Below are 230686 nucleotides of genomic sequence, written 5' to 3' on the forward strand. Positions count from 1 at the left end.
AAATGGCAGGTGACCGTGGAAGGAGTTGTCGGCGCGTTTGAAGGCGACCAGGGTCCCGTAGACCGGTGGAATCTCCGGAACCACGGTGTCTTCGAAGTCGTCGATGCGATTCAGGAAGCGCAGGCAACCTTCGCTGGTCTGTGCCCAGTCACCATTCAGGTACAGCAATGCAGTGGCAATTTTGGATTTGCCATCGGTATGGATATTGCCATGGCGTTTTTTCAGTGAGCGGGAGATGGACACAAACGTCGGGTATTGTGACAACCGATCTAAGCCAAGGCGGTCACCGATCGCATCCGCAAACTCAGGCTCCTGCAGCCTGGCAATCAATGCATTTACCGCTGTGCCGCACTGTTCGCTTTCATAGGGCAGGTATCCCGCGCCCTTGAGTCGCGGAAAATCCGCCAACAGGGACGGCATGATATCCGCTGGCAGAAGGCCCTTGGCCACCATGAAGTTGAAGGGTTCGGTATTTACTAGTGTGTCCTGGTGGGTCAGTGCGGCGGCCTGGAGCCAGCCCTGGGCGTCAGCAACAAGTGCGGTCATAACGAGAAGTCCTCTTCCTGGAATACCTTGCAGGGGGAATTATGCTGCGAGGTAGGCATCGATCCCGTAAACATATCAGAGGTAAATTACGCGGCCAATGACCTGACATTGGTAGGTTGGTTGGCGGATCGATTGGATCCAGAAGGTGTTGTAACCAACGGTAACACCAGTGGGGGAAGGGTTGCCCTTGGGATTTCTCTGCTGACTAAACCTGTCTTAGCTGACAGCATGAAATTTTGTCGCGAAGTGGTAACAAACCGGGGGTATTTTTGCACCCGCCTTGGGCAACTCGCACGATGTTTTACCCGGTTTGGGGCGCAACCAAATGGGGGCGCTGTAACCGTGATGAAAATCTGGTTTCCAAGGTGAAAAAGATGCTTGACCGGAAAAGCCGGAGCTGGCTAATCTCCAAGTGCCTAACGGCAACATAACAACAACAGACAAACAGTTTCTGCCCTGGCAGATCGAGATTGTGGAGTTTTCTATGAGCGGCAACGTTATCGAAAATGACATTGATTTTGATGATTCTGATTCCTCTCTGGCAGAAGAGGTACTGAAGTCAAGCAAGAGCCCTAGGGACGCCCGCCGGATGGTCGAAGACAAGCTGGAGGAAATGCGTCTCAGACGGGAGCTGATGGATTATCAGTACGACTTTTAAGCCGGGGCCGGAATTTTCGGCCTACGCATAACCCGGACCTGCGCCGGGGATACGAAAAGGGTGCCACAGGCACCCTTTTCTGTTTGCGCCCGCGCCTCTCGTGTAAGCCATCCTACTTTGGTAAGGCGTCTGGACAGGCCAGTTTGCACACTCGCCGGGGGGGTGTATATTGGCTGCATTGGTCAGAAAGAGAAGGAAAAGGGACCTTCAGATGGTAGTTTCCGACAGGTTTGAAAGCCGGGTGACTTCTGAAATCTCCGAGAATGGGGATGCGGTGATTATCCGCGTGGCCGGCAATTTCGATTTCAATATGCACCGGGAATTCCAGCGGGCCTATCGCAATGTGGCGCCGCCCCCCAAGATGTTCCTGGTGGACCTTTCTGCAACCGATCATCTCGACAGTGCCGCACTGGGCATGCTGCTGCTCTTGCGAGACTATTGCGTGGAAGTGGGGCGCGAGGGGTTCCAGCCTGAGGTAGAGCTGATGAACGTCAATGCCCACGTTTCCCACATTTTGTCCGTTTCCAATTTCGACCGGATTTTCAGCATACGCTGAGAATGGCCGAGGACCTATGTCTGCCTTCCGGGTTTTGATCGTCGAAAGCGAAGCTGGTGAAGCAGCCGAGCTGAGCGGGCTGATTCACAGCTGGGAGTACACCGGTGCCTCGGGGTACATCTCGCCGGCAGTCATTGACTCGGTTACATCGGCGGAAATGGCACTGCAGGCCTACGGCGAGTCCCCGCCCAATTTGGTGATCTTCGGGCCCACGTCTGCGGTGGAGGTAGCCAGTAGCCAGATCCGACAGTTGCGGCAGAGTAGCGGTATCGAGCCGGTGCCCATTCTGTTCGTGCAGGATCTCTCTTGCGGTGAGCCCGCGGCGCCGCCGACGGACTGTGACGATATTCTCACCAAACCCTACAGTCCATCTCTGGTTCAGCTCAAACTGGCATCCATCCGCCGCTTTTGCGAATTCAGCCGCTCACTGATGGCTCAGCGGGACCGCCTGCGCCGCCACCATGCGGATTTCCTGCAGGAACAGGCCAACGCTCGCGAAATATTCTCCAATCTCGGCAACGAAAGCTGTCTCGATGGCAGCCCTGCGATCCGCTATCACCTGTCACCGCGGGCAGTATTGAACGGAGACCTGCTGGCCGCCACCTACACGCCGGATGGCAAGCTGGTACTGATGCTCGGGGATTTTGCCGGCCACGGTCTTGCGGCAGCGGTGGGGGCGGTACCGCTCACGTCCATCTTCTATTCCATGATGCCGCGGGGCTTCTCCATGGGGCGGGTGCTGCGGGAGATCAACCGCAAGCTCTACGATATCCTGCCGCGGCAGATGTTCTGTTGTCTGGCGATGTTGGAACTGGATCCCCGTCGCATGCACTTGCGGCTTCTCAATGCGGGCATGCCGAGCCCCTGTCTCAAACGTGCCAGCGGTGAACTGCATTTGCTGGAGTCTCGTCATTTGCCGTTCGGTGTGCTGGCGACAGACCAGATTGACAGCGCCATCGTCAATTTGCGGGTACTGCCGGGAGATCGCCTCTACCTCTGGAGTGACGGGATACATGAGGCCCGCAATGGGAAGGGCGAGCATTTTGGCGAGTCCCGCCTGATGGATTTGCTGCGGGCGGACTGTGGGGGCAACCAGGCATTCGACCAGATCCTGATGGCGGTGAATGCCCATGCTGCCGAACAGCACGACGATCTGTCGTTGGTAGAACTGGAGCTGACCGACTCGTCGTTGTGTCGCAGCGACTTGCCGGCAGCAGACCATAACGGTGAGCGCAAAGGGGGGCGGATCGGCAATTGGTCCATCGAGTTACGCCTGGCGCACGAAGAGCTGCGCACTGCCGACCCCTTACCACACATCCTGAGTGTACTGGCACAGATGCCGGGGGCGGCCCGTTTTCAGGAGGATCTCGCCATTACCTTGGGCGAGCTGTTCCGCAATGCGCTCGAGCACGGTGTGCTGGAGCTGGATTCCTCCATCAAGTCCACCGACGATGGCTTTATCCGCTACTACGACCTGCTGGCCGAGCGGCGCAGTCGACTCGATCGGGGCTGGGTGAATATTGTGCTCAGCTGCACCGAGAGCGAGGAAGGGGGACAGTTGAACCTGGTGGTGGAAGATAGCGGTTCCGGTATCCAGGAGATCCGCGAGCCCAAAGGCGTTTACGCCGGCCGCGGCCTCGCGCTATTGCAGACGGTGTGCAGTGAGGTACATCTGGTGCCCGGTAGTAGTCGGGTGGAGGCGATCATTCGCTGGCCTGCGGCCAAGCCCACAGCACAGGAAGATCCCTGCGGATCACCTGCGAATGCCGTACAAAACCCCTCAGTACCGGTATAATCGCGCTCAGTTTTTCATCAATTGCGGTGAGCAATGGTATCCGAGCCCCCCAAAACGCCTGAAAAATCGGCAACAGAAACCCAGAGTGTGTGCGGGCGGTCCCTTGCTGTGCGCGGGCTCGCCTGTGAGCGGGACGGGCGTGTGCTGTTTGAGGGGCTCGAGTTCACACTGGCGCCGGGCACGGCAGTACAGGTCGAAGGTGCGAATGGTGCGGGCAAAAGCACGCTGATCCGTACCCTGATCGGTAGTGTCTCCGACTACAGCGGTACCATCGCTTGGCGAGGGCAGGCCTACCCTCGGGGGTTGGCGGCGATGCGCTCCTCGTTGCTGTATATCGGCCACAATGCCGGTGTGCGACGCGGCCTCACACCTCTGGAAAACCTCGCCTGGTACGGGGCTGGTCGGAAAGAGGCGCTGCGGGCGCTGGATGAGGTGGGGCTCTACGGCTTTGAAGACGTGTTATGCCAACAACTTTCCGCCGGGCAGAATCGCCGGGTGGCGCTGGCACGCCTGTATCTGCCCGCGCCACCGCCACTGTGGGTTTTGGATGAGCCGCTCGCTGCCCTGGACGTGGTGGGAGTGGCGAGCCTTGAAGCGCAGATGAATCGCCATCTTCAGCGGGGAGGTTGCGTGCTGCTGACGTCCCACCAGCCAGTCAATGTTGCACCGTTGCTGCGGGTCAATCTCGCGGACTTTGGGCCGCACTTCACAGCACAGGAGTTGTACTGTGTCCGTTGAGTCAGTAGTCGGGGATGCTGAGGTTATGTGCGAACCGGAGTCGAATTCCACTGCGCCAGCGTCCACCCCAGGCTTTTATACCTTGTTCCGGACCGAATTCACTCTTGCGGTGCGCCGCCGATCCGATATCGTCAATCCGCTGCTGTTTTTCGTCACTGTGCTGGCGCTGATGCCGCTCGGCATAGGTCCGGAGCCCGAGATGCTGTCGCGTATGGCCGCGGGGCTGATCTGGGTGATGGCGCTGCTGGCGACACTGTTGTCCCAGGAATCCCTGTTTCGCGGTGACTACGAAGATGGCTCGCTGGAACAGCTGGCTTTGCAGTCGCAGCCGTTGTACTACCCGGTGCTGGCCAAGGTGCTGGTGCACTGGCTGGTGACTGGGGTGCCCTTGGCGGTGTTGTCCCCTCTGCTCGGGATGATGTTGAACCTGGGGCAGGGCGGTTACTGGCCACTGCTGATGTCCCTGGCCCTGGGTACTGCCAGCCTGAGTCTGATCGGTGCCGTTGGGGCAGCGCTGACCGTGGCGCTGAGGCGACCGGGGTTGCTATTGGCACTGATCATTATGCCGCTTTATGTACCCGTGTTAATCTTCGGCACCGGAACGGTGCAGGCGGCGCTGGATGGGTATAGTTACGGCCCGCAATTGGCCATTCTTGGTGCGATTCTCGCGGCGGCGGCGGCACTGGCTCCGCTGGCGGCGGCGGGAGCTATCCGCATCAGCTTAGAAAACTGATCCTTTTCCATGCCTGTGGTGCGCCACCAGGTTGAGAAGAAAAGGGCCGATGAATAAGGCTTAGGAGCACAAAATTGTCCTGGCAATGGTTTCACAGAATGGGATCGCCGCGCTGGTTTTATCAGAAATCCAGTGTGTGGCTGCCGTGGCTCGGCGCTGCCGGCCTGATACTGCTTACTGTAGGTTGTATCTGGGGGCTCGGATTTGCGCCGCAGGATGCCAAGCAGGGCAATAGCTACCGCATCATGTATATCCATGTGCCGGCGGCGTTCCTGGCCCTCGCAGGCTACTACATCATGGCCATCTGCGGCGCCATCGGCCTGATCTGGAAAATGAAACTGTCATTCGTGGTGATGCGTGCGGCGGCCCCCATCGGTGCGGCCCTGACCTTCATTTCGCTGGTGACCGGTGCCGTGTGGGGCAAACCCACCTGGGGTACCTACTGGGTATGGGATGCCCGTATTACCTCCATGCTGATCCTGTTTTTCCTCTACCTCGGGGTGATGGCGCTTTCCGGGGCTTTCAGTCGCGAGCAGTCCGGCGATAAGGCCAGTGCACTGCTGGCACTGGTGGGCACGGTCAACATTCCAATCATCTACAAGTCGGTAGACTGGTGGTTCACCCTGCACCAGCCAGCGACCCTGAAACTGACCCAGGCGAGCACAATTGACCCCAGCATGTTCTATCCGCTGATCACCATGATCGCGGGCTTTTACCTGTTCTACGCCTGGGTGCTGACCCTGCATACCCGCACCCTGATATTGCAGCGCGAGTGGCGTACCCAGTGGGTGCGTGAACTGCTGGAACAACCTGTGCCTGCGGCGAAGTCCTGAGGGAGTTGAAACGAGCCATGCAATTCCAGTTTGATGATTTCGCCAGCTTCCTCGCCATGAACGGCCATGGTCCCTACGTCTGGTTCTCCTACGGGGTGACCATTGCGGTACTGGTCGCATTGGTGCTGGTGCCGTTGCTGCGCCAACGAAAAATGCGCGAGCAGTTCCAGCGTCAGATTCGCCAGGAAGAGGCGCGTCGTCGCGCCGGTGCGGAGCGCAATGCCAAGTCCGCGGCGGTGGCTGCGGAGTAAAGATTTTTCCATAAGACATGCTGCCCCATAGCGGGGCGGGTTCCATGTCTGCCACTGTGTGCGGCAGACAGATAGCTCTTTTTCGATGACAGGACAACCATGCATCCAGCCCGTAAACAACGCCTGATTCTGGTGGTCATTTTGGTGGCGCTTTCTTCCGCTGCGGTGGGGTTCGTGACCTACGCCATGCGATCCAATATGAACTACTTCTACGCGCCCAAGGCCTTCGCCGCCGGTGAGGTGCCGTTTGAAAAGCGCATTCGCGCCGGCGGTTGTGTGGTGCCCGGCAGTATCGTGCGTGACGGAAGTTCCCTGGATGTGCGCTTTGCGCTCACCGATGGTGAGGCGGAACTGGAAGTCGTGTTCGACAAGATACTCCCGGATCTTTTCGCCGAGGGCGAGGCTGCGGTGGTGACCGGCAAGCTGGAGAAGGGTGGATTTGTTCGCGCCGACCAGGTGCTGGCAAAACACGACGAATCCTACACGCCGCCGGAAGTGGCGGAATCGATGTCCGGCAAGGCCAGCTGCCACGGAGACGCCAAGATATGAGTCCGGAACTCGGTCATTTTGCATTGATCGTCGGTCTGCTGCTGTCACTGGCTCTGGCTGTACTGCCGCTACTGGGTACTTACACCGGGCGTGTGCTGTGGATGGATACCGCGCGTCCGCTGGCGCTCGGGGTGCTGGCATTTACTCTGTTGTCGTTTGTGTGTTTGACCGAGGCCTTCGTCAACAGCGACTTTTCCGTCGCCTATGTGGCACAGAACTCCAACAGCATTCTGCCCATGATCTACAAGGTGACCGCCGTTTGGGGTGGCCACGAGGGTTCGATCCTGTTGTGGCTGCTTATGCTGGCAGGCTGGACCTCCGCAGTAGCCCTGTTCAGCCGCCAGTTGCCGGCGGTACTGGTGGCGCGGGTGTTGTCCGTGCTGGGTATGCTGCTGATCGGTTTTTTCCTGTTTATCCTGCTGACCTCCAATCCCTTCGAGCGCATCTTGCCATTCCCGCCCAATGACGGCAGTGACCTGAACCCGCTGCTGCAGGATCCCGGCATGATCATCCATCCCCCGCTCCTGTATATGGGGTATGTGGGCTTCTCCGTGGCCTTTGCCTTCGCCATTGCGGCGTTGCTTGAAGGACGCCTCGACAGTGCCTGGGCACGCTGGGCGCGACCGTGGACGGCGGTGGCCTGGTCCTTCCTGACCCTGGGTATTGCGCTGGGCAGCTGGTGGGCCTACTACGAGCTGGGTTGGGGTGGCTGGTGGTTCTGGGACCCGGTGGAAAATGCCTCCTTTATGCCGTGGCTGGTCGGCACAGCACTGTTGCATTCTCTTGCGGTCACAGAAAAGCGCGGACTGTTCCGCAGCTGGACCATCCTGCTTGCCATCTTTGCGTTCAGCCTCAGCCTGCTGGGAACCTTCCTGGTGCGCTCAGGAGTGCTGACCTCTGTGCACGCCTTTGCTACCGACCCGCTGCGCGGCGGCTTTATTCTCGTGTTCCTCGCTATCGTAGTGGGCGCGTCGCTGCTGCTGTTTGCCGTACGTGCGCCGACAGTGAGTGCGGGCAGTGTGTTTTCCGCGCGCGCGCGGGAAACCTTCCTGCTCGGCAACAACGTTTTGTTGGTACTGGTGATGGCGGTGGTGCTCACCGGCACCCTGTACCCGCTGCTGGCGGATGCTCTCAATTGGGGCAAGATCAGTGTGGGCCCGCCGTTTTTCAATTTGTTCTTTGTACCGCTGATGCTGGTGCTGTGTCTGTTACTCGGACTCGGTATTCACGCCAACTGGAAAGACAGTCAGCTGCAGAAACTCGCAAAAGCCTGGGTCCTGCCGGCTCTGGTCGCCATCATTGGCGCGCCGCTTTTGACCCTGCTGGCAGGTGACTTCCACTGGGGCGCCATGCTGGGTATTTTCGCGGGTCTTTGGGTGATTGCCGCGAGTGTCGCCGATGTGCTGGCCAAATCCCGCAATGCAGATTCTTTGTGGGCTGGCCTCAAGCGCCAGCGCGCTAGTTATTACGGCATGCACCTGGGTCATATTGGTCTTGCGATTTCCGTGCTGGGTGTCGCGCTTACAACGGTGTATAGCGTGGAAAAGGACCTGCGCATGTCACCGGGGCAGAGTGCGGAAATGTCCGGCTATGAGTTTACGTTTGAAGGCGTGCGCCAGGCGCGCGGGCCCAACTATCGCGCGTCCGAAGGGGTGATCCTGGTGCGCGAGGGCGGTCGAATGATTGCCGAGCTCCACCCGCAGAAACGCAGTTACCTTTCCGGTGGCAATGTGATGACGGAGGCTGCGATCGACAGCGGCCTGTTCCGCGATTTGTACGTGGCCCTGGGTGAGCCCATGGACAAGAACAACCCGGCTGGCGACTGGGCGGTGCGTCTGCAATACAAGGCTTTCGTCGTCTGGATCTGGCTGGGGGCTGCACTGATGGCCCTGGGTGGTGCCATCGCGGTGGCCGATAAACGCTATCGCAAAGTGAAAGCGGCGCGTGCGAGCAAGACCGCGATGACAGGCAGCCAAGGCGGATCCCTGGCTGGCGCCTGATCCCGGTGGGTTAACAAGGAATTACACAACTGATGGCAAGGCTTAAACTCTTTCTGCCTCTGATCATATTCGCCGCATTGGCACTGTTGTTCTGGCGCGGTCTCTCCCTGAATCCGCAGGATATGCCCTCGGCACTGGTGAACAAGCCGGTGCCGGATTTTGCGCTGCAGGATGTGGAGAGCGCGCGCGAATTAAAAAAGGCGGATCTTCCCGGTAAACCACTGTTGTTGAATGTGTGGGCTACCTGGTGCATTTCCTGCCGGGTGGAGCATCCCTATCTCAACAAACTGGCGGAAGAGGGCGTGCCCATCGTCGGCATCAATCTCAAGGATGACACTGCCGCTGCGCAGCAGTGGCTAGAAAAATTTCACGATCCCTACCTGTTTTCTGTCGCCGATGTGGAAGGGCGTCTGGCGCTCGACCTGGGTGTCTTCGGCGCACCGGAAACCTTCCTGGTGGATGCCGGCGGCACCATTCGCTGTAAACACGTAGGCGTGGTGGACGACCGGGTGTGGCAGACCAAGCTGCAACCGCTGTACGAAAAGCTGCAAAAACAATCCTGGGGCGAATTTTCCGGTGAGCTATCAGATTCCCTGCTCGCCCGTTGTCACTGAAACGGAAGAAAAAAAGAGCCGCTTTATCTGCTGGCTGGGGCCAGTAACTGATAAAGCGGCTTTTTTGCGTGAGCTGGGAAGCATCCGCGCCCGCTACCCCGACGCCTCCCATCACTGCACCGCGCTGGTGATCGGCAATCCCGCTAATCCGGAAGTGATGCAGGCAGATGACGACGGCGAGCCTGGCGGCAGTGCCGGCAGGCCCATGTTGGAACTGCTGCTGAAGCAGGAAGTAGGTAATGTGGGCGCTATCGTTACACGCTATTTTGGTGGAACCAAACTCGGGGTGGGCGGCCTGATGCGCGCCTACCGCGGTGCTGTGGGTGCAGCATTACAGCTTGCGGAGCTCAAGCAGTATGTGGCGCTTTTACCCCTGCGTATCGCCTGTGACTTTTCCGGAGAGTCCCGTTTGCGTTTCCTGGTGACGCAGCAAGGTGGTGAGTGCGGCAGTGCCGATTACGGCACTCGTGTTGAGCTCAATGTGGTTCTTCCAGAGGATCGCTGGCCGATGCTGCAGTTGCAATTGCACGCCGAGGGCTTTGAGTTGCTTGATTGAATTGGAATTCCGTCCCGCAACAAAGGTTGGCGTTAATTCGGCGACTTTGAATTTTTTGTAGGGTATCGCGCGAAATTTATTGGCAACCTTTCCTGTGCATGGCTGAATTATTTCGAACGAAAACAAAAAAGGCCCACACTTTCGTGTGAGCCTTTTCTGTATGTGGCGGACCGGACGGGACTCGAACCCGCGACCTCCGGCGTGACAGGCCGGCATTCTAACCAACTGAACTACCGGTCCGCATTCCTGATCACCCTTTGAAAACTCTGCCAGGCAGATGAAAGGGAGTGGTGGGTGGTACAGGGGTCGAACCTGTGACCTACGCCTTGTAAGGGCGCCGCTCTACCAACTGAGCTAACCACCCCGCGTCAGGAGCTGCGTATATTAATGATAGTTTTTAGAGATGCAACTGTTGGATAAAATTTCTTTTCATTTTTTTTGACGACAGTGGTGCGCTGAATTCTAATGCCGTCGAGTTCGGCGGTTTCGGATGCGCGTCACTGCCGTGACTTTTGTAAGTCGGTAGTATTTTTGTTAACCGTTAGTGTTTTGTTTTCCTCAATTGAAAGGTGTTTCCATGAAGCAAAGTTGGGTTGTTGTCGGGCTGTTAGCGGGCACGATGATGGGGGCGCTGGCCGGCTGCCAGAATATGGAAGCGGCTTCCCCGTGGGTGGATCTGGGAAATCAGGTTGCTAAAAATGCCGGCTACGATACCGATTCGAGATTGTCCCGCGCTATTAAGGACACGCTCAATGCCAGCACCGACCGCGCCAGTGCGGGGTTGTCGCAGCAGGGTGCATTTAACCTGCGGTTACCGGCATCCGCGCAGCCCGTAGTCAATAGCTTGCGTCAATACGGGTTTGGCAGCTACGTGGATCAGCTCGAGCTGGCGATGAATCGGGGTGCGGAGCAGGCCGCGGTTGAAGCGGCGCCGGTGTTCAAGCAGGCCATTGCCGGGATGACCGTTAATGATGCGCTGGGAATTATTCGTGGTGGCGACACCGCCGCAACGAGTTATTTCCGCGGCCAGACCGAAAGTACGCTGCGCTCGCGGTTTCAGCCGATTGTTGAAGCCAACCTGCAGAAGACTGGTTTCTATGAGCAGTACAAAAGCATGTTGGCGGTATACGAAAACTTGCCCATCGCCAACAAGCCCAGCATGGACGTAGAGCGCTACGTGCTCGATAGCAGCATGACCGCATTGTTTACTCGTATCGGCGAAGAGGAAGCGCTGATTCGGAAGGACCCGGTTGCCCGGGGGAGTGTGTTGATTGGCCAGGTATTTGGCGAGGGTTGAAACCCGTCCGGAGCGCTGCATCGTGGTCCGGCTTGAATGGAAGGGTCCTTAGGGGCCCTTTTTGTTTTTGGCAAATTCGCACATACAAAAAAGGCCCACACTTTCGTGTGAGCCTTTTTTGTATATGGCGGACCGGACGGGACTCGAACCCGCGACCTCCGGCGTGACAGGCCGGCATTCTAACCAACTGAACTACCGGTCCGCATTCCTGATCACCCTTTGAAAACTCTGCCAGGCAGATGAAAGGGAGTGGTGGGTGGTACAGGGGTCGAACCTGTGACCTACGCCTTGTAAGGGCGCCGCTCTACCAACTGAGCTAACCACCCCGCGTCAGGAGCTGCGTATAGTAATGATATTTTTTGGGGCGTCAACGCTTTTTGAAAAAAATATTGTGATTCAATGGGTTATGGCGCTCCGCCGCCCTTTCTGCGCCGGATTTGGGCGGGCGTGTCGGGGCGGCCTGGCACTGCTATAATCGCCCGACTTTCCATTGGAGAAGATCAGTGCTGAACAAGATCGAACAGAAGCCGCTGGGCGCTGTGTGGACACTGCTGCTGGCGGTGGTCATGTACGCAGGTGCCAGTTGGGCATCGGTGGAGGTAGAGCCGCTGTCGAGTGCCGAGCTGCAGGCGCGCTATCAGGTGCTGATCGAGGAGATGCGCTGTCCCAAGTGCCAGAATCAGAATCTGGCGGGATCCGACTCCATGGTGGCCATGGACCTGCGTCGCGAGATTCGCCGCTTACTGGAAGAGGGGTTCAGTGATGCGGAAGTCCAGGATTATATGGTGGCACGCTACGGGGACTTCGTGCTCTACCGGCCGCCACTGCAACGTAACACCATGGCGCTGTGGTTCGCGCCCGGTGTGTTCGCTGCGCTGGGGCTGCTTACGTTGATCGTAATTGTGGTGCGTTCTCGCAATGGTCGCGGTGGCAGGCAGGATCAGGATGCGCAGGAATTGAGCGCGGAAGAACAGCAGCGGCTGGCAGAGTTGCTGAATGCGGGCGAGCAGGGCGGAAGCAAAAACAATGATTGATCTCTGGTTAATACTGGCGCTGTTGCTGTTGCCTTTGGCGGCTATTATTGCCTGGCCGTTGCTGCGCCCAGGTAAGCGCGCGGTCGCGCCCGGGGCAAATGCCGTGGATGTGAACGACAGTGCTGACCTGCAGACGCAAACCGCGCTGTATCGCGAGCATCTGGCCGAATTGGAGGCCTCGCGGGCCAGTGGTGCGGTGGATGAGGCGCAGTACCAGTCGTTGAAAGCGGATCTCGCGCGCAAGCTGCTTGCGGAAGAGGGGGGTGGTTACCGCATGGCCCCTGCACGTCAGGGAGGGCGCGGCCTGTTGTTTGCGCTGGCATTCCTGTTGCCGTTTGTCGCGGTGGGGCTGTATTTCTATTGGGGCTCCTATAACGATCTCGCCCTGTATCGCGATATTGCCGCCAGCCAGACCGGAAAAACTGATTTGGTGGCAGAAGCGCGCATTACACAACAGCTGCGCGCGCGTGCGGACTCTCACCCGGAGGACCTGACCAGTCGCTATGTGCTGGCCCAGCGCCTGCTGGTCAGTAACGACCTGAATGGTGCGATTGCCCAGTACCGCTATATTGTCGCCCGTGAGCCTCAGGCCGTGAATGTCCGTGCGGAGCTGGCGCAAGCGCTGTTTTTTGCCAGTGGTTCACAGATGTCACCGGAAGTCGTTAAAGAGGTCGCGCTGGTGCTGGAAGCGCAGCCGAATAACACCACCGCTCTCGGTTTGGCGGGTATCGCCGCATTCGAGCGCGAAGACTTTGCCGCGGCGCGCGCTCACTGGCAGAGTGCGCTGGCGCAGATGCCTGCGGGCTCCAGTGCCGCCCAGGCATTGTCTGCCGGTGTCGCTCGCGCGGAACAGGCTTTGGCGGAAGCCGGGGGCGAGCAAGGGCAACAGTCGATTGCTCAGGTGCCCGCGGCATCTGCATCCGGCGGTGCGGAAGAGCCCGCCGTCCCTGCAGGCGAGAACCGTATTGCGGTCAAGGTCACCCTTCCCGAGGGGGTGCAGGTTTCCCCGGATACCCCGGTATTCATCTACGCTCGCACCGAGGAAAGCCCCATGCCGCTCGCTATCGTGCGCCTCGCCGCGGCAGACCTGCCGGCGGAAGTGGTGCTGGATGAGTCCAGGGCGATGATGCCTGGGCGTAGCCTCAAGACCGTAGATCAGGTGCAGCTGGTGGCGCGTCTGGCCATCAATGGCAATGCCCGCCCGGCGCCGGGGGACTGGCAGGGCGAAATCAAGATGCTGCCTCGCAGCGACTGGTCGAAACCGGTACATATCGCCATCGACCAGCAAATGTGACGGTTTCGCGCACGCCCCGCGACCACTAGCCCGTAACCTCTAAGCGGGGCTGAGGGCTTTGGCCTGCGCGGTCAAAATTAGCGCTGAAACCCTGCCCGCAGCCATGTACAATCGGCGGTTTGCAAAAACAAAGCGGCGATTTGGCGTCTATCTATTGAAATAGGTGTCCGGATCACCCGGAGATTACAACGAAGAGCGTTCGGCGGCGGTGCATAGTGACCGTACGGACGCCGTGTATTACCGAGTTTCAAGACCATGCGTTTGAAGTGCATCAAGCTGGCCGGGTTCAAGTCCTTCGTCGACCCGACCACCGTTTACTTCCCCTCCAATCTCAGCGCCGTGGTCGGCCCCAACGGCTGTGGCAAGTCCAATACCATTGACGCCGTGCGCTGGGTGATGGGGGAATCGTCCGCCAAGAACCTGCGCGGCGACTCCATGACCGACGTCATTTTCAACGGCTCCAGTGGCCGCAAGCCGGTTGGTCAGGCGTCCATCGAGCTGGTGTTCGACAACTCCGCGGGCAAGCTCACCGGCGAGTACGCAGCGTTCAGCGAGATCTCCATCAAGCGCAAGGTGACCCGTGACGGGCAGAACATTTATTACCTGAATGGTGAAAAGTGCCGCCGCCGCGATGTAACCGACCTGTTTCTGGGTACCGGTCTGGGTCCGCGCAGCTACGCCATCATCGAGCAGGGGATGATCTCCAAGCTGATCGAGGCGAAGCCGGAAGATCTGCGGGTATTTATCGAAGAAGCCGCGGGTATCTCCAAGTACAAGGAGCGTCGCCGCGACACCGAAAACCGCATGCGCCGCACCAAGGAGAACCTGGAGCGTCTTACCGATATTCGCGACGAGCTGGATCGCCAGCTGTCGCGACTCGAGCGCCAGTCGGCGGCAGCTGAGAAGTACAGCCGCTTCAAAGAGGAAGAGCGTACTCACAAGGCGCACCTGCAAGCACTGAAATACCGCGAGCTGGACGATCAGACCCGGACCAAACAGCAGCAGATTGGCGAGCTCGAGCTCACCGTGGAAGAACTGGTGACCCGCCAGGTGAGCTGTGACACCGGCATCGAAACCCAGCGAGTCGCGTATCACGAATTTTCCGATGCATTTAATGAAGTGCAGGGCCGCTTTTACTCCGTGGGCGCAGATATCGCGCGTCTGGAACAGAGTATTTCCCATGCCCGTGAGCGCAATTCCCGCTTGCAGTCCGATCTCGCGCGCACCGAACAGGAATTCGCGGAATCCCAGTCGCTGTTGGCGGCGGATCAGGAGCGGGCACTGGAGTTTGAAGCCGAGCTGGAAGTGATCGTGCCGGACCTGGATATGGTTCAGGCGGCAGAAGAGGAGTCTGCCCAGACCCTGCTCACCGCCGAAGACCAGATGCGCGAGTGGCAAAACGAGTGGGACCAGTTCAACCAGGGCGCCTCCGACTCCCGCCAGCGTGCGGAGGTTCAGCAATCCCGTATCCAGCATCTGGAAACTTCCTCCCAGCGCCTGCGCGACCGCATCAATAAATTACAGAGTGAGCTGGAAAGTCTCAGCGGTTCTGCGGACGACAGCGAACTGGAACAGCAAAATGAAGAGCTGGCGGAAATGGAGATGCAGCTCAGCGAGCTGCGGGACTCCATTTCCGAGCAGGTGGAGCAGTTGTCTGACCTGCGCCGCCAGGAAACCGACATCGCCAGTGATCTGGACAAGGAGCGCCTGCAACTGCAAACCAGTCGCGGTCGCCAGGCTTCCCTCGAGGCACTGCAGCAGGCCGCCATGGGGCAGGGCAAGGCGGTCGCCAGCTGGCTGGAACAGCACAACCTGCAGGGGCGCCCGCGTTTGGCGGAGCAGATCCGCGCGCAATCCGGCTGGGAGGCTGCGGTGGAAACCGTGCTTGGAGCCCAGCTGCAGGCGGTTTGCATCGACCAGATTGAATCGCTGAAGGAATCCCTCGCAAGCTTCGAGGGTGGCCAGGCGGTATTTGTCGACGGCCGCAGCGTGGCGTCGTCCAGCGCCGGCAGCCTGCCCAAGCTGGCGGATGTGGTTGAGGCTCCGCTGTCCCTGGCAGGGCTGATTGATGGCATCTACACCGCGGAGGACCTGACTGCGGCACTGGCCCAGCGCGACCAGTTGAACGGGAGCGAGTCCATCGTCACCCGCGATGGCCTGTGGGTCGGGCCCAACTGGCTGCGTGTGAGCCGCGGCGCCGATGCCGAGGCCGGGGTACTGGCACGAAAACAGGAGCTGGAGAATCTCTCCCTGTCCCTGGAAGAATGCGAGGCGCGGATCGAGGAATTGACCGAGCAGCGCGAGCAATTGCGCAGCCGCGCCGGCGAGCTGGAAACCGGTATCGAGCAGGCCCGTAACAACGCCGAGCAGCTGAATCGCCGCACCGGCGACCTGCGCAGCCAGTTGTCTGCACAGCGTGCGCGCCAGGAGCAGATGGACGAGCGCCGCCGCCGCATCGAGCAGGAAATTGCCGAAGTGCGCGAGCAGAAAGAGGCGGAATCCGAATCCATTTCCGAGGCCCGCATCGCCTTGCAGGAGGCGGTGGAGGCCATGAGCGACGATACCGACCGGCGTGAAACCATGCTGGCGCGCCGCGAGGCCCTGCGCGAAGCCCTCGATACCGCCCGCCAGCGCGCCCGCGAAGACAAGGACCGCTCTCACGAGCTGGCCATGCGCGAGCAATCCGTGCGCACGCAAAAGGTATCGCTGGAGCGCACCCTGCAGGTACTGCGGGAGCAGGTCGAGCGGCTGCAGGAGCGCCGCGAACAGTTGCATCTGCAGATGGAAGAGGCCCAGGATCCGTCACAGGATTACCAGGGCGAGCTGGAGGAGAAACTCGCCCAGCGCATCGACGTCGAGCAGGAACTGGTCGAAGCTCGCAAGAAGCTCGAGGAGGTGGAAACCACTCTGCGCAGTCACGAGCAGGAGCGCCAGAAGGCGGAGTCCGCACTGCAGGGCGTGCGCGCCCAGCTGGAAATGCAGCGCCTGGAAGCCAGATCGCTGGAAACCCAGCGCAATGGCCTGGTTGAGCAGCTGCGGGAGTCCGATCACGATGTGGCGCAACTGCTGGAAGAGCTCCCGGAAGAGCTGACGATCGACGCTGTGCAGCAGGATATCGAGCTGGTGGCCGCGCGCATCTCACGTCTCGGCCCCATCAACCTGGCGGCCATCGACGAATACAAGCAGGAGTCCGAGCGCAAGCATTACCTGGATCGCCAGTTCGGCGACCTGAACGACGCGCTGGAAACCCTGGAAAACGCAATCCGCCGGATCGACAAGGAAACCCGCACCCGCTTCAAGGAGACCTTCGATCAGGTGAATGGCGGCCTGCAGGAGCTGTTCCCGAAAGTGTTCGGCGGCGGTCACGCCTATCTGGAACTGACTGGCGAGGATCTGCTGGATACCGGTATCGCCATCATGGCGCGCCCACCGGGCAAGCGGAACAGTACCATCCACCTGCTATCCGGAGGTGAAAAGGCGCTGACCGCGATTGCGCTGGTATTTTCCATCTTCCGCCTCAACCCGGCGCCTTTCTGTATGCTGGACGAGGTGGACGCGCCCCTGGACGATGCCAACGTGGGTCGCTACGCACGGATGGTGAAAGAAATGTCCGAACACGTGCAATTCATCTACATTACTCACAACAAGATCGCGATGGAAATGGCCGATCAGCTGTTGGGTGTGACCATGCACGAGCCGGGCGTATCCCGCCTGGTATCCGTAAACGTGGAAGAAGCCGCGGAGCTGGCGTCTGCGTGATGAAGGTAGAAAATGGTTGTATCCGGAAGATCCCGGTGAATTGCGGCGAGTGGAATCTGGCTTGGCGGAGTCAATGGAAGTCGGCAAAGGGAGAGGGGAGCACAAATGGATAACTGGCTGATCAATCTGCTGGCACTGGTGCTGTTTGCCGTTGTACTGGACGGCGCGCGCCGTGCCTGGCTGAAGCACCGCGACAGCATGAAGGTGTCGCGCAACCTGTCCCGTTCCATGCGCCGGGATGTGGATGACTACGATAACGATGTTCTCTCCTCACCTCGTGTGGTGGAATCGGCCGAGCGTCCCTCACCCCGGGTGAGCGAGAGCTTTTCCCACGCCGCGCAAGACTTTGCCCGCGATGACGATCCAGATTACGGCTCCGCGCTGGCAGAGACGCCGCTGGAATATATCGACCCGGAAGAATTGGAGAAGCGCCGCCAGATTTCTGCGGAACTGCCGGGTACCGTGCGTGTGGTGCAGCGCCGCAAGCCGGAGGACGCGAGCCAGGTCAATCGTCAGGTACAGCAGAACTTCCATTCCTCGCGCAAGCCGCTGGCGGGCAGCCGCCCTGATCGCCGGGAATCGGACGATGCTTTCGACGTTTCCCCGGCGCGCCCAGAGTCGCGTGCCGAGCCACGTGCACCGTCCGCGCGTGCGCCGGAGCAGGCATCGCTGAATCTGGATGAGCAGGTGCCCGTGCTGATGGATTCCATTGTTGATGATGAGTCCGAGTACGTGGAAGAGGCTCCTCGCGAGGAGTTGCAACCGCACTTTTGGCAGGAATCTACCGAGCAGGTGTTGCTGGAGCCCGCAGGTATAACATTCACCGAAGCTGGTCGGGAAGCCGAATTTGCCATGCCCCGCGGTACCGATCCCCTCGCCCGTCTGGCAGAGGAGCCGGTTTCCGGCGGTCGTCGAGAGCCCTCACTGGATGAGTCCGCAAGCCTGGACTCCCTGCATGCGAGTGTGGACGAGCCGGATGCACCGATTGAAGTGCCGGAAGACAAGCCACGTACAACAAAATCCCTGTGGGCCAGTGCCGAAATCAAGTTGCCGGAACTCAAATTCCCGGATCTGAAAAAGGCAGTAAGCCCGGCGCGCGAGACCTATGAAAAGCCGGAGACGCCGTCCAAAGGTCGGGCCGGAAAGCGCGAACCGGTCGCCCGCAAGGAGCGTGCCGTGGAAGAAGTGTTGATCCTGAATATCATGGCACCGGCTGGCGACTGCTTTGAGGGCAATGACCTGCTGCGCGTATTGTTCGCCAGCGGAATGCGCTTTGGTGACATGAATATATTCCACTACCACACCGGTGAGGATGGTGAGGGACCCGCGTTGTTCAGCCTGGCAAATATCGTGGTGCCGGGCACATTTGACATGTCGGTAATGGAAGACTTCACCACCCCGGGCATAAGTCTGTTCCTGGCGCTGCCGGCGGAAGTGGAAGCGCTGAAGGCATTTAACACACTGCTGACCACTGCCCGCTACATCGCCGAGCAACTTGGTGGTGAGCTCAAGGATGAAAACCGCAGCGTGTTTACCGCGCAGACGGCGGAACACTATCGCCAGCGGGTGATGGAATTCCAGCGTCGCAAGGCCCTGGCCAGGGCCCAGGCCTGATAGCGCAATCTACATTGGCAGGAGTCTGCTTGTTGACTCCTGCCAAATGCCACCTCCTTCTCTACCGGCAAGAATCCCCCATTTTTGCGGATATAAAATGACAAAAACCATTCCCCCGGAGACGCAGCAGCGTGCTCTGGAACTGCATGACATTCTCAACCGCGCAAATTACCAATACTACGTGCTGGACGCGCCGGAGCTGCCGGACGCCGAGTACGATCGCTGCCTGCGCGAATTACAGGCGCTGGAAAAAGAATACCCGCAGCTGATCAGCAGCGACTCCCCAACCCAGCGTGTAGGCGCAGAGCCGCTGGCGGCGTTTACCCAGATCCGTCACGAAATGCCGATGTTGTCGCTGGACAACGCATTCAGTGATGAGGAGTTGGAAGACTTCGACCGCCGTATTCGCGATCGCCTGAACAGTAGTGATCCGGTGGAGTATGCGTGCGAACCGAAACTGGACGGCATCGCCGTCAGCCTGTTGTACCGCGATGGCATTCTCGAGCGCGCCGCAACCCGCGGCGACGGCACTGTTGGAGAGGATATCACCCAGAATGTGCGCACCATCTACTCGGTACCGCTCAAACTGCTGGCCGATGATGTACCGGCGGTACTGGAAGTACGCGGTGAAATCTATATGCCCAAGGCCGGCTTCGCTGCCCTGAATGAAAAGGCCCAGAAAGCGGGGGAGAAGGGTTTTGTTAATCCGCGCAATGCCGCTGCCGGCAGCCTGCGCCAGTTGGACTCGCGGATTACTGCCCAGCGTCCGCTGGAGCTCTGCGTATACAGTGTTGGCCTGGTGCAGGGCGGCGATCTGCCTGAGCGCCACACGGAAATTCTCGAGCAGCTGAACCGCTGGGGTTTCCGTATCAACAGCGAAATGGCGGTAGCGGAAAATATCCAGGCGTGTATCGACTACTACCGCAGGCTCGGTGAGAAGCGCACACAGCTCGCCTACGACATCGACGGTATCGTTTTCAAGGTCAACAGCATCGCGTTGCAAAAGCGTCTCGGCTTCGTCGCGCGGGCGCCGCGCTGGGCCACCGCCTACAAGTTCCCCGCCCAGGAGGAAATGACCGAGCTACTGGATGTGGAATTCCAGGTGGGCCGCACCGGTGCGGTTACTCCGGTGGCACGACTGCAACCGGTGTTTGTCGGCGGCGTAACCGTGTCCAACGCCACCCTGCACAACCGCGATGAAATAGAGCGCCTCGGGGTGAAAATTGGCGATACCGTCATCATCCGCCGCGCCGGCGACGTGATCCCCCAGGTGGTTTCCGTGGTGGATAGCCGCCGCCCTGCCGATGCGCGCGAAATCGAATTTCCCAGCCACTGCCCGGTGTGCGATTCCCCGGTGGAAGCCTCGCCCGGCGAGGCGGTCGCCCGCTGCAGCGGTGGACTTATCTGCAGCGCCCAGCGCAAGCAGGCGATCAAACACTTCGCCTCGCGCAAGGCGATGGACATCGACGGTCTCGGCGACAAACTCGTCGAGCAACTGGTGGATGAGGGGTTGCTCAAATCCGTCTCCGGTCTCTATCACCTGTCCCTAGAGCCGCTGGTGACGCTGGAACGCATGGGCGAAAAGTCCGCGCAAAACCTGCTGGATGCGCTGGAGCGCAGCAAGGCGACCACGCTGCCGAAATTCCTTTACGCCCTTGGCATCCGCGAAGTGGGCGAGGCCACCGCGCGCAACCTGGCTCGGCATTTCGGCCAGCTGGAAAAGCTGATGCACGCGGATACCGAGGCGCTACAGCAAGTGGAGGATGTGGGGCCGGTGGTTGCCCACTATGTGGCGGAATTCTTCGAGCAGCCACACAACCTCGAGGAAGTCGCCGCGTTACAGCAGGCCGGTGTGCACTGGGAAGATGAGGTGCAGGAGCTCGGTGCGCAGCCGCTCGCCGGCCAGACCTGGGTGCTTACCGGCAAGTTGGAAACCCTCTCCCGCAGTGAGGCGAAAGACTACCTGCAGCGCCTCGGCGCCAAGGTCGCCGGCAGCGTTTCCGCCAATACCCACACGGTGGTGGCGGGGCCGGGTGCAGGTTCCAAACTGAACAAGGCGCGCGAACTGGACCTTCCAGTGCTGGATGAAGAGGGACTTATGGCGATGTTGCGGACCCAGGGTATCGAGATCTGAGATCGGCACCGCCACGGAATTTGATTGGAAATTATCCTGTCCGTGGCGGGTTGTTTGAAATGCGATCGAATCGTGAATTTGACGACATTCCAAGGTGGCTTTCTCGCTTGCGCGCCGTTACAGTTGCGGAAATCAGTTTTTTCGACAGTGCCTGCGGACAAGTGTGATGGTGCTGCGGGCAAGTGTAGGGGTTGGCGCAGCGTGATGCAGGGCGATCAGGAATCCATCGTTTACGGCTGTATCAAAGACAGCAATAGCCTGACTGGCGGCTGCGAGCGCCGCCGGATAAATCGCGAAGCCATTCTGGCCCTGCCCAGTGCCGACGAGTGGCCATTCCTGTGCCGCGATATGTTTTCCATTCCCACGATCAAGGTCAAGCAGTCCCAGTATCAGACCGATGTGATTCACTTCGGTGCGTCGTATCGCGCGATCGAGTATGAATGGAATCACTGGATTCAGAAATTCGAAGAACTGTTGCGCAGTATGTACTGGGTGTCCGCCACCGTGCACCTGGAAACCGAACTCTCCGGCACCCACTCCTTCAACTGGGAAGCTGCCGGCCTGTACCACGAACCCGGCTGCGGAGAAATGCAGGTGCGCTGCGAGTGGACCCAGGAAGGGCGCGTCAGCGTCTGATTGATTTCGTAACATCCGATTTCCAATTTTCTTCACTGCACACTAAATTGGTAACGGTTTTCCGTTTGCACGATTTGTGTACCCATTTGGTCTACAGCGCGACAGAGGTGATTCATGCCCGCTAAGTCGTCTGATGGCGCAGATAATTTCCGTATCGAAAAAGACAGTCTGGGGGACGTTCGGGTCCCACAGGGCGCGCGCTATGGCGCGCAGACCCAACGCGCGGTCGAAAATTTTCCGGTCAGTGAATATCGGCTGCCGCCGGAGTTTTTGCGCGCGGTGGTGGCGATCAAGCGCGCGGCAGCCGAGACCAATAGCCGTTTGAGGATTTTGGATACGGACTTGGCAGAGGCCATAGTGCAGGCCTGCGACCAGTTGACGGAGGTGGATTATCAGAATCAGTTTCCGGTCGACGTTTTCCAGACCGGTTCCGGTACCAGTACCAATATGAATGTGAACGAGGTGCTCGCGCACCTCGCTTCCGAGGCGACTGGTAAAACGGTCAGCGCCAACGATCACGTCAATATGTGCCAGAGCAGCAATGATGTGATTCCAACCGCGATACACCTATCTACGTTACTTGCCCTGCAGAATCGCTTGTTGCCGGCACTGGTGCATTTGATCGACGCGATCGAAGCCAAAGCCGAAGCGGTGGATGGCATCGTAAAAACCGGGCGCACCCATTTAATGGATGCGGTTCCTGTCACCCTGTCGCAGGAGCTGCAGGCGTGGTCGGCCCAGGTCAAGTTGTGCAAGGAACGGATTGAATCCAGCTTGCCGCGTCTCGAAGCACTTGCTCAGGGAGGAACGGCGGTGGGCTCCGGGCTGAATGCCCACAGGGATTTTGCGGTGGTGTTTGCGCGCAAGCTGAGCAGTGCCTGCGGGGTTTCCCTGCGTCCCGCTGCAAATCCGTTTGCCGCCATTTCCAGCCAGGACACCGCGGTAGAAGTGTCCGGACAACTGAAAACCCTGGCGGTGGCGCTGATGAAAATCGCCAATGATCTGCGCTGGATGAACAGTGGGCCACTGGCGGGGTTTGGCGAAATCTCACTGCCTTCCCTGCAGCCCGGTAGCAGCATCATGCCCGGCAAGGTAAACCCTGTTATCGCTGAGTCAGTAGCGATGGTAGCGGCCAAGGTGATGGGGAATGACACCACCATTACCGTGGCGGGCCAAAGCGGCAACTTCCAGCTGAATGTGATGCTGCCGGTGATCGCATTTTCCCTGCTGGAAAGTGTACGGATCCTCTCTGCCGTCACGCGTCTGCTGGCGGACAAGGCCATTAGCGGCTTTACCGTTAACGAAGCGCGTATGCGCGAGGCATTGGCCAGAAACCCGATACTTGTAACCGCGCTCAACCCCGTTATCGGTTACGCAAAGGCGGCCGAGATAGCGAAAAGCGCCTATGCCACCGGGCGCCCGGTACTGGAGGTGGCCGTGGAAATGACGGATTTATCCCGCGCTGAACTGGAGCGACTGCTGGATCCGGTTCGCCTGAGTTGCGGCGGTATCGTGGATGACAAGTAAACGGTCAGGCTGGCGATTGGTTTAGTTGGTTGGCAGTGAGGGCGGGGGTGCTCTGAGTGGTGTGGCCGGAAGAACCGTCGTCAGTTCAGCAGCAGAATGCCGAGCAAAATGATAACGGTGAGTGTCATCATGCACCCGATCCATGTCGCCAGCTTGCGGAGTGTTTTCCTATCTTCCTGTCGATAGAGAAGTCGATTGTTCATGGGCACATTTCCTCGACCTCGATCGTGAACACAGGCAGCCCTCTTTGTGGTCGGCTGCATGGTTAGCGCCGGTTCGTTGACACTGATGCCCCGATGTTGCAGGATTCGGCGCCGTGTCGCCGGCACACCCCTGTGGCAGGTACCTATCATTAGTGATAGTCACTCTTAAAGAGTAGTGTTGGCGCCCGCTGCCGACCATCCATTCATTTCTCACTGGAAGTGTTGCTGCTATGGCCAACAAACGCCGACGTTCATTCATTACCAGTGTGCTTGCGTGCATCGCTTTTATTGCCGCTGCAATCTGGAGCTGGGATCTGCCGGTGGCGGATGTGCTCAGTTACCTGGTGCTGATGCTGTTGTTTCTTGTGGCTATTGTTGCATTCGCGCTGGGGTTCGGCGCGCTGTTGAACTGGTTGCGCAATCGCAGAGATAAGTGAACCGGCACCTGTAAGCAAGAATTGAGTCCGCAACATCGGCCGTCCGACGGGAAATAGCAGCGAAAATGGAAAGCGCCAACGACGATATCCGCATTCCCATTGCCTATGTGCAGCGGCTGCTGGACGAGGCCTCGAAACACGGGTGCGACCGCGGAGAACTGCTGGCATCAGTGGATATTTCTGAGCAGGAGCTGGAAGACACCGCGGCCTTTTCCGCGGTCAAATACGGCCGCCTTTATCAGCGGGTGATGTGGCTCGCCCAGGACGAGTGGTTCGGTATGCTGAGCGGCGGGCGCGTGCGCTCCGGCTCCTTCCGGTTGTTGTGTCTTACGGTGGTGAACTGCGCCACCGTGCGCCAGGCGATTACCCTGAGTGCGGAGTTTATGGAAATCTGCCGGGGATTCCGCGTCAAGCCGGTACTGCGGCGTGACGGGGACCGTGACAGGGTGGTCATTCAGGGGATCAGTTCCCTGGCAGCAGGGGAATTCGACCAGCTGATCGCCGAGACCTCTCCTGGGGTGATTCGCACTACTCTGGCGGTGTGGCACCGCTTCTACTGCTGGCTGGTGGGGCGGGAAATACCCCTGGCAAAATTGCACTTTTCTTTTCCCTGCCCGGAAGAGTTTCTCGCGCTCGCCCAGAGCGAAGCGGGGGAGCTGATGTTTGACCAGCCAGCCAATGCGCTGGAATATGAGAGCCGCTATCTGGATTACCCCATCGTGCAGAGCCCGCAGACGGTGGAGGATTTTATCCGCACGGCGCCCTACCATCTGGTCATCAGTGACGGTAATGCCAACAGTATCAAGACCAAGGTGAAGACCATTCTGAACCGGGATGTGAGTGAATCCATGCCGGCGGCGGAGGCGGTGGCCGAGCGCCTGAATATGTCGGTAACCACATTGCGGCGCAAACTCCAGCAGGAGAATACTTCCTATCAGAAGCTGAAGGACGAGTGCCGTATGGAGGCAGCCTTTCACTATCTAAGCTGCCCGGATCTCTCCAACACCCAGATTGCGGAAATGCTCGGTTTCGATGAGGCCAGTGCTTTCTTTCGCGCCTTCAAGAAATGGACCGGGGTCACCCCCGGCGAGTACCGCAAAAGCCCGCGCTCGACATCCGCGGGGCTTTGACGCCGTTACTTTCGCAGAAATCATGCGCATTTTGTCCGCTTTTTCGCGGTTTCTCCGCCTTGCGTAACCGTTTTTCCTGACTACTCCGTCAGTCCCATATCGGTCATTTGTACGCCGTATTTTGTTAGTGCTTTGGGCACTTTTCGCCATAGTGGCATTTGGCAATTTGCAACTAATATGAATAAAACCAAAAGTTGAGTCACAGGTATGACGGCCCGGTGTCGCCATTCGATACCACCCGCAATCGCCGTGAGCTCATCAGGTCCACCGAGTAAAAAATTGCTAGAAGAGGGTAATCAGGATGAGCGAGATCAAGATTCCGCTGCGCGACATGCGCTTTGCGATGCGCGAGCTGCTGAACTGGGATCAACACTATGCGTCTCTGGGCTATGAAGATGCGAGCCCCGACGTAGTGGACGCCATCCTGGAAGAGGGCGCCAAGTTCTGTGAAAATGTGCTCGCTCCCCTGAACCAGATCGGTGACCAGCAGGGCTGTACCTGGAAAGACGGCGAAGTCACCACCCCGGAAGGCTTCAAGGAAGCCTACCAGCAGTTTGTCGAAGCGGGCTGGCCGTCCCTGGCACACAATGTCGACCACGGTGGCCAGGGTCTGCCGCCGTCCCTCGGCACCATCCTGAGTGAGATGGTGGGTACCGCCAACTGGTCCTGGGGCATGTACCCTGGCCTGTCCCACGGCGCCATGAACACCCTGGAAGCCCACGGTACCGACGAGCAGAAACACACCTATCTGACCAAGCTGGTTGAAGGTAGCTGGACGGGCACCATGTGCCTGACCGAGCCGCACTGTGGTACCGACCTGGGCATCCTGCGCTCCAAGGCTGAGCCCAACGAAGACGGCTCTTATTCCATCTCCGGCACCAAAATTTTCATTTCTGCCGGCGAACACGATATGGCCGAGAATATCGTCCACATCGTTCTCGCGCGCCTGCCCGATGCCCCGGCTGGCACCAAGGGTATCTCCCTGTTCATCGTGCCCAAGTTCTTGCCGAATGCGGACGGTTCCGTGGGTGAGCGCAATGGCGTGACCTGTGGTTCTCTCGAGCACAAGATGGGTATTCACGGCAACGCCACCGCGGTGCTGAACTTCGACGGTGCCAAAGGCTTCCTGATCGGCGCGCCGAACAAAGGTCTGAACTGCATGTTCACCTTTATGAATACCGCGCGTCTGGGCACTGCTCTGCAAGGCGTTGCGCACGCGGAAGCGGGCTTCCAGAAATCCCTGGCCTACGCCAAGGATCGCCTACAGATGCGCTCGCTGAGCGGCCCGAAAAACCCGAATGGCGCGGCCGACCCGATCATCGTGCATCCGGATGTGCGCCGTATGCTGCTGACCCAGAAGGCGTTTGCCGAAGGTGGTCGCATGCTGGTCCTGCTGTGTGCGCAGCAGGTGGACCGCACCCAGGTGGGCAGTGAGGAAGACCGCAAAGAAGCAGATGATCTGCTGGCTTTCCTGACCCCGATTGCCAAGGCTTTCCTGACCGAAACCGGTTACGAGTCCGCCAACCTGGGTATGCAGTGTTTCGGCGGCCACGGCTACATCGCCGAGTGGGGCATGGAGCAGAACGTTCGCGATTCCCGCATCTCCACCATTTATGAAGGTACTACCGGCGTTCAGGCGCTCGACCTGCTGGGCCGCAAGGTACTGATGAGCCAGGGCGAACTGCTGCGCAAGTTCACCAAAGTCGTGCACAAGTTCTGTAAGGCCGAGGTCGACAACGAGGCGCTGGCACCTTTCGTTACCAAGCTGCAGGAAATCAACCAGCAGTGGGGCGAGCTGACCATGAATGTCGGTGTAAAAGCCATGGAAAACCCCGACGAAGTCGGTGCTGCGTCCGTGGACTACCTGATGTACTCCGGTTATGCGGTACAGGCTTACCTGTGGGCGCTGGCGGCCAAAGTGGCGAACGAACAACTCGCCGCGGGCACTGTGGAAGAAGACTTCTACCGCGCCAAGCTGGCTACCGCACGCTTCTTCTTTGAGCGTATTCTGCCGCGCACCGCGTATCATGCGATTGCGATGCAGAGTGGTGCTGACAACCTGATGAGCCTGGATGCGGAACACTTCGCATTCTGAGTCTGATGCCACTTGAAACACCGCCGCTGGCAACAGCGGCGGTGTTTTTGAATCCGGCTTTTGCCAATGGCGGTGAAAGCGGGATGAAAGGAGATCCGGAGCACCGATGCAATTACCGGCGCACATTCTCGAGCGGCTGCAGGCCTTAACTTGTTTGCCTATAACCACTCGGGTACAGTTTCGCCTGCCGGATGGCAGCGATTTTTACTTGCAGGTTCAGCGTGCAGATGACGCGAATGGCGCCATTGAAGCTGTGCAGAATTCTGGAGAGGTGGAATCTGCCGATCTGGAACTCGAGATGTCGTTCCAGACACTAAATGACATCATCGACGGCCAACTGAGTGCACGGCACGCTTTTTTGCTGGGGGATATTCGCTATGCCGGTAACCGCGAGCTGGCGGCAGCACTGGCAGACCTGTTTTCCAGTTTCTAGAATATTCATCGGATAACTATCAAAACATACAATAATTATCTGTCCGCATAACCCTGTCCTTAAGATTTCGTCTATATACGGACAAGGAATTTCGTATCGGCTCGACTTATTTTGCTGGCGTGTTCCAGTGGAGCTGCACGGTACAGGTTTCTTCGTTCTGTAGCCTGAGGGATAATTCGCAGGATAAGGTTCGGCGCCAGTCTGGCGGACAGCACCACAAAAACAACATTGGGAGAAATAAGTTGGACATCGAACGCAGTATTCTTGACGTGCTCACCAGTGCCACGGCCAAATATGCTGAGCGGCCCGCGTTTACCTGCTTGGGTCACACGCTTACCCATGGCGACATCGACCGGCTCAGTGCCAACTTTGCCTCCTACCTGCAGAACAATACCAACCTCAAGCCCGGTGACCGTATCGCCGTACAACTGCCCAACGTATTGCAATACCCGGTTGTTGTATTCGGTGCACTGCGCGCTGGCCTCATCGTGGTCAACACCAACCCGCTGTACACCCGTCGCGAACTCAAGCACCAGCTGAACGACTCCGGTGCCAAAGCGTTGGTCGTACTGGCGAACATTGCCGACACCGCGTCCGCGGTGATTCCGGAGACTTCGGTAGAGCAGGTCATTGTTTCCGAAATTGCCGACCTGCATGCACCGCTCAAGCGCGTGCTGATCAACAGTGTGGCGAAGTACGTCAAGAAAATGGTGCCGGCATTCCATTTTGCCAACCAGGTAGATTTTCGCGATGCCATGGCAATTGGTGCCAGGCAGCCACATCAGGACGTTGCGCGCTCACCGGATGATATCGCCGTGCTGCAATATACCGGTGGTACGACCGGTGTTGCCAAGGGTGCGATGCTTACCAATCGCAACCTGGTTGCAAACATGGAACAGGTGCGCGAAGCACTGGGTGATTCCATGAAAGAGGGTGAGGAGTTTTACATTGCGCCGCTGCCCCTGTACCACATTTACGCCTTTACCATTCACTGTATGTGCCTGTTTACCACCGGCAATCACTCGCTGCTGATCCCGAATCCGCGGGATATCCCGGGTTTTGTCAAAACTCTCAAGGGCAAGCGTTTTACCGGCTTCTGTGGTCTGAATACCCTGTTTAACGGCCTGATGCGCTGCCCGGATTTCGCGGATCTGGATTTCAGCAAGCTGCACACCACCTGCTCCGGCGGTATGGCGCTGACGCGCGCCACCGCAGAGAAATGGGAGGAAGTGACCGGTTGCGTGGTGACCGAGGGTTACGGCATGACCGAGACCTCGCCAGTAGTTTCCTTCAACCCGGCGGAAGCCGTGCAACTGGGTACTGTGGGTGTCGCAGTGCCGGGCACTGAAGTGAAGGTCACCGACGAGAACGGTAATGACCTGCCCAACAACACTCCCGGAGAGCTGTGTGTGCGCGGCCCTCAGGTGATGAAGGGTTACTGGGAGCGCCCGGAAGCCACCGCGGAAACCATCGATGCGGAAGGCTGGCTGAAAACCGGTGATATGGCAGTCATCCAGGATGACGGTTACATCAAGATCGTTGACCGCAAGAAGGACATGATAATTGTGTCCGGTTTCAACGTGTATCCGAATGAAATCGAAGATATCGTTGCCGCTCACCCGAAAGTGACCGAAGCTGCCGCCGTGGGTATTCCCGATGAGCGCAGCGGCGAATCGGTCAAATTGTTTGTGGTGAGAGCGGATACGTCGCTTACGGCGGAAGAGGTGATTGCCTACTGCCGCGAGAACATGACCGCGTATAAAGTGCCGAAAAATATCGAGTTCCGTGAAGACCTGCCGAAAACCAATGTTGGCAAGATTTTGCGTCGCGAGCTTCGCGATGAAGAACTGAAAAAAGTCGAAGCTGAGGTCAGTGCCTGAGTATAGGGACTTTCCCGCCCCCAAAAACCCGCTGCTGGCAGCGGGTTTTTTTATGCATGAAATTCCTTCCGCGGTAGCGATATAGCACCAGGTGTTATCGCTGTATAGGTTGGTGCGCTATAACTAGGAGATAAAAAATAACGGTTGAGCGCAAAATGGCACAGCAAAAGCAACGGCCTACCCTGATCCACGAGGAGTTACCGGCGGAACACGAAGATCCGCTGATTCGCGTTTTGCACATTGTCATCCGCAGCTCGGTGCGCTTCCTATCCGTGCTGATGGCGCTGGTCATCATGTGGAGCGTTGCTGATGTGGTTTGGGTCCTGTATCAGCGTCTCAGTACTGATCCGGTGCTGCTGCTGGACTACAACGATCTTTTTGATGTGTTTGGGGCCATTATGCTGGTGCTTATCTCCATTGAGATCTTCATCAATATCCGTCTTTATCTGGGATCCAATGTGATTCCGATTCAGCTGGTGGTGGCGACGGCGCTGATGGCGATCGCACGGAAGGTCATTGTGCTTGATCTGGATGATACCGGGCCGATGTATATCTTGGGGATTGCTGCGGTGGTAATGGCGTTAGGGATTACCTACTGGCTGGTAGCCAAGAAGGAAGCGCTGAGCTACAGCGACCGGCGCAGTCTGCTGGAAGACCAGAAAAATTGAATAGCGCCAAAGAGAATTCAGTGAACAGGGGCGCCAATCTGGCGCCCTTTTGCTGTATACAGTCGCGACCGCGCTAACAGTCGTCGGATCCAGAGACGAAATGCAGTGGGGGCATGCCTTTCCTTACCAGAACCAATGGAGCAGGGCGGAAGAAGTAGCTGCGCTCCGGATATTCCCGATGCGCTATAACTAAGTGAACGATTTTTGCAGTGGGGTGGCCATGAAGAGCCCTAGGCGTCGCACAATCGTGCATGAAGAACTTCCGACCGAGCACGAAGACAGGTTAATTCGGTATCTGCATCGCATTATCCGTGTTGCTGTTCGCTTTCTCGCGATATTGATGTCTCTGGTGATCGTCTGGGGCGCAATATATGTGCTGGTTGTTCTGTATGAACGGCTCAGTTTTCCGCCGGTATGGATACTGGACTCCAGAGATATATTGGATATTTTCGGGTCATTTCTGGTGGTGCTGATCGCCGTTGAGATATTTGTAAATATTCGACTTTATCTCGGTACCAACATCATTCCTATGCAGCTGGTGGTGGCAACGGCATTGATGGCGATGGCGCGCAAAATAATTGTGTTGGATCCGGAGAAAGTTTCTCCGATGTATGTGTTTGGCTTCGGGGTGGTAATTTTTGCGCTGGGAATTACTTACTGGGTGGTTTCGAAAAGTTCGAATGAGCGCGATCCGGATGATGAATAGGGGCTGACTTGGACTCAGCCCCAAGCATTTCCCACCGGCATTACGCCGGGGGAAAGTTTGTTTATTTTCTATTTTCGGCGCTGGCATCCCTGGCTGCGCGGAATTCATTGCCTTGGTACCAGTTTGGCCAGTCGCGGCTATTGGCGAGTTCCAGACCCAGGTCGAGGCCCAGGGCCAGATCCAGCGCGGCACCTTCCAGGTTCCACTGCGGATCGTACTCATCGCCGGGCTTGTGGTAGGCGTGGGACGTGTACTCTTCGCCTTTTTTCTGCGCCCAGTCACGGCCGTGCTCGAAGCTGTCGGTTCCAGAATCGAAATACAGCATGGGCACGCCTTTCTTGGCCAGGCTGAAATGATCTGAGCGGTAGAAGTAGCCGCGTTCCGGATGATCTTCCGGTGCCAGGTAGCGGCCCTGTTTGGCAGCGGCTGTCTCCAGCAACTTCTCCAGTTCGCTGTTGCCGTAGCCAACCACGATCACGTCGCGCATCGGGCCGAGGACTCCCATGGCGTCAAAGTTGATACCAGCTACGGTTTTCTCCAGCGGTACCACCGGATTTTCCGCGTAGTACTTGGAGCCCAGCAGGCCAGACTCTTCCGCGGTCACCGCGACAAATACCAGCGAGCGTTCCGGTGCCTGCGGCAACTTGGAAATCTGCTGTGCCATGGCCAGGAGGCCGGCGGTGCCGGTGGCGTTGTCGACGGCACCGTTAAAGATGTGGTCGCCGCCTTCGGCGTGGTTGTTCACGCCCAGGTGATCCCAGTGGGCGGTGTAGATTACCGCTTCATCCGGATATTTGCTGCCGGGAAGCTTGGCCACCACGTTGCGGGAATTGGATGTGCGTACCTTGCTTTTCAGATCGACCGAAGCACTGAGGTCCAGCGCCTTGGGCTTGAATCCACGCTGCTTGGCGGCGTCCATCTCCTGGGCCAGATCGAGGCCGGCGGCGCTGAACAGTTCCTTGGCGGCATCGCCGGTCATCCAGGCTTCTACAGCCACACGATCGGCGTTCTTGTTGTCTGCCGCCAGGCTGATCTGCGCGCCGGACCAACTGCCACTGACCACTTCCCACGGGTAACCGGCGGCACCGGTTTCATGGATGATGATCGCGCCCTCGGCGCCCTGGCGTGCGGCCTCTTCAAACTTGTAGCTCCAGCGGCCGTAGTAGGTCATGGCGTTGCCATTGAACAGGCTTTTGTCCTGGGTGGCGTAGCCCGGGTCGTTGACCAGAATCACCGCGGTCTTGCCTTTCATGTCCAGGCCGGCGTAATCGTTCCAGTCGTTTTCCGGTGCCACGATGCCGTAGCCTACGAACACCAGCGGGCTGTCCTGCAGTTTGCTCGACGGTACCTGGCGCTGGGTGAAGGTCACCATCTCGGTCAGTGGTTGCAGGGACTTATCAAAGTCCTTGCCCTTGATGACCAGCGGGGTACTTTCGATGTTCATTTCCACCACCGGTACCTGCTGGAACCAGCTGGGGTTGCCTTCGGCGTCCTTGGTACCGGGCTCGAGACCGAGTTTTTTGAACTCGTCCGCGAGATAGTTGACGGTCAACTCCTCACCCTTGGTGGCGGGGGCGCGGCCCTCAAATTTGTCGGAGGCGAGCACCGCGATGTGCTTGTGCAGGTCTTTCGCCAGTTCTGCTACTTCCGCTTTTTCTTCCGGGCTCAGGCTGGGCTGGCTGGCGGTTGCCGTTTCCGCGTTGGCGGCGGCATTTGCGGGCTGCTGGGTTTCACTCGCCGTCGGCATATTGGCCTGCGGGGTTTCGGTTTCGGCTTCTTTCTTGGCGCAGCCGCCGATGGCTGCCAGGCCCGCGAGGGCCAGTGGCAGTGCCAGGCGCCGCCAGTGTTGGGGCAGTTGCATGGTCGTTTCCTTCTCTTGTTTTATGGTGTTGTTATTGGTTGTTGCGCTGAATCAGTTGGACCCATCCATATACGCGAGAGTTTCACGGATTGGGAACAGGATGTCTTTCGCCAGCTGACGGCTGCGCGCTGGCGACCAGCCTTCCACAGTATCGGGCAGGTCGGCGTTGTCCTTGAACGGCATCTCCAGGGTGAGTGCCAGGGTGCGGAACTGGTGTCCGCACCAGTTGGTACCTACGTTCATATTGGCCTCGCCGGGCCCGTGCAGTGGGTAGCCGTGTTCGGTCTGGAAATCCGGGCTGGCTTTTTCATACGCCTGCTTGAAGACGTTTTCCAGTGCCGCATGTTTTTCGTCATAGCCGGGAATGCCTTCACAGGCGGCGACGAAGTTGTAGGGCAGGGCCTCATCGCCATGGATATCGAGGAAGATATCGCCACCAGTGGCCAGCATACGCTCTCGCACCAGGTAGACCTCGGGGCTGCGCTCCATGCTCGGCGACTGCCACTCGCGGTTCAGGTTGGCGCCCGCCGCGTTGGTGCGCAGGTGACCGCGCACGCTGCCATCCGGGTTCATATTCGGCACCACGTAAAACACGGTGTTCTCCAGCAGGCTGCGCGCGGCGGGATTGGCGTCGTCCAGCAGAGCTTCGAGGAAGCCTTCCACAAACCACTCCGCCATGGACTCACCCGGGTGCTGGCGGGCAATCATCCACACCTTGCGCTTGGCGGTCTCCGCGTTGCCGATGGTGAGCAAGGTCATATCGCGCCCGTCCAGGGTCAGGCCGAGGGTCTCCGCCTGTACGCGCTCGTCGGACTGGGCCCACGCCAGCAGGTCCAGATGCCGCTCCCAGGAGAAGGGGGCGAAGTAGGCAAGGTAAATACTGGGCTGGTCCAGCTCCACGGTAAAATCCAGCACATTGCCGTCGTACTGTGCATCGATGCGGAACCAGTTGTGGCGATCGTAAGAGGCGCAGACCCGGTAATTTTCCCAGCCCGCCGGGTAGGCCGCCTTGCCCGCATTGGTAATGCGCAGCGGGTACTGCTTGCCCACCTCGCCCTCGAGGCGGAAGTGGAACCACTGGTAAAAGTCGGACTGGTTGTCGATCCCGATGGCCAGCTCGATGGGGTTGCTGTCTTTGTTGATGACTTTGATATTGCCGCTGTCAAAGGCGCTGCTGATGTGCATGCGTGAGCTCCGCAGTAATCTAGGCGATAAGGTGGGTATAACCGGGAAACTATGGCGTATCCGGGATTTTTTGGGGACTGCTTAGCAGGATACAGATTCGTAACAAAAATTCAGGATAGTTCAGGGCAGCTTGGAGTAATTTTCTGCTGGCGGGCTTAAATTGAGTGAAATATTTTGGCGGGGGTCGATTTAGGCGGGCAATAGTAATACCGCACTCAAAATTGCCGCGGCAATAAAAAAGCGCGGCGTCCTTGCGAACACCGCGCTTCTGCCAATCCATGGCGGCACCTGCTGAGACTACTGCTCCTTAAAAAATTTCTGGCGTCAGACCAATGACGACTACTCACTGCCCTGGTCACTGCACGGTGTGAACCACAATTACACCTTCAGAAACCTTGTACTGCTCCCTGACATACCTCAGCAGGTGCTGTTTAAAGTTTAGGCAGGCTTTGCTTGCAGCGTTCCCGCGCAATGAAAACTTGGCGTCAATTCGGTTAACTTTTAGACAGTTAATACGGTTCTGTCTTATCCGGTCCTATGGTAAAAACAGCGTCAATCGAAATTGAGTTCACTGTCTTTCCAGTACTTGGTGCCTTTGAGCGTAGCCTGTAGTGCGACACCGCTTTCGGTGAGCTGGTATACCCGCATACCGTCCACCACCACTTCACCACCCACTGCGACACCTTTGTCCTGGGCCTTGGCCGCCGCGTCCGCATGGCCGCCGAAGGACCAGCCGTGCTCCACAAAACGGTTCATGACTTCCGGCGAGTCGAACACGAACAGTGCGCGGAAATCCTTGACGCCAATGCCGAGGCCAACACCCACTTCACCCATCTTCATGTAGGTGCGCTCACCGGATTTGCCCACCGCTACCCCGTAACCGGTGGAGGCGCTGGCGAGCAGCAGGTTCACATTGACATTGCTGAATACCGCGTAACCTGGGGCGCGGGCCACATCGCTGCGCAGATCCGGCTTCAGGCGGTAGAGCTCGTCGAGCACCTGGCGTTCTGTCTGCTGGATATGTTGGCGCTGCTCGTCACGAGTCTGGCCGGGAGCGGCACAGGCGGTGATCAAAAGAACCTGGATCAGCACCGACAGGAGGGCGACTGGTCGCAGAACTCGGCGCGGGACGGAAAGTCGGAAGTGCGGCATGGCGAATACTCCTGAAGCCCCTCAGGCTGGGACTGTTGTGGATGTCGAGTTTTGGTAACGGTTGCCCGGTGGGCATTATTTTTGGTTTTTCCGCTGCCGGCTATGGGCGTTAACGGAATTGATACGAGAATACCGATGATGTCCCGCCGCGCCTGCGACCTGGTGCACAAAGAGCGAATTGGCGCCACTTTCGGCCCCTCTGCCAAATCGGGTATTCTTGCCGCCCTATGCAAATGACTTCGGGATTCCACAGAGGAAACAATTCATGAACCGATCCATCAAGCGCGGCGTCGCCGCCTCCTGTCTGCTGACCCTGGTGTTGAACCTCACCGCGTGTGGCTATTTTCTCTACCCGGAGCGCAAGGGGCAGTCTGGTGGTCGTGTCGATCCGGTGGTGGTGATTCTCGATGGTGTTGGCTTGCTGTTCGGCATCCTGCCGGGTGTTGTTGCATTTGCGGTAGATATCACCAACGGTACCATCTATCTGCCGGCGGGCGGTTCCTCCGCCATTGACCGTCATCTGACCGCGAACGAGCCAGAGGCAAAAGACGTGATCGACCAGAACGGTCAGGCGTGGATTGAGCTGCCACTGGAAGCGGTAAGTGGCGGCGATACCGTGGACGCGCAGAATCTCAGTCAGGTGCGCGCATCGCTGGCGCATTACACCGGCCAGCAGGTGGCGGCGACAGATATCGTATGGTTCCAGGATCTGGTGGCGCTCGAGCAGGCGCGCACCGAATCTATGGCTGCCCGCTAAGGCCGGTGGTCGTTCGCACGCGCGGATAACGCGGTGCTTTCTTCCGGAAGCATATCCGATCTTTTTGGGCAGGCGGCGGGTCTCCGCCGCTTCGCCCAGAATCTTTCTGCGCGCAGTGCGTGCCTGCCTTTTCTGAGCGCTCTGAACGCGGTCTCTTCCGCTCTCTCATAGCGGTGCGTGCGCAAAGCGGTCCTAGCGCTTGCCGCCGGTAAGTGCACCCATTATCCCGCGCATCAATTCCCTGCCTATCTGGCGACCGAAACTCGTGGCCATCTTGTCGAAGGATTTTTCCAGCGCACTTGGTTTGCGGGAGGCCGCTGTGGGTTTCTTTGTAGGTGGCGCAGGTGGCTCCGCCTGTGCGCGGCGCTGCTGCAGCTGTTCATAGGCGGATTCCCGATCCAGTTGCTGGCTGTATTTGCTGCGCCATGGATTGTCCTGCAACAGCGCCTTGCGTTCCCGGTCGTCCAGGGGTGTTAGTCGGCTGGCGGGAGGGTAGATGAGCAGGCGGGATACCGGTTGCGGCACGCCGTTTTCATCGAGGCAGGACACCAGTGCTTCGCCCACACCCAGTTCGCCGATGGCCTGTGCGGTGTCGATCTCGGGATTGGCACGGAAACTGTTTGCCGCGGCTTTTAGCGCGCGCTGTTCGTTCGGGGTGTAGGCCCGCAGTGCATGCTGCACCCGGTTGCCGAGTTGCGCGAGGATGTCTTCGGGAATATCCAGCGGGTTCTGGGTGATAAAAAATATCCCGACACCCCTGGAACGGATCAGCTTCACGATCTGTTCCACTTGCCCGCACAAGTTTTTTGGCAGGTCGTCAAACAGCAGGTGCGCCTCGTCGAAAAACAGTACCAGCCGCAACTGGCGGTCGCCGACTTCCGGCAGGTTTTCATAGAGTTCCGCCAGCAGCCACAGCAGCAGGATGCCGTACACCGACGGCTGCATATCGCTGGCGTCCAGCAGGTGGATGCAGTTGTTCTGCATAAGATCGGGGAGGTCGAGCGCGGGCTCGCCGAACAGGGCATCGGCGCCCTGGGACTCCAGGGCGAGATATTTGCGTTTGATGGCGCCAAGGCTGGCGGGGGAGATGGTGCCGAACTCCTCCAGTAGCGCCTTGCGCTTCTGGTCCGCGTAGTCGATCAGTGCCAGCAGGTCCTTCCAGTCCAGCAACAACAGACCCTGCCGGTCGGCAATGCGGAACAGCAGCTGCATGAGTCCCTGCTGGTTGTCGTTCAGCTGCAGCATACGGCCGATAAGCTCCGGCCCCAGCTCGCTCGGGGTGGTGCGCATCGGCAGGCCACCGGCGCCCCAGAGGGTGAGGGGGAAGGCGTGGAAATACCCTTCATCGAGGTCGAACAGGGGCAGCCGCTCGCGCACCTTGTGGCTGTCGCCGCCGGCGGCGCCGAGGCCGCTGAGGTCGCCCTTGAGGTCGGTCACCAGGGTGGCGATGTCGCGCGCGCTCAGTTGCTCCGCCAGGTAGCGCAGGGTGACGGTCTTGCCAGTGCCGGTGGCACCGCAGATCAGCCCGTGGCGGTTCAGCATCTGCGGCAGCAATTGTCCCGTGTTGCTCTGCCCCGGGGTAGCCTCGGTAAGCTTGTCTTTGCCGAGAGGGATCGGCTGCGAGAGATTGGGCTGGAGCGGCATCGGAACTCCTGGTGGCGACACATGATCCGTGTGTCTAATCCCTGTAACTGGTCCTTGTTACTTTAGTCCCGACGCCTGCCGGTGCTCAGGAGGATTGTGCGGATTTGAACGCCTTGGGTGAGAGGCCGGTCCAGCGTCGAAAGGCTTTGCCGAACGCGCTTTCGTCGCAGTAGCCGAGGGCGGCGGCGATATCCACATTGGTCTTTTCACCCTCCCGCAGCCACTGGCAGGCGTAGTGGCTGCGCACTTCGTCCTGGATGGCGCGGAAGCTGGCGTTTTCCTCCAGCAGTTTGCGGCCGAGGTGGCGCGGGCTGATGCACAGGCGCGCCGCCACCTGTTCGCGACTCAGTTGCGGTTCCTGTTGCAGCAGGTGGGCAACCCGCAATTGCAGGCTCTTGCTGGTGAGTGCTTTGAGCAGCGCATCGGCTTCCGGTTTAAGCCGTGCCATCACCTGGCGGTCGGCGGCGACCAGCGGGATCTCGAGATCCTGCGGGCGGAAGCGGATACCGGATGATTCTGCGTTGAACTGTACGGGGGCCTGCAGCAGTTGCTGGTACTGTTGCTGCACGGCCAGCGACGGCGTGGGGTAGGCAAAGAGTACGCTTTGGGGTTGAAACTCGCGCCCGGTCATGGCGCGGGCCTGCGCCAGGCAAATGGACAGCACGGTTTCCACCCGCAGGCGCGCGCAGCGCAGGTAGTTGGGGCGGTAACAGAACTCCACATAAAAACTGCCGCGGCGCATCTCGAACTGTCCGCCTTCGCCGAGCAGGGGGTGGTAGATGAGCAGCTGCTCCAGAGCGGCACCGAGATTTTTCTGGGTCATCAGCAGGTAGCCCACCAGTCCCATCTGGCTGCCCTGCATGGCCTGGCCCAGGCGAATGCCCAGCAGCGGGTCCGGGTGTGCGTCCTGTACCGCCAGCCAGATCTCCTCCTGCACGTTCATCGGGACCCGCTCGTTTTCGTTAATGGCGGTCAGGAGTGCTTGGGCTTTGGGAGGCAGTTTGAGCTGAAGTCGCTCCAGAGCACTGATAACTGCTCGTGTGTAGCTCAGAGTGACGCTTCTGCTGTCGACGGTGTTCAATTTGATTGTCCGAAATTAACCAGATGCTGCCCGATTATGACGACGGCCTTTGGGAATGTCACGTTATATTGATCGCCAACGTGATATGTCAAGAAAGTCAGCTGGAACGCGCGGCGTTCACCTGACAGGCAAAAGTGGGAGAACAATAATGAAGCCATTGGCGGGAATGAAGCCCTTCGCGGTTATCGGCGCCGGCCCCATGGGGTTGTGTAGTGTACGCAATCTGGCCAAGCACGGAATCCCCTGTGTGGGTTTCGAAATCCACAGCGATGTGGGTGGCCTGTGGGATATCGATAGCCCCACCAGCACCATGTACGAATCCGCCCACCTGATTTCGTCCAAGCGCATGACCGAATTCGCGGAATTCCCCATGGGCGACGAGGTGGCGCTGTTCCCCAGTCATCGGGAAATGCGTGACTACTTCCGCGCCTATGCGGAGAAATTCGATCTGTACCGCCACTATGAATTTGAAACCGAAGTGCTCAATTGCGCGCGCATCGGCGAAGACTGGCACATTACCACCCGCCGCAATGGCGAAGAGCAGACCCGTGTGTTCGGCGGCCTGCTGATCGCCAATGGCACCCTGCATCACCCCAACATGCCGCAGCTGCCCGGTGAATTCGCCGGCGAACTGCTGCACTCCGCGGATTACCGCGATGCGGCCATGTTCGAGGGCAAGCGTGTGCTGCTGGTGGGCTGTGGCAACAGCGGTGCGGATATCGCAGTAGACGCGGCGCACCGCGCCAACAGCGTGGATATCAGCCTGCGCCGGGGCTATTACTTCCTGCCCAAGTTTATCGGTGGCAAGGCCACCGACGCTGTGGGTGGCAAGATCAAGTTGCCGCGCTTTATCCAGCAGCGTATCAGCGCCGCACTGTCGAAATTCATGCTCGGCACGCCCGAGCAATACGGTCTGCCAAAGCCGGACTACAAGATGTTCGAATCGCATCCGGTGATCAACTCCCTGATCCTGCACCATATCGGCCACGGCGATATCAAGGTGCGCAAGGACATCACTGCGGTGGACGGCCATAAGGTGACCTTCACCGACGGCAGCAGTGGTGAGTACGACCTGATCCTGATGGCCACCGGCTACAAGCTGCACTATCCGTTTATCGACCCCGCCCAGCTCAACTGGCAGGGCTTTGCCCCGCGCCTGTATCTCAATGTTTTCCATCCGGAGTACGACAACCTGTTCCTGATGGGGATGGTGGAGGCCGCGGGTCTCGGCTGGGAAGGGCGCAATCGCCAGGCGGAGATGGTGGCCCTGTATATCCGCCAGCTGGCGTCGGGTGCAGCCTCTGCGCAGAAGCTCAAGCAGGTGAAGCGCGCGCAGGCTGGTGAACGCGCCGATGGCGGTATGCAGTATCTGAAGCTGGAGCGCATGGCTTACTACGTGCACAAGGACACCTACCTGAAGGCACTGGCTGGTCACACCCGGGACTTGCTCGGCGACCACCAGGTTGAGGATACTGCACAGTTTTCAGCCAATCCGGCCGCAGCGACCCGCTGAGGTCGCCAGGACAATGAATAACTTGAATCCCGCTTTATCCGTTTCTATCGACAGTTTCCAGATGTCGCCGGCGGCCCTGATCGCCCTGAACGCCGTACTGGCCTTCATGATGTTTGGCGTATCGCTGGGGCTGCGCACGGCGGACTTCCGTCGTGTGCTGAGCCGCCCGGTGGCGCCGGTGACCGGGATGGTGGCGCAGTTCCTGCTGTTGCCGGCCATTACCTGTTTCGGCACCTGGGCGCTGGACATCAGCCCCGGGCTGGCGCTCGGCATGATTCTGGTGGCCTGCTGCCCGGGCGGCACCTTCTCCAATGTAATGACGTGGATCGGTCGCGCCAATGTTGCCACCTCGGTCAGTATGACGGCCATATCCAGTCTCGCCGCAGTGGTGCTTACACCGCTGAACTTCGCCCTCTACGGCAGTCTCAACCCGCACACTCGCGAGGCCCTGCAGGCCATTCACCTGCCGGCGGAGAACATGGTGCTTATGGTGGTGCTGGTGCTGGCGTTGCCGATGGCGCTGGGCATGCTGGTGGGGGGGCGTTTCCCGCGCTTTGCCGAGCGCAGTGAGCGGCATTTCCGTACCGCATCGCTGTTCGTTTTTCTGCTTTTTGTGGTGATTTCCTTCAGCAAGCACTGGCAGACCGCGCTGCAGATTGCGGGCTCGGTACTGGTGCTGGTGATCGTGCACAACGCCATTGCCTTCCTGATTGGCGATCTCGCCAGCCGCGGAGCGCGCCTGCCCCAGGGGGATCGGCGCGCGGTGACCATGGAAGTGGGGATTCAGAACTCGGGTCTGGCGCTCGCCATTCTGTTCACTTTCTACCCGGGCTCCGGGGAAATGCTGGTGGTGGCGGGCTTCTGGGGTGTGTGGCACCTGGTGTCCGGGCTCAGTCTTGCCGGCTACTGGAACTACAGCAACCGGCGCATTGCGGGCGCGAACGCGCACGCCGCGGATTCGATTTGAATTTTTAGCTGGCATCGGCCGCGGTGGCCGTCAGGCCAAACACTGTGATCCATGACAGCTTGGCCCATAACAACTCTGGCCATAACAAAAAGAGCAGAACATGAGTGATAAACGGGTACTGATTACCGGGGCGGCGGGCTATGTCGGCCGCCTGTTGGGGGAGGCGCTGGCGACGCGCATGGACGTGGTCGGTGTCGATATCGCACAGCGTGAGGCGGCGTTCCCCATCTTCCAGATGGATATTTGCGATGCGGCGCTGGCGGAACTGATGCGTGCCGAGCGCATCACCCATGTGGTGCATCTGGCTTCGGTAATGGCCTCCGGTCGCGATCGCGCGCGTGAGTACCGTATCGATGTGGACGGCACGCGCAATGTACTGGACGCCTGTATCGCCGCCGGCGTGGGGCACCTGACTCTGACCAGCAGTGGCGCGGCCTACGGTTACCATGCAGACAACCCCGCATGGCTCACGGAGGATCTCCCTCTGCGCGGCAACCCGGAATTTGCCTACTCGGACCACAAGCGTCTGGTGGAGGAAATGCTGGCGGATTACCGCCAGAAGCATCCGCAGTTGCGTCAGTTGATCTTCCGTCCGTGCTCGATTATCGGCGCCACCACCAACAGCAAGATCAGCGACCTGTTTACCGGCAGCAGTATTCTCGATCCCGGGGGCCACAACTCACCGTTTGTGTTTATCTGGGATGAGGATGTCGTCGGCGCCATCGAACACGGGGTTGTCGAAGATGCCAGCGGCATTTACAACCTGGCCGGCGATGGCGCGCTGACGCCTGCGGAAATCGCGCGCCTGCTGCACAAACCCCTGCGCCGTCCGCCGGTGTGGCTGGTGAAAATGTTGCTGGGTATCAGCTACGGACTGCGCCTCGGCAATGTGCAGCCGGCACAGGTGATGTTTCTGCAATACCGTCCGGTATTGCTGAATACCCGCCTGAAGAGCGAGCTGGGCTATCGCCCGCGCAAAACCTCCGCGGAAGCCTTTGCCTATTTCGCAAAAAACGTGCTCGATGTCGATATCGACGCGGGCAGCGCGCGGGTCACCCATGCCGATCCAATAGTCAAAGAGGTGGCGGGAGGCCAGACCGTATGAGCGCTCCCCTGATCACCCCGCAGAACCAGGAAAAGATTTTTGTGGTTACCGGTGCTGCCGGAGGGCTCGGTTGGGCACTGGTATGCGCGCTTGCAACAGCCTTCATCGCCCAGGGGCCTGTGCGCTTCGCACTGGTAGATATGGATGTGGAGGCCTTGGCCGCGCGTGCGCGGGAGCTGGATGCGCGGGGTATCGACGCAGATGTGTTCGTCGCAGACCTGTCCTCGGAAAGTGCGGTGGCTGAACTGTGCGCGCGTCTGCGCAACCTCTACGGGAGTGTCGACCTGCTGGTGAACAACGCCGGCATCACCCACCGCAGCCTCTCCACCCAGACCAGTAACGCGGTCATCCGTCGGGTGATGGCGGTGGACTATCACGCGCCGGTGGAGCTGGCGCAGGGGCTGATGGGTGAACTGCGTGCGGCTTCCGGCTGCGTCATCAACATCAGCTCCATGGCGGGCTGGATGCCGGTACTGGGGCGCGCGGGATACTGCGCCGCCAAAAGTGCACTGCACCAGTACTTCGAGACCTTCCGCGAGGAAGTGCGCGACGAAGGTGTGCGCGTCCTCATGGTCTACCCGAGCTTCGTCGCCACCAATATCGACGCCAACGCCCTCGCCGGCGACGGTGGCCGTGCCAAGCACGCCCAGAGCACCATCGGCCAGGTGCGCAGTGCCGACTGGATGGCGGGCGAGATCGTGCGCGCGTTGATGGCGGGCAAGGAGCGCCTGTTCCCGCGCGACAAATCCCTGCTGGGAGCCTACCTGTACAAGCTCGCGCCGAAACTGTTCCTGCGCCAGATGGTGAAAAACTTCCGCGTAGAACTGGAAGTAGGGCGGGCAGCACAGGTCGCTGACCGCTGAATGTGAGTATGTTCCTGTGCCGTCAGCGGATCATGGTGATTACGCTGGCGGCGAGCAGCAGGCCCATGGTGATATTGAAGATCCTCAGGTAACGGGGTTCTTTCAACAGTTGTTTCAGGCCCACACCAAACATCAACCAGACCACGATACAGGGGCCGCCGATCAGGATGAACGCCAGCGCAATGCGCCCGGCCTCCATCAGCATGCCACCGTTCGGTGTGGTAAACGCCGCAAGCGCGCCCACTGCCATAATCCAGCCCTTGGGGTTCACCCACTGAAACGCCACCGCCTGTAAAAAGGTGAACGGCTTCTTCCCTTCCGCAGAGCCCACCTCGCGTGTATTGGCAATGACCCATGCCAGATAAAGCAGGTAGGCGATACCAACCCAGCGAACCACCTCGTGCAATATCGGGTACTGGCTGAACACCGCGCCGAGACCAAGGCCGATGGCAATGATCATGAGCGGGAAACCGACGCAGATCCCGAGGAAGTGCGGCATTGAGCGGCCGACCCCGAAGTTGAGGCCGGACGACATGATCATCAGGTTGTTCGGCCCGGGTGTGATACTGGTGGAAAACACAAACAGGGCGATCGGCAGCAGCGCTTCGAGCAAGGTAGGCCTCGTGGGAAAGTCGAGTGGTAACGGGTGATGCAGATTGAGATTGCACGGATATACGCGCTGATTATCCGCGTTGCCGAAATCGCGGTAAACCGGCGCCACAGGTGCCGTGCTAGAATTCTGCAAATTTTCTGCGGTTGCTCGCCATGTCAATGATCGACAGTCACTGTCATTTCGACTTCGATGCCTTCGCCGCCGATCGCCAACAGGTGTGGCAGCGCTGTATCGCAAACGATATTCAGTCCTTGATCATTCCCGGTATCAGTATTCCCCAATGGCGCCAGCTGTTTGCGCTGGTAAACACCCAGCCCGGCTGGTACGGCGCGGTGGGGGTTCACCCCTGGTGGATTGAGGAACTCGCCATTGAACCCGCGCAGCTGCGGCGCGCGGTGGAAGAGCGTGTCGCCCGCGAGCGGGCCGGCGCCAACCGCTGTGTCGCGGTGGGCGAATGCGGTCTGGATGCCAATATCTATACACCCATGGAAGTGCAGCTCGCGGTGTTCTCGGCGCAGCTGTGCGCAGCGCAAAACCTGGAATTGCCGGTGATCGTGCACTGCGTGCGTGCGCACAGTGAAGTTATCCGCGTGCTGAAACAAATGCGCCCGCAAAAAGGAGGCGTGATCCACGCCTTCAGCGGTAGCCGCGAAATTGCCGAGGAGTATCGCCGACTGGGGTTTATGCTCGGGGTCGGCGGCACCATCACTTATCCGCGCGCCAGTAAAACCCGCGATACGCTGGCCTCGGTACCGCTGGAATCCCTGCTGCTTGAATCCGACGCTCCGGATATGCCGCACGCCGGTCACCAGGGCGAGCGCAACAGTCCGGAATATCTGCCAGCGGTGGCGGAAACCCTTGCGACGTTGCGTGGGATTGACGTGCAGCAAGTCATCGCGCAAACCGAAAAAAATACCCGTGCACTGTTCAATCTGTGAATGCCCAGTGGTGAATACCTGGTTATGAGTTTTTCCGTCGAGCAATTCAAACAACAGTTTCCGCTGTTTGCCCAGAGCGAGAACCGCGAGCTGGTGTATCTGGATAACGCCGCCACCACACAAAAGCCCGAGTGCGTGATCGATGCCATCGCCGATTTTTATCGCCACAGCAACGCCAACACCCACAGGTCCAGCCACCGCCTGGCCCGTCGCGCCACCGACATGGTGGAGCAAGTGCGCGCACGCGCCGCTGTATTTCTCGGCACTGCCAGCCCGAAAGAGGTTGTATTTACCCGCGGTGCGACCGAGGGGCTGAACCTGCTGGCCTACAGCCTGTGCTCGCAATTGCAGCCTGGTGATCAGGTTGTCTTAACTACGGCAGAGCACCACGCCAATCTGGTGCCCTGGCAGATGATGGCAGAGCGCTACCAGCTTGAGCTGCGCTATGTACCGGATACTCGGGGAGTGCCGCAATTTGATCGCCTGACGGAAGTGATCACGGCGCGCACCAGAATTGTGTCGACCACCGCAGGCTCCAATGCACTCGGTTTTCGCTCGGACCTGAAGGCTGTGCGCGCCGCGCTCGCGGATAAAAATATTCACTGGATCGTGGATGGCGCCCAGCTGGCGGCACACGAACGCGTGGGTGTACAGGATATCGGCTGCGATTTTTTTGTGTGCTCTGCACACAAATTTTACGGCCCGACCGGCGTCGGGTTGCTGTACGGTCGCGAACGCCTGTTGCGAGCCATGCCTCCGTGGCAGGGTGGTGGCGAGATGATTGCCGATGTCGACCTCTACTCGAGCCACTTCGCGGATCTCCCGCATAAATTTGAAGCCGGCACCTCGTCGCTCGCGGCCATTGCCGGGCTCGGTGCCTGCCTGGAATTTCTCGGGCAGCAGGATAGGGCGGGCATGGCGCGGCATGAGCAGCAGCTGCTGCATTATTTGCACGATCGTTTGGAGCAGATTCCGGAGCTGAACCTGCTGAGTGCGGCGGAAAACAACCTTGGCATCGTCGCTTTCACCCATCCCCGCTGTGCGGCGATAGACCTGATGCAGTGGCTGGATGCGCGCGATATCGCGGTGCGCGTAGGCCACCACTGCGCCCAGCCATTGGTGCGCGCGAGTGGCCACAGTGCCACGTTGCGCGCGTCGGTGGCCGCCTACAATACCCGCCTGGATGTGGAGAAATTTGTCGCCGCAGTAGCGGATTTTTTTGCGCACCTGGACGATGACGTGGAAGCGCAGAGTGGCGTACACACCAGTGTCGAGGGTGCGGATTGGCAGGCCGATGACCTGGGCGCACTGGATATCGAAGCACTGCGCGCGCAGCGCAATTGGCAGGACCGCTATCGCACCCTGATGGGGTGGGCCAAGTCGGTGTCCCGCAAGGATTCGATCCGTCGCGACGATAATCTGGTGCGCGGTTGCGAGTCCAGTGCCTGGCTGGTGCACCGTTGTGAAAATGGCCTGCACCGCTTTGCGCTCGACAGTGACAGTCGCATCGTCAAGGGGCTGGGCGCGCTGCTGCTGCTGCGCTTGGATGGGCAGAAAAGTGGTGCGGTGCTGCGTGCGGATCTGGAATCCCTGTTTGCAGAATTGGGACTGGAGCAACAATTGAGTGAGTCCCGGGCCAACGGTTTCCGAGCGTTGTTGGAGCGAGCCTTTTTATTAATGCAGCAGCACTGATGGCTCCGCGTGCCGATTGATTTTTAGGGCGCGCGTTTTTCGGGGATTTGCCGGCGATCCCCTCAGTGAATTCTCAGCGCTTGCAGCCAATGGATTATGGTGGCGGCCAGTGCCTGCGGTTGTTCCATCGGAATCATGTGGCCACTGTCATCGATAATTTCTAGCGACGCGTTCGGGATCGCATCCACCAGTTCCTGCGCCTCTTCGAGAGAGCGCAGCGCATCGTCGGTACTCGCCACCACCAGCGTCGGGCAGCGTATCGCCTGCGCCGGCACGCCGGATCTGTCCAGTGCGGACTGCATTGCCAGGGCGTGGTACCCCAAGCTGTTTCCCATAGCCTTGATCCGGGCGATCAGGTCGGTATCCGCGGCGCGGCGGGGGTGCAGTGAGTTCGCGATGGTGCTGTTGCTCAACCCTTTGAATCTGGCTGCGGAAAGTGCGTTTACTGCCTGTTGCTTCAGTTTTATTTGCTGGGCCGTGTCCTCGCGCAGGGAGCTGGCGACGATCGCCAGTGCTTCCACCCTTTCCGGGTAGTCCGCCGCCAGTTGCCTGGCCACGTATCCGCCCAGCGAGAAACCGATCATCAGGAAGCGCTGCGGTGAGCGCTCGGCGATATGCCGCGCGATCCCAGCTATGCTTTGTGCCCCGGTCAGCGTACCGGTATACACCGCCCAGTCTTTGGGAAGCAGGCTTCTGAACTCGTCCCACAAAGTCTCGTCCAGCATAAAACCGGGTATCAGCACTACCGAGCAGGGTCGACTGCGCACATCGAATTCCATTCGATCAATTTTTCCCGCGCTGTTTCAGAATTCGCTCTATCGCTTTGCTCGCCGCCACGAAACCGAAAGTACCGGTAACCATGGTGGCAGCGCCGAAACCACCACTGCAGTCCAGTTTGACGCCGTTCTGCATACCGCTTTTTTGCTGGCAGACCTGGCCGTCCGGCTGCGGGTACACCATGGGTTCGGTGGAGTAGATCGCATCGACACCGAACTGACGTTTGCTGGACTTCTGGAAATTGTGGAAGCGATACAAGTGTTGTCGCACTTTCGCCAGCATCGGGTCGCTCACCGTGCGCCCTAGATCGGTGCAGTCGATCGCGGCGGGGTTGGTTTTACCTCCGGCGGAGCCCACGGTAATCAGGCGGATTTTTCTCGCCTTGCAGTAAGCGATCAGAGACGCCTTGACCCGTGCGTTATCAAACGCATCCACCACCAGATCAATGGGGGTATTTTCCGGGTTGAGCAGCTCGGCAAAATTGTCGCTGGCGATAAAGTCTTCGTGGGTGTGGACTTCAATTTCCGGGTTGATCGCCCGCAGCCGCTCTGCCATCACCTCAACCTTGATCTCACCCACGGTGTCCACCAGGGCATGAATCTGGCGATTGGTGTTGGTGATACAGATATCGTCCAGGTCGATCAGGGTGATTTTACCGATGCCGCTGCGCGCCAGCGCTTCCGCGGTCCAGCTGCCGACCCCACCGATACCGATAACCACCACATGGGCTGTGTGCAGCGCCTCGAGTGCGGTTGTGCCGTAGAGTCGGGCGATGCCGCCAAACCGTTGCAGGTAGGAGTCACTGAGAGACATGGGTTTATCCGGACTGTTTTACGGGAGATTTCACTGGAGAGCGGTACGTGTAGATTTCGCCGATGGATGCGCGCTAATTCTACGTTCGCTTGGACATGGTGCGTGGGAGAGTAAGGTGCGGGGCGCAGAGTGCGCCCCGCGGTAACCGGATCGGGCCTTAGTGCACGTGACCGTGGTCGATCTCTGACGGCGTCGCTTCGCGCACGGAAACCACTTCGATGTCGAAGTGCAGTTCCACACCGGCCAGCGGGTGGTTGCCGTTGATGGTGACCTGGTCGCCGTCGATGTCGATGATTTCCACTTCGATCGGGTGACCTTCGGTGCTCTGGGCGCGGAACGCCATACCTACCTGCAGTTCTTCAACACCGCCAAACGCGTCCTTCGGCAGGGTCTGGATCAGTTCCGGATTCTGCGGGCCGTAGCCGTCTTCCGGCGCAACCACCACGGTGAATTTGTCACCGGCGCTCTTGTCCAGCATTTCCTTTTCCAGCCCGGAAATAATGTTGCCCACGCCCTGGAGGTATTTCAGCGGTTGGCCACCTTCGGAAGTGTCGATCACGGTACCTTCGGCGTCTTTCAGGGTGTAGTTGATCTCCACCACGCTGTGGTTAGCAATTTTCATTGGCAATCTCTTGTGTCTTGAGAGTGAGTTGTAGCGCTTACCGCTTACGGAAGGAAAGCAAACGGGGGTATAAGGCTGAATGAGCGTGCATTGTATGGGGCCGACCCGGCACTCGCAACCGAGCCGGGGCTGTGCTGCGGTTACTCCCCGGGAATGGGATGTTGAAATATATAGGCGGAAGAGGCGGTGCCCCGATTGCGGGGCCGTGCCGGATGGGAATGGTGGGCGTCAGCAGGCGATCGAGAGGGGTTCTTCACCGCGTCCCAGCAGGTTGCTGGTGGTGCGTACCAGCTGGTCACATATTGCCGAGGAGAAGCCCAGTTCAAGGAGTCGCGCTTCGAGATATTCGAGCAGTGCTTCAAACAGCGCCGGGTTCAGGCCCCGGGCGAGGAAGTTGGCGCGCGCGCTGTAGGTGGGTTCCGACTCACCGGCAAGCGCATGGCTCAGGAACTGGGCTTGTCGGCTGTGTTGCTTGTCGTGATCGGCGGCATCTTCAGGCGCCATGTATTTGCCAATGGCCTGATAAAACTCGGCTACGGTCTGATTGAGAAACTGGCGGCCGCCCAGGCGAGCGAGCAGTCCCAGCGGACAGCCTTGTTCCTTAGGGGTGACTGTCGCCGGGCCCTTGGGGGCGGGCGTTTGGATAGGCAGTAACGTGGGCGCGGCGCTTGGCATTGGTGGATTCCCCCGATGAGATGGTAATCAGTGTGTCGCGGTGGTGTCCGAATTGCCTCGGTTTGTCGATACGCTTTGCCGACACTCTCCCGGTAGATTTTCCCGCCGTTGTGCGGATCCCGGGGAGGGGCTGGGACTGCCTGTCGCGATATGGGTGGCAAGACTACGGGATGGGGATACCCCTGCCAACGAAACGCCATGAAATTGTCACAGCCTTCCACGGGTTATGCTGCGTGGGTTTAATTAGGTGCAAAACCCTGGCGTGCATTGCCTCCTGTGACGGTTTTTGTCGGGTTTTTTTCCTTCTCTCTGGTTTCGGTGTGGCCCTGGTTGTGACCCTAAAGAGTCAGTAGAGAACTGTCCGGGTGGCGTCGTTGAAAGTGGCACTGTTAGACTTCCCGGTCTCGAGTAATTTCTACTGCGCAGGATGTAACGCCTGCCTCCTGCCAGCGTTGCTAGGTTTGGTTTAATTTTTGGTCGCTTTCGAGCTGCTGTAGCAGTCTCTGGATAATAGAACGAGGCACAAGATGGCTAGTATTTTTACCCGTATCATTAACGGCGAACTGCCGGGGCACTTTGTGTGGCGCGATGAGGTCGCTGTAGCGATCATGACCATCGCACCGGTCAAACCGGGTCACTGCCTGGTCATTCCGGTTGCGGAAGTGGACCACTGGGATGACGTGCCTGCAGCGATCAGTGCGCACCTGCTGGATGTGGCCGGTAAGGTGGCCAAGGCACAGAAGAAGGTCTATTCGCCAAAGCGGGTAGGGGTAATGGTGGCGGGATTAGAGGTGCCACACACCCACTACCATCTGGTGCCAATTGACGGAATTGCCGAACTGGATTTTGCATTGCAGCAGCCCGCAGAGCCGGAGGTACTGGCCGCAGAGGCGGCGAAACTCCGTGCAGCCCTGGTGGAGCTGGGCTACCGCGACAGCGTGGAGTGACATGGGGAGGGGATCCCCCCCGTGAGAAAATTTGCCCGCCCCTGCATCCAGATCACTGGGTGACTGCGTCTCAGTGGCAATCAACAAAAGAACAGGTTAACGGCTCATGATTTCCAGAATGTCGATTTTTTCCGCACTGCTGCTACTGGTGCTGGGCGCTGGCGCCGTGCAGGCGCAGGACTCCAGCAAGACCTTCCAGTTGGAAAGTTTCTCTGCCATCGCGCTAAAAGGTAGTTCCGACCTCAAGGTGGTACAGGGGAATACATTTTCTGTAACCGCCCATGGCGAGGAAAAATATCTGCCCTATGCCCGTGCTGAAGTGGATGGGGATGGCAACCTGTCCCTGTGGGTGGAGGCGGACAGCAAGAGCCTGTTCGGCGTGGTTACCGTCAGCACCGAGCCGGAAATCGAGTTTCGTGTCACTCTGCCGGTCGTCACTGCTATTCGTGTGACCGGCTCCGGGGATGCGCAGGCGGATACCCTCGAGAGCGAGAAGCTCGACCTGCGTGTAACCGGTTCCGGCATGATCAAGGTGGATAAAGTGGCGGCGGAGGCTCTCAGCACCGGCGTTACCGGTTCCGGAGACCTGATTCTGGGTACGGTGCTGGCGGTGCACGGCTCCGCGGGCATCACCGGCTCCGGCGACATCCGCATGGACAATTTTATCGGTGAGGACTTCTCTGCCCAGATCAAGGGCTCAGGCGATATGGCTATTGGTGGCAAGGTGGCGAATCTGAATGTCACGGTGATGGGGAGTGGCGACTTTATGGGCAGAAGCCTTAGTGCCACCAACGCTGGCGGTGCCATCATGGGTTCCGGTGACATTGTGTTGAAGCGCCCGGCGAACGAGTCCTTCTCGGTGATGGGGTCTGGCGACGTCGCCCTGGTGGAGTGATTCGCGTTATTCCCCCAAAGTATCCCAGAGCGCGGCCCCGGCCGCGCTTTTGCATTGTGTGGAAACATATAGACTTCAGGGGTTGAAACGGTCATTTGGACCACCATCCTTGTGCCATGGTGCTGCAGGTTCCACAACGCTTTCGCCGCGCTCCCCGCCCCGAAGGCGTATGCTGGGCATAAACCCGGGTGTATACATGCGCTTAGAGATTCGGTGTGCAAAAGGAGTTTTCATGGGTTCTGCTGAAGATCAGCCCGGGGGGGCTAAAGGCCGCTTGCGCGCCTTCAAACGCCAGTTTCGAAAGCTGCGTAAAGAGGCGGTGGAGAAGTCCCACTGGGCGGCCGAACGACTGCTCGACCGGCGTATCTGTATCGGTATTACCGGCCTCAGTGGCGCCGGTAAATCCACTCTGATTACCAGCCTCATCTACCAGCTCAGCCATCCCGACCGCGCGCAGTTACCCGGCTTTTCCCCGGCATTGAATGGGCGCTTGCAGGGGGCAGAGCTGCACCCTGCGCTCGATACCGGGTTGCCCCTGTTCGAGTACCAGCAGTGCTTGAAGGCGTTGACCGCCAACCCGCCTCGCTGGCCGGAATCTACCCGCGAACTGTCGGCGCTCGAGCTGCATGTGCACCTTCAGGGGCGTCGTCTCGGGCGCAATTACCGGCAAAAAATCATCCTCGAATTCCGCGACTATCCCGGCGAGTGGCTGATGGACCTGCCGCTGTTGCGGATGGATTTCACCACCTGGTGCCGTCACCAGCGAGATCTGCTGGAGCAGGAGCCGCGGGCCGGGTTGGCGCCGGCGCTGCTGTCACAGTTGCACGGGCTTGCGCCGGATGCCACTGCGGATAAACGGCAGATCGACAGCCTGTGGCAGAACTACCGGCAGTTCCTGCGCGACTGTCGCAGCGTCCGCAAGCTCAGTTATCTGCAGCCGGGAAGGGCACTGCTCGACAACGAAGAGTACGGTTTTTTCCCCCTGCTGGGGATTGGCCACCGCATTCAGTCCGACCTCGACGCACTGCCCGAAGACAGCGTGTACAAGGTGTTGCAAGCCCGCTATCGGCACTACGTGGACGAGCGGGTGACACCATTCGTCGACAGTCACTTCCGCCACCTGGATCGCCAGCTGGTACTGGTGGACCTGATCAGTACCCTGTTTGCGGGCGAGGACGCCCTCGAAGACATGCGCAAAGCTTTCGGGCAAATCGCAGACACCTTCAATTACGGCAGCAATGGGCTGTTGCGCAAACTCTGGCGCCCGCGCATCGATCGTCTGGTGTTCGCGGCCACCAAGGTCGATCAGGTACTGGCGGCGGATCACGACTCGCTGCGCCAGCTTCTTGGTCAGCAGTTACAGCAGGTTTTTTCCGGTGCCCGCCATCGCGGTCTGCCGCTGTTCTGTGAGGCAATTGCTGCGGTGCGCTGCTCCAACGAAAGTGTCCGCGACGGCCGCCGTTTGCTGGTGGGCCACGCTATGGATGGAAGCTATCTCGGGTTTGAGAATGCGGAAATCCTCGCGCACTTGCCGCAGGAAGGAGAGTGGCAGCACTACAAGGGCGGCTTGCCGCCGCAGCTGCGGCCGCCCATGGGAATCGGGCGGGAAGGTTATATGCCACATATCCGCATGGATGCGCTGTTGAATCTGTTGTTGGGAGATAAGCTCTGATGGCTGGCTCTGGCAAAAACTATCCTGGCGACGAAAATGCGCGCGCTAAACGCGGCGAAAGTGATGAGCCGACTTCAGCGGCCAGTACCCGACGCCAGACCCGCATTGAAAACCTCGAAGCGGAAGAACCCTCGAAGCGGGGGCGCGCCAGTACCCGGGTGGAAACCCTCGCGGAAGAACCCGCGCAGCTGCCGCGTTCCATTACCACTGGCGAGTCGCTGCCGGACAAAATCTCCTTTTCCGAGCTACGTCTGCCGGTGTTTCGTCTGCGGCTGTGGAAGCCGGCGCTGCTTGCGGCTCTGGCACTCACGTTCGGTGCGGTGTTCTGGGAGCTGCGGCAGTTTTTTTACTGGGCGGCAGACATGCACTGGACCCTGGGCTTACTGGCCGGGGTAGTAATCGGCGCGCTGGTGCTCACCATGGCGAGTGCGGTGTGGGAGTATTTCCGTGCAGGCCGGCCGCTGCGTAAGTTGCAGAAAACCCAGGAACTTGCGGCACAGGTGCGCGACAGTCGTGCCACAGACGCGGTCGAGCCGCTCAACCAGCAGTTGAGTGAGCTCTTTGCTGGCAAGCCGCAGGGAGCGTTGCTCGCCCGGGTGCAGGACGAGATGCCGGACTACTATGACAACAGCGAACTATTGCGGCATCTTGAGCTGAATTTCTTTGAGGCATTGGACCAGGAGGCTCTGCGGCGCATTGTTCGCCACGCCACAACCACCGGTGCCCTGGTAGGGTTGAGTCCCTTCACCACGCTGGATGTTCTGGTTGCTCTTCGGCAATCGATGCGCATGATTGACGACGTCGCCCAGATTTACGGAGTGCGGCCGTCGGTGGTCGTGCGCTGGCGACTGTTCAAGAAAGTACTGGCCCTGATTGCCTACAGCGGTGCCAGTGAATATGCGGTAAGCGAGCTTTGGCCCGAATTGGTGGGCGACAGCATGTTGAGCACAGTGTCCGCGCGACTGGGGCAGGGCATGGGTGCCAGCCTGTTTATGGCGAGAATTGGACTCGCCGCCGTTCACAGCTGCCGCCCGATTCCCTTTTCCGAAAAGCAGCGCCCGCGGCTGGGTGCGCTAACCAAGCGGATTGCCGTCAGCCTGAAAGAGCGGTTGTTGGGACGAGATCGCAATAATTGGCCCGCTTCAGCATCCACCATTGGTGACGCGGACAGGATTATCCAGGAAGAGGTGCAGGAGGGTTCACCGTCACGCAGCGCCCGCGATCAATAATCGCTTCAGTGGAGAAGCTGGCGGTGGACCAATCAATCGGCAGAGTGAGCTGGAAATGGTGGGCGTGGTAAATAGACCGCGCAGCCGGGAGTGTCCGGCCTGCACGGTCTTATCCGGTGACGCTCTTTGGCGTGATTAGCGGAACTGTTTTTTCATCAGCATCCGGGTGTGGTGCTGGTCTACCAGTTTCGCCAGGGTATCAAAGCGGCTTTTGACGAACGGGCGCGGATTGTTGTTGCCTACCGCATCGGGATACTCAACCCCTTCGCGCACCAGTTGCAGTTCTTTGGCCAGTGCCTCTATTGCTTCAAAAATATCTTTGGTGTTTTTTTCATCGTAAAAAATACGACTGTCTGCGGTGTCTTTCAGGTAAGAGTCGCACTCTCCCAGCCATTCCGCGCGCTGATTCAGAAAGTTGATGGTATTGCGGATGCCGCCCTTGTACTCGGGTTTGAAGTTTTCGTTGATGTATTTCCCGAGGCTGCGCATACCTGAATCCACGAACTGTTCGACCACGCTATCGCAATAGGCATCGTCGAGATATGCCGGGTGAGAGCTGGTTGCATTGGCATTGATCGTGGTGAAAAAACAGGTAACTACTGTTGCGAACAGCGGTATCAGCTTGCGAGTGAGAGCGGAGTGGAAAAAAGACCGTGTCTTGGAGGCGTCTGGCGTTTTCATTGTTGAATGCCCTACTGTTGTTTTAGCTATCAGGCTTGTTATTGTGATAAGCGTCACATGAATATCGAAACGCCAGTCTTATGTCAACGAGTTTTAAGTATGATTTGTCACTTATGTGCCAATTGTGGACCAGTGCGCGTTTCCCTGTACTGATCAGGTGTGTTTAACCTGACAATAGTGCGAATCGGCAACCGTATAGCAAGCGCAGATGGCGGCATGAGTAGAGTGTAAGGAGTAAGTTTTGTCTGAGTTTGATTTTGACCTTTTTGTGATTGGCGCAGGTTCCGGTGGTGTGCGCGCTGCCCGCATGGCTGCGGCTGCTGGCATGCGGGTGGCGGTGGCGGAAGAGCGCTACATGGGCGGTACCTGTGTGAATGTGGGTTGTGTCCCGAAAAAGCTGTTTGTCTACGCCAGTGCCTACCGGGAAACGTTCGAAGATGCGGAAGCCTACGGTTGGGAAGGCCAGAAAGATGCCCGTTTCGTGTGGGCCACCCTGCGGGACAATAATGCGAAAGAGGTCACCCGCCTCAATGGAATTTACCGCAATCTACTTGCCAATGCCGGCGTACATATTATCGATGGCCGAGCGCGCCTGACCGGGCGGCAACAGGTGCATGTGGGTGACGACAGTTACACCGCTGAACGCATCCTGGTCGCGACCGGAGGCTGGCCTTTTGTGCCGGACTTTCCCGGCAGTGAATACGCCATCACCTCGAATGAAATCTTTTCCCTGGAAGTGTTTCCGCAGCGGATACTGGTGGTTGGCGGCGGTTATATTGCAGTGGAATTTGCAGGGATTTTTGCCGGGCTTGGCGCAAAAACCCACCTTTCGTATCGCCGGGAATTGTTTTTGCGCGGTTTTGATAATGATGTTCGTACGTTCGTCCGTGATGAGCTGGGTAAAAAGGATATCCATCTCCATTTCAACCACGAGGTGCAATCCATAGAAAAGCTCGAAGGCGGTGCCCTGCGGGTGACGGGTAGTGATGGCGAAGTATTGGAAGTGGATGCGGTGCTTTACGCCACGGGGCGCAACCCCAATACCCGGGGGCTGGGTCTCGACAAGTTGGGGGTGGTGGTCCACAAGGACGGTACTATCGGAGTGGACGACAATTTTCGCAGCAGCGTAACGTCTATTTACGCGCTGGGGGATGTGACCGGTGGCCCCGAGCTCACCCCGGTTGCGCTTGCGGAGGCCATGGCGCTGGTCAAGCACTGGCAGAGCGGGAAAACGGCGGAAATTGACTACAACAATATTCCCACCGCGGTGTTCTGCCAGCCCAATATCGGCACTGTGGGACTAACCGAGGAGGAGGCCCGTCAGGCGGGCATTTCGGTTGCCGTCTATAAATCTGACTTTCGCGCCATGCGCCACTCGGTCAGTGGTCGTGATGAGCGGACGCTGATGAAACTGATTGTCGACAAGGAGAGCGACAGGGTGGTTGGCGTGCATATGGTGGGGGCCGACGCCGGTGAAATCATTCAGGGCATGGCAGTGGCGATGAAGGCTGGTGCCACCAAGTCGGTGTTTGATCAGACCATTGGCATCCATCCCACTGCCGCAGAGGAATTTGTCACCATGCGCAAGGCGGTGCCGGAATAATTTCGATGGAAGGATAGCCTGAGTTTTCAGCGCATATCGGATGTATAAAAAAAGCTGTGCCGGATCGGTTTCCGGCACAGCTTTTTTATTTCTGCACGCTCCTTGCCCATGCCGGGCAGTGAGTGAATGCTCGACGCTTCATTTTTCTCGGTGGCGGGCCGTTTGGCGACTGCCTTTTAGCCGGTCTCCGACAGTGAGAAGCGCAACGGGAAAAATTTCAGTTCCCCCTAGGGTTGCCATATTCGGTTGGTCACGATACCGCGAGTAGCGGCAAATTTAGTCGGTCTCGATATCCGGCGCCGATATCTGGTGCCGGCGGGTTTTGCGGCGGTCTCCGCGCTCTTTCAGACAGCGCTCCGCGGAGTCAAAGGCACCATTGACCGCGCGATGAATGGAATCGCTTTCGTTGGTAATGGTGACGGGGTTGCCGCTCAGGGCAAGCTCAACGGAAGCGCGGTACTGCTTTCCTTTGTGCTTGTGATGATGGGGGGCTTCAAGGACCACACGGCTTCGTATGATGTCGCCACAATAACGTTCCAGCTTGTGCAATTTTTTGGATACTGTGTCTGCCAGGGCGGCGGACTTGTCGATATCGCGGAACACAATGTTATCGTAAGGCGCTGATTTCATGGGCACATACCTCCGGTTATAAAGGACCTATGCAGGCCGCATACGCGGTTTGCTGAAAGAAGGTAGGGCGCCCTGTAGGGAGTCTGTTCGGCGTGAAAATCGGAGCACCGGAGTTCGCAGTTCAGTTGTTGCCGGGTTGGCAACTTGGGGTGTTTTGCGCTCGGGCCGGTTTTCATGCCGGATCAGGATTATCTCCCTGTAGGTCATAATGCGATTCTCAGAAAAAAAATCAAGCTCTCGAATCAATAAAATGTCACAAATATTTGTTAGTCCGCAGGAACTTTTCTAGTCACGTGAAAAGTCCTGATTTGCGGCACAAGTCACTGCGTGTCAAGCAATCCCGTTGGCACGGTCATTGCTGCGTATATCTGTCTGGGGTACATTGTCACGCCTCGTATGGGGCATTTTGTGTGCCGGTTTTGCAGGGTGTTATCCGCTTCCCGATGCAAGTCCGGACACTTTCCGCGATAAGCGCACGCGCGCCTCTGTGTTTCCTGAAGTAAAAATTCAAACAACGGACTTTTGACTATGGCGGTAAACCGTGGTTGCTCGCTGATTTTTGCGGGCTTTGTGGGGGTAATGGGATGGTGCGCGACGGTGCAGGGGGAGTCTTCACTGACCGTTGAGCAAAACAAACTTGCACGTATGGAGCAGTCTCTGGAAAACCGGCTGGTAGAGCTGGAAGACGTAGAGAATGAAATGCTCGGCTACGAATACAAGCTGAAGCGTGCACAGGAGTCGCTGGGTCAGGCCCGTACGCATTACGAACAAACGTTGAAAGAGCTCAAGGCGGCGGAGCGGGAGCACAAGCAGGCACCCAGCACGGATACCGAGCGGGCCCTCAACAAGGCGCGCCATGCCCACTCTATGGCGGAGCGTGGCGTCGACAGTCGCAACCGCCGGGTAGAGTTCATCCAGTCCACCTTTGGTGACCTCGAAACGCGTATGAAGTCCTCGCAGGCATCTGTGGCGGACATCAAGGTGCGCGTTGCTCAGCAACAGGTGCTCGTCGACAAGCTGGTGAAGGCCATGCTGGTGCAGGCGGAGAACCAGAATAGGGCGCAAGCGAAGGCGGCAAGCGAACGCAAGGTCGTCGAACCGGAAGAGCCGGTGGGTAAACCGGAAATTCCCGCGCCGAGTGTGGCGTCACTGACCCCAGCTGAGCCGGTGGTGGAATCTCCAGAACCCGCCCCGGAGATGGCCGCGCCGCAGGCGCCGGCAGTCGATCAGCGTGAGATCGACCCCGAGTTACTTGCCTACGCGCGCGGTGAGCAGGAGCGGCTTGAGAAGGTTTTAAGCGAGCTCGAAGACGAAGACGACAGTGGCAAGCAGACCTTTCGCAACCTGTCCCTTCGCCCATCGGGTGGTGAGGCAATCGATTTCGAGTTTCTGGGACGGAATCAGTACCGCCTGGTAGCGCCTGTCAGCGCCGGTCGCCAGACCTACAAAATCAACTCCTGGCGCTTCCGTCGCACCATCCCTGCAGAAGATGAGGGGGTGCGCTACGTGTTTATTTTTGATGCGCGTAGATTGTCCCGCCCGCGCTTGGTGATGTACCCGGAGTACGTGTTGTCGCAGCTGGACTGATCGGTCGCAATTTTCCGTAGAATAAGTCCAAACAAAAAAGGCCCGCTTTGCGGGCCTTTTTTGTTTGGGCGGATTTTGTTCCTGCAGGTGCCATTTACTCCGGTGGGTGGCCTTTGAGGGGGAGTGACAGCAGTGGGCGGTACTGGCTTCCGCCCGGAGCGAGCAGGCTGTGGTACAGGGTGAGGTTGTCCAGTGTGCAGGTGAAGGCGGTGGCGAGCGGTTGCGGGCGAGCAAACCCTGACCCGCTTCTCGCCAGTGTGAAGTGAGGGCGAAAGGTTTTGCGCTCGGGCTGCTTGCCGATTGCGCGCATCAGCGCCGAGCACTGTTGCTGCAGCTCCACGAGTTGCGGGTTGGGTAACAGTTCGGCCGCCAGCAGTTTTGCGCGCATTTTAGGAAAGGGATGGGTGCTGACAATTTCGCCGTAGCAGGTGGGGGCGGCAGCGGCGATTTCCCGCAGGCAGTGTTCAATCGTGTCCAGATGTTCGGCGTTCGTGTCCCCGAGAAAGGCCAGGGTGAGATGGCGATTTGCGTGGGTGATCCAGCGGGAGCTGTGGGGTAAACCCTGTCGTTCGAGATGCTGGCATGTGGCGTCGAGAAAGCGCTGCGTAGCACGGTCCGGCGCTATACCAATAAACAAGCGCAACGGCTGGTCACTCCCTGAAGGAAGCGCGTCCGTGATTTCATTGGTTTTATGAATTTGCATATTTTCTTGTTTGTACCCTTGAAGCGGGGAAGTATGGCCACATATCTGAGATTAAGGGCGGCAGGCTCGACAGAGGTGCCTCCCGGGATGTCCGTTTTTTCGTAACTACTTGTCAGTATTGTTGGCGAAATGCGGATTTGAATGCCTGGTATCAGTAGTACGGGTGTTTTTCATTCGAAGCTTGCATGAATGATCCAAATCATGGATCCATGAATAGCTACAAATATTGCTCTGAATTGAGGATATGACAATGCGTAATTTAGATCTCTCCCCACTTTACCGTTCCGCCATCGGCTTTGATCGTCTGGCTTCAGTGCTGGATTCCATGTCGGCTACGGAGCAGAACCAACCTGCCTACCCCCCCTACAACATCGAGTTGACCGGGGAAAATGCTTACCGAATTTCCATGGCCGTTGCGGGCTTCGATCAGTCCGAACTGGATATCCATATGGAGCAGAATCGATTGACTGTCAGTGGCAAAAAAGCCGCGGAAGAGGGAGGTCGTAACTTCCTGCATCGTGGAATTGCCGCGCGCAATTTTGAGCGTCGCTTCCAGATTGCCGATCACGTCCGAGTGACTGGAGCGCAGCTGGCAAATGGGCTGCTGCATATTGACCTGGTGCGGGAAATTCCCGAGGCGATGAAACCGCGCAAGATTGAAATTTCCAGTGGCAATTTGCTGCAGTCAGAAAAGGCAGCGAATGTGGATGTTTCGGAAACGTCCGCCCGGGGAAATTCCCAGAGTGAACAAGCCGCCTGAGTGTGAGTGACTCTCCCCTGAATGATGGCGGATCTGAATCCGCCCCATCCTGCCCGCTGTGCCGCCATCCGGCGGCACACTTCTATCATCGCGACAAACTTCGTGCGTATTACCAGTGTGCGGAATGCGCGCTGGTTTTCGTTCCGCCGGACTATCATCTCCCTCCCAGCGCCGAAAAAGCCTACTACGATCTCCACGAAAACAGCATGAATGACCAGGGCTACCAGCGCTTCCTGAATCGCTGTGCCGAACCTTTGCTGGAGAGGCTTCCGCCGGCAGCCAAAGGTCTGGATTTTGGCTGTGGACCCGCGCCATTGCTGGCGCGTCTGCTGGAGCAGGCAGGGCATTCGGTGGCGACGTACGATCTGTATTACCAGCCGGATTCCTCAGTGCTGCAAGACCAGTACGATTTTATTGTCAGTACCGAAGTGGTTGAGCATCTGGCCGATCCATTACAGGTGTTGCAGAGTTTGTGGCAGTGCGTTGGACCGGGCGGTCTGCTGGCATTGATGACCAAGTTGGTGGCCGGTCCCGAGCGGTTTGCCAACTGGCACTATATCCGCGATCCCACCCACATTGTTTTTTTCAGCGAGCAAACGTTTCTGTGGTTGGCGCAGCAGCTGCAGGCAGAGCTGGAGATCTGTGGTGCGGATGTGATTTTCCTGAGAAAACAGTAGTTTTCCCACGGGAATACATGGCTATCAGGTGTTTACGCGGAACAACTTTGCGCGCACGGTAGTGCGGTATTCGCTGGGTGTGGTCGAAAGGAATTTCTTGAACAGCGCGGTGAAGTGCCCCATATCCTGATAGCCGACTTTTTCCGCGATTTCATTGACGGAAAGATTAGTGGACTGGAGAAGCTCCCGTGCCATATCCACCCGGACATTCTGCAGGTATTGCAGTGGCGTCTGCCCGGTGGCGAGTTTGAAACGGCGGTTGAAGGATCGCACGCTCATATCAAAAAATTTAGCCACCTCACTCAGTTTTACGTCCTCGCTACAGTGCTGTTTCAGCCAGGTCTGCGCCTGCACGATTTCCTCATCCGGGTGCAGGTGTACCGCGCCCTCGGAGTAGGCGATTTCTTCGAACGGGCGGCGGATTTCGTGGGAGAAATTGCGCTCCACGTGGCTGGCAATGGCGGGTCCGTAAAGCTGCCGGATCAGATGCACAGTCACATCCGCCAGCGCGTTGACACTGGCAGCGCAGAACAACTTGTCGGCCTGGGTGATGAAGTACTGCCGCTTGAGCTTGACCTCGGGGTAGTTCGCGGCGAACTGTTCGAAGTAATGCCAGTGGGTTGTCGCGGGCTTGCCGTCCAGCAGTCCGGCTTCCGCGAGAAAGCACACGCCGGTGCCCACGGCACTGATCGCCGCACCGCGCGCTGCCTGCTGTTTCAGCCAGTCCAGTAAAGCACCGCTGCGTCGCAGCGCGGGGCGCGGGTTTCGCCACAGTGCAGGCAGGTAAATGATGTCGCTGTCCGGCGCGTCGGCCAACGCCACATCTGGTGTCAACTGGAACCCGGAACTCGTCTGCACCGGTTTGCCATCGATACTGGCAGTGACCAGCTTCAGCGGAGTTTTTTCACCCTCTGCCCGTGCGCGGCTGTCCGCTCCCCGCAGCATTTCCAGCGGCAACATGGTGCCGGTGGAAAGCATCTGATCGACGAGCATGAATGTGACGGTTGGCATGGGTAACTCTCTGCGACGGGGTCATCCGCTGTGCGGTCAACGGCAGCACGCTTTTGGCGGCGCCTGTGGGGATTGGCCAGATGCTCAAATTTGCTGGCCAGTATGCCCATAACGAGGCCGAATCGCCAGCCCCTAAACTGGCCCACCATCGAATCTGCTGGGGCAGTTTCCACTCGTTTGTTCGAATCAGGCAGGAGGTCAGGATGCAGCGCCTACCCGTAATCACCGCATTTGGGGGCTTTAACCCCGCTGGTCGCAGTTCATTTCACCGTGGCTACAAGCGTATGGTGCTGGACCGTCTGGGCGCAGCGGAGCGCACCGATGTTTTGTCTGATCTCGCCGCCCTGATGGGGCTGCGCACCGGCGACGCCGCCAGTGGCCCGCTGAGCGCCGAGCTCGAGCAGCAGGTGCTACAGGGTACCCTGGTGCGCGAGCTGGAATCTCGCTACTACGATTATCGCCACTGTCATTTTCACCAGCCTGCAGAGTTGCGCAGCGAAGGTGGCTTCACCTTCGAAATGTCCGCGCGCCAGCTGCCATCGCCGCTGCCGGAAGGATGGAGTGTAGAGCCCCTGGACAACGGGCGGGTGCGAGTTCGCACGGCAGAGCTCTCCGTCATGCTCGACAGCTACCGCGAAATCTCGGTCGCGTCCGCCGGACAGCTGCCCACCGGCTTTGAGCCGGGGGAGCAGTACAATTCCCGTTTCCATCCGCGTGGTCTGCAACTCGCGATTCTCGGTGCCTCTGACGCCATCCAGTCACTGGGTATCGACTGGGACCTGGTCACCGCCAAGGCGGGTCCGGACAAGATTTCTGTTTACGCCAGTTCCGCAATGAGCCAGTTGGATCCCAACGGCAATGGCGGTTTGCTGCAATCGCGACTGCGTGGCGGACGTGTGAGTTCCAAACAGTTGGCGCTGGGTCTGACCAGCATGCCCGCGGACTTCGTCAATGCCTATGTACTCGGCAGTGTCGGTACCACTGGTGCTGTGGCCGGTGCCTGCGCCACCTATCTCTACAATTTGCGCGCTGCGGTAGAGGATATTCGCTGTGGTCGTGCGCGGGTCGCCGTGGTTGGCGCTGCAGAGGCGCCACTGGTACCGGAAGTTGTGGACGGGTACACAACCATGGGTGCGCTTGCCAACCTGGAGGGGCTGCGCAAAATCTTTGGCGATGAAATTGATTTTCGCCGTGCCAGCCGTCCCTTCGGCGACAACTGCGGTTTTACCCTTGGGGAGGGCAGCCAGTGGGCGGTATTGATGGATGACGAACTGGCGCTGGAGCTGGGAGCGCCCATCCATGGTGCGGTAGCCAACGTCTTCGTCAACGCCGATGGTCCCAAGAAATCCATTTCCGCGCCGGGCCCGGGTAATTACCTGACTGTCGCGCGCGCCATGTCCGAAGTTCGCGCGATTCTTGGTGAAGAGAGTCTGCGCCAGCGCAGCTTCGTACAGGCGCACGGTTCCAGTACTCCGCAGAACCGGGTAACAGAATCCGCGATCTTTGATCGTCTCGCCGGTGCATTCGGTATCCAAAACTGGCCGGTTTGTGCAGTGAAGGCATTTGTGGGGCACACCGTTGCCGCCGCCAGTGGTGATCAGCTTATTTCCAGCCTGGGTATTTTCGACCGCGGCATTCTCCCCGGTATCACTACCATCGATCGGGTAGCGGACGATGTATACCACCAGCACCTGGATCTGTCCCTGACACATGTGGAGCGGGACCCGGCATCTCTGGATGTGGCGTTCCTCAATTCCAAGGGATTCGGTGGCAATAATGCGACCGCGAGTGTGTTTGCGCCGCATATTGCGCAAAAAATGCTGGCCAAACGGCACGGGGATCGCGCACTCACGGAATATCGCAAGCGCAACGAAGCGGTTGCCGAGCGTGCGGCAGCCTATGACGCCCGCGCGAGTCGGGGCGATTTGGATGCAATCTATCGCTTCGGTGAAGGCCTGATCGACGAGGAGGGCATTGCCGTGGACGGTCATTCCCTGAAGTTGCCCGGTGTTCCGGGTGAAGTAGTCCTGCCGGTGGAAAACCCCTTCGCGGATATGGTCTGAATTCGCTAGCCCAGATGTGCTCTGAACCCACTTTTGGTGGGTTCGACACATATTCTGGCGTCCCTTCCGGGCTCCGCCCCGATTTTCGACACTCGTTCGCCCAACTGCTCTCGCTGGCTCTTCTTGCGACGATTCGGTCATATTTTGAGCTGAATACCCTGTTCACCACAATTCACGCACTAATCAGGACAGTGGATATGGCGGAAATGGTATTCAAACGGACGTTTGAATCTGGCTATACTTGCTCGCGTTGACTGATATTGGGATGCGCGTCATTGGCTGCTCGCAGTTATGCCGCACTCTCGACGGACGCCGAGTCCGGATTCAGTCTTGCACAACCCCGACCCCCGGACCGGCTCATCCAACCGGGTGAAAATTCGGTCACCAATCAATGAGGTCAATAATGTTATTTAGTGGCAAAGCGCTATCCGTGCAAATGCTGGAAAACGGCATCGCGGAACTGAAATTCGATCTGGAAGGCGAGTCCGTCAACAAGTTCAATCGTCTTACCGTGGCGGAATTTTCCGGCGCACTGGATGCGATTGAAAAGGCTGGCGACATCAAAGGCCTGCTGCTGACCAGCGGCAAAAGTGTATTTATCGTCGGTGCCGATATTACCGAGTTTGGCGGTGCGTTTTCCGCCGGCGCGGAAGGCATCGCCGACCTGATGAACAAGAACAACGAAAACATCAATCGCCTGGAAGATCTGCCGTTCCCGACCGCGGTAGCGATCAATGGTTATGCATTGGGTGGCGGCTTCGAAGTCTGTCTGGGTTGTGATTTCCGGGTGATGGGCGAGCAGGCGAAAGTCGGCCTGCCGGAAGTGAAGCTGGGTCTGATTCCGGGCTGGGGTGGTACCGTTCGTCTGCCTCGCGTGGTAGGTGTGGACGTCGCCGCCGAGTGGATTGCCGCCGGTAAAGAGCAGCGCCCGGATGCGGCGCTCACCGCTCATGCCGTTGATGCAGTTGTGCCGACGGAAAAACTGAAAGACGCAGCGCTGAAGCTGCTCGGTCGCGCCATCTCTGGCGAACTGGATTACACCGCCCGTCGCGAAGTCAAAAAATCCCCGATCCCGCTGAACGACACCGAAGCGCTGATGGCTTTCTTCACCACCAAGGCGTTTGTGGGCCAGCAGGCGGGTCGCAACTATCCCTCCCCGGTCAACGCTGTGACCTCCATCGAGCAGGGCTACAAGCTGGGCCGTGATGAAGCGCTCAAGATTGAGCAGCAACAGTTCATCGCCAGCGCTCAGACCGAAACCGCCAAATCGCTGGTGGGCCTGTTCCTGAGGGATCAGATGATCGGCAAGGTCGCGAAGAGTTGGGAAAAGAAAGCCGACAAGAAAATCGAGCGTGCTGCTGTACTGGGTGCGGGCATCATGGGTGGCGGTATCGCCTACCAGTCCGCCTACAAGGGCACCGCGATCAAGATGAAGGACATCAACCAGGCCGGTATCGACCTCGGTCTGAAAGAAGCCAGCAAGCTGCTGTCCAATATGGTTGAGCGCGGTCGCATGGGCGCGCGTGAAATGGGTGAGGTGCTCAATCGTATCGAGCCAACCCTGAGCTACGACGGTTTCGACAATGTGGACGTTGTGGTTGAAGCCGTGGTGGAAAACCCGAAGGTAAAACACGCGGTCCTGAAAGAGGTGGAAAGCAAAGTCTCTGAAGATACCGTGATCGCCTCCAACACGTCGACGATTTCCATCGACACCCTGGCGGAACCTCTTTCCCGTCCGGAAAATTTCCTCGGCATGCACTTCTTCAACCCGGTGCACAAAATGCCGCTGGTGGAAGTTATCCGCGGTGAAAAGACGTCAGAAAAGGCGGTTGCTCGTGTCGTGGCCTATGCCAACAAAATGGGCAAAAAGGCGATCGTTGTGCGCGATTGCCCCGGATTCCTGGTGAACCGCGTACTGTTCCCGTACTTCGCCGGCTTCGCCATGCTGGTGCGCGATGGCGCCGACTTCCAGCAGGTCGACAAGGTCATGGAGCGCTGGGGCTGGCCGATGGGTCCGGCTTACCTGATGGATGTGGTCGGTATCGACACCGGTGTGCATGCGGAAAAAGTGATGGCGGAAGGCTTCCCCGAGCGTATGGGTAAAACCTTTACCGCTGCTTCTGATGTCATGTATGAAGCTGGTCGCTATGGCCAGAAAAACGGCAAGGGCTTCTACGTTTACGAAGAAGACAAAAAAGGTCGCCCGAAAAAAGTGGCCTCGGAAGAAACCTACGAGCTGCTTAAGCCGCACGTCGCGGATCGCCGTGAATTTGAAAACGATGAGATCGTTGCGCGCATGATGGTGCCGATGGCGACCGAGCTGGCTCGCTGTCTGGAAGAGGGGATCGTCGATTCGCCGGCAGAGGCAGATATGGCGCTGATCTACGGTATTGGCTTCCCGCCCTTCCGCGGCGGTATTTTTGCCTGGCTGGACAGCATCGGCCTGGATAACTTCGTGAAGATGGCTGATCAATACAGTGATCTGGGCGAGCTGTACAAGCCCACCGAAGGTATGCGCGAAATGGCTGCCAATGGCAAAACCTACTACGGCGACAAGTAAGGAGAGTTTCCATGAGTCTGAATCCTAGAGATGCCGTAATTGTCGACTATGCGCGTACTGCCATGGGCCGATCCAAGAACGGTGTATACCGCAACGTGCGTGCGGATGACATGTCGGCGGAGCTGCTGAGAAAATTCCTGCAGCGCAACGACAAGCTCGATCCGAAAGAAATTGACGATGTGATCTGGGGCTGTGTAATGCAGCGCGATGAACAGGGCTTCAACGTGGCGCGTATGATCGTGCTGCGAGCAGGCCTGCCACACACCGTTCCGGCGCAGACCGTAAACCGCCTGTGTGGCTCTTCCATGTCTTCCCTGCACACTGCGGCGGCGAATATCCAGGCCGGTGTTGGTGATGTGTATGTGGTCGGCGGTGTCGAGCACATGGGGCACCTGAATATGATGGAACACGTCAGCCCGAACCCGATGCTCGGTCGCTATATGGCGAAGGCTGCGGGTTCCATGGGGATGACCGCGGAATATCTGGCAATGATGCACGGCATCCAGCGCCAGCAGATGGATGAGTTCGGTGCGCGCTCTCATCGCTGCGCGGCGAAAGCAACAGAAGAGGGCAAGTTCGCTCGTGAAATCATTGCGATCGAAGGCCACGATGATGACGGTGTGCCGGTGTTGGTGGAAAAAGACCAGACCATTCGTCCGGAAACCACGGTAGAGGCACTCGCACAGCTGAGACCGGCGTTCGACCCCAAGCACGGACAGGTGACTGCGGGTACTTCCTCGCAGATTACTGACGGTGCCTCGGTGATGCTGGTGATGTCTGCCGAGCGTGCCCAGGCTCTCGGCCTCACGCCGATCGCAAAAGTGCGTGAAATGGCACTTGCAGGCGTGGATCCGTCCATCATGGGTTACGGCCCTGTGCCTTCCACCAAGAAAGCGCTGAAGCGCGCCGGGCTCACCATTGAGGATATCGATAAGGTCGAGTTGAACGAGGCCTTTGCGGCACAGGCATTGCCGGTGCTGAAGGATCTCAACCTGCTCGACGTCATGGACGACAAGGTAAACCTGTACGGCGGTGCCATCGCGCTGGGCCACCCCTTCGGTTGCTCCGGTGTCCGTATTACCGGCACTCTGCTGAGCGTCATGCAGAACGAAGGTGGCAATCTCGGTGTTTCGACCATGTGTATTGGTCTGGGGCAGGGGATTACCACGATCGTGGAAAGGGTCTGATTGTCCCTGAAGTCAAGTAAGTGGGGCGCCATCTGGCGCCCCACTTATTTTTGGGGGAGCGCTAAATGTTACGGGGTGTCAATTTGGCCCCGCTGCATTGTGTGTTTGCCCGATTTGGTCGCAAAAGTGACTGAAAGAGTGTCTGACAGCGGGCATCTGTTGAAGCCCTGTGTTCGCTGTGGCACAATCTGCTCCCCTTGTTGCGAGCCGGCTGGGTTTTTGGTCAAAAGTCCATGCAAATCAAGAGGTTAGCGGCGAGGGGAAAGTTGGGGACGTGGTGGAATTGGTAGACACGCCAGGTTTAGGTTCTGGTGCCGCAAGGTGTGGGAGTTCAAGTCTCCCCGTCCCCACCAACAGGATTTACACAGTCCGTGCCGTGAGCGCTGTTCTCCCTGCTGTAGGGGGAAGTAGCGATGGCGTGGGCTGTTTGTATTTGGCAGCCGGTTTATCGGCGCTAGGCTAATCGCTGGTGCTGGGATGCGTTTCCTTCAGCCCGGCATCTGTGAAGAGAAGAGTCTCACGAGGAATAACATGCAGGTTTCCATCGAAACAACTTCCGGTCTGGAACGTCGCTTAACGGTCAACTTGCCGGCAGAGGTCGTTGATAAGGAAGTGGACAAGCGCCTTCAGCAGGCAGCCAAAACCGTTCGTATCAACGGTTTCCGCAAGGGTAAGGTGCCGCTGAAAGTTGTGCGTCAGCGTTTTGGTGACGGTGTCCGCCAGGAAGTCCTGGGTGAGGTCATGAGCCGCTCTTTCTACGATGCAGTGCAGAAAGAGCAGGTCAAGCCAGCTGGTCAGCCGAGCATTGAAGCCAAGAGCATCGCTCCCGGTGAAAACCTGGAATACGTCGCGACTTTTGAGGTTTACCCGGAAGTTGCACTGGCCGATCTGGCTGAGGTTTCCATCGAGCGCCCGGTTGCTGAAGTGACCGACGCGGATGTAGACAACATGATCGACGTACTGCGCAAGCAGCAGTCCAGCTGGAAGGAAACCAAGCGCAAGGCCCAGAAGGGCGATCGCGTGACCATCGACTTCGTTGGCCGTAAAGACGGTGAAGAGTTCGAAGGCGGTAAAGCGGAAGGTCAGCGTCTGGTGCTGGGCTCTGGCAACATGATCCCCGGTTTCGAAGACGGCATCATCGGCATGAAGCCCGGTGAGGAAAAGGAAGTGGAAGTGACCTTCCCGGAAGAGTACCACGCAGAAAACCTGCGCGGTGCCAAGGCGGTATTCACCATCAAGGTGACCGATTCCGAGAAGCCTGAGCTGCCTGAACTGAACGACGAATTCTTCGCCGCTTACGGTGTGGATGCCGGTGGTGAAGAGAAGTTCCGTGAAGAAGTTCGCAGCAACATGCAGCGTGAGCTGAAAAATGCCGCCCTGAACAAGGTCAAGACCCAAGTCATGGACCAGCTGTTCGACAAGCACCAGGTAGAAATTCCTGCTGCGCTGGTAAAAAGCGAAGTCAGCACCCTGCGCGGCCAGATGATCCAGCAGTTTGGTGGTCAGATCAATCCGCAGGACGCTGCCAGAATGCTGCCGGACACCATGTTTGAAGATCAGGCCAAGCGTCGCGTGGTTCTGGGTCTGGTGGTAGGTGAAATCGTTAAGCAGAACAAGATTTCTGTGGATGGCGATCGCGTAAAGGCCAAGGTTGAAGAACTGGCTTCTACCTATCAGCAGCCGGAAGAGGTGGTTGAGTACTACTTCAACAACCGCGAACTGCTGGCTGGTGTAGAGTCTGTAGTGCTCGAAGATCAGGTAGTTGATTTTGTGCTGGACAAGGCCAAGGTCAGCGAAGTGGAAAGCACTTACGACGACGTAATCAAGCCGCAGAAGCAGGCGTAAGATTACGGAAAACGGCCACCGCAGGGTGGCCGTTTTTTCTTCTGTATTTTTTCCGCACGCAATACTTTTCTGGGTTTTTTGCCCGCGAGTCTTCAAGCATCTTTCCACCGCCTTTTGTGTCCAGTCCGGACTCGAGTGGGGCGCCGACTTTGTCATTCACCCCAGCTGGCTTTATCGTCGCCGAGCAGTTAAGCTCAGGTTGACCCGATTTTCTGAAAGTTGTGCCTTTATTGAGCAGGCAAGCTCTCAGTCCGCCTAATACGCCGAAAAAGGAAGCATCGTATCCATGGCTTATTTTGATTACCCCACTAAATCCAATGACATTATGGCTGCCAGTGGTCTGGTTCCGATTGTGGTAGAGCAGACCGCGAGAGGGGAGCGCTCTTTTGATATTTATTCCCGTCTGCTGAAGGAGCGGGTGATTTTTCTGGTGGGCCCGGTCGAAGATCATATGGCCAACCTGGTGGTGGCACAGTTGCTGTTCCTTGAAGCGGAAAACCCGGACAAGGACATTCATCTTTATATCAACTCGCCGGGCGGCTCTGTCACCGCGGGTATGTCAATTTACGACACCATGCAGTTTATCAAGCCGGACGTCAGTACCATGTGTATTGGTCAGGCTTGCAGCATGGGCGCATTTTTGCTCAATGCCGGTGCCAAGGGTAAGCGCTTCGCCACGCCGAACTCCCGTGTGATGATTCACCAGCCCAGTGGTGGTGCGCAGGGCCAGGCGTCCGATATCCATATCCATGCGCAGGAAATCCTCAAAATTCGCAAGCGTCTGAATGAGCTGATGGCACATCATGCGGATCGCAGTTTGGCGGATATTGAGCGCGATACCGAGCGCGACCATTTCATGAGCGCGGATGAGGCCAAAGAGTATGGCCTGGTAGACGATGTGCTTGCCCGTCGGCAAATGCCGCTGAAGTGACGCCTCTTTTACTTAATTTGATATGAAATGCCTATAAATCAGCGGGACAGTGCAGAGCTGTCCTACTGATTTTGGCGGATTTAGAACATTCTTTGGGTGCCATCGACCGGGAGCTTGGGGCAAGGATAAAAAACTTGAAAATCCTGCCAAAAGGCCGCATCTTGGTTACGAACCCTACTTGCCACCGCATTTCGGCTGGCTGCCCAGACCACGGAGTACATAGATGACTGATAAGAACAGCGGAGACGACAACGGCAAACTCCTTTACTGTTCCTTCTGTGGCAAAAGCCAGCAGGAAGTTCGTAAGCTTATCGCGGGTCCATCTGTTTACATTTGCGATGAGTGTGTTGAGCTGTGTACGGATATCATCCGTGAAGAGGTTCAGGAAGCCGTAGATGGTGACGATTCCCGTCTGCCCACTCCCCAGGAAATTACTGAAATTCTCGATCAATATGTGATCGGGCAAGTCCGCGCCAAAAAGGTGCTGGCAGTCGCGGTGTACAACCACTACAAGCGTTTGCGCACCACCAAAAGTGTAAAGGGTAAGGAAGATGTTGAGCTGGGTAAGTCCAACATTCTGCTGGTTGGTCCTACCGGCAGTGGTAAAACCCTGCTCGCGGAAACCCTCGCGCGACTGCTGAATGTACCGTTTACCATTGCGGATGCCACCACGTTGACCGAGGCCGGTTACGTGGGTGAAGACGTTGAAAACATCATTCAGAAACTACTGCAGAAGTGCGATTACGATGTAGAGAAGGCCCAGCAGGGTATTGTCTATATCGACGAAATTGACAAGATTTCGCGCAAATCTGACAACCCATCCATCACCAGGGATGTTTCCGGTGAGGGGGTGCAGCAGGCACTGCTGAAGCTGATTGAGGGCACCGTAGCTTCTGTACCTCCGCAGGGTGGTAGGAAGCATCCGCAGCAGGAGTTCCTGCAGGTGGACACCTCCAATATCCTGTTTATCTGTGGTGGTGCCTTTGCCGGTCTCGACAAAGTCATTCGCGATCGTTCTGAAAAGGGCGGCATCGGATTCTCTGCCGAAGTGAAATCCAAAGACAGCAAGGGTAACTTCGGTGAAGTTCTGCTGGATCTGGAGCCAGAAGATCTGGTGCGTTACGGTCTTATCCCCGAGTTTGTCGGTCGTCTGCCGGTGACTGCCACGCTGGAGGAGCTGGATCGTGCGGCGCTGGTGCAGATTCTGACAGAGCCCCGCAATGCCCTGACCAAGCAGTATGCCAAGCTGTTTGAAATGGAAGGTGTTGAGTTGGATTTCCGTGCCGATGCACTGGATGCCGTGGCCTCGAAAGCTATGGAGCGCAAGACCGGGGCGCGTGGATTGCGTTCGATCATGGAGTCGGTGCTGTTGGAGACCATGTACGATATTCCGTCCATGGACAACGTCGCCAAGGTGGTCATCGACGAAGCTGTGATCAAAGGTGAATCCACGCCGTTGCTGGTTTATCAGCAGGCTGAAGCCCAGAAAGCTGCACCAGAAGAGTAAGCCCTTTGCGGGCGCGCTATTTCAAGGCACAAAAAAAGCCCCAATTTGGGGCTTTTTTTGTGCCTGCAATTCCGTGTTTTTTAGCAGCTACTTTTCGGTCAATGTATATTTCTGTGCTATGAAAGGGGAAGTCTCCGGAATTTCGGGTCTCTTCGACCGGTGATGATTGCGATGAATTAAACTTATTTTGCTGCGCTGGTCGAGCTGGCCTTGTTATTCTGGGGGGCGCCCCCAACTTAGGAATCTGACTGGCGCTCAACCGGGATCCGCAGTCACACTGCCCGGTGATGGATAAGTCGCCAAATTGGGGTGGCCAGAAGTCACCCCTAGGCCGAGAGGAGTTATATGGACCAGCCATCCGAGAACTTGAACGAATATCCCTTGTTACCGCTTCGCGACGTTGTGGTCTATCCACATATGGTGATTCCGCTGTTTGTGGGTCGGGAGAAGTCCATTGATGCGCTGGAACAGGCCATGCGCAGTGATAAGCAGGTGTTACTGGTCGCGCAGCGCCAGGCTTCGGAAGATGATCCGGGTGCCGACGATGTGTATCGAGTGGGGACCGTGGCCAGTGTACTGCAGCTGTTGAAGCTCCCGGACGGCACCGTAAAAGTGCTGGTAGAGGGCGGGCACCGGGTCAAGGTGGAGGAAATCGTTGAAGGCGAGGGACACTATCGCGCTACGGTTTCACCGCTTGAATCCGAAGAGCTGCCGGAAGCAGAGGCGGAAGCGCTGGTGCGTTCCGCCATGTCCCAGTTCGAGCAGTATGTCACCGTCAGCAAGAAAGTGCCCAACGAGGTCATGACTTCACTGTCGGGTATTGATGAGCCTGGACGTCTCGCCGATACGATCGCGGCACACATGTCGCTGGATCTGCCGCAAAAGCAGGAGTTGCTGGAGACCATCAGCGTCAAACAGCGCCTTGAGCACCTGCTGGGTCTGATGGATTCGGAGATCGATCTGATTCAGGTCGAAAAGCGCATCCGCGGGCGTGTGAAAAAGCAGATGGAGAAAAGCCAGCGCGAGTATTACCTGAACGAACAGATGAAGGCGATTCAGAAAGAGTTGGGCGAAATCACCGAAGAGCCCAACGAAGTCGAAGAGCTGGAAAGAAAGATCGCCGATTCCGGCATGTCTGCAGAAGCAGAAAAAAAGACCCGCGCGGAATTGGGCAAACTGAAAATGATGTCGCCGATGTCCGCCGAGGCATCAGTACTGCGCAGCTATATCGACTGGATGCTCAGCGTGCCGTGGAAAAAGGCCAGTCGGGTGCGCCACGACCTGGTCAAGGCGGAAGAGATTCTGAACAAGGATCACTACGGTCTGGAAGAGGTCAAGGAGCGAATCCTCGAGTACCTCGCGGTTCAGAAGCGTGTCAAGAAAGTCAAAGGACCGATCCTCTGCCTGGTCGGACCTCCCGGTGTGGGTAAAACTTCTCTCGGGGAATCCATTGCCCGTGCCACCAATCGCAAATATGTGCGTATGGCGCTCGGTGGCGTGCGAGATGAAGCGGAAATTCGCGGCCATCGCCGGACCTATATCGGTTCGCTTCCCGGAAAACTGGTGCAGAAAATCGCCAAGGTGGGAGTGAAGAACCCACTGTTCCTGCTGGATGAAGTGGACAAGATGGGTATGGACCACCGCGGTGATCCAGCTTCGGCGCTGCTGGAGGTACTTGACCCTGAGCAGAACAAGTCGTTCAACGACCACTATCTGGAAGTGGATTACGACCTTTCCGATGTAATGTTCGTGTGTACGTCCAACTCCATGAATATTCCAGGGCCGCTGCTGGATCGTATGGAGGTCATCCGTATTCCCGGATACACCGAGGATGAAAAGCTGAACATTGCCCAGCGCTACCTGATCCCCAAGCAGCGCAATGCGGCAGGTCTTAAAGCCGAAGAGCTGGAAGTCACCGACGAAGCCGTGCGAGACGTGGTTCGCTATTACACCCGCGAGGCAGGCGTGCGTGGACTCGATCGTGAAATGGCAAAAATCTGCCGTAAAGTAGTGACCGAACATGTGCGCAAGGGAACCACCAGCAAGGTAGTGGTTAAGTCCGAGCAATTGGAAGAATTGCTTGGTGTGCGCAAGTTTGACTATGGTCGTGCGGAAGCAGAAAACAAGATCGGTCAGGTAACCGGGCTTGCGTGGACCGAAGTGGGAGGAGAGCTCCTCACCATTGAAGCGTCCGCCGTCGCCGGCAAAGGCCGAGTGATCAAAACCGGTTCTCTTGGCGATGTGATGCAGGAGTCCATTCAGGCTGCGTTGACTGTGGTGCGTGCCCGTGCCCAGGCATTGGGCGTTGCGCCGGACTTCCATGAAACCCGGGATATTCATATTCACGTCCCTGAAGGGGCGACACCGAAAGATGGCCCGTCAGCGGGTATTGCCATGTGCACGGTGCTCGCTTCCGTGTTGACCAATATCCCGGTGCGCGCAGACGTGGCCATGACTGGTGAGATTACCCTGCGTGGCGAAGTACTGCGTATTGGCGGTCTCAAAGAAAAACTGCTGGCGGCTCATCGCGGGGGTATCAAGACTGTACTGATTCCTGCGGACAATGAGCGCGACCTGAAAGATATCCCAGATAACATCCAGCAGGATCTCGTGATCAAACCGGTGAAATGGATAGATCAGGTCTTCGAATACGCGCTGGAAAAAATGCCAAGCCCGCTGAGCGATGAAGAGTATTCCGCTTTGCAGAAGCAGGCAGAAGAGCGCTCCCAGCGTTCAATCCAGACGCACTGAATGGTGCCTGCCTGACAGACATCTGAATCATTGCCGGTAAAACCTGGAGGGCTTTCGGGCCCTCTTTTTGTGTGTGTTTTTTGAGCTTTTTCGTGGCGCTGGTGGTCATATTTCATCGATATGGAGTCGATTTCTATCGATCTCGGCCTTATTTATCTGGCGCCGATCTTTTATTTGTGCCTCGGATAAAAAACCGTTGAACAGGGAGATAGAAGTCGCGTAGAGTACGCAGCCTGCGCGAGTGCAGGCTAAAAAATGAACTCGGCGGACATTGCCTGAACAGGTGTGATTTAAAAATGTCCAACTCCCCGCAAAGCCGCGTGGTTCCTTGACCCACCAACAGGCAGTTGGTATAAAACGTGGCTTGTTGCGCTGCGGGGGAGCCGCAGGCGAATAAAATTCGACTGCAAAATTGCGTGAATGCGCCTCACCAATTAGAGGCAGCAACAGACCAAACATACACACCTAGAAACCTAAACCTAGACCTAGAAAAGAACAGAGGGATATAGCGTGAATAAGTCCGAACTGATTGAAGCCATCGCCGCATCTGCCGACATTCCTAAGGCAGCTGCTGGTCGTGCTCTGGACGCCATGGTAGAAAGCATTACCGACGCACTGAAAAAAGGTGATCAGGTAGCACTGGTTGGCTTTGGCACTTTTGCTGTCAAAGAGCGCGCCGCGCGTACTGGCCGCAATCCGCGCACCGGCGACCCCATCGAAATCGCCGCTGCAAAAATCCCGAACTTCAAAGCCGGCAAAGCTTTGAAAGACGCGGTGCAATAAGAAGCCTTGTAATACACAATGCTTCAAAGAGGCGTATCAATTGGATGCGCCTTTTTTGTTTCTGAGTCATTGAATTTTTCATTTGGATCCACGGATTTAGGCCGGATTCAGCGAGTGTGATAATTTCTTTTCGAGGCAGCCATTTCGGCACTGTATGCCCCGGGGAATTGCTCGTTGGAATAACAATAAACAGTGATCCAATTGTGTACAGATAAGAGTTAAATTCGGAGCTGAATATGCTTCAGTCCATGCGTGACAACCTGAAAGGAACGGCTGCCGTAATCGTTGCAGCGTTGTTCGGATTTATTATGGTGATCGGTGGGATTGATTTTTTCACCGGCGCCGGTGGTGATTCGGCCAATAGGGCGGCCGAAGTAAATGGCGAAAAAATTTCCAATCAGGATCTGCTGAGAGCGATCCAGAATCGCCGCAACATGATTGAAAGCCAGTACGGCGAAAGCGTACCTGCCGACCTGTTGACCGACGAGCAGCTCCGTGGCCCGGTGTTGCAGCAGTTGGTCAGTTCTGCGGTGATGCGCCAGGCGGCGCAGAAAAGTGGCATGGTGATGAGCACTGGTGCGGTTGATAAAGAAATCGTACAGATGCCTGGTTTTCAGGTGAACGGCCAGTTCGATCTGCAGATGTTCCGCGACGGGCTGCGTCGTATGGGATACAGCCCCGCTGGTTTCCGTCAGCTGCTGGAACAGGAAATGGTCATGCAGCAGTTCGCTGGCAGTATTTCTGACAGCGCCTTTGCGACCCGACCGGGTGCCGAAAAGGTGGTTGCGGTTTCCATGGAGGAGCGCGACTTCGATTACGTGACTCTTCCTGCTGCGCCGCTCCTGGAAAATATCCAGGTCGCTGATGAAGAGATCCAGTCGTATTACGACGAACACCAGCAGGACTACCAGCGTCCCGAACAGGTGGCCATAGAATATATCGAACTGACTCCAGAGCTGTTCGCCGGCAATATTGATATTTCCGATGAAGACGTACGTGCCCAGTACGATCAGGAAGTGAAAAACTTCCAGGCAAGTATCCGTCGTCATGCCGCACACATCCTCATCGAGGGCAATGACGAAGCGGCACAGAAAAAAGTTGCTGAAGTTCAGGGCAAGCTCAACCAAAGCGGTGATTTCGCGGCACTAGCCAAAGAGTACTCCGATGACATCATTTCCCGCGAAGAGGGTGGTGATCTGGGCTTTACCAGCGGCGATGTGTTCCCTGAGTCGTTCGAAGAGGCGTTGGCGAACCTGCAAGTTGGCCAGGTTTCCGGTCCGGTGAAAACCGACGATGGTACTCACTTCATCAAGTTGATTGAAATTGCAGATGCCGAGCCGCCGACATTTGAGGAACGTAAAGCCGCTATTGCCGCTCGTCTGCGCAGCGCAGAGGCTGAGCGTGAGTTTGTCGATGCGATTAGTCGCCTCGGTGATCTTGCCTACAACGCGCCTTCTCTTGCAGAGCCGGCGGAAGAGCTGGGTGTATCCGTACAGAAATCCCCATTGTTTTCCCGTCAGGGTGGTCCTGGTATCACCGCGGATGGCAAGGTGCTTGCGGCTGCATTCTCTCCAGAGGTGATGCAGGATGGTAATACCTCCGATGTCCTCAATCTTTCAGATAACCACTCCCTGGTACTGAAGGTCGTTGAGCACAAGCCCGCGGGTGTGAAACCGCTGGATGAAGTGAAGGTGGAAATCGCCGAACTTCTGAAGCGTGAAAAGGCGGGCGAGCAGTTGGCGGGTAAAGCGGAGGCCATCGAGCAACAGGCGGCTTCCGGTGAAGCACTGTCCGACATTGCCACAGCTGAAGGGCTGACACTGGAAACCACTGACAACACCCGCCGTGGCGGCTTTGGTGCGCGCGCTGAGGTGGTTGACCAGGTGTTTGGAATGGAAGCGCCGAAAGCCGGTGCCAAAAAACTGGCGCACTTCAAACTGGCGAGCGGTGATGTGGTGGTTGCACAGTTGCGTGCGGTACGTCCGGGAGACCTTTCTCGCCAGGGCAAGGAACAGCGGGACGCGCTGATGCAGCAGTTGGCATCCATGCAGGGTGAGTCTGAGCTGGCGGCAGTGCAGAAGTATCTGGCGAGTAAGGCGGATATTGAAATTTCTGGCGGCCAGTAACGAGAGTTGGGGGTCTGGCGACCCCTGAACTCCAGGCATAAAAAAACCGGCGAATATCGCCGGTTTTTTTATGCCTGGTCAGCCGCTGGCAGCTGTGTCCACGAACAGTGTCAGGCGCTGCCCGGGTTGCAGATAGCCATTCTTGCTGAGCTTGTTCCAGCGAACGATATCGCTGATATCGATACTGAACTTGCGCGCGATACGGTAGAGGGAGTCGCCATTGCGCACCTTGTAGGAAACCTTGCGGGTAGTGCGGCTCTGGGTGTCGCTGTTGCCGCTATCGCTGTAGGCGACCAGGGTCTGCCCGGGGCGCAGGGTGTCACCCGGTGCCATGTTATTCCAGCTGGCGAGCTCTCGTACCTTGACACTCATGGAGCGGGCGATTCCCCAGAGCGTGTCTCCCGGGCGTACGGTGTAGTTGGTTTTCTGGCCGTTTCCGGAGGACTGGCGGCGCTGAACCCGCTGGTCAATGGAGTAGGCGTACTGCGTACCGGGCCCCGATGCACTGGGGATCAACAGGGTCTGACCGGCGCGAATACCGCTGTTGCGCAGTTTGTTGGTCTGCTGTATCGCGGCAACGGTGGTTTCATAGCGACGGGCGATCACGGAAAGGGTGTCTCCGCGTGCAACCCGGTAGCGCTGCCAGGTAACCCGCTGATCGGTTGGCAGTTTGTCCAATGCCTCGAGGAAGTGTGCGCTTTTATCACTGGGGATCAGCAGGCGATGATCGCCTTCGGGGTCGGTCGCCCAGCGGCTATAGCCGGGGTTGAGCAGGTACAGTTCTTCAATTTCCACGCTGGCCAGCTCGGCGGCCTGGGCCAGGTCGATCTGGCTGCCGACGTTCACGGCCGTGTAGTAGGGGCTGTTGCCCACTTCGTGCAGCGGTACCTGATAGCGCTCGGGGGAGGAAACGATTTCGGCCAGCGCCAGTAGCTGCGGAACGTAACTGCGGGTTTCTCGTGGTAATTTGAGGTCCCAGAAGCTGGTGCCTTTGCCATTGCGCTGATTGCGCTCGATCGCCCTTCTTACGGTGCCCTCACCGGCATTGTAGGCCGCGAGTACCAGCAACCAGTCACCGTCAAACTTGGCCGCCAGATAGTTGAAGTACTCTGAGGCAGCACGGGTTGATTCAACCACATCCCGGCGCCCGTCGTACCACCAGTTCTGATTGAGGCCAAAGGAACGGCCGGTTGCCGGAATGAACTGCCACATGCCGGAAGCCTGCGCATGGGAGTAGGCAAAGGGGTCGTAGGCGCTCTCGACAATGGGCAGCAGGGCAAATTCCATTGGAATGTTGGCCTGCTCCAGTTGTTCCGCGACGTGGAAGATGTAGCGGCGGGAGCGTTCGGTAACCTTGGCCATGTAGCCCTGGTTGGTGGAAAAATAGTCGACGTATTCCCGGACTTTGGGGCGCTGCAGCTGTCGGTCGAGGGTGAATCCCTGGCGCAGTCTTTGCCATATGTCCGTGGGCGGAAGCGCAGCTTCTGAGGTATCCAGTATGTTCTGGCTGATGCTGCGCACTTTTGCGGCTTTCGCGGTGCTGCTGTTGGGGTCGAGTTGAGTAGCGGTATCTGTAGCTTGCGGCGCGGAATCAATTTGCGCACAGGCCCCCACAGTCGCTGCGAGAATCGCAGCGGCTAATTTCTTATAAACCATTCTGGTGTCCGCAGTTTGTCGTTATCTTGTTGCTCTAAGCTTGGCGGTGCCCGGTGCGGACGCCTGTGGCCTCTATTTTCGAGTAATACGCTTGAGCTCAGGTTTGTAGTGGTCTGATTCTAAAGAGAGACTTTGGTTCCGGTCAATGCAACTTGCTCAAAAAGTGTCCTTCCATCGGCGTAAAGTGGCGAAAATTTCGACAGGAGATCCATTTGTCGAGGCCCCTTGGCTGCGGGCCTGAGCCCGGATTACCGGGGATTCGGTGCGCAAAAAGGGGTTTGTGGCGAGTTCGATGCCGATGGTTGAAGGCAGGGTGGGGTGATTTTCGGCGCGTATCCGGCTGGCGGATGCCATGCGCGCCTCTATCGCGGGATTCCCGGGTTCCGCCGCCAGTGCGAATTTCAGGTTGGACAGGGTGTATTCGTGAGCGCAGTAGACCCGGGTGTCGGCAGGCAGCTCGGCGAGGTGGGTAAGTGACTGAAACATCTGCTCGGGAGTGCCCTCGAACAGGCGACCACAACCGGCAGCAAACAGGGTGTCCCCGCAGAACAGGTGCTGCCCCTCATCGGTGTGCAGCACCAGTGCAATGTGGTCGAGGGTGTGTCCCGGTACGGCCATTACCTCCCATTGGTGGTCCATTAGGGACAGCTGGTCGCCATCGGTCAGCGGGTGGGTAACCTGGGCGATGGTTGCCGGCCCGTAAACCGGGCAATCGTAGGCCTGCACCAGGGCCGGAACGCCACCGGTATGATCAGGGTGATGGTGAGTCAATAGTATGCCGGCTAGCTTGCTGTTTCCCAGGGCCTTGAATACTGGGCCTGCATCGCCCGGGTCGACTACCCAGTGTTGATCTTCAGATTGAAGATGCCAGATATAGTTGTCATTGAAGGCCGGAATCGGGCGGATTGTGATCATTGGCGGTCCCCGCTAACCTTGGTATGTTTCTCGACATGCTTGATACAGGTATTTCTCGCAAAGTTAACACATGTCGGCGGCACAGAGGCTGACTGCCGATTCAGCAAGGTGCGGTCACGGCGGCAGTGGTGGCGGGCGTCTGGATGCAATGTAAAAAATCCGACGATGATCCAACAGTTAAAGGAGTGGCAGATGGGGTGGAGTTCGGATCGAAAAGCCCTGTTTTCGCGTAGGGATAATCAGCTTCCGCCGCTGGCGGAGTCCTGTCCCGATTTGAGCGCGTGGTTTCAGTCCGGGCTGGGGCAGGAAATCCTGACTCAGCAGTTAGCGCTTGCCCAGCCTTTGGTGGAGGGGTTGTTCGGGTACCACCTTATGCAGGCGAGTGTGGCGAAGCAGGTGGATTTCGCGGCATGTAGCAGGATCAATCATCGGTTTCGCCTGAGTCCCTGCGAGGGCGCTGGTGGCGCGGCATTGGTAGAATTCGAACAGCTGCCGCTACCTTCGGAGTCTATCGATGTGGTGATCCTGCACCATCTGCTGGATTTCTCGCCACACCCCCACCAGGTGCTGCGGGAGGCGGCACGGGTGATGATACCCGGTGGCCATATGGTGTTGATCGGATTTAATCCGTTTTCACTGCTGGGGCTTTCGCGGATTTTTCGCTCATCCAGCCCCTATCAGCGGGGCAATCAGTTGCGCGCGGCGCGGATTGAAGACTGGATGAACCTGCTTGATCTTCAGGCTGGACCTGTCGAGCGCGGTTTCTTCCGTCTGCCGCTACAGCAGTCTGACTTGCTGGCCAGAACCGTGTGGATGGAGCGGATGGGAAGCCGCTGCCACTTGCCCTGGGGTGGGTTTTACATCATAGTCGCGCGCAAAGAAGTCGCTCGAATGCGCACCATCAAAATTGACTGGCGCGGAGAGAAAAAGCCTGCGTTGCGGGCCGTGCCCAGCAGCCCACGGGTTGCCGCCAGGGATCGTCACCACAAGCGCTAGCCGTGATTTCCTGGCTGCGCAGACCAGAATTTCAGTTCGATCATGTGTCGAACAACGAGTCCAACAAAAAGAGCCCGGTTTGAAACAAGTTACCATTTACACCGATGGCGCCTGCCGTGGAAATCCCGGCCCGGGAGGGTGGGGTGCGCTGCTGATGAGCGGCAGTGCCGAAAAAGAGTTGTGCGGAGGGGAAGCCCTCACCACCAATAACCGTATGGAACTCCTGGCCGCCATCAAGGCGTTGAGTGCGCTCAACCAGCGCTGCGAGGTGGATTTGCATACCGATTCCCAGTATGTGCGCCAGGGTATCACCGGCTGGATCAATAACTGGAAGCGAAACGGTTGGAAAACAGCGAATAAAAAGCCGGTTAAAAATGCCGACCTCTGGCAGGAGCTGGATGCCGCGATCGGCCATCACGAGGTGCGCTGGCACTGGGTTAAAGGCCATGCCGGTGATCCGGGAAACGAACGTGCGGACGCGCTTGCGAACCGCGGAATTGATCAGCTGGGGGGATAATCACATGCGCCAGATCGTACTGGATACCGAAACAACGGGCCTGGATCCGAAGTCCGGTCACCGGATTATCGAAATTGGCTGCGTGGAGCTGGTCAATCGCAAACTCACCGGCCGCCACTATCATCAGTACATCAACCCCGAGCGCCAGGTGGACGACGGGGCCATCGAAGTGCACGGTATTACCAACGAATTTCTCGTCGACAAGCCGGTCTTTGCCCAGATTGCCGATGAATTCATGGCCTTCTGTGATGGCGCAGAGCTGGTGATCCACAACGCGCCCTTCGATGTGGGGTTTATCAACGCCGAGCTCAAACGTCTGGGCAACCCCCGCTGGCAGAGTGTTGCTGCGCACTGTGGTGTGCTGGATACGCTGGCGATGGCGCGGGAGAAGCACCCGGGGCAGAAAAATAACCTGGATGCTCTGTGTAAGCGCTATTTTGTCGACAACTCTCAGCGGGACCTGCACGGGGCACTGCTCGATGCCGAGATCCTAGCCGACGTCTATCTGATCATGACCGGCGGCCAGACAGATCTGGCATTGGCCGGAGCGGACAATGGCGGTGATCAGGAAGAAAATAAGCAAACGCAGCAATTGGATGCCGGTACGATTCGTCGCCTGAGTGCGGATCGGGCAGCGCTTGCCGTTGTGCGCGCGAGTGCAGAAGAGCAGGCAGCGCATCAGGAGTTTCTCGGATTGCTGGAAAAGTCCGCGGGCAAGCACTTCTGGTAATCGAGACTGGGAAGAACCACATAAACACAAAAGGGGCCATTGGCCCCTTTTGTGTTTATGTGGTTTGTAATCTCACCCTAGAGTACATATACCACGCACACCAACGCTACCATCGTCAGTACGATGGTGTAGGGGAGAGCCATCATGACCATACGGCCGTAAGAGAGGCGGATCAGTGGTGCCAGTGCGGATGTCAACAGAAACAGAAACGCCGCCTGTCCATTGGGGGTAGCTACGCTCGGCAGGTTGGTGCCGGTGTTGATTGCGACGGCCAGTTTGTCGAAGTGTTCGCGGGTGATGTCGCCGGCGGTCAGCGCCGTCTTGACTTCATTGATGTACACGGTGGCAACGAACACATTGTCACTGATCATGGAGAGAATGCCGTTGGCCAGGAACAGCATGCCCGGTTGCTGCTCCGGTTCCAGGCTAAGTACGAAATGGGTGATGGGTTCAAACAGGTGTTGTTCGTGAATCACCGCAACGATGGCAAAAAATACCACCAGTAGTGCAGTAAATGGCAGTGCCTCTTCGAAGGCGTGACCGATACGGGCTTCCTGGATGACGCCATTGAACGCTGTCAGTAGCACAATGATCATCAGACCAATAACGCCGACTTCCGCCACGTGAAAAGCGAGTGACAGCACCAGAATCACGGCCACGATTCCCTGGACCCAGAGCTCTACGGCATCGCGCTGGGTGCGTTTCTGTTCCTGTTCAGCAGCAAAGTTTGCCAGTACTTCGCGGACGGTATCGGGTAGTCGCGCGCCGTAACCGAACATTTTAAATTTTTCGAGTAAAACACAGGTGATCAGACCCGCTGCTAGAGCGGGCATGGTTACCGGAGCCATGCTGAAAAAGAAGTGCGCAAAGTTCCAGCCAGCTTTTTCTGCAATCAGCAGGTTTTGCGGCTCTCCCACCAGGGTGCAGACGCCCCCGAGCGCCGTGCCCACGGCACCGTGCATGATGAGGCTGCGCAGGAACGCGCGGAACTGGTCGAGATCCGAACGGTGGTATTCCACCACTTCATCATCGTGGGAGTGATCGTGATCCGGTTGTGCCTGGCGATTGGAGGCGACCTTGTGGTACACCGCGTAAAAGCCGACGGCCACGCTGATCAATACCGCGGTTACGGTCAGCGCGTCGAGGAATGCCGAGAGAACTGCGGATACACCGCAGAAAAGCAGCGATAGCGTTGTTTTTGAGCGCACGTTGATCAGCAGCTTGGTGAAAACATATAGCAGCAGGCTCTTCATGAAGTAGATGCCTGCGACCATGAACATCAACAGCAAAATGACCTGAATGTTGTCGGTAACTTCGCGAAACACGGAGTCGCTGCTGGTCATGCCCAACAGTACCGCCTCAATGGCCAGTAACCCGCCCGGCTGCAGTGGGTAGCACTTCAGCGCCATGGCGAGAGTGAAGATGAACTCGCCGATCAGCACCCATCCGGTAAAGAACGGGGAGGTGGTGTGCAGCAGAATTGGATTGATAATCAGGAATAGGGCTATGGTCAGCTTGTACCAGTCAGGTGCCTCGCCGAGAAAATTTTCGCTGAAGGCGCGGCTCAGTCCACCGCTAGCTCGGGGTATCGAGTCATTGAGGGCGTTCATTTTTTAACAACTTCCTTAGATCTCTGTGAACCCGTCCCGATACTGCTGGGAGGTCGATCGAAAACCTACCCACTTCCGGCGGAAAATTCAATTGGTTTTACCAGTTCAAAGGGTTGGGGGAACGTTTTGTCGATTGTTCGGTGGAAATTGACGGTTTAAAGGTGGACTCTTGTTCGGTTTGGTATAAATTGCCCTGTGATCAGGGGACCTGACACTATGCCACAGGGCAGGTGCAGTCGGGTTCGGAAGTTCAAATTGTGAAAATTGTGTCGTGTCTGGTAGTGCGGAACCATTCCATCTGCCCGGGCCGGTAAAACTATAAAGACAATTGCAGTGGTGCTGGCAATGAGTGAATTGCGCGAAATCAACCTGACATCCATCAGTCTGGTCAAGGAAGAATTGGTCACGAGTATTGAGGGGGCCACCGGCTACCTGGACCAGTTCGCGGCTGATTATCGCAACAAACAGTCACTGGAACAGTGTATCCAGGCGTTGCGCCAGGTTGCCGGAGTGCTGCAGATGGTGCAGCTGAACGCGGCGGAACTGCTGGCTCAGGAAATGCTGACGGCGATGACGGATCTGTTACAGGACCGCCAGCAATCGCCCATGGAATTGTTGGAAGGCGTGGGTACCGCGTTCTATGTGCTGACCCGCTACCTGGATTTTGTTCAGAATCGGGGCACTCCCCGCCCCGAACTTCTGGTTCCCTATATCAATAGCCTCCGCCTGGCCCGCGCCCAGGCGCCGGTGCCGGAAAGCCACTTCCTGCGCTGCCGGCTCGATGCCACAGTGCCGGGAGCCGTGTCGTCTGCGGTCATGTCGGAGGATCTCAAGAGTTTTGTCCGTCGTTTCCGCCATATGTACCAGGTGGGGTTACTGGCGTTGCTGAAGGGCAAGCCGCGGGCACCGGCCTATACCATGATGGCTCGCGCCATACAGCGTATCGCCAGTGTTTGTGCCGGTCGCCCAAATGGCAAATTGTGGTCCGTTGCCGGCGCTGCCATCGGCGCAATGGCCAGCCGCGAGTTGCTGGTCAACCGCCAGCGAGTGATGGTTTTCAGTATGCTGGATCGCCGACTGCGCAATATCTGCCGCGATGGTGACGTGGCGCTGGATCAGCCTGCGCCGCCGGTATTGGTAAAAGAGTGCCTCTACTGGTTGGCTCTGGCCGGCCCATCCGGGCAGGGCGAAAAGCTTCTGCAGGTTTTCGGCATACGTCCGCTTGCCTACCGGGAGCCTGAACTCGAGCGCGACCGTGCGAGTCTCGGCGGACCTGGTGCCACTGCAATTGCGGCGGTTGCCAATGCGTTGGACGAAGAGCTCTCCGGGGTGCGCCGCATGCTCGATGATGCCGAGGTCATTGGTGTCAGCGCTCTGGGTGAAGAGGGTGGCCTGGTCGAAACCCTGCGCCGAATTGCCAATACCCTGATCCTGCTCAATTTTCGCCGCATTGGCGAGAATCTGAACGGTTCTCTGACCGCCTACCAGACATGCGCCGCAGCCGGTGGCCGCGCCGCCGACAACGCACTGCAGCAGCTGACCAACCAGATTCTTGCTGTCGACAGTACCATTCGCGCGCTGCGCCAGACGGCGACCATCGAGCTGGACGAATCCGGCCATGCCGACATTGTGCTGGAGCGAAGCCAGCTGGCAGAGGCGGAACTCGCGGTGTTGAAGGAGGCTGAAGCCGGACTTTCGTTGATTAAGCGCGCGCTGGCCGCCTATGCGGATTCTGGGTTTGACCACGGCCATATACGCAATGTTTCCACCACGTTAAACAGTGTGCGCGGTGGCCTGGTCGTGCTGAGCCTCAGCCGCGCGGCGGCGGTGATGGCGCGTCTGGTGGATTTCGTCGATGCCGTGATCGACCAGAAAACCGTCGCACCTGCGGTGGAGCAGTCGCTGGAAATCTTCGCGGACGCGATCATCAGCCTCGAGTACTATCTAGGCGAGGTGAAAATGCACCGCCAGGCGGACATGAAATCCCTGGATCTCGCGGTAGAGAGCCTGGAGGCCCTCGGCTATCCGGTTGAGGTTGCCTGAGCGCGCCCCTTGGTGCAGTCTTGGTGCCGCTTCCAGGGGAGCGGCTCAAGGTGTGCAATTCATGGCCCGTAAATTAGTCCTATGACAGATTTCATTCCCGCCACACGGGTGCTGCCGCACCCGCTGTTTCACTGGCATATTGTGGTATCGCACGGAGAAATACTGTGCACCAGCGAGGGGCCCCTGCACCAGGCGCCGCCGCTTTGGCAAACCGGAGCGTGTGACGCCCAGTTGACCAGCCATTATCTGGGCGAGTGGGGCGGCAAGCCCTGCGGTGTCCACCATTTGCCAATTCGCGTTGATCTTCCCGGGTGCGAGTGGCGCGGCCTGCGCAGTTTGCTCGGGGCGGTGGAGGAACCACTGTTTTTTCTCGTCGGGCGCGCCATGCAGGTGGTCAACTGGGATCTCGATCACCAGCATTGTGGACGCTGCGGATTGCGCACCGAGTACCATCCGCAGGATCGCGCGCGGGTCTGTAATTCCTGTAATCTCGCGGTATACCCGCGTATTTCTCCCTGTGTCATCATGCTGGTCACCCGTGGTGATGAATGCCTGCTGGCGCGCCACACCCATCACCGCCATTCCCTGTACACCGCGCTGGCCGGTTTTATTGAACCGGGGGAAAATGCCGAACAGGCAGTGGCCCGGGAGGCGTATGAAGAGGTCGGGCTCGAGGTGGGCAATATCCGCTATGTGGGTACCCAGTCATGGCCATTTCCCGGTCAATTAATGATCGGGTATCTGGTGGAAGCTCGCGGCGGTATCCTGACACCAGACCGGGAAGAGATTATGGAAGCACGCTGGTTCCACCGCAGCGAGGTTCCCGAGGCGATACCGCCGGCGGAAACCCTGTCTGGTCAATTGATAAGAACATTCATCGGGATGGAGTGAGCGCAGCGCCAGATTGCGCCGACTCAAATCTGAGGCCATAAAAATGTATATCGCCATTACCTTTGTTATTGCATTTGTCGCGTTGTTGCTGGTGTTCTGGGGCGGCAAGGTCCTGCTAAGGGGCAATTGGCTGCTGGGATTTCTCCGCGGCACGGTTGGCTTATTATTTTTGGCGGGGGCACTGCTGATCGTTCTGGTCGCACTGGACGTCTATAGCTACCGCAATCTGGCCAATGAGCATAGCGTGGGTACGGTGTCTTTCGAGCGTCTCGGCGACCAGCATTTCATGGTCAAGTTCGCCGACGAAGATGGAATCTCCCAGGAATTTGAACTCTACGGTGACCAGTGGCAGCTGGACGCGCGGATGCTGAAGTGGAAGGGCACACTGGCGCGTTGGGGCATCGAACCGGCCTACCGCCTGGACCGCATCAGTGGCCGCTACCTGACACTGCAGGACGAGCGCAGCAAGGAGCGTTCGGTACACGCACTGGATGAGAGCGAGCACGGCGTGGACGTGTGGAGCCTGCTGCGGCGCATGGACAACAGTGTGGCGCTGGTGGATGCCGTTTACGGCAGCGCGACGTTCCTGCCGATGCAGGATGGCGCCGTATATGAAGTGCGTATCAGCCACACCGGGCTGCTGGCGCGCCCGCTGAATCAGCAGGCTGAGTCGGCGCTGAATGAATGGCGTTAATTCGCTGGTAAGTACAAAGTATCCATCGGAATTTGGGGGTTGAGTGGAATTTCTAAGTGAGTACGGATTGTTTCTCGCCAAGGTGGTCACCATCGTGGTGGCTCTGCTGGTGGTGTTCGGCATTATTGTGGCCAACCGGGCCCACCACCGAGATCGCCAGCCCGGACATATCGCTGTCAGCCGGCTAAACGATCGCTACGATGATATGAAGGAAACTCTGCTCGAAGCGGTGATGGATGATGCCGATTACCATCACCGTCGAAAGCAGCAGGAAAAAGACAAAAAGGCCGAGGCAAAGGCGCAGGCAAAAAAACGCAAGGCTGAACTGAAAGCCGAGGCCAAGGCGAGCAAGAAAAAACACAACGACGCCGCAGGTAACGGTGCCCATGAAGTCAAGGTGCCCGAGCAGGCAGAGGCCGATGCCGAAGCCGGGGTTGAAACAGAGGGGGCTCAGCTTGTTTCCGCGGACGAAAGCGGTACCCGCAAAAGACTCTTTGTGGTGCATTTTGATGGCGATATAAAGGCCAGTGCGCTCACCAATCTGCGCGAGGAAATTACCGCAATTCTGCAGGTGGCGGAGCCTAAAGACGAGGTGGTGGTGTGCCTTGAAAGTCCTGGCGGTATGGTGGCGAACTACGGTCTCGCCGCGAGCCAGTTGGCTCGGGTGCGCAGTGCCGGCGTGCATCTGACCGTTGTGGTGGACAAGGTGGCGGCCAGCGGCGGCTATATGATGGCCTGTGTGGCAGACCGCATTCTGGCTGCGCCGTTTGCCATGCTCGGCTCTATTGGCGTGGTCGCGCAGTTGCCGAATTTCCATCGTTTGCTGCAGCGGAATGATGTGGATTTCGAACTGTTTACCGCCGGTGAGTACAAGCGCACCGTAACGATGTTCGGTGAGAACACCCCGGAAGGAAAGGAAAAGTTCCAGAGCGATCTCGAAGAAATTCACACGCTGTTCCAACATTTTGTGTCTGAGTATCGGCCACAGCTGGACGTCGTGAAGGTGGCTACCGGAGAGGTGTGGTTTGGTCAGCGCGCGCTGGATTTGGCGCTGGTGGACGAGCTGAAAACGTCCGATGAATATCTCACTTCGCGTGCGCGCAATGCGGACCTGTATCAGGTGGAATACAAAGAGCGGCAAAATATCGCCAAGAAAATCGGTTTCGCTGCGCAGTCCGGGATCGAGGGTGCCATTGCGCGGCTGTTTTCCCGTCTCGCGGCCTGGCGTCACCAGGCCCAATAGGGCGCATTTAGGCAATGACAATGAGGTGTCAAGGAAGCGCTATGGCTGACAATACCTTTCGCGCAATGTGGGTGGAGGAGGTTGCCGCGGGAAAATACGATCAGGCGATCGTGGCGCGGCCGTTGCAGGACTTGCCGGCAAACCCGGTGACAATTGCGGTGTCCCATTCATCGTTGAATTACAAGGACGCACTGTCAGCCTTTGGCAACCGCGCGATTACCCGTGACTACCCCCACACGCCCGGGATTGACGCCGCCGGTAGCATAATTGCCGATGCCAGCGGCACTTTCAGTCCGGGCCAGAAAGTGCTGGTTACCGGTTACGATCTGGGCATGAACACCGCGGGTGGGCTGGCGGAGCGCATTGCGGTGCCGGTGGAGTGGGTGACACCGCTGCCGGAGGGACTCACGCTGCGGGAGGCGATGGTGCTCGGTACTGCCGGGATGACCGCCGCGCTGTGCGTGGAAAAATTACTCGAGGCGGGGGCCAAGCCGGAAGATGGAGAGGTGCTCGTCACCGGGGCCACCGGTGGTGTGGGTTCAATTACCGTAGCACTATTGGCCAAGCTTGGATTTCGCGTTGCGGCGGTGACGGGAAAGCTCGAGTCGGCGGAATTTCTCACCGGGCTCGGCGCCTGGAAAGTACTGGACCGTGAGACCCTGGCGCCATTTGCCAACAAGGCCATTGCCAAGCCGCTGTGGGCCTGGGCGGTGGATACCGTGGGCGGCGAAACCCTGTTCAACGTCATTAAATGCCTCAAATATGGCGGCGGAGTTGCCGCCTGCGGTATGGCCTCTGGTGCCCAGTTCCAGGCTAATGTGTTCCCGTTCATTCTGCGCGGAATCAGCCTGTTGGGGGTCGACAGTGTTGAACTGCCGCTGCGCAAAAAGGCCGAGGTATGGGAAAAGTTGGCGGGTCCATGGTACATCGGTGAGCAGCTGCAAAAGATTGCGGAAGATATCTCACTCGAGCAGGCACCGGAGTTCCTCGCGCGTCTGCACCGCGGGCACGGTATCGGGCGCTATGTCGTGGACATGGCCAGATAGTGCTAATTTGGTTGGGACTGTGCGCCAGTGCCCATGCTGCCGGTATCAAGGTGCCGCTGGCATGGCTCGACTGCTAAGCTCAGCTGCTATGCTAAATGGTGAGAATAACGTGCAGACGGGACAGATTGACCTGAATCGATGTAACACTGAAAAATTGTCCCTCTTATTGTCGATTTGGTAGCAAACTTTGTCGGTACATATCCCGCCCTCCTCATATACCCATCATGGTCACGATGCCGGTGCGTTGGTGCTATCCGGAGGCGGTGCCCGTGCCGCTTATCAGGTGGGTGTTTTGAAAGCGCTGGCGGAACTCGCGCCAGATAGCGAACCCAATCCCTTCAAAATCATCTGTGGCACTTCTGCCGGTGCGGTTAACGCCCTGTTGCTGGCGAGTCATCCGGGTACCTTCAAAGAGGCGGTGGCGCGGCTTTATGACTTGTGGATGGGGCTGACCGTCGATCGCATCTATCGCAGTAACTGGACCAGTCTGGCGGGGAATATCCTCACCATCACCCGCTCCCTGTTCACGCACGGTGTGGCGCGCAAAAAGGCGCTGGCGTTGCTGGATAACGATCCGCTGCGGGAACTGGTAAACGAGGTGATTCCCTTTGCCAATATCCAGCGCAATATCGATGAGGGGCGGCTGCGGGCGGTCAGCGTCAACGCCATGTCGTACCACCAGGGGGAGTCCGTCAGTTTTTTCCAGGGCTGCGATGAATTGAAAGAGTGGCGGCGTTTTCGCCGCTGTGGCGAGCGGACCCAGCTCACGGTGGAACACCTGATGGCATCGGCGGCTATTCCCACCCTGTTTCCGGCGGTGAAGCTAGGGGATGATTATTTTGGCGATGGCGCGGTGCGTCAGCTGGCGCCTATCAGCCCGGCATTGCATCTGGGCGCGAGCCGGGTGTTTGTGGTCGGTGTATCCGACAATCGTTCCCCGGTGCACTGGGGCAAACGGCGCAAGGTGGCGAAGCACTCGCCATCGCTGGCGCAGATTGGCGGCCAGCTGTTCAATGCGGCGTTTATCGACAGCCTCGAAGGGGATCTTGAGCACCTGGAAAGGGTCAACCTATTACTGGAGTCCGTCGACCAGAAGGCGCTGGCAGAGTTGGCACCCCTGCGCGCGGTGGAATCGGCAGTGATTGAGCCGAGCCAGAGTCTGGACCGGATCGCCGGGCGCAAGGTGCGTTTCCTGCCGCCCGCGCTGCGCTGGTTATTTCGCTCCACCGGTGCCACAACGTCCGGTGGCGGGGCGTCCGCGGCGAGTTATTTGCTGTTTGAGAAACCCTATATCGATGAACTTATGGAGTTGGGTTACCAGGATGCGATGTGGGAGCGCGGCAAATTAAGCGAATTCCTGCGCCCGCGCACACAACTGGTGGAAACTCAGTCGAAAAATATTTTTGGAATCCGGGTCAAACCCGCTACGGAAGCAAGCAATGGCAATTCTCCTTCCTGAATGTAAGTTTTTAGCGCGATTGATTTCCGCGCGCGGCCTGGGATTGGGCCTGTCGCTGACACTGGCGGCCTGTGGCAGTCAGAGCAAGCTTGAGGGTGACACCGTCCTGCGCCAGCAGAGCCAGAGCGAGTATCGGCAGTTGTTGGAAGAGGCCTACCAACTGAGTTTTACCCTGGATTTTGACCGGCTGCGCCGTGCCTACGTGGCATCGCCGGAATACAACCCCTACGGCGGCGTAAAACTGGCGGGGCTGCCGGAAGCCTACAGCGCCGTCGAGCAGTCGGAGTTCGATACCTGCCTGCGCAACGTGGACAAGGTGCTGGACTACAACTATATGAGCCTGGAAGCCCATATGATCGGTGTGGTTTGCAGTGGTCAGGCGGGGGATTTTGACCGCGAAGACCTGCATCGCTACATGGTGGAGGGCCTGATGACCTCCATTGAAAACAGCGGCGATGGCAAAACCCAGGCCAGTGCGTTCCAGACCATCAGTACGTCCGAATTGCGCGGCTTCGTTCGTCTCAAGGGGCTGCAGGTGCTCGATCAATCCATCGTTTACGACAAGCAGGGCATCTACGACAAGATGCAGGTGCGCGATCCGGAGTCCGGTGAAGAGTATCCGCTGTTTTTCAACGTGAGCCAGCAGTTCGCCAGTGGCGGGGCAGAGGGGGAGTGAGACTCCTCCTGATGCTGCGAACGTTTTTGGCTACATCAAAAACTGTGCGAGTTTTTCCCATTCGAAGCGGCGTGTCTGGCGGTCGCTGAACAGTATTTCCACCCTTGAGTCCTCCCACTTGATCACCCGGCCGTAGCCCAGTTTCTGGTGGAGTACGCTCTCTCCCAGCTGCGGCTTTCGCTGCGCGGCGCGGGGAGCGTTGATGTCCGGGTTGTAATCGCACGCGGCAAGGTAACGCAGTGCCAACCGGGTAACTGGAACCTGGGTGGTAATGTTTCCCGGCCTTTCCCGCAGCACGTCTCCCAGCAGGTTACTGAGTGACAGGTGCATCTCGTCCAGGAACAGTGACGGTTTCTGGTCCGGATCAGTGCCGGCGGTTTTCTTTTGTCCGCTGTCTGCGGTGATTTCCGGTGTCAGCAGGTAGAGCTGCCTTTTAGCCCGTGTCATCGCCACATACATCAGGCGTCGTTCGCTCTCGGTGGAAGCCGGGGTGGAGAAATCCCGCTGCGGTTGGTACGGCATATTGTGTACCGTGAGTGAGGGGATGATGACCTGGTCCCACTCCAGCCCCTTGGCCTGATGCATGGTGGTAATCTGGATGGCATCCGCAGGAGCTTCGTCACTCGGCTTGTCGGCGCTCTGGTGCTGCTGCTGAAGTTGCTGCAGGTGTGCCAGGGTTTCTTTGGGTGGCAGTCGCAGTTGATCGATGTATTGGCAGAACGCCAGGATCGTCTGTTGCTTTTCTTCCGCCTGCTGACGGTTGAAGGCGTCTTCACCGATTCCGCTCAGGTAGTCCAGCTCTGCCAGTTGCCGGCGCACCAGTTCGCCGCCCTGTCCGCGCCATTTTTCCATCTGCTGTAACAATTCTGCCCGCTGCCGCAGTCGTTTACTCTGGGGTTGGCTCAGGGACTCCGGAATCAGCTTGAGCAGTTTTTTGCCCCATTCTTTTTCGTACTGGCCGAGCTTGTCGCACAGCGGCTCCAGCGTTGCACGGGGAATGCGGATATGCGGTGTGGTAAGCCATTCATAGAGACCCTGGCTGCGCCGCTTCGGCGGCTGCTCAGCGAAGCGTCCGGCAGCGATGTTAAGGCTCCAGAATAGTGGCCGCAGCTCCCTTCTCGACAGTACCGTGTTGCGGTTGCCGGAACGGTAGGGAATGTTATTGGCCAGCAGCGCCAGTTCGAGTGGGGCGGCCAGTGACCAGAGTCGTACCAGTACGGCGATTTCCCGCAGTGGCTTTCCCTGTTGCCGGCAGCGGCGCACATGTTCCACCAGCCACTTGCCCTCGTTTGCGGTGGCCACCTGATACAGCTGGGTGTCCGCTTGCGGATTGCCGGATACACAGAAAATATCCGCACGCTCGCGATTGTTGTGAATGAAATGGTTGGCGGCGAGCGACAGGCTGTGGCCGTAGCGGAAGGTGTGGCTCAGCTGGTACACATTGGACGGCGGGAAGTCTCCATCGAAATAGCGCAACAGATACTCCGGGCGCGAGCCGCGCCATTCGTAAATGGTCTGGTCCGGGTCGCCGATGGCAATCACGTTGCCGGATTTTCCGTAAATCGTGCGCAGCAGGAAATGCTGGATTTCGTTGATGTCTTGGTATTCGTCGACCAGGATGTCCTGGTAAAAACTGCCGTACTCCTCGGCAATTTCCGGTTGCAGGCTGAAGATGATAGCGGGATCGTAAATCAGGTCGGCGAAGGTGACCGCATTCTGCTTGCGTCGCCAGTCTTCAAAGTGGCGGAACACCTTGAGGAAATACATGTACTCATCACCTAACTTGAGCTGCTGGAATGCACTCAGGTCACCGGAGAGTATGGTTTTGGTGTAATCGATAAAAAATTCCGCGGCCTCGGTTTCAGATTGCTTGCGCGCACGAATATCCTCCAGCTCCGCGGGCGGGGCGCAGGCCTCGATGGACTTCCAGATTTGCAGCTGGATTACGGATTGTGTCAGCGGCGTGAGGTTGGCCGGGGAAATATGCCGGCGGGCAATCATCCGCTGATAGAGCCGGTAGCCGAGACTATGGAAAGTCTGGACCCCGGGAATAGGCTGCTGGTCACACAGTTTTTGCAGGCGATTGTGGAAGTCGTCGCGCGCGCTGCGGTTGTACATCAATACCAGCATGCGTTGTGGGTCGGTTCCCGCTTGCAGTCGATTCTGGATGTAATGCAGAAGTGCGGTGGTTTTTCCGGAGCCGGCTACCGCGATGATTTTTGCATGACCACCGGGATGGTTGGCTATGGCTCGCTGCTCGTCCGTGAGGTTGGGTTCTTCGCCTGACATGGAAACTCTGCACTACTGGGAAAAATACTGGATATATTGCCAGTATGTGCCGCGGGGGTACAGTAGTTATGCGGCTCCTTCGGCAGCGGGTGGCTGTTTGGTCTCATTTTGCAGGGCGAGCTCAGCGATGTAGGACGACAGGAAGATCCTTCCCGTGAGGTGTTCCAGCAGTTTCGAGCGACTCAGACGGTCGAGCACCGGGCCTTTAACCTCTGCAAGATGGAGATGGATGTTGCGACTCCTCAGGTCCTTGTTGATCTGCTGGAGTCGCTCCAGCGCAGTGCCGTCGATACGGCTTACGGATGAGAGGATGAGCACCAGGTGACGGGTATCCGGATGTCTTTTCAGTTCGCTCAGCAGCCGATCTTCCACCGCGCTGATATTGCTGAAAAACAGGCTCTCGTCGATGCGCAGGAACAAAAGCTCCTTCTGCGTCTCCACGTCGTGTCGCAGCACGTTGCGAAAATGCTCGGTGCCAGGTACCCGCCCGACCACGGCGATATGTGGCCGGCTGCTGCGCCAGATCAGCGTGGCAAAGGAGAGGCCAATGCCGAGCGCAATCCCGACCTCAACGCCGAAGAGCAGTACACCGAGAAAGGTGAACAGCATGGCCAGGCCATCGGTGCGGTCGTAGCGCCAGTTGTGGATGAAACCGGTGAAATCAAACAGCCCGGCGGCGGCAACGATGATAATGGCTGCCAGTACCGTCAACGGCAGCTCGCTGAATACGCCGGTGAAAAACAGCAGTATCGGGATCATGAGCAGGGCGGATAGCACACCCGCCAGTGGGGATGCCGCACCGGCCTCCGCATTGACCGCCGTGCGCGAGAAGCTGCCGGCCACCGGAAGGCCACCGGAGAAGGCGCTGGCGATATTGGCGGCGCCGAGGCCCAGCAGCTCGCCATCGGCGTTCAAACGTTCTCCTCTGCGCGTGGCGAGCGCCTGGGCGATGGACAGACTTTCGACAAAGCCCAGTAGCGAAATAATCAGCGCCGGCAGCATCAGGCGATAAATCATATTCCAGTTAAAGTCGGGGACAGTGATCTGCGGCAGGCCTGCGGGGATATCACCCACGATATCCAATTTGTCCGCCAGTCCCAGCTGGTGCACCAGTGCGATCGCGCAGAGCACCAGAAACATCGGCATCAGTCTCGCCCCCAGTCGCGCGATCTGCTTTGGCGCGCCGAGGCGGAACAGCAGCATGGGCAGCCAGATCCTGCTGGCTATGAGCAATACGGCGGTGACCACACCAAACAGCATGGTGGGCAAGTGTGCCTCGGGCAGGTGCTGGACCACATGCAGCAACTTGACGGACGCGGTGTCGCCATCTGCCTTGATTCCCAGCAGGGCGGGCAACTGGCCGACAATGATCAGCGCGGCGGCCCCGGAAATAAAGCCGCTAATCACCGGATGACTAAGCAGGTTTGACAGGGTGCCGAGCTTGAGCAGCCCCATGGCAAACAGAAACAGGCCGCTCAACAGCGTGAGCATGATGGCCGCGGATATATATTCCGCGCTGCCCACCGCGGCATGCGATGACAGTGCGGAAAGGGTCATCAGCGACAGTACCGCTGCGGGACCGACGGACATGGCGCTGCTGCTACCGAAAATGGCGTAGGCGATCAGGGGGAGCAGGCTGGCGTACAGGCCGATGTGCGGGGGGAGACCTGCGAGCAGCGCATAGGCGAGCCCCTGTGGAACCAGCAACATGCCGGATACCAGGGCGGCGGTAAGATCGGCGGGCAGGTTCTGGCGGCGATAATTTTTCAGCCAGTTGGGTATGAGGTTGTTTACCCGCATCGCAGTATCATTGGAAACCGGAGGCTATAGGATTCCAACAGGATAGCCGCTGGCGCCCACAGGGCGCCAGCGCAGTTACAGGAAGGCAGTGTCCGGCAAATCAGGCTTTGCGCTTTTCAAGCACGTAAAAAATCCACATGCCGGCAATCATGGAAAGGGCAAACACGATCGCTCCGGACTTCAGCGCGCCTGCAGCAACAATGCCGGGGCCCGGGCAGAAGCCCGCCAGTCCCCAGCCGATGCCGAACGCCAGGCTGCCGAGAATCAGGCGGCGGTCAATTTCCCGTTTGGACGGTAGCTGGATTGGCGCGCCGAGCACAGAAGTCGCGCGTTTCTTGGCGACGGTGAACAACGGCAAGCCCACGGCGATTGCGCCGCCCATCACCAGTGCAAGGGAGGGATCCCAGGCGCCGAACAGGTCGAGAAAGCCCAGAACCTTTTCCGGGTTGGCCATGCCCGAAAGCAGCAATCCAAAACTGAAAATCAGGCCGGCAATAAAAGCGGAAATCGAGTACTTGCTCATGGATCAGGCTCCCAGCAGGTGGCGGATAACGTACACGGTGGCGAAGCCGCCGCCCATAAAAGTCAGCGTGGCGGCGAGAGAGCGCGGGGACAGGCGCGACAGGCCGCAAACACCGTGACCGCTGGTGCAGCCGGCCGCGTAGCGGGTGCCAACGCCTACCAGCAGTCCGGCCGCGATCAGCATTGGCGTGCTTGCGTGAATTTCGATACTGGGCAGCGCGTGGAACAGGCCCCAGATGGCCGGTCCCGCCAGCAAACCCAGTGTGAATGCCAGTCGCCAGCCGCGGTCGCCCTTGGTCCAGTCAAAAAGGCCTCCAAGGATCCCGGAGATCCCGGCAATCCTGCCATTCATAAGAATCAGCCAGGCGCTTGCCAGGCCGATAAGCACACCACCACCAAGGGCGGTAAAGGGGGTAAAAGCATTCCAGTCGATCGTCATGGTGGCAGCTTACTCCGCGCAATAAAGTTGATAGAGCGTTTGTAACAGAGTGAGAACCTTAGGGTCAGCTACCCGATAGTAGACCCGTTTGCCCTCCTTGCGGGTGGCCACAAGTCCTTCCCGGCGGAGTACACCCAGCTGTTGTGACAGGCTGGGTTGGTGGATGTCCAGTCGCTCCTCCAGATCACTGACGCACAACTCTTCCTGGCCCAGCAGGCAAAGGAGTAGCAGGCGATCAGGATTTCCCAGTGAACGCAGCATTAGGGAGGCGCCACCGGCAGAGGCGCGCATCTTGTCGAGGCTGATCTCAGTTGTGTCGGGCATGGACTGATCCGTGGGTCTATCACTCTGTCAAAAAATAATATATTGAAAGATATAATATCAGCAAGTATATTGTTTGCAGATCTAATGCCTAGGGAAGTTTTCCATGAGCCAGACCAAAGTTTTTCCTCAAGTTCAGCCGTTTCTGGATGAGATGACAGAAACCTGGAGCTACGTTGTCTACGACCGTGACGGTGGCAGTGCCGCCGTAATCGACCCCGTGCTGGATTTCGATCAGGCGTCCGGGCGTACATCCACTGGTGGTGCGGAAAAAATCGTCGCATTTGTGCGGGAAAAAGACCTGACGGTCGAGTGGGTGCTCGAAACCCATGCCCACGCGGATCATCTGTCGGCGGCACCGTTTATCCGCCAGCAACTGGGCGGCAAGATTGCCATTGGCGACCACATCACCCAGGTCCAGGGCATTTTCCGCAGTGTGTTCAACCTGGAAAAAGAGTTCCTGGTGGACGGTTCCCAGTTCGATCACCTGTTTGCGGAAGAAGAGACATTCAGGATTGGCGATCTCGAGGGACGCGTTATCTATGTACCCGGACACACGCCCGCGGATATGGCGTGGCTGATCGGTGATGCCCTGTTTGTGGGCGATACCCTGTTTCTGCCGGATGTGGGCAGTGCGCGCTGCGACTTCCCCGGCGGTGATGCGCGCTCGCTCTACCGCTCCGTACGCAGGCTGCTGGAGCTGCCGGAAGAGACCCGTATGTTCATGTGTCACGACTACCCGCCGAATGGCAGCCGTCCGCACCTGTGCGAGACCACGGTCGGAGAGCAGAAGCGCGGCAACATCCACCTAAAAGATGGCATCAGTGAAGACCAGTTCGTAAAAATGCGTACCGAACGCGATGCGACGCTGGCCATGCCTCGCCTGATTATCCCGTCAATTCAGGTCAACATCCGTGCGGGCCAGATGCCGCCTGCCGAAGATAACGGCACCGTGTATCTGAAAGTCCCGGTCAACAAACTTTGATTCGCTGATCAACAAGGTGTGAGGTAAGTATGGAATTCAAATTACTGGATCCACAGGTGAGTGTTTCGGAAGAACTGGCGCCCGGCGCAATTCAGGCGCTGGCCGATGCGGGAGTGGAAGTGCTTGTCTGCAATCGCCCCGAGTATGAATCGGAAAATCTCGCCACGTTTGACGAGCTTGCGTCTGCCGCTGCTGAAGCCGGCATGGAATTTTCTGCCATACCGTTTTCCCGTGGCCAGATGCAGCCTGCCCACAGTCAGGCCTTTGCCGAGCTGCTGGATAGCGGCAAGCGCATTCACGCCTTCTGCCGCACCGGTAATCGCTCCTGCAACCTCTGGGCGGCGTCTCGTTGCGTGCAGGGCGCAGACAAGAGCGAACTGCAGGCGGCAGCGCAGCAGGCTGGTTACGATATTTCCGGTGTGCTTGTAACCTATTGATCGAAAAGTGGTGGTAAACAGACGTGGCGACTAGACAGCGGGCGATGACGGGCGGTACTGGAGTAACGTTGGGAGAGCTGGTACGTCGGTACCTTCCTATCTCATCATGGCTTCCATCCTACTCCGGGGGAGCTCTGCGACGGGACCTGCTGGCCGCCGTGGTTGTCACGGTGATGCTGATTCCGCAATCGCTCGCCTATGCGTTGCTCGCCGGTCTGCCGGCAGAGGTCGGTCTGTACGCGAGTATTGCGCCGCTGATCGCCTACGCCGTATTTGGCAGTAGCCGCACGCTGTCGGTGGGCCCTGTGGCCGTCGCCTCGTTGATGAGCGCGGCGGCGCTGGGGCAGGTCGCCGCACAGGGCACCGCGGACTATCTGCTGGCGGCCGCGGTACTGGCACTGTTATCCGGTGGTTTTCTCGCGCTGCTCGGTGTATTGCGCCTCGGCTTCCTCGCCAATTTCCTGTCGCACCCGGTTATTTCCGGCTTTATCACCGCTTCCGGAATTCTGATTGCTTTCAGTCAGCTCAAGCACCTGCTGGGTATCTCCGCCAGTGGCGAGAGCCTGCCGGAACTGATGCACGGCATGGTGCAAAATCTCGCGGCTTGGAATCCGATCACCCTCGCGCTCGGAACGGCGGTGGTGCTGTTCCTGGTGTGGGCGCGCTCCGGCGCGGTGAAGCTGTTGCAGCGATTTTCCCTGCCGAAGGATACCGCTTCTCTTATCGTGAAAGCCGCCCCGGTTGTGGGGGTGCTGGCGACCATCGTGCTGGCTTCGGGCCTGGACCTGGAAGGGAAGGGCGTGCAGCTGGTAGGTGCGATTCCCAGCGGCCTGCCGCAGTTGCAGTGGCCACACCTCAGCTGGGCTCTGGTGGAGCAGCTGGCACTACCCGCGGTGATGATCTCGGTAATTGGCTACGTTGAATCTGTGTCTGTGGGCAAGACACTGGGGGCCAAGCGCCGCCAGAAAATTGATATGAACCAGGAGCTGATTGGCCTCGGCAGTGCCAACCTCGCGTCCGGTATTTCCGGGGGATTTCCAGTGACCGGCGGATTCTCCCGCTCGGTGGTCAACTTTGATGCCGGCGCGGAAACACAGCTGGCCAGTGTTTTCACCGCCATTGGTATCGCGCTTGCGGCCATGTTCCTGACCCCGTTTCTCTACTACCTGCCGAAGGCGACACTGGCGGCGACCATTATTGTTGCGGTGCTCTCGCTGGTGGATTTCTCCATCCTGAAGAAAACCTGGCGCTACTCGCCGAGCGACTTCTTTGCGGTGCTGGTTACCATTGTCGTCACGCTGTTGTTCGGCGTGGAGATCGGTGTGACCTGTGGGGTACTGGCGTCGATCGTATTGTTCCTCTACCGCACCTCAAAACCGCACATTGCCGAGGTGGGGCTGGTGGAGGGAACCGAACACTTCCGCAATGTCGAGCGCCATCAGGTTTTGACGATGCCGCAAATCCTGAGTATTCGGGTAGACGAGAGCTTGATGTTCTCCAACGCCGCCTTCCTGGAAGAGCGTATTTATCGCGATGTGGCCGCCACGCCGGAGCTGCGTCATGTGATTCTGATGTGCAGTGCCATCAATGAAATCGACTGGAGTGCACTGGAGACGCTGGAATCCATTAACGAGCAGCTGAAAGAAGCCGGGATCTGCCTGCATCTTTCCGAAGTGAAAGGACCGGTGATGGATGCGTTGCAGCGTTGCGGTTTCCTCGCGGAAATTTCCGGCAAGATATTCTTTACGCAGTACCAGGCATTTACGGAATTGCGGGAAAACTTTTCCGGCTGCGCCCACTCCTGATCACGCCGCCGTTACCGGTCGGGTGACGGCGGTGAATTCAGGAAGCTGCAGATCAGGAAACAGGTATTCAGGAAAACAGATAGGGGAACAGCGCTTTTCGCTCTGCCTCGGTGAGTGATTCCACCCGCAGAATATTGTTGTGGGGGATGTTTTCCGGGTCCGGGTAATTTTTGAGGCCGCGCTCCAGACTCGCTTCCCGCAGGAGATGCAGGATCGGGTAGGGGGCGCGGTTGGTCAGGTTTTCTGCATCTTCCGGATTCGTGCCCGCGAACTGGTAGTGGGGGTGGAAGCTGGCAATCTGGTAAATCCCCTCGTATCCCTGGCGTTGCAACAGCCACTCGGCATCGTCGAGAAAGAAGTTGTAATCGTGAAAATCCCGCAGCTGCGTGGGCAGAATCAGCAGGGTGGTTTCCACCTCCTCTTCGCTGCAGCGATCCAGTACCTGGAACTCCTGCAGCAGTTCTTCCAGCAATACCTCATTGGTCTTTTCACCGGCCGCATCGCTCACCACGTAGCGGATTTGCCCCGCACGCAGCGGTTTGCGGGCGAAGGGGCAGAGATTGAGCCCCACCACCACGTCCTGCAGCCATTTCTCAACCTGGGCGATTACCGGATCAGAGTCTGTCATTGAAAAACGCCCGGGATTACCACATCAGGTCGTCTGGGATTTCGTAGCCCGCGTAGGGATCCTCTTCGTCCACCGGCGTGGATTTCTCCGGTGGCTGCACCACCATCTGCGGGTTGCGCTCGGCGATCTTGTCGGCGATCACACGCGGCACCAGTTCGAAGTGTTCGCCCTCGCCAACAATGACCAGGCGCCCGGCAATCAGGTGGTCCTGTACCGCCGCGGAAACGTAGAGCTTTTTCACTTTCTTATCGAAGGTGAAATGGTAGGCGATATCGTTCTGGCCGTTGGCGCCCTTGGGTTGCTTGTTGCGCTCGATCAGCTGTTTGATCTGTGCGGCGATGGCTTTCTGCTGTGCCGCCGCCTCGCGCTGGGCATTCAGTTCGCGGTCGCGGGCGACCTTTTCCGCGCGGGCCTGTTCGGCGGCGAGCTTGGCTTCATCTACCTGCACATCGCCTGACTTCTTGGCCACTTTGTTCTGCTTGCGCTTTTCCTTACTGATCTGTTTGGCTTTCTTGCCGTCTACCAGGCCTGCCTTCAGCAGTTGGTCCTGTAGTGATGCCATGTGTACGTACCTGGTCGGAGAGTTCTGGCGGGAATTCTAGCGGATTGGGGCGGGGATCGCAGTAGGGGGCGTGATAGATGCGAAGGTGTGAATGTGGAGACGCCACCCTGTGGCGGCACCTCCTGGAACGGTATTCGAGCTATTTTGCCGTCTTACTTCTGTGCAAATACCAGTTTGACGGACACCGGCACAATGGGGCTGATGCTGTCGAGGCCGGCGATCTCCCGCAGTTTTTCGATGCCCTCCAGCAGCTCGTAATTGCCGGCATTGAGCAAAATGGGCGCGCTGGTGGTAACCAGCAGCTTGCCGCCTTCCAGGCCGGTCACCTGTAGTGCGGCTTTCTCGGCTTTCTGCTGGCCGTGTACGTCAACCGTGACGTCGACGTCAATCGCCATGGTCTGGCCCGGTTTCAATGCCTTCAGGGTCGCTACATCCACGTCGGTGCTGATGGTGGCCTTGGCAAATTTGGCGGTGTCGAACAGCATCTGCTGCATGCGCTCGTTGCGGATGGGGATGTTGGTTTCCACACTCGCCAGGTCAATCTCCAGCAGCGCTTTGCCCGCATCGGAGATGGCGCCACTCAGGCCCTTGAAGTGGTGGGTTTCCGCGAGAGTGCCTTTCTTCACCGAGACAAAATTGACCGCGGAAGCACCTCCGTCCAGCTGCCAGTCTGCAAAGGCGGAGACGGGCAGGGCGAGCAGGGAGGCCAGGGCGAGGGACTTGAAAGACATGGTGATTCTCCTGTTTCAACCAATCGTCGTTAGCGGCGTTTTCGCGCGCAATGACTCCGACAAAATGCCGGGGATTTAGTGCCAGGTCGACCAGAAGCGACCAGACAGTTCCAAGTGAGAAACACTATCAGCCACCGGCGGTTCTTGCCAGTTAAGCTCTGTAAATCGCAATAAAAAAAGCCGGCATAAAGCCGGCTACAAGTTGAGGATGTTTCTCTTAACGAGATATTCCCAGTGGTTGGCGGGAGGGGTGCCCGCCGGGAGAGACCGGATACCGCTGGGAAGCCGGTATCCGGGTTTGGGTCAGGTTTGGGCTGGCGACGATCAGCTCGCCATCGACAGCGCTTCTGCCGGCTCATCGGCCACCGAAGTACGGATCAGATGATCGAAGGCGCCGAGGGCGGCAGTGGCGCCGGCGCCCATGGATATCACGATTTGCTTGTAGGGCACGGTGGTGGCATCGCCGGCGGCAAACACCCCGGGGATGGAGGTGGCGCCGCGGGTATCGATCACGATTTCGCCCATGCGGTTCATCTCCAGGCCGCTGTCCTTGAGGAACTCGGTGTTCGGTACCAGGCCGATCTGTACGAAGATTCCGGCCAGATCCAGCTGCTTGAGCTCGCCGCTGACGCGATCGGTGTACTGCAGGCCGTTCACCTTGCTGCCATCGCCGAGGACTTCAGTCGTCTGGGCGTTGGTGATGATGTCGATATTGGCCATGGAGCGCGCCTTGCGCACGAGTACCTCGTCGGCACGCAGGGTATCGGCGAATTCCAGTACGGTGACATGCTTGACGATGCCGGCCAGGTCGATCGCGGCTTCAATACCGGAGTTACCGCCGCCGATCACCGCCACATGCTTGCCCTTGAAGAAGGGGCCGTCGCAGTGGGGGCAGTAGGCCACGCCCTTGGTGCGGTATTCGGCCTCGCCGGGGACCCCCAGCTCGCGCCAGCGCGCGCCAGTGGCGAGGATCACGGATTTGCTCGCGAGGGTCGCACCACTCGCCAGTTCCAGCTCAATCAGTTTGTCGCGCTTAAGTTGTGCGGCGCGCTGCCCGGTAATGATGTCCACGCCGTACTCTTTCACGTGCTGCTCGAGGCTCGCGGCCAGTTTCGGGCCCTCGGTGTAGGGCATCGAGATGAAGTTCTCGATACCCACGGTATCCATTACCTGGCCGCCGAAGCGCTCGGCCACCAGCGCGGTGCGGATACCTTTGCGCGCGGCATAGATGGCCGCCGCCGCGCCGGCCGGGCCACCGCCCAGTACCAGTACATCGTAGGGGGCGCGCTCATTCAGTTCGGCGGCCGTGCGCTGTTCGGCGCCGGTGTCGATTTTCGCCACGATTTCCTCGAGGCTCATGCGTCCCTGGCCGAAGTGCTCGCCATTCAGGTACACCGCGGGCACCGCCATGATCTGGCGCTGCTCCACTTCGTCCTGGAACAGGGCGCCGTCGATCATTTCGTGGGTGATATTCGGGTTCAGTTTCGCCATCAGGTTCAGCGCCTGGACCACGTCCGGGCAGTTCTGGCACGACAGCGAGATATAGGTTTCAAAGTGGAATTCACCCTGGATATTGCGAATCTGCTCCTGCAGCGCGGGGTCCGCCTTGGACGGATGGCCGCCGGCTTGCAACAGGGCGAGTACCAGGGAGGTGAATTCGTGTCCCATGGGGATACCGGCAAAGCTTACCCGGGGAATCTCTCCCACCGGCGCGATGGCCATGCTCGGGGTGCGTTTGCGCTCCACCTGGTTGAGGGCAATCTTGTCTGACAGCCCGGCGATTTCGCTGGCGAGGCTGCTCAGTTCAGCAGCCTTGGCGCTCCTGTCGGCGGACACACTGATCTCGATCGGAGTGACGATATTCTGCAGATAGGTGTCCAGTTGTTTCTTTACGTTTGCGTCCAACATCGGTGTGTCCTGAATTTTGGGTATTTATCAGAAATTGCTGTGAAGGCGCCGATGCCGGGTGCTCTCTTGTGAGACCTTCCGCGAGAGGGACCTCGCGGAAGAGCCCCCAGGGATGGGTTCACGGCGTGTCTCACAAGAGAGCACCCGGTAGCGGCGGCGCCACTGAACTCTATTCAGAGCTCTGAATTTGTTGCGGGCCGGAGCCCGCAGCCGGTCGTTAGATTTTTCCAACCAGATCCAGCGAGGGCGCCAGAGTGGCTTCGCCTTCTTTCCACTTGGCCGGGCATACTTCACCTGGGTGAGAGGCTACGTACTGGGCGGCCTTGATCTTACGCAGCAGGTCCTGGGCGTCACGGCCGATGCCGCCAGCGTTGATCTCGACGATCTGGATCTTGCCTTCCGGGTCGATCACGAAGGTGCCGCGGTCGGCAATGCCTTCTTCCTCGATCATCACGCCGAAGTTGCGGGTGATGGTGCCGGTGGGGTCGCCGATCATCGGGAACTGGATCTTGCCAATGGTCTCGGAAGTGTCGTGCCACGCCTTGTGGGTGAAGTGGGTATCGGTGGAAACGGAGTAGATCTCTACACCCAGTTTCTGGAACTCTGCGTAGTTGTCGGCCAGGTCGCCCAGCTCGGTCGGGCATACGAAGGTGAAGTCCGCCGGGTAGAAGAACACCACAGACCACTTGCCTTTCAGGTCCGCGTCAGAAACGTCGAAGAAGTCGCCAGACTGGTAGGCCTTGGCTTTGAACGGTTTGATTTCGCTGTTGATGTAGTTAGCCATGGTATTTCCTTATCTCCTGAGAGAAGTTTTGCCCCGTCGTTTGGGGCGTGGGTTATCGGGTACGGGAGAAATACTATTAGCTGAAGCTGCTTGATAAAAATTATTGATTTTTATGGGTTTGATAGTTTCGGTCGATAGGAGTTATTCTCCTGATAGATTTTTCGTGCCGGTGGCGTAGCCGTGAAAGCGCGTACTCATAAGGCGATCCGGTTTCACGCCGGCATATGTAGACCTACAGGTCATGGACCAAGAAGGCCGCAGTTGGGAAGGATTGCAGGGGGGGAGGCCGTAGTGACAGACAAGGCCGAAGTTTCGACCAGGCAGATATTAACGGCGGCGCTCGCCGTTCAGGCCGTGGCACTGGCCATTGCCGTAGCAGGCTTCCACTTTACCGGGATCGCCGCGTCCTGGGGTGTTGATGCGGTGTTTATGGCCATTGCGCTGGGGGTGGCGGGCGCATTGGCCAGCTACTGGATCGGTCGCGCCATTACACGCTCCAACACCAGTGCCGGCAACACACTGCGCAATCACTGTGAAAAATTACACCGGGTATTCTGTCATTTGAACTGGTGGCAGATTGGGGTTCTGGCGGTAACTGCTGGTGTTTGCGAAGAGTTGCTGTTCCGCGGATTTTTGCAGCCATGGATTGCTTCGTTCAGCACACCGCTGGTGGGACTGTTAGTAGCGTCTGTAGTTTTCGGTTTACTGCATTACGCCTCGTCTATTTATTTCCTGATTACTGCGGTCATGGGGCTGATTCTCGGCGCAGTTTACTGGCTGAGTGAAAGCCTGCTCACCGTCATCGTCTGGCACGGTGTGTACGATCTGATTGCACTCGGCGTATTGGTGAAATTTCCTCGGGTACTCGGACTGAACGGACCAGCTGGTAAACACTGATCGCGGTGATCTTTTTTTCGTGCAAATAAAAAAGCGGGCCCAGTGGGCCCGCTTATGTATCAAGACGTTTGCCTCAGCCTGTTATCAGGCCAGCTTGCGTCTTCTGAACAGTCCGGCTGCTGCCAGCAGAGCCAGCAGGTAGTAGACGGAACCGCCTTTTTTCTTCTTGCCATCAACGGTAACGGTAACGTTCGCTTCAGCGCTGTTTACGCCGTCAGACACGGTTACGGTGAACTCGTGCTTACCGGCGGACAGACCGCTGATGGTGGGTTTGGCCGTATCGGCACCGTTGATAGTGCCAGGGCCGCTCCAGCTGAAGGTCAGTGCATCACCGTCGGCGTCAGAGCTGGTGCTCGCGTCGAGGGTCGCGCTTTCACCTTCCTTGATGGTCACGTCGCCGGCAACCGCGGCAACCGGCGCGTCGTCCACAGCATTTACCATCAGCTTGAATTTCACGCTGCTGGCATCACTGGACACGTTGTTGTCGCGAACGGTGACGGTCACTTCGGTTTCACCGGAGAAGTTGGCTTCCGGGGTGATATCGAAGGTTGAACCGGCAGTGTGCCCGTTGACGGTAGCGGTGATGTGCTCGCCGCTGACTTCGATGGTGTTACCCACTTTGTCGGCGTCAACGTACAGCACCTGGATACCTTCGAGGGTTTCATCCTCGTTCACCACCTGGTCGGCGATAGCGGACAGCGCGATGTTGCCGTTTACCTTGATCTCCTGGGTGGTGGACTTGGCATCGGCAAACTGCATCGCGTTGTCGAGGCTCACAACCAGGGTCTGGCCGGCAGCGGACTCGTTTACGCGCGCCTTGAACTTCACCTGCATGGAGCTCTGTTCCGGACCGCGATAGTCGTAACAGATTACCAGGTCATTGTGCAGGGTCTGGTCGAGGTTGTTGTAGCCGATATTTTTGCCGAGGTAGCCATTCAGAGGACCGGCAGAGGTCAGGAAGCCGTCGCCCTGCTCGATGCCGATGGCACCGTCGGCAAGATCGCCGCTCAGGTTGTCATAGGCCATGACAATCTCGTGCATGCCTTCGCGGAAATCGATGCCGTTGCGCATGATCACCTCGAAGTCAGCCTGAGTGCCGGTGGTCGGGTCGACGATATTGTCGTACTCCATGAACACCAGATCGCCGAGGTCCGGACGCTCGCTGGCGTACTGGTTGGCAATGGTCAGACCGCGTACTTCATTCGGAGAGTTGTAGTAATCCGCAGTGAAGTTACCGCGCCAGTATGGCATTACCGCGGACATCGCGAAGCCAGCGCCCGCAGGGCGGTGCCAGCTCCACTGCCACCAGTTCTCCTCCATGTGCAGCAGTCCGTTCGGCAGGATGTTGACGAAGCCTTTGTGCGGCAGGCCAAACAGCGGAATCTCCGCATCTTCCATCCAGAACAGCCACTCGGTGGAGACCTGAACGACGTAGCGGTAGTCAGCGCCACCTTCCCACAGGCCGACCAGCGGACGGATGTTGAATTCCAGCAGGTCGATGTACTTACCGTCGGAATATTCGTCGATGATCGGTGTATGACACATCTGGTCGGTGGCGTTGGTGGTTACCACATAATCCCGTGCCACATCCCGGGTGGTCGGCTGCATACCGATGAGGCTGATCAGGCCGTTTTCGCTACCCAGGTTCTCGACGTTGGCGGTCGACTCTACGGAGCCTTCTACCAGAGTCAGTCCCTGCGGCAGAGTTGCCTTGATGTCATAGCTGCGGTCACTGGACTCCAGGTTCTGACGCACATCGAGAACGAAGTCGAGGACATCGCCAGGCTTGGCGGTTTTCTGGCTGATATCCAGGTTGACCTCGTCTTTGCCGCGCTCAACACGCACTGCAGACATGCCAATGCTACCCGGCGCGCCGGTGACACCTACGTCAAATGCACCGTAGTAGATGTCGCCATTGGTCGCTTCCGGCAGGTTCCAGTCCAGGGCAATGTCCACCTTGCTGCCGCCGGTATTGGATTCCGGGGTAGTGATGGTCATGTTGCTCGCATTGGAATCTGCACCGACTACTGCGTAACCGCCGGTGACTTTGCCGGCCTGGTGGTTAAGCAGGCCGTCACCCGCAAAGGATGAGTTGTGAATCACCGCCCAGTAGCTGCCCGGCTCCGGATTGTTGATCACACAGAAGTTGTTCACGCCCGGGTGGAAAGAGGTACATACCAGTTCTTCCCGGTACTCTTCGGTGCTTTCAAAATCGGCGCCGTTACCGTTGCGGTCGATACCGACCATCACAGACGGATTGCGATCCAGGTCGTCCGGATTGGTCGCCTCGTAGCTGTAGGCCTCGACCACCAGCTGCTTGGTATCCGCCGGAACATCGATCAGCATCCAGCCCCAGCCGCGGTCTTCACCCATGTTGCCCGGGGAAACATTGGAGTTGCCGCGTCCCAGGTCAAATTCGTGCACGGTTGCCTTGGTAAGGCCGTACTCGCGCACTTCAAATGAACCTGTTTCTGGCAGCTGCAGGCCACCGATGACTTCACGGCCCTGTTCGCGATGGATTTCCAGTGCAACCTGGTTCGGCAGTGCACCGCGCTCGAACGCGGCGACAACCGGCAGATGGCTGCGCGGAGCTGCGCCACTGGTTTCGGTCAGTACCACGTCGCCGAAGAAGAACAGGCGATTGGTGTCGACGGATGGCATGTCTTCGAACGGAGTCTCGGCGACTGCGTCGAAGATGTCCGCCTTCACGTCGACGGTGACCATGATGGTCTGCTCTTCACCGGCGCGCAGCGTGAACTGTGCCGGCGTTACCGTAACCTCGGCGTCGGAGCCGTATTTGCTCTCGCCGATTGCGGTCCAGGAGCCGTCCTTGGTCGCCTTCAAGGTGCGAATCCAGGAACAGGTGGTTTGGCAGTCCTTGTTTACCATGGACGCGGTGTTGAGCCATTCCGCTCGGCCACCTTCGGCCGGGTTGGCGGCAACGTAGTTTTCGATGGTTTCGTTCATCACCAGGCCGGCCTGGGCCGCAGCGGCGATGTTGAGACTACCGGCGCCCTGACGGAAGGAGTTGTCCAGGTCCAGTTTGCGGCCGTAGGCGTCGCTACCGTAGGCCTCGCCCGCGGTTAGCATCAGCGCGGACTGGATTTCCGCCGGGGTCCAGGTCGGATTCGCCTGTTTCACCAGGGTCATGGCGCCGGCAACCTGAGGTGACGCCATGGAGGTGCCGCTCATGAAGGTCCAGTCGCTGGGGAAGGGGTAATTGGTGAAGGGCTGATCGTCCGCATTCGCTGCGTAGACGTCCACGCCCGGTGCCGCAATCGCCGGTACCAGATAGTTGGTATTGGTGATGCTCGGGCCGGCGGAGCTGAAGTACGCCATGATATTGCCGGCTTCCGGATCCGTACCGTAGGTGGTCACACCCGCAGTAATCTCGGCCATGTTGATCGCAGTCTTGTTGGCGTTCAGCCAGTAGTACAGGTTATTGCGATCGGTGTAGCTGATGTGGATGCCCGGGATGACATAGGGGTCTGCCACCAAGGTTTCGCTGGAGCTCATGTTACCGAGAACGAAACCTTCGGCACCGCCAGCGGCCACGTTTTCGGCCTTGGCGACACGCGCGTTTTCACCGCGGTCACACATAACGATGACCGGGATCGTGCTCTCGTCAACGTCAGTGGTGGCGACGTCGTCGGCAAAATCGAAGGTGCCAGCGGGGAAGGGCTGCTCACACAGTCGCGACTCCATGCTGGAATTCGGGTTTTCATAGTTCCCGGCGTATACGATGCGGCCGCTGATACCGTCGGAGTAACTTACACCTTTAAAGGTTTTGTTTTTTACGCGGAATTCCTGAACGGTACCACCGGAGAAGTTGCCGATGGTTTTTTCCGCTTGTTTCAGTACGCGGTCGTGGGTCAGGGCACCGACAGAGGTCAGCCACGGCGAAGTGTGGTCGGTACTCCAGTAAGCGCCGGCATTACCAGCGGCTACCGCAACGGAGATGCCGGCTTCGCGCGCGGACAGGAACGCCAGTTCCATCGGGTCTTCCCACGGGAAGGACTCGGAACCACCAATAGAGAAGTTGATCACGTCCACGCCATCGGTAATGGTGTCATCGATCGCCGCGAGGATGGCTTCTTCCGGACAGCCGGCGTATTGATCACCGCTGCTGCCTGCATAACACACCTGGTAAGAGATGATATTGGCGCGCGGCGCGATACCGGAAGTTTTCGGGAAGTTGAACGGCAGATCGATACCATCGGAAGTGACGACGTTTTCTGGCGTCTGCAGCGGGGTGTTGAGCACCACGTTACCGCCAGCGGTGCTCGCGGTGTGGGAGCCGTGGCCGTGGTAATCCTCACCATTGGTGGGGCGACGATTGGCGCGCGGGTTCCAGTACTTGTAAACGTCGGTAATGACCGGGTAGGAGTGCACACCGATCAGCTTGTCGTTACACAGGGTTGCGTCGGTGACACAGTCGCCCACGTAAACACCTTCACCCAGCGGGTTGGTGTGTTCGTAGCCGTCGCCACCAACCGCTGCGAACGCAACGTGGTCGGTGTTGATACCGGTATCGATGATACCGAGGATCATGCCTTCACCCTGGAAGGGCACGCCGCTGGTTACAGAACCGTCGTGAACCTTATCGGCTCCGAGAAACTCCACGGAGCGGTCGGAGTTCAGCTGGAAAATACGCGACGGAGTAATGCGTTTTACCCCGGGCATTTCCGCCATACGCATGGCCTGGTCCTGGGTCATGCGCACAGACATGGCATTGGTGGCCATGGTGAACTGACGCTGTACCTCAAAGCGGATGCCGCGTGCTTTCGCGGTGGTCATCAGGTCTGACTGAGCGCGATTCAGCTGGGCGCGGTACTGCTCGACAGCGCGATTATTTTTCAGGCCTTTTACCGTCGAGGCAGTGCCCTGCACCGAAGCGATGTTGCCACTGTATGCGGCTGCCGAATCGTCGCTCAGCTGGACGATGTAGGAGACCTCACCGGACACATTGTCCTGCGGTTCAAAAACGGGGCGGCTACCGCCATCGCGAACCTGGTTAACCCCCGGTTGGCGATTTTCGTAAATACTGCCCTGGATTTCCGCGGTCTCGCCCTGCTGACCGCGGATCATATCCAGCGTCAACTTCGAAGCGTGAAGCCCGGTACGATTCTCCGACACAGTATCTACCGCTGCGGCACCACCGGCTACATAGAGCGCGGTGATACTGGCGATAAGACACTTGGAGAAGCGTGCCTTATTAGTGTTGTTCATAGTCTTTTCCTGAAGTCGCATGTGCTCGTTTATGGTCGACCTACCCCAAAACCACTTGTGGTGACCAAGGCTCACATGCTGCTGAGATGGGGCGCGAAATTCTTCGCGATCGGGCGTTATAGAGGAATGAATTTGTTACAGGAATGACGAAAGCAGTGACATTTGTACCAGTGTGTCACAGTGCTAAATTGACAGTTGAGACGCGTTTATTTTGTCTCGATAGACATTTAAGGCATATTTATTTCGTGAGCGGGAAAAATTTTCCCTGGCGCGCTGAATGAAAAATAATCGTCATTTTTTCGACACATTGTTCAATTCCGAGCTTTTGTGTATTCCCATCCCAGAAATAAAAAAGCGGGCCCATGGGGCCCGCTCCGGTATTAAGACATCAACGTCGACCTGTTATCAGGCCAGCTTGCGTCTTCTGAACAGTCCGGCTGCTGCCAGCAGAGCCAGCAGGTAGTAGACGGAACCACCTTTTTTCTTCTGCTTGCCTTCGACGGTTACGGTAACCGTCGCTTCAGAGCTGTTTGCACCGTCAGACACGCTTACGGTGAACTCGTGCTTACCGGCGGACAGACCGCTGATGGTGGGCTTGGCCGTATCGGCACCGTTGATGGTGCCAGGGCCGCTCCAGCTGAAGGTCAGCACATCGCCGTCGGCGTCGGAGCTGTTGCCCGCATCGAGAGTCGCGCTTTCACCTTCCTTGATGGTCACGTCGCCGGCAACCGCGGCAACCGGCGCGTCGTCCACTGCGTTCACCATCAGCTTGAACGTCACGCTGCTGGCGTCCGAAGTAACGTTGTTGTCGCGCACGGTGACGGTTACTTCGGTCTCGCCGGAGAAGTTGGCTTCCGGGGTGATATCGAAGGTGGAACCGGAGGTGTGACCGTTAACGGTGGCCGTGATGTGCTCGCCGCTGACTTCAATGGTGTTGCCTACCTTGTCGGCGTCCACGTATAGAACCTGGATACCTTCGAGGGTGCCATCTTCGTCCACTTCCTGATCGGCGATACCTGAAAGCTTGATGTTGCCTTTGATTACGATTTGCTGGGTAGAGGACTTGGTGTCGGCGAACTCCATGGCGTTATCCAAGTTCACTTCAAGGGTTTTTCCAGCAGCGGACTCGTTGACACGTGCCTTGAATTTCACCTGCATGGCGCTCTGCTCGGGACCGCGATAGTCATAACAGATTACCAGGTCGTTTTTCAGCATCTGGTCCAGGTTATCGTAGCCAACGTTTTCTCCGCGGAAACCGTTGAGCGGCCCGTTGGAAGTGAGGAAGCCGTCGGCCTGCTCAACACCAATAGAGCCTTCGGTGAGATCACCGCTCAGGTTGTCGTACGCCATGATGATTTCATGGAAACCTTCCCGGTAATCGATGCCATTGCGCATGATCACTTCGAAGTCCACTGCGGTGCCGGTGGCCGGGTCCACGATATTGTCGTATTCCATGAACACCAGATCGCCGAGATCCGGGCGCTCTGCGGCGTACTGGTTGGCAATGGTCAAACCGCGCACGTCATCCGGAGAATTGAAGTAATCTGCCTGGAAGCTGCCGCGCCAGTATGGCATGACCGCGGAGTGGGCAAAGCCGTAGCCCGCCGGTCGGTGCAGACGCCATGACCACCAGTTTTCGTCCATGTGCAGAATGCCGTTCGGGAAGATTTCCACGAATCCCTTGTGCGGCAGGCCGAACAGTGGAATTTCAGCGTCATCCATCCAGAACAACCACTCGGTGGAAACCTGTACCGGACTGCGGTAATCGGCACCACCTTCCCACAGACCGACCAGCGGGCGAATGTTGAACTCCAGCAGGTCGATGTACTTGCCATCGGAGTACTCGTCGATGATCGGGGTGTGACACATCGGATCCGTGGCATTCGTGGTTACGATGTAATCACGCGCAACGTCACGGGTAGATGGCTGGATACCGTTCAGGCTGATCACTCCGGTCTCCGTGGCCAGATTCTCAACCGTGGGGGTGGAATTAAGGGAGCCTTCTACCAGCGTCAGTCCCTCAGGCAGGGTCGTCTTGATGTCATAGCTGCGGTCGCTGGATTCCAGGTTGTGGCGTACATCCAGCGTGAAGTCGAGGACATCACCCGGCTTTGCGGTTTTCTGGCTGATATCCAGGTTAACTTCGTCCTTACCACGCTCGACGCGCACTGCGGAGAGGCCGATGCTGCCGGGCGCTCCGGTTACTCCGAGATCAAAGGCTCCGTAGTAGACGTCTCCCTTGACCGACTCAGGCAGATTCCAATCGAGAACGATGTCCGCCAGGCTGCCGCCATTACTGGACTCCGGCAATGTGATGGTCATGTTGTCCGCGTCGGTGTCCGCAGAGATCACCGCGTACCCGCCGGTGACTTTCGCAGCTTCGTGCGCAGCCAGGCCGTGACCACCGAAGGAGGAATTGTGTATTACCGCCCAGTAGCTACCCGGCTCCGGGTTGTTGATCACACAGAAGTTGTTCACTCCTGGGTGGAAGGACGTACATACAAGCTCGTCGTTGTACTCGGTAGCATCGGCGAAATCAGTACCACTGCCATTGCGGTCGATACCCACCATTACCGAGGCTTTACGCTCCAGGTTCTCAGGATCGACAGGCGCGTAACTGAGGGCCTCAACCACCAGCTGCTTGGTGCCAGCAGGAACGTCGATCTGCATCCAGCCCCAACCGCGGTCGGTACCCATGTTTCCGGGGACGATGAACGGGTAGCCGCGACCGAGATCGAACTCTTGCACGTTGGCCTTGGTCAGCCCGTACTTGCGGACTTCGAACGAACCGGATTCCGGTAGCGGCAGACCGCCGACGACTTCCCGGCCCTGTTCGCGGTGGATTTCCAGAGCAATTTGATCCGGCATTACGCCGCGATCAAAGCCAGCAACCACCGGCAGATGATTGCGTGGAGATGCGCCGCTGGTTTCGGTCAGTACCACATCGCCGAAGAACCACCGGCCGTCAGTATCGGCGGAAGCCAGATCCTCGAACGGATTTTGTGAAGATGCATCGAACATGTCTGCCACTTCGACAGTGACCATGATTGCCTGTTCTTCGCCAGCGCGCAGTGAGAACTGTTCCGGCGTTACTGTCACCTTTGCATCGGAGTCGTATTTACTCTCAGATGTGGCGGTCCAGGTTCCGTCTTTTGTCGCTCTCAGGGTGCGAACCCAGGAGCACGATTTCTGGCAGTTCTTGTATACCATGGAAGCGGTATTCAACCACTCCACACGACCACCTTCAGACGGGTTGGCAGCCAGGTAGTTTTCGATGGTTTCATTCATCACCAGGCCGGCCTGGGCGGCGGCGGCGATGTTCAGGCTACCAGCACCCTGGCGGAAGAAATTGGTCAGCGGAGCCTTTCTGCCCAAGGAGTCTGCGCCCCAGGCTTCTCCCGCTGTCAGCATCAATGCAGACTGGATCTCTGCAGGCGTCCAGTCGGGATGTGCCTGTTTGACGAGCGTCATGGCACCGGCAACCTGCGGAGAGGCCATGGAAGTGCCGCTCATGAAGGTCCAGTCACTGGGGAAGGGATTGATGGTGAAAGGCTGGTCGTCCGCATTTGCCGCGTAAACACTGACACCTGGTGCCGCAATGGCCGGGACCAGATGGTTGGTGTTGGTAACACTGGGGCCCGCAGAGCTGAAGTAGGCCATGATGTTACCGGCCTCAGGATCCACGCTATAGGTGGTTACGCCGGCAGTGATCTCCGCCATGTTGACCGCACTCTGGTTGGCGTTGAGCCAGTAATACAGGTTGTTGCGATCGGTAGAGTTGATATGGATTCCAGGAATCACATAGGGGTCTGCAACCAGGGTTTCGCTGGAGCTTACGTTGCCGAGAATAAAGCCTTCGGCACCACCCGCAGCGACGTTTTGCGCTTTGGCAACCCGTGCATTTTCACCGCGGTCACACAGTACGATGACCGGTAGTGTGCTCTCGTCGACGTCAGTGGTGGCCAGGTCGTCCACAAAGTCAAAGGTGCCGGCGGGGAAGGGCTGCTCACACAGCTTCGAGTCCAGGCTCGAGTTCGGGTTCTCGTAATGGCCCGCATACACGACGCGTCCGTTGATCGCATCGGAATAGCTTACGCCGTTAAACGTTTTACCCTTGACCCGATATTCCTGGGCAGTGCCTCCGGAAAAATTGCCGATGGTTTTTTCAGCCTGCTTCAACACACGGTCGTGGGTCAGAGCGCCGACAGAGGTCAGCCACGGCGAGGTGTGATCCGTGGTCCAGTAGGCGCCGGAGTTGCCCGCGGCAACCGCGACAGAAATACCGGCTTCGCGCGCGGACAGGAAGGCGAGCTCCATTGGGTCTTCCCAAGGGAAGGATTCTGCACCGCCAATGGAGAAGTTGATGACGTCGACACCGTCGGTGATGGCATCGTCGATGGCTGCGAGAATGGCCTCTTCCGGACAGCCGGCGTATTCATCGCCGGCATTGCCTGCGTAACATACCTGATAGGCGATGATATTGGCGTGCGGTGCAATACCGGATGTTTTCGGGAAATTGAACGGCTGGTTTACACCATCGGAAGTGGTGATGTTTTCCGGCACTTGCAGCGGGGTATCAAACACAATGTTGCCACCCGCGGTGCTTGCGGTGTGGGAGCCGTGTCCGTGGTAGTCCTCACCACTGGGGGCACTACCTGATTTACCATCGATCGGACGACGGTTGGCACTCGGCTGCCAGTATTTATACACATCAGTGATCACCGGATAGGAGTGCACACCGATCAGCTTGTCATTACACAGGCTCGCTTCAACAGTACAGTCGCCGACGTAAACACCTTCTCCCAGAGGGTTGGTGTGTTCGTAGCCATCGCCACCCACAGCGGCAAAGGCAACGTGGTCGGTGTTGATTCCGGTATCGATGATGCCGAGGACCATGCCCTCGCCTTTGTATGGAACGCCAGCGGTGACAGAGCCATCATGTACCTTGTCCGCACCGAGGAACTCCACCGATCGGTCGGAATTCAGCTCAAAAACTCGTGAAGGTGTAATGCGCTTAACACCGGGCATTTCTGCCAGGCGCATGGCCTGGTCCTGGGTCATGCGTACGGCCATGGCGTTAGTGGCCATGGTGTATTGGTTCTGTACTTGGAAATGGATGCCGTGGGCCTTGGCCGCATTCATCAGGTTGGACTGAGCGCCCAGCAATTTGCCGCGGTACTGCTCGACGGTGCGCGATGTATTCAGGCCTTTGGAATTGTTTACGGAACGCTGAAGCTGGTCGACGGCGCCGCTGAAGTTCGCTACAGGTTCGTCGCTTAACTGGACGATGTAGGAGATTTCACCCGAGGCGTTTGCCTGGGGTTCGAAAACCGTTCCCGCATTTTTTTTGCGGACCTGGTTTACGCTGGCCTGGCGTTTTTCGTAGATGCTCCCCTGAATATCGAACTCGCCTTGGTCTTGCTGCCCCCGGATCATATCCAGAGTCAGTTTGGAGGCATGAAGCCCGGTTCGATTTGTCGTTCCAGAGTCTATCGCCGCAACACCACCGGCTACATACAGCGCGGTTAAGCTGGCGATAAGACACTTGGAAAAGCGTGTCTTATTCGAATTGTGCATTTTGTTGGTTTCCTTATACGGCAACTGCCAGGAGCCATCAGCCAGTATTTGTTACTGCCGATTGCAGTGCAGTCGAGTGCCATTGCCCTAAAAGTGAAAGACGCGAAGTTCATCGCGACCCGGCGTTATAGAGGAATGGAAATCCGGCAGGAATATCAAAAACCGTTACAAATGTTACGTTCTGTATCGGCGACATTAAGACAGGTATGGGATGTTGGTTTTGTTCGTTGGGGCAGGTTATTCAGCTTTATTGGGGCGGCTGGAAATATCCCACGGCATGAGTGGACAAGAAAATTCACGTCTGAACCTTCGAGAAATTGTTCAATTCCGAGCCAGCCACAGGTGTTGGAGCGTGCGCGAAACATGTTCACCAGATCAACGCTTTCAGTGCCAGGCCCGGGACCAAGCCGGTGATGGCGATGGCAAGCACGGCGAGTAAGCCATCGTGAGCGACCAGCGCCAGGCCGAAAGCCGCAAAGCCCAGTCCGGCCAGAGTGGCGGAAAAGGGCAACAATTCCATGAGTGGCAATGCCAGTGACATCAGGGTACAGATGACCGCAATTAAGTAAGCTCCACTGCGGTTGACGAACAATGGCAGTCGCGGCTGAAGCCAGCGATCAATCACCGATGCCGGCCGGTACAGCCAGTGCAGAGTGCGGCGAAAATTGCGCTCGGAAATGGTGCGTCGCAATACCCACTGTGGCAGCCAAAAATGACTGCGCATGATCAGCATTTGAACGGATGTCAGTAGTACCAGTATCCCCATGATTGTGGGCATGCCCGGAATGCCGGAAAGGGGGGAAAAGAGAACCAGCCCGGCTACCAGAATAACCGGGGCGAAAGAGCGCTGTCCCAAGGCCTCCAGTACCGTCCCGATGGTAATACGATCGTACCTGTCGGGAAGATTCTCGAGCTGGAGCAACAGCTGAGTCAGATTGTTAATATCACCTGGCATCAGGTAACACCGCAAAAATGTATGTCGCTAGTGTAGTAACTGGACTTCGTCCGACAATGAACGGGGCGATAGTTACTCCGCTACCCGTGAATAAGAAAAAGCAATCGACTTGATTTGTTCACTTTATTGGTCGCGCCGCGCAATTCCCCTTGGTTATTGCCTAAATCATTTTTTCTGCGCTCAAGGCACTAGTTGGCGCGGGTTATTTTTTGTTGCGCTAACGAGCGTCTTATCTGTGCCTATATTCAGAACCAGCTATTTCCATAACTAACTAGCGGTTTTCTCACGAGAGGCACGGTAATGAACAGAAAGGCGATACCCCTATGTACCGCGATTGCCATGACGGTAGCGACACTTTCCGCCAGTGTGTCGATCCAGGCACAGGATAAACCCATGGGCGGTGCGCCCCAGCCCGGTGAAGCCAGATCAAACCAGTTCTGGTGGCCGGATCAACTGGACCTTTCACCCCTGCGGGATCACGGAAAGTCTTCCAACCCCATGGCGGATGACTTCGATTATGCCAAGGCGTTTAACAGCCTCGATCTCAATGCGGTGAAAAAGGACATCGAGCAGGTACTGAAGACATCGCAGGACTGGTGGCCCGCCGATTATGGGAATTACGGTCCATTGATGATCCGCATGGCGTGGCATGCCGCAGGTACTTACCGGGTTGGCGATGGCCGTGGCGGTGCCGGCGGTGGTCAGCAGCGTTTTGATCCGCTCAACAGCTGGCCGGATAACGTAAGCCTCGACAAGGCGCGTCGGCTGTTGTGGCCCATCAAGCAGAAGTACGGCAAATCGATCTCCTGGGCCGATCTGATGATACTCACCGGCAACGTCTCCCTGGAAACCATGGGGTTCAAGACCTTTGGCTTCGCCGGTGGCCGAAAAGACGACTGGGAGCCGGAACTGGTGTACTGGGGCCCGGAAACCCAGATGCTGGACTATGAAAAGCGCTTTAAGGGCAAGAGTCTCGACCGCCAGCTGGCGGCCACCGTGATGGGGCTGATCTATGTGAACCCCGAAGGGCCAGGCGGCAGCCTCGATCCGAAGTTGGCGGCGGAGAAGATTCGCCTGTCATTCGGGCGCATGGCGATGAACGACGAGGAGACCGTTGCCCTGATTGCCGGAGGGCATGCTTTCGGTAAGACCCACGGTGCGGTCAAGCACGAATGTGTCGGCGTGGAACCTGCGGCGGCCCCCACCGAACAGCAGGGATTCGGCTGGAAAAACAAATGTGGCAAGGGCAATGCGGAGGATACCTTCACCAGTGGGCTGGAAGGTGCCTGGACGATCACGCCCGCGCAGTGGAGTCACAACTTTCTCGACAATCTGTACCGGTTCGAATGGAAAAAAAGCAAGGGGCCCGGTGGCGGCACCGTGTGGGTACCGACAGACCCCAATGCCGGCAACATGGTACCGGACGCACATCTCGCGGATAAGCGGCATGCCCCGATCATGCTGACAACGGACCTGGCCCTGAAGGAAGACCCCGCCTATCGCAAAATCTCCGAGCGCTTCAAGGACAACCCGAAAGAGCTGGAAGATGCCTTCGCCAGAGCCTGGTTCAAGCTCACCCACCGGGACATGGGGCCCAAGGCTCGCTACCTGGGTCCGGAGATACCCAAGGAAGACCTCCTGTGGCAAGACCCGGTTCCCACCGCCGACTACCAGATGGTGGATGAACGAGACTTGCTGGCGCTGCAGGGGAAAATTCTCGCCTCCGGGTTGACGGTCCCCGAGCTGGTACGCACGGCCTGGGCGTCCGCTTCGACCTTCCGCGGATCCGATATGCGCGGTGGTGCCAACGGTGCACGTATTCGACTGGCTCCCCAGAAAGACTGGCCGGTTAACGACCCGCAGGAGCTGACCAAGGTGCTGGGCAAACTGCAGGCCATTCAGCAGGACTTCAACAAGTCACTCGGCGGCGGCAAGCAAATATCACTGGCCGATACCATAGTGCTGGCCGGTAATGCGGCGATCGAACAGGCGGCCAAGAGCGCGGGGCACAATGTGCATGTGCCGTTCAAGCCGGGCCGCACCGACGCCACTGTGGAAATGACGGATGTGGAGTCTTTTGGCTGGCTTGAGCCGAGGGCGGACGGCTTCCGCAACTATTACGGCAAGGATAACTCGGTCCCTCCGGCCAGAATGCTGGTGGACCGCGCGGATCTGTTGACGTTGACGGTGCCTGAAATGACGGTGCTGGTGGGCGGCATGCGAGCCCTGGGTGCCAACGCCGGTAATTCGAAGAACGGCGTGTTTACGGACAAACCGGGAACCCTGACCAATGACTTTTTCGTCAACCTGCTGAGCATGGACAACGAGTGGTCGAAGTCGTCCAAGGGTGAGGGCATTTACGAAGGGAAGGATCGCAAGACCGGCAAGGTCAAGTGGACGGCCACCCCGGTCGATCTCATTTTCGGCTCCAACTCTGAATTGCGGGCTGTCGCCGAATACTATGCGATGGAAGATTCTGAGCAGACATTTGTTAACGACTTCGTTAATGCCTGGAACAAGGTGATGAACCTGGATCGTTTTAACTGATCTGTAGTGAGCCGGTTATTACGGTGACTACGTTAGCGGGCAGCCTCCGGGCTGCCCGTTTTCTTTTCGCAGGATATTCAAACTTGGAGTGATCCATTGATGAATATTTGCGTACGTTAGTCACTGAGTTTCCGAAATAGCGAAAGCCCTAATGAATGTTTTCAGATTTTTCCTGGGTGTCATTGCGGCGCTGATGTTTGTCGCCCGAGCGGCGGGTGCAGAACTTGAGGTACACGTAGACAACGCACCCGCCGAGGGCGTGCTGGTTTTCCAGGTTTACGACAATCCCGATGCGTTCGGCGATTTTCGCAGTCCTGCCGTCGAGACCCGATTAACGGTCAGTGCGGACGGCATATACCGGCTGGATGCTATTCCCGCCGGAGTTGTGGCGCTGCTGGTGTATGTCGATGAAAACGATAACCGCGCACTCGACAGGACCTTTATCGGTATCCCCAAAGAGCCTATTGGCCTCTCGAACCAATATCGTCCCAAGGGGCCACCTAGTTTCCAGCGAGCCGCTTTTACCGTTGCAGAAGGAGGCGCGCAACGTGTCGATATCGAGCTTTATGAAGTGCTCGGGGAATCCGGCCAGTGGGGCGTCGGTATCGGGGTTATAGGTCGCAGTAGTCCGTACCTCGGTTCGGACAGTACTGTGGTACAGGTGATCCCGGCTATTACCTATTTCGGTGAGCGCCTGCAGTGGGTGGGCCCGAGCCTGCGGTATGGCCTGTTTGGCAGCGACAGATTGCGTTTCGCGGTCAATGCTACCTATCGGGTGGGCGCCTACGAAGAAGATGATAGTCCGGCTCTTGAAGGGCTAGGGGACAGGGACAACACCCTGATGGCGGGGGTGGGGGTGGTGTACGACGGCCCAAACCGGGTCGATGTGGATTTCCGCTATCAGCACGATGTGCTTGACCGTTTTGGTGGCGGAACCGCGGAATTGAGGGTATCCAGGGGATTTCAGAGCGGCAACCTGAGCTGGGCACCTTCACTGGGGGTGAACTGGCTGAGTCGCGACCTGGCCAATTACGACTTTGGTGTGCCGGAATGGGCGGCGCTGCCGGAACGCCCGGCCTACGATGTAGGCAGTGCCGTCAGTGCAGAGGCGGGCATTGGCGGTATGCTCGAAATCACCGAGAACTGGCGGGTGGTGCTGGACGTGGGTGTGGAGTACCTCGATAGCGATATTGCTGATAGTCCTATTGTGGATGAGCAATATGTTATCAAGGGTTTTGCCGCAGTGACCTATACCTTCTGATGGGGCGGCGTCGGCCACATGTTTAGAACAGCCCCAGTTGGGGCTGTTTTTCGTTGAAATGCAAAATCGGCGCCTGCGGCAGGCGTTCGTGCAGCAGTTCGCTCCACAACGAGACAAGGTTCAGCGCATCACCGTTGTCCGGCATATGGATAAACACGAAGGGGCGTACTCCCTGTTCAATCCAGTGCGCAACACGCTCCACCCAGGGACTCAGATACTGTCGGTTACTCTCCAGATCCGGGTGCCCGATGTAGCGGATGACCGGGGACGCCTCCACCGGTAACAGGTGTATCGGCACATTGGGTTTCTTGCGCTGGGCATCGCGGATCGACTCACTGTCCGCACGCGCGGCAAACAGGCCGCGGCTGTCCAGGCAGACTCGAGCGGTCTTGCGTTCTCGCAGTCCTCGGTTCAGCTCTCTCTCCACCTCGCCTTTCTGGAAAAACGCTCCGTGGCGGACTTCAACGGTACAGGAAAGCGGTGGCGGCAGGTTGTCAAGAAAGCGCCACAGGTTATTTAGCTGTTGCGGCCCGAAGGTGGCCGGCAGCTGCAGCAGAAATGGTCCCAGCACATCCTGTAGCGGCTCAACGATATCCAGAAAATCCCGTAATTCTTTGTGCGAAGCCGCTAAAAGCTGGTCGTGGGTAATGCTGCGCGGGAATTTCAGCAGGAAACGAAAGTTGTCGGAAACCTGGCTTCGCCACTGACCACATTGCGCCTTTGTTGGGGTCGCGTAGAAAGTAGTATTCCCCTCGACACAGTTCAGCACCTGACTGTAGCGTTCAAGCGGTGTGGAGCCCGCCGGCAAGCGGGAGTTCCATGCCGGGTGTTGCCACTGTGGGCAGCCGAGGAAATAGGGCAGATTCATGGTTTTTCAGTGATTAATTTTACGAAGCAAATCTATTCAGGAAGGCGCTCAAGTCAAGTCTGCACATTTATTTTTTAATCATTAGAATGCGCGGCCTTTTGACGGTTCCGATACCGGTGAACTGGTGATTCACCGCTGCTCGCTATGATGTTGACTGAGGTTCTATGATCGTATTTACCCTTACAAATGAAGAAACTGATGATGTGTGGGTGGGCACTACCCGCGAGGGCGTAACCCCAGAGGCCCGCTTCAAGCAGCTTCAGGATGCCGTTTCACTGGGCATCGATCATCCATTTTATAGGGAGTTGAAGGTATTTGGCCCGCATGCATACTCGGTCGAGCTGTTTGCCGTGGCCGAGGACCGCATGGAACTGCAACAGCAGGTAGAGGAAGCGCTGGATACCTACAACGGAAAAAGCCTGGTAGGTATCACCACCGTATTGCCCGGCGCAACGAAAGCGGCGCTGTCAAAACCCAAGCCGAAGCCACGTCCCGGTGTCGGTGCTGCTGTTTTGGTCGCGAGCTCCTCTTCATCATCAACTTCAGCGTCCACGAGCAAACGCACCACCAAGCCGGTCAAGGAAAAGTTGGCGACGGGGCGGACCGGAAGTGCTGCGCGCGAGCGCGCTATCAAGGCTGGAATTGAAGCCGAAAAGGCCGCGATGGCCGCGGCGAAAGCGAAACGAGTCCAGGACGAGGCCGATGAAATGAAGCGCATACTCGCTTCACTGGATTCCCGCGGATCAACGCTTACCCGCCGTTAAATGGTAAGTTAAAGACCACACATTTTTTGGGGTGGGGCTGCACTGCAGTCCCATCTGCCTAGCCATAGAACCCTTCGCTTGCCAGCGCCGCCCGGATCTTGGTTACCGTAGCATTATTGAGCTGCCGGTAATCCGGATAGGGTGTCAGGAATATCCGCCTCTCAATGTCGATGGACACCTCGCTAGTTTCCTGCAGTGGCTCGGTATGTAATCCATCGATATTGAAACGCTGCAAATTTTCCTTGCCGCCAATCCAGTGCCACGCTTCGGTTTTGGAATCTGCCAGCGAAGCGCTAAAGCAGATTGCACACTGGTCAAACAACGCCTCATCCCTGAAACGCCGCCAATCGTTTATTTCCGGACTGCCGATCTTCGCCAAGAGCGTGACGATTTTTCGCCAGTGGTTGGAGTTGTTTTCAATTAATGTCTTTGCGCTTGGCCGTCTGAATAATTCTTCAAGCGCATTTGGTCTGTGCGGTAGATAGAGAATCAGGTGCGGGGTGGTGCTGCCGATTATCTCGGAAGTTGACGGCCCCTTGCTGTTTTCATTTATCGCCATGACTTTGTAGATCTTCCGGGTTTTCGCTTCGGTAAATATCGCAAATAAAAAAGCCCCGCTCTCGCGAGCGGGGCTTTTTTTAGCGATCAGTTGTTACTTAAACAGCAACATCCTGAATCTCGGTGGCGGCAATGCGCTTGCCCTCTTCGGCAGATTTCTGGAATTCCTCAATCTGGTCGAAGTTCAGGTAGCGGTAGATTTCCGCAGACATAGCGTCCAGGTTCTTGGCGAATTCCTGGTATTCCGCCGGAGTCGGCAGCTTGCCCAGGATCGCGCCCACAGAGGCCAGTTCCGCGGAGGTCAGGTACACGTTGGCACCATCGCCCAGACGGTTCGGGAAGTTGCGAGTAGAGGTGGACAGTACGGTGCTGTTCGGGGCTACACGTGCCTGGTTACCCATGCACAGGGAGCATCCGGGCATCTCGGTGCGGGCACCGGCAGAGCCGTAGATGTTGTAGTAGCCTTCTTCCATCAGCTGGTGCTCGTCCATCTTGGTCGGTGGAGCGATCCACATGCGGGTGGAGATACCACCTTTGTGCTGCTGCAGCAGTTTACCGGCGGCACGGAAGTGACCGATGTTGGTCATACAGGAACCGATGAACACTTCGTCCACCTTGTCGCCAGCAACAGAGGAGAGCAGGCGGGCGTCGTCCGGGTCGTTCGGTGCACACACGATCGGCTCTTTCACTTCGGCCAGGTCGATTTCGATTACCGCAGCGTATTCCGCGTCGGCGTCGGCACTCATCAGTTTCGGGTCGGCCAGCCACTCTTCCATGGCGCGTGCACGACGCTCCAGGGTGCGCTTGGAACCGTAACCTTCCGCGATCATCCAGCGCAGCAGGGTGATGTTGGAGCGCAGGTATTCGGCGATGGCTTCTTCCGGCAGCTTGATGGTACAGCCAGCTGCGGAACGTTCGGCGGAGGCGTCGGACAGTTCGAACGCCTGCTCTACGGTCAGGTGGTCCAGACCTTCGATCTCGAGGATGCGGCCGGAGAAGATGTTCTTCTTGCCTTTCTTCTCGACGGTCAGCAGGCCCTGCTGGATCGCGTAGTAGGGGATCGCATGTACCAGGTCACGCAGGGTGATGCCCGGCTGCAGTTCGCCCGTGAAGCGCACCAGTACGGATTCCGGCATATCCAGCGGCATAACGCCGGTGGCGGCGGCAAACGCGACCAGGCCGGAACCGGCCGGGAAGGAGATGCCCATAGGGAAGCGGGTGTGGGAGTCACCACCGGTACCAACGGTGTCCGGCAGCAGCATGCGGTTCAGCCAGCTGTGGATGATGCCGTCACCCGGGCGCAGGGAAACACCGCCGCGGTTCATGATGAAGTCGGGCAGGGTGTGCTGGGTGTCGATGTCCACCGGCTTCGGGTAGGCCGCGGTGTGACAGAAGGACTGCATGGTGAGATCCGCGGAGAAGCCCAGGCACGCCAGGTCTTTCAGTTCGTCGCGGGTCATCGGACCGGTGGTGTCCTGGGAACCAACGGTGGTCATCTTCGGCTCGCAGTAGGTACCGGGGCGGATACCTTCCACGCCGCAGGCCTTGCCGACCATTTTCTGTGCCAGGGTGTAGCCCTTGCCGGTGTCGGCGGGCTGCTCGGGCATGCGGAACAGGTCGGATGCGCCCAGGCCCATGGATTCACGGGCCTTGGTGGTCAGGCCGCGACCGATGATCAGGTTGATACGGCCACCCGCCTGCACTTCGTCCAGCAGTACGTCGGACTTCAGGGCGAACTCGGACAGCACCTTGCCGTCTTCCGCCAGGATCTTGCCTTCGTACGGACGGATTTCGATCACGTCGCCCATGTTCAGCTCGTCAACCGGTGCTTCGAATACCAGTGCGCCGGCGTCTTCCATGGTGTTGTAGAAGATCGGGGCCACTTTGCCGCCGATACAGATGCCGCCGCCTTTCTTGTTCGGTACGCCCGGCAGGTCGTCACCGAAGAACCACAGTACGGAGTTGGTGGCGGACTTACGGGAAGAACCGGTACCCACTACGTCACCGACGAAGGCGACCGGCAGGCCTTTGGCAATAACTTCTTCGATCTGCTGCATCGGACCTTTAACACCGTGTTCTTCCGGAGTCAGGCCGTCGCGGGTCATTTTGTACATGGCCAGCGCATGCAGGGGGATGTCCGGGCGGGACCATGCGTCCGGCGCCGGGGACAGGTCGTCGGTGTTGGTCTCGCCGGTTACCTTGAATACGGCAACTTTGATGCTCTCGGCTACTTTGTTGCGCTTGGTGAACCACTCGCCGTTAGCCCAGGACTGGATCACTGCTTTGGCAACTTCGTTGCCGGCTTTGGCTTTTTCTTCCACGTCGTGGAAGGCGTCGAACATCAGCAGGGTGTCTTTCAGCTGCTCGCCGGCCAGTGCGGCCAGTTTGGCGTCGTCCAGCAGTTCAACCAGGGTGGAAATGTTGTAACCGCCCAGCATCTGGCCCAGCAGTTTGGTGGCGTGCTCCGCGTCGATCAGCGGAGAAGTCGCCTCGCCCTTGGCGATGGCAGTGAGGAAACCGGCTTTAACGTAAGCCGCTTCGTCCACGCCCGGCGGTACGCGGTTGGTGATCAGGTCCAGCAGTTCCTGCTCTTCACCTGCGGGCGGGTTTTTCAGCAATTCAACCAGGCCGGCCACTTGTTCAGCATTCAGGGGCTTGGGTGGAATACCTTGTTCGGCGCGCTCGGCGACGTGTTTGCGATAGGCTTCAAGCACGGATAATTCCCTCTTTGGTATGTGGGGTATAAACCAACAGCTTTCCAGGAATCCGGGGTGACTGCTTTGTCAGCCGAACTCCGACAAATTTCGATGGCCGCTGGGGGCGGGTGGCGAATTCTACATTAAAGGCTTAATCCTGTTAAGTTTCTTAAAAAAATCAATAACTTACGCAAATTGTCGCCATTCATAAAATAAATAAAGGGCAATAAATCGCCTTTTGTGTAGTGAGAATTAATAGTATCAGCGCGGTTGCCGGCTGTCGGTATCCGCCACATGAATGGACCAATCCGCGCCCTAAAAATGCTATTCTCTGGCGCTCGCTTTCACACCGCTAATCCGGGCCTGGCAGGACGACGAGGTATTTACGCTTCATGGCGATCTATAAAAAAGTGCGCACGCCCTGTATCGGAGTTTGTTCCACCGGTATCGGGGACAATGTATGTCGGGGCTGCAAACGCTTTGCCCACGAAGTGATTGACTGGAATGCCTATTCGGAGGAACAGCGCCGGATTATCGCAGAGCGCCGTGACGGATATCTTGCAAATGCCGTACGCAGCCAGCTGGAAATTGTGGATCACAATCTGTTGCTGACCCAGATGCGCCATCAGCAGATCCGGTTCAACGAAGATCAGAACCCCTATTGCTGGGTGTTCGAATTGCTGCGGGCCGGTGCCAGCCAGATTGAGGAACCCGAGCAGTTCGGCCTGCGCCCTACACCGGTGGCGAAGGGTGTTTCCCTGGTGGAGTTGCGCAAGCGCATCGACGACGATTTCTATGGGTTGTCGGTGGCTTACTACCAGCGCTTTGTCGCGCCGGGGCTTTGCTGCGCCTGAACAGAGATTGGTTCAGGTTGTCGCGATCAGATGCACCCTGAGAGCGGCGAGAAACGGTGTTTGCTCGATTTTCAGGTCTTTTCTGGTGCGGCGGCGTGACGCGGGCGGATTGTGGTCCACGCGGGTGAATTCCGGAAAATCCCGATTGTCGCCGCCGTTTACCAGCACCGGCATCGCCGAATAACCCACCTGTCGATATATTTCTTCTTTTTCCGTGCGGAAAATTTCCGCCACCTGCAAGTTCGGACGGCTCTGGATCTGCACCTGGCGCAGGTCATCGTGACGGTTTTTGTGGAGCCCAGCCAGTAATTGCCGCTGAAATTGAATTCCCGCGTCCTGGCCCTGCGGGTCTAGCTGCACCAGTTTTTTCTCACACCAGTCGACGCTGACTTTTTTGATGGACTTGCGCGCCTTGATCCAGCTGAGCGCAAGCGCATCGGGCTTTTCCATACACAGCAGAATCTGGCGGTAGCAGTGGCGCAGATGCGCGCGCGGATAGCCGGCATCGGCGAGCATATCGCGCAGCACCCTGTCGCGCTCCAGGGGAGGGCGGGGCGCAAGCGCTTCCTTGATCTCTGCTGTGAGTTGCTGAAATTCCCCTTTCGCAGAATTCAGGGTTTGTGCGAGCGCAATGACGTTGGCGGGAACCGCCAGTAGCCCGGGAATCTGCAGGGTGTTGCGTGCATCGCCAAGTGCCATCTCATCGCTGTAATTGAGTTGCGCGAACAGCCGGCTTGCGAGTGTGAAGGGGTGGGCGAAAGGTTGCTCGAGGTTGTCGGCCAGCTGGTTTGCGGCGTCCACCGCGAAGTCTGGTTGCAGCAAATAGTGCGACCATGGGCGCGCAGACGCATCCAGTTTCTGCAGGGGCCCCGCCAGCTCAGTCGCTCGGGCGTGCATCGTGTCCAGGCATTGTTGTAGCCGCGCGGCGAGTGGTTTCAGTGAACTTTGGGCCATGGGTCCGCACTAACTCTCGATTGAGTTGGGTTTAGGGTGTTGCTGCGTCTGAATGTTTCCAGGATATTAATCCACTTATTAAGCCGTTATCAAATTGTTGTTAATGTTCTCAGGCACTGTTCCGGCCCCGCCACTAAGTTTCGGGCCCTGCTCGTCAACAAAAGTCGGGGAGCGGCGTTATAATCCGCAGCCTTTACACCGTTCGGCGTGTCTTTGCCGACGCCAGCAGCAGATGTTTTCGGTCCAGAATATGAATCACCAAGTTCCTGATCTCTCCGCCATCCATGAATTTCTTCTGTGCGAGACACCGGATGCCTGGGTGGAGGCCGCGCTGGCAGAGCCGGAGATGATGCTGATAGACCATGCAAACTGCGAGAAAAAGGCCGCGGGTACCGCGCTGAATCTGATGTTCCGCTATCTCGACAATTTCGACCTGCTGAACAAGATGTCGCGCCTGGCGCGAGAGGAGTTGCGGCATTTCGAGCAGGTCATCGCGATCATGAAAAAGCGCGGGATCAAGTATCCCCATGTCACTGCATCCCGCTACGCAGCGGGCCTGCGGGAGCAGGTGCGCGGGGCAGAGCCGGGCAGGTTGGTGGATACGCTGATCTGCGGTGCGATTATCGAGGCGCGCTCCTGCGAGCGCTTTGCGAAAATTGCCCCGCGCCTCGACGATGAACTCCAGAAGTTTTATCTATCACTGCTCAAGTCGGAAGCGCGTCATTTTCGCGATTATTTGACCCTTGCCCAGAAGGTCACCGACGAGGATATCGAGGCCCGGGTACAGGAGCTGCTCGAGATAGAGAAAAACCTGATCGAATCTGCGGACCAGGATTTCCGTTTCCACAGTGGTGTCCCCAGTCTCGCTTGAGGCTGGTGCTCAGCTGTCGACAGTCACCACGTCGCCCAGTCTGTCCTGAACGATCTCCCGTAAATCCGCGGCCAGGCCGCGGTAAAACCTTCGCGCTGGCGCGCTGGCCCGCCACACCAGGCCGTGCTGGCGACGAATCGGTTTCGACTTGATTTCGCTTACATGCAACGCTTCCGGGTTGTGCATTTCCGAGTGCACATACAGTCCCGGTAGAAATGCCACGCCCAATCCCATAACCACCATCTGGCGCAGTGTGTCCAGGCTGGTGCCCTCGTAATCCCGCTGTAAATGTGCCCCCAGGCCCTGACAAATCTCCTGTACCTGATGGTGGAAGTGATGGTGTTCTTCGAGCGTGAGTACCTTCTCGCCCCGTAGTTGTGAGGGCATTACCTGTGATTTGCCTGCAAGGCGGTGGTCTGCCGGCACGACGAATTTAAGCGGTTCGGTAAACAGGGGCTCCACGGCAATGTCGTCGCGGTTCACTGGCAGTGGCACGATCGCGATGTCAAAGGCGCCGTCGGTCAGCCCCTGGAGGAGCTGTCTGGGTGGCCCTTCGCGCACATAGAGTTTCAGTTTGTGGTAGCGGGAGTGCAGGGCGGGAAGCACGTTTGGGAGCAGATAGGGGCCCAGGGTTGGGGGGACGCCGAGCTTGTAGGTGCTCTGGTGCCCCTGAGCGATCAACTCCGCGTAATTGGTGAATTCCCGCATGCCCAGGATCAATTGGCGCGCCTGTTCCAGAAGCTCGCGACCCTCCGGCGTCAGCAGGGTGCCGGCGCGAGAGCGCTCGAACAGGGGGATGCCGAGTGTGGCTTCCAGAGCCTGAATCTGGGTGGTGAGCGCGGGCTGGCTGACCCGTAATTCTTCGGCCGCACGGCGAAAATTCGAATGGGACGCGATGGTCACAAAATATTCCAGCTGTTTGAAGCTCGGAGGGTTCGCGTTGGTGGGCATAGGGTGTTCCGGTGGCTGTTGATAACTAGGGGTTATCAGCAAATGGTATTTCAACTTATTGAACTATCACAAAATAATGGATTCGAACCTGATTGCCCAGTCTTGTAATTCAGCTAAGGAGTTCTCATGGAGCACGTAATTTCCGGTGTAGCGAAATTTCAGAAAGAAGTTTTTCCGTCTAAGCAAGAGCGTTTTTCTGAGCTGGCAGGCGGCCAGAGCCCTGAAGTGCTGTTTATCACTTGTGCGGACTCCCGTATCGACCCGAACCTGGTAACCCAGACCGAACCGGGTGAATTGTTCATCTGCCGGAACGCCGGCAATGTGGTGCCTCCCCACAGTAGTCAGACCGGTGGTATGACCGCTTCCATCGAATTCGCCGTGGCAGCACTGGGTGTTTCCCATATCGTGGTGTGCGGACATACCGATTGCGGTGCCATGAAGGGCGCGATTGCACCGGAAAAGCTCGATGGCCTGCCGCATGTCAAGGAGTGGCTCGGCCACTGCCGTTCCGCGACCGAAGTCGTGCGTGGACGACATGGTTCCCTGTGCACCGATCACCTGGATGAAGTGACCTTTGAAAACGTTATCCAGCAGATGCAGCACCTGCGCACCCATCCCTCTGTGGCGAGCGGTATTGCCAATGGCGGCATCACCCTGCACGGCTGGGTTTACAACATTGGCAGCGGTGAAGTGCTGTGTTTTGACGAAGAATCCCGTGAGTTCAAGCCGATGGAGGAGCGCTACCGCGCCTTGATGGGTGAGCTGCCGGAAGTGGTTACTGGCGGTGCGTGTAGCGCCTGATCGACTTGAAGCCCAGTCCCGCGCGCGGTGGGGCTGGCATGGATGCCGAGTAGTTCAATAGAGGTTGAGCGGTTATGAAGTTCGATTTATCCAACGTGCGCGGCGACATCACCGGCGGTATCACCGCCGGCGTTGTCGCGCTTCCTCTGGCGCTTGCGCTGGGTGTGGCCTCGGGACTCGGTCCCATGGCCGGTATTTATGGCGCTATTGCCGTGGGCTTTTTCGCTGCGCTGTTTGGCGGCACGGGCCCGCAGATTTCCGGGCCGACCGGGCCGATGGTGGTGGTGCTGGCAGGTCTGTTTGCCAGCCTTTCCGGCGATGCTTCACTGATTTTTACCGCCGTGATATTGGCCGGTGTGCTGCAGGTAGTCTTCGGTGTACTCGGCGTTGGCCACTATATTCGGCTGGTGCCTTATCCGGTGATTTCCGGTTTTATGACCGGAATCGGCGTCATCATTATCATCCTACAGTTGAATCCGCTGTTGGGGCATGCATCTCCCAGTGGCACCCTCGGTGCGCTCGGCAATGTGCCGGAAGCGCTTTCTGACATTCATCCCGCGAATCTGTTGCTTGGCCTCGCCACGCTGGCGATGGTTTACCTGTGGCCGGCGAAGTGGGGACGCTACGTTCCGGCACCGCTGGCGGCGCTGGTGGCCGGTACCTTGGTTGCATTCTTTACGTTGAACGTACCTATTCTCGGCAGTATTCCCACCGGGTTGCCGGAGTTGCATATGCTGGTGTTCGGGGGCGAGCAGATGATGCTGGTGGTGGAGGCCGCGATCATCCTGGCGGTACTCGGCTCTCTGGATAGCTTGCTGACCTCGCTGGTTGCCGACAACATGACGCGCACCCGTCATCACAGCAATAAAGAACTGATCGGGCAGGGCATTGGCAACGCCGCGGCAGGCTTTATCGGCGGTATCGCCGGCGCGGGTGCCACCATGCGTACTGTGGTGAATATCCGCTCCGGTGGTCAGACCCGTATTTCCGGTATGGTGCACTCACTGGTGTTGCTGGCGGTGGCGCTGGGGCTCGGTCCATTGGCGGAGAATATCCCCCAGGCGGTATTGGCGGGTATTCTGGTCAAGGTTGGTCTCGACATCATTGACTGGAAATACCTCAAGCGCGCACACCAGGGGCCCCGCTGGGATCTGCTGCTGATGGTGTTGGTGCTTGGGATGACCGTGTTTGTCGACCTTATCACTGCGGTAGGTGTCGGTGTGGTGTTGGCGGCGCTGGCTTATGTGAAGCAGGTTGCCCGCCTGCAGATCGAGCACCTGCGCAACCTGCCGGAGCACCTCGACAGTGAGGAAGATAAAGCCATTCTGCAGCGCAATCGCGAGCGTATCGCACTGTTCGAGTTCAGTGGCCCGTTGAGTTTCGGTGCGGCAGCGGACCTCGGTCACCATGTGCGCGAGCAGAGTAGCGATCAGTCGCGGGTACTGATTCTGGACTTCTCTTCCGTACCTTTCCTTGATCTGTCTGCGGCGCTGGCGGTGGAAACCATCGCATCCGACGCCAAAGACAGCGGCAAGCGCCTGTATCTGGCGGGAATGAATGGCGAGGTACACAAGGTGTTGAAGGGGCTGAATGGTCGTATCCCGGCTCAGGGCACTTTTGATACGCTGAGTGAAGCCTTGCAGGCTGCCGAGAAGGTTCTGCAGTCGGCGGATCTTGGTGAAGGTGGTCACAAAGCGTTACCCGCGGCTGGCTGATCCAGTCCGTGTAAAAGCCGGGTCGGCTGTGCTGGCCCCAATCGAAGAGCGCCTGCCGAGCCCGCTAATTAAGTGGGACGATGTAGGCGCTTTGCTATATCCGGGCGCTGGTACGGTGCGGTCTCAGGGTTGCGCTTGCAGTGGCCAGTGAATCAGTTCCATTCCGCTCTCATCCGCCCTGATGCACCAGCCTTGGGTGCCCCAGTCGCCGAGCACAATGCGCTCCGCAGTTTCACCCTCTACGGTTAACGCGTGGCGCGCGGGTCGGTGGGTGTGGCCGTGGATCAGCGTGCGAACACCGTGTTCCGCCATGGCGTTGGTCACTTCATCCGGAGTGACATCCATGATGTCTTCGGCCTTGCGGCTGTTCATGGACTTCGACACGGCGCGGATTTGTGTGGCGATCTGGCGTCGCTCTTCCAGCGGTTTGGCAAGCAGTGCCTGTTGCCACATGGGGTTGCGGGCCTGCTGGCGAAACGCCATGTACTCCTGGTCGAGGGTGCACAGGCTGTCACCGTGCATCAGCAGTACCGGTTGGCCGGCGAGTTCGATCACGCTGGGGTCCGGCAGCAGCTCTGCGCCGCAGCGGTCAGCGTATTCCTTGCCGAGCAGGAAATCCCGGTTGCCGTGCATGAAATAAACGCGAGGGCCGCGATCGCTATAGGCCTTGAGTTGGTGTGCGACCTCCCGGGGCAGAGGGGCGTCATCGTCGTCCCCGATCCATACTTCGAAAAAGTCGCCGAGTATGTACAGGGCGTCGGCATTCGCGGCCGGGCCCTGCAGAAAATCAAAAAAGCCCCGGGTGATATCCGGGCGGGATTCGTCCAGGTGCAGGTCTGAAATAATAAAGCTGGCCACTGGAGAGTTCCGCCCTGAGGTCTCGACGATTACTTGTCAGCGTAAGCGTCGGAGATGGTTACGCCGGTGATCTCGATGCTCTCGGTGGGTACGTCTTGGTGGAAGCCGCTGCTGCCAGTGGGTACTTCCTTGATCTTGTTCACCACATCCATGCCGTCGACCACTTTGCCGAACACACAGTAGCCCCAGCCTTGGGAGTCCTTGGAGCGGAAGTTCAGGAAGTCATTGTCTTTCACGTTGATGAAGAACTGGGCGGTGGCAGAGTGCGGATCCATGGTGCGCGCCATGGCCAGGGTGCCGGTGTCGTTCTTCAGGCCGTTATCCGCTTCGTTTTCGATGGATTCACGGGTGGGCTTCTGGTCCATGTTCGGGGTCATGCCGCCGCCCTGGATCATGAAGTTGTTGATTACCCGGTGGAAGATGGTGCCGGTGTAGAAGTCGTCGCGGCAGTACTGCAGGAAATTCGCGGCGGTCTTCGGAGCCTTGTCAAAGTCCAGTTCGATGGCGATGTCGCCGTGAGTAGTGTGCAGAGTGATCATAAAATGTCCTGTCCGGGGTCGGTTTGGGGCGGCATGATACTCTTATCGCGCCGCTGATCCCAGCCCCGCAGCCGCCGTGCAGGTGAGGTCACTGCGGCCAATCAAAACCCATGCGGCGGCGGCCATCTGCGTTATAATCCGCCGCTTAGTTCGTGCAGCTGTATATAGAGAAAGCTATGACATCCGAGAGCAAGCCCGCTCACTTCTTACAGAACATCATTCGCGAAGATCTGGCCCAGGGCCGGGTCAGCCAGTTGACTACCCGTTTTCCGCCCGAGCCCAATGGCTATCTGCACATTGGTCACGCCAAGTCCATCTGCCTGAATTTTGGCCTGGCGAAGGAGTTCGGCGGTCAGTGCAACCTGCGCTTCGACGACACCAACCCGGCCAAGGAAGATGTTGAGTACGTCGAATCCATCAAGCGTGACGTGGAATGGCTCGGCTTTGAGTGGGCCGGTGAGGCGAAATACACCTCGGACTATTTTGACCAGCTGCACCAGTGGGCCATCCACCTGATCAAGGAAGGCAAAGCCTACGTTTGTGACCTGTCGGGGGAAGAAGCCCGTGAATACCGCGGCACCCTGAAAGCGCCGGGTAAGAACAGTCCCTATCGTGACCGCTCGGTGGAAGAGAACCTGGATCTGTTTGCACGCATGACCGCGGGCGAATTCGACGAGGGCAGCTGCAGCCTGCGCGCAAAAATTGATATGGCCGCGGCAAACATCAACCTGCGCGACCCGATCATCTACCGCATCAAGAAAATGGCGCACCACCAGACCGGTGACAAATGGTGTGTCTACCCGAGCTACGACTTCGCCCACGGCCAGTCCGACGCCATCGAGGGTATTAGCCACTCCATCTGTACCCTGGAGTTTGAAGACCACAAGCCGCTGTACGACTGGTTCATTGAAAATCTGCCGGTTCCTGCGCGTCCGCGCCAGTACGAATTTGCCCGTCTGCACTTGAACTACACTGTGGTTTCCAAGCGCAAGCTCAAGCAACTGGTGGATGAAGGTTTCGTGGATGGCTGGGACGATCCGCGCATGCCGACCATCTCCGGCCTGCGTCGTCGCGGTGTGACGCCGGCATCGATTCGCCAGTTCTGCGAAATGATCGGGGTTACCCGTGCGGACTCCACCGTAGATGTGGGCATGCTCGAATACGCCATTCGCGACGATCTGGACAAGAATGCCCCCCGCGCCATGTGTGTGATGGAGCCGTTGAAGGTCACCCTCACCAACTATCCGGAAGGGCAGCAGGAAATGCTGAGTGCACCCGGCCACCCGGTGCGCGACGACCTGCCGGCGCGGGAGCTGCCGTTTACCAAAACGGTGTACATCGAGCAGGAAGACTTCCGCGAGGAAGCCAACAAGAAATACAAGCGTCTGGTACTCGGCAAAAAGGTGCGCCTGCGTAATGCCTATGTGATTCAGGCAGACGAGGTCATCAAGAACGAGGCCGGCGAAATCGTTGAACTGCTGTGTTCCGTGGACCTGGATACCCTGGGTAAGGACCCGGCGGACGGCGTCAAACCCAAGGGCGTGATTCACTGGGTTTCCGCCGACAATAACGTGGATTGTGAAGTGCGCCTGTATGACCGTCTTTTCAATGACGAGTCACCGGATGTGGGCGACAAGAACTTCCTCGAATCGGTCAACCCGGACAATCTGAAAATCCTGAGTGGCTGCAAGGCCGAGGTCGGCCTCGCACAGGCGCAGGTGGGGCAGGGTTATCAGTTCGAGCGCAATGGTTACTTCTGTCGCGACAGCAAATACGGCAGTGCCGAGAAACCGGTTTTCAACCGCACCATCGGGCTGCGTGATTCTTTTGCCAAAGAACAGGACAACTGAGTCAGGCGCACTGGCCAATCCCGTGGGGTGAACGAATTTGTTTGTTCACCCCACATGACCTCAGAGAATAAAGTTAGCGGGAAGAGATGTCTCTCAAACTCTACAACACCTTCTCCGGTGAAAAGGAAGTATTCCAACCATTACAGGAAGGCCGCGTGCGCATGTACGTGTGTGGTCCCACCGTGTACAACCGCGTGCACATCGGCAACGCGCGCCCGGCGGTGGTTTTTGACACCCTGTACCGGTTATTGAAAACCCAGTACAGCGACGTGGTGTACGCGCGCAACATTACCGATATCGACGACAAGATCATGAAAGCGGCGCGGGAGAACGGTGAGGAAATTGCCGCCCTTAGTGCGCGTTTCGCCCAGGCCTATTTCGAAGATATGCACGCGCTCAACACCCTGCAGCCGGACGTCACTCCCTATGCCACCGAGCACCTGCCGGAAATGATCGCGATGATCGAACGTCTGGTGGAGAAGGGACATGCCTACGAGGCTTCCGGACACGTGCTGTTCGCCGTGGAATCCATGGAAGACTACGGCAAGCTTTCCAAGCGTTCACTCGACGACATGCTTGCGGGCGCCCGTGTGGAAGTAGCTCCCTACAAAAAATACGCCGGCGACTTCGTACTGTGGAAACCCTCTGCCGACGATGAGCCGGGTTGGGACAGCCCCTGGGGACGCGGTCGTCCGGGCTGGCACCTAGAGTGCTCCGCGATGATCAAGAAGCATCTGGGAGACACCATCGATATCCACGGTGGGGGCCGCGACCTGACCTTTCCGCACCACGAAAATGAGCGCGCCCAGAGCTGCTGCGCCAACGGTGTGGATTTTGTGCGCTACTGGATGCACAACGGTTACGTGAATATCGATGGCGAGAAGATGTCCAAGTCGCTGGGCAACTTCCGCATGGTCAACGACCTGCTTAAGCAGTATCCCGGCGAAGTGCTGCGCTTTGCGCTGCTTTCGGCCCATTACCGCTCGGAGTTGAATTTCAGCGCGGATCTGCTGGATCAGGCCTGGCGTACCCTCGATGGTCTGTATGGCGCCCTGCGGGATACCCAGGATGTGACCGCTGCCGAAGTGGATCTCGGTGACACCCCGTTTATGGCGGCCCTGAACGACGACCTGAATACCCCCATCGCCATCAGTGAACTGCACCAGCTGGCGCGGGAACTGAACAAGGCGGCGGATGCTAACAAGCCGGCGCTGAAAGGCCAGTTGCTCGCCGCCGGAGCCTTGCTGGGGATTCTGCAGATGGATGCGGAAACCTGGTTCAAGCAGTCGCGCGGCGGTGACGAAATCAGTGAAGACGAAATCGAAGCATTGATCGCCGAGCGCCAGCAGAGCAAGGTCGACCGAAACTTTGCCCGCGCCGATGAAATCCGCGAGGAACTCAAGGCCAAGGGTGTGGTGCTGGAAGACAGCCGCGAAGGCACCAAGTGGCGCCGGGAGTAATCCCGCCTAATTTCTACACAATCCCACATGAGCCTGTGTTCAGCAGGCTCATGCGGTGCAAAAACAAAAATTAAACTAAAAGAAAATGACCATGAAAAACATCCTGACCATCCTCGCTGCCGCTATCGCCGTCCTTACTCTCACCGCCTGCGAACCCAAACGTGGTTCCGATGCCTGGTGCAAAAAAATGGACGAAACCCCCAAGGGTGACTGGAGCTTCAAAGACGCCGGTGACTACACCAAATTCTGCGTGCTGAAACAGAAGCCGGAAGACAACTAACATCCATACCAAGTAAGCGGAAATCTCTGCGTTGTTTTTTGCAGATTCCTACCAGCATTTTTTTCGTCCACTGACCGGCAAATACCGTGAGCAGGTGGTGGAATGCCTGCGCCTGCTGTACGAGCGCCTGTATACCGCGAAGGCGGATTACGGCGAGTCGCTGAATCGCGAGCAGATTCTGGAAATCTTTGCCGAGGCTTTGACGCGCGCGCCCCAGCTCGACAGTGAGAGCGACGGTGACGCCGGCACAGAGCCGGAAGGGCGCTTTCGCAATCTGCGCGAGCAGGCGGTATGGGTGCTGAACAGCTTGGTGGAGTTTGGCTGGCTGGAAAAGCTGGTGGATACCACCACGCTTTCTGTTTCATTTCCCTTCAGCCGTCGAGGCCGCCTGTTCACCCAGCCGCTGGTGGAGCTGAACAGCACCCGCGTGCGCACCCGTCACCGCAACACCCGCAATACGCTGAATGCTCTGGAGGCCTTCAATAGCCGCGGTGAGGTCTACGACCTGATCGATGCCTGGGAGTACTCCGAGCGTATCGTGGCCGACTTCACCGATATGATCGCAGAGCTGGAAGAGCGCAAGCGGGAACTGGTGCGCGAGGTGGAAGCACAGATACTGGTGCAGCAGGCCACGGAAGAATTCTTTTCATTTATGGAAAGCCGCTTCCAACCGGACCTGGCCATCCGCCTTTCCGCCGACAGTGTGGAAAAGCACCGCGATAGTATCGGCCGTGTCATCGGCCAGATTCGTCGCAAGGAAAACAGCAGCAAGGCCGAGTGGGAGCGCCGTCTGCGTCAGCAGTTGCCGGAACTCTACAGCGAGGGACAATCGGTGCTCTGGCTGATGCTCGACACCATCGAAGATCGCATGCGCCGCGCCTGTGAAGTGAAGTTGCCGGCACTGCGCCACGCCTTGCAGGGTTTCACCAAGCGGGCGGAAATCATTATCCGCCAGCTGAGCTATCTGCAAAGTCATACCGAGGGTGCATTCACCGATCTGTGCCAGGATCTTGGCAAGGCAAGCAACCGCGACGCATTACTGACGCAACTCGGTGATCAGCTGGCGTCTTTCCAGCTGCGTCTGTTCGACCCGAAACAGACGCAGCTCTGGCAGCGCAACTGCAGGGCGCCGGTGAACACCCTGGTGGAAGATGAGGCGCCCATCAGCGACGACAGTCAGCGGGAAATTGTCCTTCAGCAGTTGCTGGACCAGGCGTTCAATTTCAACGGTAGCGATCTGCGCAATTATCTGAAATCCGCGCTGGGAAGCGGGCAGCAAGTCCGCAGTCGCGACCTGCCGCTCAACAGTGCCCGCGACCTGCTCGCCATGAGCCATGCGCTGGAAGCCGCAGCGGTATCCCAGGACGGCAGTGGCCCGTTCGTGGAAGTGACCTTTACCGGAGAAGTGGCGAGTAACGACTTCTTCGAGCAATTTGACGAATACACGCTTGAGTTGAAAAACCGTGATTGAACAGGCTTTGGAAGAGGCGCTGACCCAGTGTCGGCTGACCCGCAACGAATTTTCCGAACTGTTGGTGCGCCTGCTGGATTACGGTGTGATCTGCCGCGATGAAAGCAATGTGGAGACGGTGCTCTACGATCGTTTCCAGCGCTGCGAACCGTTGATTCGCGAGTGGATCGCTCCGCTTGGTCTGCGGTTGCAGCACGACAGTCGTTTCCAGTTTATTCGCGTGTATCCGCCCGGCGCCGAAGTGCCTGGGATGCCGGATCAGGAAGAGCCCCACCACGGCGGCTTCCGCGCGCGCCTGACTCAGCAGGAAGTGGCCGCGATTCTGGTGCTGCGGGTGGAGTACGACAAATCTCTGCGCGAAGGACAAGTGGATGACCAGGGCTGTGTGGCCCTGACACTGGAGGCGCTGGAACTCGGCATGCGCAATCTGCTGAAAATGTCGCTGCCGGACAAGCATGTGGAACGCAAGCAGTTGCTGAAAAAGCTGCGACAGCTGCGCCTGATCCAGTTCCAGGGTGAAGACACTGATGTTGTGGTGGACATCCTGTTGCGGGTGCGCCCCACCATCGCCCAGTTCGTATCCGAATCTGCGCTTGAGCAATTGCTCAGCGAGCCCGAAAAGGCCGAAGCGGATAGCGAGCGGCTTACACCGGTCAGTGAAGACCACAGCCTGTTTGCTGAAACCGAACACTAAATTTTCCTGTCGAGCATTCGAAACGTATGTTTCTGAAAAAACTCATTCTGATCAATTGGGGCAATATTCCCCAGTTGGAATACGATTTCGGGCCCATCAACCTGTTTTCCGGTGGCAACGGCTCCGGTAAAACCACCGCGGCGGACGCGATCCAGACGTTGATGACCGCGGCCCACGACACCCTATTTACCTTCAACCCGGGACAGGATGAAACCACCCAGCGTGGGCGCGGCGGCAAACAGGTGCGCACCCTGGCGTCCTATGTGCTCGGTTGTGACGACGGCAGCTACGCGCGTCTGCAACCCACGGATTGCTACATCGCCGGTATCTTCCACCCCACCGAGGGCGAAGATGGCGAGCCGTTCACGGCGATCATGGGAATCCGCGCGCATCTGGATACCAGTGCCAAACCCGCACAGGCGCGTCAGGAAGGCCTGAAGTTTTTTGTGATCCCCGGCGAACAGCTGTCGATGGGCGATTTCGTCAAGGAGTACCAGGACGGCAAGCACCTGCTGCCGCTGGATCGCTTTTACAGTGTGGTCGGCAAACAGTTCGACAAGGTCGAGCAGTACGACAAGAAGAAGACCTACCTGCGCCGTCTTTACGGCGCGCTGCGTGGGCGCAAAGATGCGGTGCCGGATCGCGAGGCTACGCATGCCGCGCGCACCTTTGCCAACTTTATGGCCTACAAGCCGGTAAAGAGCATCAACGATTTCGTCGCCCAGGAAGTGCTGGAGAAGCGAGACCTCGGCGAGGCCATCCGCTCCGTCTCCGAACTGATGAAAACCATCCACGGTATGGAGCAGGAGGCGCGGGAGATTGTCGATCGTGTCGACAGCTTGCAGCGCATCGCTGAATCCGCGGACATGTACACCGGGCAGTGGCTGCAGCTGCGGGTGCAGGAATATCTGCAGGCCAAGCACCAGCAGCTGCGGGTACAGAAAACCTATCTCGAGGGCAAAAATCGGCAGAAGGATACCCGTGCGGAACTGGAGCGCGCCGGGCAGGAAATCCAGCTATCGGAAAGTCGCGCTCGCCTGCTCAATGAACAGCTGGTATCGATCCAGGCGCAGCGCCAGGGCATTGCCGCGCTGCGCAGCAAGGATGAGCTCGACCAGAAAGTGGCTGAAGCCAACCGTGTGTTGTCCTCCCTGGGGACGCCGCTGGCCGCCCAGCAACAAATATTTGCGGCCAACCAGGCCGCTGCCGGTGACCTGCTGACGCTTTTAAACAGCACCTCGGTGTCGCTGGAAATCCCCGCGTTCAGCGATGGCGGCTTGCTCAAATCCCTCAAGGCAGTAGCCCGCGGCGACGATCTGCCGCAATTGCAGGGATTGCTCGGTAAGGACTGGATCGATCTCTCCGCACAGGAATCTCTGCGGGAACTGGTGGCGACGGTAGAGACCCTGCAGAATCGCCTGGTTCAGCAAATGACCGATGCCGAATCTGGTCAGGTGACCCTGCGGGATCTGGTGAATGACCTGGTTTCCCGCGGCGAGCAGAAAACCCAGCAGTTGCAAAAGGCGCTGCAGGTGCAGGAATCTCGTATTCATTATCTGCAATCCAACCGCGTGCACTATCCAGCCTATGTGGATCAGGCGCTGGCCGCTATTCGCGAGCAGTGTCCGCAGGCAGAACCGCAGGTGCTGTGCGATTTCGTTGAGGTGCTGGACGAGTGTTGGCAGATGGCGGTGGAGGGCTACCTGGGCGGTGCGCGATTCTCCATCATTGTCGACGCGAAGTATGAGGCTGAAGCCATCAGTATCGTGCGCGCGATGCCGGGCAGGAACAACCGCGCGCGGGTGATTCAGGGGGACAAGGCGCGGCGCGATGCCGAGCGCCTGGAGATCCCGAAAAAATCCATCATCGAGTTGATGTCGTTCAATCACAAAACCGCGGAATACTATCTGCGCGCATCTTACGGTTCCGTATTGCAGGTGCGAGATGCAGATGAACTGCGTGTAACTCGCCGCGGCCTCACGCCGGAAGGACTGGCCAGCGGCAACTACAGCATGTGGCGCAGCGATATCGACGATAGCGAGCTGGTGTTTGGTCAGGGCGCCCGGGCGCGGGCACTGGCCGCCCAGGAGAGGGCCATGCGCCAGCTGCTGAGCGAGGCCACCCAGGTCAATGAGCAGCAGCAACAGCTGCGCAAGCTCGCGCAGGCGGTGCGCAGCCTGACCCCGCTGAAATTACTGGAATCTGTGGATGCTGCGCTGAACGCGCAGCGGCAGCGGCACAATGCAGAGCAGGCACTGTCCAACCTGGATCTCGACGATGGCGTGGAGTTGGAACGGCAGGCCAATGAGTTGCACCAGAAACTGGATGCAGAGCGGCAGCAGGGCGCTAGCCTGCAGAAATTGGTGGGCAAGCTCGAGACCAATCTCGACAGTATCGCCAAGCAGCTGAATGCACTTTCGGCGCAGCTGGACCAGTTGGATGAAGAGCTTTCCGATCGCGAAGCCGCAGTACAGCGTATCGTGCAGATTGCGCCGGAGTTCGATGCCGAAGCCGCATTGCAGAATGCCGATGAGCAGGCCGCGCGGGCCGGGGATGGTTTCGACTTTGCGCGAGACGTGAGCGAGTGGCAGGGACTGTTGCAGAAATACAGCCATCAGCTGCTGAAGGCGGTAATGGACTACAACAGCTGTAGCAGTACTGGTGATACCCTTTCCTTTGATCCGGATTTTGCCGCTGGCCACACCGAGGGTCAGTTCAAGCTGGTGTGCCAGCTGGTGGAGCAGGTCACCGCGCTGCGCAATCGCCTCAAAAACAATCTGCTGGTGGATCGCCACGAGCAATTGCTAGGGTTGAAGAAATCGTTCAACACCACATTCGTAACACACCTTTGCCACGCGATTTACCAGTCGATCAACGACGGCAAACGGGTGCTGGATGACCTGAACCAGGAGCTGGAGCATCACCGTTTCGGCGCGGACCGCGAGCGCTTCCGTTTCGATTACCGCTGGGTGCCGGAGTTCAAGGATTACTGGAACTTCTTTAAAGCGGTTATCGAACTGCCGAATCTGGGGGAAGAGCAGAGTCTGTTTGATGCGGAACTGTCACCCAAGCACCAGCAGGTGCGGGATCGCTTGCTGAATATGCTGCTGAGCGAAGACGAGCAGCTCGCCCGTCGGGAGCTGGATCGCATCAGCGATTACCGCAACTACCGCAATTACGAAATTTTCAAGGAACCGGAAGGCAAGGAGCCGATCGCGCTCAGCCAGTATGGCACCGGTTCCGGTGGCCAGCTGGAAACTCCGGCCTACATCATTCGTTCCGCGGCGGTGACCTCCGCTTTCCGCTTCAACGACGGCAGTAGTCACCTGAAGATGGTGCTGGTGGATGAAGCCTTCTCGAAAATGGATGAATCCCGCTCGCGGGAAGTGATCCGCTACCTGACCGAGACCCTGGGGCTACAGCTGTTGTTCATCATGCCCAGCAGCAAGTCCGGCCCGTTTATGGACCTGATTTCCAACCAGTTCGTGTTCAGTAAATGCCCGAGTCCGAAGCCCATCGGCGAGCTTAAAACCCGGGTGTATGTAGATCGCAAGGTGTGCAACCAGGAGAAAATTGCCGCCCTCTGGGCCAATCACCGCCGTACGATTCGTCAGCAGGCGAGCCTGGAGTTTCTGGATATGCTAGAAACGGTGGAAACCTGAGCTGGAGCTGTTTGAATCACTGCGGCCTTGTGGGTCACTGATTCAACTTGCGTTTTACGTGCCAGTTCGCGGAAGATATTCCGACTTCCGCTAGAATTTGGCGGACTAATAACATTTTCGCGCTTGAGCAGGGGAGGCTTGGATGCGTCAGTTTTCGATTTTGTTGATCTTCGTGGTGGCTTTCGGTAGTGCCGCGGTGCTGTATGAGCAGGAAAGTCGCAAGGTGAAGGGCGTGTTGTCCCAGATCACCGATCTTCAGGCCAAGGTGGGTGATATGCAGGCCGAAATCAATCGGCTGAATGCAGAACTGGAAGCGGTAAAACTGGCAGAGCGGCGGCGCCCGAACCTGAACACGATCGCCAGTCGCGTGCTGCACAATGAGCCCGCCAAACCGACAGCGCCGTCAGCTGCAATTGCGAATTCATCCAGTGCCAGTCAGCGTGGCTTGGTGGCCGGTGATGTAACCAATTCTGCTCCGGCCATTCGCGGCCGTGGCGAGCCTTCCGACGACGAGTGGGCCAAGCCCACGATAGATGCCGAGGTGCGTGAGTCACAGGCTGCGAACGGAGCAGAAGCTGTGGCGGACCCGTATCGCTAAACCCTCTCTGGTAGCGATTTTTGCAAGTTTTGACAAACAAGCCCGCTGATCCAGCGGGCTTTTGATTTCAATTCTTCGGTAATTTAAGTAACTGGAATCTGTTATGACGGTAACCGCGTTTTACCAATCCCTGTGTGAACAGCTGTCTGGCTTGCTGTCCGATGAACGCGACTGGCTGGCGAATACGGCCAATGCCAGCGCTCTGCTGTTTCTGGAACTTCCGGATATCAACTGGGCAGGGTTTTATTTCCTTCACGACGATGAGCTGCGCCTGGGGCCATTCCAGGGCAAGCCGGCTTGCACCCGTATTCCGGTGGGTGCGGGGGTTTGTGGCACTGCGGTGAAAACCAGTCAGTCCCAATTGGTGGAAGATGTCCATCAGTTCCCCGGACATATTGCCTGTGATGCGGTTTCGGCGTCCGAGGTTGTGGTGCCGCTTTACAATGGTGATCGCTGTATCGGCGTACTGGATATCGACAGCCCGCAGGTGGCGAGATTTACCGAGCAGGATCTCGCAGGTATCGAGGCGTTTGCGCAAACTCTGCTGAAACATTCCGACCTGCCGGCTGGGTAAGCAGGGTAAGGCTCAGGGATGGCGCTGATCTGGCAGAAGCAGGTTGGGACGAACCGCTATGAGGTCCGGACCCACGGGGCGACGGTGCGGCTGTACAGTAATGGCGTGTTCCATTCACAGTGGAACCCGAACGATCCGCTCAAGGGGTCGCTGTGGGAGCTGTTGTTGCTGCCCGCCTTTTTTCTGCCGCAGGGCAGGGTGCGGCGAGTGCTGATCCTCGGTGTTGGCGGTGGCGCGCTGATACGGTTACTGCAGCGCTTTGTTCAGCCCGAACAGATAGTCGGGGTGGACATAGATCGCCATCACCTGATGGTTGCGAAAAAGTTCTTCGGGGTCCGTGACGCCACTTTGGTTTGTGCAGATGCGCGGGTATTTGTGGCAGAGCTCGCCGCTGACAGCAACTCGGAACCTTTCGACCTGATCGTGGATGATCTGTTCGGGCACTGTGACGGCGTAGCGGAGCGGGCAATCGCCGCCGACAAGTCCTGGTGTAGCCAGCTGCTAAAACTGCTCGCTCCTGGTGGCCTGCTGGTCAGTAATTTTGGCTGTCGGTGCGAACTGCTGGAGAGCGGCTGGTGCGCACCGGAAATACGTCCGCGCTTGCAGGGTGCCTATAGCGCGGATCTTCCCGGGTATGAAAATTGTGTTGGTGTTTTCAGCCCAGCGCCGCTATCCCGCTCACTACTGACCAAATGGGCGCCCGCCCAAATCAATCCTTCCAATCCCTCCCGCAAGCTGCAGGCACGGCTGCGGATTCTTCGCTGAACCGGATGTTTTCACGGTCATCGTACGTGGTGAACTGTCGGACAATTCCCGGTTGGCGTCTGAATGATCCCTGAGTCTATACTGGATTTAGACAGTTGTTTTCCCGGGATCAGTTGATGCGGTACAAGACCTTGGAAGATGTGATTCAGGAAGGAAGGGAGTTTCACCTGAAGTTGAGCCGGCAATATGAAGAATTCGAATTAGTGAGCGCGAACGCGCGGGCGTGTTTGTTGCTGGATCAGTTGAAGCGGCGGGAGTTGTCCATGACCCATACGCTGGAAAATTTCCGCGAGGATATAGGGGAAGGTGCCCTGCACACCTGGGTCCAGTTCGCGCCTGAAGGGCGCGAGCCAGAACTCTTGCAGCGTCTACGTAATACCGATATCAGTGACGTGGATGCCATTGGTCAGGTGGCGATGGATATTGAAATCTATCTGGCTGATCAGTACCGGGACCTGTTGCTGATCGCGGATACCCCGAGTGCCAAGCACGCGTTGGAGCGATTACTGGAGCTCGAACAGTTGGAGGAACACACCTTGTCCACCAACCTATTCAATTTGCGGGATTACTGATTTTTTGTCGGCACTATTTGCTCAGCCGGTAAACACAGAATCCTTTTTCTCTGCTCAGCGGTTCCACTTTCTGGAAGATGCCTTCGGCTTTCCTGCTGACGGGGATAAATTCATTGACTACAAAGAGGGCCTGCCCTCCGGCCCTTAATATGCGTGCCGCCTGCTGCAGAAAGCGCTCGGTAAGATCGCCTTCTACCTGGAACCCCTGATGGAACGGTGGATTGCAGATCAGAAAATCGGCAGAGCTCGATTCGATTTCACTGCCTGCATCGCCCGCGCTCACACTTCCGTGAATATTCAGTGCCTGGAAATTTTCTCTGCAGGTGAGAATCGCGGCCGCATTGTTGTCTGAAGCGCGAATGTGCAGCTGTTCTGGTGCGGTCGCCAGGGCTACCGCCTGGGCACTGAGATAACCGTAGCCGCAGCCGAGATCGACGATACGCACTTCAGTGTTTTTATCCGTTGGCAGGAATTCGCGGAGCTCGCTGGCGAGCAGTGCACTGCCGACATCTATTTTGTTCCAGCCAAACAGCCCGGGCTTCGACCAGAGCCCGCCCAGCGCATCCGGCTGGCGAAGGCTGGTGTAATTACTGTCATCCAGTGCCGCGCCAGTGTTGGCTTCGTAAAGGCGGTTAATACTAAGGTAGTCGTTGCCATGCTTCTGCAGTTGTTTGACACAGCCCAGTCTCGCAGCGGCCTTTTGCGCATAGGTCTTTATGCCGCTGGATTTTTCGCCCAGAAGTAGCAGCTCTCCGCCATCCAGCAGCGTTTCCACCGCTGAATTGATGACGTGATGCACTGCGGCCTTTTCTTTGGAAACGGGATACACAATACGGGAATATTTTTCGCCGCTGGAGGCCAGCTCAAAATCATTGAAGCGTGCAGAAATGCCCAGCGCTTCCGCAGCGCGGACAACATCCCAGCGATTACTGAGTAGTTTGCCGGCAAACTGGATACCGGACACCAGCAGCGTTTTGCTGTTTTCGTCCGCAATCCACAGGGCATTTTGGTCGCAATCGCGCAGTACTTGTGAGAGCAGGGTGTGCATGTTCCGGGAATCTTTCTAAAGGTACTTCTGTGGTGCGATCAATCCGCATCGGATTCATGAGTGTCGGTGCCGTGCAGTTCCGGCCCGCCGACGCTGGCGACTTCCTCGGCACTGAGCAGCCTGTATTCCCCTTCGGTGAGCTCTTCGTCCAGTACTATGTCACCGATGCGCTCGCGGTGTAGCTCCAGCACGCGATTGCCGAGCGCGCCAAACATCCGTTTGACCTGATGGTAGCGTCCCTCGCTGATGGTGATGCGCACCTCATTGCGGTAGAGAATTTCCAGCTCTGCGGGCTTGGTGCGCTTCTTTTCGTTGTTCAGCCAGATACCTTTGGCGAACTTGTCGATTGCGCTTTCATCAATGGGGTCGGCCAGGTGTGCGTAGTAGGTCTTGGCGCAGTGATGGCGGGGGGATGTGATACGGTGTGACCATTGACCGTCGTCGGTAATCAACACCAGACCGGTGGTGTCTATATCCAGGCGGCCGGCAATATGCAGTTTGTGCTTGTTGGGTTCATCCAGCAGGTCGAGCACCGTGGGGTGCTCGCCATCTTTGGTTGCGCAGACATAGCCCAACGGCTTATTCAGCATGATGTAGCGCGGGCCCGCTTCCGTGAGCAGATCGCCGTCCAGGCAGAGCTCATCGGTATCCTGGATTTTGACCGAGGGGTCGGTCACCGTCATGCCATTGACGGTGATCCGCTGCTGCTTTGCCGCCCGCTTGACTTCCGCCCGCGACAGGTCGGTGACCTGGCTGATGGCCTTGTCGAGGCGCAGGGTTTTACCGTCAGCCAATCTTCTTCTCGCCGGAATCAACGGACTGATAGATAAGGGTGTTGATGGTCATTGGGCCAACGCCACCCGGTACCGGAGTGTAGGCCGCAACGCGATCCACCAGCGGGCCGAGTTCGATATCTCCGACACCGCCGGGGTGGTAGCCGGCATCCACAACCACGGCGCCGTCCTTGATCCACCCGGCCTTGATAAATTCCGGGCGACCAACGGCGCCAACAATGATATCGGCACGGCGAATGTGGTCTGCGAGATCTTTGGTGCGGGAGTGGCAGATAGTGACGGTAGCGTTGGCGTTCAATAGCATTGCTGCCATGGGCTTGCCGAGAATCGGGCTGCGGCCGACAACCACGGCGTGCTTGCCTTCAAATTCGATGTTGTAGGCTTCCAGCAGGCGCATGATGCCTTTGGGGGTCGCGCAACCGTAGGCTTCTTCGCCCATCGCCATGCGGCCGAAGCCGAGACAGGTCACACCGTCGACATCCTTTTCCAGTGCAATCGCGTCAAAGCACGCGCGTTCATCAATCTGCTCCGGCACCGGATGCTGTAACAGGATGCCGTGCACGTTCGGGTTGCCATTCAGCTCTTCGATTTTCGCCAGCAGCTCCTCGGTAGTAGTGGAGGAGGGCAGCTCTACCTGCAGGGAATCCATGCCGATGCGGTGACAGGCATTGCCCTTCATCTTTACATAGGTAGCCGAAGCCGGATCGTCGCCCACCAAAATGGTGGCGAGGATCGGAGTCTGGCCGCCGCTTTTTTCTTTCAGTGCGGCAACACGCGTGGAGAGTTCTTGTTCGGTTTTCTGGGCAAGAGCCTTGCCGTCCAGAACCAGTGCAGACATAGAAATATCTCAACTTGATCGATGAGCCGGGCGCCAGAATTGGGCAGGCTCTATTGGAGGTTGTGTGGAAGCTTAATGAAAGGGCGCTATTTTCGCACAGGCAGCAAACAATTTCCCTATAGAGTAAGCCGCGAGAACTGCGTGGCCGGGAGCGGATGAGTGAAAGGTTAAATTTCTTTAAAAATAATAGCTTAGCGCCGTTGACACCCCCGGGGGCCGCAAGTAATATGCGCGCTCTCTCACGGGGTCAGCCCCTAAGGGAATCGGGGCATAGCGCAGTCTGGTAGCGCGCCTGCTTTGGGAGCAGGATGTCGGGGGTTCGAATCCCTCTGCCCCGACCAGATTACCGGGTTTTCTTGCGCCCGTAGCTCAGCTGGATAGAGCATCCGCCTTCTAAGCGGATGGTCGCAGGTTCGAGTCCTGCCGGGCGCGCCATACTTTAATGGTGGCTGCGAGCTTGGTGGGCTTTTGATGGTCCGCAGTGAGCTTCTAGTCGCAGGACTATTCCGGCCAGTCAGCATAGCTGACTGGCGCCAGAACAATCGCAAAGCGGTGCTTTGCAAGCAATTGTTCTGGCCCTGCCGGGCTTTATGCCGGAGCAGGGACATTGGTGTCGCCACAAGGCATCAATTAAAACTTTATCAATGGTGGCCGTAGCTCAGTTGGTAGAGCACAGGATTGTGGCTCCTGAGGTCGCGGGTTCGATCCCCGTCGGCCACCCCATATTTGACCTTCTGGTCCCATAAACCCGGCTATATGCCGGGTTTTTTGGTTTTTGGGCTTTATTGTTCTATGGGTTGCCTTTACCTGGGTTGGGGCGATCTAGGATAATGCGCGCCAGTTTTGTGATTTCGGCCGTGGAATTGGCCGGATTTAACCATTTGGTAGTTAGGGGAAGAAACGTGACGGAAGTAGTAGAGCGCAAGGCAACCAATGTTCACTGGCACGACGGAGAGGTAACTCGTGGTGACCGTGCTGCAATGCTGGGTCATAAAGGTGTGACCTTGTGGTTTACCGGCCTCTCCGGCTCTGGCAAAAGCACCGTAGCGGTGGCGGTGGAGAAGGCGCTCACCGCTCGCGGTGTGCTGAGCTATCGCCTGGATGGCGACAATATCCGCCTCGGCATCAATTCCAACCTGGGCTTCTCCGCGGAAGACCGCCAGGAAAATATCCGTCGCGTGGGCGAAATCTCCAAGCTGTTTGCCGATACCGGAGTGGTTGTATTGAGCAGCTTTATCAGCCCGTATTCTGAAGACCGCGCTTTGGTGCGTAAGGTGCACGAAGAGGGTGACCTTCCTTTTATGGAAGTCTTTATTGACTGCTCCCTGGAAGCGGCGGAAGAGCGCGACCCTAAAGGCCTGTACAAGAAAGCCCGCGCCGGTGAAATTCGTGGTTTCACTGGTATCGATGACCCCTATGAAGCGCCGGTAAATCCGGAGCTCCACCTGCGCACCGACCAGATGACGCTGGAAGAGGAAGTGGATGCGGTGATCAAGTCCCTTCAGCAGCGCGGTATCATCGTCTGACATCTGTCTGATTGGCAGCCCGTCGCTGAAATTCTCGATGTGCTGCCAATTTGCTGTTCCGGGGCAAAAAATTGTTCGATTGCCCCGGAAATTCTTACTTCCATTCTTTGAGTTCTGCGTTCCTGCAGTCTAAATTTTAAACGACTTTTTCCGCAGAATTTTCTTCGAGTTTACTCGCCCGCCAAGTCTCCGACGCTTTTCCCGGCGCCACATATACTGTTGCTGTGCCACTTCAATTACTAGATCTGACTGTTGATACAGTTTGACCTTGAACTGTTTTGGTACAAGGAAAGGACGTAATGGCGTATGGAGGCGTATATGGCTTGGAGCGCAAGGAGCATCTCTGCGCGGCGGTTCGGCACTCGGCGAATAGTGACCGCTATAGTGGCCTCATTTTTTGTACTACTCGGTCTCGGCTGCTGGTTTGTTTATGAAAAGCTGCCGCGCATTCCCGGTGTTCCCAATGCGCCTGTTGTGGGAGTGCCGGCCGGAGCTTTGGATCATACCCCTAAGCCGGCCTACTCTGGTGAGCACCCGCGCAAGAGCGGCCGCCCGGCTGAATATTTTCCGTTTCCCATCGCTATTGGTGAAACCGGCCCCGTAGAAACTTTATTTTCTGGACCATCCACTTATCCATTTTTGTGCGGTGAAAATTCCGTTACAAAAGTTCAGCCTTTGGTCGATAACCACAGCGGCGAAGGTGTTCCCATATTTGACCTGGATGAAAGCGGAAAACAGACCGATGTCGTGGTTGGTTACAGTCGTGACTGCAGCCACACTACAGCGGTTTCCTACTTTTATCGCAGCACGCTGGACGGATTGTTTTACCCTCTGGAAAAAGCGAAAAATGATATCGACCAGGTGACGGTCAATGGCAAAACCACGGATTTTGTTGTGCGGCTGGAAACCGGAACCATAAACCGCTTCTTCTATGCCATTGCCGTCTTGCGGGGTGACGGGGAAAGTGCCGATAAACCAACAACCAGCAACTGGAATCGGCGGTTGATCTATCAGTTTCGCGGAGGCGTTGGTATCGGGCGCCGTCAGGGCGATATATCGCGAAAGTCAATTATCGATCGCCGTGAGGATCAACTTGCGCGCGGCTACGCCGTAGTTTATTCGACCGCAAATCAAACCAGTAATCACTACAATATCTGGCTCGCGGAAGACACCGCGCGTCGTCTGAAAAAGCAATTCGCAGCGCTTTATGCAGAGCCCATGTATACCGTAGGTATCGGTGGTTCTGGTGGTGCGATCCAGCAATATTTGCTCGCGCAAAATGCCCCTGGTGTTCTCGACGCTGCGCTTCCGCTGTATTCCTATCCGGACATGGTTAGCCAGACCATCTACGTATTTGACTGCGAACCATTGGAATATTTTTTCGATGTGGTTTCCGCAGAAAACCCGCGCTGGAAGGACGTGAAGGAACGCGAGGCAATTATCGGTCTGTCGTCTCAGAAAAATTTTGAACATCGGTTCAAGGCCCTGGAAAATGCGGCATCCATGTTTGATGGACGTTATCGTGGTGTCGCGGATGGTGCATCGGAATGTGTGCAGGGCTGGCGCGGCTTAGTGCCGCTGGTAAATAACCCCAACTTTGTGCATTTCAGCAAGAGTTTTACCGATCCCGTCGCAAAGAACACTCACTGGACGCACTGGGAAGATCTGCGCGATTTTTACGGCGCAGGCCAGGATGGATATGCCAATAGTGCCTGGGATAACCAGGGTGTTCAGTACGGTCTGGAGGCCCTGAAACAGGGAGTGATCAGCGTAGATGAATTCCTGCGCATGAATGCCACCATTGGCGGCTGGAAAACACCGACAGAGCAGGGCGGTGAAAAACTCTGGTTTATGAACGGAGAGCTGTTTCCGGTTGAACTCTCGGTATGGAGTGAGCAGAACATGAATCTCGGCAATCTGGATAATCCCGCGCCGAGAAGCGTCGCCAGTGTGCAGGCCATCGAGGGGATCTATCGCTCTGGCCACATCTTTCTTGGTGATGTGGAAATCCCGATCCTAGACGTGCGCCACTATCTTGAGGGTGAACTGGATATGCACCACAGCCTGGCGTCCTTCGCCAGCCGGGAGCGCATCCGCCACGCCCGCGGCCATGCGGATAACCAGCTGATATGGATGAGCCATAAGAGCTACAACCCTATCGACGAGGCGCTCGACATCATCGATCACTGGATGCAGAAGATTATTGAGCACCCCGAATTGGGTGTGGCAGGCAACAAGCCGGTGGAGGCCACCGATCGCTGTTTTGACAAGGATGGCAATGTTATTGCCGCAGGACCTCATGTTTGGGATGGCGAGTGGAACCACAAGTCAGATGGCGCCTGTATGCAAACGTATCCAATCTACAGCACCTCTCGCCAGGTGGCGGGCGGCCCAATTACTGGCGACATTTTCAAATGCGAACTGCAGCCACTTGAGCGAGCACTAGCCAAGAATATTTACGGTCCAGCGTCAACTGCGATTGTTGAGCGTATTGAGGATATGCGCAGAATATTCCCGGATGGCGTTTGTAACTTCAGCGCGCCGGATGTGGGGCGTCCAAAAGAGCGCCTTATTCAGCATGGTGGTGATGTCATCATTGCAGGGCGTTCAGTTAGTGCGGATTATCGTCAACTGCCTGAGGATGTTGCCCAGGAGCAGGAGAAACCACAGGACGAAGTTCAACCGACGCCGGTTTCTGCAAAGGGAGAGGGTGCGCGCATAGACTGAGCTGAGGCTAACTGCGAGCGTTTGCGCGATCGCGAGGGCAACTAGGCTTCGGCCGCGGGGGGATTGCCCGCTCGGTTGAAAAATGTGCAAAGGAAGTGTTTTGGAAATTTTGGCGCGTTTTTTGTTGACACAAAATTACGTTCGAGTATGATGCGCCTCGCTCAAGGGGGAAGCCCAAGAGCAAAACGGAAGGTTCAGCGAGATTGTCAAAATCGTCGCAGGCCACCGAAGGGTGGTTAGCTCAGTTGGTAGAGCGGCGCCCTTACAAGGCGTAGGTCACAGGTTCGACCCCTGTACCACCCACCACTTCCTCAGAGGAAGTCACTACCGCGGACCGGTAGTTCAGTTGGTTAGAATGCCGGCCTGTCACGCCGGAGGTCGCGGGTTCGAGTCCCGTCCGGTCCGCCAGATACAAAAAAGGCCCTGTTCGAAAGAGCGGGGCCTTTTTTGTATCTGCGTTTCGTCTGGAGTTGGCTGCTCGCTCGCTGATTTAGTGCTTTCGATTGCCATAAGTCCGAATTTCAACTAAATTTGGTCATATGTCCATCGTTGAGCCGGAGGCGATATGGCAAATCCAGCCCATACTCCCCAAACTACCGAAGATGAGGTCCTTCTCGAGGCGGTCCTGAATACAGCGGATCATTTGGGGTTTAAAAAGAAAGAGCTCAGTGAAATCATCCACCTGGATGACCGCACCCTGCGTCGCCGCAGTGGGCTCGCCCCGCAAAGTGCGGAAGGTCAGTTGGCACTGCTACTGGTGCGAGCTTACCGTTCAGCATTCGTCCTTATGGGCGGGGAAGAGGGCGCCAGAACCTGGTTCGCCACTGCCAATCGCGCGCTCAATGGGGTGCCCAAAGAGCTGGCCTGCCGTATCGATGGCCTGGTGAGAATCGTCACCTACCTGGATGCCATGCGAGGCAAGGTTTGATCGATCTTCGCGCCAAGATTCGCGATTCGGCTAGCCGGCTGATTGGGCGCCTGTATCGCATCATCGAATCTCAGGAAGAAGTTGCCACCAGAAGCCTGGTAAACAGCTTACAAAAGCAGGCGATACTCGAAAATTTGCTCGAACAGAGCAAGCCGGCACGCCTGCCAGGCAGCGAACAACTCCACTATCTGCTCGCCACCCCCTTTCGCTACCCGCCGCTTCCCTGGGGATCCCGTTTTGGCGGAACCGCAGAGGCAGGCATCTTCTACGGTAGCAAGACCGTGGATACTGTTCTGGCCGAAGCGGCCTACTATCGATTGCTGTTCCTGAATGACATGGAGCCTGCACCATCTGCACCCGTAACCAGCTTCCATCAGTTCTTTTCGGCTAAATATTGTGCAGACCCCGGCGTGCGCTTGCAGAGTGAAGATTGGCAGGATTTCTGGCCACAGCTGACACACAGCACCAGCTACAGCTTTTGTCAGCAGCTGGGTGCGCAGTTACGCGAATGTGGTATCCACGGGCTTGAAACTCCTTCAGCGCGCGCCCTCAGTTCGGGAGTTTCTCAATCGCCGATCTCCACTAGCGAAGGGATCAATGTAGCCCTGTTTAATCCCCAAGCCCTGTTGCGACGCCAGCCCACCATTGAGGCAGAGGTCACAGCGGAATCCAGTGCCGAAGGCGTATCCTTTCTGGTCAAATCCGGCAACGGTGTGCAAGCGCACAGTTTTGCACGGGACGCATTTCTCGTTTGCGGTCAGCTGCCGCTACCAGCCTGATCAAGGAATCCCACATAGTGCGCTACCTCACGGAATTGAGTCTCGAGGCGTTCATCGAGGCCGCCAGAAACGTTCCCTATCAGCAGATCAGTTCCGAGCTTTTTCCGGGGATCGATCTTTGGATCCGCCGCGATGATCTCATCGACCCCCTGATCTCGGGCAATAAAGCCTACAAGCTGATCTACAACCTGTTGGAAGCACGTGCCCAGGGCAAAGATACCATCGTTACCTGCGGTGGGGCCTGGTCAAATCATATTCATGCGACAGCGGCGGCGGGAGCGAGGTTTGATTTCCATACCATCGGTATCATTCGTGGTGAGAGACCGCCGGCGCTTAGTGCAATGTTGCAGGATGCCGAAAGGTTTGGCATGGATCTGCATTTTGTTTCCAGAGTGGCTTACCGTGGCCGCAATGATATGGACTTCCTGGCTAAAGTTGGTCTTGCTTGCGAAAATTTCTGGTTCATACCAGAAGGCGGCGCAAACGAGCTTGGAGCAAAGGGAATAAACATACTGGCTGATGTAATCTGCGAAACGAGTCCAAAGCAATTCGACGAGTGCTGGGTGGCCTCCGGTACCGGGGTTACGCTTGGTGCCCTAGCGGTGGGCTTGCCTGACAGAGTCAAACTAACAGGGGTGCCTGTGTTGCAAGGCGAAAAAAGTATTCGAAAATCTGCGGAAAGGTGGGCCTGCGCCAAAGGGCGAGAGCGGCACTTTGACCTGGTCGAGAATGCTCACCATGGCGGTTATGGCAAGTGTAGCCTGACACTTTTGAGCGCGCAGAGAAAATGCGAGGCACTTGGAAACTTGGGGCTCGAACATGTCTACACGGCGAAGCTGTTTTGTGCCGCAGCGCACTTCGCTGCCCCAATAGACGGAAATAAATTGGTGCGCAAAAATGCTGCTCCAAAACGCATCCTTCTGCTACATACTGGAGGTTTGCAGGGTAGGCGCGGACTGGCTGGTTGAAAAGGTCGGTGGTAGTTGGTTTGGTTAATATATAACCATTTCGTGTGATTTTTGGCTGCTTTCGTTTGTTTTTTATGGGCTGTTCGACTCGCTCATCTTGGTAAGGCATAATGGTTGGCGATATTAATTGGATCGGCTAATAGTTGAGCGATCACTGGGTGTAAAGCCCAAAATGCGTGAGCTTGGTAGCCAAACGCAATAAAAGAACTGCATTCGCCCAAATTCGGGCACCTGGGGGAGCGGTGTCGGAATTTCACACTATTGGTCTCATCGGTCGCACTGAAAGTGACAGCGCAGTCCTTTCGCTTATGCGCCTGATGGAGTTTCTCGAGCGCGAGGGCTACTCAGTTGTGCTCGAAAAAAATACCGCAAACGACGTTGCCAATCACAAGGCTCGCGTTTCGAGCAAGGAAAAGCTCGGAGAACTCTGCGATCTTGTCATTGTGGTCGGTGGTGACGGTAGCCTCCTTGGGGCAGCCCGTGCGCTTGCCAAATTCAGTGTCCCTCTCCTTGGTATAAACCGTGGCCGACTGGGCTTCCTCACTGACATCACCCCAGATGAAATCGAGCAGAAAGTAGGTGAAGTGCTTGCCGGAAAATATATGGCAGAAAGCCGCTTTCTACTGGATATGTCTGTTACCCGAGATGGTAAGCAAATAGGCAAAGGGTCATCTCTTAATGATGTAGTCATCCACCCCGGTGAATATATCCGGATGATTGAGTTTGACCTATTCATTGATGGGCAGTTCGTTTACACGCAGCGCTCCGATGGCCTGATTGTTTCGACCCCGACCGGCTCTACCGCATACGCTTTATCTGGTGGGGGGCCAATCATGCATCCAAAACTTGACGCAATTGTTGTTGTTCCACTCAACCCTCATACATTGAGTAGTAGACCTATTGTTGTGGAGGGTAGTAGTGAGTTCAAGATTATTGTGAGCGAGCATAATGCGACCCACTCATACGTTACTTGCGATGGGCACGACCAGGTTGTTACAGAACCGGGCGATATCGTTCGTATACATAAAAAGCCATACAGGCTTACCTTGATACACCCCCTGCAGCATAATTTTTATGAAACCTGTCGATCAAAACTCAATTGGCAAGTGGGTTGATGAAATTCAGCGCAGTGGGATTTTGTTGGTAGAAAGTATTAGTGCAGCCTCATTAGTTTGGGGGTTGTTGCAATGTTGCAGGAGAGTGGCAAAATACCCACTTTTTTTGGTGGTTTCCTAGTATTTGCTGCCTTTAAATGGTGGCTAGTTATTTTTTGATTGATGGGGCCTAATCGTGAACGCAATTTCTTCTCCTCCTGTGCAGCAAACTATGAGTGATGAAATCGACTTGGTGGTGCTTTTTCGTTCGCTCTGGGGCCAGAAGCTACTCATTGGGCTGGTGATGCTGGTGGCTGCCATTTTGGCAACGGCTTATGCTTTTTTGACTACTCCTGAATATCGAGTGCAAAGCATATTGCGGTCAGCTGCTATCAAAGACCTTGACGGTTTGAATCGTACGGACATTTACCGATTGTCGCCCGAACAAGCCTTGCAGCGTGTCGGAGGGGCATTGGAATCCTATGAAAACCGTCTGGGGTTCTTTCGGGAAAATCAAGATCTGTTCAAGGTCTTGCGGGAACCTGATAGTAGTCTTGAGCAAACATTCGAAAGATTCAATGAAGAAGCCTTCAGGATTCTCCAGCCTGACCCGAAAAAATCCGATAATCTTAGCGCCTATGTTGGTATTCAATTAACCTATCCTGCAGATGTTAATGGTGTCGATGTTGCCAATGGCTTTGTAGAGTATGCAATTACTGCCGAGAGGGAGCGTATTGGTGCCGATTTGAAAACCTTAGTGCAAAACCGCTTGGGTCAGCTTGAGTTACAAATTTCAGCAGCTCGTGCCAATTATGAGGCAAGTAAGGAGGTTAAAATTGCTGCTTTACTTGAGGCTGATAATCTGAAACGTGCTGAGTTGCAAGATAAACTCGAGGCTCTGCGAAAAGAGCTTAAAACTCGCCGAGACAACCGCATCGCACAGTTGGAGGAGGCGATTCGTATTGCTGGCGCGCTAGAAATAGAAAAGCCAACTACGCCGTCTGCGCTGGGATATGTCGAGCGAGAAACGCAAGGGAGTGTGATTCGCACTGAGGTAAACAACCAGCAAATACCGCTCTATTTCTTGGGCACTAAAGCATTGGAGGCGGAGCGTAATGCCCTTCAGAAGCGTCGCTCAGACGATTTCACTGAACCGCGTATCGCTCAAATTACCAGTGAGCTTCAGCTGCTGTCGCACAATAGGCAAGTTGAGGTGCTTAAGCTGCGTGAAAACGAAGATCTGTTTCTTAAGGATCTGGCTGAGTGGCGTGAAGAGTTTGCACGCCTGCAAAATCTAAAAATCGACGTGTCCGATATTAAGCTGGTCTCTATTGATCAGAATGCTGTCGAACCTGTTCGCCCTGTGCACCCTCGGAAATCGTTAATTTTGGTGCTCGGCCTTATGCTGGGCGGTATGTTAGGTGTATTTATCGCCATGATGCGCATTTTCTTGCGTCCACAAGCTTTGCGAAATCCATCTGGTCGGCTGAGTTTGACATTGCAGGAGTGACTTTGCGTCCCATTGTATGAGAGGTACTCTGCAAGGGGGCATCAATCCTATTTGCAATGTGTGTGTCCATAGAGGAAGCGGTTCCCGCTTGGTGACCTGAAGTTAAGTTCCTCGAGGGTTTCCAAGTTTGCTGCTCGTCAACACTGGGGGCCAACTTTTTAGGTGAAATCGTTTGCATTTAGGCTGTTGATTATTTGAATTGGTCGCAGTCTGGATAGTGACTGTTAGTGCGGCGAGATATTGGTCGGATGTTGGGTGTATGCGTTTACTGGGGATGTTAGGTGGGGGGGGGAAGTTATGAAACACTCCGCTACCAAAGAGTTGGTGGTGAGTGAGCAACGAGCTACACGCGGCCGTAATTTAAGGTTGTCGCTAGCGACATCTCTGGTTGCGCGTATGTCGGGGGTGCTTCTCCAGGTGATCACGCTGCCTATTGCTGCATCGTCTTTAGGTGCGGCGGATTTTACTATCTATGCGATGTTAGGTGCTTTCCTTGCCGCTATGGCCTTATCGAATCTGGGTATGGGGCAGGCAACCACGCTGCGCATGGCGGAAGCAATAGGTGCGGGTGATAATGCTAGAGCGCATGACACGCTACGTGTCTCCTTGATCATTGTTGGGGGAATCGCTTTTGCGCTTGCATTGGCGGCGGTAGGACTGATTTTGTTCACTCCCATTATGACAATGGTCTTTGCTAACCAGCTAAACGGTTCAGTTGCACCGAATGATGCTGCTCTTTTTGCGTGCGCTGTGTTTTTCGTTACACAGGTGGTATCAGTATTTGAAGCGGCACAGCTTGCACAACAAAGACAGTATCGACTCAACCTTGCTATGGCGGTGGGAACCCTCTTGGCGGCTGCTAGTGTCTTTTGGGTGTCCAACCATAACCCAAGTGTGCTCTCAATTTTAATTGCTGTTCATTTGCCTGTCACTGTAGCGAGAATTTACAACGCTATAGTTGTGTGGGTGCAATTTTGCTCCAAGTATACCTCCTCCGCCGGCCCTGTGAAGATTAGAGCTGGAGCTATTTTTAAGGATGGGTTGCATTTCGTCTCAGGGACAACAGTGTCAAACTTTTTAACGCACCACCTTAGTATTTTAATTGTAGGTGCCTTTTGTGAGTCAATTGTTGCGGCTTCTTTTGCTGCAGTAATGAATAGCGTTCTTCTTGCTACAGTTGTATTTAACCACATTATGGCCCCTCTACGTGGTGCGCTCCCTGAGGCGAAGGCGAGGGGAGATGGTCTGTGGATACGCCGTGTGTTTATCAATGTAACAATGATGAACAGTTTGGTTGGGTTTGCAATTGCTTTCCTGTTTTTCATTTTTGGCACCGCAATTTTTCAATATTGGTATGGCGGAAGTGTTGTTCCTTGGCCTGAGCTAACTCGGGGAGCCGGCGTTTATATCCTGGTGCTTACGTTGGAGATAACATTTTTTGGCTTCGTTACGGCCTTGGGGTACCTTCGCTTTGCGTCTATATGCATGCTTGCAAAGGGTGTCGCGGTATCTGGCGTTGTTTTTATTTTATCGTCAAATGTAATTGTTCACGGGTTGATGTGGGTGATTTCGGCTATTTCATTTTTCATTTCTATGTTGCCACTGGCTGTTTTTTCATGGCGCCTAATGCGCCCTGAGTGTGCATGGGAAAACAGTTGGATGGGTATATCGCGAGGTGCCAAGTGAAGCGATGTGGGTTCGCGAAATGAAAGCCTTTACAGTTATTGCTGCTTCGTTTTTTCGATATTTTATCATTGTAAGTACGTTTTTGGTGTTTGCTGCGGCCCTTTCCAGATCATTTGAGCATGCGCCCTTTATAGGTGTCGCGAAGCAGGGGGTGTTGATATTGTTTTCACTTACTGCGGTTATTTGTGCTGGTCATCTTGCTGGAGCATCGTTGGCAATTTTTGGGTATTTTATTTTTTTGTTTTTCGGGGCTTTTTTTACTCTCCCTTCAGATTTCAATCTGACAACCTTATTCAATATATTTGGTTATATATTGCTGTTTCTACTTTACTGTGCGTTTGGTGCTAGAAATTCTAGGCGTTTTTTTGAGGAAATTGTTAATGTTCTGGTTTGGATTAGTCCGATTTTTTTACTGATAAACGGTATCTCTATGGGTGATTCGGACGCCTATACCTATGGTAAACACCAGTTTCAAGGGGTTTTTTATAATCCAAATCCGTTTTCTGCATTTTGCTCCGTTTTATTGATAGCTTGTGTGTGGCGGGGATTTGTTGCGCCTGGTCGAAGGTTGGAGAGGTTGCTGTGTTTGGTTTCCGTGCTGGGCCTGGTTGTTATGCTGCTCATGTCGTTTTCACGAGCTGCGATATTGGCGACATCGATTGGGCTGTTTTTGATGCCGTTTAGCACAAGGTTGAAAGTGGCGGTGGGTGTTGTTTTTTCATTTGTCGCAGTTTCGTATTTTCTGGTTGGCGTTGGTCCCGATGACATTGTGGTTCAGCGGGATGTGATGGAGGAGTCCGGGCGCGTACAGATTCTGGAAAATTATATAGCTAAGCTTAACGAATATTATTGGGTATTTGGAACTGGGTTCTCGCTTGATGGCGATCGAATCAAATCAGAACTTTCTTATTTTGATGTGTGGTTGTCCACGGGTGTAGGGTTTCTAGGGTTTGGTGTATTTTGGCTTGTTGCTATAGTGGCGTCCTTTCGTGTGCGCAAAGTTGGTTATGGAGGGCTTGCCTCAACGCTCCTTTTTTTTGTTTTAACTCTCAGCCTTTTTGAGGGGTATCTCGCAAATGTTTCGAGCATTATAACGGTGCTTGCTTATGTTGTGGCTGGGGTTGTCACTCGGTTAGGTCGCGAGGTGGAATCTAAAAGGTTACTAAGCTCTGAATCATCATTGGCTTGAATTGTAATATGCGCATTCTTATTTCTGTTTCTTTTTTTACGCCTGCTTTTCGCGCCGGCGGCCCGGTTCGCAGTCTTTCATATTTGCTTTCTCATTTGAAAGGTGATTTTGAATTTTTGATTCTAACTTCCGATCGGGATTTAGGTGATAGTGAACCTTATGCAGGGTTGCCTCGCGATCAGTGGGTGGAGGCTCATGGTGCGCAAGTTCGTTATTGTTCTCCCGGGTCTCTTACGCCATGGGGGTTGGCTAAAATCTTACGCGAAACGCCGCATGATTTACTTTACCTGAATAGTTTCTTTAGCTCACGGTTCACTATTGCGCTGCTTATGGCTAGACGGTTTTTCAATTGTCCCGCCGCACCTGTTTTACTCGCTCCGCGTGGAGAATTTAGTCCAGGGGCGCTAGCTATCAATCATGTAAAGAAGCAAGCATATATACAGGTTGGGAAAGCGCTTGGGCTTTTCCGTGATATTTTTTGGCACGCTTCCACTGAGCACGAGAAGGTCGATATTCAGGCGAAAATGGCGGTTCCGGATGGTCAGGTTGGAATTGCGTGTAATTTGGCTGCACCGCTTCCTGCAGAGCCACCATTTCATGCGTTACGCGCTAAAGATGAACCATTGCGTGTTTTATTTTTGTCGCGTATTTCACCAAAGAAAAATCTTGGTTTTGCGTTTGATGTTTTGAAAAATGTCAGTATTCCAATACGCTTTACTGTAATGGGTCCGGAAGAGGATGTTGCATATTCAGAGCGTTGCCGAGAACAAATTCGAGCCTTGCCTGATCATGTCATTGTGGATTGGGTCGGTGCGATACCCCATGACAAAGTGGCTAATGCGATGGTGGCTCATGATCTGTTTTTTTTGCCTACGCAAGGTGAAAATTTTGGACATGTCATTGCTGAGGCGCTGGGTGTCGGCACGCCCGTGCTTATCTCGGATACTACTCCCTGGCGGGGCCTTGCGGAAAAGGGGATTGGTTTTGATATTTCGCTTGAAACTCCAGCGGGTTTCCATGAAGCCCTTTCCCAGATTTGGAAGTTGGGTCCTGAAGAGTATGCAGTGTTGCGGGTAAACGTATTTGCCTATGCACAAGAGCGTCAAAGAACGGGGTCGGAGGTCGAGGCGCACCGAACCCTATTTTTGCGCGTACTTGCTGATTCAGGGTTTTTTGAAGCTAATTTGCAGAATAATGTGAGAGAAAATGAATATGAAATATAACGGAAATTATGCTGCAGGCGCGTCATTTGAGAATAAAGTGCTGCTAATAACAGGTGGCACTGGATCATTCGGGAATGCAGTTTTAGATAAATTTCTTACTACCGGCATCCGTGAGATTCGTATTTTTAGTCGAGACGAAAAAAAGCAAGATGATATGCGTAAGCGCTACGCTAATTCTAAGCTGAAGTTTTATATCGGCGACGTGCGCGATTTTCAGAGTGTGCTGAATGCTACCCGTGGTGTGGATTATATTTTTCATGCTGCTGCACTTAAGCAGGTACCTTCCTGCGAATTCCACCCGATGGAAGCTGTTAAGACCAATGTCGTTGGGACTGAAAATGTGTTGGAAGCGGCCATCCAAAATGGTGTTCGGCGCGTTGTCTGCCTTAGCACAGACAAAGCTGTTTACCCCATCAATGCCATGGGTATCTCCAAGGCGATGATGGAGAAAGTGATGGTGGCCAAGTCTCGCAACGTCGATGAAGAAAAAACGGTTATCTGCGGTACCCGATATGGCAATGTAATGGCATCGCGAGGCTCAGTGATTCCATTGTTTGTGGATCAGATTCGCGCTGGTAAGCCGCTGACGCTGACCGACCCTAACATGACTCGCTTTATGATGACGCTGGCTGATGCGGTAGAACTTGTGTTGTATGCCTTCGAGCACGGTAGCAACGGCGATCTTTTCGTGCAGAAAGCGCCAGCTGCCACGGTTGAAACTCTAGCTAGGGCGCTTACACGGATGCTTGATAAGCCCGAGTACCCAATTGAAGTTATCGGTACTCGTCATGGCGAGAAACTTTACGAGGCACTCCTCAGCCGAGAAGAAATGGCCTGTGCCGAAGACCGAGGCGATTACTATCGCGTACCGCCGGACCTACGTGATCTTAACTACGCTAAGTTTTTTGAGCAGGGCGAAGAGAAGATTTCTCGCGCCGAGGACTATAATTCGCACAATACCCAACGTCTGGATGTTGAAGGTATGGAGCGCCTGCTGCTGAAGCTGGATTTCATTCGTTCCATCCAGCAAGGTGAGCGCGTAGCGCCGGAGGAGTGAGGGATGAAAGTTCTGATCACCGGTGCGAATGGTTTTATAGGACGGAATCTTATCGCGCATCTGGATGAGCGACGCGATATTGAAGTGTTGTGCTTCACCCGAAATGATTCGCTGGACGCATTGGCGGGCCTAGTAAATCAGGCTGGTTTTGTATTTCACCTCGCTGGTGTCAATCGTCCGCAGGATCCCCTGGAATTTCAGAGTGGCAACACTGACCTGACATACAAGCTGTGTGAGGCTATTGAATCAAGTGGCCGGAAAATTCCGGTGCTCTATACCTCTTCTAGCCAAGCCGAATTGGACAACCTTTATGGCGTTAGTAAGCGTGGCGCCGAGGGGGCGCTACTTGATCTTGCTAAGAGGCATGGCTCCGTTGTGCACCTTTTCCGCTTGCCCAATGTGTTCGGAAAATGGGCTCGCCCGAACTACAACTCTGCTGTGGCGACTTTCTGCCACAACATCGCCCGTGATCTGCCTATTCAGATTAACGATCGTCAAGCTCTCGTCAACCTGGTTTATATCGACGATGTGATTACTCATTTCATCTCTGTGATGGAGGGGCGACTGGCTGGTAACCCATTTGTTTCGGTTAATCCGCAATACACCATTACAGTTGGCGAGCTGGCAGAGCAGTTGCAAGTTTTTCGTGATAGTCGCGCTACTTTGACTACTGAGGCGGTCGGTACTGGCTTGAAGCGTGCTTTGTACGCTACCTACCTAAGTTATTTACCGCCCGAGCGTTTTTCTTATGAGGTGCCGAAGTATGGTGATCCACGTGGTGTCTTCGTTGAGATGCTAAAAACCCGCGATTCCGGCCAATTTTCTTTTTTCACCGCACATCCTGGTATCACTCGTGGCGGGCACTACCACCACTCCAAGACAGAGAAATTTCTTGTTATCAAGGGCCAGGCATGTTTCCGCTTTCGTCATATCACTACAGGCGAGTTCCATGAGCACTCTACGTCGGGGGAGCAGCCAGAAATAGTCGAAACCGTACCTGGTTGGACTCACGACATCACCAATGTCGGTGATGAAGAAATGATTGTGATGCTCTGGGCAAATGAGATTTTTGATCGTGAGCATCCGGATACCTATGCGCGCCCCATTTGTACCGAAGTATAAAGGCACCCTTGAAGAGAGTTTCAATGAAGAAATTAAAAGTTGTAACTGTGGTGGGTACTCGCCCGGAAATCATCCGCCTGTCACGGGTTATGGCCAAACTTGATCAGTACTGTGAGCATATTTTGGTGCACACTGGTCAAAATTATGATTACGAGCTGAACGAGATATTCTTTCAGGATCTCGGTATTCGTAAACCAGATCATTTCCTCAGCGCTGCTGGTGCAACAGGCGCTGAAACGATAGGTAACGTGATAGTTGCTGTGGATCGAGTGCTGGCAGAAGTGCAGCCGGAGGCCGTGTTGGTACTGGGGGATACCAATAGTTGTATGGCGGTGATTCCAGCTAAGCGGCGTAAAATTCCGACGTTCCATATGGAAGCTGGAAATCGTTGCTTTGATATGCGCGTACCAGAAGAAGTCAATCGTCGTATCGTTGACCATACCGCTGATATCAATCTGACCTATAGCACTATTGCACGCGACTATCTCTTGAGGGAAGGGCTATCGCCGGACATGGTGATTAAAACAGGCAGTCCGATGTATGAGGTACTCAACCATTACCGAGACGGTATAGACGCATCTGATGTGCTGGAGCGCTTGGGGCTGGAGGCTGGTAAGTTTTTCGTGGTGAGTGCTCACCGTGAGGAGAACGTGGATTCCGACAAGAATTTTCTCAAGCTGGTGAATGTTCTCAACACTATTGCGGCGTATTACGATTACCCGGTGATTGTCTCCACCCATCCGCGAACCCAGAAGCGGGTGGATGCCATGGCGGTGACGTTTCACGATAATGTGCGCTTGCTTAAACCGCTGGGCTTCAAGGCATACAACAAACTGCAGCTCGCGGCAAAGGCGGTATTGTCAGATAGTGGCACGATCAACGAAGAGTCCTCTATCCTCAACTTTCCAGCGCTAAATATCCGCGAGGCACATGAACGCCCCGAGGGTATGGAGGAAGCTGCTGTAATGATGGTTGGACTTGAGGTCGAGCGAGTCATTCAGGGCCTCCAAATACTGGAGCAGCAAGCAAGCGGCGAAGTGCGTAGCTTAAATTTGGTGGCAGACTACAGTATGCCTAACGTGGCGGAAAAGGTAGTGAGGATCATTCATAGCTACCGTGATTACGTCATGCGGACGGTGTGGAAAAGGTACTGATTAAGTGGCTACTCGTGTCCTCATTCTGACTCAATGGTTTGATCCAGAACCAACTTTCAAGGGGCTGGTCTTCGCTCGCGAGCTGGTCAAGCAAGGCTTTGATGTAGAGGTTGTGACCGGTTTCCCCAACTATCCGGGAGGTAAGTTCTATCCCGGGTACAAGCTCAAATTAGTGCAACGTGAACAGATCGACGGGGTTAAAGTGACACGATTGCCGCTGTATCCGAGTCATGATCAAAGCGCGATTGGGCGGATACTTAATTATGCGAGTTTTGCTGCGACTTCTCTTTTTTATAGTTTATTCGGTGCCAGACGCCCGGACGTCATCTATGCTTATCACCCGCCACTCACTGTCGGTGTTGTTGCGGCGTTGATCCGTATGTTCCGTCGGATCCCTGTCGTCTATGACATCCAGGACATGTGGCCGGATACGTTGCGGGCTACCGGGATGTTTTCCAATGAGAAAGCACTGAAAGCCGTATCCTGGGTATGTGATTGGGTGTATCGGCGCGTCGATCAGTTAGTTGTATTGTCTCCAGGCTTTAAGCGCTTGCTGATTGAGCGTGGCGTGCCGGAGGGCAAGGTTGAGGTAATCTATAACTGGTGTGCGGAGGATACACTTGCCGCTCCACTGGGGAAGTTGTCTGACTCTTTTCCAGACAGTAGAAAGTTTCGTATTTTGTTTGCTGGAAATATGGGTAAGGCCCAGGCGTTGAATGCTGTTCTCGATGCTGCCGAGCTATTGCAGGAGTCTTCTCCCGATTTGGCTTTTGTATTTCTCGGTGGTGGCATTGAGGTCACTCAATTGCAGCAGGCAGCATTAGATAAAGGCTTGAGAAATGTAGTTTTTCTTCCTCCGGTTCCTATGGCCGAAGTCGGAAGCTATCTTGATGCCGCCGATGCTTTGCTTGTACATCTTAAGAAAGATCCGTTATTTGCCATCACTATTCCTTCCAAGGCTCAGGCTTATATGGCGGTAGGAAAACCTATTTTAATGGCCGTAGATGGTGATGCTGCGGACCTGATAAGGGAAAGTAGATGTGGCTTGGTGGCAGATTCGGAAGACCCCCGCGCTATTGCAAATGCAGCTTTGTCTCTTAAACTTACTTCCCCTGAAGAGCGCAAAGCCATGGCAGATAACAGTCGTAATTTCTATCGCGAAAAACTTTCTTTGAGTGTCGGAAGCCAACGCTTTGGGGTGATATTCAGAAGGTTAGCTGATGTAACGGCGTAATTTCTTCGGTTAGCGTCATAAACGCATCGAGTCACTTTTTGGCAGTTTTTCCCCATTTAAGGTAATCGGATGTTAAAACGCATTTTCGATATTTTTTCTTCAGCCCTAGGTTTGCTGCTGTTCGCGCCGGTCATTGCTCTTATTGCCTGGCAAATCCGCCGCAAACTTGGCATTCCTGTACTGTTCCGTCAAGTTCGTCCTGGCTTGAATGGTAGGCCATTCGAGATGGTTAAATTTCGCACTATGCGCGATGCCGTGGATGCGACAGGCGGCTTGCTGCCGGACTCCGAGCGAATGACACCGTTTGGTAGTTTTCTGCGTTCTAGCAGCCTAGATGAGCTACCGGAACTGTGGAATGTACTCAAGGGTGATATGAGCCTGATAGGCCCACGTCCGTTGCTCATGGAATATTTACCACTCTACAGTCCGGAGCAATACCGGCGCCATGAGGTAAGGCCGGGAATTAGTGGCTGGGCTCAGGTCAACGGCCGCAATGCATTGAGTTGGGACGAAAAATTTAATCTGGATATCTGGTATGTGGACAATCGTTCTTTTTTTCTGGATATGAAAATCATCTGCCTGACCATAAAGAAGGTGTTATTGCGTGACGGAATCACTGCCGAAGGTGAAGCCACTATGCCAAAATTTGAAGGAAAACTTGATAAATGAAAGCTTATCGAAAAGATTTGATCATTATTGGCTTTAGTGGTTTTGGTAAGGAGGTTTTTTGGCTTGCTTCTCGCCTAGGAGTAACGGTTCGTGGTTTTCTTGATGATAATCCCGAAGTTGTTGGGCAGGCATTTCATTCCGTCCCCATATTGGGTGAGGTAGCGCAGTGGGTCGAATATGCTGACTGTGATTTTGTCATTGCGATCGGTAATCCTCGGATCCGGAAAAAAGTGTATGACAAAATGTGCACTTTGGGTATGCCTTCATTTGCTACGTTGATTGACCCCGACGCTGTCGTCATGCCTGAACATGTCACGATTGGTTCAGGTAGTGTTGTATGTGCAGGTACGGTCGGAACAGTTGAAATCAGTATTGGTGCTCACGTCATTATTAATCTTAATTGCTCGATTGGCCATGAGGCTGTAATAGAAAATTTCGTCACTATAGCACCCATGGTAGCTGTTTCGGGCAATGTGCGAATTGGTCAGCGGTCAGAGGTGGGTACGGGTGCGTCTATTCGCCAGGGGTTAACCATTAACGATGGTGCAATGGTTGGTATGGGGAGTGTTGTGACCAAAGATGTAACGGAAAATACGGTAATTTTTGGAAACCCTGCAAAACCTTTCAAGATTATTAATGATTGACGAGATTTTAAATGATGTCTTCTATTAATCGTGGATTAAAAGTTGCCATAGTTGGAGCGGGAACTATGGGGAGGGGAATTGTTCAAGTGCTCGCTCAGACTGAAGATGTCACTTCAATTATATGGAAAGGGCGCTCTCTGAAAAGTATTCATAGCGCTTTTTCTGATCTTGAAGTTCAGTTGGGACGACTTGTTGCTAAAAAGCGCATTGCTGCTGAGGAAGCATCACGCTTCATTCGAAAGATCGTTGCTACGGAAGACTACGCAGATCTAACTGATGCTCAGTGCATCATAGAAGCAGTTTCAGAAAATATGGATGCCAAGCGTGATGTTTTCGTCAGTCTGGCGAAGGTTACTAGTCCGGACACAATTTTAGCTTCGAATACATCATCGCTTTCCATTACAGAGCTTGCCAGTCTAACTGCGAACCCGGCTAATGTTGTGGGGCTGCATTTTTTCAATCCAGCTCCCGTCATGAAGCTCACTGAGGTAATCGCCGGCCTGACTACCTCTCAGTGTACGCTTAATTGGGCTTTGGATTTTGCCCGCAAGCTTGGCAAAGATCCGGTCGTGGTTAACGAAGCGCCCGGTTTCATAGTCAACCGCATGCTAATTCCCATGATAAATGAAGCCATTGGTATCTTGGCGGAATCCGTTGCCACTGCAGAGGAAATCGATAAGGCAATGACGCTAGGTGCAAATCATCCTATCGGACCTCTTGCTCTGGCAGATCTAATAGGCAATGACGTCAATCTTTCCATCATGGAAACACTGCACAGTGAAACGGGTGATCCTAAGTACCGCGCGCACCCTTTGTTGCGTAAGATGGTGCGCGCCAACTTGCTAGGCCGGAAAACCGGCTTCGGTTTTTTCAAATACTAATATTGGTTGTCTCACACAATGCTTAACACCCCATTCTCCCCTTGGCCCTCATTTTCTCATGATGAGGCTGATGCTGTTCGTGATATAGTTCTCTCTAATAAGGTCAACTACTGGACTGGGCAGGAGTGTCGCGAGTTCGAAAAGGAATTTGCGGAATGGGCCGGAACCAAACATTCGGTTGCCTTGGCCAACGGTACGGTTGCACTCGACGTTGCTCTGCAGGCAGTGGGTATAGGTAATGGTGACGAAGTGATTGTAACTTCGCGTACATTCCTTGCGTCAGTGTCTAGTATCGTGAATGCCGGCGCGGTTCCGGTATTTGCAGATGTCAACAATGAATCTCAGAATATTACAACTGAAACCATCCGCGCGGTACTCTCACCACGTACTCGGGCGATTATTTGTGTGCATCTCGCCGGCTGGCCCTGCGACATGGATCCTATTATGGCGCTGGCTGCCGAGTATGATCTGAAAGTGATCGAGGATTGTGCTCAAGCTCATGGCGCGCATTATAAAGGTCAGCCAGTTGGATCCATAGGCCATGTCGGAGCCTGGTCTTTCTGCCAAGATAAGATTATGTCTACTGGCGGTGAGGGAGGAATGGTGACTACCAATGATCGTGAGTTGTGGTCACGTATGTGGTCAATCAAGGATCATGGTAAGTCTTGGGAGGCTGTTTACGAGCGGCAACATGTTCCCGGGTTTCGATGGCTGCATGATAGTTTCGGTACCAACTGGCGAATGATGGAGGTGCAAGCCGTCATTGGTCGCATCCAATTGGGACGAATGAAGGATTGGCATGCGAAACGGTTGGCCAACGCCAATCGTATATGGTCAGTCGCTAGTTCTCTGAAGGGACTTCGCGTGCCAGCTTTACCCAGTGACATCAATCATGCGGCCTATAAATGCTATGTATTTGTCGAGCCGTCGGAGCTGGAGCGTGGTTGGGATCGCGATAGAATTATAAGTGAGATAAACGCAAAAGGTGTTCCTTGTTATTCGGGCTCGTGCTCCGAGGTTTATTTAGAAAAAGCTTTCGATGGGACGGGCTGGCGACCGACAGAGCGTTTGCCGGTTGCGAGGTCATTGGGCGAAACAAGTTTGATGTTTTTGGTGCATCCGACGCTTACGGATATGGAAATTGACAAGACTTGTGATGTGCTCCGATCTGTAATGGCAGAAGCTGTTCGACCAACGAATTGAGAAATTAGCGGTTAATTGGGGTTTCGCGGGGGGATAATTTTGGTGGATAAGCTACGTAATTGGTTGCTGGGGTTGCCGCGTCATAATAAGCGACTTTTGCAAGTCGCCGTCGATATATTCTTGGTTTGGTTGGCTTTGTGGTTGGCATTCGTCATTCGCTTGGGGGGCGACAATCCTAACTACTCTTTTGCTAAATATTCGTGGCTATTCATCAGTGCATCCTTGATCGCAATCCCTATTTTTGTACGACTTGGCATGTACCGTGCGGTAATGCGGTATTTTGGCAAGGATGCTTTGATCACGATTTTTAAAGCCGTGACACTCTCGTCTCTGGTGTTGGCCTTAGTGGTGTATTGGTATCGTGAGACACCTGCTATGGTTCCACGCTCGCTTGTTTTCATCTACTGGTGGTTAAGTTTGGGGCTCATTGGCGGCCTGCGCTTATTAATGCGCCAGTTTTTTATGGGGCACTGGTTCGATTCCGTTTGGAAAATGCCATTTGTAAGCCGTGAAGATCACTTGCCTCGCGTTGCTATCTATGGGGCCGGTGCTGCGGGGAATCAGTTGGTGGCGGCATTGCGGTTGGGGCGCGATATGCGACCTGTGGCATTCATTGACGATGATTTGAGTATTGCCAATCAGGTCATTGCCGGCTTGCGCGTATTCAATCCGAAGCATATGCAGGACATGATTGACCAGACCGGTGTTCAGGAAATTCTCTTGGCGATTCCATCCGCCTCCCGCGCACGACGCCGTGAGATTCTTGATCTGCTGGAGGACCTTCCGCTGCATGTGCGCAGTGTGCCTGGATTTATGGATTTGGCGAGTGGTCGGGTTAAGGTTGACGATATTCAAGAAGTGGATGTTGCAGATCTGCTAGGTCGCGATGCGGTGCCACCGAATAAGTTGCTTTTTGAACGTTCTATTCGTGGCCATGTAGTAATGGTGACCGGGGCCGGGGGTTCAATAGGGTCCGAGTTGTGTCGACAGATTTTGAACTCAGGGCCTACCACTCTGCTGTTGTTTGAGCACAGCGAATTTAACTTGTATGAAATTCACGCTGAATTGGAGCGGCAAATCCAGCGGGAGTCGCTTTCTGTGCGCTTGGTACCGATCCTTGGTTCTATACGTAATGCGGACCTATTAGAAAATGCAATGCGCTCTTGGGCAGTCAACACGGTATATCACGCGGCAGCGTACAAGCATGTGCCAATGGTTGAGCATAATGTCGCCGAAGGTGTATTGAATAATGTGTTTGGGTCTATGTATGCAGCTCAGGCGGCAATTAAGACCGGGGTTACAAATTTTGTTTTGATTTCTACCGATAAAGCTGTACGCCCAACTAATGTGATGGGCAGTACCAAGCGGCTTGCAGAAATGGTGCTTCAGGCGCTGCATGCGGAGTCCGCACCTGTTTTGTTCGGTGACTGGAAGCGTCTGCCACAGGTAAATAATACCCGTTTTACCATGGTGCGTTTTGGTAACGTACTCGGATCATCTGGTTCTGTAATTCCACGCTTTCGCGACCAAATTAAACATGGCGGCCCGGTTACGGTGACCCATCCAAATATAACCCGCTATTTCATGACCATCCCGGAAGCCGCTCAATTGGTTATTCAGGCGGGCTCAATGGGGCATGGTGGCGACGTATTTGTGCTGGATATGGGGGAGCCGGTTAAAATTGTTGAATTGGCGGAACAGATGATTCATCTGAGCGGATTCAGTGTTCGTTCGGATCTTAACCCGCGTGGCGACATTGCCATTGAGTTTACTGGCCTACGCCCAGGCGAGAAACTCTATGAGGAGCTGCTGATTGGCGATAACGTTAGCTCGACGGATCATCCGATGATCATGCGGGCGAATGAAGAATATTTGCCGTGGGAGATGTTTAAGGGGGTAATGGAGGAGCTGCTCGGTGCTGTCGAACGTGATGATTACGAGCGGGTACGCCAGCTATTGCGGGAAACAGTAAACGGATATACGCCCGACGGTGAAATTGTTGATTGGATTCACCAGAAACGCTATTGCCAGCCTGAAATGGCCTGATTCAGTTTTTAGTTCTCAAGAAAGCGCTGAATTCGTTTCAGCGCTTCAAGCAAATAGATCGGGTAATAATGTTTTTGAAGTTGCTTGTTCGTTCTGTATTTCTCTATCGATTATTCGTTTCACCAAAACTCTAATTTGCCCAATATTAAGTGGTCGTGACGGTTGCTTATATAGGGCTTCGCTTACAAGCTCTCTTAGTTTTGTGAACTCCTCAGTTTCTGGTGTGCCCCCCGCATATCGAGTGTTCAGCCATTTATCTAAGGTTTTATTCAGTAGGCGGGCGTCACCGCTATCTATAGCTATGGATAGTTCTCTCGTTAATGCTCTCAAGTTCAGATCTTTTGTGTTGTTTTTGTTTTCCGGTTGGATCCTATTTCGGCGTTGCTGGATGAAATAAACAAGCCAAAATAAATGTGACGCGAGTGCAGCAATGGCAAGATTACGCCAGAAGTGGTCCTTGTTGATGGTGGGCTGCATGTCAGGCGATATCTCGTTACTTGGACGAGTCTGCTGCGCAGCTTGGGGCAAAGCGCCACCTGAGACTTTAAAGCGGAATGCCGGCAGCTGAGTCGCCCGCTGACGTCCAGTCTTGCTATCCCACCAAGTGATAGTAATCGCCGGCAACTGATAACTGCCGGGCTGTGTAGCAACAATCGCGGTGGTTTCAATACGACTGCCGGTAATGCCATTCGCACCAGATTGGTCTTCTTGCTGCGGTTGGTCTGGATAGGTTTTCAGGGCTTCGATATTCAGCTTCGGTAGTGGCGGAAGCTGCGCTGCGCGGAGACCTTCTGCGCGCATGGTAATGATGCGGGTAATGGGCTCGCCAACCTTGAATTCCTCTGGGTCTTTACTCCAGCTCTGCACCAGGCCGAGGCTGGCGGCGGGGAGCCAGTGGCTGCCGGTATAGCTATCGGGTTTGGGGTCAACCTGTATGGTTTTTGCTTCCGAGCGCAGACGGATGCGCTGGGCGTTGCGGTTGAAGAGGGAAAAGGGGTCCCGGCGGCCGGTGACAGCAACGTAATTTAGTGCCGGAATCTGCAGTTCGCCCGAGCTTTCCGGGAATACGGCGTAGGTGAGTTCGTAGACGGCGTGGCCTACGCCGTTGATTCTGCGCTCGTAGCGTTGTTCATCGACTTTCTCAACATGTGCGCCGGCGATCTGCAACGGGTCGGTGGCGATGTCGTGGAGGCCCACCGTTGTGTACAAGCGGACTTTAACCAGGAGTTGTTCCTGGACGTACAGTTTCTCTTTATCCAGCTCGACCTCGAGAAACGCCTGCTGGCTGTTACCGCTTGGCGATTCACCGGCTTTGTTTACGGTGATCGGGATGGCGTCGGAAACCTGGCCGTGGAGGTGGAGTGAAGGCAGGAAGACTTTGCCTTCTTTCAGGGGCGCCAGCACGAGGGTCCACTCGACATAGCTTTCGGCATGGCCATTGATGACCCGGTACTGGTTGGACTGCTGGCGAGAGAGCACTTCGAAGTCCTGCTCCAGCAGGTTGAAGTCCGGTTGGCCGCCACTCTGGGGGCCGCTGTAGCGCAGGGTGAGGGTGAAGGTCTCGTTGATGGCAAGTTCGTTGCGATCGACGCTGGCCGTCAGGTCCTGGGCATTGGCGAGGCAGGAGAGGGCGAGCAGTAACAGAGCCGAGAAAATTCGGGAAAATTTGCGCATGAAATCGCCTGTAAACAGGCTCCTACGGGTTGTTTTTTTGGAGTGGGTTACCATCGCTGGGTGGCTCCATTTTCCGGGGGCTGCCATTCGCCGCTGCGGTAGGCGCGACGGCGCTGCAGGCTTTCGTATTTAAACTTTTCGCGCATCAGGCCGGCGGGATCATCCGGTATCTGGCGCAGCCACTGATCGAGGGCTTGCTGGGTTTCCGGGTCCAGCGGGCTTTGCTGATCGCTGGGTTGAGCCTGTGCGGATTGTTCCTGCTCTTTTCCGTCCCGAGGCTGTCCATTCTGCGCCTGTTGCTGTTCGTTTTCCGATTGTTCCTGCTCGCCCTGGTCTTGCTGGCCTGAGGAGGATTGGTCCTGCTGGGCAGACTGCTGATCCTGCTGGTCTTGGGAATTTTGCCCGGCATTTTGCTGCTGGGACTGTTCGCCCGGCTGCTGGTTCTGCTGCTGATCCTGTTGGTCTTGGCTTCCCTGGCTCTGCTGGTTCTGGTTCTGCTGATTCTGTTGCTGATCACCCTGCTGTTGCTGGTCCGATTGCTTACCCTGGGATTGCTGCTGTTGTTGCAGCTTCTTCAGTTGTTCGGCGATTTCACGATTGTGTGTGGCGTCCGCAAATTCCGGGTTTTGTCGGATCGCCTGGTCGAAGGCCTTGATTGCCTCATCAAACTGTCCCTGCTGGGTAAGGCTGTTCCCCAGGTTGTAGAGCCCCTGCGGATCATTGCTCTGGGCAAAGTTTTTCGCCGCGGCGTCGTACTCGCCGGCTCGATACTGTGCGGTGCCGCGCCACTGGGAGTTTTCAAACCGCTTTGCCGCGCCCTCGGCATCGCCCTGTTCCAGCAGCTCGCGCCCCTGCTGATTTGGGGTTTGCCAGAGATTTTCAAGCTCAGCGGCCTGAGCCTGGGGTGAGGGGAATGTCAGTATCGCCGCGGCCAAGGGCAGGGCGCAGGCGAGGGTACCCTTGCGGAACAGCAACAGCATTAACGGCAATAACAGCAGAATCAGCCACGGGCCCTCTTCATGCCACTGGTCGAATTCGCGCTCGGTCAGTTCCGCCTGTTGCGGGCTGCTGTTTTCCGGCAGCACCCGGGCAATATCGCTGTCATCCACGGTGATCTGGGAGAATTCGCCGCCGGTGCTGTGGGCAAGCCTCGCGAGTTCCCGGCGATCGAAATTGGTGATGACGATTGCACCGCTGTCGTCGGTAATAAAACCGCTGCCATTGCTTTTGGGGATGGGGCTGCCGTCGCCGCTGCCGACGGCGAGAATCGACAGGCTGACATTACTACCACTTAACGCATCTTTGATGGTGCCGACGGCGGATTTGTCGATACCGTCGGTGACCGCAAGCAGGCGACCATTGCCATTGGCACCATCCCTGATCAGCCTGAGTCCAGCTTCCACCGCCATTTCAATATTGCTGCCCGGCACCGGCATGATCAGCGGGGAGAGTGACGGCACCAGGTTGGCGATGGTACCGGTATCGTCGGTCAGTGGAGTTACCACGTGGGCTTCGCCAGCGTATGCGACAAGGGCGGTGAGCCCGTCTTTGCGCTGCTTGAGGATGTCCAGGATTTTCAGGCGCGCGCGGGTGAGGCGATCTGGGGAGAGGTCCGTCGCCATCATCGAGGGCGACAGATCCAGCAGGATCACCAGGGCGTCCTGGTTGCTGTAGACCGGCGTTGGCAACTTGCGCCAGCTGGGGCCGGCGAGCGCAACGATGGCGCCGGTCAGCAGGGCAAATATCAGGGTAAACAGCCAGGGGCGTTTCTCTCCACCACGCATCAGTAGGTAGGGCAGGAGGTTCGGGTCGATCAGTTTTTGCAGGCCGCCGGCGGCCAATACGGTGCGCGCCAGAGCCCAGCAGGTGATGGCGGCGGGCAGGATCAGCCACAGTAGTGCCGGGCGCAGGAAGTGGAACTGGCCGATGTCGTTCAGGAAACTCATATATTGAGGCTCCCGTTGCCGTTGGTAGTAACACCGGAATCTTTCGCGGCAGATCGGCGCGATCCAATGTTCGACATTGCTGTGCCGATCAGTGGCGCTGTGGCCCAGAGTGCTGCCAGCAACAGGGCGGCTCCGAGCGGCCAGATATAAAGAGCGCGCAGTGGGCGATAAGTTTCCGCTTCTTGCTCCACCGGCTCAAGTCGATCCAGCTCTGTATAAATGTTCGCCAGTTCCTCAGGATTGTGTGCGCGAAAATAGCGGCCGCCGGTTTTGTCGGCGATGGCCTGCAGTGTCTCGCTATCTAGGTCGCGGGACGGGTTGACGCGGCGGGCACCAAAGCGGGAGCCGAGCAGCCCGGGCTGTACCATCTCTTCCGCGCCGACACCGATGGTGTAGACCTTTACCCCGGCTTGTTTCGCCAGTTCCGCGGCCTTCAAAGGTTCGACTTCGCCGGCGGTGTTGGCGCCGTCGGTGAGCAGAATCAATACGCGCTGATCCGCCGGGCGCTGGGTGAGGCGTTTTACGGATAGGCCGATGGCATCGCCGATTGCGGTGCCCTGTCCGGCGAAACCGATTTGCGCTTCACCGAGCAGCGTGTCGACGGTCTCGCGGTCAAACGTGAGCGGTGCCTGCAGATAGGCGCGGGTGCCGAACAGGACCAGTCCCAGGCGGTCGCCTTTGCGGCGCAACACAAAATCACCCACCACATTTTTTACCGCAGTAATACGCATGGCAGGGTTGCCATTCAGAATCATGTCCGGGGTTTCCATGCTGCCGGAGATGTCCACGGCAATCAGCAGATCGCGGGCACTGCTAGTCTGGGTGATGGGTTCGCCGTACCACTGCGGTCGCGCGGCCGCGGTAACCAGCAGCGACCAGATCAGCCACAGCAGCAACAGGTTAAAGAGGTTGCCGGTCGCGCTGCCGCCCTTGCGCGGTAGCTGCTGGTAATACGGCACTTTGAGTGCACTGTTCAGCGGCTCGCTTTTGGGAAGCAGGCGGCGGGCGAGCAGGGGCAGCGGCAGCAATAAAAAAAGCCAGGGGAGGGCGAATTCAAACAACTTCGGCCTCCTTATCGGGTGCCTGTTGTAACGCCGGGCGCTCTGACTCTTTCTTGTGTTTGCGCACCCAGTCAATCGCGAATGCACGCAGGCTTTGCAAGCTTTGTCGGTCGCCATCTGCGCCGCTGTACAGATTTTCCAGCAGCGCGCGCCGTGCATTTTCCGGTAGCGGAACTTCGGACGAGGACTCGAGGAATCGGATCCAGCTCTGTCCGGTGAGGGGGCCCGGCGCTTTACGGCCAAAGGTCACCACCGCCACGCGTTTCAGCAGGAGATTGATGTCCTCGATTGCGCGGGGGGCAGTGAGGTCCAGCGCCTGCAACAGTCGCACGCCCTCGGCCCGGTAGAGATTGCGGCGGCGCTTCTGGCGCAGGCGCGAGTACAGGATCATGCCGGCGAATGTCAGCGCGATCAGGACTGCGGCAAGAATCCACCACCCGGGAGCCGGTGGCCACCAGCCGATGGGGGCAGGTTCGTGAATATCCCGCAACTGGGCCAGCAGCTCCTGCATCTCCGGTGTCATCGGATTGGGCGGCTGCGGCGCGGCCTGTTTCAACGATAGCGAAAGTAACCTCACGCCTGCCTCCGGCCGTTTGTGGGCTGGCGCTCGCCATAGCGGCTCAGCAGTACCGGCACTACCGGCTGGGTATTGTCGAAGTCCAGCAGCGGCAGGTTCAGTCGCCGGCAGATCTGTGCCGTCTGCTCGCGCACACGGGCCTGGTCCAGGGCGAATTGCTGACGGAGCCCGCGGCTGGATTTGCCCAGGAAGGTGCGCTGCTTGCCGTCGCTAATGGTCAGCGGCTGCTCCGGCAGCTGCTGTTCCAGCGGGTCGATAATGCGCAGTACCTGCAGGTCCGCGTGGCGGGTGAGCAGGTAGAGCGATTGCTCGCAGTGTTCGTCGAGGTCGTGACAGTCGCTGATCAGGAACAGCGCGCTGCCGGGGCGGGCAATACGGCGTGCCTCTTCCAGCAGAATACTGAGTGGCTGGCTGCCGCCGTTGGCGATCGGGCTCTGCAGGGCGCTGGCGGTCTCTACCATGCTGTGAATGGCGGCGAGCACTGCATGGTGGCTGCGGCGCGGGCGCACGGTTTCCACTTCTGCGTCAGAAAAAAGCAGGGCGCCGATACGGTCGCCGTGTTGCAGTCCCGCCCAGCACAGTGCCGAGGCGATGCTACAGGCCGCCACGGACTTGAACGCATTCTGGCTGCCGAAAAACATCGGGGAGCGCAGGTCCAGCAGGATGACTACCGGGCGCTCGCGCTCCTCCTGATACAGCTTGGTATGGGTTTTCCCAGTGCGCGCGGTGACACGCCAGTCGATGGAGCGTACGTCGTCGCCGGGTTGATAGTAGCGTACTTCCTCGAAGTTCATCCCGCGCCCGCGATAGCGGGTGAGCAGGTTGCCGGCCTGGTCGCTGCGATTGAGCCTGGGTTTGAACAGGCGCAGCTGGCGGGCGATATGGCGCAGGCGCACCAGCGGCGCCACTTCCGGATAGGCGCCGCGCAGGTTCAGTTCGCTGTGATTGATCGCTTTGTGCACGTCCGTCAGCCCTAGATTGCCGGTACCTGTTGCAGCAGGCGGCGAATGACCTGGTCGGGGCTGGCACCGGCGGCTTCCGCTTCAAAACTCAGCAGCAGGCGGTGGCGCAAAACATCCGGGGCAATCGCCATCACGTCATCCGGGGTTACATAGTCGCGTCCGGCGAGCCAGGCATAGGCGCGGGCACAACGGTCCAGTGCAATGGTGGCACGTGGGCTGGCGCCGAAGTCGAGCCAGGCGGCGAGTTCCGGGTCGTAGCGCTCGGGTTCGCGGGTGGCGATGATCAACTGCACGATATAGGTCTCCACCGCTTCCACCATGGTCAGGTCGAGGATTTCCTGGCGCGCGGAAAAGATGGTGTCCTGACTGACGATGGCATTGGGACGACCCTCACCATGGCTGGCCTCGGCACGTGCCAGCTGCAGAATTTTTCTCTCCGATTCCGCATCCGGGTAAGAGAGATTGACCTGCATCAAAAAACGGTCGAGCTGGGCTTCCGGGAGCGGGTAGGTGCCTTCCTGCTCGATGGGGTTCTGGGTGGCCATCACCAGGAACAGCTCGGGCAGCGCGTAGGTTTTGCGGCCGACGCTCACCTGTCGCTCGGCCATGGCTTCCAGCAGCGCGGACTGCACCTTGGCCGGGGCGCGGTTGATCTCATCCGCCAGGATAAGGTTGTGGAATACGGGGCCCGGCTGAAAATGGAATTCGCCGGTCTCGGGGCGATAGATGTCGGTGCCGGTAATGTCCGCGGGCAACAGGTCCGGGGTGAACTGCACCCGGTGGAAGTCACCCTCGATGGCATCGGCCAGGGTTTTGATCGCTTTGGTCTTGGCGAGCCCCGGCGCGCCTTCTACCAGAAGGTGTCCGTCGGCGAGCAATCCTATGAGAATTCTATTGACCAAAGTTGCCTGGCCAATAATCTGCTGTTCCAGCCATTCACCCAGAATTTTTATCTGCTGGCGTGTGTCCATATCGTCACTTCTTTTGCCGATTTCCTGTTTCAATACGCTGCCCGGGACGAGGGGCTAACTATCATTAGAGCACCTCTATATATAGTCACTTGTACGGTATTCGCGGGCCGGTTGATTTTAGCGGCGATGCGCTGTGAGGCAACCGCTGCGTCTGTTTGGGCGACCAACGGGCGGCAAAGTAGACAATGAAACTGACGTTTTGTTCTACGTTAGTGCAAAAAATTTAGCATTCTGGTCCGCGAAGGCGATCGCGGCGATGGGAGGAAGCACGTGAATATGGCGACGGTCATTACCGATAGCCGGGAGGAACTGCTGGCGCAGGTCAGCGGGTTCATTCGCGAGAAACTGGGGGATAAGGCGGAGCCCGTGGCCGCCTTTGCCGAGCAGTTTCTGAATCAGTACCCTCTGGAAGATCTGGCCGGGCGACGCCTGGCGGATGTATACGGATGTATCTACACCTGCTGGGACTTTATCCAGCAGCGCACTGCCGGTGAACCGAAGATCCGGGTATTCAACCCGCGTCTGGAGGAGCAGGGCTGGGAGTGCTCCCACACCGTGGTGTGTGTGCTGCAGCGGGACATGCCATTCCTGGTGGACTCGGTACGCATGGAGATTAACCGTCGCAATACGGTGATCCACTCCATCAAGAGTACCGTGATGCATTTGCAGCGTGGCGACGACGGCCGTTTGCAGCAGTTGCTGCCACGCGGGCTTAAAACCATCGACGAAGTCGACGGTGATCCGAAGGTGTCCAGCGAGGCCCTGATCTACCTGGAAATCAACCTGGACACTTCCGCCTCCCGTGCATCCGAACTGGCACGTGCGATCCGCGAGGTACTCGGTGACGTAGAGCTGGCGGTGGATGACTACGTGCCGATGCTGGATACCTGTGCGGCGATGGAGGACCAGTTGCATGCGGGGGTAGCCGCTAATGACGCCAATCTGGAAGAGGCTGCCGCCTTCCTGCAGTGGATGCGCGACGGCAATTTTACCTTCCTCGGTTACCGCGAATATGAGTTTGGCCAGCAGGGGGACGAAAAGATCCTGTGTGAGGTGGAGAACCGCCGCCTGGGGATTTTCAAGAGTCTCGAGCAGCATGCGGAACCCACGCCGGAATATGCCTTCAACGAGGGCAAGCAGCGCTTCTATCAAGGGCCAAACTTCCTCACTTTCGCCAAGTCCTCGATGAAATCTCGCGTGCACCGCGCGGCTTATTCGGACTATGTGAGCATCAAGCGCTACGGCGCCAATGGTGAAGTGATCGGTGAGTCCGCGTTTATGGGGCTCTACACGTCGCCGGTGTACACCGAAAGCCCGTCGAAAATCCCCATCATCCGCCGCAAGCTGGCATCGGTCATCGAGCAGAGCGGCCTTGCGCCGACCAGCCATGACGGCAAGGCGCTGAAGCGGATTCTGGATACCTTCCCCCGCGACGAACTGTTCCAGAGCAGCACCCGCGAGCTGTTTGACACCACCCTTGGTGTGCTGGCGATGAACGAGCGCGCGCGCCTGAAACTGTTCATGCGCAAGGACCCGTTCGGCAAGTTTGTCTCGGCCATGGTGTATGTGCCGCGGGACCAGTTCAACAGTGAGGTGCGGGAAAAAATCAGCAGTCGCATTGCCCGCACAATTCACGCGCTGGACTCTGATTTCACCACCTATTTTTCCGAGTCCATCCTCGCCCGTGTGCACCTGGTGTTCCGGGTCGACCCCAATGAGCCAGTAGAATTTGATGTAGCGCGACTGGAGGCGCAAATCGTGGATATCACTCGCAGCTGGGAAGACGTTTTCCAAAGATCCCTGATTGAATCCCATGGTGAGGAAGAGGGCAGCCGCCTGATCAGCACTTTTGGCCAGGCGTTCCCGGCGGGCTACCGCGAGGACTTCGAGCCGCGCATTGCGGTGCAGGATGTGAGCTTTATCCGCGAGCTCGGCGCTGACAATCGCGTCGCCATGAGCTTTTACCAGCCCATTGGCGCTGAGCCCGGCAGTCTGCGCTTCAAAGTATTCAACCTGGGTTGCGGTCTGACCCTGTCCGATGTGATCCCGGTGCTGGAAAACCTCGGTCTGCGGGTGATGGGCGAATTCCCTTATACCATCCGCCCGCGCGAGCAGCAGGATGTGTGGATGCATGAGTTCCACCTGGAGTTTGGCCTGCCCACCCGCATCGATGCCCAGGCTTCCCGCTCCCTGTTCCAGGATGCCTTTGCGGCGATCTGGGATGGCGTAGCCGAGAGCGATTCCTTCAACCGCCTGGTGCTGGCGGCGCGCCTCAACTGGCGCGAAGTCAGTATGTTGCGCGCCTATGCCCGCTACCTGAAACAGACCAAATTCAGTGCGAGCCAGTCCTACATCGCGGCGACACTTGCCAACCATGTGGAAATCACCCGCAACCTGGTGGCACTGTTCCGTGCGATGTTCGACCCGCGTATCAATGCCACGGATCGCCAGGACCAGTCGCGGGTTGAGCGCCTGATCAAGAAAATCCACGAAGGTTTGGACGCGGTCGACAACCTGAACGAAGATCAGGTGATCCGCCGCTACCTGGACCTGATTCGCGGGACACTGCGCACCAACTTCTTCCAGCTGGACGAGCACGACCAGCCGAAGGATTACATCTCCATCAAGTTCAGCCCGCGCAATATCCCGAATATTCCCGAGCCGCGTCCCGAATTTGAAATCTTCGTGTACTCCCCGCAAGTGGAGGGTGTACACCTGCGCGGTGGCAAGGTGGCGCGCGGCGGCCTGCGCTGGTCCGATCGTCTGGAAGACTTCCGCACCGAAGTGCTGGGTCTGGTAAAGGCGCAGGCGGTAAAGAATGCGGTGATCGTACCCAGTGGTGCCAAGGGCGGATTCGTGGTGCGCAGGCCGCCGGCCGACAGCAGCCGCGAAGCGTTTATCGAAGCGGGTATCAAGTGTTACAAGACTTTTATCCGCGGCCTGCTGGACATCACCGATAACCTCAAAGATGGCGAGGTGATTCCCCCGGAGCGCGTGATCCGTCGCGATGAAGACGACCCCTATCTGGTGGTTGCCGCGGACAAGGGTACCGCCACCTTCTCGGATATCGCCAACAGCATCGCCGCCGAGTACGACTTCTGGCTGGGCGATGCCTTCGCCTCCGGCGGCAGCAACGGCTACGACCATAAGAAGATGGGTATCACCGCCCGCGGTGGTTGGGTATCTGTGCAGCGCCATTTCCGCGAAATGGGTGTCAATGTACAGGCGGAAAACTTCTCCGTGATCGGCATCGGCGATATGGCGGGTGACGTGTTCGGCAATGGCATGTTGCTGTCCGAGCACATCTGTCTGCAGGGTGCGTTCAACCATCTGCATATTTTTGTGGACCCGACGCCAGACGCCACCAGCAGCTTTATCGAGCGCAAGCGTCTGTTCGAACTGCCGCGTTCCAGCTGGGCGGATTACAACCGCAGTCTGATATCCAAGGGCGGCGGCATTTTCGAGCGCCGCGCAAAATCCGTAAAAATCACTCCGGAAATGCAGCAGGCTTTCGACATCAAGGAAGACCAGCTGACCCCGAACGAGCTGATCAGCGCGATGCTAAAGGCACCGGTGGATCTGATCTGGAACGGCGGTATCGGCACCTACGTGAAAGCCACCGGCGAAAGCAATGCGCAGGTGGGCGACAAGTCCAACGACAACCTGCGGGTCAACGGTAACCAGCTGCGCTGCAAGGTATTCGGCGAGGGTGGCAACCTGGGCATGACCCAGCGCGGGCGCATCGAGTTCTCCCTGAACGGCGGCCGCTGTAACACCGATTTTATCGACAATGCCGGTGGGGTGGACTGTTCCGACCACGAGGTGAACATCAAGATCCTGCTGGACAAAGTGGTGGCCAATGGGGATCTCACCGAGAAGCAGCGCAACCAGCTGCTGGAGGAGATGACCGAGTCGGTGGCGGAGCTGGTGCTGGACAACAACTACAACCAGACCCGTGCGCTGAGCGTGGCGGAATACCAGGTGGGAGATCGATTCGATGAATACCGCCGCACAATCATCTCCCTGGAAGCGGAAGGGCGCCTGCGTCGCGCGCTGGAATTCATTCCGGACAACGACACCCTGAATGATCGTCAGAACAAGGGGCTGTATCTCACCCGCCCGGAGCTGGCGGTGCTGATTTCGTATGTAAAGGTGAAGTTGAAGGAAGAACTGCTGCACGCGCGCATCATCGACAATGACCGTGTGCAGGAAGCGGTGGAATCCGCCTTCCCGCCGGCACTGGTCGCGCGCTACAAGGGACTGGTCTACGACCACCAGCTGCGTCGGGAAATCGTATCCACCCAGGTGGCCAACGAACTGGTCAACAGCATGGGGATCACGTTTTACCACCGAATCAGCGGTGCGACCGGCGCGGATATCGATACCATTGCGGCCGCCTATATCAGTGCGCGCGATGTGTACCTGATGCCGGAATTCCAGGATGGGGTAGCGGCACTGGACTATAAGGTGCCGGCGGAGCTGCAGATGCAGCTGATGAACTCCATGATTGGTCGGGTACGCCGCGCCACCCGCTGGTTTGTGCGCAATCGCCGCGGTGAGCTGGACCCGGCGCAGGAGCGGGATCTGTTCCAGGACTCCGTGCAGCGGGTCATTCGCGCACTGCCGGAAGTACTGAGCGGTGAACCCCTGCGTGAGTGGCAGAGCCGTCACGACCAGCTGGTGGACGCGGGTGTGCCGGAAGACCTGGCAATGCTGGCTGCGTCTCCCACTTACCTGTTCTCCGCGCTGGGCATTTCCCAGTCGGCACGGGTAAGTGACCGTCCGGTGGAAGAGGTGGCGAAAATCTACTTCGCACTGGCGGACAAGCTGGGGCTCTACTGGTTCGGCAATCAGATCATCGAATTGCCGGCGGAGAGTTTCTGGCAGTCGCAGGCGCGGGAGACCAGTATGGACGACCTCGACAGCCAGATCTCCAAGCTCGCGATCCACATCTTGCGCCTGGCCAGTGATGACGCGCTGGATATCGACAGCGCGGTGGAGCGCTGGGTGGAGGTCATGGCGCAGCCGATCCAGCGCTGGGAGAGCCTGGTGAAGGAGCTGAAGTCCTCGCCGCAGGGTGATTTTGCCATGTTCACCGTGGCCCTGCGTGAGCTGATGTACCTGGCCAACGCCACCGCTGACCAGGAGTCCCTGACGGCGTAATGGGGCGGTATTTCCGGTCGGGAATTTCCCCCGGAAATCCGCGCAGGAAGTCCGTACAATAGGCGCGCCCGCCCACGGAGCCAAATGCCGTGGCGGGCGCTTATTGTTTGGATTACCTCAAATCTGGATTGCCCAAAAGGAAGCCCATGTATCAACATCTGCGCAAGGCCCTGTTTGCGCTGGACCCGGAGCGGTCTCACTACCTTTCCCTCGACGCCATCGGCGCCGCCGAGCGCCTGGGCTTGATGTCCCTTTTTGCCAAGCCGGTTCCGGATGATCCGGTCGAATTGATGGGGCTGACCCTGCCGAACCCGGTGGGTCTGGCGGCGGGGCTCGACAAAAACGCGCAGGCATTCAATGGCCTGGGTGCACTGGGATTTGGCTTTGTGGAAGTGGGGACAGTGACGCCGCGACCGCAACCGGGCAACCCCCAGCCGCGTCTGTTCCGCCTGCCGGAGGCGGAGGCCATCATCAACCGCATGGGGTTCAACAACCTGGGTGTGGACTATCTCCTGGAACAGGTGAAGCGCCGTCGTTACTCCGGCGTACTCGGCATTAATGTCGGCAAGAACTTTGACACTCCGGTGGAAAAGGCGGCCGACGACTACTGCCTGTGTATGGAAAAGGTCTATGCCTACGCCGATTACATCACCGCGAATGTTTCTTCGCCCAATACCAAGGGCCTGCGGGATCTGCAGTTTGGTGACAGCCTGAGTCAGCTGCTTGATGCGCTGAAGGAAAAGCAGCAAAAACTGGCTGCGGAATACGGTCGCTATGTGCCGCTGGCGGTGAAAATTGCCCCGGACATGGACGATGACGCCATCGCCCAGGTGGCAAAAACCCTGCGCGCGCACAATATTGACGGCGTCATTGCAACCAATACCACCATCGACAAGTCATCGGTGGCGCATCTTGAACACGGTGCAGAGGAAGGTGGATTGAGCGGCCGGCCGCTGACCGAGCGCTCCACCGAAGTGATCCGGAAACTTTCCGCTGAGCTGAACGGGGAAATCCCGATCATCGGCGTGGGCGGGATTTTTGATGGCGAGACCGCCGCAGACAAGATTCGCGCGGGCGCCACTGCGGTGCAGATCTACTCTGGATTCATTTACCGCGGGCCTGAAGTGATTCGCGAGGCGGCTGCTGCTATCGCCAAGCTGCACAAGGGGCGAGTAGTTTCCAGCTGAGGCCTTTGTATAAAGAACGATTTTGACAAAGAGCTCTTTTGAAAAAAGTCTTAAATGAAAAATCCCGGAAAACTGAATCTTCAGTCATTCCGGGATTTTTTTTGCACGTGACAAACGCGATTAAAAAGCGGTGCTGAAAAATATAGAAATTTTTATGCAGCTACATATTGGCCATACGCTGAGCCAGCGCCGCACGCCCGAACCCACTCCAGTAATCCTGCCGCCCCTGGCGCCAGCCGTTTACCCACTCTTGGTGTTGTGATCCATTTTCGTGCGGGCAACTGTTGTGGTTCCTGCCTTCCATGGCAGCAACGTAACCTTTGTGAAAAGCTCTATCGTTGGGATTACGTTTTTGGCGTTTCATAGATAAGGTACCTCTAGCGAATCCAGATCTTCCTGCGTAAGTCTTCCCGACCAATTCTCCAATCGTTATTCCGATAAATTTTCCCCCTTCTACACAATCCAGCTTATTGTGGATGCGGTCCGGCGAGAAGAGTTGCAGTAAACCAGATGGATCACTGTGCCGGAACGAATGGATTTTTCTGAAAACACGCAGGCTTAGGAGAAATCCGTCTAGCCGCACAAACGCTTTTGTCGCTGTGCCTGTAAATGGGGAATGCCATCCCGGTTTCCGGTATGCTTGCGCACATTCAGTGGGGACGTGGCCAGATCGCCATGGTTCCTACTGCCAGAATCGCCTGTTAATGATTGACTGAGATAGAACCTTTGACTGCCCAGTATTCTTTTACCGCCACCTGCCCCAAGGGCCTGGAAAACGTGTTAGCCGAGGAGTTGCGTGCACTCGGTGCCGATGTTGAGCGGGAGCAGCCCGCCGCGGTGCGGTTTTCCGGTGATCTGGCGATAGCCTATCGCATCTGCCTGTGGAGTCGCCTCGCCAATCGGGTGCTGCTCAATCTGGGGCTAGCGCGCGTCGCCGACGCGGACGCACTGTATCAGGCCGTGGTGGAAATCCCGTGGGAAGAACACATCAGTCCCACCGGCGTACTCTGGGTGCAATTTTCCGGAACCAACCGCGAGATCCGCAACAGTCAGTTCGGCGGGCAAAAGGCCAAGGACGCGATTGTCGATCGTTTGCGCAATGCCACCGGTGCGCGTCCGGATGTGGACAAGCGCGACCCGGATCTCTCAGCGATGTTGCGCCTGCACCGGGATACCCTAGAAATCGCCATCGACCTGTGCGGCGACAGCCTGCATCGCCGTGGCTACCGCACCCATATCGGCGCCGCACCGCTGAAAGAAAACCTGGCGGCGGCACTGTTGATGCGCGCGGGGTGGCCGCAGATTGCCGCGGAAGGTGGCGCACTGCTGGATCCCATGTGTGGCTCCGGAACCTTCCTGGTGGAGGGCGCGCTGATGGCCGCGGATGTCGCACCGGGGATTTTGCGCCAGGGTTTTGCGTTCGAGCGCTGGCTGAATCACCAGAGTGACCTGTGGTTGCCGTTACGTGAGGAGGCACTGCAGCGGCGCGCAGAAGGGCTCGCCAAAACACTGCCGGAAATTCGCGGTTACGATGCAGATGCCAAGGTGCTGTTTGCGGCGGAGTCGAATATCGCCCGCGCAGGTCTGGAAAAACATGTGCGTGTCAGCTGCCGTCCGGTTGCAGCATTCAAGGCGCCCAGTCACCGCGAAGTGCAGCCGGGACTTGTGATCACCAACCCGCCTTACGGTGAACGTCTCGGTGAACAGGAAGCGCTGCGGGAAACCTACGCCGAACTGGGGCGCCAGTTGAAACAGGAATTTGGCGGCTGGAAGGCCGCGATTTTTACCGGAAACCCGGAGCTGTGCCACTCCATGGCACTGCGTTCACACAAACAGTACAAACTGTTCAACGGCAGTATTCCCAGTCAGCTTTTGTTGTTCGAAATTCACCAGCAGAGTGAAGGCGGAGAGCAGGGGGGTGAAAAGCCGCGCCCGCAGCTTTCCGAGGAAGCGCAGATGGTGGCCAACCGCCTGCAAAAAAACCTGCGCAATATCGGCAAGTGGGCACACAAGAGCGGCATCAGCTGCTATCGGCTCTACGACGCGGACCTGCCGGAGTTTTCCGCGGCAATCGATATTTACCAGTCCCTGGAAGGGCAGACTTACGCCCACATTCAGGAATATCGGGCGCCGGCGAGTATCTCCGAAGACAAGGCGCGCCGCCGCCTGAGTGAGCTGGTGCGAGCAACCCGGCATGTGCTGGAATTGCCGGCGCGAAACGTCTCGATCAAGGAGCGCCGGCGCCACAGCCACAAGGAAAGCGGCAGTCAGTACCAGAAGCGTGGCGAAGCCAGCGCTGGATTCTGGGTAGACGAGTACGGCGCACAGCTTGAAATCAACCTCTGGGATTACCTGGACACTGGTCTGTTCCTGGATCACCGCCCGGTGCGTCAATATCTGCGGCAGATTGCCAAAGGCAAGAAGTTGCTCAACCTGTTCTGCTATACCGCCACCGCCACGGTGCAGGCAGTGATGGGTGGTTGTGCAGAAAGCACCAGTGTGGATTTATCCAAAACCTATCAGGCCTGGGCGCAGCGAAATTATCGCCAGAACCAGATGGATCCATATCGCCATCAGTTGATCGAGGCGGACTGTCTGCAGTGGCTGCAGGCCGCGCAGCAGAACCGCCGCGGCCACTACGATGTGATTTTTCTCGACCCGCCCACGTTTTCCAACTCGGCGAAAATGCGCGGTGTGCTGGATATCCAGCGCGACCACGCAGAACTGATTCGTCAGTGCATGGCGCTTCTGCGTGCGGGCGGTACATTGCTGTTTTCCAACAACCTGCGCAGTTTCAAGATGGATGAGGACGTACAGGCAGAATTTGTCGTGGAGAACCTGTCGTCCAAGCTGTTGGACAAGGACTTTCAGCGCAACCCGAAAATCCACAATGTGTGGGAAATCCGCGCGAATTAAACACGTAATTTGAAAGGCAGCTAAAAACCGTAGCGAGCGGGTGTTTGGTGGCGGCCGCCGGAGCGGAGGAAGCGGAATGTACATGAAGTACATGAGCATTCCGAGCACCGCCGGACGCCGCCAGGCGCACGCGCAGTAGGTTTTTAGAGCTCCATCACCAGTCTGAATCCCACTTCTTTGGAGCTGGCCTTTTCACTGAGGCCGGTGCGGTAATCCGAGCTGATATTGCGCAAGGGTTCGCGCATGGAGCCGCCGCGCACTACGCGCAGATCACAGTTCTTCAGCTGTACCGGGCGGGCATCGCCGCGGTGGTTGGTGAAGTCGCCGAGAAAACAGTCCTGTACCCACTCGCCCACATTGCCGGCGGTATCGTAGAGGCCGAATGCATTGGCTTTGTAGTTGCCGACCGGTGCGGTAGCGGCAGTGAACAGGGTGTTGAATTCACTGGCGCAGCCGCGCCTGCAATTGGCTTTGCCCTTGGCGCTGCCATCGCCCCACCAGAACGGAGTATTGGTGCCGGCGCGGGCGGCGTATTCCCATTCTGCTTCACTGGCCAGGCGATATTTGTAACCAGTTTCTTGGCTCAACCACGCTGCGTAGCGCTGCGCATCTTGCCAGCTGACATTCACCACAGGTCGTTTTCCGCGGCCCCAATTTTGGTCGTTGGGCAGCGCGCGGCCGGTTGCCTTGGCAAAACGGTCGTAGTCATTGAACGTGATTTCATGGGCGCCGATGGCATAGGGGCGGCCAATGGCAATTTTGTGTTCCGGGCTGGTGAACGGGCGCTGGTTATTGCCCATGGTAAAACTGCCGGGAGACACCACTACCATTTCGGGGCCAGAACCGCCGGACTTGAGCGGCGACTGAAAGTTCCTGCCGGGGAAATATCTACGCTCCAGTTCCACTGCCAAATTGACATTGGCACTGCCAATTTCAATCCAGCGACGCACGGTGCTGTAGCCCGGCTTGCTCACCTCGATATCGTAGCGGCCAGGTTCCAGGGCGATACCCGGTGAATAGCGCGGAACAATGTTCATGATACGAATGCGGGCATCGTTTGGCTTGACCGAAACCAGCAGCGAGTAGGTGGGTGGTGCCTCCTCGACGGCAGGTGTGGGGGCGGGTTCCGCTGGTAAACCTTCTGTTTTTGCTGGCTGCGTGCTGTCGGTGATATGTGCGGGTGCATCTGCCGCGGCAGCGACTGACGGCGCTGCGACCGTAGGTGTAGCGGCTTCCTCGCGGGGTCCCCTGTTGTCCAGATTGGCGCTCTCAGCAGAATTTGCCAAAGCCGCTGGTTCAGCGCCTGCAGAGACCGGCGAGCGGGAGTCCGCCAGCTCTGTTTCGGCCGATGCCGGGTCAGGTGAGGGGGCGCTGGACCACTGGGGATTTTTCCCCCAGATGACCAGGGTGATGATCACTGCGGCGGCAATGATTCCGGCATAACGCCGGGAGCGGCGTTTGCTGGGGGCACTGTCTTGCAGCACCTGCTGGAAGCGCATGATGGTTTGCTGTTCGGCGCGGGGATGCTGCTGGTGCAGCGGTTTGTCGCGCCAGCGCGCCCAGGTGGCACCCAGGCGGTCGCACAGGGTGCCATAAAGCGTCATTACCAGTGCGCGCAGCAGGCTGGAAACACGCACGGAGGTGTTGTTCATTTTGGTGGTGTTGGCGGGGGACTTTCCGTCCAGTGCCGCCAGCAACTGGTCGATGGCATCGACCACATCCAGGCCGCGCTGGAAGCGCTGGTCCGGATCCTTGGCCAGGAAACGGTCGATTAGCCCCTGATACAGCGAGTGACGCGCAGGCAGGCGCGGAATCGGGTCGGTCAGGTGCTTGATGGCGATGGCCACCGCTTCTTCGGCCTGGTAGGGCACGGCGCTGGTGAGCATTTCGTAGAGCACCACCCCCAGGCTGTACAGATCTGCACGGCCATCCACAGCGGCACCGCGAGCCTGCTCCGGGCTCATGTAATGGGGTGTACCCACCACCATGCCGGTGTTGGTCATGCGGGTGGTACGGGCTACTGCGCGTGCCACACCAAAATCCGTGAGCACGGCGGATCCGTCTTCCCGGAACAGGATATTTTCCGGCTTGAGGTCCCGGTGCACATAACCCTTGTTGCTGGCGTGATCCAGCGCCATGGCGATCTGGCGGGTAATGTGCAGAGCTTCCAGTGGCTCGATAGCGCCGCGGGTGAGTGCGTCCGCCACCGATCCGCCGGGCAGGTAATCCATGGCGATATAGTTGAGGCTGCGGTAGCGGCCGATATCGTGAATGGCGACGATATTGGGATGGGACAGCTGGCCAACGATATTGGCTTCGCGCTGGAAGCGTTCGCTGAAAATCGGGTCGGCATTCAGAACCGGCGACATGACCTTGAGCGCCACCTGGCGGCCCATGCTGCGCTGGGTGGCCAGGTAGACGGTGGACATTCCACCCTGATTGATCTTTTTCAGGATCTGATAGCCGGGAATTTCCAGCGAAGCGGCACCGCTGCTGACAACTTCCATTCGAGCCTGTCCCTAGTTCCGTTAACCGTTCAGCAGCTGCCAGGCCGCGTAAACACCGATTGATAAAATAATCGCAATTGTAGCGATTCTGGCGGACAGTGTGCGCGGAAAGGGAAAAATTTGCCGGGACACAGGTGGCCGGGGAGGTGTGCGGGAGTTCAGGTTTTCATCATTTGCTGTCGCCGAAGCCGGCGAGTTGATGACCTGCACGGTGATGTTGTCGCGGCCGCCCGCGTCCAGCGCGGCGGCTACCAGCAGTTCACTGGCACGCTGGTTGTCGGTGTTTTTTGCCAGTATCTGGCAGATTTCATCCGCACTGACATCGTTGCTCAGGCCGTCACTACACAGCAGAAGTTTCTGCCCGGGGTTCCAGGCAAATGAGGCGCGGTCGATTTCCAATGTCGGGTTGGCGGAACCGCCAATGCAGCGTGTAATGACGTGGCGGTTGGGGTGGTTGGCAGCTTCTTCCTGGTTGATGGCTCCGGAGTCCACCAGCATCTGCACATAGGAGTGGTCCACCGTCAGTTGCGTGAGAGAGCCGTGCGGGGCATCCACCTCGGTCTCGTCGCCGCTGTCGGTTGTCGGCGGGGTCCACAGATAGGCGCGGCTGTCGCCGACCCAATAGATATGAAAATAATTGCCGTCTTCTGCCACAACCACCGCTGTGGTTCCCATGGCGGTAGTACTGGTTTCTTCGCCCACGAGAAGGGCGTGGGCACGGCGCAGGGCCTGCTCGTAATGCCGGTCGGTGGCCGAGGAGCGCTGAATTTCTTCGACCACGGTTTGGCTGGCAATTTCACCGGCCTGGTGGCCGCCGAGACCGTCTGCCACGACCCAGATACCTCGGGACTCATCGCCCCAGAAGGCGTCCTCGTTCTGCTCGCGGCGATAACCCGGGTGCGTTGCACCGGCACTGCGCTGCGCTTCACGGAGTACAGGGTGGCTCACCCCACTGGGGCGTTCGCTGCCACCGGCACTTCCGCCGGCATTAACATTGGCATCTACCTTGGCTTCACTCACTGGTATACAACTACCTGTTACCTGTCGTTATTGTCGCAAGTGCAAAACCGCGCTAATCCATGCGGTTTTCGACACTTCCATACTAGAGCCTGCCGGCATTGTAAGCTGCAAACCGATTCACAGGCCAATGAATTTGGCCGTGATAAACTTCCCACAACGGGTTTGAGTTGCAACCCGTACGTGCGCTGGATCTGGCGCCTAACTTGTTTTTCAATTGGTTCTGTTTGGTTCGCAATCGCGGCTGGTTTAAAAATGTACGCCGCAATGCGCATTCGAGGAAACCTGAACAATGCTGAAACTTTGTGACGTAAAAGATGCCAGTCAAAGCGTATGGCTGGTGGCGCCCAAGGTCACAATCGGCCGTGGCAGTCAGTGCGATCTGACACTGGCGGATGCTTCGGTGGCGAAACTCCATGCGGAGATTCTGGTAGACGGGGAAGAGCTGGAACTTCGCAATCTGGCCGGAAATGGCCAGGTGATGGTCAACGGTAAATTGGTTGACGGCAGTTGCCGCCTGTATCGGAATGACCGGGTACAGCTGGGTGAGCGGAATCTCGCGGTGGTCGACCCTAAAGTTACCCGGCTGAAGGCTGCTGGCGCCAATGCCAATGTCTCCTGGGCGCTGCGTGCCAACCACCCGGCCATTGTCGGGCGCGTATTCCCGGTGCGTGAGACCTCTGTGGTGGGGCGTTCGGACGAATGTGACCTGACCTTTGCCATGTCCCATCTCTCCCGCCGCCACGCGCGCCTTGAAGTGCGGGAAGGGCTGTTGTTTGTGGTGGACCTGGGCTCTGCCAACGGTACCTTCCTGAACAATCAGCGCGTCACCGAATGCCGTGTACGACGGGGGGATGAACTGCGCTTTGACAGCCTGAGTTTCAGCGTGGTGGGTCCCGCAGACGATATCGATAAAACCACCGTGCGCCAGGCCGTCCCGCTCCCTGAAGCGGCGCGGCAGAGCGCCGCTTTGACACAGGCCATCGACCGTGCGCGTTCTCGCCCGGCGGTAAAATCACCACTGCAACAAGAGGTGTCCGACGTCACTCACTCCGCACCCGGAGTTGCGGGTGAGGTCGCCAGCGCACGGAGTAACGGCTGGATCTGGATTGGTGCAGTGGTGGCGGCGGTTGTCGTTGGCGGTTATTTCTGGGCACAGGGACAGGGCCTTGTCTAAGGAGCTGGTTTAATCGATGTCAGAACGTCCGCTGGTGTTCTATACCACCCTCGGTTGCAGCCTGTGTGAAAAGGCCAAGCCGGAGATCTGGCCGCTGTTGGAGAAGTTTGGCTTGTTTCTGCAGCCGGTGGATATCGCCGATGACGAGGAGCTGACCCGGCTGTTCGGTTGGAGTATCCCGGTGGTGGGACTCGGCGAGGTGGAGGACGTTCTCTGCTGGCCATTTACCTCCAGTGAGCTGGAGTCCTGGTTGCAGGCCCGGTTGCCCTGATCGTTTTTGCATATCCTGAGATTCGAGGCGCCTACAACCGGCGCCTCGACTCTTTCTCACGAACTTCCCGCCTTGCAATCCGTCACTAAAGCCGCGATTCGGCCTCGATTTTGGTCAGCAGTGGTGCCTTGTCGCCACTGCGGTAGGCATAGATAACCGAGTAGGACAGCACATTCTGCACATACTTGCGGGTTTCGCTGTAGGGGATGGTCTCTATCCACACATCAAACGGAAGTTTTTTATTGGTGTCCTTGAGCCAGCTGGCCACCCGTGTGGGGCCCGCATTGTAGGCCGCAGCGGCGAGAAACCGGTTGTTGTCGAAGCGATTCAACAAGGTGTTGAGGTAGTAGGCGCCGAGGGTGATATTGGTGTTCGGATTCAGCAGGTCCCAGCTGCGCCGGTAGGGCACACCGGCCTTACGTGCGGTGGCCTCGGCGGTAGAGGGCAGTAGCTGCATCAACCCCATTGCGCCGGCGTTGGACTTCGCATCGTGGCTGAAATGACTCTCCTGGCGTGCCACCGCCAGTACCAGATAGGAATCCAACGCCGTCTTCTTGCCCAGGTTGCTGGCGACGTCGCTGACGATATCGGTAAACGCCAGCGGGAAGCGCAGCTCCAGGTCATCCAGGTAGTTTGCCGCCAGGATCGACTGGATGGATTTGTGGTACCAGCCCCAGGAGCTCGCGATCTTGCCTGCGGTCATCAGCTCTTCGGGCTTCATTTTTTCTGTGGCGTAATCCCATTCCCGGCGTGCGTGGTAGAACTCGCCGATCGCCTGTAATTCCCGCGCCCGCTGCATGCCCGGACGCGCGGCCACCTCTTTCACCTGTTTTGGGGTTACCGGGGCCGGGTGGTCGACGAAGCTGTATTCCCGTTTGATGGTGTCCGACGCAAGGAATCCGTAATAGCTGCGCTCAAGGGCGGCTTTCTGGAATAGCTTTTCCGCCTCTGCCTTGCGCGCGGGATCACTCTTTGGGTTCTGCTCGTTGATCGCTCTGGCTTTCCAGTACAGCCAGCGGTCCAGGCCTTGCTCTTCCGCGGGCAGGCGGTCGATCCAGAACTCTACCTGGGCCCAGTCCATTTCCCGCAGGGACTGGCGGATCAGCCACTCGGAGGTGCGCAGATCGAAAAATCCCGGGGTCGACTTGATCAGTGTCTCCAGGCCTTGCTGGTCATCCTGACGCGCAAACTGTAGTGCGAGATAGCGCAGGAATTCGTCGCTTTCCTCATCGGAGTAGAGATAGCTGGCGCTGTAGCGCTGCCAGGCCGCCTCGGCCTTTTCCGCGCTCTGGGACGCCAGTCGACGCAGGCCGATGGACACTATGTCGCGGTATTCCGGTTCTTCCTGGACAAAGCGTTCGTAATTGAGGATCAGCTCCGGTTTGCGATAGACCTCGCGCATCAGCTCTGCGCGGCGGGTGCGGTCCTTATCCAGTTTGCGGGCGATAAAGCCGGCCAGGTCGAGATTGCCGGCGCCGACGGACAGGGCATGGCGTTTCCAGATGCGTTCCTGGGTGATGCCACCGTCATTGACCCAGCGGTTGAAGGCCGGGTCACACTCCTTCGGTTGCGAGGCACCGACGGTCCAGAGTTCTTCGATAAGGGCGTAGGCCTCTTTCTTGTCGCCGTAGCGGGACAGGGCGTCCACGTAGTAGCAGCGCAATTGGGTGCGTGTGATCCACTCCGGGCGGTAGTACTTGAGGTATTCGCGGAAGCGATCGCGCGCGCCCAGCTCGCGCAACACGCGGATACGCATCCAGTCACCGATGGCGGTGCCGTCGTACTTCTCCAGGAATGCGTCGATATCGCCGTAGGGCAGACGCGATAGATTCTTGCTGATGTTCCAGTAATCGAGGTAGGGCAGCAGCGGGTAGTCCTTCAGCTCTTTTTTGAGCTGGGCCAGGCGGCGCTGGTCATTGTGGGCAATGGCCATGCGAGCTTCCTGCAGCTTTTTGCGCTGGGCCACTGCCGCTTCCGCCTCCCGGACCTCCCGGGATTCCGCCTTGAGGGCGGCTGAGGTTGCCGCACCCGCGGCGGCGAGCAATGGCGCGGGCTCGGCGACATCTGCTGCGCTCTGGGCGTGCAAAGGCGGTGCAGCCGTAAAGCCGCCAACAAACAGTGCGGAGAGGAAAATGGCGAGTCCATTACTGCCAATCGACATACTGAACACCCGATTGAGAAATCGCTTATTCGAAGGGCGCAGAATAAAGCGTAAAATGTCCGTTTTCACCAGTGCACCTCTAAAAATCTTCCCGAGCGGGTGGCCGGCCGCGCCGGCACATGTGCGGTAGATTTATAGGGATGCCCCAAAACCATTGTAGTGTTTATTTATGTTGCTTCAGTTGGATGGCGTTTGTTTGCGCTATGGCGTGCAGGTATTGGCGGATCATGTGAGCGCCAAGATCGAGCGCGGAGATCGTATCTGCCTGGTTGGGCGCAACGGCGAGGGTAAGTCCAGCCTCTTGAGCCTGATCGGTGGCAAGGGCGATCCGGACGAAGGCGAAATCATCCGCCAGAGTGGCACCGTACTCGCCACGCTTGAGCAGGCGCTGCCGGAAGATTGCGACCACACGGTTTATCGTTATGTCGCCGAAGGCCTTGGCGAAGTCGGCGGCTGGCTGTCGGAATACCGCGACAACCAGAATCCGGACCTGCAGGCGAAGATTGACAGCGCGCACGGCTGGGAGCTGCTCGCGCGGATCGACAGTGTTCTCGACCGCCTGGACCTGGACGAAAATGTCAGGGTCATGGACCTCTCTGGCGGCTGGCAACGTCGCGCGGCGCTGGCCCGGGCACTGGTGACGGAACCGGATCTGCTCATCCTCGACGAGCCCACCAACCATCTGGATATTGCCGCGGTAGAGTGGCTGGAGACCTTTCTCGCCACCTACCGCGGTGCTCTGCTGTTCGTCAGCCACGACCGCGCGCTGGCTCAGCGACTGGCGACCTCGGTATGGGACCTGGATCGCGGCATACTGCGGGTATTCAACTGCCCCTTCGACCGCTACCAGCAGGAAAAGGAAAAACAGCTGGAAGAAGAGGCGCGCAACGACGCCCTGTTCGATAAAAAGCTGGCGCAGGAAGAGGCGTGGATTAGGCAGGGCATCAAGGCCCGGCGCACCCGCAATGAGGGCCGCGTGCGCGCCCTGCAGGCGCTGCGCCGGGAGCGTCAGGCCCGCCGTGAGCGCCAGGGTGTGGCGAAGATGTCGCTGGATGCGGGCGAGCGCTCCGGCAAACTGGTGGCGGAACTGAAGGGCGTGAGCTTCGGCTTTACCGACGAGCAGGGCGAGCTGGTGCCGCTGATCCGCGACCTCGACTTTACCCTGATGCGGGGCGACAAGGTGGGTTTGATCGGCCCGAATGGTGCGGGTAAAAGTACCCTGATTCGCCTGCTGCTCGGCGAACTCGAGGCGCAGGCCGGCAGTATCCGACTCGGCACCAAGTTGCAGGTGGCCTATTTCGATCAGCGCCGGGATATGCTGAACCCGGAACTCACCGTGGTAGACAACATTGCCGAGGGGCGGGAAAGCATCGATGTGGGTGGCAGCAGCCGCCATGTGATGTCGTATCTGAGCGACTTCCTGTTTACCGGCGTCAAGGCGCGCACCAAGGTCGGGGCCCTGAGTGGCGGAGAGCGCAACCGCGCGCTGCTGGCAAACCTTTTCAGTCAGCCCGCGAATATTCTGGTGCTCGACGAACCCACCAACGACCTGGATGTGGAGACGCTGGAGCTGCTCGAGCAGCTGCTGTTGGATTTTTCCGGCACCGTGTTGCTCGTCAGCCACGACCGGGCCTTTCTCGACAATGTGGTGGAAAGCTGCCTCGCGTTTGAAGGCAACGGCGTGGTGCGGGAGTACGTGGGCGGCTATCAGGATTTCGTGCGCCAGGGCGGGCGATTCCTCAGTGCGGAGGAGCAGCTCAGGTCCCGCAAACAGGAGCGGGCCGGGGAGGCTGAGCCCACAAACGCGGATACGGCGGAGAGCGCCGCGACCGAAAAGAGCACCACAGCGGCGCCGAAAACTAAAAAACTCAGTTACAAGCTGCAGCGGGAGCTGGACGCGTTACCCGCCCAGATCGAGACGCTGGAAACGGAAATCGCCGCACTGGAAGAGGAGGTGGGGCAGCCGGACTTTTACCAGCAGGACAGCGATCTGGTACAGGCGCGGTTGCAGAAGCTGACCGAGCTGCAAGAAGCCTTGGAAGTGGCATTTGAGCGGTGGGCGGAACTGGACAGCATGTAAAGTGATTGCGCTCAGGCGCGACAGAAGCGGGGGCCTGGTGCCCCCGATTTTATATAGGGCGTTATTTGGATTCGCCGGAAGGGTGCACCCGCACTGCCAGTACATCGCAGCCCGCGCCGTGGAGCACGCCGTTGGCGGTTGAGCCCAGCAACAGCGCCAGGCCGTGACGGCCGTGGCTGCCAATCACGATCAGATCGCAACCGGCATCCTCGGCCAGACGGTGAATTTCCGTCGCCGGCTGGCCGAGCACCACGTGCTGGCGTTCCGCCGGGATATTCAGGGGGGCTGCGGCCCGCCGCAACTGCTCTTTCGCCTGATTCTGCAGTTGTTCCTGCACCTCGGAGAGGTCCATCGGTATATCGCCGCCATAAGCAAAGGTAAGCGGCTCGATGATATGGGCAAGACTCAGTTGCGCATTGCTTTGTGCGGCAATCTCCGCGGCTCGATCCAGAACCTGAGTGGATTCCTGAGAGAGGTCCAGTCCAACCAGAATATTTTTATAGCCTGACATATCGCCCCCACGTACTGGTGAATTTCTGGCGCTTCCACCGTAATTGATGGAGCGCCCGGTTTGCTTCAATGAGTCTACTTTAAAAAATCAGGCTTGACACAACCTCTGCCTTGCGGAGAAAAATGCGCGCCTAAATCGGGGTATGATGCCGGCGTTTGCTTGCCAAACTGTGCAGATGGCCGTTGTGTCGCCGGATTTGAGCCATTTATAGAGTTCCGATTTTCATCGCACATCACAGGGAGTGCCCATGGCCAGCTGGCTGCCAATCGTCATAATTATTTTTGCTATCACCCTGGTGGTCGGACCGGTAATGTGGCTGAAGCCCAGCAGTCGCGACAAAAAACTGGCAGAGCTGCGTCAGCGCGCCGCCGGTGCCGGGCTTAAGGTCCAGATACAGCCGCTACCGGAATCCCAGGGTACCGGCACTGCGGCAGTCTATTTTTCCCAGTGGCGCAATCCACGCCGCCTGCAAAGCGGGTGGGGGCTGGAATTGCAGCGGATGTCTCACGAACTGAACTTCGACGGTGTCTGGGACTGGCGCAAAAAGCGCGAGGCCCCAGAGGCTGCCAAGCCGTCACTCAAGGAGTTGATCTCCCTGTTGCCGGCGGATGCGACCGCGATTTTTGCCAACGATGCCGGTCTCGGTGTGCAGTGGCACGAGCGCAGCGGCGGCGCCGGTCTTGACGCCATCATCCACGCGCTCGGCGCGGTGCGCCCGGTAATAGAGGAAGCAATCCGCCTGCCACAGGTAGGAGGGACGCCAGCGGGAGATTCCGGCGAGGAAGGAAGCGCGAGTGGGCGTCGGGATTTGTGAGTCGCCGCCTCGCCGGACTGGTCTACTGTTTCAAGCGGTCGGTTCGGAGTTTTACGGTGGCAAGCTTGTAGAACCACAGGCGGTTTAGCGGTGAGGTTTTCTCGAACCAACTGCTGGATGACAGGTCAGAATCGCATACGAATTGATCAATCGAGCCAGCAAAATGTGACGTTTGCTTGACCATACCGGGGTCGGAGCATATATATTCGCGCAGCGCACCGCTCATAACGGCTGATGCCGAAGGTGCAGAAGCAGTAAATTTTCTTTTAAAAATCAGAAGCTTATGGGTAAATCACTGGTCATCGTCGAGTCGCCGGCGAAGGCAAAAACGATCAACAAGTATCTCGGCAAGGACTTCGTCGTGAAGTCCAGTATTGGTCATATCCGGGATCTTCCTACCGGCGCTTCCAACAAGCAGCCGGTGGATGCCAAGGAGCGCGCCCGCCGGGCGGCGGAAACCCGCAAGCTGTCCAAGGAAGATAAAGAAGTCTACAAGCGCCAGAAAAGCCATGAACAGCTAATCAAGCGCATGGGCATCGACCCGGACCACAACTGGGAGGCCCACTACGAGATTCTTCCCGGCAAGGAAAAGGTGGTGGACGAGCTGCGCAAGCTCGCGGCCAGTGCCGATACCGTCTATCTCGCAACGGACTTGGATCGCGAGGGGGAGGCCATTGCGTGGCACCTGCGCGAGGCCATCGGTGGCGATGAGCAACGTTACCGCCGCGTGGTGTTCAACGAAATCACCAAATCCGCGATCCAGGATGCATTCAAGAGTCCCGGTCCGCTGGATATCGACCGAGTAAATGCCCAGCAGGCGCGTCGTTTCCTCGATCGTATCGTGGGCTATATGGTGTCGCCGCTGCTGTGGGAAAAAGTTGCCCGCGGTCTGTCCGCCGGTCGCGTGCAGTCCGTTGCCGTGCGTCTTGTGGTCGAACGCGAGCGGGAAATCCGCGCGTTTATTCCCGAAGAGTACTGGACACTGTTTGCGGATACCGAAACGGCCAAGTCCGACGCACTGCGGCTCGAGGTGAAAAAGCAGGGCGGCGAGAACTTCCGCCCCGTCAATGAAGCGCAGGCGATGGCTGCGCTGCAGGCGCTGCAGTCCAGCAACTTTGAAGTCACCGCCCGCGAAGACAAGCCCACCAGTTCCAAGCCCGGTGCACCTTTTATTACCTCCACCCTGCAGCAGGCGGCCAGTAACCGTCTCGGTTTCAGCGTGAAGAAAACCATGATGATGGCGCAGCGCCTGTATGAGGCGGGTTACATCACCTATATGCGTACCGACTCTACCAATCTGAGCGCGGAGGCTGTGGCCTCGGTACGGGATTTTATTGGCGAAAGTTACGGCGAAAAATACCTGCCGGAAAATCCGAATCAATACAGCAGCAAAGAGGGTGCCCAGGAGGCGCACGAGGCCATTCGTCCGTCCGATGTGCGAGTGAAACCCAACATGCTGTCGGGTATGGAACGTGACGCCGAGCGTCTGTATACCCTGATCTGGCAACAGTTTGTGGCCTGTCAGATGACACCGGCGCAGTTCACTTCCACCTCTGTGGTGGTGAACGCCGGTGACTTTGAGCTGCGTACCCGCGGCCGTGTGATCCGTTTTGACGGTTTCCTCAAGGTGGCACCGCCGCAGAGCAAAAAAGATGAAGATCTGGTGCTGCCAGACATCAAGGTTGGCGAAAAGCTCAATCTCAAAAAGCTGGACCCGAAGCAGCATTTCACCAAGCCGCCGGCACGTTTCAGTGAAGCAGCACTGGTAAAAGAACTGGAAAAGCGCGGTATCGGCCGCCCGTCCACCTATGCCTCGATCATTTCCACCATTCAGGATCGCGGTTATGTGCGCTTGGAAAACCGCCGTTTCTACGCGGAAAAGATGGGTGACATTGTCACAGACCGTCTGAGCGAAAGCTTTACCGATCTGATGGACTACGGCTTCACCGCGAGTCTGGAAGAATCTCTGGACGCCGTGGCAGAAGGTAAAAAGGGCTGGAAAGCGTTGCTGGATGAGTTCTACTCCGATTTCAGCAAGCGTCTCGAACAGGCCCAGGATGCCGATGCCGGTATGCGCCGCAATGCGCCAACCGACACGAATATCGAGTGCAGCCAGTGTGGTCGCCACATGCAGATTCGCACCGGTTCCACCGGCGTGTTTCTCGGCTGTTCCGGCTATGCCCTGCCGCCCAAAGAGCGCTGCACCAACACCATGAACCTGGTGTCTGGGGAGGAGGCGATCGACGCGGACAAGGACGAAGAGGCGGAAACCCGCCAGCTGCGAGAAAAACGCCGCTGCCCGAAGTGTGGCACCGCAATGGACAGTTACCTGCTGGATGAGCAGCGCAAACTGCATATCTGCGGTAATAACCCGGACTGCAACGGTTTCGAAGTAGAGAAGGGCACATTTAAGATCAAGGGCTACGATGGCCCGCTGATCGAGTGCGATAAGTGTGGCAGCGATATGCAGCTGAAGTCCGGCCGCTTCGGCAAATACTTCGGCTGTACCAACGACGCCTGTAAAAATACGCGCAAGTTGCTGAAAAATGGCCAGGCGGCGCCACCGAAAATGGACCCGGTACCGATGCCGGAGCTTGCCTGTGAAAAAGTGGACGACACCTACATCCTGCGGGATGGTGCTTCCGGACTGTTCCTTGCCGCCAGTCAGTTCCCGAAAAATCGCGAAACCCGCGCACCGCTGGTGAAGGAGCTGTTGCCGCACAAGGACGAGATTGACTCCAAGTACAGCTTCCTGTTCTCTGCGCCGACGGAGGACAGCGAAGGGCGGGATACCGTGGTGCGATTCAGTCGCAAGACTCAGGAGCAGTATGTGCAGTCCGAAGAGGACGGCAAGGCCACCGGCTGGAAGGCTTTCTACACTGGCGGCAAGTGGCTGGTAGAAGATTCCGGCAGCAAATCTGCGGCACCCAAGAAGGCGGCAGCGAAAAAGGCCCCGGCCAAGAAAGCGACCGCGAAAAAAGCGGCGGCCAAAAAGGCACCTGCCAAAAAATCGCCGGCGAAATAGGTAGCGCAGTGAGCAACCCCTATACCGGTATTGTGGTTTCCGCCCTGCGGAAATCCGAGCTGCTACTGCAGTCCCTGGAAGTTCGTGAAGCCGAAAGCAATCCGCTACTCCAGGCAGCGCTGCTTGAAGGCACGCTGCTGCAGCTGTGGCGGGCGCATCGCGCATTTCTGGCAGAGCAGGGTCACCAGCTGCAGTTGGGTTTCAAGCCCGCTGGCGAGCCGGACACGGCACTCCGGCTTCAGGAGATGGCAGCCGCGCGGGGCAAGTTCAGTGCCGAGGTGGCTGAACTGGTCGGGCTCGAGGAAAATCCAGACAGCTGGTTCAATGCCATGGCCCGCTGCTGGCAAGGGCTGTGGCGCCCTGCGGGCGGCGCCCAGGAGTCTGGCGCCGCCAACAGCGGCGTGCGGACCCTGATTCCCCTGCGTCAGCTGGATAGCAGTTTTTCTGCCAGCCTCGACAGCGAGAGTCTTCGGCACTGGCATCGCCAGCTCAATGAGCTGGTGGTGCGCCAGCGCGCCCAGGGCCAGGAGTGGTAGAGCGGTGGCCTGCCATCGCGCCTGTCCTTGTCTGGCCGCTGATGATTCACTGTTCCCTGTGTTACACTGCCGTCAAATCACGCTGTAACTGGAGAAGTGAATGTCCTCTGAGACTTACGAAATCATCGAGTTGTCCAATGGTGATGTGGCGTTGCGACGCGCCGGTCACAAGGGGGACCCGCTGGTGCGTATCCATTTCTCGGATGAAAGCCTGGAGTTTCTGCGCGAGCACAAGATTGCCATTGCCCGCGCCATGCTGGAGGCGGGTATCGAAGCGGTGCAGGAGATCGGTACTTTGGAGCCAGAGCCCTTCGAAGAGGATGAGCTCGAGGCTACCGAACACACCATTCACTGACGGGTGAAGTGTTCGGCACCTAATTCGATAGGAAAAGCCAAAGCAAATAAAAACGGGGCTCAGTGAGCCCCGTTTTTATTTGCTGGTGTCACAGCCGAGCGCTGCTCACTTTACCCATCAATAGGGGTTCTGGCGAATCACGCCCACTGCCAGACCTTCAATGGCGAAATTCTTATCACGCATATCCACTTCAATAACGTCAAAGTCCTCATTTTCTGGCAGTAGCTGGACCATGGCCTGGTTGCCGCGACGCTTGAAGCGCTTGACGGTAACTTCATCTTCGATCCGGGCCACCACAATCTGGCCGTTGCGGATATTGTCGGTGCGCTGTACCGCGAGCAGGTCGCCGTCGAAGATGCCCGCGTTTTTCATGCTCATGCCGTGCACTCGCAGTAGATAATCGGCCGGAGGATGGAAAAATTCCGCGGGAATTTCGCAATATTCCTCGATATTTTCTTCCGCCAGAATCGGGTTGCCGGCAGCGACGCGGCCGACGATGGGCAGACCACTCTGGTGGCCGGGAATACGAATGCCACGGGAAGCACCGGCCACCATTTCAATTGCGCCCTTGCGCGCAAGTGCTTTCAAATGCTCTTCCGCCGCATTGGGTGAGCGGAAACCCAGTTCCTGGGCAATTTCGGCTCTGGTGGGCGGATAGCCTGTTTCATCCAGATAAGATTTGATCAGTTCCAGTACCTGGGCCTGACGAGCGGTAAGGTTTGTCATGGGCGCTTCCTTTTGTCTGTATTTATATACAGTTGCTGGGATTATATACAGATTTTCCTGCCGCGCAATCCAGGGGGCTGTTGCGTCAGTACTGCTAGACTTGAGGTGACCGGCGAAATCTAAAATCTGGTTCAAACCAGGTCTGCCGGGTTCGCTGTCACAATAAGAAGGAAGCGAAAGGGAGCAGGCATATGCTGGATGCAAAGATGCCGGAAGCGTGGCGTGTACTGCGTATTCAGTCGGAACTCGTTGATGGTATTGAGCGGCTGATTACCCTTAAAGGTGCCGTGACCGTATTCGGCAGTGCCAGGTTCCCGGAAGACGCGGTCGAGTACCAGCAAGGGATGCGCCTCGGCGAGCTACTGGCCAGCGAGGGCATCCCTGTCATTACCGGTGGTGGTCCGGGCATTATGGAGGCATGTAATCGCGGTGCCTTCACCCATGCCGGCGCCTCCATCGGCCTGAATATTGAGCTGCCATTCGAGCAGACGCCCAATCCGTATCTGGATATCCGGCTGAATTTCCGTTATTTCTTCGTGCGTAAATTCATGTTCATGAAGCACGCGGTAGGCTTTATCGCCATGCCCGGAGGCTTCGGCACCATGGATGAACTGTTTGAAGCCCTGACTCTGGTGCAGACGCAAAAAGTTAGGCGCTTTCCCATTGTGCTCGTCGGCAAGCGCTACTGGTCTGGATTATTGGACTGGCTGGTGAATACTGTGCTTGAGCGCGCTTGTATCGACGCCGCTGATCTGGATTTATTCAAACTGGTAGATACCGTGGATGAGGCGGCGGAGATCATCATCGACTACATTCGCCATCGCGAGGATTGAACAAGAGCGTGTTTCGCCAATGTTCTTGCGCCTCAATACTCAGCGCCATTTTCATGGCTGCAGCACTACGCTATCGATGACCATCACCGGGCGGGCGTTTGGCTATTGCGCAAATTCCCCTTGGGCTGAAGTAAATCCTACTTACTTGCTTTCGTCGGTGCCGGGAAACGCTTCGCCTTCAAGGCGGTCTATCGCGGTTTGCGCGGGCGAAAAAATCGGGCTGGTAAACCCGGCATCCTCATCGTCCTGCATTTCTTTCGCCCAAGTGCCATAACCGGCGTTAGCGTCTTCTGGAGCTGCGGCGCCAATAATCGGTAACTGCGGCCAGCTGTGAAAATCTATCTCATCCAGCGTACCGTCGAGATACTGGATCTCGATGGTGCGGGATGGCTGGTCCACGGCGACCACTTCAAACAGGTCTCCACTGTCGAAATTTTCGAACCAGCTGCCGATTTCCGGTGCGATTCTCGCCATGGCATGCCTCCTGTTGTTTATCAATGCTAGGAGCCAATCACTGGCCTGTATTTCCAATCTAGCGTGCGTGGAGTGAGGCTGGTAACCGGGGAGTCCGATATTTGTTAAATAGTGGACAGCGTGTGACCTGGGTGGCGGTTTGGGGATGTGAGGGCCACCGACGCACCAGCGCGGGCGACTATCTGGGAAATGTTCGATTGGATGACGATGTGCTAGTCTCAACTCTTAAACAAACGTTTTAATTGATGGTTTGAATTGGGATGAGTCAGCTGGATACCGTCAACCGGATTCTCGATGCAGCCGAGGTGTTGTTTGCCGAACGGGGCTTTACCGAGACCTCTTTGCGCACAATTACCAGTACCGCCGGAGTGAATCTGGCTGCGGTGAATTATCACTTTGGTTCGAAAAAGGAACTGATTCAGGCGGTATTTGAACGCTTTCTTACGCCTTTTACGGAAAGTCTGGACCGGGAACTGAACCGTCGTGAGTCGCAGGCGCAACTGCAGGTAGAGGATCTGCTGCAGAGCCTGTATCGGGTGGCACTGGCAGGGCTCGCCAGGGAGGGGCGTGACCCCAAACGCTTTATGCGCCTGTTGGGGCTCGCCTACACCCAGTCTCAGGGGCATCTGCGGCGCTTTATCGTATCGCGCTATGGTGCCAGCTACCGCCGCTTTGCCGGGCAATTATCCGGTGCACTGCCACAGGTGGACCCGGTCACATTCTATTGGCGCCTTTACTTTATGCTGGGTGCCACCATATTTTCCCTCTCCAGCTTCGATGCGATCGAAGCTATCCTGAGGGAAGATTTTGGCGCCGTGAGCAGTCTCGATGAGACCCTGGCGAGACTTGCGCCAGCGGCCGTGGCTATGCTGACCGCACCCGACGTGGGGGCGGCCTGATCGCGTCAGGTTGCCCACACTGTGTGCTGCGGTTGCGGGAATCGTGGCCGAGAGAATGGTGAAATAGCCGCGGAAAATTCCAGATAGGTAACAGGAGCTGACATACCATGTCTGTGCAGATTGGTCCGGTGATGATTGATGTGGACGGCACGGAACTCAATGATGAGGACCGCGAGCTGTTGCGCCACCCCATGGTGGGGGGGCTGATTTTCTTTGCGCGCAATTTTCGCAACCGCGAACAGCTCGAGGCACTGGTGGCAGATATCCGCAGTGTGCGCCCGGAAATCCTGCTGGCTGTCGACCAGGAAGGCGGGCGCGTACAGCGTTTTCGTGACACCTTCACCCGCATTCCATCCATGCAGGCGCTGAGTGCGCGCGCCAATACCCAGCAGCTTCTCGATGTGGGATGGCTGCTGGCAGCGGAATTGCTGGCGGTGGGGGTCGACTTCAGTTTCGCGCCGGTACTGGATGCAGACGACGATTTCTGCAAAATCGTGGGCGATCGCAGTTTTGCCCGCGATCCGTTGGTGCTCGCCGAAAAGGCGCGGCCATTTATCGCCGGTATGCACGAGGCCGGTATGGCGACCACTGGCAAGCATTTTCCGGGCCATGGCCAAGTGCTGGAAGACAGCCATGAAGAACTGCCCGTTGACCAGCGCACGCTGGAGCAGGTTCTGGCCTCCGACTGTATCCCGTTTGCCGAGTGTATCGCTGCCGGTGAGCTGCAGGCGGTGATGCCGGCCCATATCCGCTTTGCCCAGGTGGATGAAAACCCGGTGGGTTTTTCGCGTTTCTGGCTACAGGAAATCCTGCGCAAGCGCCTCGGTTTTGACGGGGTGATTTTCAGCGATGACCTGACCATGGAAGGGGCGGGCGCCGCCGGCGGTTATGCTGAACGGATTCGCGCGGCGATGCAGGCGGGTTGTGATATGGGTGTGGTCTGCAACAACCGGCAGGGCGCACTGGAAGTGCTCAAGGCGCTGGAAACATTTACTCCCGATCCTGAGTCCAGTCGACGACTGGCGCGTATGCGCGGTCAGGCAAAAATAACCAGTTGGAGTGAACTGGAGCAGTCACCCCGCTGGCAGTCAACCCGTGAATGGCTGGCATCCTGGGTTTAAATCCGCACAATACCCCCTGTCAAAAATCGAGCGCATCCGCGTAAATTTATTTACTTGTCGTTATATGGAGTGATTTGTGGAGTCGGCCAAAGCCTTTTTGCGCACCCTGTTGGGGGATGACCGTTTCTGGATTGCGGAAGTTTTTCTGATTGTGCTGACCACGGCGATTGCATCGTGGTTGCTGGGATTGTTGGTGCGGCGCCTGGAGCTGCGAGCCGAGCGCACCGTCAATCCGTGGGATGACGCCCTGTGCGGTAGCCTTAATCCGCCGGCTTCGCTGCTGGTATGGCTGGTGGGCCTGTCGCTGGCAGCGGCGCGCGCCGGCAACGCTACCGGAGCGGAAATCTTCTCTTTCGCCACTACCATCCGGGAAGTCGGCTTTATTGTGCTGATTACCTGGTTTGCACTGCGCTTTGCCAAGGCGGTGGAGGGCAACCTGGCAGACCCGCGTTTTATGGGCAAGCCCATGGACGCCACCACCGTGCGTGCCATTGGCAAGCTAATTCGCGCCTCGATTATGGTCACCGCCGCCATGGTGATCATGCAGCACTTCGGCTACAGCATCAGTGGTGTGCTGGCGTTTGGTGGTATCGGCGGTCTCGCCATCGGTTTTGCCGCCAAGGATCTGCTGGCCAATTTTTTCGGTGGCCTGATGATCTATCTCGATCGGCCCTTCAAGGTGGGTGACTGGGTGCGTTCGCCGGACAAGGAAATTGAAGGCACCGTAGAGGATATTGGTTGGCGGCTCACCCGCATTCGCACGTTCGACAAGCGCCCGCTGTATATCCCGAACGGCGTGTTCACCCAGATATCCGTGGAGAACCCGTCGCGCATGCTGAACCGGCGCATTTACGAAACCGTTGGTATCCGCTACGACGATGCACATCTGATGGCGCCGATCGTAAAGGCGGTGAAGGAAATGCTGCAGCAGCACCCGGAGATCGATACTAATCAGACGCTGATCGTGAACTTCAACTCGTTTGCACCGTCGTCACTGGATTTCTTTGTCTACACCTTCACCAAAACCACCGACTGGGTGCGCTACCACGAAATCAAGCAGGACGTGCTGTTGAAGATTCTGAACATCGTCCAGGAGCAGGGTGCTTCCTGTGCCTTCCCGACATCTACTTTGCATATCGCCGAGTTACCAGAACTGGCGGTGGCAGGCGACCGACGTATTCCCATTGATACGGGAATGACAGCTAAGTGATGTATTCGTAACCTGCATGAATTGTCAAAAATTGCGAAAACTTTCCACTGTTTTTGGTGAATTGTTGCGCAAAGCTCGTGGGAATTAATATTAAATTCACGGGGAAACCTAGACACTGGCGCGGTTTTATCTAAGAATCGGTATGGACTTGCCCGGGTGACCGGGCAGGCGCTTCGAGACAGTGGTCCAGGTCGGGCTCCGACCGGGATACGGGAATTGGGGTAGGCGCATTGCCCACAACCGGGGCGGGCGCAATAACAATAAATGAGGTTGGCTTAATGAGTGATCGCGTTACGGGTACCGTGAAGTGGTTTAACAATGCCCGGGGTTATGGATTTATCACCTGCGCCGAAGGTTCCGAGGATATTTTTGTGCACTACCGCAGCATTCGCGGTGAAGGCTACAAAACCCTCAACGAGGGGCAAGCCGTCGAGTTTGAAATGCAGCAGGGCGATAAAGGTCTGCTGGCGGAAGATGTTGTTCCCTGCGAATAACCCAGTCCCGCACGAGACTTTTTGCTGAAATAGCGCAATCGGACGCGTTTTATACGTTGGTTCGATTGTTGTCCTATTGCATGGGTTTCATGAAGTAAAAAGGCCATTCCAGAGTACTGGAATGGCCTTTTTATTGTCTGCCGGTTGTGCAGCTGGGCGCGTCAGAGCGCGCCCACCATACGCAGAAGCTGCCCGCAGAACCAGGCGCCGTAGGTGCCGAGTGCGTAACCCATTACCGCCAACAGTACGCCCACCGGTGCCAGAGACGGGTGAAACGCGGCGGCCACCACTGGCGCGGAAGCGGCACCGCCGACGTTAGCCTGGCTGCCCACGGCCATGAAGAAGGTGGGGGCCTTGATCAGCCAGGCCACAAACAGCATCAGTCCGGCGTGGATTGCCATCCAGATAATGCCCAGCACAAACAGTTCCGGGCTTTCCTTCAGCGCGGTGATATCCATGTGGGTACCGATGGTCGCCACCAGGAAGTAGATAAACACGGATCCGATTTTTGATGCACCCGCACCTTCCAGTTTTTTCGCCGGTGTAAAGGCCATGAAAATACCGAGGGTGGTGGCGATCACGATCAACCAGAAGAACTGGCTGGTGAAGCTGAAGCGCGCGAGCTGTGGAGCATTTGCCTGGAACCAGGGCGCCAGTACGTCGGCGAAGCCGTGGGCAATGGCGGTGATGCCAAAGCCCACCGCGGCAATCAGCATCAGGTCTTGCAGGGTGGGGTTGCGTGCGTGCTTGCGCTGCATGGTTTCCACCCGCTCTTTCAGGGTGTCGATGGCAGAGGTGTCGGCGCCGCGCTTGGCATCGAGCTGTTTGGCGTTGCCAGCCATGATCAGCAGTACCGCCATCCACAGGTTGGCGATGATCACGTCCACGGCGACCATGGCAGAGAAGACCTTTCCGCCCACCTCAAAAATTTCCTTCATTGCCGCCTGGTTGGCGCCGCCGCCGATCCAGCTGCCCGCCACGGTGGTCATGCCACGCCAGATCGCATCCGGGCCATTGCCGTTCAGCATGTCCGGGTTGAACGCAGACATGATCAGCAGTGCCAGCGGGCCGCCAATCACAATGCCCAGGGTGCCGGTCAGGAACAGGATCAGGGCCTTTGGTCCCAGGTTCACGATACCCTTCATGTCGATGCTAAGGGTCAGCAACACGAGGCTGGCCGGAAGCAGGTAGCGGGACGCAACGAAATACAGGTTCGAGTTGTGCGCGTCGATGATATGGAAGGTGGTAAGCAGGCTCGGCAGGAAGTAACAGAGCAGAAGTGCCGGCACAAAGCGGTAGAAGCGCTTCCAGAAGCGCTGTTCGCTGCTGGCGGTGTAAAACACGAAGCCCAGGATGGCCGCGAGCATGCCTAGAATGATGGCGTCATTGGTAATCATGAAATGATCTGGCCCGATTGTTATTGATTGATCGTTATGGATGGCGGTGAGGGTACAGGGATTTTCACGCTAAGAAAAACGGCCCGCAAAGGGGCCGTCTGCAGATGAATGGCCGGCGTGTGCTCAGGGGTTGAACTCCATCGGCTCATCCTGCGACTCGGGTTCGTCCTGTGGTGTCACTGCCCGAACTTCCACCAGCACGCCGAGCTTGGGGTGGTCGATATAGTGCAGCTCGCCGCTGCGCAGGCGACGTTCTTCCTGTAGCACCGCCACGCGGGCCGCCAATTTTTCCATCGGTTCAGCAGTCGTCGCAGCGATGGGGCGGTCCGAGAAGCTGCTGCCGTTGTTAAACACGGCAGATTCTGTGCGGATATTGCCGCCGCCAAGTTCCATCGGTTCTTCACTGGCAGCGTCTGCAGCTGCCATCACCGCGGCGTGTGGGCGGGTGGGTACGGCGATGCCCCTGGGCGCGGTTTGTTCCTCCGCTCCCTGGCCTACCGGGAAAGAGGGGGTAGTGGCCTGCGGTAACCACTCGCTAAACCACAGGTCGGTGCTCAGGTGGAGGTAGCGGGAAACACTCAGGGTGACGCTGCCTTCCAGCTGGTGGTGGTTGCCATCCTGTGGGCCACCACTGATTAGTATTGCGGGGGCGTTGCGCTCATTTTGCAAAACCTGGCGCCAGGTCTTGTGGAACAGCACCTTGTAGCCGGGGTCGCGCTGCAGGGCGGCCACCTTGTTGTTCAGCTGATTCGGGGCCGGTTGCAAGGCGGGAACCATAGGATCGCCGCGGGAGGGGGTATTGAAGTCCACCCAGCGCTTGCTGTAGTCGAGGTGCGGGGCCGCCGGCCAGGTTTCCCGGGACTGGTTCATGCCGTTTTCGCGGGTGAAAACCACCATCTCGATTTCGAACTGGGTACCGGCATAGCCGGCTGCCTCAGCACCCGCGGCGCAGAGTGCCAGTAGGGCGGCACCGGCCACCTGCTTCAGGCGTGCTGTGACCTGTTTTTTGGTAAAGGTCATTTTCCTTCCACTGTGGTTATGTCGTGGTTATTTCTGAGTTGTTGCGACTTTTGCGCTTTTTGTGAGCAGCGGCCATGTTAGCACTGATTGGGTGTTGAATGCGCCGCCGCTCCGTCTCGGTTTTCACTATTGCGACAGCTGTATCAATACCTCGTTAACCTGCTGCAGCCGGTGCTCCGGCCCACTCTCATCGAGTGCGAAGTTCAGGTGGTTGGCCCCCTGTAACTGGAACTGACCCGGTCGGTTCTGTACCAGTTTGACCAGGGTCAGGGGGTTCACCTTGGCGTTTTCCGCGAATTCAATACGGCCGCGGCTGGCGGAGGCCTCCAGCTTGCGGATGCCCATTTTGGTCGCGCTGAGCTTGATCTCGGTGATGCGGAACAGGTGTTTGACCGGCTCCGGCAGCAGGCCAAAGCGGTCGATCATCTCTACCTGCAGCTCTTTCAGCGCGGCGGAATCCTCTGCACTGGCAATGCGCTTGTACATGATCAGGCGGCTGTGCACGTCCGGCAGGTAGTCCTCCGGAATCAGCGCTGGCACCCGCAGGTTCACATCCACCGCGGGCGACTCCAGCGGCTCGTCGATATTGGGTACGCGCCCTTCGCGTATCGCTTTGACCGCGTGATCCAGCATCTCCATATACAGGGTGAAACCCACACTCTGGATCTGGCCGCTCTGTTCCTCGCCCAGCAGCTCGCCGGCACCGCGAATTTCCAGGTCGTGGGTAGCGAGGGTGAAACCGGCCCCCAGGTCCTGGGCTTCGCTGATGGCTTCCAGGCGCTTTACCGCGTCAACGGTCATGGCGCGCTTGTTCGGCGTCAGCAGGTAGGCGTAGGCTTGGTGGTGGGAACGGCCCACACGCCCGCGCAGCTGATGCAGCTGCGCGAGACCGAATTTGTCGGCGCGCTCGATCAGAATGGTGTTGGCAGTGGGTACATCGATACCGGTTTCAATGATGGTGGTACACACCAGCACGTTGAAGCGCTTGTGGTAGAAGTCACTCATCACCTGTTCCAGTTCGCGCTCGCGCATCTGGCCGTGGCCGACGCCGATGCGCGCTTCCGGCACCAGTTCCTGCAGTTCGCGCGCGATGCGCTCGATACTCTTCACCTCGTTGTGCAGGAAGTACACCTGGCCACCGCGTAGGATCTCCCGCAGGATGGCTTCCTTGATCAGTGCTTCGTCGCGCTCGCGCACAAAGGTCTTCACCGACAGGCGTCGCGCTGGTGGTGTGGCAATCACGGAAAGATCGCGGATGCCGGCCATGGCCATGTTCAGGGTGCGCGGAATCGGCGTCGCGGTGAGGTTCAGGATGTCCACTTCCGAGCGCAGGCTCTTCAGTTTTTCCTTCTGGCGGACACCGAAGCGGTGCTCCTCGTCGATGATCAGCAGCCCCAGGTTCTTGAACTGCAGATCGCTCTGCAGCAGTTTGTGGGTGCCGACAAGAATGTCCACCTTGCCATCTGCCACCCGCTCCTTGATCGCATCCACTTCCTTGTTGCTGCGAAAGCGCGATACCACTTCGATCGCGATGGGCCAGTCCGCAAAGCGGTCCTGCAGCGACTGGAAATGCTGCTGCGCGAGCAGGGTGGTGGGTACCAGCATCGCCACCTGGCGACCGCCGTGGGCGGCAACGAAGGCCGCGCGCATGGCGACTTCGGTTTTGCCGAAGCCCACATCGCCGCACACCAGGCGATCCATGGGTTTGTCGGACAACATGTCGGCCACCACCGCTTCGATGGCCTGCTGCTGGTCAGGGGTTTCTTCAAACGGGAAGCCGGCGGCGAATTCGCGGTAGGCAAGCCCGGGGTTGTCAAACGCATGGCCGACCCGCGCCTCGCGACGAGCGTAAATGTCGAGCAGCTCGGCGGCGGCGTCGCGGACTTTCTCGGCAGCCTTGCGTTTGGCTTTTTGCCAAGTGTCACTGCCCAGCTTGTGCAGCGGCGCAAGTTCTTCGTCGGCACCGGAATAGCGGCTGATCAGGTGCAGGCTCGCCACCGGCACATACAGCTTGGCGCCATCGCCGTATTCGAGTGTCAGGAACTCCGCCTGCTGGCCGTCGATCTCGAGGCTCTGCAGCCCCTTATAGCGGCCGACACCGTGATCGATATGCACCACTGGTGCACCGATGCGCAGTTCTGCCAGATTCTTGACCGCGTTGTCCGCATCTTCCTTGGCTTTTCTGCGTCGCCGCTGTTGCAGTACCCGGTCGCCAAACAGCTGTGGTTCGGCGATGAGGTTGAGCTGCGGATCATCCAGCAGCATGCCCTGATCGAGGGGGGCGACGGTAATGCCGAGGCGTTCGTCGGTGTCGAGGAATGCCTGCCAGGAATCGAAGGTTTTTGGCTTGATGCGAATGCCGCCCAGCAGTTCGAGCAGTGCCTCGCGGCGGCCGCCGCTCTCCGCGCAGAACAGCACCCGCCCGGAGTATTCCATCAGGTAGGCCTGCAGTGCGGCCAGCGGCTGCTCGGACTTTCCGTTGACCGGCAGGCTCGGGGGAAGGCGGGTGGCGAAGTTGTAATTTCCCTCGGCCTCTGGAAGTGTCTCCGCGGAGAAAAAGGCACGCGGCAGCGCTTTCAGGGCACCGTAAAACTCGTCGATATCCAGCAGCACCTGTCGCGGTGGCAGGATCGGTCGGGTGAGGTCACCGCAGCGACTCTGGTAGCGGTTTTCCGCCTCGCGCCAGAAAGATTCCACCGGTTGTTTCAGGTCTCCCTGTACAAATACCTGGCTGCCCTCCGGTAGGTAGTCGAACAGGCTTGCGCATTTGTCGAAAAACAGCGGCAGGTAGTATTCGATACCCGCCGGTGCAATGCCGGCGCTGATGTCCTGATAAATGGAAACCGGGCCCGGGTCACAGTCAAAGCGCTCGTGCCAGCGCTCGAGAAACTTCGCCAGTGCCGGTTTGTGCATCGGGAATTCCCGCGCCGGCAGCAGATGAATCTGTTCCACCCGGTCGACAGTGCGCTGGTCTTCCGGATCGAAGGTGCGCAGGGATTCGATTTCATCGTCAAACAGGTCGATGCGATAGGGCAGCCTGCTGCCCATGGGGAAAATATCCATCAGTGCACCGCGCACCGCGAATTCCCCGTGTTCGTATACGGTGTCGACGCAGTGGTAGCCCGCCTGCTCCAGCAGTCGGCGCTGGCTGTTGAGATCGAATTTCTGTCCTTCTTTCAGGATCAGTGCATTGCCGGCGATGTAATCTTTGGGGGCCAGCCGGTGCAGCAGGGTGCTGACGGGGGCGATGACCACACCGCTGCCCATCTGCGGCAGCCGGTAGAGGGTGGCCAGTCGGTCGGAGATGATGTCCTGATGCGGTGAAAAGGTGTCGTAGGGAAGAATCTCCCAGTCGGGAAACTGGAAAATTTCCAGGCCGTCACCGGCATCGCTATCTCGCCGCGCTTTGTTAAAAAATTTCAGCTGCACCTCGAGCTGGTGCGCTTCCTGGCTGTTGCGTGCAATCAGCAGGGTAGGGGTGCGGCTGGCTTTTGCGGCATTCAGGATCGCCAGCGCGGCGCTGGCGCCGTGTAACTGGCCCCAGAATTGTCGGTCATTCGGCGCGCGGAACGCGGGTGGGGACAAAGGGGGGAACTGACTCATCTTTCCTTATAATTCCGTGCTTTCTGACCGCAGTCGGCCTTGAGGGCAGCTATTGTAACTGCGAACGGATGGCGGTGCAGGTGCAGGCCGCCCCGGTGCGGGAAAACTGACGATCAGGTCGCGTGGCCCCGGGGTGTGGCGGTGCAATTTTCCAGCAGAAAAAATGTAGTTTAACTACAGTTTTCCGGCCATTTTTTACTCGGTTGCACGCCCGTAAGTGAATCCACATAATGCGCCAGCCTTCGGCCCGTAGGTGATTTTTTGATCCATTATTGCAAGTCTGGATCAGCATCTGGAGCCGGCCCTGGCACGACCTAATTTTTCACTTTGCAGAGGTGTCTGATAGTGACTCAGAAGCGACCGAAGCCCGCGGACTTTTTCAGGGACTGGAAAGCGCGCGAAGCGCTGGCGGAATCCATGATTCCGATGATTGGCAAGCTCAACCGGGAAAGCAACGTCGGCATTTATATGTACGGCCAGAACCTGGTGAACAGCTCCGTGCTCAGCATCATGAAAGCCCACCGCTTCGTGCGTCAGGTGGAAGAGAACGAACTGTCTGAGTTCGAAACCTTTCCGGTTCTCGAGGCCATCTGCAAGCTGGATCTGGGCCCGGTACATATTGACCTGGGTACCCTGACCAACAAATACATGCGCGACCAGCGCGGCCTCTCGATTGAAGAGTTCGTGCGTGACGAGCTGGCAGACGCCTCCGGCGCCGGCAAGCCGCTGCCGCAGCCACAAGATGTGGTGATTTACGGTTTCGGTCGTATCGGCCGCCTGGTGACCCGCCTGCTGATCGAGAAGGCCGGCAGTGGTGATGTGCTGCGCCTGCGTGCCATCGTGCTGCGCAAGGGCGGCGCTGCCAATGACCTGGTCAAGCGCGCCTCCCTGCTGCGTCGCGACAGTGTGCACGGTGCGTTCAACGGCACCATCCGTGTGGACGAAGAGACCAACACCCTGATCTGCAACGGCAACGAAGTGAAGGTCATCTACGCCAACTCCCCGCAGGAAGTGGATTACACCCAGTACGGTATCAACAACGCGTTGATCGTCGACAGTACCGGTGTATGGCGTGATGAAGCCGGCCTGGCCCAGCACCTGGAGAGCCGTGGTGCCGCCAAGGTGCTGCTGACCGCGCCGGGCAAGGGTGACCTGAAAAACATCGTTTACGGCATCAACAACGGCGAGATCAAGCCGGAAGACAAGATCCTGTCTGCGGCCTCCTGTACCACCAACGCTATCGTGCCGGTGCTGAAGGCGATGATGGACAAGTACGGCGTTGAGCATGGCCACGTGGAAACCGTGCACGCCTACACCAACGACCAGAACCTGATCGACAACTACCACAAGGGTGAGCGCCGCGGCCGTTCCGCTGCGCTGAACATGGTGCTGACCGAGACCGGTGCCGCCAAGGCGGTGGCCAAGGCGCTGCCGGAGCTGAAGGGCAAGCTCACCGGTAACGCCATCCGCGTGCCGACCCCGAACGTGTCCATGGCGATCCTGAACCTGCGTCTCGGCCAGGAAACCACCAAAGACGAGCTGAACGAGTACATGCGTGATGTGGCGCTGCACTCTCCGCTGCGCCAGCAGATCGACTTTACCAATTCTCCGGAAGTGGTCTCCAGCGACTTCGTGGGCTCCCGTCGCGCCTGCGTATTCGACTCCATCGCCACCATCGTCGACGGCAATAACGCCGTGCTGTACTGCTGGTACGACAACGAGTTCGGTTACAGCTGCCAGGTAGTACGCTGTCTGGAAGATATGGCCGGCGTGCGTTACGAGCTGTTCCCTAAGAAGGACTAAGCTGTCGCCGTGGTGTGGGGGGACCCCCGCGCCACCGGTGGTCGACCGTTTCGGATAGGGGCAATCCCGGTCTGAGGCGGCTCGACCATTGGTCAGGCAGATCAATGGCGCGCCACACCGTATACTCTCCCGGCGGCTAGCGTCTCCCCCTAAAGTCTTTGTTTTTTCAGCAAAACTTTCCTCATCCTGAGCCCATTTGGCTCTATCTGCTCTGGTAAACCCCACGCCCCATCCTTATAATGCGCGCGATTTTGCGGGGCTGTCGTGTGCCGGGAAATTCGAACGCAAAGACTGCGGGTTGCCATTGCAACGTCGGGGTCATTTGCGCCCCCGGAGCAAAATGCAACTTCTTACATAACAGTGGTGCCATGTCGTAGCGGCTACTATTTAGTCACTACCCTCCGGTGAGCCGCGACCATTAGCCCCCGCTATGGGTTCTTCTATTCCGTTTTTAGCGTTTTACAAACCTAGAAATTTTTAAACCTACCAACTAAGAACTTAGGCATAGGCGTATGAGAAAGATCCGTCGGGGATTGGATTTACCCATATCCGGCGCGCCCGAGCAGGTCATCTATGATGGCCCCGCTGCCAAGACTGTTGCGGTGATCGGTCCCGACTACAACGGGATGAAACCGACCATGGCAGTCGCGGAAGGGGATAGCGTCAAACTCGGACAGCTGCTGTTCACCGATAAGAAAACCGAAGGTGTTCGCTACACCGCACCGGCCGCCGGTCGCGTGGTTGCCATCAATCGCGGCGTCCGCCGGATTCTGCAATCCGTGGTCATCGAGGTGGAAGGTGATGAGGCTGAGCAGTTTGCCAGCTACAGCGCTGACCAGCTGGCCAGCCTGACCGCTGAACAGGTACGTGTGAACCTGGCGGAGTCCGGTCTGTGGACTGCACTGCGCACCCGTCCTTACAGCAAGGTACCGGCGCTCAACGCCCAGCCCTCTGCGATTTTCATCAACGCCATGGATACCAACCCGCTGGCTGCTGATCCGGTGGTGGTTATCGCCGAGCAGCGCGAAGCCTTCGCCCAGGGTGTTGAAATCCTCTCCAAGCTGGCAGACAAGACCTTCGTTTGTACTGCGCCCGACGCCGACATCCCAGTACCGAGCTCAGCTTCCGTGCAGCGCGAAGCCTTCGCCGGCCCGCACCCGGCTGGTCTCTCCGGTACCCATATCCACTTCCTGCATCCGGTCAAACCAGGTCGCCAGGTGTGGACCATCGGTTACCAGGACGTGATTGCCGTTGGCAAGCTGTTCGAAACCGGCAAACTCTACACCGACCGTGTGGTCGCTGTTGCTGGCCCGCAAGTCACCAAGCCGCGTCTGCTGCGCACCCGTCTGGGCGCAGACCTGACAGCGCTGACCGCTGGCGAAACCAAGGGCGATGACAACCGCGTGATCTCCGGCTCCGTATTCGGCGGCCGTACCGCGTCTGGCCCGCTGGGATACCTCGGTCGTTACCACAGCCAGGTGTCTGTGCTGCAGGAAGGCCGCGAGCGTCCGCTCCTGCACTACATGCGCGCGGGCAACAAGCGCTTCTCGATCCTGCCGATTTACCTGTCGCGCCTGTTCAAGAATCGCCTGTTCGATTTCACCACCAGCACCAATGGTTCCGAGCGCGCACTGATGCCAATTGGCACGTACGAGCGCGTGATGCCCCTGGACATCATGCCGACCCAGCTGCTGCGTGCGCTGATCGTTGGTGATACCCAGGTGGCTCAGCAACTGGGCGTACTGGAGCTGGACGAAGAAGATCTGGCGCTGTGCACCTTCGTGTGTCCGGGCAAGTACGACTTCGGCCCCATTTTGCGGGATAACCTGACCCGTATTGAGAAGGAGGGTTAAGGATGTTGCGCAAACTACTCGACTCCATTGAGCCGCACTTCCACAAGGGTGGCAAATACGAAAAATGGTATGCCCTGTATGAGGCGATCGACACCGGTCTGTTCCAGCCGGCGGATCGCACCAAGACCACGGCACATGTGCGCGACGGCATCGACCTGAAGCGCATCATGATCACCGTTTGGGCGTGTGCCATGATCCCGATGTTCTACGGCATGTGGAACGTGGGCTTCCAGGCCAACACCATCATGGCCGATATGGGCATGACCGAAGCGGCTGGCTGGCGCCACGCCATCATTGGTGCGCTGTCCGGCTACGACGCCAACAGCCTGTGGGACAACCTGATCCACGGTGCCATGTACTTCCTGCCTATCTACGCGGTGACCTTCATCGTCGGTGGTATCTGGGAAGTGCTGTTCGCGGCCGTGCGCGGCCACGAAGTGAATGAAGGTTTCTTCGTGACCTCCATTCTGTTCGCACTGACCTGTCCGCCGGATCTGCCCCTGTGGATGGTGGCGATGGGTATCAGCTTCGGTGTGGTAATCGGTAAGGAAGTGTTCGGTGGTACCGGCAAAAACTTCCTGAACCCGGCACTCACCGGTCGTGCCTTCCTGTTCTTCGCTTATCCGGCTGCCATGTCCGGTGACGCGGTTTGGACTGCCGTTGACGGCTACACCGGCGCTACCGCGCTGTCTGTGCTGGCGAGCGAAGGTGTCCAGAACGGCGTTGTGAATCTTGCAGGTGGTCAGCTGACCTGGATGGACGCCTTCTTCGGCAAGATGCAGGGCTCTATCGGTGAAACCTCCACCCTGGCGATGCTGATCGCCGGCGCAATCCTGTTGTTCATGAAGATCGCGAGCTGGCGTATCGTCGCCGGTACTCTGCTGGGCATGATGGCCACGGCTTTCCTGTTCAATATGATCGGCTCCGAAACCAATTCCATGTTCAATGTGCCCTGGTACTGGCACCTGGTTGTGGGCGGCTTCGCCTTCGGTCTGATCTTCATGACCACCGACCCGGTATCCGCCGCCATGACCAACACCGGTCGCTGGTGGTACGGCATTCTCATTGGTGTGATGTGTGTATTGATCCGTGTGGTGAACCCGGCATTCCCGGAAGGCATGATGCTGGCGATCCTGTTCGCCAACCTGTTCGCGCCGCTGTTTGACCACTTCGTTGTGCAGTCCCATATCAAACGGAGGTTGGCACGTGGTTAATAAAGATTCCGTAAAAGGCACCCTGCTGGTTGCCGTGATTATGTGTCTCGTCTGCTCCGTGGTGGTTTCCACGGCAGCCGTGGTGCTCAAGCCCAAGCAGGAAGCCAACGCTCTGCTGGACATGAAGAAAAACGTACTGCTGGCAGGTGGACTGATCGATGCCGATCAGCACAACGCCAAAGCCATTGAGCAGGCGTTTGAAGCGGTAACGATCAAGTACGTAGACCTGCGTACTGGCAAGTTCACCGATGAAGCACCGGCTGGCGGCAGTGGCCGCGCTGCAGCGAAAATTCCGAGCGCCAGTGAAAAACTGCCGGCGGAAGAAGACACTGCAAAAATCATCCGCCGCGAGAACACCAAAGAGGTGTATCTGGTGGAGAAGGATGGTCAGCTGCAGCGTATCGTTCTGCCGGTTCGCGGCTACGGCCTGTGGGGCCAGCTGTATGGCTTCCTGGCGCTCGAGAGTGACCTGACTACCGTAGCGGGCCTCGGCTTCTACGAGCACAAGGAAACTCCCGGATTGGGCGGTGAAGTTGACAACCCGCGCTGGAAATCCCAGTGGGCTGGCAAGGAAGTCTTCGATGCTGATGGCAGCGTGGACATCTCCGTGATCAAGGGCAGCGTTGACCCGAACAGTGCCAAGGCCAAGCATCAGGTAGACGGTCTGTCCGGTGCGACCCTGACCAGTAAAGGGGTTAACAACCTGATCAATTTCTGGCTCGGCAGCCAGGGATACGGTCCCTTCCTGAAAAACCTTAAAGCAGGGGAGGCATGAGCATGAGCAAGAAGTTGAAAGACACTCTGCTGGAGCCGGTGTTTAACAATAACCCCATCGCGCTGCAGATCCTCGGTATCTGCTCCGCGCTGGCGGTGACCAGCTCGCTGCAGGTGACGCTGGTAATGTGTATTGCGCTGACCTTGGTGACCGCGTTTTCCAACATGTCGGTCTCCCTGATTCGCAAGCAGATTCCCAACAGCATCCGGATCATCGTGCAGATGACCGTGATCGCGTCGCTGGTAATCGTGGTGGATCAGATTCTGAAAGCCTATGCCTTCGACATTTCCAAGAAGCTCTCGGTATTCGTTGGTTTGATTATCACCAACTGTATCGTTATGGGCCGCGCGGAAGCGTTCGCCATGAAGCACGGTCCCAAGGACAGCTTCCTGGACGGTATCGGTAACGGTCTGGGTTACAGCTTTATCCTGATCTGTCTCGCGGTTATCCGTGAACTGTTCGGTGCTGGCAAACTGTTTGGCTTTGAGATCCTGTCTACCGTCAACAACGGTGGCTGGTACATGCCCAACGGCTTGCTGCTGCTGCCGCCGAGCGCCTTCTTCCTGATCGGTCTGATTATCTGGGCAATCCGTACCTGGAAGCCGGCTCAGGTGGAAGAGCAAGAGTTCACCATTGCGCCCAACTCCAAGATGCCTGTGGCGCAACAGGAGGCCTGATAGATGGAACATATTATTTCTCTGATCATCCGCGCTGTTTTCGTTGAAAACATGGCGCTGGCCTTCTTCCTGGGGATGTGTACCTTCCTCGCGGTATCCAAGAAGGTTGAAGCGGCGGTTGGCCTCGGCGTTGCGGTAGTTGTGGTTCTGACCATTACCGTGCCCGTGAACAACCTGATTTACACCTACCTGCTGAAAGACGGCGCGCTGGCCTGGGCCGGCTATCCGGACGTGGACCTGAGCTTCCTCGGCCTGCTGTCTTACATCGGCGTAATTGCTGCCCTGGTGCAGATCCTGGAAATGTTCCTGGATAAGTACGTACCGGCGCTTTACAACGCCCTGGGTGTATTCCTGCCGCTGATCACCGTGAACTGCGCCATCATGGGTGCGTCTCTGTTCATGGTGGAGCGCGAGTACAATTTTGGTGAATCCGTTGCGTACGGCTTCGGTGCCGGCCTCGGCTGGGCGCTGGCCATTACAGCACTGGCGGGTATCCGCGAGCGCCTGAAGTACAGCGACGTGCCGAATGGTCTGAAAGGCCTGGGCATCACCTTCATCACCGTTGGTCTCATGTCGCTGGGCTTCATGTCCTTCGGCGGCATCGATATCTAAGCGGGGAGGTCGAATAACATGGAATTAACGGATATTTATTTTGGCGTAGGCATGTTCACCGTGATCGTGCTGGCGCTGGTGGCCATCATCCTGGTTGCCCGCTCGCGCCTGGTGAACACCGGCGACGTCAACATCGTGGTCAACGGCGAGAAGACTCTCACCGTTCCTGCGGGTGGCAAACTGCTGCAGACCCTGGCTGCGAACAACCTGTTCCTGGCATCTGCCTGTGGTGGCGGCGGCAGCTGCGCCCAGTGCGTATGTAAGGTTCTCGAGGGTGGCGGCGACATGCTGCCGACCGAGGCTGCGCACTTCACCCCGCGTGATGCCAAAGCTGGCAAGCGCCTGTCCTGTCAGGTTGCTGTTAAGCAGGACATGAAAATCGAAGTGCCGGAAGAAGTGTTTGGTGTGAAGCAGTGGGAGTGCACTGTGGAATCCAACCCGAACGTGGCCACCTTCATTAAAGAGCTGACCCTGCGTCTGCCAGAAGGTGAAAACGTGGACTTCCGCGCTGGCGGTTACGTACAGCTGGAAGCGCCGCCCCACCATGTGAAGTTCTCCGACTTCGAAATCCAGCCGGAGTACCGTGGTGACTGGGAACACTTCGGCTTCTTCAAGCTGGAGTCCAAGGTGACCGAGCCGGTAGTGCGCGCCTATTCAATGGCCAACTACCCGGAAGAGAAGGGCGTTGTTAAGTTCAACATCCGTATCGCCACTCCGCCACCGCGCACCGAGGGTATCCCCCCGGGCCAGATGTCTTCCTACGTCTTCAACCTGAAGCCGGGCGACAAAATGCGCGTTTACGGTCCCTTCGGTGAGTTCTTCGCCAAGGATACCGATAACGAGATGGTCTTCATCGGTGGTGGTGCCGGTATGGCGCCGATGCGTTCTCACATCTTCGACCAGCTGAAACGCCTGAACAGCAAGCGCAAAATCAGCTTCTGGTACGGTGCGCGTTCTCTGCGCGAGATGTTCTACGAGGACGACTACAACGGTCTGCAGTCAGAGTTCGATAACTTCCAGTGGCACATTGCCCTGTCTGACCCGCAGCCGGAAGACAACTGGACCGGTTACACAGGTTTCATTCACAACGTAGTGTATGAGAACTACCTGAAGAACCATCCGGCACCGGAAGACTGCGAGTTCTACATGTGCGGACCGCCCATGATGAACGCAGCGGTGATCAACATGCTGAAGAACCTCGGCGTAGAGGATGAAAACATCCTGCTCGACGACTTCGGTGGCTGATCGCGCATGATTGGATTTGCTAACGCATCCACAAAAACAGGGCCGATGTATTCGGCCCTGTTTTTGTTTGTGGCATCCCGGTTTAAGCGCGCTCTGCGCTCTATTTTTATCCTCTCTTTGGTTGTTCTGGCGTCCTGCACGCCGGAGAAAACCTCGTGGAAACTGTCCGGCCCAACCATGGGTACGGCATACCACATCACCGTGGTGGATGTGCCATCGGCGCTGCGCAAGGCTGACCTGCAGTCTGCGATCGACGCAGAGCTGGCGGCGGTAAACCAGGAGATGTCCACGTATATCCCCGACTCGGAACTGATGCGCTTCAACGCGGCGCCGGTGGGTGAGGTGGTGGAAATTTCCCAACATCTCGCCGACGTCATTGCACGCTCACTGCAGATCTACCAGCACAGTGGTGGTGCTTTTGATGTGACCGTCGGCCCGCTGGTGAATCTGTGGGGATTCGGGCCGCTGCCGGAACCGGAAAAGATTCCTGCAGACGAAGCAATCGCTGAACTTCTGCAAGTCATCGGGTCCGATGCGCTGGTGCTCGACGGTAATCGCCTCAGCAAAACCCGTTCGGTACAAATCGACCTTTCCGCGATTGCCAAGGGCCATGGGGTAGACCGCATTGCCGATTTGCTTGAAGGCAAGGGCATCACCAATTATCTGGTGGAAGTGGGCGGCGAGCTGCGTACCGCGGGAGTTAATCCGCAAGGCGCTATCTGGCGCGTGGGTATCGAAAGGCCGAGCGCCGGGCAGGTGGTGCAGAAGCCGATCCAGGTAAGTGGCAAGGGCATCGCCACGTCCGGTGACTATCGCAATTACTACGAGCGGGACGGCAAGCGCTACGTGCATACCATGGACCCGCGCACCGGCAGACCGGTGGAGCACCGGCTCGCTTCGGTCACCGTAATCGCCGACACCTGTGCCGAGGCCGATGGCTATGCCACTGCACTGAATGTGATGGGTGCAGATGCGGCGTTAAAATTGGCAGAAGAGCAGCAGCTTGCGGTTTTTCTGTTGGTAAAAACCGATTCCGGGTTTGAGGAGCGTGCGAGCACCGCCTTCAAACCCTATCTCTGAATGTCAGGGGAGGTAACCGTGACTATTTATATTCTTGCGTTCGCTGCCATGATCCTTATCGTGGCCGGTATGGCACTGGGCGCTATGGTCCAGAACAAACCGCTCAAGGGCTCCTGTGGTGGCCTCAACAAGATCGGCATGAAGAAGGACTGCGACATCTGTGGCGGTGACGATCAGGAGTGTGAAAAAGAACAGGAGCGTCAGCGTCAGGCGGCACTGGCTAAAGAAGCTGCCGGCAGCGATCTAGCCTACGACGCGAGCAAGCCGAGCCGCAAGGACTCCTGAGTAAGGAGTCATGAGTTAGGGCGCCTGTGTCGGGAGCCATGAAAGACGGGTACCGAACAGCTAGTCCGTGATGACTGAGTGCGCTGTTGATGGAGCAGCGCTGTTTGAATTATTGATAAAAGAAAAGACAGTAGATCAATGGCAAATTCCAAATACGACCTGGTGGTGATTGGCTCTGGCCCTGCGGGCGAAGCTGCAGCCATGAGTGCTGCCAAGAAAGGTCTGCGGGCTGCGGTGATTGAGCGCAGCCCGGCGGTGGGCGGCAACTGTACCCACAAGGGCACCATCCCTTCCAAGGCGCTGCGTCATTCCGTCAAGCAGCTGATGCGCTACAACACCCAGCCGGTATTCCGCGCTCTGGGCGAACCGCGTCGACTGACGTTTCCGCAGGTGATGGAGACCGTCAACAAGGTCATTTCCTATCAGGTGGAAATGCACACCAGCTTTTACGCGCGCAATCGTGTGGATCTGATTGTCGGTGATGCCCAGTTCAAAGATGCCAACAGCGTGGTTGTGCAGCTGGCAGACGGCGCGGCGGAAATCATCACCGCGAAAAAATTCGTCATCGCTACTGGCTCGCGTCCATACCGCCCCGCGGATGTCGATTTCAATCACCCGCGTATTTACGACAGCGACACCATCCTGGATATGGAGCACACGCCGCAGGCGATCATCATCTACGGTGCGGGTGTAATCGGCTGCGAATACGCTTCCATCTTTGCCGCCCTCGGTATGAAAGTGGATCTGATTAACAGCCGCGGCCACCTGCTGGAATTCCTGGACGACGAAATTTCCGATGCACTCAGCTACCACCTGCGGGATATGGGGGTGACCGTTCGTCACCGCGAGGAGTATGCGCGGGTCGTGGGTACCGATCGCGGCGTGACCATGGAAATGCAATCCGGCAAGCGGATTTCCGCCGATGCGCTGCTGTGGTGTAACGGCCGTTCCGGCAACACCGGCTCACTCGGCCTGGAAAATATCGGCCTCGAGGCCAACCACCGCGGCCAGTTGGCGGTGGACGATCATTACTGCACCGCGGTGGAAAATATTTTTGCGGTGGGCGATGTTATCGGCTGGCCGAGCCTGGCCAGTGCTTCCTACGACCAGGGCCGCGCTGCCGCGGAAGCCATTGCCGGGCGCGAGCATCGTGTGATTGAGGATGCACCGACGGGGATTTACACCCTGCCGGAGATTTCTTCCGTCGGCAAAACCGAAAGCGAACTGACCAAGGCCAAGGTGCCGTACGAGGTTGGGCGCGCGTTGTTCAAGCACACCGCACGGGCACAGATTTCCGGCGAGCGTGTCGGCATGCTGAAGATCCTGTTCCACATCGAGACCCGCGAGATTCTCGGTATTCACTGCTTCGGCGCCGAGGCGGCGGAGATCGTGCACATCGGCCAGGCCATCATGAAACAGCCGGCACCGAACAACTCGATCGATTTCTTTGTGAACACGACCTTCAACTATCCGACCATGGCAGAGGCATACCGCACTGCGGCACTGGACGGGCTGAACCGGATCACGCGACTATGAGCGAGCCATCCCCCGCGGAATTCCGCTCACTGGTAGAGGGAATATTCAGCGATATCCCTTTTGTTCAGGAGATCGGTCTCAAACTGCACGACTTCGACCTGGAAAGTCAGACGCTGTCCGCGAAGTTTGTCCGCAAGCCGCAGCTTATTGGCAACCATTTCCAGAATATCCTGCACGGCGGCGTGATTGCCACCGCGCTGGACACCGTGGGCGGGCTCACCGCCATGGTGGCCGCCTATGATCGAATGGGCGGCGCCATCGACTGGGAGGAAAAAATCCAGCGACTGATCCGCCTGGGAACGGTGGATATGCGGGTGGATTACCTGAAACCTGGACGCGGCGAGAGCTTTATCTGTCACGGCTCCGTGTTGCGGGTGGGGAACAAGTTGGTGGTTACGCGGATGGAGCTGTACAACGATACCGACGAATTGATTTCCACCGGGACGGCGACATTTCTCTACTGAATTTCCAGCGTTCCGCTGGCGGTCAGGCCTGGAGACGAAAAAAGCGCGCTTATTCGGCATAAGCGCGCTTTTTTATTAGGGCAAGGACAGTGCCGGTGGGCTTAACCGTGGTGTTTGGCCACGGTGTGCAGAACCCGGTCGTTCTCAAAGTAAACGAAGAAATCGGCATACTCCCAGCGGGTGATCGCGGGTGTCCCAACCGGGCCCTGAATGGAAATGGGCTCGCCGAGTTCCTGGTTCACCTGGTCCTGTCGCTTGCCGCGCAGGTGGGAGGCCTCGGCGACCTGGCCCTGGCTGCCCACAGGCACTTCGATGGTCTCCGCCTGGGCGGCAGTAGTGAATACAGCGATGCCGACGAGGCCCGCCAGTGTCAGGTTGCGCAGAGCTGCTGATGAGAACATGTGGGCTCTCCCGTTGAATTATTCGATTTGTCAGGCATTAAAGCAGATATTCTGCCGAAACATGCGGCATTCTTCACGTTTTTCCTTTCATTGAAGCGTTTTCGCTTACGCAAATGCCGTGCCCGCTGCCTCTGCGAATCCTTGTGCTAGGCTGAAATTCGAACACGACTCTTCGGGCAGTCACGAATGCGGTTTGCGCACTTTTTTTCCACGGCCGGGTTACTGGTCGGCACCACCTTTTTCGCGCTCTCCCTGACCCCCTCGCTGATTCCCCGCGAAGGGGTGGTGCAGGGCGTTATCTCCGGCTTTTCGTTTGCGGCCGGCTACGGCGTGGGTGTCTTTCTCGCCTGGCTGTGGCGGTTCCTGGAATTGCCTGCGGTACACGGGCGCCCCCGCAATATCCTGCGCTGGGTCACCAGCATAATCTGCGTACTGCTGGCGCTGGGGTTTCTCTGGCAGGCGGCGAATTGGCAGAACACGGTGCGCGGTCTTATGGGGCTTGAGGAGGCACCGGGAGTCAGGCCGTTGACCATAGCGCTGGTCTCGGCCCTGGTGTTCCTGGTACTGCTGTCGATCGCCAAATTGTTCCGGCGGGTGTTTAACTTTCTGTCGGGCAAACTAGAGCGCCGCGCGCCGCGCCGACTCTCCATACTGTTGGGGCTGCTGGCGGCGGTGGCCCTGTTCTGGGCCGGGTTCAACGATGTGATTCTCACCGCGGCATTAAAGCGTGTAGACCGTATCTACCAGCAGCTCGACGCCAGGATTGCGCCGGATATGGAGGAGCCCTCTGATCCGATGATCCCCGGGAGCGCCGAGTCGCTGGTGCGCTGGCAGGACATGGGGCACCAGGGGCGGCGCTACCTGATCCTCGGCCCCAAAGCCAAGGACATCGCTGAGGTGACCGGCAGAGCGAAAGACCCGATTCGCGTGTACGTCGGCCTGAATGCCGCAGAGACGCCGGCGGAGCGAGCAGAGCTCGCCTTGAAAGAGCTGAAGCGAGTAGGGGGCTTCGAGCGTCCCTACCTGATTCTGATCACCCCGACGGGTACCGGTTGGGTGGACCCCGGTGCAATCAATTCGATCGAATACCTGCTGGGGGGCGATGTCGCGAGCGTCGCTGCGCAGTACTCATACCTGCCGAGTCCGATCGCGCTGATGACCGAGGATGCCTATGGCCGGGAAACCGCCCAGGCGCTGTTCCAGACGGTCTACGGTCACTGGAATACGCTGCCACGGGAGACCAGGCCCAAGCTGTATCTGTTTGGGCTGAGTCTGGGTGCGCTCAACTCGGACCGCTCCTTCGACTTCTACGACATCATCAACGACCCGTTCCAGGGAGCGCTGTGGGTGGGGCCGCCATTTCGCAGCGATACCTGGCGCGAAGTCACCAAAGACCGCGACGCGGGTTCACCGGCCTGGTTGCCCCTGTTTCGCGATGGCGCGGTGGTGCGCTTCGGCAATCATTTTGGCGGTTATGAAACCGGCAGTGCTCCCTGGGGAGACTTCCGTCTTGCCTACTTGCAGCACGGCAGTGATCCCATCGTATTTTTTGAACCGGAGGCGGCCTACCGGAAGCCGGCCTGGATGGCAAAGCCGCGTGCCCCCGACGTATCCCCGGATCTGCAGTGGTACCCGATTGTGACCATGTTGCAGCTGGCGATGGATATGCACGCGGGCATTGCGCCCATGGGCTTCGGGCACAGCTATGCGCCGGCAGACTATGTCCACGCCTGGCATCAGCTGGTGGCACCACAGGGGTGGGATGAGGCGAAGCTGAAGCTTTTGAACGAAAAGCTGATCAAATGGAATCCGCGCTGAGTCTGGCTGTCAAAAGATTCATGCTGTTGCCGCAACGTGCGTAAATACTTGGATTTCTTGGCGTTTTTCCGCTTAAATCAGCCCCATGATAAAACCTGTACCCCTCTATATTGGCCTGCGTTACGTGGCCGCCCGCCGCCGGCAGCAGTTCATCTCCTTTATCAATGGTTTCTCCCTGCTGGGCATGGCACTGGGTGTATTTGCATTGATCGTGGTGACCTCGGTGATGAACGGGTTTGATCGCGAGCTGAAGACCCGCATCCTGTCGGTGGTACCGCACGGATTCGTGGAAAACAAGGAAGGCCTGGAGGATTGGGCCGCCGCCGCAGAGTCCCTGCGCCAGCAACCCCATGTGCTCGCCGCCAGTCCTTTTGTGCGCGGCTTTGCGCTGCTGGGCGCGAATAACCAGTCCCACGGCGTGGAATTCCAGGGTGTCGACCCACAGGCGCTGCGCGATGTGTCATCGGTAGGCGAGCATATGCTGATGGGCAGCCTGGATGGCCTGCAGTCGCGCAGTTACAACATCGTCCTCGGGCGTATCCTGGCGCGTCAGTTAGGGGTCATCCCCGGCGACAGCGTGATCCTGACCCTGCCGGAAGTCACCATCACCCCCGCCGGTATATTTCCCCGCACCAAGCGTTTCACCGTGGCCGGTATTTTCTCCGTGGGTGCACAGGTGGACCAGAACATGGCGCTGATGCATCTCGACGATGCCGCGCGCCTGCTGCGCATGCCCGGCAAGGTGCAGGGGCTGCAGCTCAAGTTTGACGACATGAACAATGCCCTCGGCGCTGTCGAGGGCTACGCCTCGGCGCTGGGTGAGGGGTTTACCGGTGAAGACTGGAGCCGCTCCCAGGGCAGCCTGTTCCAGGCAGTGAAGATGGAGAAAACCGTCGTCACCCTGATGCTGATGATCATTGTGGCGGTCGCCGCGTTCAATATTGTTTCCGCACTGGTGTTGATGGTGGCGGACAAACGCTCGGATATCGCGGTGCTGCGCACCCTGGGCCTCACCTCACGTCAGATCATGGCGGTATTCGTGGTGCAGGGCAGTGCCATTGGTATTCTCGGTGCGGTGATCGGCGGTTTACTGGGCACGCTGATCGCACTGAACCTCACTGATCTGGTGTCCTGGATCGAGCAGGTGGTCGGCGCGAAGATTTTTGATCCCCGGGTGTTCTTTGTCAGTTTTCTGCCGTCCGAATTCCGCGCCGCCGATGCGGTCCTGGTATTGAGCGCGGCGATTATTATGAGCCTGCTGGCCACCCTGTTTCCCGCCTGGCGCGCAGCGCAGATTGCACCGGCGGAAGCACTGCGATACGAGTAACCAATAATCAGATGAATAGCCAAGTGGAAATCCATCCCGAAGAGTCACGCCCACAGGCCACCGCGGAAGTTGTACTGGCCTGTCACGACCTCACCAAAGTCTACCGCCAGGGTGCCAACGAATTGCACGTACTGCGCGGTGTGGAATTACAGGTGCCGAAAGGGGAACGGTTGGCGATTGTCGGTGCCTCCGGTTCCGGTAAATCCACCCTGTTGAACCTGCTCGGCGGGCTGGATACGCCCAGCACCGGGGAGGTCTGGGTAGGCGGTCAGAACCTGGCAACCCTCAACGCCAACGAGCGCGGATGGCTGCGCAACAGCAGCCTCGGGTTTGTGTACCAGTTTCACCATCTGTTGAACGAATTCACCGCGCTGGAAAACGTCGCCATGCCGCTGCTGATTGGCAAGCGCTCGGTGGCGGAATCCCGCGCGCAAGCGCGGGACATGCTGGAGGCCGTTGGCCTCGGCCAGCGCCTGGATCACAAGCCGGCACAGCTTTCCGGTGGTGAGCGTCAAAGAGTCGCCATCGCCCGCGCGCTGGTAGCCCGTCCGGCCTGTGTGCTGATGGATGAACCCACCGGCAACCTGGACCGGGCAACCGCCCATGAAATTCACCGGTTGATGGACCGCCTCAACGACGAAACCGGTATCAGCTTCGTGATCGTGACCCACGACCCGGATCTCGCCGGTGCGCTGGACCGCTGCCTGCATCTCGTCGACGGCCAGCTGGTGGAAGGCTGGCAGCAGGGCAACCATGTTTAGGCCGCTACCCGCCTTTATCGGCCTGCGCTACGCGGGCGCCCAGCGCGGCGGCAATGACTCTGCCGGGCTGGTGTCGTTCATCTCTGGCTTGTCCATGATCGGCCTGATCCTGGGTGTGGCGCTGATGATCGTGGTGATGTCGGTGATGAACGGTTTCGACCGCGAACTGCGCGAGCGTATTCTCGGCATCATGCCCCACGCCACCGTCTACAACGCGAGCCCGGAAATCGACTGGAC

General features: G+C 57.4%; 189 protein-coding genes, 10 tRNA genes and 1 other RNA gene (2 of these 200 running past the window's edge). 136 read left to right on the plus strand and 64 right to left on the minus strand.

Annotation, left to right across the window (positions count from 1 at the left end; translation table 11 throughout):
• A protein-coding gene (locus R5R33_RS16430; protein WP_318953786.1) for a 2OG-Fe(II) oxygenase crosses the window boundary here: on the minus strand, positions 1-546 show its 5' portion. It extends 156 nt beyond the left edge of the window; only the first 546 of its 702 coding nucleotides appear in the window; it begins with the start codon at positions 544-546; its stop codon lies off the left edge, out of view.
• A gap of 484 nt (positions 547-1030) precedes the next feature.
• Between R5R33_RS16430 and R5R33_RS16435 the strand changes: the two genes are divergently transcribed.
• The 11 genes from R5R33_RS16435 (at position 1031) to R5R33_RS16485 (ending at position 9829) form a co-directional block, all read left to right on the plus strand.
• Entirely contained in the window at positions 1031-1204 is a 174-nt protein-coding gene (locus R5R33_RS16435) for a PA3496 family putative envelope integrity protein (RefSeq protein ID WP_158681706.1), read from the plus strand.
• Between the two features lie 211 nt (positions 1205-1415).
• Positions 1416-1760, plus strand: coding sequence for an STAS domain-containing protein (locus R5R33_RS16440; protein ID WP_318953787.1), 345 nt, complete (start codon positions 1416-1418; stop codon positions 1758-1760).
• A 16-nt stretch (positions 1761-1776) separates the two neighbouring features.
• A complete protein-coding gene (locus R5R33_RS16445) occupies positions 1777-3555 on the plus strand; it encodes a SpoIIE family protein phosphatase (RefSeq protein WP_318953788.1) in 1779 nt (592 codons plus the stop codon).
• Between the two features lie 87 nt (positions 3556-3642).
• Positions 3643-4293 carry a cytochrome c biogenesis heme-transporting ATPase CcmA gene (gene ccmA, locus R5R33_RS16450; protein WP_318953789.1) on the plus strand — a complete coding sequence of 217 codons (651 nt, stop codon included), beginning with the start codon at positions 3643-3645 and terminating at the stop codon, positions 4291-4293.
• A 25-nt stretch (positions 4294-4318) separates the two neighbouring features.
• Positions 4319-5026, plus strand: a complete 708-nt coding sequence (gene ccmB, locus R5R33_RS16455; protein WP_404810403.1) for a heme exporter protein CcmB — start codon at positions 4319-4321, stop codon at positions 5024-5026.
• A gap of 74 nt (positions 5027-5100) precedes the next feature.
• Positions 5101-5859 carry a heme ABC transporter permease gene (locus R5R33_RS16460; protein ID WP_318953791.1) on the plus strand — a complete coding sequence of 253 codons (759 nt, stop codon included), beginning with the start codon at positions 5101-5103 and terminating at the stop codon, positions 5857-5859.
• A gap of 17 nt (positions 5860-5876) precedes the next feature.
• Positions 5877-6110: a heme exporter protein CcmD gene (gene ccmD, locus R5R33_RS16465; RefSeq protein ID WP_318953792.1), complete on the plus strand. Its 234-nt coding sequence runs from the start codon at positions 5877-5879 to the stop codon at positions 6108-6110.
• Between the two features lie 99 nt (positions 6111-6209).
• Entirely contained in the window at positions 6210-6659 is a 450-nt protein-coding gene (locus R5R33_RS16470; protein ID WP_318953793.1) for a cytochrome c maturation protein CcmE, read from the plus strand.
• Positions 6656-8659 (plus strand): heme lyase CcmF/NrfE family subunit, encoded by a 2004-nt coding sequence (locus R5R33_RS16475; protein WP_318953794.1) that lies wholly within the window; start codon positions 6656-6658, stop codon positions 8657-8659. Before R5R33_RS16470 ends, R5R33_RS16475 begins: the two co-directional genes overlap by 4 nt.
• A 32-nt stretch (positions 8660-8691) precedes the next feature.
• Positions 8692-9273: a DsbE family thiol:disulfide interchange protein gene (locus tag R5R33_RS16480; protein WP_318953795.1), complete on the plus strand. Its 582-nt coding sequence runs from the start codon at positions 8692-8694 to the stop codon at positions 9271-9273.
• A complete protein-coding gene (locus tag R5R33_RS16485) occupies positions 9236-9829 on the plus strand; it encodes an IMPACT family protein (RefSeq protein WP_318953796.1) in 594 nt (197 codons plus the stop codon). Before R5R33_RS16480 ends, R5R33_RS16485 begins: the two co-directional genes overlap by 38 nt.
• Positions 9830-9992: 163 nt before the next feature.
• Here the strand turns inward: R5R33_RS16485 and R5R33_RS16490 are convergent.
• A tRNA-Asp gene (locus R5R33_RS16490) sits at positions 9993-10069 on the minus strand.
• Positions 10070-10117: 48 nt separating this feature from the next.
• Positions 10118-10193, minus strand: a tRNA-Val gene (locus tag R5R33_RS16495).
• A gap of 213 nt (positions 10194-10406) precedes the next feature.
• On the opposite strand from R5R33_RS16495, the gene R5R33_RS16500 reads away from it, so the two are divergent.
• Positions 10407-11126 carry a DUF4197 domain-containing protein gene (locus tag R5R33_RS16500; protein WP_318953797.1) on the plus strand — a complete coding sequence of 240 codons (720 nt, stop codon included), beginning with the start codon at positions 10407-10409 and terminating at the stop codon, positions 11124-11126.
• Positions 11127-11251: 125 nt separating this feature from the next.
• Here the strand turns inward: R5R33_RS16500 and R5R33_RS16505 are convergent.
• Positions 11252-11328: transfer RNA gene (locus tag R5R33_RS16505), tRNA-Asp, on the minus strand.
• Between the two features lie 48 nt (positions 11329-11376).
• Positions 11377-11452: transfer RNA gene (locus R5R33_RS16510), tRNA-Val, on the minus strand.
• Positions 11453-11629: 177 nt separating this feature from the next.
• Between R5R33_RS16510 and R5R33_RS16515 the strand changes: the two genes are divergently transcribed.
• The 7 genes from R5R33_RS16515 (at position 11630) to R5R33_RS16545 (ending at position 23124) form a co-directional block, all read left to right on the plus strand.
• Positions 11630-12160: a cytochrome c-type biogenesis protein gene (locus R5R33_RS16515; protein WP_318953798.1), complete on the plus strand. Its 531-nt coding sequence runs from the start codon at positions 11630-11632 to the stop codon at positions 12158-12160.
• Entirely contained in the window at positions 12153-13454 is a 1302-nt protein-coding gene (ccmI, locus tag R5R33_RS16520; protein WP_318953799.1) for a c-type cytochrome biogenesis protein CcmI, read from the plus strand. Before R5R33_RS16515 ends, ccmI begins: the two co-directional genes overlap by 8 nt.
• A 255-nt stretch (positions 13455-13709) precedes the next feature.
• A complete protein-coding gene (smc, locus tag R5R33_RS16525) occupies positions 13710-17213 on the plus strand; it encodes a chromosome segregation protein SMC (RefSeq protein ID WP_318953800.1) in 3504 nt (1167 codons plus the stop codon).
• A gap of 105 nt (positions 17214-17318) precedes the next feature.
• Positions 17319-18827 carry a cell division protein ZipA gene (gene zipA, locus R5R33_RS16530; RefSeq protein WP_318953801.1) on the plus strand — a complete coding sequence of 503 codons (1509 nt, stop codon included), beginning with the start codon at positions 17319-17321 and terminating at the stop codon, positions 18825-18827.
• Positions 18828-18924: 97 nt separating this feature from the next.
• Positions 18925-20961, plus strand: a complete 2037-nt coding sequence (ligA, locus tag R5R33_RS16535) for an NAD-dependent DNA ligase LigA (protein ID WP_318953802.1) — start codon at positions 18925-18927, stop codon at positions 20959-20961.
• A gap of 204 nt (positions 20962-21165) precedes the next feature.
• Positions 21166-21597, plus strand: coding sequence for a hypothetical protein (locus R5R33_RS16540; RefSeq protein WP_318953803.1), 432 nt, complete (start codon positions 21166-21168; stop codon positions 21595-21597).
• A gap of 114 nt (positions 21598-21711) precedes the next feature.
• Positions 21712-23124: a class II fumarate hydratase gene (locus tag R5R33_RS16545; RefSeq protein ID WP_318953804.1), complete on the plus strand. Its 1413-nt coding sequence runs from the start codon at positions 21712-21714 to the stop codon at positions 23122-23124.
• Between the two features lie 80 nt (positions 23125-23204).
• Here the strand turns inward: R5R33_RS16545 and R5R33_RS16550 are convergent, their stop codons facing one another.
• Positions 23205-23327, minus strand: coding sequence for a hypothetical protein (locus R5R33_RS16550; protein WP_318953805.1), 123 nt, complete (start codon positions 23325-23327; stop codon positions 23205-23207).
• 230 nt (positions 23328-23557) lie between these two features.
• Between R5R33_RS16550 and R5R33_RS16555 the strand changes: the two genes are divergently transcribed.
• From R5R33_RS16555 to R5R33_RS16585, 7 genes are all read left to right on the plus strand, one after another.
• Positions 23558-23764, plus strand: coding sequence for a hypothetical protein (locus R5R33_RS16555; RefSeq protein ID WP_318953806.1), 207 nt, complete (start codon positions 23558-23560; stop codon positions 23762-23764).
• A 65-nt stretch (positions 23765-23829) separates the two neighbouring features.
• Complete coding sequence (locus tag R5R33_RS16560; RefSeq protein WP_318953807.1) at positions 23830-24894, plus strand: AraC family transcriptional regulator; 1065 nt, start codon at positions 23830-23832, stop codon at positions 24892-24894.
• Between the two features lie 301 nt (positions 24895-25195).
• A complete protein-coding gene (locus tag R5R33_RS16565) occupies positions 25196-26989 on the plus strand; it encodes an acyl-CoA dehydrogenase C-terminal domain-containing protein (protein WP_318953808.1) in 1794 nt (597 codons plus the stop codon).
• 154 nt (positions 26990-27143) lie between these two features.
• Positions 27144-27422, plus strand: coding sequence for an SCP2 sterol-binding domain-containing protein (locus tag R5R33_RS16570; RefSeq protein ID WP_318953809.1), 279 nt, complete (start codon positions 27144-27146; stop codon positions 27420-27422).
• A 242-nt stretch (positions 27423-27664) separates the two neighbouring features.
• A complete protein-coding gene (locus R5R33_RS16575; protein ID WP_318953810.1) occupies positions 27665-29302 on the plus strand; it encodes an AMP-binding protein in 1638 nt (545 codons plus the stop codon).
• Between the two features lie 155 nt (positions 29303-29457).
• The gene (locus R5R33_RS16580) at positions 29458-29970 is read left to right on the plus strand and encodes a phosphate-starvation-inducible PsiE family protein (RefSeq protein ID WP_318953811.1); all 513 of its coding nucleotides are present in this window, start codon (positions 29458-29460) and stop codon (positions 29968-29970) included.
• 247 nt (positions 29971-30217) lie between these two features.
• A complete protein-coding gene (locus R5R33_RS16585) occupies positions 30218-30676 on the plus strand; it encodes a phosphate-starvation-inducible PsiE family protein (RefSeq protein WP_318953812.1) in 459 nt (152 codons plus the stop codon).
• A gap of 61 nt (positions 30677-30737) precedes the next feature.
• Here R5R33_RS16585 and R5R33_RS16590 read toward each other — a convergent pair whose 3' ends face one another.
• The 3 genes from R5R33_RS16590 to R5R33_RS16600 all read right to left on the minus strand — a co-directional run bounded on the left by R5R33_RS16590 (position 30738) and on the right by R5R33_RS16600 (position 34874).
• Entirely contained in the window at positions 30738-32537 is a 1800-nt protein-coding gene (locus R5R33_RS16590) for a M28 family metallopeptidase (RefSeq protein WP_318953813.1), read from the minus strand.
• Positions 32538-32588: 51 nt separating this feature from the next.
• Complete coding sequence (locus R5R33_RS16595; RefSeq protein WP_318953814.1) at positions 32589-33722, minus strand: M14 family metallopeptidase; 1134 nt, start codon at positions 33720-33722, stop codon at positions 32589-32591.
• 552 nt (positions 33723-34274) lie between these two features.
• The gene (locus tag R5R33_RS16600) at positions 34275-34874 is read right to left on the minus strand and encodes a lipid-binding SYLF domain-containing protein (protein ID WP_318953815.1); all 600 of its coding nucleotides are present in this window, start codon (positions 34872-34874) and stop codon (positions 34275-34277) included.
• A 265-nt stretch (positions 34875-35139) separates the two neighbouring features.
• Here R5R33_RS16600 and R5R33_RS16605 point away from each other — a divergent pair, with 265 nt between their 5' ends.
• A complete protein-coding gene (locus R5R33_RS16605; protein ID WP_318953816.1) occupies positions 35140-35631 on the plus strand; it encodes a hypothetical protein in 492 nt (163 codons plus the stop codon).
• Positions 35632-35823: 192 nt separating this feature from the next.
• On the opposite strand, the gene R5R33_RS16610 is transcribed toward R5R33_RS16605, so the two are convergent.
• Both R5R33_RS16610 and R5R33_RS16615 read right to left on the minus strand, forming a co-directional pair.
• A complete protein-coding gene (locus R5R33_RS16610) occupies positions 35824-37275 on the minus strand; it encodes a helicase HerA-like domain-containing protein (RefSeq protein WP_318953817.1) in 1452 nt (483 codons plus the stop codon).
• A gap of 85 nt (positions 37276-37360) precedes the next feature.
• The gene (locus R5R33_RS16615; RefSeq protein WP_318953818.1) at positions 37361-38356 is read right to left on the minus strand and encodes a helix-turn-helix domain-containing protein; all 996 of its coding nucleotides are present in this window, start codon (positions 38354-38356) and stop codon (positions 37361-37363) included.
• Positions 38357-38504: 148 nt separating this feature from the next.
• On the opposite strand from R5R33_RS16615, the gene R5R33_RS16620 reads away from it, so the two are divergent.
• The 4 genes from R5R33_RS16620 to R5R33_RS16635 all read left to right on the plus strand — a co-directional run bounded on the left by R5R33_RS16620 (position 38505) and on the right by R5R33_RS16635 (position 42804).
• Positions 38505-39869 carry a flavin-containing monooxygenase gene (locus R5R33_RS16620; RefSeq protein WP_318953819.1) on the plus strand — a complete coding sequence of 455 codons (1365 nt, stop codon included), beginning with the start codon at positions 38505-38507 and terminating at the stop codon, positions 39867-39869.
• 13 nt (positions 39870-39882) lie between these two features.
• Positions 39883-40836: a bile acid:sodium symporter family protein gene (locus R5R33_RS16625; RefSeq protein WP_318953820.1), complete on the plus strand. Its 954-nt coding sequence runs from the start codon at positions 39883-39885 to the stop codon at positions 40834-40836.
• 100 nt (positions 40837-40936) lie between these two features.
• Positions 40937-41941 (plus strand): SDR family oxidoreductase, encoded by a 1005-nt coding sequence (locus tag R5R33_RS16630; RefSeq protein WP_318953821.1) that lies wholly within the window; start codon positions 40937-40939, stop codon positions 41939-41941.
• Positions 41938-42804, plus strand: a complete 867-nt coding sequence (locus R5R33_RS16635) for an SDR family NAD(P)-dependent oxidoreductase (protein ID WP_318953822.1) — start codon at positions 41938-41940, stop codon at positions 42802-42804. Before R5R33_RS16630 ends, R5R33_RS16635 begins: the two co-directional genes overlap by 4 nt.
• Positions 42805-42826: 22 nt before the next feature.
• Here the strand turns inward: R5R33_RS16635 and R5R33_RS16640 are convergent, their stop codons facing one another.
• A complete protein-coding gene (locus R5R33_RS16640; protein ID WP_318953823.1) occupies positions 42827-43417 on the minus strand; it encodes a LysE family translocator in 591 nt (196 codons plus the stop codon).
• A 152-nt stretch (positions 43418-43569) separates the two neighbouring features.
• On the opposite strand from R5R33_RS16640, the gene R5R33_RS16645 reads away from it, so the two are divergent.
• Complete coding sequence (locus tag R5R33_RS16645) at positions 43570-44355, plus strand: TatD family hydrolase (RefSeq protein ID WP_318953824.1); 786 nt, start codon at positions 43570-43572, stop codon at positions 44353-44355.
• Positions 44356-44379: 24 nt separating this feature from the next.
• Positions 44380-46047, plus strand: a complete 1668-nt coding sequence (locus R5R33_RS16650) for an aminotransferase class V-fold PLP-dependent enzyme (RefSeq protein ID WP_318953825.1) — start codon at positions 44380-44382, stop codon at positions 46045-46047.
• 62 nt (positions 46048-46109) lie between these two features.
• Here R5R33_RS16650 and R5R33_RS16655 read toward each other — a convergent pair whose 3' ends face one another.
• From R5R33_RS16655 to R5R33_RS16670, 4 genes are all read right to left on the minus strand, one after another.
• Positions 46110-46814, minus strand: coding sequence for an alpha/beta fold hydrolase (locus R5R33_RS16655; RefSeq protein ID WP_318953826.1), 705 nt, complete (start codon positions 46812-46814; stop codon positions 46110-46112).
• Positions 46815-46830: 16 nt separating this feature from the next.
• The gene (tcdA, locus tag R5R33_RS16660; RefSeq protein WP_318953827.1) at positions 46831-47637 is read right to left on the minus strand and encodes a tRNA cyclic N6-threonylcarbamoyladenosine(37) synthase TcdA; all 807 of its coding nucleotides are present in this window, start codon (positions 47635-47637) and stop codon (positions 46831-46833) included.
• Positions 47638-47794: 157 nt separating this feature from the next.
• Positions 47795-48259 (minus strand): FKBP-type peptidyl-prolyl cis-trans isomerase, encoded by a 465-nt coding sequence (locus R5R33_RS16665; protein ID WP_318953828.1) that lies wholly within the window; start codon positions 48257-48259, stop codon positions 47795-47797.
• 228 nt (positions 48260-48487) lie between these two features.
• The gene (locus R5R33_RS16670) at positions 48488-48934 is read right to left on the minus strand and encodes a globin family protein (protein WP_318953829.1); all 447 of its coding nucleotides are present in this window, start codon (positions 48932-48934) and stop codon (positions 48488-48490) included.
• Between the two features lie 527 nt (positions 48935-49461).
• On the opposite strand from R5R33_RS16670, the gene R5R33_RS16675 reads away from it, so the two are divergent.
• From R5R33_RS16675 to R5R33_RS16690, 4 genes are all read left to right on the plus strand, one after another.
• Positions 49462-49881 carry an HIT family protein gene (locus tag R5R33_RS16675; RefSeq protein WP_318953830.1) on the plus strand — a complete coding sequence of 140 codons (420 nt, stop codon included), beginning with the start codon at positions 49462-49464 and terminating at the stop codon, positions 49879-49881.
• A gap of 118 nt (positions 49882-49999) precedes the next feature.
• Positions 50000-50776, plus strand: coding sequence for a GIN domain-containing protein (locus R5R33_RS16680; RefSeq protein WP_318953831.1), 777 nt, complete (start codon positions 50000-50002; stop codon positions 50774-50776).
• Positions 50777-51008: 232 nt separating this feature from the next.
• Entirely contained in the window at positions 51009-52448 is a 1440-nt protein-coding gene (locus R5R33_RS16685; RefSeq protein ID WP_318953832.1) for a YcjX family protein, read from the plus strand.
• Positions 52448-53677, plus strand: a complete 1230-nt coding sequence (locus R5R33_RS16690) for a TIGR01620 family protein (RefSeq protein ID WP_318953833.1) — start codon at positions 52448-52450, stop codon at positions 53675-53677. The genes R5R33_RS16685 and R5R33_RS16690 overlap by 1 nt, the downstream gene beginning before the upstream one ends.
• 135 nt (positions 53678-53812) lie before the next feature.
• Here the strand turns inward: R5R33_RS16690 and R5R33_RS16695 are convergent, their stop codons facing one another.
• The gene (locus R5R33_RS16695; RefSeq protein ID WP_318953834.1) at positions 53813-54358 is read right to left on the minus strand and encodes a hypothetical protein; all 546 of its coding nucleotides are present in this window, start codon (positions 54356-54358) and stop codon (positions 53813-53815) included.
• 241 nt (positions 54359-54599) lie between these two features.
• Here R5R33_RS16695 and gorA point away from each other — a divergent pair, with 241 nt between their 5' ends.
• The gene (gorA, locus tag R5R33_RS16700; protein WP_318953835.1) at positions 54600-55961 is read left to right on the plus strand and encodes a glutathione-disulfide reductase; all 1362 of its coding nucleotides are present in this window, start codon (positions 54600-54602) and stop codon (positions 55959-55961) included.
• Between the two features lie 276 nt (positions 55962-56237).
• On the opposite strand, the gene R5R33_RS16705 is transcribed toward gorA, so the two are convergent.
• Entirely contained in the window at positions 56238-56591 is a 354-nt protein-coding gene (locus R5R33_RS16705) for an HPF/RaiA family ribosome-associated protein (protein ID WP_318953836.1), read from the minus strand.
• A gap of 528 nt (positions 56592-57119) precedes the next feature.
• Here R5R33_RS16705 and R5R33_RS16710 point away from each other — a divergent pair.
• Positions 57120-58178, plus strand: a complete 1059-nt coding sequence (locus R5R33_RS16710; protein WP_318953837.1) for a hypothetical protein — start codon at positions 57120-57122, stop codon at positions 58176-58178.
• Positions 58179-58272: 94 nt separating this feature from the next.
• Here the strand turns inward: R5R33_RS16710 and thpR are convergent, their stop codons facing one another.
• Complete coding sequence (thpR, locus tag R5R33_RS16715; protein WP_318953838.1) at positions 58273-58881, minus strand: RNA 2',3'-cyclic phosphodiesterase; 609 nt, start codon at positions 58879-58881, stop codon at positions 58273-58275.
• Between the two features lie 250 nt (positions 58882-59131).
• Between thpR and R5R33_RS16720 the strand changes: the two genes are divergently transcribed.
• Both R5R33_RS16720 and R5R33_RS16725 read left to right on the plus strand, forming a co-directional pair.
• Positions 59132-59641 carry an Hsp20 family protein gene (locus R5R33_RS16720; protein WP_318953839.1) on the plus strand — a complete coding sequence of 170 codons (510 nt, stop codon included), beginning with the start codon at positions 59132-59134 and terminating at the stop codon, positions 59639-59641.
• A 2-nt stretch (positions 59642-59643) separates the two neighbouring features.
• The gene (locus R5R33_RS16725) at positions 59644-60318 is read left to right on the plus strand and encodes a class I SAM-dependent methyltransferase (RefSeq protein WP_318953840.1); all 675 of its coding nucleotides are present in this window, start codon (positions 59644-59646) and stop codon (positions 60316-60318) included.
• Positions 60319-60342: 24 nt separating this feature from the next.
• On the opposite strand, the gene R5R33_RS16730 is transcribed toward R5R33_RS16725, so the two are convergent.
• Positions 60343-61329: a GlxA family transcriptional regulator gene (locus R5R33_RS16730; RefSeq protein WP_318953841.1), complete on the minus strand. Its 987-nt coding sequence runs from the start codon at positions 61327-61329 to the stop codon at positions 60343-60345.
• Between the two features lie 203 nt (positions 61330-61532).
• On the opposite strand from R5R33_RS16730, the gene R5R33_RS16735 reads away from it, so the two are divergent.
• The 10 genes from R5R33_RS16735 to R5R33_RS16780 all read left to right on the plus strand — a co-directional run bounded on the left by R5R33_RS16735 (position 61533) and on the right by R5R33_RS16780 (position 77082).
• A complete protein-coding gene (locus R5R33_RS16735) occupies positions 61533-63392 on the plus strand; it encodes a beta-ketoacyl synthase (RefSeq protein ID WP_318953842.1) in 1860 nt (619 codons plus the stop codon).
• A gap of 403 nt (positions 63393-63795) precedes the next feature.
• Positions 63796-65952, plus strand: coding sequence for a fatty acid oxidation complex subunit alpha FadB (gene fadB / locus R5R33_RS16740; RefSeq protein WP_318953843.1), 2157 nt, complete (start codon positions 63796-63798; stop codon positions 65950-65952).
• Positions 65953-65963: 11 nt separating this feature from the next.
• Positions 65964-67139 carry an acetyl-CoA C-acyltransferase FadA gene (gene fadA / locus R5R33_RS16745; protein WP_318953844.1) on the plus strand — a complete coding sequence of 392 codons (1176 nt, stop codon included), beginning with the start codon at positions 65964-65966 and terminating at the stop codon, positions 67137-67139.
• Between the two features lie 268 nt (positions 67140-67407).
• Positions 67408-67492: transfer RNA gene (locus tag R5R33_RS16750), tRNA-Leu, on the plus strand.
• 178 nt (positions 67493-67670) lie between these two features.
• The gene (gene tig, locus R5R33_RS16755; protein ID WP_318953845.1) at positions 67671-68984 is read left to right on the plus strand and encodes a trigger factor; all 1314 of its coding nucleotides are present in this window, start codon (positions 67671-67673) and stop codon (positions 68982-68984) included.
• Positions 68985-69270: 286 nt separating this feature from the next.
• The gene (gene clpP, locus R5R33_RS16760) at positions 69271-69915 is read left to right on the plus strand and encodes an ATP-dependent Clp endopeptidase proteolytic subunit ClpP (RefSeq protein WP_318953846.1); all 645 of its coding nucleotides are present in this window, start codon (positions 69271-69273) and stop codon (positions 69913-69915) included.
• Between the two features lie 223 nt (positions 69916-70138).
• Positions 70139-71422 (plus strand): ATP-dependent Clp protease ATP-binding subunit ClpX, encoded by a 1284-nt coding sequence (gene clpX / locus R5R33_RS16765; protein WP_318953847.1) that lies wholly within the window; start codon positions 70139-70141, stop codon positions 71420-71422.
• A 345-nt stretch (positions 71423-71767) separates the two neighbouring features.
• Complete coding sequence (gene lon, locus R5R33_RS16770; protein WP_318953848.1) at positions 71768-74173, plus strand: endopeptidase La; 2406 nt, start codon at positions 71768-71770, stop codon at positions 74171-74173.
• Positions 74174-74683: 510 nt separating this feature from the next.
• Positions 74684-74956, plus strand: a complete 273-nt coding sequence (locus R5R33_RS16775; RefSeq protein WP_105104404.1) for an HU family DNA-binding protein — start codon at positions 74684-74686, stop codon at positions 74954-74956.
• 236 nt (positions 74957-75192) lie between these two features.
• Positions 75193-77082 (plus strand): SurA N-terminal domain-containing protein, encoded by a 1890-nt coding sequence (locus R5R33_RS16780; RefSeq protein ID WP_318953849.1) that lies wholly within the window; start codon positions 75193-75195, stop codon positions 77080-77082.
• A 78-nt stretch (positions 77083-77160) separates the two neighbouring features.
• Here the strand turns inward: R5R33_RS16780 and R5R33_RS16785 are convergent, their stop codons facing one another.
• A complete protein-coding gene (locus tag R5R33_RS16785; protein WP_318953850.1) occupies positions 77161-78738 on the minus strand; it encodes a LysM peptidoglycan-binding domain-containing protein in 1578 nt (525 codons plus the stop codon).
• A gap of 156 nt (positions 78739-78894) precedes the next feature.
• Entirely contained in the window at positions 78895-79653 is a 759-nt protein-coding gene (gloB, locus tag R5R33_RS16790) for a hydroxyacylglutathione hydrolase (protein ID WP_318953851.1), read from the minus strand.
• 273 nt (positions 79654-79926) lie between these two features.
• Between gloB and R5R33_RS16795 the strand changes: the two genes are divergently transcribed.
• The 3 genes from R5R33_RS16795 (at position 79927) to dnaQ (ending at position 81896) form a co-directional block, all read left to right on the plus strand.
• Positions 79927-80649 carry a class I SAM-dependent methyltransferase gene (locus tag R5R33_RS16795; protein ID WP_318953852.1) on the plus strand — a complete coding sequence of 241 codons (723 nt, stop codon included), beginning with the start codon at positions 79927-79929 and terminating at the stop codon, positions 80647-80649.
• Between the two features lie 79 nt (positions 80650-80728).
• Positions 80729-81166 (plus strand): ribonuclease HI, encoded by a 438-nt coding sequence (gene rnhA / locus R5R33_RS16800; protein ID WP_318953853.1) that lies wholly within the window; start codon positions 80729-80731, stop codon positions 81164-81166.
• A 4-nt stretch (positions 81167-81170) separates the two neighbouring features.
• Positions 81171-81896, plus strand: a complete 726-nt coding sequence (gene dnaQ, locus R5R33_RS16805; RefSeq protein ID WP_318953854.1) for a DNA polymerase III subunit epsilon — start codon at positions 81171-81173, stop codon at positions 81894-81896.
• A 77-nt stretch (positions 81897-81973) separates the two neighbouring features.
• Here the strand turns inward: dnaQ and nhaB are convergent, their stop codons facing one another.
• A complete protein-coding gene (gene nhaB / locus R5R33_RS16810) occupies positions 81974-83506 on the minus strand; it encodes a sodium/proton antiporter NhaB (protein ID WP_318953855.1) in 1533 nt (510 codons plus the stop codon).
• Between the two features lie 345 nt (positions 83507-83851).
• On the opposite strand from nhaB, the gene R5R33_RS16815 reads away from it, so the two are divergent.
• The 7 genes from R5R33_RS16815 (at position 83852) to R5R33_RS16845 (ending at position 91558) form a co-directional block, all read left to right on the plus strand.
• On the plus strand, positions 83852-85549 hold the full coding sequence (locus R5R33_RS16815; RefSeq protein ID WP_318953856.1) for a hypothetical protein: 1698 nt from the start codon (positions 83852-83854) through the stop codon (positions 85547-85549).
• 81 nt (positions 85550-85630) lie between these two features.
• Positions 85631-86440, plus strand: coding sequence for an NAD(+) diphosphatase (gene nudC, locus R5R33_RS16820; RefSeq protein WP_318953857.1), 810 nt, complete (start codon positions 85631-85633; stop codon positions 86438-86440).
• A 43-nt stretch (positions 86441-86483) separates the two neighbouring features.
• Positions 86484-87134 (plus strand): cation/multidrug efflux pump, encoded by a 651-nt coding sequence (locus R5R33_RS16825; protein ID WP_318953858.1) that lies wholly within the window; start codon positions 86484-86486, stop codon positions 87132-87134.
• A 43-nt stretch (positions 87135-87177) separates the two neighbouring features.
• Positions 87178-88377, plus strand: coding sequence for a protease SohB (sohB, locus tag R5R33_RS16830; protein ID WP_318953859.1), 1200 nt, complete (start codon positions 87178-87180; stop codon positions 88375-88377).
• Between the two features lie 41 nt (positions 88378-88418).
• Complete coding sequence (locus R5R33_RS16835; RefSeq protein ID WP_318953860.1) at positions 88419-89423, plus strand: YhdH/YhfP family quinone oxidoreductase; 1005 nt, start codon at positions 88419-88421, stop codon at positions 89421-89423.
• A 187-nt stretch (positions 89424-89610) separates the two neighbouring features.
• Positions 89611-90882, plus strand: a complete 1272-nt coding sequence (locus R5R33_RS16840; protein WP_318953861.1) for a patatin-like phospholipase family protein — start codon at positions 89611-89613, stop codon at positions 90880-90882.
• A complete protein-coding gene (locus tag R5R33_RS16845; protein WP_318953862.1) occupies positions 90863-91558 on the plus strand; it encodes a DUF4919 domain-containing protein in 696 nt (231 codons plus the stop codon). The genes R5R33_RS16840 and R5R33_RS16845 overlap by 20 nt, the downstream gene beginning before the upstream one ends.
• A 30-nt stretch (positions 91559-91588) precedes the next feature.
• On the opposite strand, the gene R5R33_RS16850 is transcribed toward R5R33_RS16845, so the two are convergent.
• The 5 genes from R5R33_RS16850 to R5R33_RS16870 form a co-directional block, all read right to left on the minus strand.
• Positions 91589-93847 carry an ATP-dependent helicase gene (locus R5R33_RS16850; protein ID WP_318953863.1) on the minus strand — a complete coding sequence of 753 codons (2259 nt, stop codon included), beginning with the start codon at positions 93845-93847 and terminating at the stop codon, positions 91589-91591.
• A gap of 66 nt (positions 93848-93913) precedes the next feature.
• The gene (locus R5R33_RS16855) at positions 93914-95647 is read right to left on the minus strand and encodes a SulP family inorganic anion transporter (RefSeq protein WP_318953864.1); all 1734 of its coding nucleotides are present in this window, start codon (positions 95645-95647) and stop codon (positions 93914-93916) included.
• Between the two features lie 100 nt (positions 95648-95747).
• Positions 95748-96170 (minus strand): DUF6691 family protein, encoded by a 423-nt coding sequence (locus tag R5R33_RS16860; RefSeq protein WP_318953865.1) that lies wholly within the window; start codon positions 96168-96170, stop codon positions 95748-95750.
• A gap of 3 nt (positions 96171-96173) precedes the next feature.
• On the minus strand, positions 96174-96608 hold the full coding sequence (locus R5R33_RS16865; protein WP_318953866.1) for a YeeE/YedE family protein: 435 nt from the start codon (positions 96606-96608) through the stop codon (positions 96174-96176).
• A gap of 9 nt (positions 96609-96617) precedes the next feature.
• Positions 96618-96932 (minus strand): ArsR/SmtB family transcription factor, encoded by a 315-nt coding sequence (locus R5R33_RS16870; RefSeq protein WP_318953867.1) that lies wholly within the window; start codon positions 96930-96932, stop codon positions 96618-96620.
• Positions 96933-97035: 103 nt separating this feature from the next.
• Between R5R33_RS16870 and R5R33_RS16875 the strand changes: the two genes are divergently transcribed.
• The 3 genes from R5R33_RS16875 to R5R33_RS16885 are packed head-to-tail and all read left to right on the plus strand — an operon-like array spanning position 97036 to position 100156.
• Positions 97036-97914, plus strand: a complete 879-nt coding sequence (locus tag R5R33_RS16875; RefSeq protein WP_318953868.1) for an MBL fold metallo-hydrolase — start codon at positions 97036-97038, stop codon at positions 97912-97914.
• 29 nt (positions 97915-97943) lie between these two features.
• A complete protein-coding gene (locus tag R5R33_RS16880; protein ID WP_318953869.1) occupies positions 97944-98351 on the plus strand; it encodes a TIGR01244 family sulfur transferase in 408 nt (135 codons plus the stop codon).
• A 44-nt stretch (positions 98352-98395) separates the two neighbouring features.
• Positions 98396-100156, plus strand: a complete 1761-nt coding sequence (locus R5R33_RS16885) for a SulP family inorganic anion transporter (protein ID WP_318955752.1) — start codon at positions 98396-98398, stop codon at positions 100154-100156.
• Positions 100157-100223: 67 nt separating this feature from the next.
• Here R5R33_RS16885 and R5R33_RS16890 read toward each other — a convergent pair whose 3' ends face one another.
• From R5R33_RS16890 to ahpC, 5 genes are all read right to left on the minus strand, one after another.
• On the minus strand, positions 100224-100784 hold the full coding sequence (locus R5R33_RS16890) for a DUF1415 domain-containing protein (protein ID WP_318953870.1): 561 nt from the start codon (positions 100782-100784) through the stop codon (positions 100224-100226).
• Positions 100785-100800: 16 nt separating this feature from the next.
• Positions 100801-101346 carry a DUF2058 domain-containing protein gene (locus R5R33_RS16895; protein WP_318953871.1) on the minus strand — a complete coding sequence of 182 codons (546 nt, stop codon included), beginning with the start codon at positions 101344-101346 and terminating at the stop codon, positions 100801-100803.
• Positions 101347-101498: 152 nt separating this feature from the next.
• Positions 101499-102077: a YceI family protein gene (locus R5R33_RS16900; RefSeq protein ID WP_318953872.1), complete on the minus strand. Its 579-nt coding sequence runs from the start codon at positions 102075-102077 to the stop codon at positions 101499-101501.
• A 324-nt stretch (positions 102078-102401) separates the two neighbouring features.
• Positions 102402-103985, minus strand: a complete 1584-nt coding sequence (ahpF, locus tag R5R33_RS16905) for an alkyl hydroperoxide reductase subunit F (protein ID WP_318953873.1) — start codon at positions 103983-103985, stop codon at positions 102402-102404.
• A 217-nt stretch (positions 103986-104202) separates the two neighbouring features.
• Positions 104203-104769, minus strand: a complete 567-nt coding sequence (ahpC, locus tag R5R33_RS16910; protein ID WP_318953874.1) for an alkyl hydroperoxide reductase subunit C — start codon at positions 104767-104769, stop codon at positions 104203-104205.
• Between the two features lie 291 nt (positions 104770-105060).
• Between ahpC and R5R33_RS16915 the strand changes: the two genes are divergently transcribed.
• On the plus strand, positions 105061-105666 hold the full coding sequence (locus tag R5R33_RS16915) for a CPBP family intramembrane glutamic endopeptidase (RefSeq protein ID WP_318953875.1): 606 nt from the start codon (positions 105061-105063) through the stop codon (positions 105664-105666).
• 84 nt (positions 105667-105750) lie between these two features.
• Here the strand turns inward: R5R33_RS16915 and R5R33_RS16920 are convergent, their stop codons facing one another.
• The 3 genes from R5R33_RS16920 to R5R33_RS16930 all read right to left on the minus strand — a co-directional run bounded on the left by R5R33_RS16920 (position 105751) and on the right by R5R33_RS16930 (position 117427).
• On the minus strand, positions 105751-110895 hold the full coding sequence (locus tag R5R33_RS16920; RefSeq protein ID WP_318953876.1) for a S8 family serine peptidase: 5145 nt from the start codon (positions 110893-110895) through the stop codon (positions 105751-105753).
• Between the two features lie 405 nt (positions 110896-111300).
• Complete coding sequence (locus R5R33_RS16925) at positions 111301-116472, minus strand: S8 family serine peptidase (protein WP_318953877.1); 5172 nt, start codon at positions 116470-116472, stop codon at positions 111301-111303.
• 367 nt (positions 116473-116839) lie between these two features.
• On the minus strand, positions 116840-117427 hold the full coding sequence (locus R5R33_RS16930) for an exopolysaccharide biosynthesis protein (protein ID WP_318953878.1): 588 nt from the start codon (positions 117425-117427) through the stop codon (positions 116840-116842).
• 300 nt (positions 117428-117727) lie between these two features.
• On the opposite strand from R5R33_RS16930, the gene katG reads away from it, so the two are divergent.
• A complete protein-coding gene (katG, locus tag R5R33_RS16935) occupies positions 117728-119974 on the plus strand; it encodes a catalase/peroxidase HPI (protein WP_318953879.1) in 2247 nt (748 codons plus the stop codon).
• A gap of 151 nt (positions 119975-120125) precedes the next feature.
• Entirely contained in the window at positions 120126-121235 is a 1110-nt protein-coding gene (locus tag R5R33_RS16940; protein WP_318953880.1) for a MipA/OmpV family protein, read from the plus strand.
• Positions 121236-121257: 22 nt separating this feature from the next.
• Here the strand turns inward: R5R33_RS16940 and R5R33_RS16945 are convergent, their stop codons facing one another.
• Positions 121258-122103, minus strand: a complete 846-nt coding sequence (locus tag R5R33_RS16945) for a DUF72 domain-containing protein (RefSeq protein WP_318953881.1) — start codon at positions 122101-122103, stop codon at positions 121258-121260.
• 164 nt (positions 122104-122267) lie between these two features.
• Here R5R33_RS16945 and R5R33_RS16950 point away from each other — a divergent pair, with 164 nt between their 5' ends.
• Complete coding sequence (locus R5R33_RS16950) at positions 122268-122867, plus strand: GIY-YIG nuclease family protein (protein WP_318953882.1); 600 nt, start codon at positions 122268-122270, stop codon at positions 122865-122867.
• 58 nt (positions 122868-122925) lie between these two features.
• On the opposite strand, the gene R5R33_RS16955 is transcribed toward R5R33_RS16950, so the two are convergent.
• Together R5R33_RS16955 and acnB are read right to left on the minus strand one after the other, a co-directional pair.
• Positions 122926-123426 carry a DUF6942 family protein gene (locus R5R33_RS16955; RefSeq protein ID WP_318953883.1) on the minus strand — a complete coding sequence of 167 codons (501 nt, stop codon included), beginning with the start codon at positions 123424-123426 and terminating at the stop codon, positions 122926-122928.
• A gap of 97 nt (positions 123427-123523) precedes the next feature.
• A complete protein-coding gene (gene acnB, locus R5R33_RS16960; RefSeq protein WP_318953884.1) occupies positions 123524-126139 on the minus strand; it encodes a bifunctional aconitate hydratase 2/2-methylisocitrate dehydratase in 2616 nt (871 codons plus the stop codon).
• 374 nt (positions 126140-126513) lie between these two features.
• Between acnB and R5R33_RS16965 the strand changes: the two genes are divergently transcribed.
• Positions 126514-126975, plus strand: coding sequence for a DUF1289 domain-containing protein (locus tag R5R33_RS16965; RefSeq protein ID WP_318953885.1), 462 nt, complete (start codon positions 126514-126516; stop codon positions 126973-126975).
• Positions 126976-126987: 12 nt separating this feature from the next.
• On the opposite strand, the gene R5R33_RS16970 is transcribed toward R5R33_RS16965, so the two are convergent.
• Complete coding sequence (locus R5R33_RS16970; RefSeq protein WP_318953886.1) at positions 126988-127929, minus strand: hypothetical protein; 942 nt, start codon at positions 127927-127929, stop codon at positions 126988-126990.
• Between the two features lie 250 nt (positions 127930-128179).
• Here R5R33_RS16970 and miaE point away from each other — a divergent pair, with 250 nt between their 5' ends.
• The gene (gene miaE, locus R5R33_RS16975; RefSeq protein WP_318953887.1) at positions 128180-128800 is read left to right on the plus strand and encodes a tRNA-(ms[2]io[6]A)-hydroxylase; all 621 of its coding nucleotides are present in this window, start codon (positions 128180-128182) and stop codon (positions 128798-128800) included.
• A 9-nt stretch (positions 128801-128809) separates the two neighbouring features.
• Here the strand turns inward: miaE and R5R33_RS16980 are convergent, their stop codons facing one another.
• A complete protein-coding gene (locus tag R5R33_RS16980) occupies positions 128810-129751 on the minus strand; it encodes a hydrogen peroxide-inducible genes activator (protein ID WP_318953888.1) in 942 nt (313 codons plus the stop codon).
• 126 nt (positions 129752-129877) lie between these two features.
• Between R5R33_RS16980 and R5R33_RS16985 the strand changes: the two genes are divergently transcribed.
• Both R5R33_RS16985 and R5R33_RS16990 read left to right on the plus strand, forming a co-directional pair.
• A complete protein-coding gene (locus R5R33_RS16985) occupies positions 129878-130552 on the plus strand; it encodes a carbonic anhydrase (RefSeq protein ID WP_318953889.1) in 675 nt (224 codons plus the stop codon).
• Positions 130553-130626: 74 nt separating this feature from the next.
• A complete protein-coding gene (locus R5R33_RS16990) occupies positions 130627-132267 on the plus strand; it encodes a SulP family inorganic anion transporter (protein WP_318953890.1) in 1641 nt (546 codons plus the stop codon).
• 123 nt (positions 132268-132390) lie between these two features.
• Here the strand turns inward: R5R33_RS16990 and R5R33_RS16995 are convergent, their stop codons facing one another.
• Both R5R33_RS16995 and R5R33_RS17000 read right to left on the minus strand, forming a co-directional pair.
• Positions 132391-133125 carry a UDP-2,3-diacylglucosamine diphosphatase gene (locus R5R33_RS16995; RefSeq protein WP_318953891.1) on the minus strand — a complete coding sequence of 245 codons (735 nt, stop codon included), beginning with the start codon at positions 133123-133125 and terminating at the stop codon, positions 132391-132393.
• A gap of 29 nt (positions 133126-133154) precedes the next feature.
• Positions 133155-133664, minus strand: coding sequence for a peptidylprolyl isomerase (locus R5R33_RS17000; RefSeq protein WP_318953892.1), 510 nt, complete (start codon positions 133662-133664; stop codon positions 133155-133157).
• A 176-nt stretch (positions 133665-133840) separates the two neighbouring features.
• On the opposite strand from R5R33_RS17000, the gene R5R33_RS17005 reads away from it, so the two are divergent.
• The 10 genes from R5R33_RS17005 to R5R33_RS17050 all read left to right on the plus strand — a co-directional run bounded on the left by R5R33_RS17005 (position 133841) and on the right by R5R33_RS17050 (position 145590).
• Positions 133841-135514 (plus strand): glutamine--tRNA ligase/YqeY domain fusion protein, encoded by a 1674-nt coding sequence (locus R5R33_RS17005; RefSeq protein ID WP_318953893.1) that lies wholly within the window; start codon positions 133841-133843, stop codon positions 135512-135514.
• An 86-nt stretch (positions 135515-135600) separates the two neighbouring features.
• On the plus strand, positions 135601-136974 hold the full coding sequence (cysS, locus tag R5R33_RS17010; RefSeq protein ID WP_318953894.1) for a cysteine--tRNA ligase: 1374 nt from the start codon (positions 135601-135603) through the stop codon (positions 136972-136974).
• A 91-nt stretch (positions 136975-137065) separates the two neighbouring features.
• Positions 137066-137254 (plus strand): DUF3012 domain-containing protein, encoded by a 189-nt coding sequence (locus tag R5R33_RS17015; protein WP_318953895.1) that lies wholly within the window; start codon positions 137066-137068, stop codon positions 137252-137254.
• A 31-nt stretch (positions 137255-137285) separates the two neighbouring features.
• Positions 137286-138725 carry a Wadjet anti-phage system protein JetA family protein gene (locus R5R33_RS17020; protein WP_318953896.1) on the plus strand — a complete coding sequence of 480 codons (1440 nt, stop codon included), beginning with the start codon at positions 137286-137288 and terminating at the stop codon, positions 138723-138725.
• Positions 138718-139419 carry a DUF4194 domain-containing protein gene (locus tag R5R33_RS17025; RefSeq protein WP_318953897.1) on the plus strand — a complete coding sequence of 234 codons (702 nt, stop codon included), beginning with the start codon at positions 138718-138720 and terminating at the stop codon, positions 139417-139419. The genes R5R33_RS17020 and R5R33_RS17025 overlap by 8 nt, the downstream gene beginning before the upstream one ends.
• Positions 139420-139445: 26 nt before the next feature.
• Positions 139446-143081, plus strand: a complete 3636-nt coding sequence (locus R5R33_RS17030) for an ATP-binding protein (protein ID WP_318953898.1) — start codon at positions 139446-139448, stop codon at positions 143079-143081.
• 142 nt (positions 143082-143223) lie between these two features.
• Positions 143224-143679 (plus strand): hypothetical protein, encoded by a 456-nt coding sequence (locus R5R33_RS17035; protein ID WP_318953899.1) that lies wholly within the window; start codon positions 143224-143226, stop codon positions 143677-143679.
• 103 nt (positions 143680-143782) lie between these two features.
• Positions 143783-144253 (plus strand): GAF domain-containing protein, encoded by a 471-nt coding sequence (locus R5R33_RS17040; protein ID WP_318953900.1) that lies wholly within the window; start codon positions 143783-143785, stop codon positions 144251-144253.
• 18 nt (positions 144254-144271) lie between these two features.
• Positions 144272-145018 (plus strand): spermidine synthase, encoded by a 747-nt coding sequence (locus R5R33_RS17045; RefSeq protein ID WP_318953901.1) that lies wholly within the window; start codon positions 144272-144274, stop codon positions 145016-145018.
• A gap of 116 nt (positions 145019-145134) precedes the next feature.
• Positions 145135-145590, plus strand: coding sequence for a hypothetical protein (locus tag R5R33_RS17050; protein WP_318953902.1), 456 nt, complete (start codon positions 145135-145137; stop codon positions 145588-145590).
• A 13-nt stretch (positions 145591-145603) separates the two neighbouring features.
• Here R5R33_RS17050 and R5R33_RS17055 read toward each other — a convergent pair whose 3' ends face one another.
• The 3 genes from R5R33_RS17055 to folD are packed head-to-tail and all read right to left on the minus strand — an operon-like array spanning position 145604 to position 148270.
• Positions 145604-146638 (minus strand): class I SAM-dependent methyltransferase, encoded by a 1035-nt coding sequence (locus tag R5R33_RS17055; protein ID WP_318953903.1) that lies wholly within the window; start codon positions 146636-146638, stop codon positions 145604-145606.
• 38 nt (positions 146639-146676) lie between these two features.
• Positions 146677-147432 (minus strand): 16S rRNA pseudouridine(516) synthase RsuA, encoded by a 756-nt coding sequence (gene rsuA / locus R5R33_RS17060; RefSeq protein ID WP_318953904.1) that lies wholly within the window; start codon positions 147430-147432, stop codon positions 146677-146679.
• The gene (folD, locus tag R5R33_RS17065) at positions 147425-148270 is read right to left on the minus strand and encodes a bifunctional methylenetetrahydrofolate dehydrogenase/methenyltetrahydrofolate cyclohydrolase FolD (protein WP_318953905.1); all 846 of its coding nucleotides are present in this window, start codon (positions 148268-148270) and stop codon (positions 147425-147427) included. The genes rsuA and folD overlap by 8 nt, the downstream gene beginning before the upstream one ends.
• A gap of 264 nt (positions 148271-148534) precedes the next feature.
• Here folD and R5R33_RS17070 point away from each other — a divergent pair.
• The 24 genes from R5R33_RS17070 to R5R33_RS17185 all read left to right on the plus strand — a co-directional run bounded on the left by R5R33_RS17070 (position 148535) and on the right by R5R33_RS17185 (position 171910).
• Positions 148535-148611 (plus strand) — tRNA-Pro (locus tag R5R33_RS17070).
• Positions 148612-148628: 17 nt separating this feature from the next.
• A tRNA-Arg gene (locus R5R33_RS17075) sits at positions 148629-148705 on the plus strand.
• Between the two features lie 212 nt (positions 148706-148917).
• Positions 148918-148993, plus strand: a tRNA-His gene (locus R5R33_RS17080).
• Positions 148994-149172: 179 nt separating this feature from the next.
• A complete protein-coding gene (gene cysC / locus R5R33_RS17085; RefSeq protein ID WP_318953906.1) occupies positions 149173-149796 on the plus strand; it encodes an adenylyl-sulfate kinase in 624 nt (207 codons plus the stop codon).
• A gap of 318 nt (positions 149797-150114) precedes the next feature.
• The gene (locus tag R5R33_RS17090; RefSeq protein WP_318953907.1) at positions 150115-152523 is read left to right on the plus strand and encodes a DUF6351 family protein; all 2409 of its coding nucleotides are present in this window, start codon (positions 150115-150117) and stop codon (positions 152521-152523) included.
• 230 nt (positions 152524-152753) lie between these two features.
• A tRNA-Val gene (locus R5R33_RS17095) sits at positions 152754-152829 on the plus strand.
• Between the two features lie 25 nt (positions 152830-152854).
• Positions 152855-152931 (plus strand) — tRNA-Asp (locus R5R33_RS17100).
• Positions 152932-153088: 157 nt separating this feature from the next.
• Entirely contained in the window at positions 153089-153451 is a 363-nt protein-coding gene (locus R5R33_RS17105) for an MbcA/ParS/Xre antitoxin family protein (RefSeq protein ID WP_318953908.1), read from the plus strand.
• The gene (locus R5R33_RS17110; protein ID WP_318953909.1) at positions 153448-154230 is read left to right on the plus strand and encodes an RES family NAD+ phosphorylase; all 783 of its coding nucleotides are present in this window, start codon (positions 153448-153450) and stop codon (positions 154228-154230) included. The genes R5R33_RS17105 and R5R33_RS17110 overlap by 4 nt, the downstream gene beginning before the upstream one ends.
• Before the next feature lie 17 nt (positions 154231-154247).
• On the plus strand, positions 154248-155198 hold the full coding sequence (locus tag R5R33_RS17115) for a 1-aminocyclopropane-1-carboxylate deaminase/D-cysteine desulfhydrase (RefSeq protein WP_318953910.1): 951 nt from the start codon (positions 154248-154250) through the stop codon (positions 155196-155198).
• 242 nt (positions 155199-155440) lie between these two features.
• Complete coding sequence (locus tag R5R33_RS17120; RefSeq protein WP_318955753.1) at positions 155441-156313, plus strand: NAD(+) kinase; 873 nt, start codon at positions 155441-155443, stop codon at positions 156311-156313.
• A 211-nt stretch (positions 156314-156524) separates the two neighbouring features.
• Positions 156525-157802, plus strand: a complete 1278-nt coding sequence (locus R5R33_RS17125; RefSeq protein WP_318953911.1) for a Wzz/FepE/Etk N-terminal domain-containing protein — start codon at positions 156525-156527, stop codon at positions 157800-157802.
• A 297-nt stretch (positions 157803-158099) separates the two neighbouring features.
• Positions 158100-159488, plus strand: coding sequence for a lipopolysaccharide biosynthesis protein (locus R5R33_RS17130; RefSeq protein ID WP_318953912.1), 1389 nt, complete (start codon positions 158100-158102; stop codon positions 159486-159488).
• A complete protein-coding gene (locus tag R5R33_RS17135) occupies positions 159478-160677 on the plus strand; it encodes an O-antigen ligase family protein (RefSeq protein WP_318953913.1) in 1200 nt (399 codons plus the stop codon). Before R5R33_RS17130 ends, R5R33_RS17135 begins: the two co-directional genes overlap by 11 nt.
• Positions 160678-160685: 8 nt before the next feature.
• Positions 160686-161900, plus strand: a complete 1215-nt coding sequence (locus R5R33_RS17140; protein ID WP_318953914.1) for a glycosyltransferase — start codon at positions 160686-160688, stop codon at positions 161898-161900.
• Complete coding sequence (locus R5R33_RS17145; RefSeq protein ID WP_318953915.1) at positions 161884-162957, plus strand: polysaccharide biosynthesis protein; 1074 nt, start codon at positions 161884-161886, stop codon at positions 162955-162957. Before R5R33_RS17140 ends, R5R33_RS17145 begins: the two co-directional genes overlap by 17 nt.
• Before the next feature lie 3 nt (positions 162958-162960).
• Positions 162961-164079 carry a UDP-2-acetamido-2,6-beta-L-arabino-hexul-4-ose reductase gene (wbjC, locus tag R5R33_RS17150; protein WP_318953916.1) on the plus strand — a complete coding sequence of 373 codons (1119 nt, stop codon included), beginning with the start codon at positions 162961-162963 and terminating at the stop codon, positions 164077-164079.
• A 23-nt stretch (positions 164080-164102) separates the two neighbouring features.
• Positions 164103-165233: a non-hydrolyzing UDP-N-acetylglucosamine 2-epimerase gene (gene wecB / locus R5R33_RS17155; protein WP_318953917.1), complete on the plus strand. Its 1131-nt coding sequence runs from the start codon at positions 164103-164105 to the stop codon at positions 165231-165233.
• A 4-nt stretch (positions 165234-165237) separates the two neighbouring features.
• Positions 165238-166467 (plus strand): glycosyltransferase family 4 protein, encoded by a 1230-nt coding sequence (locus R5R33_RS17160; protein WP_318953918.1) that lies wholly within the window; start codon positions 165238-165240, stop codon positions 166465-166467.
• Between the two features lie 69 nt (positions 166468-166536).
• A complete protein-coding gene (locus R5R33_RS17165) occupies positions 166537-167136 on the plus strand; it encodes a sugar transferase (RefSeq protein ID WP_318953919.1) in 600 nt (199 codons plus the stop codon).
• Positions 167133-167780: an acetyltransferase gene (locus R5R33_RS17170; RefSeq protein WP_318953920.1), complete on the plus strand. Its 648-nt coding sequence runs from the start codon at positions 167133-167135 to the stop codon at positions 167778-167780. Before R5R33_RS17165 ends, R5R33_RS17170 begins: the two co-directional genes overlap by 4 nt.
• An 11-nt stretch (positions 167781-167791) precedes the next feature.
• Positions 167792-168661, plus strand: coding sequence for a 3-hydroxyacyl-CoA dehydrogenase NAD-binding domain-containing protein (locus tag R5R33_RS17175; RefSeq protein ID WP_318953921.1), 870 nt, complete (start codon positions 167792-167794; stop codon positions 168659-168661).
• A gap of 18 nt (positions 168662-168679) precedes the next feature.
• Entirely contained in the window at positions 168680-169864 is a 1185-nt protein-coding gene (locus R5R33_RS17180) for a DegT/DnrJ/EryC1/StrS family aminotransferase (protein ID WP_318953922.1), read from the plus strand.
• A gap of 42 nt (positions 169865-169906) precedes the next feature.
• Entirely contained in the window at positions 169907-171910 is a 2004-nt protein-coding gene (locus R5R33_RS17185) for a polysaccharide biosynthesis protein (RefSeq protein ID WP_318953923.1), read from the plus strand.
• Between the two features lie 45 nt (positions 171911-171955).
• Here R5R33_RS17185 and R5R33_RS17190 read toward each other — a convergent pair whose 3' ends face one another.
• From R5R33_RS17190 to R5R33_RS17215, 6 genes are read right to left on the minus strand one after another with little or no spacing between them, the layout of a single operon-like run.
• Complete coding sequence (locus R5R33_RS17190; protein WP_318953924.1) at positions 171956-173584, minus strand: BatD family protein; 1629 nt, start codon at positions 173582-173584, stop codon at positions 171956-171958.
• 47 nt (positions 173585-173631) lie between these two features.
• Positions 173632-175530 carry a VWA domain-containing protein gene (locus R5R33_RS17195; protein WP_318953925.1) on the minus strand — a complete coding sequence of 633 codons (1899 nt, stop codon included), beginning with the start codon at positions 175528-175530 and terminating at the stop codon, positions 173632-173634.
• Positions 175527-176591 (minus strand): vWA domain-containing protein, encoded by a 1065-nt coding sequence (locus R5R33_RS17200; protein WP_318953926.1) that lies wholly within the window; start codon positions 176589-176591, stop codon positions 175527-175529. The genes R5R33_RS17195 and R5R33_RS17200 overlap by 4 nt, the downstream gene beginning before the upstream one ends.
• Positions 176584-177168 (minus strand): DUF4381 domain-containing protein, encoded by a 585-nt coding sequence (locus R5R33_RS17205; RefSeq protein ID WP_318953927.1) that lies wholly within the window; start codon positions 177166-177168, stop codon positions 176584-176586. Before R5R33_RS17205 ends, R5R33_RS17200 begins: the two co-directional genes overlap by 8 nt.
• Positions 177165-178130 (minus strand): DUF58 domain-containing protein, encoded by a 966-nt coding sequence (locus tag R5R33_RS17210; protein WP_318953928.1) that lies wholly within the window; start codon positions 178128-178130, stop codon positions 177165-177167. Before R5R33_RS17210 ends, R5R33_RS17205 begins: the two co-directional genes overlap by 4 nt.
• An 11-nt stretch (positions 178131-178141) precedes the next feature.
• Positions 178142-179101, minus strand: a complete 960-nt coding sequence (locus R5R33_RS17215) for an AAA family ATPase (protein WP_318953929.1) — start codon at positions 179099-179101, stop codon at positions 178142-178144.
• Between the two features lie 276 nt (positions 179102-179377).
• On the opposite strand from R5R33_RS17215, the gene R5R33_RS17220 reads away from it, so the two are divergent.
• Together R5R33_RS17220 and R5R33_RS17225 are read left to right on the plus strand one after the other, a co-directional pair.
• Positions 179378-184264 carry an NAD-glutamate dehydrogenase gene (locus R5R33_RS17220; protein WP_318955754.1) on the plus strand — a complete coding sequence of 1629 codons (4887 nt, stop codon included), beginning with the start codon at positions 179378-179380 and terminating at the stop codon, positions 184262-184264.
• Between the two features lie 146 nt (positions 184265-184410).
• Positions 184411-185451 carry a quinone-dependent dihydroorotate dehydrogenase gene (locus R5R33_RS17225; RefSeq protein ID WP_318953930.1) on the plus strand — a complete coding sequence of 347 codons (1041 nt, stop codon included), beginning with the start codon at positions 184411-184413 and terminating at the stop codon, positions 185449-185451.
• Positions 185452-185611: 160 nt separating this feature from the next.
• On the opposite strand, the gene rmf is transcribed toward R5R33_RS17225, so the two are convergent.
• Positions 185612-185815, minus strand: a complete 204-nt coding sequence (rmf, locus tag R5R33_RS17230; RefSeq protein ID WP_318953931.1) for a ribosome modulation factor — start codon at positions 185813-185815, stop codon at positions 185612-185614.
• Positions 185816-186177: 362 nt separating this feature from the next.
• Between rmf and rlmKL the strand changes: the two genes are divergently transcribed.
• Complete coding sequence (gene rlmKL, locus R5R33_RS17235; protein ID WP_318953932.1) at positions 186178-188367, plus strand: bifunctional 23S rRNA (guanine(2069)-N(7))-methyltransferase RlmK/23S rRNA (guanine(2445)-N(2))-methyltransferase RlmL; 2190 nt, start codon at positions 186178-186180, stop codon at positions 188365-188367.
• A gap of 18 nt (positions 188368-188385) precedes the next feature.
• On the opposite strand, the gene R5R33_RS17240 is transcribed toward rlmKL, so the two are convergent.
• The 3 genes from R5R33_RS17240 to R5R33_RS17250 form a co-directional block, all read right to left on the minus strand.
• Positions 188386-188460, minus strand: a non-coding RNA gene (locus R5R33_RS17240) — sX9 sRNA.
• Between the two features lie 50 nt (positions 188461-188510).
• Positions 188511-190874, minus strand: coding sequence for a bifunctional serine/threonine-protein kinase/formylglycine-generating enzyme family protein (locus R5R33_RS17245; RefSeq protein ID WP_318953933.1), 2364 nt, complete (start codon positions 190872-190874; stop codon positions 188511-188513).
• A gap of 21 nt (positions 190875-190895) precedes the next feature.
• Positions 190896-191894, minus strand: coding sequence for a PP2C family protein-serine/threonine phosphatase (locus tag R5R33_RS17250; protein WP_318953934.1), 999 nt, complete (start codon positions 191892-191894; stop codon positions 190896-190898).
• 289 nt (positions 191895-192183) lie between these two features.
• Between R5R33_RS17250 and R5R33_RS17255 the strand changes: the two genes are divergently transcribed.
• Both R5R33_RS17255 and R5R33_RS17260 read left to right on the plus strand, forming a co-directional pair.
• The gene (locus R5R33_RS17255; RefSeq protein ID WP_318953935.1) at positions 192184-193068 is read left to right on the plus strand and encodes an FHA domain-containing protein; all 885 of its coding nucleotides are present in this window, start codon (positions 192184-192186) and stop codon (positions 193066-193068) included.
• A 16-nt stretch (positions 193069-193084) separates the two neighbouring features.
• Entirely contained in the window at positions 193085-193339 is a 255-nt protein-coding gene (locus R5R33_RS17260) for a glutaredoxin family protein (protein ID WP_318953936.1), read from the plus strand.
• An 85-nt stretch (positions 193340-193424) separates the two neighbouring features.
• Here R5R33_RS17260 and R5R33_RS17265 read toward each other — a convergent pair whose 3' ends face one another.
• Complete coding sequence (locus R5R33_RS17265) at positions 193425-195500, minus strand: transglycosylase SLT domain-containing protein (protein ID WP_318953937.1); 2076 nt, start codon at positions 195498-195500, stop codon at positions 193425-193427.
• 169 nt (positions 195501-195669) lie between these two features.
• Here R5R33_RS17265 and R5R33_RS17270 point away from each other — a divergent pair, with 169 nt between their 5' ends.
• A complete protein-coding gene (locus R5R33_RS17270; RefSeq protein WP_318953938.1) occupies positions 195670-197580 on the plus strand; it encodes an ATP-binding cassette domain-containing protein in 1911 nt (636 codons plus the stop codon).
• Between the two features lie 61 nt (positions 197581-197641).
• Here R5R33_RS17270 and R5R33_RS17275 read toward each other — a convergent pair whose 3' ends face one another.
• Entirely contained in the window at positions 197642-198091 is a 450-nt protein-coding gene (locus R5R33_RS17275) for a universal stress protein (protein ID WP_318953939.1), read from the minus strand.
• Positions 198092-198338: 247 nt separating this feature from the next.
• On the opposite strand from R5R33_RS17275, the gene R5R33_RS17280 reads away from it, so the two are divergent.
• The 4 genes from R5R33_RS17280 (at position 198339) to R5R33_RS17295 (ending at position 202821) form a co-directional block, all read left to right on the plus strand.
• Positions 198339-198905, plus strand: coding sequence for a hypothetical protein (locus tag R5R33_RS17280; protein WP_318953940.1), 567 nt, complete (start codon positions 198339-198341; stop codon positions 198903-198905).
• A 283-nt stretch (positions 198906-199188) separates the two neighbouring features.
• Complete coding sequence (gene topA, locus R5R33_RS17285) at positions 199189-201930, plus strand: type I DNA topoisomerase (protein ID WP_318953941.1); 2742 nt, start codon at positions 199189-199191, stop codon at positions 201928-201930.
• An 8-nt stretch (positions 201931-201938) separates the two neighbouring features.
• On the plus strand, positions 201939-202466 hold the full coding sequence (locus R5R33_RS17290; RefSeq protein WP_318953942.1) for a DUF6586 family protein: 528 nt from the start codon (positions 201939-201941) through the stop codon (positions 202464-202466).
• A 100-nt stretch (positions 202467-202566) separates the two neighbouring features.
• Positions 202567-202821, plus strand: a complete 255-nt coding sequence (locus R5R33_RS17295; protein ID WP_318953943.1) for a hypothetical protein — start codon at positions 202567-202569, stop codon at positions 202819-202821.
• 117 nt (positions 202822-202938) lie between these two features.
• Here R5R33_RS17295 and lexA read toward each other — a convergent pair whose 3' ends face one another.
• The gene (lexA, locus tag R5R33_RS17300; RefSeq protein WP_105104004.1) at positions 202939-203547 is read right to left on the minus strand and encodes a transcriptional repressor LexA; all 609 of its coding nucleotides are present in this window, start codon (positions 203545-203547) and stop codon (positions 202939-202941) included.
• Between the two features lie 191 nt (positions 203548-203738).
• Here lexA and R5R33_RS17305 point away from each other — a divergent pair, with 191 nt between their 5' ends.
• A complete protein-coding gene (locus tag R5R33_RS17305; RefSeq protein WP_318953944.1) occupies positions 203739-204380 on the plus strand; it encodes an LOG family protein in 642 nt (213 codons plus the stop codon).
• Between the two features lie 141 nt (positions 204381-204521).
• On the opposite strand, the gene R5R33_RS17310 is transcribed toward R5R33_RS17305, so the two are convergent.
• On the minus strand, positions 204522-204854 hold the full coding sequence (locus R5R33_RS17310) for a DUF6763 family protein (protein WP_318953945.1): 333 nt from the start codon (positions 204852-204854) through the stop codon (positions 204522-204524).
• A 260-nt stretch (positions 204855-205114) separates the two neighbouring features.
• On the opposite strand from R5R33_RS17310, the gene R5R33_RS17315 reads away from it, so the two are divergent.
• From R5R33_RS17315 to R5R33_RS17330, 4 genes are all read left to right on the plus strand, one after another.
• Complete coding sequence (locus R5R33_RS17315) at positions 205115-205753, plus strand: TetR/AcrR family transcriptional regulator (protein WP_318953946.1); 639 nt, start codon at positions 205115-205117, stop codon at positions 205751-205753.
• Between the two features lie 107 nt (positions 205754-205860).
• On the plus strand, positions 205861-206874 hold the full coding sequence (nagZ, locus tag R5R33_RS17320; protein ID WP_318953947.1) for a beta-N-acetylhexosaminidase: 1014 nt from the start codon (positions 205861-205863) through the stop codon (positions 206872-206874).
• Between the two features lie 76 nt (positions 206875-206950).
• Entirely contained in the window at positions 206951-208084 is a 1134-nt protein-coding gene (locus tag R5R33_RS17325; RefSeq protein ID WP_318953948.1) for a mechanosensitive ion channel family protein, read from the plus strand.
• Between the two features lie 278 nt (positions 208085-208362).
• Positions 208363-208578 carry a cold-shock protein gene (locus R5R33_RS17330; protein WP_138234656.1) on the plus strand — a complete coding sequence of 72 codons (216 nt, stop codon included), beginning with the start codon at positions 208363-208365 and terminating at the stop codon, positions 208576-208578.
• A 161-nt stretch (positions 208579-208739) separates the two neighbouring features.
• Here R5R33_RS17330 and R5R33_RS17335 read toward each other — a convergent pair whose 3' ends face one another.
• From R5R33_RS17335 to mfd, 3 genes are all read right to left on the minus strand, one after another.
• A complete protein-coding gene (locus R5R33_RS17335; protein ID WP_318953949.1) occupies positions 208740-209975 on the minus strand; it encodes a DUF819 family protein in 1236 nt (411 codons plus the stop codon).
• A 123-nt stretch (positions 209976-210098) separates the two neighbouring features.
• A complete protein-coding gene (locus R5R33_RS17340) occupies positions 210099-210995 on the minus strand; it encodes a CsiV family protein (RefSeq protein WP_318953950.1) in 897 nt (298 codons plus the stop codon).
• A gap of 126 nt (positions 210996-211121) precedes the next feature.
• Positions 211122-214598, minus strand: a complete 3477-nt coding sequence (gene mfd, locus R5R33_RS17345) for a transcription-repair coupling factor (protein WP_318953951.1) — start codon at positions 214596-214598, stop codon at positions 211122-211124.
• A 339-nt stretch (positions 214599-214937) separates the two neighbouring features.
• Here mfd and R5R33_RS17350 point away from each other — a divergent pair, with 339 nt between their 5' ends.
• The 11 genes from R5R33_RS17350 to R5R33_RS17400 all read left to right on the plus strand — a co-directional run bounded on the left by R5R33_RS17350 (position 214938) and on the right by R5R33_RS17400 (position 226142).
• Positions 214938-216401: a glyceraldehyde-3-phosphate dehydrogenase gene (locus R5R33_RS17350; RefSeq protein WP_318955755.1), complete on the plus strand. Its 1464-nt coding sequence runs from the start codon at positions 214938-214940 to the stop codon at positions 216399-216401.
• 512 nt (positions 216402-216913) lie between these two features.
• Positions 216914-218254 carry a Na(+)-translocating NADH-quinone reductase subunit A gene (locus tag R5R33_RS17355; protein ID WP_318953952.1) on the plus strand — a complete coding sequence of 447 codons (1341 nt, stop codon included), beginning with the start codon at positions 216914-216916 and terminating at the stop codon, positions 218252-218254.
• Positions 218255-218256: 2 nt separating this feature from the next.
• A complete protein-coding gene (locus tag R5R33_RS17360; RefSeq protein ID WP_318953953.1) occupies positions 218257-219468 on the plus strand; it encodes an NADH:ubiquinone reductase (Na(+)-transporting) subunit B in 1212 nt (403 codons plus the stop codon).
• Positions 219461-220243 carry a Na(+)-translocating NADH-quinone reductase subunit C gene (locus R5R33_RS17365; RefSeq protein ID WP_318953954.1) on the plus strand — a complete coding sequence of 261 codons (783 nt, stop codon included), beginning with the start codon at positions 219461-219463 and terminating at the stop codon, positions 220241-220243. Before R5R33_RS17360 ends, R5R33_RS17365 begins: the two co-directional genes overlap by 8 nt.
• A 2-nt stretch (positions 220244-220245) precedes the next feature.
• The gene (locus tag R5R33_RS17370) at positions 220246-220920 is read left to right on the plus strand and encodes an NADH:ubiquinone reductase (Na(+)-transporting) subunit D (protein ID WP_318953955.1); all 675 of its coding nucleotides are present in this window, start codon (positions 220246-220248) and stop codon (positions 220918-220920) included.
• Positions 220921-220923: 3 nt separating this feature from the next.
• Positions 220924-221532 (plus strand): NADH:ubiquinone reductase (Na(+)-transporting) subunit E, encoded by a 609-nt coding sequence (gene nqrE / locus R5R33_RS17375; RefSeq protein ID WP_318953956.1) that lies wholly within the window; start codon positions 220924-220926, stop codon positions 221530-221532.
• A gap of 18 nt (positions 221533-221550) precedes the next feature.
• The gene (gene nqrF, locus R5R33_RS17380; RefSeq protein WP_318953957.1) at positions 221551-222777 is read left to right on the plus strand and encodes an NADH:ubiquinone reductase (Na(+)-transporting) subunit F; all 1227 of its coding nucleotides are present in this window, start codon (positions 221551-221553) and stop codon (positions 222775-222777) included.
• A 177-nt stretch (positions 222778-222954) separates the two neighbouring features.
• Complete coding sequence (locus tag R5R33_RS17385) at positions 222955-223857, plus strand: FAD:protein FMN transferase (protein WP_318953958.1); 903 nt, start codon at positions 222955-222957, stop codon at positions 223855-223857.
• A gap of 18 nt (positions 223858-223875) precedes the next feature.
• Positions 223876-224142 carry a (Na+)-NQR maturation NqrM gene (nqrM, locus tag R5R33_RS17390; RefSeq protein ID WP_318953959.1) on the plus strand — a complete coding sequence of 89 codons (267 nt, stop codon included), beginning with the start codon at positions 223876-223878 and terminating at the stop codon, positions 224140-224142.
• Positions 224143-224280: 138 nt separating this feature from the next.
• A complete protein-coding gene (gene sthA, locus R5R33_RS17395) occupies positions 224281-225678 on the plus strand; it encodes a Si-specific NAD(P)(+) transhydrogenase (RefSeq protein ID WP_318953960.1) in 1398 nt (465 codons plus the stop codon).
• A complete protein-coding gene (locus R5R33_RS17400) occupies positions 225675-226142 on the plus strand; it encodes a thioesterase family protein (protein ID WP_318953961.1) in 468 nt (155 codons plus the stop codon). The genes sthA and R5R33_RS17400 overlap by 4 nt, the downstream gene beginning before the upstream one ends.
• Before the next feature lie 101 nt (positions 226143-226243).
• Here R5R33_RS17400 and R5R33_RS17405 read toward each other — a convergent pair whose 3' ends face one another.
• Positions 226244-226543, minus strand: a complete 300-nt coding sequence (locus R5R33_RS17405; RefSeq protein ID WP_318953962.1) for a hypothetical protein — start codon at positions 226541-226543, stop codon at positions 226244-226246.
• 186 nt (positions 226544-226729) lie between these two features.
• On the opposite strand from R5R33_RS17405, the gene R5R33_RS17410 reads away from it, so the two are divergent.
• The 4 genes from R5R33_RS17410 to R5R33_RS17425 all read left to right on the plus strand — a co-directional run.
• Complete coding sequence (locus R5R33_RS17410) at positions 226730-228361, plus strand: alpha/beta hydrolase (protein ID WP_318953963.1); 1632 nt, start codon at positions 226730-226732, stop codon at positions 228359-228361.
• 85 nt (positions 228362-228446) lie between these two features.
• Positions 228447-229688, plus strand: coding sequence for a lipoprotein-releasing ABC transporter permease subunit (locus R5R33_RS17415; protein WP_318953964.1), 1242 nt, complete (start codon positions 228447-228449; stop codon positions 229686-229688).
• Between the two features lie 11 nt (positions 229689-229699).
• Entirely contained in the window at positions 229700-230449 is a 750-nt protein-coding gene (lolD, locus tag R5R33_RS17420) for a lipoprotein-releasing ABC transporter ATP-binding protein LolD (protein ID WP_318953965.1), read from the plus strand.
• Positions 230442-230686, plus strand: the 5' portion of a protein-coding gene (locus R5R33_RS17425; protein WP_318953966.1) for a lipoprotein-releasing ABC transporter permease subunit. 1024 nt of this gene lie beyond the right edge of the window; the window shows 245 of its 1269 coding nt (coding positions 1-245); its start codon is at positions 230442-230444; its stop codon lies off the right edge, out of view. The genes lolD and R5R33_RS17425 overlap by 8 nt, the downstream gene beginning before the upstream one ends.

Origin of the sequence: Microbulbifer pacificus (assembly GCF_033723955.1) — a bacterium.
Lineage (GTDB): Bacteria > Pseudomonadota > Gammaproteobacteria > Pseudomonadales > Cellvibrionaceae > Microbulbifer > Microbulbifer pacificus.

Bases quoted from the DNA above. Each gene is read 5' to 3' on its own strand.
- ligA (WP_318953802.1), top strand. From the start codon at position 18,925: ATGACAAAAACCATTCCCCCGGAGACGCAGCAGCGTGCTCTGGAACTG.
- clpP (WP_318953846.1), top strand. From the start codon at position 69,271: ATGGCTTATTTTGATTACCCCACTAAATCCAATGACATTATGGCTGCC.
- fadB (WP_318953843.1), top strand. From the start codon at position 63,796: ATGTTATTTAGTGGCAAAGCGCTATCCGTGCAAATGCTGGAAAACGGC.
- R5R33_RS17270 (WP_318953938.1), top strand. From the start codon at position 195,670: ATGTTGCTTCAGTTGGATGGCGTTTGTTTGCGCTATGGCGTGCAGGTA.
- R5R33_RS17340 (WP_318953950.1), bottom strand. From the start codon at position 210,995: ATGACCTTTACCAAAAAACAGGTCACAGCACGCCTGAAGCAGGTGGCC.
- R5R33_RS16875 (WP_318953868.1), top strand. From the start codon at position 97,036: ATGAGCCAGACCAAAGTTTTTCCTCAAGTTCAGCCGTTTCTGGATGAG.
- R5R33_RS16940 (WP_318953880.1), top strand. From the start codon at position 120,126: ATGAATGTTTTCAGATTTTTCCTGGGTGTCATTGCGGCGCTGATGTTT.
- R5R33_RS16785 (WP_318953850.1), bottom strand. From the start codon at position 78,738: ATGGTTTATAAGAAATTAGCCGCTGCGATTCTCGCAGCGACTGTGGGG.
- katG (WP_318953879.1), top strand. From the start codon at position 117,728: ATGAACAGAAAGGCGATACCCCTATGTACCGCGATTGCCATGACGGTA.
- ccmD (WP_318953792.1), top strand. From the start codon at position 5,877: ATGCAATTCCAGTTTGATGATTTCGCCAGCTTCCTCGCCATGAACGGC.
- R5R33_RS17165 (WP_318953919.1), top strand. From the start codon at position 166,537: ATGTTAAAACGCATTTTCGATATTTTTTCTTCAGCCCTAGGTTTGCTG.
- R5R33_RS16500 (WP_318953797.1), top strand. From the start codon at position 10,407: ATGAAGCAAAGTTGGGTTGTTGTCGGGCTGTTAGCGGGCACGATGATG.
- R5R33_RS16850 (WP_318953863.1), bottom strand. From the start codon at position 93,847: ATGTCAGGCGAAGAACCCAACCTCACGGACGAGCAGCGAGCCATAGCC.
- R5R33_RS16720 (WP_318953839.1), top strand. From the start codon at position 59,132: ATGCGTAATTTAGATCTCTCCCCACTTTACCGTTCCGCCATCGGCTTT.
- ccmB (WP_404810403.1), top strand. From the start codon at position 4,319: ATGTGCGAACCGGAGTCGAATTCCACTGCGCCAGCGTCCACCCCAGGC.
- R5R33_RS16440 (WP_318953787.1), top strand. From the start codon at position 1,416: ATGGTAGTTTCCGACAGGTTTGAAAGCCGGGTGACTTCTGAAATCTCC.
- tcdA (WP_318953827.1), bottom strand. From the start codon at position 47,637: ATGTCTCTCAGTGACTCCTACCTGCAACGGTTTGGCGGCATCGCCCGA.
- R5R33_RS16560 (WP_318953807.1), top strand. From the start codon at position 23,830: ATGGAAAGCGCCAACGACGATATCCGCATTCCCATTGCCTATGTGCAG.
- ccmI (WP_318953799.1), top strand. From the start codon at position 12,153: ATGATTGATCTCTGGTTAATACTGGCGCTGTTGCTGTTGCCTTTGGCG.
- R5R33_RS16625 (WP_318953820.1), top strand. From the start codon at position 39,883: ATGAATAACTTGAATCCCGCTTTATCCGTTTCTATCGACAGTTTCCAG.
- R5R33_RS16860 (WP_318953865.1), bottom strand. From the start codon at position 96,170: ATGAGCAAGTACTCGATTTCCGCTTTTATTGCCGGCCTGATTTTCAGT.
- R5R33_RS17005 (WP_318953893.1), top strand. From the start codon at position 133,841: ATGACATCCGAGAGCAAGCCCGCTCACTTCTTACAGAACATCATTCGC.
- R5R33_RS16595 (WP_318953814.1), bottom strand. From the start codon at position 33,722: ATGCACATCAGCAGCGCCTTTGACAGCGGCAATATCAAAGTCATCAAC.
- R5R33_RS16945 (WP_318953881.1), bottom strand. From the start codon at position 122,103: ATGAATCTGCCCTATTTCCTCGGCTGCCCACAGTGGCAACACCCGGCA.
- R5R33_RS17040 (WP_318953900.1), top strand. From the start codon at position 143,783: ATGACGGTAACCGCGTTTTACCAATCCCTGTGTGAACAGCTGTCTGGC.
- R5R33_RS17275 (WP_318953939.1), bottom strand. From the start codon at position 198,091: ATGTCAGGCTATAAAAATATTCTGGTTGGACTGGACCTCTCTCAGGAA.
- R5R33_RS16815 (WP_318953856.1), top strand. From the start codon at position 83,852: ATGAGTGAATTGCGCGAAATCAACCTGACATCCATCAGTCTGGTCAAG.
- folD (WP_318953905.1), bottom strand. From the start codon at position 148,270: ATGTCTGCACTGGTTCTGGACGGCAAGGCTCTTGCCCAGAAAACCGAA.
- R5R33_RS17280 (WP_318953940.1), top strand. From the start codon at position 198,339: ATGGCCAGCTGGCTGCCAATCGTCATAATTATTTTTGCTATCACCCTG.
- lexA (WP_105104004.1), bottom strand. From the start codon at position 203,547: ATGACAAACCTTACCGCTCGTCAGGCCCAGGTACTGGAACTGATCAAA.
- R5R33_RS17055 (WP_318953903.1), bottom strand. From the start codon at position 146,638: ATGCACACCCTGCTCTCACAAGTACTGCGCGATTGCGACCAAAATGCC.
- R5R33_RS17225 (WP_318953930.1), top strand. From the start codon at position 184,411: ATGTATCAACATCTGCGCAAGGCCCTGTTTGCGCTGGACCCGGAGCGG.
- thpR (WP_318953838.1), bottom strand. From the start codon at position 58,881: ATGCAAATTCATAAAACCAATGAAATCACGGACGCGCTTCCTTCAGGG.
- sthA (WP_318953960.1), top strand. From the start codon at position 224,281: ATGGCAAATTCCAAATACGACCTGGTGGTGATTGGCTCTGGCCCTGCG.
- R5R33_RS17265 (WP_318953937.1), bottom strand. From the start codon at position 195,500: ATGTCGATTGGCAGTAATGGACTCGCCATTTTCCTCTCCGCACTGTTT.
- R5R33_RS16890 (WP_318953870.1), bottom strand. From the start codon at position 100,784: ATGACAGACTCTGATCCGGTAATCGCCCAGGTTGAGAAATGGCTGCAG.
- R5R33_RS16590 (WP_318953813.1), bottom strand. From the start codon at position 32,537: ATGCAACTGCCCCAACACTGGCGGCGCCTGGCACTGCCACTGGCCCTC.
- R5R33_RS16930 (WP_318953878.1), bottom strand. From the start codon at position 117,427: ATGCCAGGTGATATTAACAATCTGACTCAGCTGTTGCTCCAGCTCGAG.
- R5R33_RS16985 (WP_318953889.1), top strand. From the start codon at position 129,878: ATGGAGCACGTAATTTCCGGTGTAGCGAAATTTCAGAAAGAAGTTTTT.
- R5R33_RS16555 (WP_318953806.1), top strand. From the start codon at position 23,558: ATGGCCAACAAACGCCGACGTTCATTCATTACCAGTGTGCTTGCGTGC.
- R5R33_RS16475 (WP_318953794.1), top strand. From the start codon at position 6,656: ATGAGTCCGGAACTCGGTCATTTTGCATTGATCGTCGGTCTGCTGCTG.
- R5R33_RS17125 (WP_318953911.1), top strand. From the start codon at position 156,525: ATGAGTGATGAAATCGACTTGGTGGTGCTTTTTCGTTCGCTCTGGGGC.
- R5R33_RS16605 (WP_318953816.1), top strand. From the start codon at position 35,140: ATGAACCGATCCATCAAGCGCGGCGTCGCCGCCTCCTGTCTGCTGACC.
- R5R33_RS16550 (WP_318953805.1), bottom strand. From the start codon at position 23,327: ATGAACAATCGACTTCTCTATCGACAGGAAGATAGGAAAACACTCCGC.
- R5R33_RS16670 (WP_318953829.1), bottom strand. From the start codon at position 48,934: ATGCCAAGCGCCGCGCCCACGTTACTGCCTATCCAAACGCCCGCCCCC.
- R5R33_RS17330 (WP_138234656.1), top strand. From the start codon at position 208,363: ATGAGTGATCGCGTTACGGGTACCGTGAAGTGGTTTAACAATGCCCGG.
- R5R33_RS17335 (WP_318953949.1), bottom strand. From the start codon at position 209,975: ATGATTACCAATGACGCCATCATTCTAGGCATGCTCGCGGCCATCCTG.
- R5R33_RS17255 (WP_318953935.1), top strand. From the start codon at position 192,184: ATGCTGAAACTTTGTGACGTAAAAGATGCCAGTCAAAGCGTATGGCTG.
- R5R33_RS16980 (WP_318953888.1), bottom strand. From the start codon at position 129,751: ATGCCCACCAACGCGAACCCTCCGAGCTTCAAACAGCTGGAATATTTT.
- R5R33_RS17220 (WP_318955754.1), top strand. From the start codon at position 179,378: ATGGCGACGGTCATTACCGATAGCCGGGAGGAACTGCTGGCGCAGGTC.
- R5R33_RS16920 (WP_318953876.1), bottom strand. From the start codon at position 110,895: ATGAACAACACTAATAAGGCACGCTTCTCCAAGTGTCTTATCGCCAGT.
- R5R33_RS17405 (WP_318953962.1), bottom strand. From the start codon at position 226,543: ATGTTCTCATCAGCAGCTCTGCGCAACCTGACACTGGCGGGCCTCGTC.
- cysS (WP_318953894.1), top strand. From the start codon at position 135,601: ATGTCTCTCAAACTCTACAACACCTTCTCCGGTGAAAAGGAAGTATTC.
- R5R33_RS16545 (WP_318953804.1), top strand. From the start codon at position 21,712: ATGCCCGCTAAGTCGTCTGATGGCGCAGATAATTTCCGTATCGAAAAA.
- R5R33_RS16645 (WP_318953824.1), top strand. From the start codon at position 43,570: ATGTCAATGATCGACAGTCACTGTCATTTCGACTTCGATGCCTTCGCC.
- ahpC (WP_318953874.1), bottom strand. From the start codon at position 104,769: ATGGCTAACTACATCAACAGCGAAATCAAACCGTTCAAAGCCAAGGCC.
- R5R33_RS17190 (WP_318953924.1), bottom strand. From the start codon at position 173,584: ATGCGCAAATTTTCCCGAATTTTCTCGGCTCTGTTACTGCTCGCCCTC.
- lon (WP_318953848.1), top strand. From the start codon at position 71,768: ATGGACCAGCCATCCGAGAACTTGAACGAATATCCCTTGTTACCGCTT.
- R5R33_RS17050 (WP_318953902.1), top strand. From the start codon at position 145,135: ATGCGGTACAAGACCTTGGAAGATGTGATTCAGGAAGGAAGGGAGTTT.
- nqrE (WP_318953956.1), top strand. From the start codon at position 220,924: ATGGAACATATTATTTCTCTGATCATCCGCGCTGTTTTCGTTGAAAAC.
- R5R33_RS16565 (WP_318953808.1), top strand. From the start codon at position 25,196: ATGAGCGAGATCAAGATTCCGCTGCGCGACATGCGCTTTGCGATGCGC.
- R5R33_RS17310 (WP_318953945.1), bottom strand. From the start codon at position 204,854: ATGGCGAGAATCGCACCGGAAATCGGCAGCTGGTTCGAAAATTTCGAC.
- nqrF (WP_318953957.1), top strand. From the start codon at position 221,551: ATGGAATTAACGGATATTTATTTTGGCGTAGGCATGTTCACCGTGATC.
- R5R33_RS17245 (WP_318953933.1), bottom strand. From the start codon at position 190,874: ATGGAAGTTGTCAGCAGCGGTGCCGCTTCGCTGGAAATTCCCGGCTAT.
- R5R33_RS17385 (WP_318953958.1), top strand. From the start codon at position 222,955: ATGGGTACGGCATACCACATCACCGTGGTGGATGTGCCATCGGCGCTG.
- R5R33_RS16580 (WP_318953811.1), top strand. From the start codon at position 29,458: ATGGCACAGCAAAAGCAACGGCCTACCCTGATCCACGAGGAGTTACCG.
- R5R33_RS16680 (WP_318953831.1), top strand. From the start codon at position 50,000: ATGTCGATTTTTTCCGCACTGCTGCTACTGGTGCTGGGCGCTGGCGCC.
- R5R33_RS17015 (WP_318953895.1), top strand. From the start codon at position 137,066: ATGAAAAACATCCTGACCATCCTCGCTGCCGCTATCGCCGTCCTTACT.
- R5R33_RS17355 (WP_318953952.1), top strand. From the start codon at position 216,914: ATGAGAAAGATCCGTCGGGGATTGGATTTACCCATATCCGGCGCGCCC.
- R5R33_RS16780 (WP_318953849.1), top strand. From the start codon at position 75,193: ATGCTTCAGTCCATGCGTGACAACCTGAAAGGAACGGCTGCCGTAATC.
- tig (WP_318953845.1), top strand. From the start codon at position 67,671: ATGCAGGTTTCCATCGAAACAACTTCCGGTCTGGAACGTCGCTTAACG.
- R5R33_RS17140 (WP_318953914.1), top strand. From the start codon at position 160,686: ATGCGCATTCTTATTTCTGTTTCTTTTTTTACGCCTGCTTTTCGCGCC.
- R5R33_RS16855 (WP_318953864.1), bottom strand. From the start codon at position 95,647: ATGCGGGTAAACAACCTCATACCCAACTGGCTGAAAAATTATCGCCGC.
- R5R33_RS17170 (WP_318953920.1), top strand. From the start codon at position 167,133: ATGAAAGCTTATCGAAAAGATTTGATCATTATTGGCTTTAGTGGTTTT.
- R5R33_RS16965 (WP_318953885.1), top strand. From the start codon at position 126,514: ATGGCGATCTATAAAAAAGTGCGCACGCCCTGTATCGGAGTTTGTTCC.
- R5R33_RS16730 (WP_318953841.1), bottom strand. From the start codon at position 61,329: ATGCCAACCGTCACATTCATGCTCGTCGATCAGATGCTTTCCACCGGC.
- R5R33_RS16650 (WP_318953825.1), top strand. From the start codon at position 44,380: ATGAGTTTTTCCGTCGAGCAATTCAAACAACAGTTTCCGCTGTTTGCC.
- R5R33_RS16865 (WP_318953866.1), bottom strand. From the start codon at position 96,608: ATGACGATCGACTGGAATGCTTTTACCCCCTTTACCGCCCTTGGTGGT.
- R5R33_RS17260 (WP_318953936.1), top strand. From the start codon at position 193,085: ATGTCAGAACGTCCGCTGGTGTTCTATACCACCCTCGGTTGCAGCCTG.
- gloB (WP_318953851.1), bottom strand. From the start codon at position 79,653: ATGATCACAATCCGCCCGATTCCGGCCTTCAATGACAACTATATCTGG.
- R5R33_RS16900 (WP_318953872.1), bottom strand. From the start codon at position 102,077: ATGTCTTTCAAGTCCCTCGCCCTGGCCTCCCTGCTCGCCCTGCCCGTC.
- R5R33_RS17410 (WP_318953963.1), top strand. From the start codon at position 226,730: ATGCGGTTTGCGCACTTTTTTTCCACGGCCGGGTTACTGGTCGGCACC.
- clpX (WP_318953847.1), top strand. From the start codon at position 70,139: ATGACTGATAAGAACAGCGGAGACGACAACGGCAAACTCCTTTACTGT.
- R5R33_RS16540 (WP_318953803.1), top strand. From the start codon at position 21,166: ATGCAGGGCGATCAGGAATCCATCGTTTACGGCTGTATCAAAGACAGC.
- R5R33_RS16950 (WP_318953882.1), top strand. From the start codon at position 122,268: ATGATCGTATTTACCCTTACAAATGAAGAAACTGATGATGTGTGGGTG.
- R5R33_RS16895 (WP_318953871.1), bottom strand. From the start codon at position 101,346: ATGGCATCACTACAGGACCAACTGCTGAAGGCAGGCCTGGTAGACGGC.
- smc (WP_318953800.1), top strand. From the start codon at position 13,710: ATGCGTTTGAAGTGCATCAAGCTGGCCGGGTTCAAGTCCTTCGTCGAC.
- R5R33_RS16480 (WP_318953795.1), top strand. From the start codon at position 8,692: ATGGCAAGGCTTAAACTCTTTCTGCCTCTGATCATATTCGCCGCATTG.
- R5R33_RS16695 (WP_318953834.1), bottom strand. From the start codon at position 54,358: ATGAAAACGCCAGACGCCTCCAAGACACGGTCTTTTTTCCACTCCGCT.
- wecB (WP_318953917.1), top strand. From the start codon at position 164,103: ATGAAGAAATTAAAAGTTGTAACTGTGGTGGGTACTCGCCCGGAAATC.
- R5R33_RS17400 (WP_318953961.1), top strand. From the start codon at position 225,675: ATGAGCGAGCCATCCCCCGCGGAATTCCGCTCACTGGTAGAGGGAATA.
- R5R33_RS17175 (WP_318953921.1), top strand. From the start codon at position 167,792: ATGATGTCTTCTATTAATCGTGGATTAAAAGTTGCCATAGTTGGAGCG.
- R5R33_RS16835 (WP_318953860.1), top strand. From the start codon at position 88,419: ATGGCTGACAATACCTTTCGCGCAATGTGGGTGGAGGAGGTTGCCGCG.
- R5R33_RS17045 (WP_318953901.1), top strand. From the start codon at position 144,272: ATGGCGCTGATCTGGCAGAAGCAGGTTGGGACGAACCGCTATGAGGTC.
- nudC (WP_318953857.1), top strand. From the start codon at position 85,631: ATGACAGATTTCATTCCCGCCACACGGGTGCTGCCGCACCCGCTGTTT.
- fadA (WP_318953844.1), top strand. From the start codon at position 65,964: ATGAGTCTGAATCCTAGAGATGCCGTAATTGTCGACTATGCGCGTACT.
- R5R33_RS17295 (WP_318953943.1), top strand. From the start codon at position 202,567: ATGTCCTCTGAGACTTACGAAATCATCGAGTTGTCCAATGGTGATGTG.
- R5R33_RS17030 (WP_318953898.1), top strand. From the start codon at position 139,446: ATGTTTCTGAAAAAACTCATTCTGATCAATTGGGGCAATATTCCCCAG.
- R5R33_RS17415 (WP_318953964.1), top strand. From the start codon at position 228,447: ATGATAAAACCTGTACCCCTCTATATTGGCCTGCGTTACGTGGCCGCC.
- mfd (WP_318953951.1), bottom strand. From the start codon at position 214,598: ATGAGTCAGTTCCCCCCTTTGTCCCCACCCGCGTTCCGCGCGCCGAAT.
- zipA (WP_318953801.1), top strand. From the start codon at position 17,319: ATGGATAACTGGCTGATCAATCTGCTGGCACTGGTGCTGTTTGCCGTT.
- lolD (WP_318953965.1), top strand. From the start codon at position 229,700: ATGAATAGCCAAGTGGAAATCCATCCCGAAGAGTCACGCCCACAGGCC.
- R5R33_RS16925 (WP_318953877.1), bottom strand. From the start codon at position 116,472: ATGCACAATTCGAATAAGACACGCTTTTCCAAGTGTCTTATCGCCAGC.
- R5R33_RS16880 (WP_318953869.1), top strand. From the start codon at position 97,944: ATGGAATTCAAATTACTGGATCCACAGGTGAGTGTTTCGGAAGAACTG.
- R5R33_RS16845 (WP_318953862.1), top strand. From the start codon at position 90,863: ATGGCAATTCTCCTTCCTGAATGTAAGTTTTTAGCGCGATTGATTTCC.
- R5R33_RS17305 (WP_318953944.1), top strand. From the start codon at position 203,739: ATGCTGGATGCAAAGATGCCGGAAGCGTGGCGTGTACTGCGTATTCAG.
- topA (WP_318953941.1), top strand. From the start codon at position 199,189: ATGGGTAAATCACTGGTCATCGTCGAGTCGCCGGCGAAGGCAAAAACG.
- R5R33_RS16885 (WP_318955752.1), top strand. From the start codon at position 98,396: ATGACGGGCGGTACTGGAGTAACGTTGGGAGAGCTGGTACGTCGGTAC.
- R5R33_RS16870 (WP_318953867.1), bottom strand. From the start codon at position 96,932: ATGCCCGACACAACTGAGATCAGCCTCGACAAGATGCGCGCCTCTGCC.
- nhaB (WP_318953855.1), bottom strand. From the start codon at position 83,506: ATGAACGCCCTCAATGACTCGATACCCCGAGCTAGCGGTGGACTGAGC.
- R5R33_RS16825 (WP_318953858.1), top strand. From the start codon at position 86,484: ATGTATATCGCCATTACCTTTGTTATTGCATTTGTCGCGTTGTTGCTG.
- R5R33_RS16470 (WP_318953793.1), top strand. From the start codon at position 6,210: ATGCATCCAGCCCGTAAACAACGCCTGATTCTGGTGGTCATTTTGGTG.
- nagZ (WP_318953947.1), top strand. From the start codon at position 205,861: ATGTCTGTGCAGATTGGTCCGGTGATGATTGATGTGGACGGCACGGAA.
- R5R33_RS16690 (WP_318953833.1), top strand. From the start codon at position 52,448: ATGGCTGGCTCTGGCAAAAACTATCCTGGCGACGAAAATGCGCGCGCT.
- R5R33_RS17090 (WP_318953907.1), top strand. From the start codon at position 150,115: ATGGCTTGGAGCGCAAGGAGCATCTCTGCGCGGCGGTTCGGCACTCGG.
- R5R33_RS17130 (WP_318953912.1), top strand. From the start codon at position 158,100: ATGAAACACTCCGCTACCAAAGAGTTGGTGGTGAGTGAGCAACGAGCT.
- ahpF (WP_318953873.1), bottom strand. From the start codon at position 103,985: ATGTTGGACGCAAACGTAAAGAAACAACTGGACACCTATCTGCAGAAT.
- R5R33_RS17370 (WP_318953955.1), top strand. From the start codon at position 220,246: ATGAGCAAGAAGTTGAAAGACACTCTGCTGGAGCCGGTGTTTAACAAT.
- R5R33_RS17035 (WP_318953899.1), top strand. From the start codon at position 143,224: ATGCGTCAGTTTTCGATTTTGTTGATCTTCGTGGTGGCTTTCGGTAGT.
- R5R33_RS16600 (WP_318953815.1), bottom strand. From the start codon at position 34,874: ATGCCGCACTTCCGACTTTCCGTCCCGCGCCGAGTTCTGCGACCAGTC.
- R5R33_RS16970 (WP_318953886.1), bottom strand. From the start codon at position 127,929: ATGGCCCAAAGTTCACTGAAACCACTCGCCGCGCGGCTACAACAATGC.
- R5R33_RS16735 (WP_318953842.1), top strand. From the start codon at position 61,533: ATGCAGCGCCTACCCGTAATCACCGCATTTGGGGGCTTTAACCCCGCT.
- R5R33_RS16955 (WP_318953883.1), bottom strand. From the start codon at position 123,426: ATGGCGATAAATGAAAACAGCAAGGGGCCGTCAACTTCCGAGATAATC.
- R5R33_RS16610 (WP_318953817.1), bottom strand. From the start codon at position 37,275: ATGCCGCTCCAGCCCAATCTCTCGCAGCCGATCCCTCTCGGCAAAGAC.
- R5R33_RS17180 (WP_318953922.1), top strand. From the start codon at position 168,680: ATGCTTAACACCCCATTCTCCCCTTGGCCCTCATTTTCTCATGATGAG.
- R5R33_RS16990 (WP_318953890.1), top strand. From the start codon at position 130,627: ATGAAGTTCGATTTATCCAACGTGCGCGGCGACATCACCGGCGGTATC.
- miaE (WP_318953887.1), top strand. From the start codon at position 128,180: ATGAATCACCAAGTTCCTGATCTCTCCGCCATCCATGAATTTCTTCTG.
- R5R33_RS16435 (WP_158681706.1), top strand. From the start codon at position 1,031: ATGAGCGGCAACGTTATCGAAAATGACATTGATTTTGATGATTCTGAT.
- R5R33_RS17360 (WP_318953953.1), top strand. From the start codon at position 218,257: ATGTTGCGCAAACTACTCGACTCCATTGAGCCGCACTTCCACAAGGGT.
- R5R33_RS17000 (WP_318953892.1), bottom strand. From the start codon at position 133,664: ATGATCACTCTGCACACTACTCACGGCGACATCGCCATCGAACTGGAC.
- R5R33_RS16675 (WP_318953830.1), top strand. From the start codon at position 49,462: ATGGCTAGTATTTTTACCCGTATCATTAACGGCGAACTGCCGGGGCAC.
- dnaQ (WP_318953854.1), top strand. From the start codon at position 81,171: ATGCGCCAGATCGTACTGGATACCGAAACAACGGGCCTGGATCCGAAG.
- R5R33_RS16635 (WP_318953822.1), top strand. From the start codon at position 41,938: ATGAGCGCTCCCCTGATCACCCCGCAGAACCAGGAAAAGATTTTTGTG.
- R5R33_RS16710 (WP_318953837.1), top strand. From the start codon at position 57,120: ATGGCGGTAAACCGTGGTTGCTCGCTGATTTTTGCGGGCTTTGTGGGG.
- R5R33_RS16705 (WP_318953836.1), bottom strand. From the start codon at position 56,591: ATGAAATCAGCGCCTTACGATAACATTGTGTTCCGCGATATCGACAAG.
- R5R33_RS16620 (WP_318953819.1), top strand. From the start codon at position 38,505: ATGAAGCCATTGGCGGGAATGAAGCCCTTCGCGGTTATCGGCGCCGGC.
- R5R33_RS17215 (WP_318953929.1), bottom strand. From the start codon at position 179,101: ATGGACACACGCCAGCAGATAAAAATTCTGGGTGAATGGCTGGAACAG.
- wbjC (WP_318953916.1), top strand. From the start codon at position 162,961: ATGAAAGTTCTGATCACCGGTGCGAATGGTTTTATAGGACGGAATCTT.
- R5R33_RS17315 (WP_318953946.1), top strand. From the start codon at position 205,115: ATGAGTCAGCTGGATACCGTCAACCGGATTCTCGATGCAGCCGAGGTG.
- R5R33_RS17145 (WP_318953915.1), top strand. From the start codon at position 161,884: ATGAATATGAAATATAACGGAAATTATGCTGCAGGCGCGTCATTTGAG.
- rmf (WP_318953931.1), bottom strand. From the start codon at position 185,815: ATGAAACGCCAAAAACGTAATCCCAACGATAGAGCTTTTCACAAAGGT.
- R5R33_RS16665 (WP_318953828.1), bottom strand. From the start codon at position 48,259: ATGAAAATTGCTAACCACAGCGTGGTGGAGATCAACTACACCCTGAAA.
- R5R33_RS16445 (WP_318953788.1), top strand. From the start codon at position 1,777: ATGTCTGCCTTCCGGGTTTTGATCGTCGAAAGCGAAGCTGGTGAAGCA.
- R5R33_RS16685 (WP_318953832.1), top strand. From the start codon at position 51,009: ATGGGTTCTGCTGAAGATCAGCCCGGGGGGGCTAAAGGCCGCTTGCGC.
- R5R33_RS17105 (WP_318953908.1), top strand. From the start codon at position 153,089: ATGGCAAATCCAGCCCATACTCCCCAAACTACCGAAGATGAGGTCCTT.
- R5R33_RS16630 (WP_318953821.1), top strand. From the start codon at position 40,937: ATGAGTGATAAACGGGTACTGATTACCGGGGCGGCGGGCTATGTCGGC.
- R5R33_RS17195 (WP_318953925.1), bottom strand. From the start codon at position 175,530: ATGAGTTTCCTGAACGACATCGGCCAGTTCCACTTCCTGCGCCCGGCA.